The sequence below is a fragment of the Streptomyces sp. TRD_SC_5 genome, from assembly GCF_056836825.1.
The window spans coordinates 3,348,947-3,574,237 of record NZ_JBWZZS010000001.1; the positions used below are offsets into that span (position 1 = coordinate 3,348,947).

A 225,291-nucleotide genomic window follows, 5' to 3' on the forward strand; every position below is an offset into this window, starting at 1 on the left:
ACGGTCCGCTGGACGGTGACCTCCTCCTTCGCCTCCCTGCGGATGTGCAGCACGGTGACGACGAGCAGCGCGAAGAGGGAGACCATGGCCATCGCGCCGGTGTTGTCCGTCTCCCTGTAGCCGTTGGCGGACATCATGAGCCCGAAGAGCAGCGTCAGGATCCACATCCAGCCCGCCGTGCGCGGCCGGGTCCTGGCCGCCACCACGACCAGCACCACGAGGTGACCGACGAAGGCGCTCTCGATCCACGGGAACGTGGCGCCGTATCCGCCGCCCGCCAGGCCGGCCGTCACCAGCGTGGCCGCGATCGACAGCCACCACGCCAGTACCGGCCGGAACAGGGTCATCGCCACCGGCACGGCGGATATGGCACCTACCAGCAGCATCGTGGCCCCGGAGAACCAGCCGCTCGCCCCCACCGTGGTCGCCGCCAGCACAGTCAGCAGGGCGAAGCCGAGCACCGCCGCATGGGGCGCCCATCCCCCGTACTCCCTCACCCGGGCCGGAAGCTTCCGGAGGAAGGGGCCGTCCGTTCGCATCCGCGGCAGCGGGCGGTAGGTCAGCATTCCCTCGATCAGGTCCTTGCGGAGGCCGCTGAGGGCCCCCATGGCCAGGCGTAGCTCAGGGCTGCGGTTCTCGGTTTCGGTCACGTACCAAACGGTAGGCGCAGGGACGGCCGCGGTCGTCAGCCACGTTGGGGATCCTCCCGCCTCCGTCCCAGGTACTACGTACGCCCCAGGTCAGCCCAGCGTCCGGAACATGTCCGCGTGCTCCGCCGCCCACTCGGCGAAGGTGCGCGCCGGGCGCCCGGTGACCCGCTGCACCGTGTCCACCACGGTGCGGCCCTCCGGCGGAGTGTTCCCGTACACATCCAGCAGGAAGTCGATGGTCTCCCGGTCCATCCCCGACCGCTGCCACCGCTCGGTCGCCTGCGCCCCGCTCAGCTCGGTCAGGGCGATCTCACGGCCGCGCGCCGCCCCCAGTATCCGGACCTTGTCGCGGACGGTCAGCGCCTCGGGACCGGTGAGCAGGTACGTACGCCCCGCATGCCCGTCCTCCGTCAGCGCCACCGCCGCGACCGCGCCGATGTCCGCCTCGTGGACCATCGCGCTCAGCCGGTCCACGAAGGGCTCCGCCACCTCGTCCCCGGTACGGATCCCCTCCGCCCACTCCAGCGCGTTCGCCATGAACTCGACCGGCATCACCAGCGTCCAGTCCATGTCCCCGGCCTCGACCGCGTCCTGGAGCAGGCTCGGTCCGCCCCCGTTGAGGACCGTGATGCGCTGTACGCCCGCCTTCGCCGCCAGCGCGACGATCTCGGGGCCCGTGGTCAGCGGCGCGAAGTACTCTCCGTCGAAGGTGATCAGGTGCAGGCCCGTGACGCCTTCGAGCGCGGGAATCAGCGTCGTCGGGTCGGTCAGGTCTCCGCGTACGGTCTCGACGCCGGCCGGGAGGTCCGCCTTCGCCGGGTCCCGGGTCAGCGCCCGCACCCGCTCGCCCCTGCGGACCAGCTCGGCCACCACTTGGCGGCCCACGGTCCCTGTCGCTCCGGTCACGAGAATCGTCATTACGGGCTCCTTCGCTTCGGCTTGTTCCACCACCGTAGGAGCCCTTGCGGACAGCTTCTGTCCGCAACGATCGGCTTGCCTGCTCAGTACGCGAGCTGCTCGATCTCCTCCGCGACCACCGCGCACGCGTCCGCCGCCGGGTCGATCAGCGGGAAGTGCCCGACGTCCTCCAGCAGGGTCAGCCAGGCCGGCTCGCCCGCCTTCGCCGCCGCTTCGGTGTAGGCCTCGGCGACCGCCTGCGGTACGACGATGTCGGTGCGGCCCTGCACGACGACGGTGGCGATACCGGTCGGCAGCAGCGCGGCCGGATCGGCGTACGGCCGGCGTTCGTCGAAGTGCTCCTTGCCGCCGAGCAGCTGGGCGGTCGCGCCCCCGCACACCCCCAGCTCGTCCGCGACCGCGAAGTCCGCGATCGGCGCGAGCGCGACGACGCCGCGCAGCGCGGGCGCCGCCGGCAGGTGCCACGGCGAATCGGGGGTCAGTACGTGCCGGGCGGCCGCCCACAGCGCGAGGTGGCCGCCGGCCGAGTGGCCCGTGAGGACGATGCGCCGCGTGTCGGCGCCGGGCAGCGCCTCCCGTACGAGACCGGGGAGCAGGTCCATCGCCGCGGCCACGTCGTCGAACGTCTCCGGCCAGCGTCCGGCTACCGGCTCCGGGCCGCGCTGCTGCGGGAGTTCGCCGCCGCCCGGTCCGCCGCCCCGCCGGTACTCGACGCTCGCGACGGCGAAGCCCCGGCGGGCCAGGAAGTCCGCGAACGGCGAGATGTGCTGCCGGTCGTACTGGGCCCGCCAGGCGCCGCCGTGCAGCACCACGACCAGCGGGGCCCGGTCCCGGCCGTCGCGCGGCGCGTAGAAGTCGATCACCTGGTCGGGGTGTTCGCCGTACACGGCAGTGGCGTCGGGCGCGACGGCCGGATGGGAGAAGGCCGACTCCGCCTCGACAGCGTCCCGTTCGGCTGAGGAGTCCGGCATGCGGGGACCAACCCTTCGGTACGTACCGCCAATTGATCTAGCTGTCGGGACGCTACCAGCCCCCGGGCCTGCGGTTCCGCCAGGTCCTGCCCGGCGCCTCGGCGCAGGACCCGGCGGCTCGCTCAGGACTTGAGCAGGACTTCACCCAGCACGCGCGCCGCCCGCTCCGCGTCCGCGAAGCCGACGTACAGCGGGGTGAAGCCGAAACGCAGCACATCGGGGCGGCGGAAGTCGCCCACCACACCCCGTGCGATCAGCTCCCGCATGACCTCACCCGCGTCGGCGCCGTCCTCGCACCGCAGCGAGACCTGACTGCCGCGCTCCTCATGTGCGGCCGGAGTCACCGACGTGACCCGCCCCCGGGGGACGTACGCGTCCACACATTCCAGGAAGAAGTCCGTCAGAGCGAGTGACTTCTCGCGTACGTCCTCGACCTCCACGCCCTCCCACACATCGAGCGCGGCCTCCAGCGCCAGCATCGACAGGATGTCGGGGGTGCCGACCCGGCCCCGTGCCGCGCCGTCCGCCGGGGCGTAGCCGGGCGTCATGCCGAAGGGGTCGGTGTGCGAGTTCCAGCCCGGCAGTGGGGAGTCGAACGCGGCCTGGTGGCGCTCGGCGACGTACAGATAGGCGGGCGAGCCGGGCCCGCCGTTCAGGTACTTGTACGTACAGCCGACGGCGAAGTCGACGCCGTGCGTGTCGAGCCCGACCGGCAGCGCGCCCGCGCTGTGGCACAGGTCCCAGACGGCCAGGGCCCCCGCCTCGTGGGCGGCGGCGGTGAGTCCGGGCAGGTCGTGGCGGCGGCCGGTGCGGTAGTCGACGTGGTTGACGAGGACGGCGGCGGTACGCGCACCGAGGGCGGCCGGCAGGTCGGCCGGCGCGACGGGAACGAGCCGCCGGCCAGTCATCCGCGCCGCCGACTCGGCGATGTAACCGTCCGTGGGGAACGTCGAGGCATCGACGAGGATCTCGTCCCTGGACTCCGGCGCCAGCCGGGCCGCGCCCACAACCGCCTTGAAGACGTTGACGCTGGTCGAGTCGCCGACGACGACCTGACCGGCGGCCGCGCCGACGAGCGGCGCGATCCGGTCACCGATCCGCTCGGGCGCGGTCCACCATCCGCTCTCGTCCCAGGAGCGGATGCGCAGCTCGCCCCACTGGCGGGTGATGACGTCGGCTATCCGCTCGGGGACGTGGCGGGGCAGGGCGCCGAGCGAGTTCCCGTCCAGATACACCGTCTCGGCGTCGTCGAGCGCGAACAGCTCGCGGTGCTTCGCGAGCGGGTCGGCGGAGTCGAGCGCGGCGGCCCGCCGCTGAAGGTCGTTCGCGGCATCAGACATGGCTGCGCGCCGTCCACAGCTCGGGGAACACGTTCTTGGTGGCCCGCTTCTCCAGCCAGGCGACTCCGGCGGAGCCGCCGGTGCCGACCTTGGAGCCCATGGCGCGGCGGGTCGCGACGAGGTGGTCGTTGCGCCAGCGCCACACCAGCTCGCCGACGTCGGTCAGCAGCTCACCGAGGCGGACGAGTTCGGAGTTCTGGTCGCCCTGGTAGAGCTCGGTCCAGACCGCCTCGACCTCGGCGGAGGGCTCGTACTTCTGCGACAGGTCGCGGTCCAGTACGGCGGCGGGCACGGGCAGGCCGCGCCGGGCGAGCAGCCGCAGCGTCTCGTCGTACAGGCTCGGCTCGTGCAGCGCCTTCTCCAGCTCGGCGTGCACGCGCGGGGCTCCGCGGTGCGGGACGAGCATCGAGGCTGACTTGTCGCCGAGCAGGAACTCCATCCGCCGGTACATCGCGGACTGGAACCCGGAGCCCTCGCCGAGCGCGCTGCGGTACGAGTTGAACTGGGCGGGGGTGAGGTGGGCGAGCGGCCGCCAGGAGGCGTTGAGGGCCTCCAGCTGGCGCAGGGAGCGCTTGAGCGCGTCCGTCGCGACCCGCAGGTCGTCCTCGCCGAGCGCCTTCGCGGCGGTCTCCCACTCGTGGACGATGACGGTGAACCACAGCTCCATGACCTGGGTCGTCACCAGGAAGACCATCTCGCCGGGATCGTCGGAGAGGGGGTGCTGGAGGTGGGTGAGGACATCCGCCTGGACGTAGTCCTCGTAGGGGGTGGTGCCCGCGAAGTCGAGGTTCGGGGTGTCCGAACCTGCCGCCTGGGCATCGGGGTGCTGCGACATCGCTGTCTCCTCGATACGAACTTCCAGGTAGCGGTCCGCCCCTTCCTTGTGGCCATGGAGCCCCGGTCCCTTCCCGGCATCATAAGACGTAGCCGGAAAACGCGGGAGACCCGCGCCACCGGGCACGGGCCTCCGCTGCTGTTGTCCCTGTTCAGCCGAGGGTGTCGGCCGCCGCCGGGGACGAGTCCCGCAGGAAGGCCGAGCAGCGCTCGTACTCCTCCTGCTCACCGATCGACTGCGCGGCACGGGCGAGCGCGTGCAGCGCGCGCAGGAAGCCGCGGTTCGGCTCGTGGTCCCACGGCACGGGACCGTGGCCCTTCCAGCCGGCGCGGCGCAGCGCGTCGAGGCCGCGGTGGTAGCCGGTGCGGGCGTAGGCGTACGACTCGATCACCCGGCCGTTCTCGAACGCCTCGTCGGCGAGCTGGGCCCAGGCGAGCGAGGACACGGGGTACTTCGCGGCGACGTCGGTCGGCGCGGAACCGTTCGCGAGCAGCTCGCGCGGCTCCGGGTCGTCGGGCAGGTGGGTCGGGGGCGGTCCCCCGAGCAGATCTTTGTGGATGGCCATGGGCCCAGTCTGCCTGCCCTGCGGGGCGGGCGGGTACGTAGGGCGCGGCGCGGAGGGCGCGGGGTGCGGAGCCTTTCCGCTACCCGCCCCTTCCCGAGCTGGGGCTTGCCCCCCACGCGGCGGAGCCGCAAAGCGCCCCCTAACCGCCCGGCTCCTCCAGCGGCGGCGCGCTCAGCGGGCAGTTGACGCGGGACTCCGGTACGCAGGCCCCGGCCCCGGGGTTGCGCACCGTCACCCAGGCGATCACCGCCCCCAGCGCCAGCACCCCCGCACACATCGGCATCGCCCGCCGGAACGTCTCCCCGAACTCCGCCGCCGACCGGTACGCCTCGGGACCCATCCCCGCCAGCAGCGGCAGCCCCGCCACCGCGATCAGGCCCGCCGCCCGCGCGGCCGCGTTGTTGATGCCACTGGCCAGCCCGGCCCGCTCCGTTGCCACGGAGGCGAGCACCGTCGCGGTGAGGGGCGCGACCAGGGTCACCATGCCCGAGCCCATCACCAGCATCGCGGGCAGCACATCGGCGACGTACGACGATCCCTCCCCCACGCGCAGCATCAGCAGCATCCCGGCGGCGCACAGCAGCGGTCCCACGGTCAGCGGAATGCGCGGTCCGACGACCTGCGCCACTTCCCCGGACTTCGCGGACAGGAAAAGCATCAGCACGGTCGTGGGCAGCAGCGCCGTGCCGGCCTGGAGCGCGGAGTAACCCACCACCACCTGGAGCTGAAGCGCGGTGAGGAAGAAGAAGCCGCTGAACGCCGCGTACACGCACAGCGTCACGACATTGATCGCGGTGAACTGCCGGGACGCGAAGAGCGTGAGCGGCATCATCGGATCGGGCCGCCGCTTCTCGACGTACAGGAAGAGCGTCCCGAGCACGGCTCCGGCGGCCCCGGCGCCGACCACCACCGCCGAAGGACCCTCGTCCGGCGCCGCGATCAGGGCGTACGTGACGAGCCCCAGGGACAGCGCGGCGAGCCCCGCGCCGAGCACGTCGAAGCGGCCGTGCGCCTGCGGATCACTCGACTCCGGTACGTGCTTGAGCGCGACCGGGACGCAGAGCGCGGCCAGCGGCACATTCAGCAGGAACACCCAGCGCCAGCCCGGCCCGTCCACCAGCCACCCGCCCAGGAAGGGCCCGACGGCCGCCCCCACCCCGCCCAGCCCGGACCACACGCCCACGGCGCGGGCGCGGTCGTCGGGGTGGAAAGAGGCCTGGATGAGCGCGAGGGAGCCGGGCGTGAGGAGGGCTCCGCCGACGCCCTGGAGGGCGCGTGCGGCGATCAGGGTTCCGGCGTTCGGCGCCAGCCCGCACAGCAGCGAGGCCACCGCGAACCACACGACCCCGACCACGAAGACCTTCCGCCGCCCGAACCGGTCCCCGAGCGCGCCGCCGAGCAGGATCAGCCCGGCCAGGGCCAGCATGTAGGCGTTCACGGTCCACTGGAGGGCCGCCAGATCGGCGTCCAGGTCCCTGCCGATGCGGGGCAGGGCGACGTTGACGACGGTGGAGTCCAGCATCGCCATGCCGGACCCGAGCACGGTGGTGAGCACCACCCACCGGCCCTGGGCCGAGGACAGCCGGATGTCCGGCGGCCGCATGTCCATGCGGGCATCCTCCCGGCTCCCGCCCCGGCGGGCTACTCGACACACACAGCGCCAGTTCGCCCGCGTGGCGACAGGAGTTCGGCACGCGAACGGGGCCCGGTACCGCTTCCGGTACCGGGCCCCGCTCCACCACTCGTGCCTACTTGAGCTTGGTGCCCGTCGAGCGCAGGTTCGCGCACGCCTCGGTGACGCGCTTGGCCATCGACGCCTCGGCCAGCTTGCCCCAGGTGCGCGGGTCGTACGTCTTCTTCGAGCCGACCTCGCCGTCGACCTTCAGAACGCCGTCGTAGTTGCGGAACATGTGGTCCGCGACCGGGCGGGTGAAGGCGTACTGGGTATCGGTGTCGAGGTTCATCTTCACGACACCGTTCTCCAGCGCGGTGGCAATCTCCTCGGCCGTGGAGCCCGAGCCACCGTGGAAGACGAAGTCGAACGGCGACGCCTTCCCGTACTTCTCGGCGACGCCCGCCTGCAGGTCCTTGAGCAGCTCGGGACGGAGCACGACGTTGCCCGGCTTGTAGACGCCGTGCACGTTGCCGAACGAGGCGGCCAGCAGGTAGCGGCCCTTCTCGCCCAGGCCGAGCGCCTCGGCGGTGCGCAGCGCGTCGTCGACGGTCGTGTAGAGCTCGTCGTTGATCTCGTGCGAGACGCCGTCCTCCTCGCCACCGGTCGGGGTGATCTCGACCTCGAGGATGATCTTCGCGGCGGCGGCCTTCGCGAGCAGCTCCTGACCGATGGCCAGGTTGTCGGCGAGGGTCTCGGCGGAGCCGTCCCACATGTGCGACTGGAAGAGCGGGTTCAGACCCTTGGCGACGCGCTCGGCGGACACGTCGATCAGCGGACGTACGTACGTGTCCAGCTTGTCCTTGGGGCAGTGGTCCGTGTGCAGCGCGATCGTCACCGGGTACTTCGCGGCGACGATGTGCGCGAACTCGGCCAGCGCGACGGCGCCGGTCACCATGTCCTTGGAGTACTGGCCGCCCAGGAACTCGGCTCCGCCGGTGGAGATCTGGATGATGCCGTCGCTCTCGGCGTCCGCGAATCCGCGCAGCGCCGCGTGCAAGGTCTGGGTCGAGGTCACGTTGATGGCCGGGTAGGCGAACTTGCCTGCCTTCGCCCGGTCGAGCATCTCGTTGTAGACCTCGGGGGTTGCGATGGGCATCTGTCCGCTCCTTATGACGTGCGGGTGTGTGGTGCTGGGCCCTGACCTGGGGGCGACGTCATCGTCGCCCCCATCTTTCCAGACTCTCGCCGCGGCTCCACCCTGCGCACGGCCCCGGGATGCGTCAAGGGCGGACTGTTTCACGTGAAACAGCCCGCCCTTGACGAAAAGTGCAGGTCAAGCGGGTTTCGCGGCCCGGCTACGCGAGCCCGAGCTCGTCCAGCGAGTAGGCGTTGATGTACGTAAGGCCGGCCTCCGCGATCTTCGGGGCCGCGCCCCGCTCCACGATCACCGCGACACCGACGACCTCGCCGCCCGCCTCACGGACCGCCTCGACGGCGGTCAGCGGCGAACCGCCGGTGGTCGAGACGTCCTCGACGACCAGGCAGCGCCGGCCCTTGACGTCCGTGCCCTCGATGCGGCGCTGCATGCCGTGCGCCTTGCCCGCCTTGCGTACGACGAACGCGTCGAGCCGCTGCCCGCGCGCGGCGGAGGCGTGCAGCATCGAGGTGGCCACCGGGTCCGCGCCCAGGGTGAGGCCGCCCACGCAGTCGTAGTCCAGCTCGGTGGTGGCGTCGAGCATCACCTGGCCGACCATCGGCGCGGCCTCGCCGTCCAGCGTGATCCGGCGCAGGTCGATGTACCAGTCGGCCTCGATCCCCGAAGACAGGGTCACCTTGCCGTGCACCACGGCCTTGTCCTTGATCTGCTGGAGCAGCTCACCACGTACGTCAGTCATGCCATGAGCTTAAAGCCGCCGTCGCGTCACAGCCGCCGCCAGGTCCAGATGGTCTCGATCTCCAGCGGCTCGATGGGCGTCACGAACCGGGGCATCGCGTTGAGCCCGTTCGGCGGCCCCGACTGCGGCTCGACGCACACCGCCTCGGCCTGCTCGTCGTACACGACGACCCACTCGGCGCGGCTCGTCACCTTCAGCTCCAGCTGCCCCGGCCAGGTGAGGGTGACGTCCACGCCGTCCGGCATGCCGAAGCAGTCGTCCCAGGGGCCGGGGCGGGGAGTGATCCGCTGACCGGTGGGGAGGTGGTCGTCCCCGCGCTCCTCCTGCCACGCGGGAGCGAAGTCGATCTCCACATCCGCCCCGCCGCCGCCGAGGTTGCGGAGGAACCACGGGTGCCAGCCGGCCTGCGCCGGGAAGGAGTCGCCGTACGTCTCGATCCCCATCGTCAGGGTGAGGGAGTCCTCGGCCAGCCCGAACGCCTGGGTGACCCTGCCCTGGTACGGCCACGGGTCGGCCAGGTCGTACGTGAACGCGGCCTCGCTCTTCTCGGCCCGCGCGGTGTGCCAGGCGGCGTCGCGGGCGGTGCCGTGGATGGCGTGGGGCGGGGAGTTGAGCGGCAACTGGTGCATGGTCGCACCGTTGAGGAACCTGCCGTGGTTCAGGCGCCCGCACCACGGCACCATCGGGAAGCAGCCGTATCGCTCCCCCTGACGCAGCAGTTCGGTGCCGCCGATGCGGAGGCCGGCGATGCGGCAGCCGTTGTCCTGGTGGATGGTCAGCTCGGCGTCGCCCGCCGCCAGACGCGTCTCTTGGATGCTCACCCTCCGAGCCTATGGGCTGCGGCCGCGTGTCGCGTGCGTGGCGGCTTGTTCCCCCACCCGGGGGGCGGTTGGGGAACGGCTCAGCGCCTGCGTCGCAGCACGCGGCCCACCACCACCGCCGATGCCAGTGCGAGTGCGGCCGCCGGGGCGATCCAGCGCAGGGTGTCGGTCGTCGACGTCGACTGCGGGGCGGGGACCGGTGCGTAACGCCCGCGCGGCGGCGCGTGGTCGACCTCCTCCGCGCTGCGGCCGATCATCGTGCGCCGCGCATGAGCCGCCTCGGCCGGCGGCTCCGCCGGCGAGGGCACCCCGGGTACGTCCGCAAGACCGGACGCGTCCGGCACAGCGGGCACGTCCGGTACGTCGGGCACGTCCGGCACCTCCGGTACGTCGGCCATCGGGTCCAGCGACGGCGGAGGCACCTCCGTCTCGAAGACCGACGGGCCCGATTCACCGGCCCCACCGGCCCCCTTGCCCGCGTCGGCCCCGGACCCCTCGGCCGCCCCGCCCCCGTCACCGGCCGGCGCGTCCGCCAACCGGGCGGTGAAGCGGTCAAGCAGCCGGTGGGACGCGGACAGCGTCGCCTGCGCGTCGAGTTCCGTGATGCGGCCCTCGCCGCTCGCCGTCCCCGCGTACGTCACCGTCGTACCGCCTTCGGCCTCCGTCAGCCGTGCCGTCAGCGCCAGCTTGACCGAGCCCGTGCCGCGCGCCTCCGTGCCCTCGCCCTCTACGGCGAAGGTTCCGTCCGGCCCTCCGGTGACACGCAGGGTTCCCCGGTACGTGATCGTGTGGCCGTCGATGCGGACCTTCAGCCGCCCCGCGAGCGGGCCGGACGCCTCGTCGGCGTCCTGCTGGAGCCCGGGGACGCAGCGCGCCACCCGGGCGGGGTCCCCCAGCGCCTGTCGGAGGGACTCTGCCGGAACCGGAACGAACACCTCATGCTCCATGGGAACCGAGCCTACTCACGCACACCCGCGATGTACCCGGCTCTGCGAGGAATCCCCACACGCGATCCGCGGCGCAATCACCGCGTGTAGCGCGGATGGACCAGCGTCGAAGGCTCCACCCCCCGCACCCGCGCCCCCGCCGCCGACCGCTCCCCCGTCCGCAGCACCGCCGGCGAGAGCGACCGCAGCCGCGGGGCGTCGGCGTCCAGGCCGAGGCCCGGTCGCGTGCCCCGCGCGGCGAGTACGAAGCCCCAGTCGTGCGGGGCCGGCGCCGCGCCCGACGCCCGGTCCGGCCCCCCGGTGAACCCGGAGAGGCGGCCGGGCACCCGGTACGGGCGGGTCCGCAGGCCCGCCGCCCGCAGCGTCGCGTCGACCGTCCAGTAGGCCCGCGGCCGGGTGGCCAGCGGCCCCGCGTGGACCGCCAGGCGCCCGCGGTGCGCGAGGACGCGCAATGCCAGCCCGTAGAACTCCTGGGAGTACAGCTTCGTGCTCGGGGTGATGCCGGGGTCGGGCAGATCCGAGATCACCACGTCGTACGGCCGCTGCTCCCGCCCCGCCTCCCGCAGCCAGGTGAACGCGTCGGCCGTGTCGACCCGCAGCCGGGGGTCCCGGTGGGCGCCGCCGTTCAGCGCCGAGAGGGCGGGGTCCGTACGGGCCAGCTCGACGACGGCCGGGTCCAGCTCGACCACCGTGACCGACTCCACGCCCGGGTAGCGCAGCACCTCCCGCGCCGCGAGCCCGTCGCCGCCTCCCAGGATCGCCACGCGCGCGTGGCGCCCGCGCATCGCGGGGTGCACGAGCGCCTCGTGGTACCGGTGCTCGTCGCGGCCACTGACCCGCAGCCGCCCGTCGAGGAAGAGGTCGAGGTCGAGCGGTCCGCCCGGACCGCCGGTGACGACGATCTCCTGTACGTCGGTCTGTACGGCGATCCGCACCCCGTCCCCGTACACCGCCCGCCGCGCCGCCCGCTCGAAGTCGTCGACGAGGGCGGTCGCGGTCGCGAGCAGCGCCAGCACCACCGCGTTCGCCACGACCAGCAGCCAGCGCTCACGCCGCGTCAGCTCGTGCCGGAACAGCCACAGCACCAGCGCCCCGCCCGCCACCGCGTTGACGGCGCCCGTGAGCAGCGCACTCGTCAACTGCCCCAGTAGCGGCAGCAGAAGAAAGGGAAAGGCGAGGCCGCCGACCAGCGCCCCGACGTAGTCAGAGGCGAAGAGGTCCGCCACGTCGCCGCTCGTGTCCCGGCGCTCCCCGCGCCGCGCCAGGCGCTGGATCAGCGTCATCAGCAGCGGAATCTCGGCGCCGATGAGCACGCCGATCGCCAGCGAGAAGCCGACCAGGGCGTACCGCGCCCCGCCGAGCCAGGCGAACGTCGCGTACAGCACCAGCGCCGAGCTGCCGCCGCACAGCGCCAGCGCGGCCTCCAGCAGCCCGAAGCCCACGGCGGCGCGGCACCGCAGCCGCTTGGCGAGCAGCGATCCGATGCCCATGGCGAAGACCATCACCGAGAGCACGACGGACGCCTGGGTGACCGAGTCGCCGATCAAGTACGAAGCGAGGGCGACCAGTTCCAGCTCGTACACGAGTCCGCACGCGGCGCAGACGAACACCACACCGAGCACCAGGAACCGGCCGGTCCGCGGCCGCACAGGCAGGGCGGCCGGAGCTTCCGGCCCCGACAGCGACACAGGCGAATCGATCACCAAGCGAACGCTACGTCACAAAGGACTAACCACCCGTCACCCACACGGGTGCAACTAGAGGGCAACAGGCATACGTGCGCCCACACGTGACCGCGTGACGACCAGCTGCCCCTCCTGGGGGTACGCGTGCCAGGTACGCCACCGCACCTGCCCTTCGTACCGCTGCGCCAGCATGGCCGTGAACGCGTGCGGGCTGCCGGGAAACGTTCCCGCGAGGCCGTTGGGGTGGTCGGCGACCAGTGCGAGGAGCTCCTGCGCGCGCCCCGCGAACTGGCCCTGGGTGAGGGTCTCGACGCGCGCGGCGAACTCGTACTCCCATTCCCCGAGCCGCTTGGCCACGCCCAGCGGAAGCGGCGTACTGCTGCCCGGCATACAGGCGACCGTCTCGGAGCAGGATTCTTCGTCCTCCTGCAGAAGCACTTGATGGGAGGCGCCGAGGAGCCTCAACTGGAGTAGGGCGCCGTCGAGGTGGAGATCGAGTACGGCCAGGGCGGGCAGCGGCTCGCGCCCCAGCGCCCAGGCGAGATCGGCGGCGCGCGTGTCGGTGTAGGCAGTCTTGAGAGTCGTGAGCATGAGTGGGCTCCGCAGACAGGCGTTTGGAATGGCGGACCGGGGTCACCCGGGGGGATGAGGCACGAGGAGGTTCGGGGACCGCCTGCTCGGGTCCACATGAGGTCCGAGGGCTGAGGTTCTCGACTGCGAGGGAATCATGAAGTGCGCTGCGCTCACAGCGTTTTTACCCAACTTGCAGTGGTTTCCATCCCCTGGGGGGCTGCCCGGTTCAACTGTTCAACGACAAAGCGCCCGACGGGAGTTAACCCACCGGGCGCACGAGCTTGACGCTCGCAGCGGTGCTGGTGTGGTACGCGGACGCGGACCACGGCGGCGGCACGCCGTCGGACCGACTGCCCCGTGTCAGTCGGTCCGACGGAGCGACCGTCGGTGTCAGTTGCCTCCGCCACCGCCGCAGCCGCCGCCCCCGCCACCGCCACCGCCACCGCAGGAGGAACCGCCACCCCCGGAATCCCCGCTGTGACCGCCGTCCCACCAGCTGGTGCTCCTGCTGCTGCCGCTGTGCGACCGTCCGCTTCCCTTCCCCCGTGACACCGTCAGCCCCACCAACACCAGCGCCACGATCACCAGCAGGCCGAATCCCATGATTCCCACGGCCCTCACCGTCCTTCCGGTCCCCCGAAGCGAGGTGCTCGCTTCTTATGTGACTGGGGGATGCCCGTCGTCCCCGGAAGCCAAAGCAGACTTGAGCAACTCCAGAGGTTCGGCCCAGGATGGCCGCCATGACGACGCCGACAGACCACGACGCACCCGGCCAGGACGCACCCGGCGAGGACGACGGCCCGCGCCCCCACTCCACCCCCCGCCCCCTCCTCAACCGCAGGCTGGCGGAGTTCGGGACGACGATCTTCGCGGAGATGTCGGCGCTGGCCCTGAGGACCGGCGCGATCAACCTCGGCCAGGGCTTCCCCGACACCGACGGCCCCGAGGAGGTCAGGGAGGCGGCGGTCCGCGCCCTGCGGGACGGCCGCGGCAACCAGTACCCGCCCGGCCCCGGCGTCCCCGAACTGCGCATCGCAGTCGCCGGCCACCAGCAGGACCGCTACTCCCTGACCTACGACCCCGAAACCGAGGTCCTCGTCACCGCCGGCGCCACCGAGGCGATCGCGGCGTCCCTCCTGGCCCTGCTGGAGCCGGGTGACGAGGTCATCGCGCTGGAGCCGTACTACGACTCGTACGCCGCGTGCATCGCGCTGGCGGGTGCCGCGCGGGTTCCGGTGACCCTGCGCCCGCACGAGGGCCGGTACGTACTGGACCTCGACGAACTCCGCGCCGCCGTCACCCCGCGCACCCGCCTCATCCTCCTCAACACCCCGCACAACCCCACGGGCACCGTCCTGACCCGCGAGGAGCTGACGGCGATCGCGGCGCTGGCGGTCGAGCGCGACCTGCTCGTCGTCACCGACGAGGTGTACGAGCACCTGGTCTTCGACGGCGAGCACATCCCGCTCGCGGCCTTCCCCGGGATGCGGGAGCGCACGGTCACGATCTCCTCGGCGGGCAAGACGTTCTCGTTCACCGGCTGGAAGGTCGGCTGGATCACGGCGTCCCCCGCCCTGGTGACGGCCGTGCGCAGTGCGAAGCAGTTCCTGACGTACGTGTCGGCCGGGCCCTTCCAGTACGCCGTCGCCGAGGCGCTGCGCCTGCCGGACGCGTACTTCACCGACCTGCGCGACGATCTGCGTACCAAGCGCGACCTGCTGTCGGCGGGGCTCGCCGACGCTGGCTTCGAGGTCTACCGGCCGGCCGGCACGTACTTCGTCACCACCGACATCCGTCCCCTCGGCGAGACCGACGGCTTCGCCTTCTGCCGCGCGCTGCCGGAACGGTGCGGGGTGGTCGCCGTCCCGAACGCGGTCTTCTACGACCACCGGGAAGAAGGCGCCCCCTTCGTCCGCTTCGCCTTCTGCAAGCGGACGAGCGTTCTGGAAGAGGCGGTGGCCCGCCTCAAGCAGCTCGCGTCCTGACGGACGGACCGCGGCAGGGACTTACGTCCCGCGCGGGGGGGCCGGAAGTCCCCTCTTTCGCACATCGGGTTTTTCATCCCATTGACGGGAAAGCACACCGATTGTCCCTGTCGCCAGGCCGCCGACGGTCTGGCGCTCCGACAGCGGAGAAAGCGAGGTACCGGACGCGAACATGACCTTGACCAAGCGTCATACGGCGAACCTGCGCCGGCCGACGCGCGTACTCCCGCTCGCCCGGCTCGACGCGCCGACGGCCGGACGGGCGGTTCGTGCCACCGGGGCCGCCGGGCTGGCCTGGGGCGTGTGCGGCGGGGTGCTGGGCGAGCAGCGCCCCTACCCGGCCGCCCTGGCCGCGGTGCTGATCGCCGAGACCACGGTGTTCCGCTCCTTCCTGGCGGGCGCCCAGTACACGGCCGGCTGCGTGGTGGGTGTGCTGATCGGACTGCCCGCCACCGTCCTCCCCGGCCCCGCGTGGCTGGGCCTGTGCGTGGTGGTGTTCCTGTCCGTGGTGGCAGCGGGCGACGACCGGCTCGGCCACCACGGCGTCCACGTCCCGATCACCGCCCTCTTCACCTACGTGCTCGGGCGCGACCACCTGGGCGACGAGGTCGTACCCCATGTCCTCGACATGGGCGTCGGTGTCGCCGTCGCCGTCGCCTTCAACGCGCTGCTCCTGCCGCCGCTTCGGCTGCGCCCCGCCGAACGGGCACTGGACGCCCTGCGCACGCGGCTGGCAGGCACGCTGGAAGGTCTGGCGACCGCCGTACAGGAAGGGCGGCGCCCCGCAGCCGTGCTCGGGCCGGACTGGGGCACCGCGCTGGACGACGCTGTCGCTCGGGCGTACGCCGCCCTCGCGGCAGCACACGAGAGCAAGCGGTGGAACGTGCGCCCGGCCGCCCGCCGGACGCTGTGGCACCTGGACCACACGGTCCTCGCCGTCCTCGACCGCGTGGCGCGGCGGACCCGGGCCGTCGGGCGGCTGCTGGACGAAGCGGCCGCCCCGCCGACGGACGGCAGCGGCGAGCCGGGCGGCGTGACGTCGGCCCCGGCCGGCGTCCACTGTGCGCGGCTGCTGCGGAGCACGGCGCTCGGCGTGTACGGCTGCCGCGGCGGACGCCCGCATCCAGTCCTGCCGGCGGCGCGGCGGGACTGCCTGCGCCTGGAGGAGCTCGTCACCGCCGGAACGAGCGGACTGGGCGGAACGGGTGGACCGGACGGACAGGCCGGTCTCGACCGCCGTGTCGTGGAGTCCCTGAAGGAGGCACTGGCCTGCCTGAGCGGCGTACCGGACAGCGGGGGCGACCCCCTCGCGAACCCATGGGAGAACGATCATGCACGAACCGGCACGCACCGGCGCCCCTAGCGCTCCCTCCGACCGGGCGCGGGCGGCGCCGCCGCTGGTCCTGCTCGTCGCCGTCGCGGTGGCCGACGTGGTCACGCCGGACTGGCTGCACGTACTGCCGGTGATGGCGGCCGTGCCCGTCCTGGCCGCCGCCACCAACGGGGTGTGGGTCACCGCGGCCCTCGCCGGCGCGGCCCTCGGCACCACCGTGCTCCTGGAGATCCAGCAGGATCTGTGGGAGCGGCCCGACTCCGACGTGAGCATCCTGACGCTGGTCGTCGTCTCGCTGGCGAGCCTCCTGGCCTGCTCCGTACGCCGACGACGCGAGCGTGAGCTGAGGCAGGTGCGCTCGGTGGCGGAGGCCGCGCAGCGCGCCCTGCTGCGGCCCCTGCCCCACCGGATCCACCCCCTGAGGCTCAGCGGCACCTACCTGGCGGCCGAGTCGGAGGCCAGGATCGGCGGCGACTTCTACGAGGCGCTGCACACCCCGTGGGGGACGCGGCTGCTCATCGGGGACGTACGGGGCAAAGGGCTGCCCGCCGTGGGGGCGACCGCCGCCCTGCTCGGTACCTTCCGTGAGGCCGCCTACCAGGAGGACTCGCTGGCCGGCGTCGCCCGAAGGCTGGAGGAGAGCGCGGGCCGGCAGATCGAAGCGGTGGACGGGGAGCTGTTCACCGAGCGGTTCGCCACTGCCCTGCTCGTGGAGGTCCCGGCGGCCGAGCCCGTGGCGCGTCTGGTCCACTGCGGCCACCCCGAGCCACTGATGATCCGCGCCGGCCGGGTCGAGCCCCACGTCCCCGAGCCCCCGGGAGCGCCCATCGGACTGGCCGACCTGGTGGGCGCCGACTTCGTCACCCAGTGCGTCCCCTTCGCCCAGGGCGACCGGATGCTGCTCTGCACGGACGGGTTCATCGAGACCCGCGACCGGGCCGGGCGCTTCTACGACCTGGCCGACCGGGCCCGCGCCCGCGGCGCGCAACCCCTCGACGACCTGGTGGCCGGGCTGAGGACCGATCTGCTGCGCCATGCCTCGGGGGACCTGGAAGACGATGCGGCGCTGCTCGCGATCGAACGGACCGCACCGTGCCCGGCGCCCGCCGGGCGGCACCCGGCTCCCCGGTGAACGGCGTCGGTGGTCCCGGCCGCGTAGCCCGCTCGGCCGACCTGCGGTAGCGAGGGCACGCCGCGCCGCCCATGGTCGGGGTGACCGACTCGCGCCCGGAGGTGCTCCCCCGTGTCCGTCGACGCCGCAGAACGGGCAGCCGCCCGGCCCGCCCGCGCGCCCGTACCCGCAGCGGTGCGCGCACTGCGCCGGGCGGCGCCCGCACTCGGGCTGTTCGCCGCCGCCCGCCTGACCTGCGTACTCGCGGTCGCCCTCTGCTCCTGGTACGTCGGCAAGAACCCGCTCGCCCGCCTGGGCGACACCTGGGACTCCCGGTGGTACACGTCCATAGCCGCCCACGGCTACGGACACCGCACCCTCGCCTTCCCCGACGGCACCGTCCAGAGCGACCTGGCGTTCTTCCCGCTCTACCCGGCCCTCATCAAGGCGGTCACCACCGTCGTCCCCCTCTCCGGCGGAGCAGCCGGCCTCCTCGTGTCCTGGACCGCCGCCGCGGCCGCCGCCTGTGGCATCCACCAGATCGCCGACCGGCTGTACGGCCGCCGCACCGCCACCGCCCTCGTCGTGCTGTGGGGCCTGCTGCCGCACTCCGTGGTCCTGACGATGGCGTACACCGAGCCGGTGCTCACCGCCTTCGCCGCCTGGTCGCTGTACGCCGTCCTCAGCGGCCGGTGGCTCTGGGCCGGCGCCCTGGCCGCCCTCGCCGGACTGGCCAGGCCCAACGGGATCGCGGTCGCCGCAGCCGTGGGCGCGGCAGCGGCGTACGAGCTGTGGAAGCACCGCGGCCGCGTGCCCTGGCGGATCTGGGCGGGGGCGGCCCTCGCCCCGCTCGGCTGGGCCGGCTTCGTGCTGTGGGTGGGGGCCGGGAAGGGCGATCCGCTGGGCGGATACTTCGCCGTACAGGACGGCTGGGGCTCGCGCTTCGACTTCGGCGCCGGGGCCCTGCGCTTCACGCAGCACCTGCTCCTCGAAGCCGAGGCCCTGCCGTTCTCGACGGTGCTGGTGATCGTCACAGCCGCGCTGGTGCTCTTCGCCCTGCTGCTCCTGGACCCGGACCGCCCGCCGCTGCCCCTGCTCGTCTACACGGGCGTACTCCTGCTCATAACGGTCGGCGGCTCCGGCTTCTTCGCGTCCAAGGCCCGTTTCCTCCTGCCCGCCTTCCCCCTCCTCCTCCCCCTCGCGCACGCCATGACGAAAGCCCGGCCCAGGGCCGCGATCGTGGTGACCGCCGCCCTGGCCGGGCTCTCGCTGAGCTACGGGACGTATCTGGTGACGCTCGCCCCGGTGCCGCTGTGAAGCGCGGGGCTCAGGCCTTGTCGTCGCCGTCGCTGTCGCCCTCGGCGGAGTCGATGTCCTTCTCCAGGCCGAGCTGCTCGACGAGCCACTTGTCGAACTCGATCGAGGCGCGCACCCAGCCGACCGTCGACGACACGAAGTGCTCGAGGCTGACGCCGGTGCCGATCAGCATCTGCGCCTCACCGATGAGGCGGACGGTGCCGTCGTCGTGGGTGTGGCTGTAGACCTTGGGCCACAGCGTGCGGCGGTTCCAGTCGTCGATCAGCTCGAGGAGCTGGACCTTCTCCTCGATCTGGTGCGGCCGGTCGTAGAAGGTCCGTACCGAGAAGACCTGCTGGTCGTCCTCGCCACGGAACATGAAGTACGTGCGGAATTCCTCCCACGGCGCGGCGAGGTCGCCCTCGTCGTCGACGACGTACTTCAGCTCCATCTGCTCCAGCAGCTGCTTGACGAGGTCCTGGTCCGGAACGACGGGGCCGGCGGGGCCTTCGGGCTGCGGTTCGGGCTGGCCCCCGAAGTTCGGGATCGAGGACGGGTCGATAGACATTTTCAATACTCCTGGGGTCTCGCGTGTGCGGTCTTCGCGTGGCTGCCTGACATCGACCCTAGTCGCGAAAGGGGGCGGCGGTCCTTCGCCCTGCGCTGAAACCGCCGCCGCGCCTACTGCCGGCTCGTGCCCTGCGCCGCGCCCACGATCAGCCCGTCCTCGAACCGGTCCACCCGTACCGTGTCGCCGTCGGTGATCTCGCCCGCGAGGATCTCCTTCGCCAGCCGGTCGCCGATCGCGGTCTGGATGAGGCGGCGCAGCGGCCGGGCCCCGTAGGCCGGGTCGTTGCCCTCGTCCGCCAGCCAGGCCAGGGCTGCCGGGGTGACTTCGAGGGTGAGGCGGCGGTCGGCGAGGCGCTTGGCGAGGCGGCCGACCTGGAGCTCGGCGATGTGCGCCAGCTCGTCCCTGGACAGGGCGGAGAAGACCACCAGGTCGTCGAGCCGGTTGAGGAACTCCGGCTTGAAGGTGGCCCGTACGACCTCCAGGACCTGCTGCTTCTTCTCTTCGTCGCTGGTCAGCGGCTCGACGAGGTACTGGCTTCCGAGGTTCGACGTCAGCACGAGGATGGTGTTGCGGAAGTCGACCGTCCGCCCCTGCCCGTCCGTCAGCCGCCCGTCGTCGAGGACCTGCAACAGGATGTCGAAGACCTCGGGGTGCGCCTTCTCGACCTCGTCGAGGAGTACGACGCTGTACGGCCGGCGGCGCACCGCCTCCGTCAGCTGGCCGCCCTCCTCGTAGCCGACGTAACCGGGAGGCGCGCCGACCAGCCGCGCGACGCTGTGCTTCTCGCCGTACTCGCTCATGTCGATGCGGACCATGGCCCGTTCGTCGTCGAAGAGGAAGTCCGCGAGCGCCTTGGCCAGCTCGGTCTTGCCGACACCGGTCGGGCCGAGGAAGAGGAAGGAGCCGGTCGGGCGGTCGGGGTCGGCGATGCCCGCACGGGTGCGGCGTACCGCGTCCGAGACCGCCCGCACCGCCTCGTGCTGCCCGATCAGCCGCTTGCCGAGCTCGTCCTCCATGCGCAGCAGCTTCTGCGTCTCGCCTTCGAGCAGGCGCCCGGCGGGGATGCCGGTCCAGGAACCCACCACATCGGCGATGTCGTCGGGCCCGACCTCTTCCTTGACCATGGTGTCGGTACGGACCTCCGCCTCGGCCTCGGCGGCCTCCTCCAGCTCGCGCTCCAGGCCGGGGATCTCGCCGTACAGCAGCTTGGAGGCGGTGTCGAAATCGCCGTCGCGCTGGGCGCGTTCGGCCTGGCCGCGCAGGTCGTCGAGCTTCTCCTTCAGCTCACCGACGCGGTTGAGGCCCTGCTTCTCCTTCTCCCAGCGGGCGTTGAGGCCGCGCAGCTCCTCCTCCTTGTCGGCGAGGTCGCGGCGGAGCTTCTCCAGCCGCTGCTTGCTGGCCGGGTCGGTCTCGTTCTTGAGCGCGAGCTCCTCCATCTTCAGCCGGTCGACGGAGCGCTGGAGCTCGTCGATCTCGACGGGCGAGGAGTCGATCTCCATACGCAGGCGCGAGGCGGCCTCGTCGACGAGGTCGATGGCCTTGTCGGGGAGGAACCGGGAGGTGATGTAGCGGTCGGACAGGGCCGCGGCCGCCACCAGCGCGGAGTCCGCGATCTGCACCTTGTGGTGGGCCTCGTACCGGCCCTTGAGCCCACGCAGAATGGCGATCGTGTCCTCGACGCTCGGCTCGGCGACCAGCACCTGCTGGAACCGGCGCTCCAGCGCCGGGTCCTTCTCGATCCGCTCGCGGTACTCGTCGAGGGTCGTCGCGCCGACCATGCGCAGCTCGCCGCGGGCCAGCATCGGCTTGAGCATGTTGCCGGCGTCCATGGCGGAGTCGCCGCCGGCGCCGGCCCCCACGACGGTGTGCAGCTCGTCGATGAAGGTGATGATCTGCCCGCCGCTCTCCTTGATCTCGGAGAGGACGGTCTTCAGCCGCTCCTCGAACTCGCCGCGGTACTTGGCCCCGGCGACCATCGCCCCCAGGTCCAGTGCGACCAGCTTCTTGTTCTTGAGCGACTCGGGTACGTCGCCCTTGACGATGCGCTGGGCCAGCCCCTCCACCACAGCGGTCTTTCCGACGCCCGGCTCACCGATCAGCACCGGGTTGTTCTTGGTACGGCGCGACAGCACCTGCACGACGCGCCGGATCTCCTGGTCCCGGCCGATGACCGGGTCGAGCTTGCCTTCGCGCGCGGCTGCCGTGAAGTCGGTGCCGAACTTCTCCAGGGCCTTGTACTGGCCCTCCGGGTCGGCGGTGGTCACCCGGCGCCCTCCCCTGATCTTCTCGAACGTGTCCAGCAGTTTCTTGGCGCTCGCGCCCTCCTGGGACAGTACGTCCCCCGCCTTGCCGCCCTTCGCCGCGATGCCGATGAGCAGGTGCTCGGTGGAGAGGTAATCGTCCCCCAGCTCCTTCGCCCGCTGCGAGGCGTCGGCGATGACGGCGAGCAGCTCGCGGTTGGGCTGGGGCGGGGCGACGGTGGCCCCGGTCACGCTGGGCAGCGTGGCGAGCACGCGCTCGGTTCCGGCGCGTACGGCCGCCTGGTCCGCCTCGACGGCGGCGAGCAGGTCGGTGATGTTGGCGTTGTCCTCGCCCGCGAGCAGGGCCAGCAGCAGGTGCGCGGGTGTGAGGTCCGCGTGTCCGTCCTGTACGGCGCGATTGCTCGCCGCCTGGATCGCGTCCCGGCTCTTGTTGGTCAGCTCTGCGTCCACTGCGCTCTCTCTCCTCCTCGGCGGGCGGGCACTTCCGTCTTCCTCAGCTTTGACTTGTCCAGCATGCGCAAAGTTGAGTCTATTCCACTCAAGGCAAGGAAAGGTAGCCGACTACTCTGGTGACATGCCGAATGAGCTCGACGTACGGAATCCCAGCACGGACTACCTCGCCTTCTGGCGCGAGTACCACCTGTGCACCCTGACAACCCTGCGCCCGAACGGCTCGCCGCACGTCGTGCCCGTGGGCGTGACGTACGACCCGGAGGCGGGGCTCGCCCGGGTCATCACCAACAAGAGCAGCACGAAGGTGGCGAACGTGCTGGCCGCGGGGCCGGCGGGCGCGCGGGTCGCCGTCTGCCAGGTGAAGGGCGGCCACTGGGCGACGCTCGAGGGGCGCGCGGTCGTCCGTACGGAACCGGAGCTGATCGCGGAGGCGGTACGCCGCTACGCCGAGCGGTACGAGCGCACGCCGGCGCCGAACCCGGACCGCGTCCTGATCGAGATCACGCTGGACCGCGCGATGGGGCGCGCCCCGGCGGCCTGATCCGGAAGCGTTTCTGGTTCCGGATCCGGTTCCGGGCAGCACAACGGCGCCATCGCGTTCAGGTCCACGATGGCGCCGCTGTGTGGGGGAGCGCCTGGGCGATTGGAACGACGGGGGAATCGCGTCAGGCGCTGCGGGGGGTGGCGGTGCTGGTTTCTGGTTCGATCAGCTGGTGGTCACGCTGGTCGAGATTGACGAAGACCATGCCGTAACGCACGGCACAGCGAACGGGTTGTGGGGCGCCCCGGGGCTTGCGAAGGCACCGGTAGGCACGGACGTCCTCATCCTCTTCACGCGCGACCAGGATCGGCTCGCCGAACAGGGTGACCATCAGCGAGTCGCCACGGTGGGGAATGGCCGTGACCAGATCGATGAAGTGCCAGCCCGAGCGGTAGGCGGTGGCCATTTCGCGTCTGAAGGTGCGGTCGTCCGGTGGGACAGTCATGTCATACGCCCGCTGCGGTCGGCGCGGTCCCCCAGCTGATCTCGCCGGGTCCCGCGCCGGCCTCGATGTTCCAGCTGATCTCACCGGGCGCGGTCGCCGCCTGGGAACCCCAGCTGATTTCATCACTGCTCAGTACGCCGTAGCTCAAGACCGCGACGAAAGCGGTGGCAAGCACCGAGCGAAGCATTCGCTTATACATAGTCGGCTTCGTCCTCACTTGTGGATTCATCTCCCCCGGCCTTAAGACGATGTCTCACCTGGGCACGCGAACACCACCGGGTCGATGCATCATGTTCCTGCACGTTCAGGAACCTGGGGGGTGGAGATATGACCACAAGCAACACAAAACAGGCACATCCTCATGGGATCACCGAACTATGCGACGCGGGAAGACGCCTTTACGCCAGCGCACTTCGCTCCGGCCGCATAGCGCGGAGCGAAGTAGAGCCGGCTCCCTGCCTTATGGACTTCGCGCTTCTGCACCCCGACCCGGATGACGCCGACTGGCTACGCCCAGTTCCACCGTCCGCCGCACTCGCGCAGCGGCTCCATCCCATAGAGCGCGAGATACAGGAACGCAGGCGGCACTCCGTCGAACTGGCCGACTCTTTCGAGCCGTTCATGGACATCAGCGCCCAGGACCCCCCGACCACACACGCCATCACGGTGTTGGAGGGGATCAACCGGATCAACGCCGCACTCGACCTCGCCACCGCCGAGTGCCGCACCGAAGTCCTCACCGTCCAGCCCGGGGGCGACCGGGGCGAGGACCGTCTGAGCGAAGGCCTGGAACGCGCCCTGTCGGTGGTCGACCGAGGCGTCAGCATGCGCACCCTCTACCAGCACACCGTCAGGCACAGCCAGGGCACGCTCGCCTACGCGGAACGTTTGGCCGCCGACAAGGTGGAGATCCGTACGCTCGAAGAACTCATCGAGCGCCTGATCGTCTTCGATCGGACGGTCGCGTTCATCCCGGCTCGCAACGACAACCAAGTCGCCCTGGAACTCCGCCACCCCGCGCTGATCGACTACCTGGTCAAAGTCTTCGAGCAGCTCTGGAACCGCGCGGCCCCGCTTCTCGAGGAGCTCCACTACGACCCGCCCCCCAAAGGCATCAGCGGCGTTCAGCGCTCCATCGCTCAACTCCTGGTCGAAGGCCATGTCGACGACTCCATCGCCCGCCGCCTCGGCATGAACGTGCGAACCTGCCGCGCGCACATCGCCAAACTGAACGCCACCCTCGGCAGCGGCAGCCGCGCCCAACTCGGCTACCTCATAGCCCAGTCCGGCATTCTGGATCAGGATCGCTGACCACGGTCGGCCTCGGCTACGCAACGGGGGGGAAGCGCGGCCACGACCGGGGCTGCGCCCGGAGAGTTCGTCCGCCCCAGGCCACGACCAACACTCCCTCCCTCACTACGATTTCACCACCGTCATCTTGTTGCACTGCAAAAAAGGGGGGGTCCCAGATGAGCAGAGATGCGGAAAAACCGGCACACCCGCACGGCGACCGGGAACTGTGCGAACCCGCGGTCCGGCTCTACACCGAGGCACTCCGCAAGGGCCGGATCGCACGCGCCGATCTCACACCCGCCCCGTGCCTGATCGACATGGCACTGCTGCGCCCCGATCCCCGAGACGCCGCATGGCTGCACCCGGCGCCGCCGTCAGCCGCGCTGGCGCACCTGCTGCAGCCCATCACGCGGGAAATCCACGAGCGCGTACAGCTCACGACTGCGCTGGCCAACTCCTTGGCACCCCTGACGGCCGTCGCCAGTGAGGACCCCAACCTCGCCATCACCGTGCTCGAAGGAATGCCACTGATCAACTCCGCGCTGGACAACGCCATGAGCGTCGCCGCGGAGGAGATCCTGACGGCACAGCCGGGCAGCACCCGCCCGCCCAAAGCCCTGAAGCAGGGACTGAGGCATGCTCTGCCCGCCATTGAGCGAGGCGCCCGCGTCCGACACATCTACCAGCATTCGGCGCGGTACGGTGCGCACCTCAAGAGCTACCTGAAGCAGATACCTCCCACCCATTTGCAAGTACGCACCCTTGAACAAACGATCGAACGGCTGATCATCATTGATCACGCGGTGGCGTTCCTCCCCGCCACCGCCCAGCGCGACGTAGCCCTCGAGATCCGGCACCCGGCCCTAGTCACCTATCTCGTCCAGGTCTACGAAGTGCTGTGGTCCCAGGCCACGCCCATCGCCGAGCACCTGCCACTCGTATCCCCCGACGCCCCCGTCACCGCCGTACAGCGCAGCATCGCCCGCCTTCTCGTCGAGGGAAACACCGATGAGATGGTGGCCCGCAAGATGGGCATCAGCGTACGAACCTGCCGCGCCCACATCGCCAAGCTCATGCAGGCCCTCAACGCCTCGAGCCGAACCCACCTGGGCGCTCTCCTCGTCCAGTCCGACATCGTCGGAACGACCCACCCCGCACCACCTCAACTCGACTCGCACAACCGGTAGTTCCACACCGTTGCCACCTGTACAGTCACCCTTCCCCCCACGTCTGTGACTCCTCTTCTTCAACAGAAAGAGCTGCCCAGCCGTGCACGTGGACTCCAGAGCCGCCCTCCGCGCCGCCGCCGCGGCCACCGCCCTAGTCATGGCCACCGGGACGGTGTACGCACTCGCCGCCACCCCGGCGTCCGCCGCAGCCGCCGCCTGCGCCTCGCCGCAATGGCAGGCGCAGCTCTTCGCGAACACCACCTTCAGCGGCACACCAGCCGCCACCGCCTGCGACGCCGCCATCGCCGAGAACTACGGCACCGGCGACCCGCCCGGCGCCACCCTCCCCAACGACAACTTCGGCGTCCGCTGGTCCGTGACCCGGGACTTCGGCTCCGGCGGACCCTTCTCGCTCACCGCCGAGGCGCTCGACGGCATCAGGGTGTACGTCGACGGGGTGCGCCAGATCGACCTGTGGCAGGACGTCACCACCCTCCAGAAGAAGACGGTCAACGTCACGATCCCCAAGGGCACCCACACCCTGCGCGTCGACTACGCCGCCTTCACCGGCTCCGCGAGCGTCAACTTCACCTACACACCCCGCACTTCCCCCGACGTGGACACAACCCCTCCCCTCGCCCCCACGGGCGCGAAGACGACGTACGACACGGCCACCCGCAGGGCGACCGTCACGTGGTCCCGGAACGCCGAGATGGACCTGGCCGGATACCGCGTCTTCCGCCGCCTCAAGGGCACCAGTACGTACATCAACGTCACAGGGGCCACCCACCTCACCGGCACCACATACACCGGCGTCCCGCCCGCGACCGGCGAGGTCTGGTACTACGAGGTCCGCGCGGTCGACAAGGCCGGGCGCGAGGGCCCCGGCAGCATCGACATGCCCGTCACCACCGTGGACGCGACACCGCCCGCCGCCCCCACCGGCCTGGCCGGCAAGTCCGAGGGAGCCGACACCAACTCCCTGACCTGGCAGGCGGTCCCGGACGCGGCGAAGTACGAGGTGTACCGCGCGGCCGGGGACTCCCGCGACTACGCGAAGATCGCCACGCTGGAGGCGATGGCGAGCCCGGCGTACGCGGACACAGCCCTCGACCCGGCGGTGACGTCGTACAAGTACACGGTCAAGGCGGTGGACGCGGCCGGGAACGCGTCGCCGTACGCCACCCACGTCGCCGTCGCCGGCCCGGACACCACCCCGCCCCTGCCGCCCACCGCGCCCACCGTCACCGCGGAGGACGACAAAGGCGTCACGCTGGCGTGGCAGAGCGGGGCCGCCGCCGACACCAAGGCGTACAACGTCTACCGCGCGCCGGAGGACCTGGACGTAGAGACAAAGGTCGGCACTACGGCGGAACTCACGCTCCAGGACACCACCGGCCAGGCGGGCCAGCGGTTCCGCTACCGCGTCACGGCCGTCGACGCGGCGGGCAACGAGTCGGCGAAGACGCAGTGGGTGGTCGGCGAGCGGGCGGTCGGCCCGGAGTCCGTACCGACCGCGCCGCAGGAACTGACCGGGACCCTCACCGGTGGCCGGCTGGAGCTGAAGTGGACGGCGGGCCCGTACGTCCCGGTCACCGAATACCGGATCTACAAGAGCGCGACGAGCCCTGTCCCCACCGGCCCCGACGCGGGGCCGTACCGCGTCACGCAGAACCCGGGCCTCGCCGTCGACAACATCCCGGCGGGCGAACGCGACGACTTCTACGCGGTAGTCGCGGTAACCCAGTACGGCGTGGCCTCCCCCGCCTCCGGCTCCTTCAAGCCCGTGTACCAGGCGCATCAGCCGCCCGCCGCGACTCGGATCTACGACATGTCCGGCCACGACGGGATGGTGTGGTTCGTCTGGGACCACGTGGAGGCGGACGAGGGGGCGCCCGCGATCACCGGCTACCGCGTGTACCGCGCGACGGAGCCCGGCGTCACGAAGGAGAACGCGACCGCGCTGCCGGTGACCACGGACAACGAGTTCAGGGATACGGAAGTGACCAACGGGACGACGTACTACTACGCCGTCGCAGCCGTCGACGCAGCGGGCGGCGAGGCACCACTGTCGGCAGAGGCCTCCGCCACCCCGAAGGCCGACACAACGCGGTGACGCGGCGCGGGGGGTGCGGGGTGATGCCGTTACGCGGTGCGGCGCGCGGTGATGCCGCGCGGCGGGTACGCGGTGATGCCGCGCGGCCGTGACTCCGCGAAGCGGGGGTGGGGAGCGGGGGCTTCGGTGGGCCCGTGGCGTTGGTTGCGTCTGGTGTGGGGGCCGCCTTTGGTGAGGGTGGCGTCGGAGGCCCGGCGGTAAAGGGCGCTCCTGCGTCGCGTCGCCTGCGGCGATTGCGCTGCGCTTCACCCTTGACCGCCGAACCTCCGCCGCAATGCTTAAGGGGGGCGGCCCCCGGGGGGAGCCCACGGGGAAACTCCGGCAAGTGGTCACTCACCGCTGCCGGGCGACGGGTGTGTGGGTGGGGCGCACGAGCTCTAGGGGGCGGCTCGGCCCCAGGCTAAGCGGGTGCGGGAACGGCCGCTGGTGCACCGCCCCCAAACTCGACGCACACGCGCACCCACGCCGGTAGGCGGCCGCCCAACCGGATCGACCTGCGGACCGTCCCGTCTGCGGGTGGGGCGCGACAGTTGAATGGGGCGACTCGGGCCGGTCTGGCGTCCACCCCCACCGGTGGTCGGCAGGACTGCAAGCAGGTTGCCGGGCTTGGTGGGTGGAAGGGCACCCAACGGTGTGGTTCTGCCGATGGCTGCGGCGCGTCTGCGACCAGCAGGCCACGCCGTGGCCGGGAACAAAACCCGGCGCGCCTGGGGGCCTTCCGGCCCGCCATCCCACCCACGCCAGCCGCACCATCCGATCGGTTCGCGCGGTTCGTGGGGCCGTTGTGGGTCGAAACGCTCCCATGACAACCGGAAGCGATACGGGTGGGACCGGTGTGATTCGTGAGGCGTCAGGACTCGTCAAGTGTCGAGTTCGTTGCACCCGACTCCCCCAAGGGGGCGGGTGAGGCGACCGGCTCGTGCAGAAAGCGACAGCCGGACCGCTGCCTCGGCCGTGACGGGGGCGGAAAAGCGCCCCGGCCGCACCCAAGCCCGCCAAGCGTCCCCCTGCAAGTCACCGACGGCCGACAAGTCACCACACCAAGCTCACCAGTCACATCCGCCGAGTCGCCCCCCGCAACGGCATCCCTTTTTCGATCCCACCGCGCCTGCGCGTGGGTCGAAACGCTCCCGCGATGACCGAAAGCCCAACGGCTGTGACGAGTGAGGCGCGAGGGGCGCCGAGATTCACCAATTGTCGAGTTCATCGCATCGGGCGACCCATCACAGCGACAACGGACTTCTGTACGTGGCTTGAGTCGACGTTTCCCGGGCGGAGCAAGAACTGGACGACACCATGCCCGACGGTCTCACCGGATGTCGGCTCGGACATACGAACACCCGAGGCACATGCCACGCCGGTGGTGTGGCATCCGGCCCGGGAAGGGCGAGGGTCTCGACCGTCGGCCCTACCGGCCGGGACGTCCGCCCCGGCCTTGATCGTCGACAGGACAACTCGCCCCTGGGTGCCCTTCCACCCACAAAGCCCAGCCCCGTGCTTGTAGCTCGACCGACCACCGGACGGGGTGGACGCCGAACCCGCCCGAGTCACCCCATTCAACTGTCGCGCCCCACCCGAGCAGACATCAGTCCGCAGGTCGACCCGGACGGCCGACCGCCCACCCAACCTGGGTGCGCGTGTGCGTCGGAATGGGGATGGTGAACCAACGACCGTTCCCGCACCCGCTGAGACTGGGGCCGAGCCGCCCCTAGACCGACCGCGCCCCACCCACCAACCCGACAGCCACCAAACCCACCCGCGCCCCTCCCCGGAGCCCCCGTGCAGGGCGTTTTTTCTTGGGCCGTCCCCTATTGAGCGTTAGCGGTGGGACGGGGCGGCGGGTCAAGGGTGGGCCGCAGGCCCATCGCGCAGCGACGCGACCGCAGGGAGCGCCCTTGACGCGCCGCCCCGGCCCACCGACACTCGAGCGCTCAGGACGGCCCGAAACCCCCAGACGCAACCAGTGGTTGTCTTTACCCCCGACCCCCAAACCCCCCAAACCCCCCACCCCCCCCAAGCCCCTCCACCCCGCACAGCGAAAGGCCCGGCACCCCATGACGTGGGGTCCCGGGCCTTCTCATGGCTCGCTCGGCCGGCCTACTCCGGCGTCCTCTTCGGGCGCCAGACCACCAGCGCGCTCGCCTGTTGCACGTCCTCGTACCGGACCAGGTCGCGCCGGTACGACGCGTGCACCTGCGCCTCGCGCTGCTGGAGCGCGGCCGCCGCGCCCTCCACCGCCGCCGAGAGTTCGGCGACGCGCTGCTGGAGCGCGGTCACCTGGTTCTCCAGCTCGATGATGCGCTTGATGCCGGCCAGGTTGATGCCCTCGTCCTGCGACAACTGCTGGACGGTGCGCAGCAGTTCGATGTCGCGGGCCGAATAGCGCCGGCCGCGCCCGGCCGTGCGGTCCGGGGAGACCAGGCCGAGGCGGTCGTACTGCCTCAGGGTCTGCGGGTGCAGACCGGAGAGCTGGGCCGCGACGGAGATGACGTACACCGGTGACTCGTCGGTGAGCTGGTACGGGTTACGACGCATGCGCGGGTCCATCTCATGCTCCCTTCGCGGCCTGGAACAGCTCCGCCCGCGGGTCCTCCCCGGCGGTCGCCTCACGGTAGGACTCCAGCGCCTCGCGGGCCTTGTCGTCAAGGTCCTTGGGCACCTCGACCTCCACGGTGACCAGCAGGTCGCCTCGGGTGCCGTCCTTGCGGACCGCGCCCTTGCCCCGCGCTCGCATCGTGCGGCCGCCCGGCGTGCCGGCCGGCAGCTTGAGGGTGACCGGCGGGCCGCCCAGCGTCGGGACCTTCACCTCGCCGCCGAGCGCCGCCTCCACGAAGGTGACGGGCACGGTGACGGTGAGGTTGTCGCCCTTGCGGCCGAAGACCGGGTGGGCGTCCACGTGGACCACGACGTACAAGTCGCCCGCCGGGCCGCCCCGTTCGCCCGGGCTGCCCTTGCCGCGCAGCCGGATCCGCTGGCCGTCGGAAACGCCCGCCGGGATCCGGACCTGCATGGTGCGCGACGACTTGGCGCGGCCGCTGCCCTTGCAGACCTCGCAGGGGTCCTGGGCGATGAGCCCACGGCCCCGGCAGTCGACGCACGGGTCGGTGAGCGAGAAGCCGCCACCGCCGCCGCGCGAGATCTGTCCCGTACCGACGCAGGTCGGGCACACACGCGGCGTGCCGTTCTTGTCGCCGGTGCCGGAGCATGCCTTGCACGGGGCCTGGCTGGACATCCGCAGCGGGACCGTGGCCCCGTCGACCGCCTCGGTGAAGCTGAGCGTCACCTCGGACTCGATGTCATGGCCGCGCCTCGGCTGCGTACCGGTACGGGCACCCGGGCCGGCGCCCCGGTTGAACAGGCCCCCGAACACGTCCCCGAGGCCGCCGCCGAACCCGCCGGCACCGCCGGTCTGGGCCCCGCCCTGGGCGCCTCCGAAGAGGTCGCCCAGGTCGAAGTTGAAGGAGCCGCCGCCGGCGCCCGGGCCCGGGCGGAAGCCGCCGTTCCCGAACAGAGCACGAGCTTCGTCGTACTCCTTGCGCCGCTTCGGGTCACCGAGGACATCGTTCGCCTCGGAGACCTCCTTGAAGCGGTCCTCCGCCTTGGCGTCGCCCTTGTTGGCGTCCGGGTGGAACTCGCGGGCGAGCTTCCGGTACGCCTTCTTGATCTCGGCCTCGGTGGCGTCCTTCGGGACGCCGAGAACCTTGTAGTAGTCCTTCTCGACGAAGTCCTTCGTGCTCATCCCCGACGTCCCTCCTTCCTGCTGCCGCTACAACACCTGTTACTGCTATGAGTACCGCTACTAGTACGGGTACTAGTACGGCTACTCGTATCCGTACCGCTACTCGTACCGCTACCGGTCACGTCAGCCCTCGTCCGGGCCACCGCTCTCCTCGTCCGGAGCCTTGGCTTCGGGCTCGTCCGCCTTGGCGGGCGTGGCCCCCGGCTGCGGCTCGGCCACCGCGACCCGCGCGGGACGGATGGTCCGCTCGCCGATCCGGTAACCAGGCTGCAGGATCGCGACGCACGTCGTCTCCTCGACATCCGGTGCGTACGAGTGCATCAGCGCCTCGTGGATCGTCGGGTCGAAGGGCTCGCCCTCCTTGCCGAACTGCTGCAGGCCCATCTTGGCGGCGACCGTCTCCAGCGATTCGGCGACCGACTTGAACCCGCCCACCAGCTCGCCGTGTTCACGCGCGCGGCCGATGTCGTCGAGGGTCGGGAGGAGCTCGCTCAGGAGGTTCGCGACAGCGATCTCCTTGACCGTGACCCGGTCCCGCTCCACGCGGCGACGGTAGTTCTGGTACTCCGCCTGCAGCCGCTGGAGGTCCGCGGTGCGCTCACTGAGCGCCATACGTACCTGGTCCAGCTGTGCGGTCAGAGCTACGTCCTGCTGTACATCCTGTACGTCCCCGGCCGGGGCCGCCGGGCCCGACTCCTCGACGGAGTCGGTCCCTGCCTTTTCGGGCGCGGCAGCCTGCGGTTCGGCGTCTTCGGGAGTGGCGCCGGAAGGGACGTCGGGCTTCTCCTCGAAGCCCGGAGTCTCCTCCGTCATGCGGCGCCTCCCTGACGACCGGCGCCGGCGTCCTTCTCGTCGTCGACGATCTCGGCGTCCACGACGTCGTCGTCCGCCTTGGCCTGACCGTCCGCACCGGGAGCGTCGCCGCCCGCGGCCTGAGCGCCCTCGGCGTTGGCGTACATGGCCTGGCCCAGCTTCTGAGAGACGGCCGCGACCTTCTCCGTCGCCGTGCGGATCTCGGCCGTGTCCTCACCCTTGAGCTTTTCCTTCAGCTCGGTGATGGACGTCTCGACCTCGGTCTTCACGTCACCCGGGACCTTGTCCTCGTTGTCCTTGAGGAACTTCTCCGTCTGGTAGACGAGCTGCTCGGCCTGGTTGCGGGTCTCGGCGGCCTCGCGGCGCTTGTGGTCCTCGTCCGCGTACTTCTCGGCCTCTTCGCGCATCCGGTTGACCTCGTCCTTCGGCAGCGAGGAGCCACCGGTGACGGTCATCTTCTGCTCCTTGCCGGTGCCGAGGTCCTTGGCACCGACGTGCATGATGCCGTTGGCGTCGATGTCGAACGCGACCTCGATCTGCGGGACACCACGCGGGGCCGGCGGCAGGCCGGTCAGCTCGAACATGCCGAGCTTCTTGTTGTACGCCGCGATCTCGCGCTCGCCCTGGTAGACCTGGATCTGGACGGACGGCTGGTTGTCCTCGGCCGTCGTGAAGATCTCGGAGCGCTTGGTCGGGATCGTCGTGTTGCGCTCGATGAGCTTCGTCATGATGCCGCCCTTGGTCTCAATACCAAGCGACAGCGGCGTGACGTCGAGGAGCAGAACGTCCTTGACCTCGCCCTTGAGGACACCGGCCTGGAGCGAGGCGCCGATGGCGACGACCTCGTCCGGGTTCACACCCTTGTTGGCGTCCTGACCGCCCGTGAGCTCCTTGACGAGCTCGGCGACGGCCGGCATACGGGTCGAGCCACCGACGAGAACGACGTGGTCGATCTCGGAGAGCTGGATGCCCGCGTCCTTGATGACGTTGTGGAACGGCGTCTTGCAGCGGTCCAGCAGGTCGGCGGTGAGCTGCTGGAACTGCGAGCGCGTGAGCTTCTCGTCCAGGTGCAGCGGGCCCTCGGCCGACGCCGTGATGTACGGCAGGTTGATCGAGGTCTCGGTGGAGGAGGACAGCTCGATCTTGGCCTTCTCGGCCGCCTCGCGCAGGCGCTGGAGCGCCATCTTGTCCTTGGAGAGGTCCACGCCGTGGCCGGAGTGGAACTGCTTGACCAGGTAGTCCATGACCCGCTGGTCCCAGTCGTCACCACCGAGGTGGTTGTCACCGTTGGTGGCCTTGACCTCGACGACGCCGTCGCCGATCTCGAGGAGCGATACGTCGAAGGTGCCGCCACCGAGGTCGAAGACGAGGATCGTCTGGTCGTCCTTGTCGAGGCCGTACGCCAGGGCGGCGGCCGTCGGCTCGTTGACGATGCGCAGGACGTTCAGGCCCGCGATCTCGCCGGCCTCCTTCGTCGCCTGACGCTCGGAGTCGTTGAAGTACGCCGGGACGGTGATGACCGCGTCGGCCACCTTCTCGCCCAGGTAGGCCTCGGCGTCGCGCTTCAGCTTCTGCAGGATGAAGGCGCTCATCTGCTGCGGGTTGAACTTCTTGCCGTCGAGCTCGATGTTCCAGTCGGTGCCCATGTGGCGCTTGACCGACCGGATCGTCCTGTCGACGTTGGTGACCGCCTGGCGCTTGGCAACCTCGCCTACCAGCACTTCACCGTTCTTCGCGAAAGCGACGACGGACGGCGTGGTCCTGGCGCCTTCGGCGTTGGTGATGACGGTGGGCTCGCCGCCCTCCAGAACGCTGACGACGGAGTTAGTGGTGCCCAGGTCGATGCCGACCGCACGTGCCATTTCGATTCCTCCAGCTGACTTGAGTGGAACAGACTCAAGGATGCACGACGGATCCCAACCCGTCAACAGAGCTGAGTCGAGGAGGCTCAACTCTTATGCGGCCCTTATGGGCATGAGCACGGCACGAGTACGGCACGCCCATGTCCGCCGATGCGCCATCTCGGGACGAAAGGCGTGAAAAGGTACGCCACATGCCCGCGAAGCGCATCTTCGACCTGGCGGTCACCTTCGCCCTGTTGCCGATCGCCGCCCCTCTCCTGCTCCTCACCGCGACGGCCGCAGCCGTAACGTCGCCGGGTCCGGTTCTCGTACGGGAAATCCGCGCGGGCCTGGCCGGCCGCCCCTTCGAGATGCTGACGCTCCGCGCCGATCCGCGCACCCCGGCCGGCCGGCTGCTGCGCCGGACGCGTCTGGACCTACTGCCGCGGCTGATCCACGTACTGGGCGGCGAGATGTCCCTGGTCGGCCCGTGCGCCCTGCCGCCCGGCCACCCGTCGGCCACATGGGCGAGACTGTTGGTGCGGCCGGGTCTCACCGGGCTGTGGCAGGTCGGCGGGCGCTCCGAGCTGCCGTGGGAGGAGATGGACGTACTGGATCTGCACTACATCGAGCAGCACTGGCTCGGCCTCGATCTGGCCATCCTGGCTCGCACGATCCCGGCGGTCCTCGCCGCCAAATGCTGAGGGAACCCTTACGCGACACAGATCACCGCATGCGCGGCTACAGTGCGGCGGCATAAGTGGGTACGCTCAGCACGGACTGGATAAGTTACCGCTTAGTAATCCCCACTGAGCTCTCACCCTCGCAGGCCCGAGGAGCCCCTCATGCAACTCGCCGCGATCATCGTGTCGCTGGTCATCACGGTGGTAGCCGTCGCGCTGTTCGGCCGAGCCGTCGCGCAGATCTACCGCTTCGTGCGGCTGGGCCAGCCTGTGCCCGCGGGCTCCCGCACCGGTGACCCCACACAGCGCACCATCACCCTGGCCAAGGAGTTCCTGGGCCACACCCGGATGAACCGCTGGGGCATCGTCGGCGTGGCGCACTGGTTCGTGGCGGTGGGCTTCTTCGCGCTGCTGCTCACGATCGTCAACGCCTTCGGCCAGCTCTTCCAGGCCGACTGGCTGATCCCGGTCATCGGCGACTGGCTGCCGTACGAACTCTTCACCGAGTTCCTCGGCCTGATGACGGTGCTCGGCATCGTCACCCTGATCGTCATCCGGCAGCTGAACAGGCCGAGCGGGGCGGGGCGCAAGTCACGCTTCACGGGCTCCAAGACGGGCCAGGCGTACTTCGTCGAGGCCGTCATCCTCATCGTCGGCGTCTGCATCATGACGCTGCGCGCCCTGGAAGGCGCGCTGCACCACGTCGACAGCTGGGAGCCCGGGTTCTTCGCCTCGTACCCGCTGATCGCGGCCCTCGACGGCCTGAGCGTGGGCACGCTCCAGTACCTCACCTACTTCTTCGCGGCGCTGAAGATCGTCACGTCCTTCACCTGGATGATCACGGTCTCGCTCAACACCAACATGGGTGTGGCCTGGCACCGCTTCCTCGGCTTCCCGAACATCTGGTTCAAGCGCGAGTCCGACGGCGGCACCGCGCTGGGCGCGCTTCTGCCGATGACCAGCGGCGGCAAGGAAATCAACTTCGAGGACCCGGGCGAGGACGACACCTTCGGCGTCAGCCAGGTCGAGCAGTTCAGCTGGAAGGGCATCCTCGACTTCTCCACGTGCACCGAGTGCGGCCGCTGCCAGTCGCAGTGCCCCGCCTGGAACACGGGCAAGCCGCTCTCCCCGAAGCTCCTGATCATGTCGCTGCGCGACCACGCGCACGCCAAGGCGCCGTACCTGCTCGCGGGCGGCGGCAAGGACATGGAGGGCAACGAGAAGGCGACGCCCGAGCAGCTCAAGGACGTCCCGGCGTCCGCCCTCGCCGAGGCCGAGCGCCCACTGATCGGCACGCTCGAAGAGAACGGCGTCATCGACCCGGACGTGCTGTGGTCCTGCACCAGCTGCGGCGCGTGCGTCGAGCAGTGCCCGGTCGACATCGAGCACATCGACCACATCGTCGACATGCGCCGCTACCAGGTGATGATCGAGAGCGCGTTCCCGTCCGAGGCGGGAACCATGCTCAAGAACCTGGAGAAGAAGGGCAACCCCTGGGGTCTCGCCAAGAAGCAGCGCGTCGAGTGGACGAAGGAAGTCGACTTCGAGGTGCCGATCGTCGGCAAGACGATCGAGGACCTGTCCGAGGTCGAGTACCTCTACTGGGTCGGCTGCGCGGGCGCGCTGGAAGACCGCGCCAAGAAGACGACGAAGGCCTTCGCGGAACTCCTCCACATCGCGGGCGTCAAGTTCGCGATCATGGGAGGCGACGAGAAGTGCACGGGTGACTCGGCCCGCCGCCTCGGCAACGAGCCGCTGTTCCAGCAGCTCGGCCAGGAGAACGTCGCGATGCTGAACATGGCGTACGGCGAAGACGACGAAGACCCGTCGACACGCAAGCCCAAGTCGTCGAAGAAGATCGTCGCCACCTGCCCGCACTGCTTCAACACGATCGCGAACGAGTACCCGCAGCTGGGCGGCGAGTTCGAGGTCATCCACCACACGCAGCTGCTCCAGCACCTCATCGACGAGGGCAAGCTCATCCCCGTCACCCCGGTCGAGGGCCTCATCACGTACCACGACCCCTGCTACCTGGGCCGCCACAACAAGGTCTACACGCCTCCGCGCGAGATCATGTCCGCCGTCCCCGGCCTGCGTCAGCAGGAAATGCACCGCCACAAGGAACGCGGCTTCTGCTGCGGCGCCGGCGGCGCGCGCATGTGGATGGAGGAGCGGATCGGCAAGCGCATCAACACCGAGCGCGTCGACGAGGCCCTGTCCCTCAACCCGGACATCGTCTCCACCGCCTGCCCCTTCTGCCTCGTCATGCTCACCGACTCCATGAACGGCAAGAAGAACGACGGCAAGGCGAAGGAATCCCTCCAGGTCGTGGACGTGGCGCAGTTGCTCCTCGACTCGGTGAAGACGCCGGCCGAGCCCGCGGGCGAGGCGGAGTCCGAGGACGCGCCGGAGCCGGAACCGGTGAAGTAGCACGTAGCACGCACACAGCCGAAGAAGCGGCCGGATCTGTCTCGGGGGCAGGTCCGGCCGCTTTCGTGCACTCCACTTACCGCCGCGGTCAAAAAAGAGCATCATGTGGCAACTGATACTTGCTGCTACTGGCTGCTACTGGCGATACGGACGAGGTGGATCGTGCGAAGAGGGATCGCAGCGGCGGCAGTGAGCTGCGCGGTACTGCTGACAGGTTGCGGCGCCTCCGCCGACAGCGACTCCCCGGCGGCCACCGGCGCCAAGGCCGACTCCACACCCGCCGCGATGGCGAACAAGGCCGCCGCTCCCCTGCGCCCCGTACCGAACGGCAAGGGCAGCCGCGCAGCCGAGGACTTCAACGGTGACGGCCACCGCGACCTCGTCCTCAACGACCTGGTCAAGGGCCCCGAGGACCGTCTGGGCGACGACGCGGGCATCGGCATCGTGTACGGCTCCGGGGCCCCGCGGGCGCTCGATCCCGCCGTACGCCAGCTCCTCACGCCCGCCCGCAACGCGGCCCGCACCGAGGGCGTGCTCCCCGCCGCCTTCGACGCCGAGGCGGCCTGCGACCTCGACAAGGACGGTTACGCCGACCTGGTGGTCACCACGGACCCGCCGTTCAACGGCACGGGCATGCCGCCCGTACCGCTCCAGATCCTCTTCGGCTCTGCGAACGGTCTCACCGGCAAGGCGGTCAAGCTCCGCATCCCCGACCGCGCCCGGTTCGGCAACGAGTGGCCCGACCACCCCGTGTGCGGCGACTTCGACGGCGACGGCAGCAAGGACCTGGCGGTGACCGCGAGCGGCGGCCGCCTCAGCTACCTGCGCGGCCCGTTCACGCGCGCCGGCGCCCCGCGCGCGGCCGCGGGCGCGATCCCGGGCGTCGGCCCCGTCCTCGTCTCCCCCGACCTCGCGCCCGACGTCAACGAGGACGGTTACGACGACCTGGTCTCCGCCACCCGCGCGCACGAGCCCGGAACCGCCGCCCGCGCACAGCTGGTGCTCGGCGGCCCTACGGGCCCCGGGCGCCCGGGCGGTACGTACACCTTCAAGGCGGTGAAGCCGGCGCCGGGCAAGCTCCCGGCCGGCGAGGAGACGCTCACCACGAGCGTCCTGCGCCGGGCGGACTACGACGGTGACAAGAAGCCGGACACGGTCGTACGTACGCACCGGGGCGAGACGACGGACGTCGTCACGCTCCATTCCTCGGCCGCGAAGAGGACCATCACCTTCTCCACGGCGGTCTTCTCCACGCCCCACTGACTCGGACGCACGCGCACCATGCGTCCCGCCATGCCGCAAGGGAGCCCCCTAGGGGATGTCACAGCTCGGCCGCAAAGCCGGGCCTGTAGCGGCAGGCCCGGCATACGGCGCATCCGGACCAGGTACGTTCGATTATGTGGCTGGATTCAGGATCGGACGCGGCCGGGACAACCGCACCCCGCAACAACAACCGCAGCGGCAACAGCAGCAACGGCAGCAACAGCCGTACGGGCAGCAGGCGTCATCGCCTCAGCCCCCGTACGGCCAGCAGCAGTGGCCGCAGGCACCGCAGTACGGCGGACAGCACGGCGAGCCCGAATACTTCGGCGAACCGGACCCGCACCCGCACCCGGGCCACGCCCAGGGCGGCTACGGAGGACACGGCGCTCCCGGGGGAGGTGGCCAGTACGCCAACAGCAACAACTCCAACATCAACCCCAACAACAACCCGGGCCACACGCAGGCCTTCAGCATCGGCGAGGACCCGTACGGCGACGGCAGCACCTACCACGCCGGCAACACTCCCGCCCCGCCCACAGGCCCGCGCCTGCACTGGAAGCAGCTGCTGAGCGGCATCGTGCTGCGCCCGGGACCGACGTTCTGGCAGATGCGCGACTACGCGGTGTGGGGCCCGGCGCTGGTCGTCACGTTCCTCTACGGCCTGCTCGCGATCTTCGGCTTCGACAAGGCCCGCGAAGAGGCCATCAACGCGACCCTGACGAATGCCATCCCGTACGTCCTGACGACCGGCATCGCGGTGATCATCTGCGGCCTGATCCTCGGCGCGGTGACGCACACCCTGGCCCGCCAGCTCGGCGGCGACGGCTCCTGGCAGCCGACCGTCGGCCTCTCGATGCTGATCATGTCGATGACGGACGCCCCGCGCCTGGTCTTCGCGATCTTCCTCGGCGGCGAGAACAGCCTGGTCCAGGTGCTCGGCTGGGTGACCTGGCTGGGAGCGGCGGCCCTGTTCACCTCGATGGTGAGCAAGTCGCACGACCTGCCGTGGCAGAAGGCCCTGGGCGCGTCCGCGATCCAGCTGGTGGCCCTGCTGTCCCTGATCAAACTGGGCACGATCTGACGCAGGCACCACCCACCCGCCCACCCACCATGCCTCAGGACGAAGAGGGCCCCGGCGCGAAATCCGCACCGGGGCCCTTCCCACTGCGCGCTACGCGCTACGCGTCCAGAACCTGCCCGGTGCGCCGCACGACGGGCTTCTGCACACTCCAGGGGAAGTTGATCCACTCGTCGGTGCGCTTCCACACGTACTCGCACTTCACGAGCGAGTGGGACTTCTCGTAGACGACCGCGCTGCGGACCTCCGCCACGTGATCGAGGCAGAAGTCGTGCACGAGCTTGAGGGTCTTGCCGGTATCAGCCACATCATCAGTAATAAGCACCTTCTTATTACTGAAGTCGATCACGTCCGGCACCGGCGACAGCATGACCGGCATCTCGAGAGTGGTCCCGACCCCCGTATAGAACTCCACATTCACCAGGTGAATGTTCTTGACGTCGAGCGCGTAGGCCAGCCCGCCGGCGACGAAGACCCCGCCACGGGCGATGCTCAGTACGATGTCGGGCTCGTACCCGTCGTCGGCGATGGTCTGCGCGAGCTCGCGCACCGCGTTGCCGAACCCCTCGTAGGTCAGGTTCTCCCGTACGTCACTCATATCCATGCACCCGTATCCATGCACCCATGCCCGGCATCACACCTGCGTCCGATGAAAATTGAGGAAGGACCGCGAGGCCGTCGGCCCGCGCTGCCCCTGATAACGCGACCCGTACCGCTCGGAGCCGTACGGGAATTCCGTGGGCGAGCTCAGCTGGAACATGCACAGCTGGCCGATCTTCATGCCGGGCCAGAGCTTGATCGGCAGGGTGGCCAGATTCGAGAGCTCGAGGGTGACATGCCCGGAGAATCCGGGATCGATGAACCCGGCAGTCGAATGAGTAACAAGCCCGAGCCGCCCGAGCGAGCTCTTCCCCTCCAGCCGCGAGGCGAGGTTGTCCGGCAGCGTGATCGTCTCGTACGTCGACGCCAGCACGAACTCACCGGGGTGGAGGATGAACGCCTCGTCCGCCTCCGGCTCCACCAGCCGCGTCAGATCGGCCTGCTCGACAGCCGGATCGATGTGTGGGTAGCGGTGGTTCTCGAACACCCGGAAGTAGCGGTCGAGCCGCACGTCGATGCTCGAGGGCTGCACCATGGATTCGTCGTACGGATCAATACGCACGCGTCCGGCATCGATCTCGGCCCGGATGTCCTTGTCTGAGAGAAGCACGCCCCGAGGATACGCAGAGCGCGCGGGCCCGCCCCAATCGGACGACCCCGCGCGCCTCTCTCTCCGACCTCCGGCCGACCTCTAGCGCTGCTCCAGCACAACCGGCACAGCATTCCGAAGCCGCGCACAGCGCGGACAGCGGATGAGCCTCCCCGGACCGATCCGGCCGGCTCCGAGCTGCTGCAGCGGGAACGATGTGGTGCTGAACACGTGCCCTTCGGCACAACGGACGACGGTGGGCTCCATCAAGTCCATCAAGTCCCTTCCCCAACAAAGCGTGGACGAGAAAGCCACATTAGGGGATGAACAGGACGCCACTCCAGGCGGCACTCCGCCCACCAAGCTACGCCCCCACGCCGACACGAAATCCCCGCCACACACACCGGGGCGGCGACTGGGGTACACTGTCGGACGAACGCGGCGCCGCTCAACGGCCCGTCGCGCGGGTGTAGTTTAATGGTAGAACATGAGCTTCCCAAGCTCAGAGCGCGAGTTCGATTCTCGTCACCCGCTCCACGCAAAAGCCCCAGGCCAGCGGCCCGGGGCTTCTTTGTTGTCTGGACCAGTTCAAGCGTCGCGCACCAGATCCGCACCAGAAGGCCCCCGATCAGCCTTCTTACGGGCGGCCCTCACGAGATCATCCAGCCCGCTCGCCACTTCCTGCTGTCGCTCAAGATCAGAGTGCTGATAGATCAGCGCGGCCTTCTCCGACGACTGCCCGGCTCGGACCATCGTGTCCTTGAGCGTCGCACCGGAGCGGGTCGCGAGGGTGTGCCCGGTGTGACGAAGATCGTAGAACCGGAAGTCTTCCGGCATGCCGACGAGCGCGCGGGCCCGGCGCCATTTCCGCCCGAAGGTGGAACGCCGGAACGGCTTGCCCTTCTCCCCCACGAACAGGAGTCCGTCCGGTCCCTTCTCGGCGTACCAGTCGAGATGCCGCCGAAGGTCGGTCCGCAGAAAGGCCGGCAGAACCACGACGCGCTTTCCTGCTTCGGACTTCGTCGGCCCCTCGGCCCGCTTGCCGGTGGTCAGCTCGGGGGCTGCCTGGCGGATGCGGACGGTCATGGCGTCCAGGTCGACATCCTTGCGGCGGAGCTCCGCCTGTTCCTCCGGTCGCATCGGTCCATACGCGCCGAGGTAGACCATCAGCCGCCAGCGGGGCCCGACCGCGTTGGCGAGCTCGTCGACCTGGTCGACGGTGGCGATCTGTCGTTCGGCGGACGACTCCTTGCCCGCGCCCTTGATGCGGCACGGATTGCGGCGGATCAGCTCGTCATCGACGGCTGTCTCCATGACGGCCTTGAGCAGTCGGTACGCCTTGGCGACGGTCGTCGCGGCCCCGGTGGCGGCCAGTCGTTCGGCCCGCCAGGTGCGGACGCGGGGTGCGGTGATCTGGTCGAGGTCCAGGCCCTCGAAGGTGGGCAGGAGGTGCAGCCGCGCCAGTCGGCGGTACAGCTCGTCCGTGGTGGGAGCGAGCCCGCGCTCGTCGACCCATTGGAGGGCGTATTCCCTGAAGTTCACGGCGCCCGCGTCCGGGTCCTGCCAGTTGCCGCGCGAGAGGTCGGCCTCGATCTGTGAGAGCCACACCTCAGCGTCGCGCTTGGTCTCGAACGTCTCGGGTGCGCGGAACTCCTGTCCATCCGGGCCCAGGTAGCTGGCGGTCCAACGGCCGGACCGATATTGCCGCACGGCGCCGAAGCGGCGACGACTTCCCTTCTTGTTGCCCATCAGGCGGCCTTCCCGTAGCGGGACCGACGGCGGCGGATGGGCTGCACTGTGTTGCCGTCGATGTAGGCGTCCAGGACGCTTTCCGCGATCCGCACCTGGCGGCCGACCTTGACGAAGGCGATGCGCCGTTCGGCGATGAGCCGCCGGGGGAAACGGACGGTGGTGCCGAGGCGTTCGGCGGCTTGCTCGACGGTCAGCAGGTGGTCACTCACGACCGGTCTCCTTCCAAAGCGAGGGCTTCACGTGCGGTTTCGCGGTTGAGCTGGAGATCTCTTGCGATGGATGCGGCGAGGACGGACTCGCCGGGTGTGTGGCCTTGCCCCGCGTACTGCCAGTCGGTGAGCACGAGGACAGTCGGGTCCTGGTCGGGGTCGGACACGCCCAGCTCTTCGCGCTGTTGGGCGGCGCGGTAGTCGGCGCGGACCTGGCGGAGGGCTCCGAGGGTGGTCGAGTAGCGGCGTGACTTGCTGGAGAAGTGACCGCGGAAGCCGAGCATGTGAGCCCAGGCCCGCAGCCTTCGATCGGGATACAGGCCGTCGAGGTCGAAGCACGCTTCGATGAGGCGGCGCGGGTGTTCCGGTACGTCGAGGAGCACCAGGACCTCACGGTTGCCGACGCGGCGGTCGATGGTGCCGGTTGTCTCGGCTGCCTTGGTCGCGTACTTGGCCACGTAGGAGGCGACGGCCTGTTCGGTGATGTCGGTGCCGGCCTTGAAAGCTCGGATGGGCTGGATGTCGAGCCGCGAGCCCCAGCGAAGCTCACGGGTGGGCTGGTCGGCGGCGGCCGGGACGGTGATGGACGTGTACGAGTGGGTGACGGCCGCGCGGATGGAGTCGGTCAGCAGCTGCACCGAGGCCCAAGAGGGCGGCGGGTCCTCGGGACCATCAGGCCCGTCGAGACGTACGACAGCATGGAAATGGACGGCCCCGCGCTTCTGGAACTCGGCAACCTTGCCGTACGAGACGCGTACGACCCCCTTGAGTTCGCGTTGGGTGAGCCCCGCGCGGGCGGCGATCTCACGGCGCAGCCGGTTGGTGAAGCGCTGCCACAGGTTCCCGGCGTGGTTGTTGAAGAGCACGGCGGCGGCGTAGTCGTAGGTGTCCGGGTCGAGCGGCGTGCCGAGTGCGTCGTCGTCGGGAGCGTGCCCGGTGCCGCAGCGGCAGCGGCCGGAGTCCGGGCGGTTGTGGACCGGACCGAAGCTCGGCGCGGTGAGCGTGGCGAAGACGCGCGGGTGATCCCGGACGGTGGCCGGTACATCCTTGTCCTGGTCGCCCGCGAGTCCGGCCCGGATCAGGTGGTAGGTGTCGGCGGCGTACATCCAGGCGCAGGCCGGGCAGCGCGAGGCGCGTCGGTTGCCGCAGGCGACGCGGAGTCGTCCGCCTGGCTCGTCATCGGTGGAGTAGCGGTGCAGAGCCGCGCCAGTGGCTTTGTCTTTGGTGAGGGTCCAGCCGGTGAGGTGGATTGGGTTCGCACAGCCGCCGGTTCGTCGCACCTGGTCGCGCCAGCGGTCGAAGCCCGGAGACCCGGCCACCCGCAGCAGATCGCCGAAGGTGTCCGGGTCCAGGCCCGCGAGAGTCGCGGTGTCGGTCACACGCGCTCCTGGTAGCCGAGGGCGAGCGGGGCCGGGGAGACCGTGGTGCCCGTGCCCTTGCAGCGGCGGCAGGTCACTCGGAGGGTGGCGCGGGTGCCGTCAGGGAGGCGGGTGCCGGCGTCGATGGCGACGAGGGGGAAGCCGTCGCAGTCGGGGCAAACACGCGTCCGGGCATGGGTGTGCTGGGCCATGATGGTGGTCCTTTCGATTGCGGTTGGAAGGGGCCGGACCGTCCGGGCGGCGGCGATGCTTGGCGGCTTGTGCGCCGCCCGGAGGCCGGTCAGCGAGAGGTAGGGCGAGGGCCGCGACGGCCGGGGGTGCCCTTGGCGGCGTACATCGCGGCATCGGCGGCGGTGAGCGCGTCGCTGAGCGTGCGAGTGGTCAGTTCCGCGAGGCGGCAGCAGCCGACCGAGACGGAGACGGGAAGCGACTGGTCGCCGTACGGGAACGGCTCGTTGAGCGTGCGGGCGAGCGTCTCGAGCTCCGCAGTGCGGTCAGCGTTGCGGATCGCAGCGACGAACTCGTCTCCACCGAGACGGCCTGCGATGCCGTGTCGACCGCACCAGGCAGTGAGGCGGGTGGCGGTGGCGGTCAGCGCGGCGTCCCCGGCGGCATGGCCGTACGAGTCATTGAGGTTCTTGAAGTCGTCCAGGTCGAGCAGCAGGACGACCGCGTCCCGGTGACGGCGGACGATGCGCTCGGCGGCAGTGGTCCACCCGGCTCGGGTGCGAAGCCTGGTCAGAGGGTCGCGGCGGGCGGCGGCCAGGCCACGGGCGAGCAGGCCCGAGTGAGCGGCCCAGCCGATGAGCGGCAGGGATAACGCGAGTGCTTGCGTGTCCACGGTTCTCCTTCGTTGCGGTTGGAAGGGATTGCGTGGGCCGTCCGGGCAGTGGCGATGCTTGGCGGCTTGTGGCACCGCCCGGAGGCCGGTCAGCGGCGGAATTCCTGGCGGAGCATGCGAATGAGCACCAGGAGCACGACGCCGCTGATGGACAGCGCGAGCCCTGTGATGGCGACGGCGAGGAGTGAGGAGGTGAGCACCACGCCGACCACGACGACACCGGTCACGGCGGCAGCGGGATTGCTGCGGGCAACGTCGACGAGACCTGACCGGGCGGGTGCGGGTGCCGACGGGGCGGACTTCTCGACCGGGACCGGGACCGGGGCGTGGGTGTGAGCGTTTGGGGTGTACGTGTCGGGCGCCGGGTACTTGGGCTTGAACACGGTGGTTCTCCTTCCAGGCGGGTTACTTGGCGATCGGGTCGATGACCGGGGTGAGGAAGCTGTCGGCGAGGAGGTAGCCGCCCAGCAGCAGGACGGCGACCAACCACAGCGGCGGGCGGACGAGCTTGATGCCGAGGGCGCCGACGACGATCAGGGCGAGCCAGAGCGGTACGTCCATGGCAGTGATCTCCTTGGCTCTCAGCGGGGGTTGCAGCGGTGCGTACGGGCGGCCAGCTCGGCGGCGGCGCGGTTGAGGTAGTCGGCCGACCAGTCGCAGCCGGGAGCGGTGCAGGCAGCGGCGTGCGCCTCCCGGCCATGACGGTCGCGGTGGGTGCCGATCTGAACGGGACCGATGCGGTCGACGTCCCAGAAGCGATTGCGAGCCATGGTCGGCTCACTTCCTTTCAGGTGAGTTGGGCGGCGATGGCATCGGCCATCGGAGCCGGGACACCGAGGCGGGCGCGCAGGGTGTCGGTGTCGATGGCTTGGCCCGTAGCCGATCGGTGGTCGTCGGCGAGCTTCCGCGCATGGGTGATCAGTGCAGGCGGTACGGCAGGTGCCGCAGCGGGCAGTTCCGGGGCTGGAACGGGCTCAGGCTCGGCGGTCTCTTCGCGCACCAGCTCGGGTTGAGCCTCGACTGATTCGAGCGGCGTGGGCTCCGCACGCTCGGAGTCCGGGGTGTGCACCAGGAGCGTTCCGCCGAGGAAGGCGAGTGCCGGCCACCCGGCGACGAGGATGCGGAGCCAGTCCGGCACGTCGTTGAGGTCGAGCAATCCGGCGGTGGCGATGTTCGCCCCGAGGGAGGCGGCAAGGGCGACAACGAACCAGGACCAGGCGGCCCGCCTCGGAGCGTCGGAGTCCCGGAGGGTGCGAAGCCGACGCCAGGCGGCGACGAGCAGCAGATCCACAGAGACCGGGTAGGCCCATGCCTTCCAACCGTCCTGCCCGGCCGCCTGAGCAAGGTCGTGCAGGTGTGAGAAGGACAGAGCACCGGCGATCACGGCTTGCACGAGTACGGCATCCAGCCGGAACGATGACCGCATGGCCTCAGTCCTCGTCCGGGACCAGGGCGAACGCCTTGGCTGGTGCCACCGGGCGGAACGCTTCCAAGCCAGGGATGCCGGGCGTCAGGTGCGCGTACTCATTGCAGGCCGCGACCGCCTCGGCGAGGCCGGTGAACGGGCTGCGGACGAGGGACCAACCACCGGAGGAGTCACCAGCCACCGCCATGCCGCGCTGATCGGGCCCTATGTTGGTCGCAGCGAGAACGGCCACGGGGCTGATGTCTCCCAGCGCCATCTTGGCGGTGGTCTCATCATTGACCCGGTGGGAGATTCGCCCAGTGAGCTGGGCCCGCAACGCGGTTGCACCCTTGCCGAGTTCGGCACCGAAGCGCTGTCCGCACACCTCGAGGTAGATGCCCGCAGCTCGGCCGAGCTGGGCGAGCCGGACGAGTTGCGTGACCATCTGGTCCCGGCGCTTCTCGTCGGCGGCGGACGCCGTGAGGAAGAGCTCTGCCACCTCGTCGATGAAGACGACGACCGGCACCGGCCTCATGTCGTCGGGCAGCCCCCAGATGTCCGAGGTAATCGACTCCGGAGAAGAGCCGGGCGCGAGACGCTGGACGGTCCTGATCAGTTCGTAGCGCTCGGTCATCTCCACGACGAGGGCGTCAAGCAGGTCCGCGGCTTCTTCCGGGGTGCAGGCCAGAGCCGACAGCCGGGAGGCGAAGGGGGCGAGTTCCACGCCCCACTTGCAATCGATGCCGACCAGAGCGACCGGCTGCGCAGCGAGCCCCGCCACCAGGCCGCGCAGGTATACCGACTTCCCCGACTCCGTCGCGCCCATCACCAACTCATGGGCAACGGTCCGGAAGTCCCTTGTATGCACAGACCCGTCGGAGCGCAGGGCCACCGGGACACTCAGCAGCTTGGGATCTGCGGCGCGAGGCATCACGACCCTTCGCAGCACGTCGTACCCGACGACCTTGACCTGGAGCCAGCCCGGAGAGAGCGCGGAGACGTGTACTGCGTAGGCGTGCCAAGAGTGCCGCAGGCGCTCGGTCGCCGTTTCGAAGTCGTGGACCTCCTGCCCCGGCTGCATCTTGATCCGTAACACCAGGCCACTGGCAGTGATACGCACCCGAGTCAGGCGCGGCACCATCCGGGAAGGCGTTCGCCTTGTAGCGGCGGCGATGGTGAGCCGAAGGCGAGACGGCGGCTCGGTAAGGCCACACGCCTCCATGACAGAGCGGTACGTGATCGAAATCCGGGCCAGCTTTGCCAGGGCTCCGAAGGCGAACCAGTACCAGACGGGACGCTGGTGGCGAAGAACCAGCAGTCCCGCGACGCTTAGCCCGAGGCCGATGAGCGCGAAGTCCTGTCCGGCGGTCATCGGTCAGGCCGCCAGCGAGGTAACGGCAGCGGCGCGGAACGAAATCCCGTGACGCTTCTGCCCGTTGAACTCGTTTTCCCACGGCCGGGCCACCAGGCCGGTGAGCGCCACCGGGGTGCCCATGGTCAGCTCACCAGAGATGTCGTCCTCGGTCACGGTCACCGTGATGACTTCGGCATTGCCATTGGCGACGAACAGCACGTCAACGGTCATGAGAGAACCGCCGGTCTCGATGTCGACGGCCACAACGCCGTTCTTCTTGTCGCGCATCTTCGTCTGGGGCGGCTGGGCAACCATCACGGTCACACCGGTCATGTCGACGGGGATCACACGCACAGAGATCACTCCTCTAGAAGTGCTGGACTCCGCCACTCATGTACATGAGTGACATAAAGAAGAGTGCACGACTCCTATACATGAGTCAACCCGCCGAGACGAAGAAGTCACGGCGGGCTGTGGGGAGTTGAGCGGGCGTCAGTCGGTCGCCGGGATCCGGTAGGTGAAAACGAACTGGTCAGCGGCCATGAGCGTGTCGCAGACCTCCACCACGCGGCCCTCTTCGGTTACTGCGTTCCGGATGAGGTGCACGACCGGGGCGCCAGGGTTCAGAGCCAGCTCCGAAGCCTCCGCCTTGGTGGCAAGACGCGCTTCCAAGGTCTCGACGAACTCAGAGAACTCATGCCCGTGATCCTCCAAGCGGGCGTAGATGCCACCGGGGCCAGGGTTCTCGGCGAACAGCTCGGGGATGTCCTTCGCCACGTCCCACGGCACGTAAGAGGTAGCCGTCTCGACGGGAGTCCCGTTGCGGAAGTAGAGGCGCCGACGCGCGAGCACCTGAGTGCCGGCCTCGATGCCAAGCCGGTCAGCGATCTCGGCAGGCGCATCCAGAGCGCCGCTGTACAAGAGATTCACCTTGGCCGTAGCGCCTGACTGCTCCGACTCCGCCAGGTACGCGGCCTTGCCGCCTCGCCTGAGTGACCTGCGGAACCGGTCTGACGACCGCTGCCGTACGGGCGGCCGGTCCTTCACCATCGAGCCCTTGCCGTGGCGGGTATCGACGAGCCCACTGGCCCGGACTTCCACCATGGCCTTGCGGATCGTTCCGCCTGAGACGCCGTAGCGCTCAACCAGCTCGGACTCACTCGGCACCATCTCCCCAGGCTTGAGGAGACCCGCCCTGATCTGCTGCACAATCTCGTCGGCGATCTGCACGTACCGAGGTACGGCCCTGCCACCTCCCACCGCAGTTCCCATAGTCCTTCTCTTCCTCCTATGCTCCTGTACATGAGTAACGGGTCCCAGCAAAGCACGTCAACGCCGATGCACTCCGTGTCTGTCGCCGGAGCAGTGCTGCGCGAGGACGGCCGGCTACTGGCGATCCGCCGCGCGGACAACGGGACATGGGAACTGCCGGGCGGAGTCCTGGAGCTCACCGAGGCCCCCGAAGAGGGCGTCAAGCGCGAGGTCTTGGAGGAGACGGGCATCCACGTCGAGGTGGACGAACTGTCCGGCGTCTACAAGAACACGACGCGCGGCATCGTCGCCTTGGTCTTCCGGTGCAAGCCTTCGGGTGGCATCGAGCGCACCTCGGACGAGTCGACCGCGGTTGCCTGGCTCACGCCGGAAGAAGTGACCGAGCGGATGTCCGAGGTCTACGCGGTCCGGCTACTGGACGCCCTGGACGAGGAAGGCCCGCACGTCCGAAGCCATGACGGCAAGCGCCTGAGCCCAGCGCGGTAGAACTTTCCCTACTTAATCAAGACCCGCGCACGGCGCGGGCGCGCGCCGCCTCTGCGGCGCGGCCTGCCTCCTGTCTCCGCCCCGGCTGGCCGCGCCCGGCGGCGCGCTACGTGCAGCGGGCAGAAGGCGGGAAACCCCTCTGTGGCTGGGGCGGTCGGCTCCACGGCTTTAGCCACCTCCCCGGTTCGGGTCCCGCGTCGAGCAAGACCAGGGGGCCACTCGTTCAAATTCCGGGCAGGTGCAAAGCCTGCCCGAGTTGCCGGCCAGCGTACGGCCCCCTGATCATGCTCGACCCCAAACCGGGCAGGCCACCGGCCAAACCCGCTCCGCCGACCTGAGATTCCGCCAATCGAGCCCCGTGGAGCCAAGTCCTCAGATATAAGTGACTCATCGTGCCCACAAGCCACACACGGAGCAACGGAGCGCCCATGACTGATGTCACTCAAGAGGAGGCCATTAACGCCCTCAGGAAAGTCGTCGCCATTGACGCATGGACGGAAAACCACCTAATTTTGGAAACTCCGATCCAAGTCGATTCACAAAACCAGGTAACGCGATTTGACATCGCAGATCTAAAGGCAGCAGTTGGGAACCTCAACCAGGCATCGAGGGACAATTGCGCCCAGATCAAATGGCCTAACCGTTGCGAACTCTTGATTGTGCGGAATAGCTCAATTGGACCCGCAGGGATTCTCCCCCGCGACCTGGAAGAGATTACCTCTTCCGAAGATACCGGCCTAAAGTATTCTATCGGCAATCCTTCTCTTGAGTTCTCTCTGAATCTCCTCCTAAGCGATAGCGACGCATCACCACGGAGGGGCGCCTATTACATCCAGTCGGTTCGCCGAAGGCTGCGCAACAGAGCAAACTACGGATACTACGACCCCAGTCCATCCGCTGAGGCACTCTCGCTTTCTCGTGCAGTAACCGAGGCGATGCCCTTTATGACTCTGCGGATTGAGTCAACGCAAAAACGACCAGATTTCAAGGACGTCGCTGAGGCGTTCCTCTTTCAGCTTGCCTTCAACTACGACCTCTCGTTCCGCGTTGCACCGAACGCAGATCATCTGACCGGGGCAGGTCGGGTGCGTAGGCGCGGACGAGCCCTAGACGCCGCAATGGACGCACCGAGAATGACTTACAACTCAGACTTGGTGCATCATTACCAGCTGGCAGTTTCCGCCGAAAGTCCCATGCTTCAGTATCTTTCCTACTATCACATTGCCGAGCATTTTTTCGAGAAAGTTTTCAACGACGAATTCGTTGAGCAAGTGCGAAGGAAGATCGCAGACCCAGCCTTTTCGCTGAAGCGATCAAAGGACATTCAGGGTGTAATTAAACTAGTTACCTCCACTCAGCGGAAAGTCCGCGATGAAGGCGGCGTCGACGAGCAACGCGCACTCGGGCTAGTATTGGAAAAATTGGTCGAGACTGATCGGCTACTCGATGATATGAGGGCGCACGATTCGAGCTTGATCGACTACTACAAGGAGAACTCGCCCTCATTCTCCGAAAATGCCCCCGTGGACCTCGAAGCGAGCCGAGAAACGGAGATGAAGGCCACGCTAGCGAAGCGCATTTACCAGACACGAAATTCTCTAGTCCACGCCAAGGATGGCGCCCGCCCGAAATACTTCCCTTTCGTCGATGATGACGAACTCTCCAAAGAGATTCCCCTTCTACGCTTCTGCGCCGAACAAATAATTATTGCTCACGGAAAAGTAATGTGAGACATCAGTCGTGACGAGCCGGTCCTGGATCAGGGAGCGCAACACGACCTACGACGCAACGGCCTGCCCCGAGGCAGCCACCGGATGAAGTCCGGCTGCTTCGTGGTCTCCAGGCGTGAAGACGCCGGGCAGCGAACCTGCGGGTCGATGTGTGTGTGGCGATCGGCATGTCTGGTTGAGCTGGGCAGACGGCCCGAGGCACTACTGGATACCTGCTGAAGCCGCAGCTGTTCCGCTGACATCCAACACTGACATCAACGACTACGAACGGCGGCAACAGTCAGCAACCACATATGACACCGGTGCGCGAGCCGGATCCCGACCAGGTGAAGCGGAGATCGAACTCCTAAAGCGGGTGTCGCATCCGAGCAGGAGCCCAGGGGCACGCTGCTGCCAGTCTCCCAACAGCTACCGTGGCCGCGTGGATGAAGAACCGGTGGTCATCAAGCTCACGCGCGATCAAGCGCTCGTCCTGTCTGACTGGCTCTACGAGGCCATGTTCAAGTCCGACGACCTGAGCGCCATCGTGAAGGACCGCTCGGTCTGGTCCGCGATCTACGCCGTCTCCGGAACGCTCGACAAGACGCTTAACGAGATTTTCATGCCCGACTACAGCGAACGCCTAGCCGCGGCGAAGCAGCGCCTTCGCGAGGCCGTGGGCGGCGAGGAAGAGGAAGCGCCGGCCCAGGCCGTGGCGGAGGACTAAACACGGTCCACGAGGTCGCACGACAGCGCACCAGATTGGCACCAGAACAGCCGGTCAACAGCGGTCACTACGAGCTAGACCGGTTCTGTTCAGTGGGCGCCCGTGGGCACGGTTGCCGCAGGTCAGCGCCTCGGTTAGCCCCGAGCGGTCAGTGATTCCCAAGCTCAGAGCGCGAGTTCGATTCTCGTCACCCGCTCCAAAGAGAAGCCCCAGGCCATTGGCCCGGGGCTTTGTTGTTGTCTAGACCATTTTCAAAGGCGCGTGCCATTCGCGTGCCATAAGTGGCGCACTAACGGCCCGAATTGAGGCTTGGGGCGCCACCTGAAGCCCGCCACCCTCCCTTCATCTCGTATCGCGAGACGCATTTGATGTGGCCTGCGCCACAGCGGGGCTGAGTGGCCGCTGTATGCCGACGCAAACAGCGGCAGGGGAAGGCCCCCATTAGGATGCGGATATGAGTCAGCAGGCGTGGCGTGCGACCCGGCCCTGTGGGGTGCGGGCGTACGTGCTGCTTGTCCTGGCTGTGCTGGCGGGTGTGGTGGCCATGCACGGTCTGGGGCCTGCTGTTCCTCCGGCGCTGAACCACGCCGCGCCGGATTCCCGCCATGCGGTTACGGCTGCAGCCCCGTCTCACGCCTGTGACTGCGTACACGTCGACCATGAGGGCAACGACGATGCGGGCGGACACGTCGAGCATGCCGACGCCACCTGCGCGGCCGGCGGCACGAGCGGAGCGCCCGCACTGCCCGCGCTCTCTCCGGACAAGGTGGTCACCAGCCCGACAGCGGACGTGCTCGCAACTGCTCCTGCGGCGACGCTTGGTGAACGCGCCCCGCCCTCGCTGAGCGAGCTGCAACTCCTGCGCATATAGGCGGCCTCGGCATGCCCGGCACCTTCGAGCCGGTGACGCCTTCGAGAGCCATGCCCGATTAAGCGCACACACAGGAGTTGCACCACCATGACCGCACACCGTTCCCTGATCCGCCGTGCCGCCGCTGTTGCGGCTGCGGCCACCGCCGCCGTCGTACTCGCCGCCTGTGGCGGGGGAGATGACAGTCCGGCCGGCCACGACGGCCACGACAAGACCTCCTCGCCGAGCACGTCTGCCCCCGCCGAGCAGGGCAAGCAGAACGCCGCCGATGTCACCTTCGCGAAGGGGATGATCCCGCACCACCGTCAGGCGGTCGAGATGGCCGACCTGGCGGAGACCCGGGCCCAGTCCGCCGAGGTCAAGAAGCTGGCCGCGGAGATCAAGAAGGCGCAGGACCCGGAGATCAAGACTCTGTCCGGTTGGCTCACCGCCTGGGGCGAGGACGTGCCCAAGGAGGACGAGAGCGCGGAGCACGGCGGGCACTCCATGACCGGGATGATGACGCCCGAGGAGATGGACAAGCTGGAGAAGTCCTCCGGCGCGGCGTTCGACACCGCCTTCATGGAGATGATGATCAAGCACCACGAAGGCGCGATCGAGATGGCCAAGACCGAGCAGTCCGACGGCGCCCACCAGCCCGCCAAGGACATGGCCGGCGACATCATCGCCTCGCAGAGCGCCGAGATCGAGCGCATGAACAAGCTGCTCGGCAAGAGCTGACCGTACGAGCGACAACCCGGGGGCGGCTACCAGCCGCCCCCGCATCCCCCTCGGCGGCGTGGTGCTGCCGTCCATGATCCGTTCGTTCGACGACCAGCTTGGACTTCTGCCGTGACCACACGTTCCTTTGTGCTGCCTGCACGCCGCCCCCGGCGAGCAGCAGCTGCCCTCCTGACCTGCGGCGCGCTCCTGCTTGCGGCGGCGTGCAGCTCCACCGGCGACGACTCCACCGGTGAGGCTTCCGCGGTGCCTGACCCAGGGACCGGACACCTGCACGGGCTGGGCGTCGACCCGGCCGACGGCGCCGTCTACGCCGCCGGTCACCTGGGCGTCTTCCGCCTGACCGGGACCAAGGCGATACGGGTCGCCGACCGCTACCAGGACACCATGGGCTTCACCGTCACCGGCCCTGGCACGTTCCTGGCCAGCGGCCACCCCTCACCCACCGACCGCACAGCCACCTCCCCGCACCTGGGCCTGATCCGCAGCACCGACGCCGCCAAAACCTGGACGACCGTGTCGGCAGAAGGCGAGGCCGACTTCCACTCCCTCCAGCAAGCAGGCCATGTGCTGTACGGCTTCGACAGCCAGACCTCGCAGATCTGGGCCAGCAACGACCAAGGCCGCACCTGGGACTGCCGAGCGCAACTGCCCATCGGCGATCTCGCCGCCCACGCGAAAAAGCCCAAAGAGGTGTGGGCCACCACGACGGACGGTTTGGTGACCAGCGGCGACAGCGGCCGCACCTTCCGACCCGTGCCGGGAGCACCTGACCTGGCCGCGATTGAACGCCCGGCTCCCGACGCGCTGGTCGCGCTTGGAGCGGACGGGAAGGTGTTGAGCAGCCGTGACGGCCGCACCTGGGCGGCCAGCGGCGCGCTTCCGCGAGGAACGAAGCCCACCGTGCTGACCGCCGTGAGCCCCATGCATCTGCTGGCCGCCGACGTCGACGACCGGGTCTACGAGTCCAAAGACGGGGGCCGCAACTGGAAGGTGCTGCAACGCCCCAATCACGAGTCCGGTGATAACCACTAGCGGCGGCACCACCAGCCGTGATCATCTCCTGGGCTGTGCCGGGCGGTCGCGTCGGGCTCAGACTGGAAAAGGCGGGAGGGAGAACGTCATGGATCACATGGACCACACCGCTCATAACGCCAGCACATCAGACTCGCAGCATGCGGAACACGATCACGCCGACCCTGGTCACGGCCGCACATGGGGTCTGGTGGCGCTTCCTGGGGTACCGCGGCGAAGGCGACGGCTCACTGCCTGACCGGTTGCGCGATCGGCGAGATCCTGGGCATGGCCATCGGCACCGCCCTGCTCTGGGGCAACGTCCCCACCATGGCGCTGGCGATCGCTCTGGCCTTCCTGTTCGGCTACTCCTTCACCATGTACGCGGTACGCAGGGTGGGCCTACGGCTCAGGGCCGCCATCCGCGTCGCGCTGGCGGCCGACACCGTGTCCATCGCCGTGATGGAATTCGTGGACAACCTGATCATCGCCCTCACTCCCGGCGCCCTGGACGCCCACCTGTCCGACGGGCTGTTCTGGGGCGCGCTCCTGGGCGGCTTCGCCGTCGCCTTCGTCATCACCACGCCGCTGAACAAGTGGATGATCGGCCGCGGCAAGGGCCACGCCGTCGTCCACGCCTATCACTGACCAGTACGACTGCGCCGACGGAGCCTGGCCGCATCCGGGCCGTTCCCCCGGATGCGGGCCCTTGGTGTTTGCGCCAATCACCGGCGTGTTACCCGTCTCAACGACGCCGAGGCCCGGTGGCGGGCCGCCCGGACCCGCAGGCTCTGGCGACGTGGAGGCGACGACGATGACCACGATGGTCAAAGACATGCTGGACACCTACCCGGCGGACCTCGGCGGCGTGGACCGCGACGCCCTGGCGCGCTGTATCGAGGCATGCATCGCCTGCGCACAGGCGTGTACCGCTTGCTCGGACGCCTGCCTGTCCGAGGAGATGATCGCCGACCTGGCCAAGTGCATCCGTACTGACGCAGACTGCGCCGACATCTGCAACGCCACCGCCTCGGTTCTGTCCCGCCACACTGGCTATGACGCCAACATCACCCGCGCGATGCTCACCGCGTGCGCAACCGTCTGCAAGGCGTGCGCCGAGGAATGCGAACGCCACGCTGATATGCACGACCACTGCCGCGTCTGCGCCGAAGCCTGCCGCCGCTGCGAGGCAGCCTGCAACGACCTCCTTGCCTCCCTGGGCTGACAAGCCCAGTTCCGCAGCTACCAGTGCGCACACCGCTTGCTGCGCCCAAGTGAAGGCCCTTTCCAATGTGCCGCATGTCGCTCGGGAAGGGCCTTCGCTGTTGCGCTCCATTCCGATCACAGCACGGCATCGTGAGCGAGTAGCCCCCTCTTTGTGTACAGGACCGCCTTTGTGTACAGGGCTGCCCTGATCGTCGACTGCCTGCATGGCCTGGGCAGGACCCCCAGCGTTCGGCGGACGGTGGGGGCGCCTCGGGAAACGCGGGGTCGGTGGTCCGATGAGTACAGCGGTGGCCACGCCGGTACGGCTGAGTGTCCGGCGTGGTGACGACGCCGTGCTGGAGGACTTGGAGTGGCCATCGGTGCCGCTCGGGCTGCTGCGGCAGGCCCGGCCGTGGAGGACGTTCAGCTGGCACAAGAGGCAGCACTACTCGCGCACCTACTCACGGGGTCCTGGCCTGGCGGGCCGTCACCACCGGTACGGCGTCACGAGCGCACGAAGCAGGCCCCCTCGCGAGATTTCCATCATTAAGGCGGAATACCCCAGGGGGGTATACGGTTGTGATCAACGTCCTGAACGGACAACGCCAGAAGGCGCATCACACCATTGGAGATGTCATGAAGAACCACTCCGGCCACGACCAGACCAACCACGGCGGCCACGGCGCAGCCCAGCCCGGTGGGCTGTCGGTCTCCGAGAACGGGTACACCTTCGAGCTCGACTCGACGATCCTCACCGTCGGCGTGCAGCCGGTCAGCTTCCGGGTGATCGGCCCCGACGGACAGGCAGTGACCGAGTTCGTGACCGAGCACGACAAAGAACTGCACTTCATCGCCGTCCGGCGCGACACGGCCGGGTTCCAGCACGTGCACCCGGTGATGAACGAGAAGGGCACCTGGAGCGTCGAACTGGCCCTGGAACCGGGGGACTGGAGGTTCTTCGCCGACGTCCACCCGGCCGGCCACAGCGGGACCATGACGCTGGGGATCGACGTCGCGGTCGCCGGGCCGTACGACCCGCAGCCGCTCCCCGAGGCCACCGGGATCGCACAGATCGGCGAGTACACCGTCGCGCTCGACGGCGAACTCCTGCCCGGCGAGACGAGCGAACTGACCCTCACCGTCAGCCGGAACGACCGCCCCGTCACCGACCTGCAGCCCTACCTGGCCGCGTACGGGCACCTGGTGGCACTGCGGGTGGGCGACCTGGGCTACCTCCACGTCCACCCGGAGGGCGAACCCGGCGACGGCACCACCGCACCGGGACCCAGGATCGCGTTCATGGCGGCCGCGCCTTCGGCCGGCACCTACCGCCTGTACCTGGACTTCCAGCACAACGACGTCGTCCGGACGGCCGAGTTCACGGTGCGGACCACCGCGACCACCCCCCGCTCGGACGCGGCATCCCAGGCCGCACCCGAGCACAGCAACCACCACCACGGCCACCACGCACACCACTGACCGCATGAACACCACTGATCACCTGCCGCGGCACACGGCGCGGCCCAGGGGCGCTCGACTCGTCGAGCCTCACCGTCCCCAGCACGTCGCCCCATCGGAAGGAGCGTCATGCCCCGCCTGACCCGACTCACACCCGACACGGCGGTCGGCGCCTCGCGCGACCTCCTCGCCGACCTGGTCTCCCGCCATGGCCAGATCGGTGACATGGTCTCCACGATGGCGCACTCACCGGCTGTACTGGTCGGCTACCTTCAGCTCAGCCGGGCCATGGGACGAGCCAAACTCGACCGCAGGACCAGCGAACGGATCTCGATCGCCATCCAGGCCCTGCAGGGATGCAGGCTGTGCCTCGACGCGCATGTCAGTGCCGCCCGCGCCATGGGAGTGGACGAGGAAGAGATCGAGCGAGCCCACGCGGGAACCTCGGCCGATCCCGCGATCGCGGCGATCATCACCCTCGCCCTCCAGGTCTATCGCGAGCCGACGTCGATCACCGACGAACAGGTCAGCGCGCTGCGTGAGCACGGCTACAGCGACCGCGTGATAGCCGATGTCGTCGGCGTCGTCGCACTCAACATCCTCACCGGCGCCTTCAACCTGCTCGCCGGCCTCACACCGGGGAGCGACACCGGTGCGTAGAGACACCCCCGCCTGTACTCGCGGGACACGGCCTCCACCCCGGGGCCGTGCCCCGCCGCATGGACACGGAAGGAACCCGCCATGCGTCTGTTCGCCATCCGCGACTACCGCCACCTGTTCAGCGCCCAGGTCATCGCCCTGTTCGGTACCGGGCTGACCACAGTGGCCCTCGGGCTGCTCGCCTACGACCTCGCAGGACCGCGCGCCGGCATGGTCCTCGGCACCGCCCTGACCATCAAGATGGTCATGTACGTGCTCATAGCCCCTCTGGCTGCCGCGTACGTCGACCGGCTCCCCAGGAGAACTCTCCTGGTCCTCCTCGACGTGGTCCGCGGTGCGGTGGTCCTGGCACTGCCGCTGGTCACCGAGGTCTGGCACATCTACGTCCTGATCGGCCTGCTCCAGGCCGGCTCCGCGGCGTTCACCCCGACGTTCCAGGCCGTCATCCCCGACATCGTCACCGACGAGTCCGACTACACGCGTGCCCTGTCCGCCTCCCAGGTCGCCTCCACGATGGAGAGTCTGCTCAGCCCCGTGCTGGCAGCCGTCGCCCTGACGTTCATGAGCTTCAACTGGCTGTTCCTGGGCACCTCCGCCGGATTCCTCATCTCCGCCCTGCTCGTCTTGTCGACGCGCATCCCCGAGGCCCGCCCCAGTACCCACGCCAAGGCATGGGACAAGGCCGCAGCGGGGATCAGGACCTTCCTCAGGACGCCGCGGCTGCGCGGCATAATGGCGCTCAACCTCGTGGTTGCGGCGGCAGGGTCGATCGTCGTCGTCAACACCGTCAACTACGTCCGTGACGAGCTCGGCGGCTCGCAGTCGGACGTCGCCTGGATGCTCGCCGCCTCCGGCACCGGAACCCTCCTGGCCGCCCTCGTGCTGCCCCGCGTTCTCGACCGGATCGCCGCCCGCACCGTCATGATGACCGGCGCCGGAGTCCTCGTCGGCGGCACGACCGCCGCGGTGACGCTCATCGCGGCCGGCCTGACCACATGGACCGGTACGGCGATCATCTGGACCGTGATCGGCATCGGCATGGCACTGATCATCACGCCGACCGGCAAGGTCCTGCGCGCCTCCGTCGGACGGAACGCGATCCCCGAGGCATTCGCGGCCCAGTTCTCTCTGTCGCACCTGGCCTGGCTGATCACCTATCCCGTCGCGGGATGGCTCGGCACGAACGTCGGCTTCACCCTTGCCTGGTCCGTCCTCGTGGTCCTTGCCGGAGTAGGAGCGATCGGTGCGCTCCTCCTGTGGCCGCGCCACGACGGACGAGGAGCCATGACCAGCCCCGTGACACCCGCCCGGCACGCGCCCCTCACGGACCGGTCCACCCTTTCCAAGGCCGCGTGATGCGCCGCGTACAGCGCTCTGACTGTCTGCGTCGTGCACAGCACGCACTGTTGGCGAGACACACCGCAATACTCAGTGCGGCGGGCGCAGTCCGGCCAGGGTGACGGCGACAAGTCTGCGGACTGCGGCTTCGGATGGCAGGTTGCCGGCTGCGCTCAGGGCGTGGAGGCAGTAGCTCGCGAGCTCGTCGGGCGCGACATCGTCTCGGAGGTAGCCGCTGTTCGCCGCCTCGGCCAGCAGGTCCCGGAACAGGTCGATGAGCTGCTGCTGCGCGTGGGCGACATGCTCGCCTCGGTGCAGGAGCGCCCCGAGTTCCTCGGTGCCGTGCCGCTTGCGGTGGTAGCAGATGAGGGCGTAGTGCTCGAGTACCGCTTCGAGCCGCTCGCCGGCGTCGCCGGGTTGGTCCCGAAGTCCAGCGAGTTGTTCAAGGTGGCCGGCGACGTGACGTTCGTGGTGGGCGGCCAGGATCGCTTCGACGTCCGGAAAGTACTTGTACAGCGTCGCGCGACCGATGCCGGCCTTCTCGGCGATCTGGGTCATCGTCACCGACATCAGCCCGTGCTCGCTCACCAGCGCCCAGGTGGCTTCCAGGATCGCCTCGCGCACCGCGTGGCGGTGCGCCTCGATCGTCTCATTCCACAGCTTCGGCACCAGAGCAGTATACGTGGCGATGCTGCCGTGACACCACGATTTCAAATAGACACAGTGTCTCGTAAACTGGCCGTCGGAGACCCGCCGACCGTGCGCACTGGAGGAACCCCATGGCTGACTCACCCCACACCACCGACGACGGCACCGGCGTGGGACGTGGATCGCCTCCCAGTACGCCACGTTGGGTGAAGGTGTCGGCCATCATCGTCGGCGTACTGATCCTGCTGGTCGTGATCGCGAAGCTCACCGGCCTCGGCGGCGATCACGGCCCTGGCCGGCACATGGGCGCCGGCGTCACACCGCAGACCGGCATTACAGAAATCCAGGCAGTGTCCGGCGGCAACCCGGGCGCGTACGCACTGGAGGGCGGCAACCGATGATCATGCCCCCGCGCCTCCGCAAGGTCGTGCTGACCGCTCACGTCGCCACCTCGGTGGGTTGGCTCGGCGCGGTCTTCGCCTACCTCGCCCTCGATGTCACCGCTGTGACCAGCCAGGACGTGTCGACGGTGCGTGGCGCGTACGCCGCGATGGAGGTGACGGTGCTGTACGCCATCGTCCCGCTGGCCGTCGCATCAGTGCTCATCGGGATCATCAACGCCTTGGGCACCCCATGGGGCTTGGTTCGGCACTACTGGGTCCTGGTAAAGCTCCTGCTCACGGTCTTCGCCGCCACGGTCCTGCTGATTCAGGCGCAGACCGTGAGCCACCTGGCAGAGACAGCGGCGTCCAGTGCCGATCCCCGCGTGCTGCCCGGCACGCTGCTCCACTCCGTCGGCGGTCTGGTGATCCTGCTCCTCATCCTGATCCTCTCCGTGTTCAAGCCGCGAGGCGTAACCCGGTACGGGTGGCGCAAGCAGGACGAGCAACGGCGCAACGACCGCGCCCGGCGTACGGCGCCCGTGGGCTGAATGCGGCGGCTGTTGTCGACGAAGGTCCACACACGGGTCGCCGCTCACGCAGCGGCCTACTATGGCCTGCGTACTCTGCGGCGGAAGAAAGAGGGGCCATGCGTCGGCTCGGCCATCTCGAAGCGGAGATCATGGACCGTCTCTGGACCTGGAACCGTCCCGCGACAGTGCGCGAGGTCGTGGACGACATCAACAAGGACCGGCCCGTCGCGTACAGCACGGTGATGACCGTCACCAACATCCTCCACGGCAAGGGCTGGCTGCTTCGCGACAAGCAGGGTCGCGCCTGGCACTACACCCCGGTTCGCAGCCGTGAGGAGTACTCGGCCGCCCTCATGGAAGACGGCCTGGGAACCAGCAAGGACCGCCCCGCCGCCCTGATCCACTTCGTCGAGAACATGTCCGAGGACGAGGTAGCCGCATTGCGCAAAGCCCTGGAGACCACGGGACAGCAGGCCAAGCAGTGAACGCGGCCCCCGCCTTGATCGGATACATGACCGCCGTGGGGGTTGTCGCCCCACGGCTGATGCTGCGAAGCAGCTGGCCGCACCGGGCACCCGCGCTGGCGGCGGTCGTATGGCAGGCGCTGGCTCTCTCGTTCGCCATCTCGGCGGCACTCACCGCGTACCACCTCGCCGCCCCGACCGAGCACCTTCACAGCGGTTTCGTCGGTCTGCTGCACGCGTGCGGACTGCACGCGGACGTCGGAAGGCCCGATCCTGGTACGGCTCAGCAGCTGGCAGTTGCCCTGCCAGGGGCTGTCATGCTTGCCCTGATCGGCAGCTTCGCCCTGCATGTACTGCGAGCACGCAACGCACGCGCCCGGCATCGTCACGCCTTGGACCTGGTGGGCCGGCACTCGGACCACCTGCACGCCACGGTTCTGGCGTACGACGCTCCCGCCGCGTACTGCCTCCCTGGGCGGCGATCGAGGATCGTCGTCAGTGACGCTGCGGTGGAACTGCTGTCACCCGAGCAACTCGACGCCGTACTGGAACATGAGCGCGCCCATGTCGCCGGCCGCCACCACCTGGTGCTGGCGGCGGCGGAGGCGTTCGCGTCGGTGTTCCGGTGGGTGCCGCTGGCACGTCACGTCAAGGAGCAGACAGCACTGCTGCTGGAGATGATCGCGGACGACCGCGCCCTGCGCACGCACTCGCATGCTGTCTTCGCCACGGCGATGTACGAGATGGCAGCGGCCACCGCTCCACGGGGCGCGTTCGCGGTCGGCGGCCACACCGCGCTCGTTCGCATGCGGCGCGTTCTCGGACCGCGCCGCGCACCCCACCCCGCCCTGCGGGGATCGGCTGCGGCTGCGGCCGTCATCGCACCGATGCTTCCCCTGCTCCTCGCCTGTCCGCCAACCCTGGGGTGACGGCTCGCATGAGGCGGAATGCGGCGCGTTGCCCCAGCTTCGTCAGCTGATGCGTACGCCCCACATGAACGGCATTCCGCTGCGCGCGATGGACTCGTAGCGGACCTGGGCACCGGGCTTGGGGGCATGGAGGATCTGGCCGTTGCCGGCGTAGAAGCCGACGTGGCTCAGGTCGCTGCGCATGATGATGAGGTCGCCGGGCTTGAGAGCGCTCATGGAGCTGATCCGGGTGCCGGCGTTGGCCTGCGCCTGGGAGGTGCGAGGTATGGAGACGCCGGCTTGCTGGAAGGCCCAGGAGGTCAAGCCGGAGCAGTCGAAGGAGTTCGGCCCGGTTGCTCCCCATACATAGGGCATGCCGACCTTGCCCTTGGCCGCGCTGAAGGCGGAAGCAGCACGCTGGGAAGCACTGCCTTCGTTTCCGAGCTCGACCCGCTCACTGGCGCGGTTGGCTCGCTCTTCCTCGGCGGCGATCTTCGCCCGCTCCTCGGCCGTCAGCGTGTTCAGCAGCTTTTGCGCCTCCGCCAGCTTGCCGTTGATCTGCTTCTTCCTGCTCCCCAGTTCCTTGCGCGTGTCCTCAAGGTCCCTGAGTTTTTCCGTAGCCTGACTGCGCTTCTGCTGCAGGGCACGCTGCTGCGACAGGAAGAGTTGGAGCGCGTCGGCCTGCCGCGCGCTCAACCGGTCGATGTCCGATGCCTTCTGCAGGTAGGCGTCCGGGTCTGACGAGAGGAACAACTGCACCGACGGATCGAGGCCGCCCGTACGATATTGCCCAGCAGCTATCGAGCCCAGGCGGCCACGCAGTTCGTTGAGCTCGCCCTGCTTGCGAGCAGCCGTCTCCTGCAGATCGGCCACCTGCTTCTGCAGACCGTCGGCCTTCTCCTTCGCCCCGTTGTACTTCTCCGTGGCCTGCGTCGCCTCTTCGTACAGACGGTCGACCTGCGCTTTGACGCCCTTTTTGTTGGGGTCGGGCAAGGGGTCGGCCGAAGCCGACTGCGTCGACATGGCGACGGCGGCCGCCGCTGTCACCGTGAGGACGGTCGCATAGCTCTGATTCGGCTGCTTAGGACGGCGGTGGGACGCCACTGAGGCGAGCTCCTTCTTCCTTGACCCGCCTGTCGAGAGAGCGATGCTGCCCCTCCCCGGACCCGCTCAGGCACAGCGGGTGTGGCGGCACCCTCGCCGCCGCCCCGGGCAGGCGACCGTTCATGCGAAGACTCGCGCATACTAATCTGTTAAGCAGATTAGTTCCAGTGAGGTGTTTGGCAGCGCCGGATCCATGAATGCCGGTCCAACACTGCCAAGCCGGGGCACGGTTACCGCACGGCCAATTCGTCGGCGTCGCGTGGTGGTGGGACGAGGCGGACGGTTGCCCTTTCGCCGGTGTTCTCCGACGTCTCCGCCTGCTGGCGGCGTACGTCGGTGTCGATGTCGGCGGCGAGTTTGCGCTGGTGCTCCTTGGTGGAGTGCTGGTAGATCGGCGCCTTCGCGGCTACCGTGGTTCGAGGAGGTGCTACATAGTGAAGTCACTTCGCGATATGGCGGAGGGGGGCTCCTCCGTCAGCACATCGCTGGATCGGCTCTTCGAGCTTGCCGAGGTTCTCGGCGCGATGATGGAGCGCGGTGTCACCGAGCGCGGCCTGACGACGGCACGCGCCGGCCTGCTCTGGGCATTGCTGCACGGTGGGCCGATGACGCAGCGGGCACTGGCCGAGCGCCTGGGCGTCACGCCGCGCAATGTCACCGGCCTGCTGGATGCGCTCCAGTCCGACGGCCTGGTCGCTCGCCACGCTCACCCCACGGACCGGCGCGCAATCCTGGTTTCCCTCACGGACAAGGGCCGTTCGCTGACGACGGCGCTGCGCGGCGGGCACGACGAACTGGCCGCCGAACTGTTCGGAGACATGCCACCGGCTCAGCTCGACGTCTTCAGGACGGGGCTGGAGCGAGTGACCGAACGGCTTCGGGCCATCAATGCGGCCGGACGGGAACCGCGAGCGGGCGCCTGACCCTAGTGGCCACGCGGGGCGTACATGATCACGGCCATGCCGGCGAGGGAGATCAAAGCACCGATGACGTCGAAGCGGTCGGGACGGTAGCCGTCAGCGACCATGCCCCACGCGATCGACCCGGCCACGAAAATCCCGCCATACGCGGCAAGGATGCGGCCGAAGTGAGCGTCCGGCTGGAGCGTGGCGAAGAAGCCGTACAGGCCGAGCGCGATCACCCCCGCTCCGATCCAGACCCAGCCTCGGTGCTCTCGCACCCCTTGCCACACCAGCCAGGCACCGCCGATCTCGAAGAAGGCCGCGACGGCGAACAAGGCGATGGAGCGGGCAACGAGCATGGACAGCGGGGCTTTCTGCCTCGAGGGGTCGGAGGGCGGCGGTAAGGACGATCAGTGGGCTCAGTCAGCGTGCCAGGGCGCGCCGGAGCGAGTACGGACCGGGGTGGCGGTGAGCTGCAGGGCGTAGACCAAGCGGTCGGGGTCGGGCACGGGACCGAGGTAGGTGTGTCCGGTCATGTGACACCAGGCCGACAGGTCCAGCGGGGCGGCAGGATCACGTGCGATCACGTGGACCAGCGTCCCCTCGGGCGCCTCGGCGATCTCCCGCCGGAGGAGCAGGAGAAGCTGTACGCACAGCAGATCGCCGCCGTCGACCACCAAATCAGGCGTCACTCGGCGCCGTCTGCGTGGAGAGCAGGGATCACGCGGCGGCCCCGCTGTCCACGGGCAGCTCGGCCAGCCGCCACTCCAGCATCCCGTCGGTCAGCCGAACCGCCTTGCGGCCGCGAGCGTTCAGTAGGCGTACGGCGTCGTAGGCGAGGACGCAGTAGGCGCCGCGACAGTACGCGACCACTTCCGCGTTGTCCGGCAACTCCGAGACTCGGTCAGCGAGTTCGTCGACCGGGATGGAGATCGCGCCGGGGATGTGTCCGGCGGCGTACTCCTCGGCCGGGCGGACGTCGAGGACGACGACCTCGCCCGCCTGGGCGCGGGCCAGCAGATCCTCGCGGTCGACCTCCTCGGCGTCGTCCGTGCCGAGGTAGGCGGTGCGGGCCGGTTCGACGTCGGCCTGGTGCGTTTGAGCGACCTGGCGCAGTAGGGCATACAGGGCTGCAACATCGTCGCCGGCCAGCCGGTAGTGGATGCGTACGCCGTCGCGGCGAGTGGCCACGAGCCCGGCCTGCTTGAGGGTCTGCAGATGAGCGGAGGCGGTGGTCATGTTCAGCCCGGCCGCCTTGGCGAGCGCGTCGACGGGGCGCTCGCCCTGCGCCAGGAGATCGAGCAGTTCCAGGCGCTTTCCGCTGCTCAGTGCTTTCCCGGTGCGTGCGAAGGCGTCGTACAGCGCGGCTTTGCGCGCGGGGTCTCCCATGACATCCTCCATTATTCCATGGAATAGTGTAGCTAAGGCTGGGTGCTAAAGCGACCCGCACCTTCCGTGACACCTGGAGGACCTGATGGGCTTCGCCGACGATCACTTGACACCGCTGGTCGATGAGGGTCTGGGCAACAGCGCCTACCTCGTCGACCTCGGCGACGGGCGGGCCCTGGCCGTGGACGCCAGCCGCGATCTCCGCGCCCTGCGCCAGGCAGCCGATCGGCGCGGTCTGACGGTGGCCTTCGCCGCCGACACCCACCTGCACGCCGACTTCCTCTCCGGTGCGGTGCAGTTGGCCGCCGACGACGGCGCGGCCGTACTCGCCTCCGCCGCCGGAAACCGCGCCTTCCCTCACACCTCACTCGACGACGGCGACGAGACCGACCTCGGCGGGCTGACCCTGCGGGCAGTGGCCACCCCCGGCCACACCGACGAGCACCTGTCCTTCCTGCTCCTGGACGGCACCCGCGAACTGGGTGTGTTCACCGGCGGATCCCTGATCGTCGGCTCGGCGGCCCGTACGGACCTGCTCGGGGCCGATCGTACGGAGAAGCTGGCCCGCGCCCAGTACCGCTCACTGCGGCGCCTGACCCAGCTGCCGGACGCGACGGCTGTATGGCCGACGCACGGCGCCGGGTCCTTCTGCTCCGCCCCGCCAGGGGCCGAGCGCACCACCACCATCGCCGCGCAGAAGCGGGCCAACCCGCTGCTCGCGGCGCCGGACGAGGACACCTTCGTACGGGAGTTGCTCGGCAGCCTCGGCTCCTACCCCGCGTACTTCGACCGGCTGAGCGAGGTCAACCGGCGCGGTCCCGCCATCCTCGGCTCCGACCCCAGGCTCCCCGCACTCTCCGTGGACCAGGTGCGCAACCTGCTCGGCGAGGGCGCTCAACTCGTCGACGTACGGCCCATCGCGGAGTTCGCCGCCGGTCACATCCCGGACGCCGTGTCCATCCCGCTGCGCCACCAGTTCGCCACCTGGCTGGGCTGGCTGCTGCCCGACGACACCCCACTCGTCTTCGTCACCAACCCCGGCCAGGACCTCGCCGAACTCACGTGGCAGGCGCTGAAGATCGGATACGAGCGACTGGCCGGACACCTCGACGGCGGCATGGCCGCCTGGACCGCAGGCGGCGGAGAACCAGAGCGCATCGAACTGCTCACCGCCGACCGGATCGCCGAACGCCCGGTCCTCGACATCCGCCAGCGGGCTGAGCACATCGCCGGACACATCCCCGGAGCGGTCCACATCGAACTCGGCAACCTCGCCGGCCAAGCCGGCGAACCACCGGAGCATGCCGTCGTCGCCTGCGGCCACGGTGAGCGCGCCATGACCGCCGCCAGCCTGCTGCAACGCGCCGGCCACAAGGATCTCGCCGTCCTCGACGGCGGACCCGGCGACTGGTCCAAGGCCACCGGCCGCCCCCTGGAGGAGACCGCGTGACCACCCACGCCACCTCCGAGACCAGCTCCGGCATACGTCTCGGACTAAGAGCGAACCTGGCCCAATTCAGCCTGCTGGTCGTGGTCAACGCCCTGGTCGGCGGCATGCTCGGCCAGGAACGCACCGTACTGCCGCTGCTGGCCGAGGACGTCTTCCACCTGTCCACCGCAACGCTGGGACTGACGTACATCCTGGCCTTTGGCGCGACGAAGGCTGTCACCAACTTCTTCGCCGGCACCTGGTCCGACCGCTACGGCCGCAAGCCCGTCCTCATCGCGGGCTGGCTGATCGCCCTGCCCGTACCCGCCATGCTCGCCTGGGGCCCCTCCTGGGGCTGGATCATCGCCGCCAACATCCTGCTCGGCATCAACCAGGGCCTTACCTGGTCCACCACCGTCATAATGAAGATCGACCTGGTCGGCCCCGAACGCCGCGGCCTGGCCATGGGCTTCAACGAGGCGGCCGGGTATGTCGCTGTCGCCGCGACGGCGATGGCCACCGGTGCGATAGCCGAGCACGCAGGACTGCGCCCCGCGCCGTTCCTGCTGGGTGCCGCCTACGTCGTCCTGGCCCTGGGCCTGACGACATTCGCCGTACGCGAGACCCGCGACCACGCCCGCTTCGAAGCCGCCCGCCACGTCGCCCCGGCAGGCAACGAGCACAACGGAGAACTGACCACCGGCCAGATCGCCCGCCTCACCAGCCTCCGCGACAAAGCCCTGTCCGCCGCCAGCCAGGCAGGCCTGGTCAACAACCTCAACGACGCCCTGGCCTGGGGCATTTTCCCGCTTCTCTTCGCCGCCCACAGCCTGTCCATCGCCCAGATTGGTATCCTCGCCGCCCTCTATCCCGCAGTCTGGGGCGCGGGGCAGATGCTCACCGGCTGGTGGTCCGACCGCATCGGACGCAAGCATCTGATCACTGCCGGAATGCTGCTGCAGGCCGCCGCCATCGCGCTCGTCGCCGCCGGCACCACCTTCGGCGTCTGGGCCACCGCCCAAGTGCTCCTTGGCATCGGCACTGCCCTCGTCTACCCGACCCTGCTCGCCGTCATCGGCGACGTCGCCCACCCAGCCTGGCGCGCCCGCGCCGTCGGCGTCTACCGCCTGTGGCGCGACGGCGGCTTCGCCGTCGGCGCCCTCCTCGCCGGAGTACTCGCCGACGCCTACGGCCTCACCACCGCCATCTGGGCCATCGCCGCACTCACCGCCGCCTCCGGACTGGTAGTGGCGGTGAGGATGTACGAGACCCACCCCCGCACCTGATCACGAGCAACGGGCCCGGGTCAGCTACCAAGATCATCGACGTCACGGATCATCGACGCCTCAGCCATTGCGATACGGCCACGGCGTGAACTTGTTTGCCCTAGCGTGGACAGCCGCGTCGCAGTTCCAGAAGCTTGGGGGATCGATGGAGCCGAGAAGCGCTGCCGCAGCCGGGAAGGACTTCCCGTACACGCTGCGAACCACGTGCTACGTCGAGGTCCACACGGATGGCTCTGTCACGCAGGGGGCAGGGCCTGACACCTACCAGCGCGCTAAGACAGGCGTATCCAGGCTGTACGCGGTCTGGCCGGGCGAATGGTCAAGCGATCTCTTCGCCATCGACGACCTCGACGAGTACGCACGTGCTCTGGGGATCCTTCACGACGAGGAGCGCACGGGGCTCGCCGAACACGTCCACGATGTCCGCTGGGAGACAACGGACCGTGGTGAGAACCCCCGAAGCCAATACGTCAGTATCGACGTACGCCTGGACTGTGGATGCTCCATCCGCGAACGGCGTACCTTCGCCGCCCAGATACGGGAACAGCGCGGCTGGATCATCGCGACGACTGGCGGCTGGGGCAGCCACAGCGGCCCGGATGGGACAACCTACTCGCTTCGCGCCAGACGCGCGAGCCTCAAGAACTGACCGCGATCATTCTCCGACAACGCCAAAGCGAATATCAGCGACCCGGCCCCACGGGCGCAGGCATCACTCGCATTCGTGCTGCCTTTCATAGGTCAGCGACGAGGTGATCCCTACGGCGGCCCTCAGATCGCCGGAGCCTTGCACCGGCTTGACCGCCCGCCACGCACACATGGGGTAAAGGCCGTGCCAACAGGCCCATGGCCAGGCAGACTCAGTGCCCGCGGCAGGAAGTGGGTTGGGCATGGATGAGGCATCAACGGCGGTCCGACTGGGGCTGCGCTATCGCCGCACAAGCTTGACGGACAAGACCAAACTCAAGGACTCAACGTCACGCAGGAAGACGTTCTCCGCCGCCTTGCAGCAGTTCGAGGAACAGATGGACGCGGCGAAGGCCGTCTCCCCGGCCACTCGTCCCATCAACCTCTATTACGGCCTGGCCCAGGCCGGACTCGCTATGACTGCGGCCCACACACCAGGTACCTGGACCTTCAACAAGCATGGCCTGAAGATCCTCGACATGGAGGCACCCTTGCCGGACATCACCGTCCGGCCTGAGGGGAGGGGCGCCTTTCAGGCTGTGGCCGACGCCACCGGCTCCGCAGGGACCACTGGGGCGGTCAGCTTGGGAGCCTTGTGGACGTCGATACCGGACCTCATGGAGGTGGCCCTCGACGGAACGGCGTGCGCGCCGACCCTCGACTTCATCCCTGACAGTTACCCCTCCACCGGCGGCCCGAACGGAGAGGCGGCAACCTCTGCACCGCCCTTCGAGTACCTGCATGCCTCGGTATGCGTGAACGAGGAGCTGCCCGCAACGCCGAGCCGGCAGGAGTGGTCAGCGAGGTTCTTGTCGCGCTACCCCGGCCTGCAAGGTGCCCAGTGCTGGGCTGACGCAGAAGAGTCATTCCGGGAGATCCGCCCCGGACGCTTCGTGGTCGAACTCTGGTGGTCATGTCCAAAGGACAACATGAGCGCAACAGAGATCGACGACTTCTTCGACGCCCTCGCGCCTGAGCACCGTTACCTCGGCCATCGCTTTCTGCGTCCGGCACTCGAGCCACACGCTGCCCCTCCCACCCCTCTGATGTCGTGGTGGCTGCTGCTCTACAGTTTCTCGATGCTGGCCCGGTACCAGCCGCGGAAATGGACCGAAGCACTGGACATCGACAAGTCCTGCAACGCGGCAGCACTGGAGTACGCACTGGGCACCGCCCTCACGGCCATCCCTCACCTGGTACTCGAGGGCCTGGACCGAAAACCCATGCTGCTACGCAAGCCAGTCGCGCTGTAGCGCGATCTTTTTGGCGATCAAGGGCTGGTTGATTCCCAAGCGCAGAGCGCGAGTTCGATTCTCGTCACCCGCTCCACTAGAAAGCCCCAGGCCGTCGGCCTGGGGCTTCTTTGTTCATTCTCCGGCCGTGCCATTCGCGGGCCACGGGGCGGCGGATCGCGAATGTTGCGCAGCGCCTCATATGCAGGGGGCCTCGAAGGGCAGGCAGTTGGTCAGCTCGCCGCGAGCAGTCGGGCAACGTCAATCGTGCGGTGCGCGAAGCCGTACTCGTTGTCGTACCAGCCGACGACCTTGACCAGGGAGCCCCCCCGGCCGTCGTCGCTGACCATGGTCAGGGATGCGTCGAAGGTGCACGAAGCGGGTGTGCTCACGATGTCGGAGGAGACCAGTGGCTCCTCGCTGTAGACGAGGACGCCTTGCAGGGTGCTCCGGGCGGCGCGGGCGAATGCGGTGTTGACCTCCTCCACAGTCACCGAACGGTCCAGTTCGACGGTCAGGTCGACGATCGAGCCGTCAATGACGGGTACGCGCATGGCGAGGCCGTCGATCCGGTCGGCCAGCTCCGGCAGCACCACGCCGATGGCGCGGGCAGCGCCAGTGGTCGTGGGGATGATGTTGCTCGCTGCGGCACGGGCACGGCGGAAGTCGTTGTGGGGGGCATCATGCAGGCGCTGGTCACTGGTGTAGGCGTGCGCAGTGTTCATCATGCCGCGGCGGACGCCGAACGCCTCGTGAAGCACCTTGGCCATAGGGGCGGCGCAGTTCGTCGTGCACGAGGCGTTCGACACAATCCTCTGCGAGCCGTCGTACGCACCTTCGTTGACCCCGAAGACCACAGTGAGGTCCTCGTTCCTGGCCGGTGCCGAGATCAGGACGCGTTCGGCGCCGGCCTCCAGATGCGCCGCAGCGGCCTTTCCGTCCGTGAAGACGCCGGTGGACTCAACGACGACGTCGACGCCGATGCGCGCCCACGGGAGGTCGGCGGGGTCCTTCTCCCGCAGCACCGGAATGGTGCGCTCCCCCACCGTGATGGTGTCTCCGTCCACCGCGACGTGCTGGTCGAGACGACCGTGTACGGAGTCGTACCGCAGGAGGTGGGCCAGAAGAGCCGGGTCGGTGAGGTCGTTTACGGCGACGAGTTCGATGTCGTGGTGCGGGAGGGCAGCGCGCGTGACGGCGCGGCCGATCCGGCCGAACCCGTTGATGGCGATACGCAGGGACATGGGTGCAATTCTCCTTGTGAATGGGGTCAAGACGGGTCAGGACTGGGTGTTGTGCGCCTTCGCGGTCCGACCGGAGTTCAGGGCCAGCAGCGCGCCGGCGAAGAAGGCCACAGATGCGATGACGGCCGCTGCGTGCAGTCCCGTGACGAGGTTCGTGGACGTCACGATGAGCGTGCTGAACAGCGCCACACCGACGGAGTTGCCGACCTGCCGGGCCACGTTGAAGACGGCCGACGCCACACCTGACCTGTTGTCCGGGGCGGCCTGCACGATGGCCGCGGTGGCGGCCGGAACCGTGGTGGGAGTGGCCAGGCCGGTGGCGATCAGGGCGAACAGCAGCATCCAGTACGGGGTGTCCGGGCCGGCGAACAGCCAGCCGAGGAAGCCGACAGCGCCCAGCAGCAGCGCACAGGTCATCGGCAGCCGGGGGCCGTAGCGGGCCGTGAGACGGCCGGACAGCGGGGCGGCAACGACCGCCATGCAGACGGTGGGCAGTAGCGCGATACCCGTGCCGAGCGCGTCGTAGCCGCGTTCGTTCTGGAAGTACAGCGTCGACAGGTAGAGCATCCCGTAATAACCGAGGTTGAGCAGCACGCCGATGGCGGCGGCCGAGGAGAAGGCGGGCGAGCGGAAAAGCGAGGGCGGCAGCAGCGGAGCGGTTCCCTGGCCGTCGCGGGCCTCGAGGCGCCGCTCGTGCAGGACGAACAGGACGAGGGCTACGACACCCGCGCCGAGCGCACCGAGTACGAGCGGGGATGTCCAGCCCTGGGTGCCGGCCTCGTTGAGCGTGCCCGCCAGCGCGGTCAGGCCGACGATGCCCAGGACCTGTCCGGTAAGGTCGAGTCCGCCCCCGCCGGTCCGGGCCACCGGCGCCGGCACGTGCTTCCTTGTCAGCCACACGGCAAGAAGCGCGACAGGTACATTCAGCCAGAACGCGGCCCGCCAGTCCAGGCCGGCCACCAGCAGCCCGCCGACCAGCGGGCCGGCGGCGAAGGCGACACCCGCGACACCGCCCCAGATGCCCAGGGCCTTGGCCCGGGCTGCCCTGGACGGGTACGCGGCAGCGAGCAGCGCCAGCGAAGTCGGCACCATCAGCGCCCCGCCGGCCCCCTGCAGCAGCCGGGCCACGATCAGGAGCATGGGGGTCGTGGCGGCTCCACAGCCGATGGAGGCCACCGTGAACACGCCGAGACCGGTCAGGAACACCTTGCGGTGCCCGAGCCGGTCGCCCAGGCTGCCGCCGAGCAGCAGCAGACCGGCGAAGGCCGTGCTGTAGCCGTCGACGACCCAGGCCATGGCGGACGCGCCGGCCGAGATGGAGTCCCTGATCGTGGGGACGGCGACGGTGACGACGGTGATGTCGAGCATCACCAGGAAATAGCCCAGGCTCAGCGCGATGAGAGGAGGCCAGGACAGCCGCCCCCCGTCGGTGGCGGGGGCTCTTTGAGCGAAGGTCGGTCCGGTCGTAGTGCTCATGATGGCGATTCTCCGACCGGAACACTTAGCCATCCGACTAAGTGTTGATGTAGGTTCGGTCCTGTGGAACAGTCGAACCGAGAGCCCGATATCGCCCGTGCCGCGCGGCTGCTCGCCAGCGCCTCCCGAGCCCGTATGCTCAAGGCGCTTTCGGACGGGCGGCCGCTGTCCGCGAGTGTTCTCGCCACCGAGGCTGAGGTCAGCCTGGCAACCGCGAGCGTCCACCTCGGTCAGCTGGCCGAGGCCGGAATGGTCACCGTCGAACACACCGGACGGCACCGCTACTACCGCCTCACCGGCCCTGAGATCGCCACCGCCCTGGAGGCGCTGGCCGTCATCGCGCCGGCCGTGGCCACACCCGTCACGTCGTTGCGGGCGAGCAGCCGGGAGAACGCCCTGCGCCGTTCTCGTACGTGCTACGACCACGTCGCCGGCTCCCTCGGCGTGAGCCTCATGGACGCCCTCGTCAGCCATGAACTGCTCACCCGGCACGACAGGGCGGAGGCGGCCCGGCAGGAATCCACGGACCGGCCGGCCTCGTACGGCAAGGACCTGAAATACCGTCTGACGGCCGCGGGCGAGCAGCGATTCGGCGCATTCGGCATCGACGTCGACCGGCTCCCGACCACGCGCCGCCCGGCCGTCCGCTACTGCGTCGACTGGAGCGAGCAGCGACACCATCTCGCGGGAGCTCTGGGCGCCGCGCTGACCGAACGCTTCTTCAAGCTGCGTTGGCTGCGCTATGGCGTGGCACCGCGTGTCGTCCATCTCACGGACGCGGGACGGCAGGGGATGTCCGAGACGTTCGGCGTCGACATCGCCGAATGAACGTCAAGGGACCACTGCCTGAAGGCAGCGGTCCCTTGACGTTCCGTACGGGTACGGTCAGTTCTCGGCGAGGGGTGCTGTGGGCGCCTCCCGTACGCCGAGCGCGGTGAAGCCCGTCTCAGTCGTGATGCGGTGGATGCTTCCAGGGGCCTCGATGATCAGATCGCCCGGCGCGTAACGGTCCCCGTTGTCGTTGACCATCTCGCCATCGAGTACGAACATCAGCTCGTAACCGAGGTGTTCGTGGAGATCGCCGTGGGCACCCGGGGCGAAACGGACGAGGAACGCCGCGGCGGGCTGTGGGGAATCGGTGGCGTAAAGGGGGGCGATGTCCACGCCGGCCCGGCCGGGCTGGGTCCAGGTATTCCACTGCACCGCCTCGCGGCCCGCCGCCGAGTGCAGGTTCCTCAGCACCGTGACGGTTCGCTCCTGATGTCCACCGGCACGTGGTGCGGCGTCGGTCATGACTCTTCTCCTTCTGGGTACGGCGCCAGGCAGTGGGCCGCGATGGCGTCGGCGTCACGGATGAACTCGTTCCAGGGGCCCGGCCGTCCACTGCCCACGAGGGTGAACCAGCGGGTGTGCTCGGTAGGGACACCCAGGACGCAGAGCCCGGTGTCCGGCTGCCCGTCGGCCGCCACCGGGTGGAAGGGGCTGGTGGTCACCGCCACTCCGCCGGTGGGGAAGGCGCCGTCGCCCTCGCCGTTCACGAACTCCGTCCAGATGCCGTGCCGCAGCAGGTTCCGGCTCAAGGACGCGGGATCCCGCAGTACGTCAGGATTCGGGATACGGGCGTCGATGACGATGTCGGCCGGCACCGCGGATCCGGCCACCGCGGGTGAGGAGATCACGTACGAGTCCCGCGCGGTGTCGCCGGTGAACCGGCTGTCCGGGCCGACGACATGAAGCAGACCGCATTCGATGAGGGCGAGGGCGTAGCGCACCCGTAGCCTCGGCGGACCGGCGGCCAGGAACGAACTGCGCGGGGCGAATTCGGCGAGGAAATCCGTACGGTGCGAATCGGGGTTCAGGCCCCCGAAGTCCACCAGTTCGCGGATGACCCAACGGGTGTCGCGGAGCACGTCGAGGGAGGTCTTGAGGGGGTCGTCGACGTTGCCGCGTTCGGCGTGCGCCAGATCCCGCCGCAGCGCCTGGGTCAGGGACTGCCGGAATGCCTCCGGGCCGGGGAAGTCCTGTCCACCGAAGGGGCGGCTGAGTTGCCATAGATCTGGGGCGGCGGACGGGTCCTGCACGCCGTGCCGTGCGGCGATGTCCGCGATGTCGGGAGGGCCGTCGACGGCGGAAGCGACGACGTCAGCGGTGAAGGCGTCCGCACGGTCGGCACCGGAGGAGCGCAGAACCGCCGCGAAGTAGGTCAGGTGCACCTCCGCGACCAGCCAGGGGAGGATGTCGCGGTCGAAGTCGAGGGGACCGCACGGTGCGTGGCCCCTGATCCGCTGCGGGGTGAAAAGGGCGGGCCGGAAGGAAAAGGCAGACGATTTCTGGTTACGTCCACGGGCAGGCAGGGGTATGCCGCTGCGTGAGCCCGCGACCAGGCGCGGCTCCTCCCCGCTCGGCTCGTACGTGACGTCTCCGTCGATGCCCTCAATAAATTTTCCACCGCGGCCGACTGTGAGCGCGAACATGATGTCGTAGAAAGAAAGGCCCAGCCCTAGAATTCCTACGGTCGCGTCCGCCGATATGTCGTGCAGTGGCATATCGGCGGCCGAGTCGCCGCGTATATAACGCAGTCCGGGACGGGCGGCGGCGAATTCGGCGAGCTCCTTCTGGTGCCCGGTCAAGGCCGGTGCCGGATGGCCCGTGGCGAGCACGACCCGATCGGTGTGCAGTGAGCTGCCGTCCGACAGGAGCATCCGGTAACCACCGCCTTCCGGCTCGATGTCATCGACGGTGGCCTTGACGCGGTGCAGCGTGGTCCCGGAGGGCAGGCCGGCCTCGACGACGTCGAGCACGTGGGACATGTACCGGCCGTGCAGCGCCCGCGGCGCATAGCCGTCGGGACCTGGGCAGGACAGGTCCGTCTCGGCCCACCACTGCGCCAGGGACGGCCCCGCACCGGGCCTGGCCGGACCGCCGTCCGGCGGGCCCGAGAACATGGTGACCTCACCACATACCGTGTTCATCAGAAACCAGTCGGGCTGATCGGTGCGCCAGATCCGGCCACAGCCGACCTGCACCGCGTCGATCAGGAAGATCTCCGCCGCGCCGGGCGGGGCCTCGGCCAGCCGGGTGGCGATACGTTCCAGCACGCCAAGGCCCCGGGGGCCGCTGCCGACAATCGCGATTCGGCGTGAATGTGCCACCACACTCGACCTCTCTTGCAGCATGCTTACGGAGCCTGCGCGCCCAAGGAATTCTCATGAAATTCAGGACACGCAGGGACGGCGGGAAGACAGGATGGGCTTCTCCGCATTCAGCGGGCTGGTCGCCCCACGGCCCGGGACATTACCCGCGACGCCGCGGGCAAATCAATTGCAATGTACTCATACACAATATGAGCGGCGCTCATGAAAAATGGCACCGAATGATTCCGGCGGCTATGATCACCGAACTCTGCCAGACCGAATACCCGGAAAGCCGGAAAGGGAGACAGCATCGTGGGACGCCCGGCACTACTGCTCATGGACCTCATCAACGACGTGGTCCATCCCGAAGGGAAGTACGCGCACGACGGCTATGCCGAGCAGGTGTCCCGCCGGGGTGTCCTGTCCCGGGCGGCGGTGGCTGCCGACCGGGCCCGTGCCGCCGGCATCCCTGTCGTCCACGTGACGGTGGGCTTCTCCCCTGGCTATCCCGAATGGCCCGCCCGGTCCAAGGTGTTCGCCCCGTGCCGGGACGAGGAGCGCCTGCTACTGGGCGGCTGGGGCACGCAGGTGCACGACGCCGTCCGCCCCCGCGAGGGGGAGGTGACGGTGACCAAGCACCGGCTCAGCCCCTTCCACGGCACCGGCCTGGACGTACTGCTACGCGCACAGGGAATCGACCGGCTGCTGCTGGCAGGCGTGTCCACGGACCTCGTGGTGATGTCCACTGCCCGTGACGGACACGACCGCGACTACGGCGTGGAGGTCCTGGAGGACGCCACCGCCACCGCCAGTGAGGAACTGCACCGGGCGGCCGTCACCCTGCTCGCCCGCACCGCCACGGTCACCACCGTGGACGAGGCCCTGCCCCGCTGACCCACATGAGGAACGAAGGAGCGCCCATGGGCTCGACGCTGGCCGAGAAGGTCTGGAACGCACACGTCGTCCGCCGTGGCAGCAACGGCGAGGACCTGCTCTACATCGACCTGCACCTCCTGCACGAGGTCAACACGCCTCAGGCGTTCGACGGGCTACGGGCATCCGGCCGTACCGTACGCCGCCCCGACCTGACGGTCGGCACCGAGGACCACAACGTTCCGACCGTCGCTGTCGACAAGGTCATCCAGGACCCGCTCGCGCGTCAGCAGTCCCGGCTCATGCGGACCAACTGCGCCGAGTTCGGCATCCCGCTGTACAAGGTCGGCGACCCCGAACAGGGCATCGTGCACGTGATCGGTCCGGAGCTCGGCCTGACCCGGCCCGGCATGACGATCGTGTGCTGTGACTCCCACACCACCACCCAAGGTGCTTTCGGGGCGCTGGCGTTCGGCATCGGCACCAGCCAGGTGGAACACGTACTGGCCACCCAGACCCTGCCGATGCGACGGCCCAAGGACATGGCCGTGACCGTGAACGGCACCCTGCCCCCGGGCGTGAGCGCAAAGGACCTGGTACTCGCCCTCATCGCCCGGATCGGAACCGCAGGCGGCCAGGGGCACATCATCGAGTATCGAGGTGAGGCGATCTCCGCGCTGTCGATGGAGGGCCGGATGACCCTGTGCAACATGACCGTGGAGGCGGGCTCACGCGCCGGGATGGTCGCTCCCGACGACACCACACTCGCGTATCTCCGGCAACGGCCCGGGATGCCTGCCGGCGCCGCCTGGGACGCGGAGGCGGCCCACTGGATGAATCTGCGCACCGACGCCGGTGCCGTCTTCGCCAAGGAAGTCGTACTCGACGGAGGCTCGTTGGCGCCCTACGTGTCCTGGGGCACCAATCCGGGCCAGAGCATTCCCCTGGACGGCCGGGTCCCCTCCCCGGGCGACTTCGGCAATGCGGAGGAGCATGCGGCAGCCACGCAGGCGCTGGCGTACATGGGTCTTACGCCGGGCACCGCGATGCGGGACGTGGCGGTCGACACCGTCTTCATCGGATCGTGCACCAACGGACGCATCGAGGACCTGCGGGCAGCCGCCGAAGTGCTGGAGGGGCGCGCGGTCGCCGACGGTGTCGAGATGGTGATCGTCCCCGGCTCCGCGAGCGTGCACCGGCAGGCCGTGGCGGAGGGGCTGGCTGACGTCTTCGCGCGTGCGGGCGCCGACTTCCGGCCGGTCGCCGGATGTTCCATGTGCGCGGCACTCAACGAGGACCGGCTGAGGCCCGGCCAGCGGGCGGCCTCCACCAACAACCGCAACTTCGAGGGACGCCAGGGACGAGGGTCCCGCACCCACATCGTCTCCCCGGCCGTAGCCGCCGCCACGGCCGTCGCGGGCCGGCTGGCCGGGCCCGCCGACCTGTAAAGGAGATCACCGATGGTGAAATTCACCGTCCACCGCGGCACAGCCGCCCCGCTGCGGCGCAGCAACGTCGACACCGACCAGATCATCCCCGTACGGTTCCTCAACCACTCCCACCGCACGGGTCATGCCGACGCTCTCTTCGCCGACTGGCGCCAGGACCCGGAGTTCGTCCTCAACCAGCCGGCCCACCAGGGCGCGAGCGTGCTCGTCGCCGGGAGCGACTTCGGCACCGGGTCCTCACGCGAGTACGCGGTGTGGGCGCTGCAGAACTACGGCTTCCGTGTGGTGATCGCCCCACGCTTCGGCGACATTTTCCACGGCAACGCGCTGGTGAACGGCCTGTTGCCGGTCACCGCACCGGAGAAAGCGGTCGAAGAACTGTGGGAGCTGATCACCGATGATCCCTCCCGTGAGGTGACCGTCGACCTCCAGGAGTCGTACGTGCGATGCGCGGGGCTCACCCTGCCGTTCACCGTCGATGAGGACGCCCGCCGGCGTCTCCTGCTGGGCCTCGACCTCATCGACGACACCCTGCGGCACGAGGACACCATCGCCGCCTACGAACGCACCCGGAGGCCGGCGCTGCCGCTGACGGCCGCGCTCTGACGGCGGGCAACCTCCTGAGCGGCAGAGACGAACGCCGCCACCCTGTCGTCGGCCTGCGTACCCGGGCGCAGGCCGACCGCCAGATGACGGGTCAGTGGCGTCGAGAACGGCAGCCTCCGCACGCGCGGCAGCGCGTCGGGCAGCACCAGTTCCGGGAGAACGGCCGCTCCCAGCCCTTCCCCGACCATGGCGAGAACGGTGCCGAGATCATTGATCCGGTGCGAAACGCTGATTTCCGTGCCGGCCTCCTGGAATGCGGCACGGGCTATTGTCTCGGCGTCGCCAGCCAGCATGAGAAGGGGAACTCGCCCCAGTTGTGCACAGGTGACGGCCGGGCCGGCCGTCAGCGCATGCCCTTCCCCCAGCAGCACGGAAATCTTTTCCTGAATCAGTGGCACGGTGGCCAGTTCAGGCGTGGAGAAATCCACGATGCCGACATCCACCGCATCCTGCCGCAGCCATCGCGCGATCCGACTTTCTGTGCCCTCCTTTATCTCGATCTCCAAACGTGGAAAGCGCGTTTTCAGCACCGTCATCGCCCGCGGCAGCAGCCGGGCGGCAAAGCTCGGACCCGTCCCCACGCGGAGGGTGCCCGCGTCGGCGACGCCGGTACTCCGCGCCTCCTTGACGATCAGTTCTGCGTGGCGCACCACTACCTGAGCATGGCGGATGACACGGCTTCCCTCCGGCGTCAGGTCCGCACCGCCACGGCCACGCCGCATGAGCGTGACCCCCAGTTCCCGCTCCAAGGCCGCAACAGCATGGCTCACGGCCGACTGGCTCACGCCCAGTTCCAGCGCTGCCTGGCTGAAACTCCCCGTCTCGGAGATGGCGACGAACGCCGCGCACTGAGTCAGTTTCATGAAGCCCCCCGTGAATGAATTCGCATCTACGTCGTTCATGTATCTGGCGGCGACAGTAACGGACAGCCGGTTCCGGAAGGAGAGGTCATCATCCCAAGGTGGAAGAAAGAGGTCGCTCCTCCACTTTTGTATGACCCGATTCCACCTCCGAATGAGGCTTATTGACGGAGCAACGCCGGCGCTCGGACAATCCAGTTGCAATTTTTCCTGCACTTTCACGCCATCTCGTGAGTGCCCAGTCAGATGGATCAGGAAAGTGAGCAATGCAACCCATTTACTCTCTGACCGACACCGAACACGACGAGCTGTACGACCTGCTCTCCGCCGTTGGCAAGCACGCCTATGAGGACTACCCGGCCTTTTCCCGGGCCGTCACTGACCTGATCGACCAGGGCCGGATCCCCGACTTCTTCACCGAGGCATGCAGGCGCATCAAGACCGACCGTGAGAGCGGCGCCTCACAGGCGCACGTCCTGCGAAACGTGCCGATCGACGCCGACGTACCGGTCCTGGACCACGACGACCCGGTCAGCGACAAGCACGCCAAGAAGAAGACCTTCATCGGCGAGGCCCTCCTCGAGCTTTTCAACCAGCTGATGGGCACGCCGCTGTTGGCCTACGCCCGCAACCGGGGCGACTTCTTCACCGACGTCGTCGCGTACAACCGCTTCAGCGGACTGTTCACCGGCTACAGCGACAGCGAGCTGTACTTCCACAACGACCGCACCGCCCACCCGGTCCGCGCGGACTACATCTCCCTGCTGGGCCTGCGGTGCCCCGACGATGTGATCTACACCGGCTACGTCGACGGCACCGCCCTGCTGAAGCAGCTCACCGACCAGGAACAGGCTGTCCTGCGGCAGCCGCACTTCATCACCCCGTTCGACGTGTTCTCCCGTGAACACAACACCGAACTGACGGAGTCCGAGCGGCACTCGATCGTCTACGGCGACCACAGCTTCCGCTACATGGACACGACCACCACCACTGCCCCCGGTGCCCCGGTAGAGGCCAAGGACGCCCTCATCGCCGTAAAGGACGCGCTGGCCAAGGCCGACAAGCAGCGCCACCGCATCCTCACCAAGGACCTGTTCGTCCTGGCGAACCAGGACGGCATGCACAGCCGGGAGAAGATCGAGATCAATGATCCGGTGCGTGCGAAGTCCCGCTGGCTGCTCAAGACGTACGCCTTCCGCGACGACGCGGCCGCCGACGTCCACGCCGACGCCTGGCTGAACGGCGTACGCGGTCTCGTCGGGGACTGACCGGCCCGTCCCTCCCCTACGAGCCAGAGTGAGCCAGGGGTGTCACCGGGCGCCGCAGACGCTCCGGCCCGGTGACACCCCTGGCGCCGCCCGTACTCCCGTCAGGAAGTAGTCACTGTGCCTTCCCGTGCCGCCTCCCGCTTCTCCAGGATCGAGAAATCTCCCACGTACGCGATCCTCGACCTGGCGGCGTCCCTGCGCGCCCGAGGCGAGTCGATCCTCGATCTCGGCGGCGGAGAACCCGACTTCGCCACACCCGGTCACGTCACCGCCGAGGGCATCGACGCCCTCGGCCAGGGCTTCACCCACTACACCCCCAGCCGCGGGCTGCCCATGCTGCTGGAAGCCATCGCGAACAAGCTGCACAAGGACAACGGGCTGGAGGTGGACGCCGCCCGCCAGTTGATCGTCACCCCGTCGGCCAAGCACGCCCTGTTCATCTCCGTCATGACCCTGCTGGGTCCCGGCGACGAACTCCTCGTCCCGACGCCCAGCTGGGTCAGTTACCCCGCCATGGCCCATCTGGCCGGCGCCCGGCCGGTCCTGGCACCGCTCAGCGCCGACAACGGGTTCCGCATCACCCGTGAGGCTCTCCAGGCGCACGTCGGCCCCAACACCAAGGCACTGCTGGTCAATACGCCCAACAACCCCACGGGCAACGTCCTCACCCGCGCCGAGGCCGACGCCATCGCGGCCTGCGCGATCGAACACGACCTGTTCGTCATCGCGGACGAAATCTACGAGAAGGTGCTCTTCTCCGGGGAGCACATCAGCCTCGCGTCCCTGCCGGGAATGGCCGACCGGACGGTGACCGTCAACGGCTTCTCCAAGGGCTACGCCATGACGGGCTGGCGGCTCGGCTACGTGGCCGCCCCTGCGGATCTGTCGTCCGAGATGCTCAAGGTCCAGCAGCACACCGTCGGCTGCGCGGCATCCTTCGCCCAGCGGGGTGGCCACAGCGCCCTGACCGGTCCGCAGGAACCCATCGCCCGTATGACCGCGGCCTACGCCGCGCGCCGCGATCTGCTCGTCGACGGTCTCGGGCGGATCCCTGGCCTGCGCTGCGGGCGGCCCGACGGCGCGCTCTATGTCTTCTGCGACATCAGCGGAACCGGCTTCCCGAGTTCTGCCGAGTTCACCAGTTGGTTGCTGCGGGAGGCCGGAGTGGCGGTCACACCGGGATCCGCGTTCGGTCCCGGTGGTGAGGGACATGTCCGACTCGCCTTCGCCACGTCCGAGGATGTCCTTGAGGAAGCCGTTACGCGCATCGAAGCCGCCATGGCCGAGCGGAGCCGTCGGTGACTGACATGCAGAAGCCCTCAGGGATGCCGTTCCACAAGTACCGCCCATACGACCAGGTCCACCTGCCCAACCGGACGTGGCCGGACCGCCGCATCACCAAGGCGCCCCGCTGGCTGTCCACCGACCTGCGCGACGGCAACCAGGCCCTGATCGACCCCATGAGCCCCGCGCGAAAGCGTGAGATGTTCGACCTGCTCGTACGCATGGGCTACAAGGAGATCGAGGTCGGCTTCCCGTCGTCCGGCGAGACCGACTTCAACTTCGTACGCTCCATCATCGAAGAGGGCGCGATCCCCGAGGACGTGACGATCTCCGTCCTGACCCAGGCGCGCGAAGAGCTGATCGAGCGGACCGTCGAGTCGCTGGTCGGCGCCCGGCGCGCCACCGTGCACCTGTACAACGCCACCGCGCCGACCTTCCGCCGTGTGGTCTTCCGGGGCTCCAAGGAGCAGGTCAAGCAGATCGCCGTGGACGGCACGCGGCTGGTCATGGAGTACGCCGACAAGCTGCTGGGCCCGGAGACGATCTTCGGCTACCAGTACAGCCCGGAGATCTTCACCGACACCGAGCTGGACTTCGCCCTGGAGGTCTGCGAGGCCGTCTGCGACGTGTGGCAGCCGGAGGAGGGCCGGGAGATCATCCTGAACCTGCCCGCCACCGTCGAGCGCTCCACGCCGTCCACGCACGCGGACCGCTTCGAGTGGATGTCGCGGAACCTGTCCCGGCGTGAGTACGTCTGCCTGTCCGTGCACCCGCACAACGACCGGGGCACCGCCGTCGCCGCCGCCGAGCTGGCGATCATGGCGGGCGCCGACCGCATCGAGGGCTGCCTGTTCGGGCAGGGCGAGCGCACCGGCAACGTCGACCTGGTCACCCTGGGCATGAACCTGTTCTCCCAGGGCGTCGACCCGCAGATCGACTTCTCGCAGATCGACGACATCCGCCGCACCAGCGAGTACTGCAACCAGATGGAGGTCCACCCGCGCCACCCCTACGCGGGCGACCTGGTCTACACCGCCTTCTCCGGCTCCCACCAGGACGCCATCAAGAAGGGCTTCGACGCGATGGAGGCCGAGGCGGCCGCCGCCGGCAAGACGGTCGACGACATCGAGTGGGCCGTGCCGTACCTGCCGATCGACCCGAAGGACGTCGGCCGTTCGTACGAGGCCGTCATCCGGGTCAACTCGCAGTCCGGCAAGGGCGGTATCGCGTACGTCCTGAAGAACGACCACAAGCTGGACCTGCCGCGCCGCATGCAGATCGAGTTCTCGCGGATCATCCAGGCCAAGACCGACGCCGAGGGCGGCGAAGTCACGCCGAAAGACATCTGGGCCGTGTTCTCGGATGAGTACCTGCCCAGGTATGACAGCCCCTGGGGCTGCGTCGGGGTCCGGCACCACAAGCTAGCCGTAAACGCCGACGGCACCTGCGAACTCCTCGTCGAGGCATCCGTCGGCGGTGAGCCGGCGCTGCTCACGGGGAGCGGCGCCGACATTGGGGAAGCGGTCAGCGAGGCGATGTCGCAGCTCGGCTTCGCGGTACAGGTACTGGAGCGGGCGAGCCATCCCCTCAGTGACGGTGTCCGGCCGCAAGCGGCCGTCTATGCGGAGTGTTCCGTCAACGACCGGGTGCTGTGGGGAATGGGCATCGATTCGAGCACTTCCGGGGCCACTGTCACGGCCGTAGCCTCCGCTGTGAACCGCTACCTGGGACGTGAGCCAGCGTCCGTTCCCGTCGGCGGCCGCGGGGTCGGACAGAGAAGTTGAGGGGGGAGGCCGTCTGCCGAAAAAGGAGGACGGCCTCCACCCGATTTCTGACATCCAGCTTTGCGAGAATATGAGACACGTGGCTCTTCACAGTGGCTTGCGTGATACTCAACCGACCCGCCACCTCAGCCGTAGAATTACCCAAAGCAAGCAGGGAAAGTATGTCGAACTCACGACTGGAGAGGGTCCCCATTTTCTTCTGCATATCACCACCGGATTGTCCACGCAAAAGCAGTTCTGACGTGAAGACGGTATAGCCGGACACTGCGGCATTCGCCGCCGAGACGAGTCGATCGAGCCTCGAGTCCTTCGTCAGGAGTCCGCTGGCGCCGGCTGCGAGCGCGGTCTCGACTTCTTCACTGGACCAACTGACGCCCAACAGCAGTACGGATACCCCGGATGAGACCAACTCTCGTACACCGTCGGATATGTCGTCGCAGGGGCCCGGGGACCACAGCACCAGGTCGACTCTCCCCACCGGCCATTCCCGCATCGGCCTCCGGGCATCCACTCCAGTAACGAAGCCCACGTCCCCGGCTTCGCGCAATACGGCAGCGACGACGTGACGAGAAATAGGATCCTGGTCAGCCAGGAGTATAGACGTACTCAAGAACTTTCCCCCGTTGGATTGTGCGCTGCCCAGCAGCCCGCAGTCACCCTATCTAGTTTCACAGGCCACACAGGACGCACAGGGCGGCTCTTGGGTATCTGTTTACAGTTTTTGGTGTCCTCTTGGGCTGCACCAGCATTCCTGCCATAAGGGGCAAGGCAGCCTCAAGGAACACATGTAAGACGCATTTGACCTGACTGCTGAATGCTGATTTGTGACCGGCTGTCCCGCCGGTGATGCGTCGCCCGGGCATCGATCCTTGATCGGCACGGGAGGGAGGGGCGTGGAGTGCGACATGCGCGGTCAGGCGTACCGGACTCGTCGGCGGCATACCGTTGGCACTCTGGCAGCCACATCAGTCGAGTCGGACTGCAGCATCAACAACCGCCGGGAGACGACCCCCGAGCGCGATGTGCTTGCGCATGCAACCTCGGTCGCCGACCATGCGATGGACGTACGGACAACAGCGGCAACTGCCAGCCAAAGGCATCGACGAACCGCCTACTCCGTCGCCGAGGCCGGCCTCGGCCTGGCCCGCGGCCGCATCGGCGCAGGGGAGTTCGCCTCACGAAGCTGCACGGCCACCCTGGCCACCGCACTGTCCTGGGCTTGTGGAGCCGTCGGGCAGACGGCATTGCCCATCCCGGTGATCGGCGCGCTGGCGGGCGGACTCGCCGGCCAGGTTGCGGCTTCGCTGATCACTCAAGGGCTCCAAGCAGCCCTTGTCGCCGCCCGCAGCGACGACGCCGAAGCGAACGGACTGGGCCTCCTCGAACGCGAACTCCTCACCTCCGCCGTGACCGCCGGGCTGCTCGCCGACGCGGTGGAGCAGCTCGACACCGACCGCGCCCCCCATGCTGCGGCTTCCCTCAAGCCCCGGCTGGCCAACATCCAGAAACAGATGACGGCCCGCCGACCCCACCAACGCCCTGGACGCACTGGCCGCACTCACACGAGACGTAGCAGGCTGCCCGGTCTTCGGCACCCAGGACGAATTCAACCGGTGGATGGCCCGGGAAGGTGCCGTGCTGGTCCTGGCCCCCAACTGGTGAACCGGCCGACACTCAACGCCGTCGAGCACGCGGGCGGCACCACGTCGGCTGACTGCGGGGCGCCCTGATTGCGGACCTGGCCGCGTGGAAAACTCGCCCCGTCGGCGCGCAGCTCTGCGAGGGTGCGAGTAGGTAGGCAAGTGCGGCCAGGAACGCGCCGACGGGGCATATCAGTCCCATGGGCAGCACGGAGGGTACCGAGAACAGCCCGACCAGCGGGGCCGCAAGGCCACCGAGGGCGTACTGGCACAGGCCAAGCAGTGCGGAGGACGTACCAGCCGTGCGCGGGCGGCCGTCGAGGGCCAGCGCTGAGGTGTTAGGCAGCAGAAGGCCCATGCTGGAGACGACGAGCAGCACAGCGGGGCCACTTCTCAGTCGGCATCGCCCGCATGCCCGGACCATTGCCACAGTGAATGGCCGTCACGCACTGGGCTCCCTCGGCATGTCCTCGCGACAGACAGCCAGCGCGCGGCGCCCTCGCCAGCGCTCCGTGCCATTCGCAGGGGTAAACAGCGGTCACTACGGGTGCCGCGCGGCCGCTGGCCAGGAGCACACCAGCACAGGGTTTTCGCTGGTCAGGGGCGTATCCGGCGATCAAGTGCTGGTTGATTCCCAAGCTCAGAGCGCGAGTTCGATTCTCGTCACCCGCTCCACCAGAAAGCCCCAGGCCATCGGCCGGGGGCTTCTTTGCTGTCTGAACCAGTTCAAGCGTCCCGCACCAGATCCGCACCAGAAGGCCCCTGGGCAGCCTTCTTACGGGCGGCCCGCAGGACGTCGTCCAGCCCCCTCGCGAATCCCTGTTGCCGCTCAAACTCCGAGTGCTGGTAGATCAGCGCGGCCTTCCGACGGCTGCCCGGGCCCAGACCGTCTTGTCGTTGACCGTGGTCAAGGAACGGGTCACCAAGGCGTGCCCCGTGTGACGGGGATCGTAGGAGCGGAAGCGGTTCGGAATGCCGACGAGGGCACGAGCCTTCTGTCTTTAACTGCCTGAACGGCTTGCCTTCTCCCCATGAACAGAAGTCCGTCCGGCCTCTCGCGGACCAGTCGAGTCGAGATGGCGCCGGAGGTCGGTCCGCAGAAAAACCGGCAGGCCTACAAGTCGCCTGCCTGCCTGCCTCCGACTCGGTGTCGCCGAGCACTCGGCGACCGGTCGGTAGGACTTGGCCACGGTCGTCGCGGCTCCGGTGGACGACAGCCGGTCGGTCGGTCAGGAGCGACCGCGCTCACCCACCCACTGGAGGTGCTCCTGAAAGCCGACGGCTCCGGCTTCCGAGTCCTGCCAGTCACAACGCCTGCGGTCGGCGGGGGAGTCGCCATGAGCATGCTGTTAACCTCCCTCACACACGCGTGGGGGGAGCGGTCGGGGGGCCGAGCGAGAAGTCAGGGCGCTGCCGTACGTCCCGCCATGCCCTCTTCACGCCTTCCAGGAGGAATGGTGGCCCGACTCGGCCGACGCCGGTACAGACCGGCCCTTGGTTCACTCTCATCACGGCTCAGACCGGCGGCGGCCCGTAACAGGGCCGTCGTGACGGCGGCGCTGAGCATCAGCCTCGCGCTTGGTGTCACGCCGGCCCTGGCGGCCCCGGCGCCGTTCTCAGGCGCCGCGGCCGAAGAGCTGGTGTTGCCCGCCGCCCCACGTGCCGTCCCCCGGGCAACACAGATCCTCAACGCGGGTACCAGTGGCTTCCTTTGGGCCCAGGAGGGCGACGACCGGCTGCTGTGGACGGACTACGCCACCGGCGCCACCACCGCGCTGGAGCAGCAACTACCGGCGCCGGTCGAGTACGACATCGACAGCGGCTATTTCCACGAGGCCGCCTCGTTCCATCCCGGCTGGTACGGGGATGGTTCCGACACAGTCGCCCTCTACAACGACGAGAACTCCGACAAGCCGTCGCCGCACGTCACCCTCCTGCGGGGCGCGGGCACCTCGGGCGGCACCACCGAGGTGCCGCTGCCCGACGGCCACTCGTACCGGGGCACCTTCGGCAACACTGTCCTCACCCGCACCGGCGACGACGGCAGCCCTGCGGCCTACCACCTGTGGCGGCCGCAGGGCGGGGGCGGGGTCACGGAGGCGCCCGTGACCGGGCTCCCGGCCGACGCGTACGACGTCGTGGTCCAGGACGGCGACGCGCGGTCCGTCATCCTCCGCTACCAGGCCGGCGACGGATCGGAGGGCTGGGGTCACTGGGGCATCGTCGACCTCGCCACCGGGGAGTTCAGCGCGCTGCCCGACCGGGTCAGACCCGAAGACGGCTGGGAGGTGACCGGCTTCCAGCTGGGCACCGACTCGGTGTTGCGGCTGCGTGCCGGACGGAGCAAGGCGGACGTGTTCGACCGGAGCGACCTGGCCGCGCAGCCCCGAACCGTCGACACGGGCGCCTTCACCCACGACGCTTCGTACGGGATCGTCGGCGCCACGCCGCTGGCCGTCGAGCCGGTGGCACCGGGCGACAACCAGTACCGGGGCCAGCCCCTCTGGTCCCTCGCGTCCGACGACACGGCCCCGTCCATGTCCAAGGTCATGGACCCGGCCGCCCGCCAGATCGTCCAGGCTCCGGACGGCTCCGTCCTCGTGGCGGGCGCCGAGCGATACGTCGAGCGGGGGGACCTCGACTGGGGTGTGTACCGGATCGCCCCGGCCGCTGACGGCTCGGTCACCCGCAGCCGTCTGACCGCCGTCCAGCCGATGCCCGCGCAGATCCACGGCCTCTCCCTCGGCAGCGGCATCCTCACCACGGCCGACAACAGCACGCTGTACGAACCGGCCACGATCCTCGGCGCGTACCGCAGCACCTGGCTCACCACGCCCAACGCGGGCGGCACTCCGAGCGTCGCGAAGACCACCGTGGACGGGCTGGTCAGCGGCAGGGACGGCACCTGCGACAGCACCACGCCCCGCTGCATCCGGATGTTCGCCGACGGCACCGGCCTGCACGGCCGCCGCGACGCCACCGAGTCAGGTCTGACCATGCTGCGGGCCAACGGCGCCACCACCTGGGGCCCGACCCTCGACACGGGCGACTCGACCCCGCAGCTCGCGGACCTCTCCGGGCGGTACGCCGTCGTCGACGGTGCCTCCTCCGGCAAGCAGTACGTCGGCGAGTTCCCCGCCGGCGCGGCGGGCGTGGTTCTTCAGAACCGCGACCGGGTCGCGGCGGCCGTATGGGGCTCCACCCTGTGGAGCGGCGCGGCCACCGGAGGCAAGGTCACGGCCACCCGGCTCCCCTCCGGGACCGCCGTGGAGTCCTTCACCACCAGCAACGGCTGCACCCCGTCCAGTCTCCAGGCCGTTGGCCGCTGGGTGTACTGGACCTGCGTGGATTACTGGGGAGATGTGCGGGGTTCGGGCATCTACGACCGTACGGCCAAGCGCGCCGCCACCGCCCCGGCGGGCAATGTCCTCCTCGGAGACGGCTATCTCGTCCAGCATGTCTCCGGCATCACGTCGGACAGCGGACTGAAGCTCATCGACCTGCACGACGGACTGCCGTCCAGCGGGTCCCACACCGACCTGCCGAGCCGTAAGCTCGCCGACTGGACTGAACTCGGCCGCGAGAACAGCGGGGTGGGCACGACCTGGACCGTGGACCGCTTCGGCGGCGGCGTCGCCTATGCCGACGACGAGCAGCGTGTGCACCTCGTGCCGACCGGCGTTCCGGCCTCCGCGCTGACTGCCATCGACTCCACGGTCAAGACCGGGGCCGCGAGCTGGTCAGGAAACTGGTGGCTGTCGAAGCCCGCCGCCGCCTGGAAGGTCACAGTCCGCGACAAGGCGTCCGGCACCACCGTCCGTACCCTGTCCGGCTCCGCCGCCCGCGGTCTGCTGACGGCCGCCTGGGACGGCAAGGACTCCACGGGCCGCCTCGTCACCAACGGCACCTACACCTGGACGCTCACCGCCCAGCCCGCCGACGGCCAGGGCGCTGCCCTTGCTCTCTCCAGCACCGTGAAAGTGACGGCCGGAGCGGCAGCCCCGCGCGACTACGCGGGCAGCGACGGCGTCGGCGACGTCCTCACCCTCAACTCATCCGGCACGCTCACCGTCCACCGCGGCACCGGCACGGGCGCGCTGGGCAGCAAGGTCTCCGGCTCCGGCTGGCCGACCACCGCGAAGTTCGTGCCATACGGCGATCTCAGTGGCGACCGCTGCAACGATGTCCTGGTCCGGCTGAGCAGCGGTGCCCTACGCGCCTATCGACCGGCCTGCGGCAAGGCGGCGACGCCCTCGACGCCGTACACCTCGCTGGGAACCACTGGCTGGAACCAGTACGACGTCCTGACCTCCCCCGGCGACATCAACGGCGATCGTCACCCCGACCTGATCGCCCGCCAGTCCTCCACCGGGGACGTCTACCTCTACAAGGGCACCAGCACCGGCAAGCTCTCGGCACGCACCAGGATCGCCTCTCGCTGGACCGGCTACAAGAAGATCGTCGGCGCCGGGGACCTGAACGGCGACGGCCGCGGCGACCTCATCGCCCAGGACCAGTCCAACGAGCTCTGGCGCTACGACGCCAACGCCACCAGCACAGGCGGCTTCAAGGCGCGGGCCAAGGTCTTCAGCGATTGGGGCGCCTCGTACAACGCGACGGTCGGCGTCGGCGACGTCACAGGCGACGGCCGCCCGGACCTCGTGTCGCGGGACACCACCGGGAATGTCTGGCGCAACAACGGCAATGGGAAGGGCTCGTTCGGCGGCCGCACGAAGATCGCGACGAACTGGCAGGGCTACAAGAGCGTCGTGTAGGGAGTCGGCTCTGCGGCACCCGATACGGGGGTGCTCGGCCTGGCCCGGCAGCCGCTCATGGCGGACTGCCGGGTCTCCGCGCTTTGGACGGGCGTCGCGGGGACTGCCAAGGGGGCGCCCTGCAGCGTTGCGCCATCTGTGCCCCTCAGTGCGGCAACAGCGGCCAAGGAGGGTACTCAGGCGCCTCGACCGCGATGCGTCATGCACTGGATATCGGCAGGTCAAGAAATGCATGGGCGAATGCGTCCAGGAGACCCGAGGCGAGGAGGCGGCCAAGGTCCGAGACGCCCCCGTCCGGGGTGCTGGGCTGACCTGGCCCACGTCGATCCGCACCCCGCCGGGGTGTGTCGCTCGCTGCGGGTTCGGTCCCGGGACCCGGGCCCTTGTCTGCGGCTGCTTCGCTGGACTGCACCTCAGGCCCCGCCGCCGTCGCCGTCCAGGCCGCGCAGTACAGCAGCAGCCTGGCCATAAGGTTGATCCACAGAACGACGGCGACCGGCACAGCGAAGGCGCCGTACATGCTCTTCCCCGCGACGCCCTGCAGATAGCCGGTCAGCAACAGCTTGAGCAGCTCGAAGCCCACCGCTCCGATCAGACCGGCCACCACGACCGCGCGCCGACCGGGATGCACGCGCACCAGCCGGGTGAGCACGTAGACCAGCAGCAGGAAATCGACGAGCAGGGCGATGGCCAGACCCGCGAAGAACAGCAGCGCCCGTCCCGCCCCGCCCTCGATCCCGACCCTGTCGGCGGCCCAGCCAACCGCGCTGTTCGCGAACACCGAACTGCCGAGCGCGACCAGCCCGACCACGCCAAGACCGACCGGCACCCCGGTGTCCTTGATCCTGAGCAGGATCGGATTTCCAGGGTCCTGCTCTTCTCCCACACCGCACGCAGGCACCCGCGCAGGGCGCTGACCCAGTTGATGCCGATCACGAGCAGCAGCGCGCCGGCGATGAGCCCGACGGCCCCGGCGTGCGCGACGAGACGGTCCAGGTCCAGCAGGTCGGAAAGCCCCGGCGCCTGGTCGGCGATCTTGTCCTGGAGTTTCCCGAGCTGCTCCTCGCTCAGCAGCTTGGCGCTGATCGCCGCACCCACGGTGATCAGCGGAAAGAGTGCGACGAAACTGGTGAAGGTGACGGCGGCGGCGAGCCGGGCCCAGTGGACCGTGGCCAGCCGCTCGTACGCGCGCCATGCGTGTGCACGCATCAGCCGCGCAATCATGGGCCCAATCCCGGGCAACCTGGTCAGCCATTCCGCCGTGTCGCCCCCGCCCGCGGTGGTCAGGCCGCCCGCGCGAGCCGTTGCTCGGTGGCCTTCTGGCGGGCGGCCCGTACCCTCGTGTCGATGCCCTCGGCGACCTCCTGCTGCCACTCGTCGTCGGAATTCAGCAGGCCGTTCCGCGGATGGTTAACCACAAGCTCGTCGTACGAGTGCTCGCATCCGTCATGCCGTTGCAACGAAGCGCGCACATGACGCGCCGCTCAGCGCCGCGGGGATGCGGTGGCCGGGTGGGGGATCAGGGTGGTGTCGAAGTCGCCGTCGGCAATCTCGCGAGCGAGCTGTGCGAGCTGACGTTGGTGGGCGCGGGCGTACGAACGGAAGGCGGTGAACGCATCGTCCAGCGAGATCTGCCAGCGTTCCGCGAGGATGCCCTTGACCTGTTCCAGGACGATGCGGCTGGTGAGGGCGTACTGGAGTTGGGCACGCTCGATGTGGCTGTGGTCCAGGGTGCGCTGCTGCAGGATGGCGATGGTCGCGATGTCTGCCAGGGCCTGGGCGAGGGTGATGTCCTGATCACCGAGGGGGTCGGGGTCGGTCTGGAACAGGGAGAGCGCGCCGATCACACGGCCGCGTAGCCGCAGCGGAAGGGCGTTGGTGGCCACGAACCCGGTCTCGTGGGCGCGGGTGGCGAACTGCGGCCAGCTCTCCGTGGCTTTCGGATCGGTGAGGTTGATGTTGGTGCGGGCCTGGCCGCTCTTGTAGCACTCCACGCAGGGGCCTTGGTCGTGCTGCAGGGCGAAGAGCTCCAGCAGCCGGGTGTGTTCGTCGGAGGCGGCGATGGTCTGCAGGGTGTCGTGCTGGTCGGCCAGCAGGATGCCGACCGCCGCCACGTCCAGCAGTTCCATGCAGCGCACCGAGAGCTGCTGGAGAAAGTCGATGAGGTCGAAGTCGTCGGTCAGGGAGTCGGCGACTTCCACGAAGACCTCGGTGAGCCGTTGTTCGCGGGGCATGTCGATCAGTCCTTGTCTACGACGGTCGGGGGCGTGCCGTTGCCGTTGTGGTCCAGGCGGAGCCGCCGGTCCACCACGTCCTGGGAGATGTCGGTGATGGAACGCCCACTGCTGTAGGCATGCGCGCGCAGCCGGAGCAGGGCTTGGGGCAGGGGCAGGGAGAGTTGGACGCTGACCATGCCCGTCGCCTGGTGGATCACGGCGTGCTGCAGGGTGCGCGGGGGGCCGGCGGGGGACGGCCCGTCCACGCGAGGCTCGCCACTGCCCAGGCACCGGGCGGTAAGCGCGTCGGCCAGGATCAACGCGTCGTCGGCCTGCTCTGCGGTCAGCGGGCCCGGGGTGCGGCGTACGGCGGTCAGGACACCTGTGCGGATCGCGCCGATCCCCATCGGGAAGCAGAAGACCGCCCGGGCCGGCAGGCCGGGGGCCTCCATGGCCAGCGCGGGCCAGCGCGCAAAGCGAACGCCGGCCAGGTCGGGCACCCACACCATCGCGCCGGTACGGGCCGCGTCAGGCCCGGGGCCCTCTCCGAGGGTGAGCTGAAGGTCCTCGAAGCGGCGCGTCGCGGCGTCCGAGCACCACAGGAGCTCGGTGAGGTCGCCCTCGGTGACCAGGGAGACCGCGAGGCCGTCCACGCCCAGCGCGGCGGCGCCGGCCGCGGTGACATCGGCGACCTGGCCGGAGCCGTCGTCGGACTGCAGCAGACGCAGAACCCCGACCATGCGGTCACTGATCACCCACCACCACCTCGCCCCGTGCCGCCGGGCGGGCCATGGCCATGCTCTCGGGCCCGGTCACGAGGCCAACAACGTGGGACACGCGCCCGCCACGTCGTCCGTGACAGCGACGCGCGGCGCGGGGACCTGGGGCCGGTCGTAAAGAAGGAAACCGGTGGCGGTCAGATCCAGGAGGCGGGTCAGCAGCGGACTCGGGTGGCGCAGACACAGCGACCCCCCGGCCGTGGTGGTGAGCCGAGATGCGACCAGGAAGGCATTGAGGCCGCTGACATCGCAGAAGGTGAGGAGCGTCAGATCGATGTCGACCGTACGGATTCCGTCCCCCAGGCAGTCTTCGATCACCACGCGCACGGACTGTGCTGTCTCCAGGTCGAGTTCACCCGCCAGGGTGATGGTCGCGTGGCTTCCCCGGTCGCGCCGGTGGATGTTCAAGCTTGAGAGAACAGGCATAGTGCCTCAGTTCTTATGACCACCTGGTGCAGCGCTGGGCGGGCCTGGAATTTCGGCCACACCTGGCACGTATTCCGCGTGGTCGGACGCCTTTACAGGTCAGGCAAGAGCGACGGATGGCAACCCTGTTGCAGGGCCGTGAACCCGACCGGCTTCGCCTCGAAGGTGGGCCTGTGGTGATCCAGACGTCCTGTCCACTCCCCACAGGCACCAGCACGACAACAGCATTGGGCCACGCCGGGGTCTGGGACGTCCATCGCAGCATAGCCCTCGCGCCCACCCCCCGGCAGCCGTTCCTCGGTCACCGCCTTCCAGCGACCTTGCGGCCCCTCTCCGGCGTACGGCCCTACCGGCTCACACGCCGACCGGTGCCACCCGTGGACGCGCGAGCAGTCACCGCCACTACGCCGCACGAAGGCGTCGCAACGCACGACGCCACTCGTGTTGCATCTCCTGCGGGAGCTTCTTGCCCTCCGTGGTGGCGACCAGGGCCGCAGCTACGTCCCTGAGTTTGACGTTGCAGTGCTGCGATACGTCCACCAGGAGATTCCAGGCCCCCTCACTGGAACAGGACACCAGGGCCATCACCATCCCGCGCGCCTGGTCGATCACCGCGTGGCTGACCAGCGCCTGCCCCAACTGCTTGTTCTCGGCACGCAGTGCAAGAATTTCCGCGACCAGAGCGGCGTCTGCCACCACGCCCACAGTCGTCACAGCCCGCTGTGCTTCATGAATCGTGATCGTCTGACGCATGGTGTGTACCTCGCAGCGCAGTCAGCGCGTCCGGCCTGGGCGAAGGCCGTTGGCACGCCTGGATGCCAGTCCGCCCCATCGGTCACCTGTGATATTCGCTGTCCCGGCGATTCCGGCCGCCCCGGCGCTGCCGCCTGTACCGGCGGTCCCAGCGGTCCTGACGGTCCCTGTAATCCCGATAATCCCGGTAATCGGAATCGCCGCCACGGGCCCCGCTCCTGGCGCCACCGCGGCCGTAGTGCACGAGACCGAAGATGAGAACGGCTGCGGCCACCCACCAGACGGGGCTGAGGAATCCGAGTCCGAGCAGGACCACGATGAGGATGAGAAGCAAGACGAACACGGCGACCCTTCCCGGAGCGCAACAAGACATCGCTGCCGGGGACCGGGGCCTCACTCAACAGCATAGTCCTGACCAAGGGTTGCGGATAGCGCCCCAAGCCGGCCCGAACCACCTTGCCTGGATGACGACTTGACGTCTCATCAGGAAATGCGGCGACGACTGCCGTGCGCGGCACAGCCCCCGGGCGTCGCCCCCCGGTAGCATCGAAAAGCCACGGCGCTCCATCGGGAGCACACCTTGCGCCGGTGCCGGACCTGCCTCGTCACCAATCGAGTCGCCGATTTCGCCCTCGATGCCATCAGGCCCGTCGATCGCTGCGGCCGAATCGAGCCAGTGCCGCAAGAGCGCGTTGCGTCGGCCCAGTGCAGTTCACCCATGCCAGCTGCTCTACGTACTCCCCGTACTCGCCTGCCCCGTCGGCATGGGACTGATGATCTGGTTCATGATGCGCTCCAACCGCCCCTCGTCCACCGCCCAGCCGCCGCACACGGCCCCCACTGCCGAGCAGGAGCAGGAGCAGGAACTCCGCCGCCTTCGCAAGGAAGTCGACGCCCTGCGCGGTGAGCTCGACGCGCAGCCCAGCCTCCACAAGGACTCACCGGCGTGACCAGTCTCTGGCTCCCCCTGGCCGCCACCGTTCTCGCCGCGGCCCACGACACCAAGCCTCGCTCCGCGGCCGTCCCGAAGCACTGCGTGGTGCCAGGATCCGACCGCAGCCTGCCCCTCGCCTTGGCTGGCCCAACCTCCGCAAAGTGCTCCCGCAAACCATGATCGGCCCCCACCCTCGCGAGCGAGCCTGCACCGCTGCAACTACTCGCCGAGCTGGTCCGACCGAGCGGAAGCCGTCGCCGTGCCACTACGTGCCATTCGAAGCGGTAAACCACGGGCATCTGCGCACCGCCCCGAGACGATGCCATCTCGGGCGTTTCACCTGGTCAGCGCTGCGGCAGCAACTCAAAGGCTGGTTGATTCCCAAGCTCAGAGCGCGAGTTCGATTCTCGTCACCCGCTCTTGCAATAAGGCCCAGGTCATCGACCCGGGCCTTGTTCGTTGCGCGAACCTCTCCAGGCGCCTTCGTCGCGTAGTCCTCGCTGCTCACCGGAGAGCGCTGTCTCCGTGCCGCTCCACCCGGGGGCGCTTAGGATCGCGAGCATGGCCCTGATCATGAGTGACGTGGACCGGTTCGAGACTGCCAGGCCCCGGCTGGAGGCCATTGCCTACCGGCTGCTCGGCTCGGCGAGTGAGGCGGAGGATGCCGTGCAGGAGACGTTCCTGCGCTGGCAGGCAGCCGACGTCGAGCGGATCGCGGTGCCTGAGGCCTGGCTGACGAAGGTCCTCACCAACTGGTGCCTGAATATGCTCACTTCGGCACGTGCCCGGCGCGAGACGTACGTGGGGAGGTGGCTACCCGAGCCGCTGCTCGCCGGGGACCCGATGCTCGGTCCGGCCGACACCGCCGAGCAGCGCGAGTCGGTGTCGTACGCCGTCCTCGCCCTGCTGGAGCGGTTGTCGCCCAACGAGCGGGCGGTGTACGTGCTGCGCGAGGCCTTCGCCTACCCGCACCGGGAGATCGCCGAGATCCTGGAGATCACCGAGGCCGCCGGCCAGCAGATCTACCACCGGGCCAAGAAGCACATCGCGGACGGCAAGGCACGCACCGAGATCGACGAGGTCGCCGCCCGGAGAATCGTCGAGGAGTTCCTGGCCGCGGCGACCAGTGGCCGTACCGAACCCCTCGTACGCCTGCTCACCCAGGACGCCGTCTCGGTGGGCGACGGCGGCGGGAAGGTCCCGGCCCGCGCGAAGGCGTTCGAGGGCGCGCTCGCGGTCGCCACGTTCCTGCGCGGCCTGTTCAAGCCCAGCGCGGCCAAGCGGGCCCATGTCGGCGGCGCGCCCGAGATCTACGCCACCACCGCAAACGGCGGGCCCGCCATCGTGGCGGTCGTGGACGGCCGGGTCGTCGGCATCACCTGCCTGGACGTAACCGCGGAGGGCATCGCCGCCGTCCGCAGCCAGGTCAACCCCGACAAGCTCGTCCGCGCGACCGAGCAGTGGGCCGCTGCGGACCACGGGGAGGCCCCGCTCCACACCCTCTGAAGGGATATGACGCAGGTCACACTCCGATCCTGTCAGGGAACGGGGGGCTGTCCGGTTCAAGGGGCGAAACCACGCCGGACAACGGCAGCCCCCGCCCAGACAGGAGCACGGACATGCAGCACCGCATCGTCGTCCTCGGAGCCGGCTACACCGGAGCCGTCGCCGCCGGCCGCCTCGCCAAGCGGCTGCACCGCGAGGACGCCACCATCACCCTCGTCAACCCCGAGCCCGACTTCGTCGAGCGCGTCCGGCTGCACCAGCTCGCGGCCGGCCAGGACCTCAGGCCCCGCCCGTTCGGCGAGATGTTCGCGGGCACGGGCGTGGAGCTGAAGCTCGCGAAGGTCACCGCCGTGGACGTCGACCGCAAGACGGTGACGGTCGCCACCGTGAACACCCCCGAGCGGGAGGAACTGGAGTACGACACTCTGGTCTACGCCCTCGGCAGCGGCTGGAACGACGGGGGCGTCCCCGGCACCGCCGTACACGCCCACGAGATCTCCAGCCGTCCCGGCGCCCTCCGCCTCCGCGATCGCCTGGCCACCCTGGACGCCGGCCGGCCCGTGGTCGTGGTCGGCGGCGGCCTGACCGGCCTGGAGGCCGCGACCGAGATCGCCGAGGCCCGCCCGGACCTCGACGTCGCCCTGGCCGCCCACGGCGCCCTCGGCGACTGGCTCTCGGAGAAGGGCCGCTCCCACCTGCGGAAGGTGGTGAACAAACTCGGCATCACAGTCCACGAACACACTGCGGTCAACGCCGTGGAGGCGGACGGCGTGACGACCGCCGGCGGCCGGACCATCCCCGCCGAGGCCACAATCTGGACCACCGGCTTCGCCGTCCACCCGATCGCCCGGGCCACCGCCCTGGAGCTCACCGACCGGGGCCAGATCGTGGTCGACACCACGATGCGCTCGGTCTCCCACCCGGACGTGTACGCCGTGGGCGACGCGGCGATGGCGACCGGCCCGGGCGACAAGCCCCTGCGCATGTCCTGCGCCTCGGGTGTCCCCATGGCCTGGCAGGCCGCCGACGCCATCGCCGCCCGTCTCGCCGGCACCAAGGTCCCCCGCGTCTCCATCCGTTACTTCCAGCAGTGCATCTCCCTCGGCCGCAAGGAGGGGCTGATCCAGTTCGTCACCGCCGACGACCGAGCAGTCGACAGCGCCCTGACGGGCCGCGTGGCCGCCCTCTACAAGGAACTGATCTGCAAGAGCGCGGTGTGGGGCGTCGCCAACCCGACAGCCGGCATGCCGTCCCGGCACCGGCGTGTCGTACGGCAGGAGACTCGGAGCCGCGCACGGGCGGAGGCCGCAGCCTGACCCCGCCACGGTCGAACTGCGGCTATCGGCAGACGTGGTGCGCTGCATCGCAGGTGATCTGGTCCCGTTTCCCTATGGTCCCTCCGCCGAGAAGGGCGTGCCACAGCATGCCAGCAGAGGCGGTGAACAGCGGACAACAAGGGAGCCGACGAGGCGGCGAGAAAGCGCGAGCCTTCCGCCGCTTCCGCCCGAAGGAAGTCCGCCGGAAGGACGCGCCTTTCTCTCCCACGAAGAGGAGACCGTTCGGGCCCTTCTCCGCGAACCAGTCGAGATGCCGACGTAGGCCCCCGTGAAGGAAATCCGGTAGGACCATGTACCGCTTGCCCGCTTCCGACTTCGTGTTGTACTCGGCACGCTTCCGGTGTTCAGCTCCGGTGCGGCCTTCCTGACCCGAATCGTCATGGCGTCCAAGTCCACGTCCTTGCGCCTCAACTCGGCCTGCTCCTCCAGGCGCATCGGGCCGTACGCCCGAGGTAGACCATCAGCCGCCAACGGACACCGACGGCTCACTCGCCCCCCCAATCCAAACAGGACACCGGCCAAAGTCACTCCCGTCCGCCACCCCCGAAACACGCCCCCAAATTGGGCGCACAAAAGGCACTCGATGCGCACACGGAGCCGCTTGACGATCACTCAAGAGCATTACAACGATGGGGTTAAGTGCCCATCGACCACAGACCAACCGGGCAGCGTCATCAATGAATCTCGGGGAACTCATGCGTACTCTCTTGCGGCGTCGCACCACCACGGCAGCTACCGTGGCCGCCTTGTGCCTCTTCGGAGCGGCTGCCGTGCCGGCCCAGGCGGCGGCGAACCCGAACCCGATCGACTGGAAGGTGTACTCCACTCACTTCGGTCCGGATGGCGAAGATCTCCCGCTCCGCGTGGGGCAGAAGGACGCCGGAAGCATCGACGGCTTCGGCAAGCGGCACATCGAGTCCGGGCACGGGGATGAGATTTCGAGCTGGACCAACATGAAGAAGGACATCGACAAGACGCTGGATCGCGGCAAGTGCGTACCCAACGGCAGCAAAACGAACTGCACGTTGAAGAGCAACACCTTCTCCAACACCCGAGCCGGCGCGATGAAGGTTGTGTTCACCGAGCGCGTGGACTCCAAGTCCAAAGACCACCGGCCCGTAGGCATCATCACGGCCTACTATTACGACTGTGGATGCTAAGGACAACGTGCCAACGGTCGCCATGTACCAGCAGTACATCGAAGAGTTCCGCTCCGAGGTAGCCGGCAGCTTGCCCTCCGAACTCGCCGAGCACGGCGCGACGCTCACTGCACTCTCATTCTTCGACAATGAGGACGGCGTCTGGGCCGCAGCCGAAGTCCAGCTACCGGACCAGCAAGAGCCATGCGTCCGAAGGCGTCTGATCATCCCGGAACAGGGACCGGACAAGGACGCCTGGCTAGCCGGAACCATCTTCTCCTCAGCACTGATCAAGGAACTGGACACACGGTAGAACCGCGGTTGAGCAAGAAGCCCCGGCTATCCGCGCAGGCGGATAACCGGGGCTTTCCTCATGACCAGGGCGACTCCGGCTGTCAGCCCGACGCTCCGCGCGAGTCAGTCGGCAGTGTGGACGCTGTTGTGATCGGCCGGGACAGACGTGTCGCCTCTCGCGCAGCGAGTCTCCCGGCTGCGCGCCGAGCAGCGAGCCGACCACCGTGAGGAGATATCCGCCGCCACGCGGTTGGCGTACGTGATCCGCTCGAGAACCCCTTCGACGACCGCCGGTACGAACGCTGCTGGACTGGACAGATCCGACGCAACCGGTCCGCACTGACAGTCCTTCGACATCCTCGGCCCGTAACGAGGCAGGCTCGGTGGTTGTCGCCTCTGTGTCAGGGGGCGCCGCCCGTTACGGACTTCAGGATGTGGGCCAGACCTGGATCAGGTAGTACTCGGCGATGGGCTCGTCGTTTTCCTGGACGCCGTCGGGGTCGACGTGCCGGCCGCGGGCATGGAGGCGCACTCGGTAGGTGCCGAGGCCGTTGAAGGCAAGGGTTACCTCGTAGGCGTCCATGTCGTCGCTGTCCTCGTCGGGGCCCATGCAGGCGGGCGGGTGGGCGATGCGAAGGGTGGAGGTGTAGTCCAGCTCGATGGCGTCTTCCCACTGCTGGGACTGGTCCCGGTCAAGGGGCGTGGGTGGGAGGTCGAAGGAGACCATCGCGGTTCCGGCGCTGATCCCCGCGCAGACGAACAGGTGGTTCTTTCCCCCGGCGGGCAGGCCATTGTTGAGGGCCGCTTCGACGGTTCGGTTCTTCAAGTAGTAGAGGCCGTCGTCTTCGAGGACGTAGAACTGGTTCTCTGCCACGGAGCATCGGCCTCCCCACGCGGCGCCCCTCCGAGCACTGCGTGCCACTACGTGCCATTCGGAGCGGGCCGGGTGATTCCCGAGCTCAGAGGGCGAGTTTGGTTCTCGTCACCCGCTCCAAACAGAAGCCCCAGGCCATCGAGGTCCACGCGCGGTGGCTACGGCCGGGTGTCTGAGCGCTTCGACAAGCGGGTAAACAGCATCTGGCCCAGCGCCAGCACGCTCAGGCCGAACATCACGTTGCCCAGGGGGACATGCAGCGACGGCATGTGTGCGATGCCGAGCACCACCTGCATCGAAGCGAGTACGAGGAAGCCGGACGCGTACAGGACGGGGCGGGGCGACCCGCCGCCCGGCCGCCACGCCAGGATCGCGGCGAGCACGTACAACATCGACGCGCCGTACATCACGCGCGATCCGGCGTCGTGCAGCACTGCGCCGTGGGACGAGGACAACAGCATCCCGGCGGTGACCGCCTGGAAGAAAAGGCACAAGGTCTGCAGGGCGATCGCGACCTGCAGGAACGTGACGCTGCGGTGTTCTACCGTCGTCTGTGTGACCATGGCGCGGTCCCCTCTTCTGTTTCGCGGCGGTGGATCGGTAGTGTCTCGGTGGTCCGACGACGTGGGCCCGCGAAATGTGAGGCGAAGCACGGACGTCACAGTCCGGGGCGGTGTTACGTCGAAGTGCCGAGAGCAGCAGCGGACGAGAAGGACCAGGGAGCGGTCACGACCGTGGGCACACCGTCCGAACCAGGGCACGACCGGTCCGAGCGGGGCCTGAGCGCGATCGTCGGTGAGCGACGCCGGCTGATCAATGTCGCCTACCGGCTGCTCGGTTCGCTGTCCGAGGCCGAGGACGCCGTCCAGGAGACCTACGCCCGCTGGTACGCGCTGTCGCGGCAACAGCAGGAGGCCATCGAGTCGCCCGGCGCCTGGCTGACGACGGTGGCCGGCCGCATCTGCCTGGACGTGCTCGGCTCGGCGCGGGTCCGGCGCGAGCGATACGTCGGCGAATGGATACCCGAGCCGCTGCCCGACCGTACGGAGTGGCTCGGCGGACGGGCGGGCGGCGGCAGGGGCGAGCCGGCCGACCCCGCCGACCAGGTCACCCTGGACGAGTCGGTGCACATGGCCTTCCTCGTCGTACTGGAGTCGATGACGCCGGCCGAACGCGTGGCGTTCATCCTGCACGACGTCTTCCGGTACCCCTTCGCCGAGATCGCCGAGATCGTCGGCCGGACGCCCGCGGCCTGTCGGCAGCTGGCGTCCTCGGCCCGTCGACGTATTGGCGCCGCGCAGGTTCCGGCGGTTCCGACGGCCGGGCAGGCCGGTCTGGTGCGGCGATTCAAAGAGGCGTGGGAGGCCAAAGACATCGAGGCCCTCGTCGGACTACTCGGCCCCGACGCCACGATGATCGCTGACGGCGGCGGCCTGGTGGGCACCGTCCTCCGCCCGGTCGAGGGCAGCGAGCGCATCGCCCAGTACCTGATCCACATCGCCGGCAAAGCCCCTGGGCTGACGCTCCTGGAGCGGACGGTCAACGGCCGGCCCGGTCTGGTCGCCCAGCACGCCGGCGTCACCGTGACCGTGGCGGCGTTCGGCCTCGCCGACGGCCGCGTCAGTCGCATCTGGGCGGTCCGCAACCCGGAGAAACTCCGTCCGTGGACGGAGGCCCTCCGCGTTCCCCAAGTGGCGCATGCGCGCCGTTCGCGGGCCCTTGGAGAGGAGGGTCACGCCACCGGACCCGGGTCCGCACCCGATACAGAATCCCGTTGAGGTCCCGCGGGAGCGCTACGGGCAGTTCTCCTCGAACTTCACCGCGGTGATCTCGACCGGCTGCCCCTTCAACTCTGCTTCTGGGCTGGGCGTCTGGGCGCACACCTTCCAGTTGCTCTCCACCAGCACCATGCGGCCCTCGGCAGCGTCCGTCACAGTGATCGACGTACCCGAGTCGAGGGCTCCGCGAGCGGCCTTCACCGACTTGCCGACGAGGTTCGGCATCTTGCCGCCTGCCGCTTCCAGCGGCTCCTCGTCCTTGGCGGGGCAGTCCTCTTCGATCTTCACCGCACCGAAGTCCAGCTTGGTTTCCGTGGGCACGGTCTTGCCTGCCTTGATGTTCTGCGAGCAGACTTTCCAGTTCCGATCGAGGGCTTGCATCCGGCCTCGGCCCAAGCTGTCGTGCGACGACAGGCCGTAGAAGCCCTTGGTCTGAGCGGTGTCCTGCGCAGACTGAAGCCCCATGCCGACGAAGTTCGGTACGGGCACCTCCTTGCCAGTGTCCTCGGCGGTGGGCTTCGCCTTCGCCTTCGGCTCAGCCGGCTTGTCGTCGGATGTACCGGCCTGCTTGGGCTCAGCCGTGACGGTGACCGTCACTTCGGGTGCAGGTGCCGTGCTTCTGGTGGCTTCCGCGCCGCCGCCGCTTCCGGCGCTACCGATGATGACGCCGATGAAGAACAGGCCGACCGCAGACGGAATGACGACTCGCTTCCGCGCCCATCCGGGCTGTGCTCCTGGCGGTTTCGGTGGCTGTACTGGAGGCTGGCCCCACTGCGGCTGGGTCTGGTTGTTCCAACTCATTTGTCCCCCGAGGGTGGTTCATGGAGACATGACCGTAACGGCCCGGTCGGGAACCAGAGGAGGCAGATCCTCCGGAAGTGATGAACCTGTGACGTAAGTGTGGGGAAAGGTCGCTGGTCCACAAGTCACGAGGGAGCAAGGCTCCACAAGCCGAACCTCATCCGGTCGCCCTCCTTCGCGGTGGTTTCGGCGAAGCTGACCGTGCGCTCCGCATCCCGGCGTGTGGCGCCCCACTCCAGCTCGAAGCGACGGGTGCCGGTGCGTTGTCCGGGCAGGGTCGGCGTGGGCGGCAGAATCTCGTCGAGGGCCCAGTGACATCCCCTCTGCCGGTGTCGGGGCATGGTGACCGTCCAGAGCCATCGACGCCCTGCCCCTGCGCGCCGCCCGACCGATCGGCGCCGCGGGTGTTGCAGTCCTTGTCTCGGCCGCACTCGGCGTCATCCTTACGCAGGTTGTGGCTGCCGCCCGCCCACTACTCGGAGCACGCGTTCGCGCGTCAGCCCCAGTCGCAGCCCGTGCCGTCGTTGTCGCGGTCCAAGTGGCTGCCATAGCCAGGCTCGCCCCGGTGGACGGGCGCGGCACCGGCGGCGCGGGCGGCGGCGCAGTTCTCGTAGTAGACATCCGAGCTGCTGTCGTCGCTCTCTTCGCTGCCATAGTCGTTGGCGTCGGCGGTCTCCGTCTCGGTGACGGTCACAGTCGGGCCCGGCTTGGTGACCGCCGCCTTGGGCGCGGGCGTCGCGGTGACGGTGGCTGTGGCCGTGGCGGTTGGCACAGCGGTGACCGTCTCGGTGACGGCCGGGGCCGGGCTCGACTCCGCGGCCGCTGCCGCCGATTGGGCGCCCTCCGACCCGCCGGCAGCAGTGCCACACCCGAAGCCGACCAGCATGATCAGCACTCCGCCGACGTAGGTGCGTTTCATCTTCGACAGCGGCCGGTGTCTCCCAGCGGCGGGCTGCTGAGGAGCGGGCGGCGGGCTGCTCGTGTACGGGTTGCTCAAGGTCCCCCCTGTGCAGATTCTGTGAAGGGACACCGTAGCGCCGAATGGGGCAGCGGGCGCCTGCTTGGGGGATGGGGATTTTGTTCCTATGCCGACGCGTGGAGCGGCTTCGTCTCGCGCGTTCCCGGGTAGGGCCAGTCCGTGCTTTCCCTACCCCCGTTCACCAGCGACCTGCACGACCGTTTCGCGGCCGACGGTTACCTCCCCTTGCCCGGGCTGGTCTCCTCTCAAGCGCTGCCGGTCCTCGACGGCGAGGTTCGGCGGCTGGAAAAACTCGCTGTGCGGCGGGACTTCACCATGGAGTGCATGGACCACTCGCCCCGCCACATGACCACCCTCGGCGGCCACATCATCGCCAGGGAGTCCGAGGTGATCACGCAGCTGTACCGCGACGAGACCCTGTTGGTCCTGCTCGGGCGGATCGCGGCCGTCCACGCCGCCCCGGTGCGCGACCCGCTCGAACGACACGTGATCAACGTCCTTCACCAGCGAGGGGACACCCACGGCGCGCACACCGACGACTACCCGCTGGCCCTGGTGCTGTTCACCGAAGCGCCGGACGACCCCGGCGACGGCGGGCTGCTGGAGTACGCCCCTCGCGCCGGCGGCCTGCGCGACCTGGACACCGGCGCCCGCCGGGCACACCACCGCTCCGGTGACGGCTATCTGCTGCGCAGCGACACCACCGCCCACCGCGTCACCCCGCTGAAGCGCTCCGGTCTGCGCCGCACGGTCCTCAATCTCGCCTACACCACGCCCGACCGGCAACAGCCCACCACGCCCTCGGCGTCACAGCTGTACTGACTCCCCGGCCAAGGCGCCGTCATGATCCGGCCCCTCTCGAGCCGCCCCGTCGTCCGGCTCGGGTCACAGAGGCGATCACGGCGGAAACGGCGGCGGTCATGAGGAGGCTTCCCACCATGACCGTCCCCACGCCGACCATGAAGAGGCCGCTCGCGTCGTCCGACCAGTCGTAATAGGCGGCAACGGTCAAGCCGGCCGTGATGCCGAGCACAGCGCCTGCGATGTAGCGCCGGGATGCCGCCCAGTACACCGGCGCCAGGAGAGTCAGCACCAGCCCGATCACCTGCCACGCCTCGTACGGACCGGTCGTCGTGCCGTCAGGTTGTACGTCACGGTGCTGATCCCAGCCCAGCCAGGCAGCCCACGCCGCCGACGTCACCACAGCCAGCACGAGGATCAGCAACAGCTGGAGAGCGGGTTTCAGTAGTCGTTGTCGCATGGACCGAGCGTTCCGGCTCGCCCCATGAACGGCCAGAGCGCAAGTACCTACCTTTACCCGAGTACTTCAACCGGAGGGCAGTCGCCGGAGAGCGGCGGAAGGTGCTCCTTGATGTTGACTTCGGTGGTGCTTCATCTCGCATGACGAGATGTCTTCTGTGGCCCGCGTCACGGCAGGCCGAGGGGCCGAAGGCTGCTTGTGCCAAAGGTCCGGTTGCCTGGTGTTCTGCGCCCGATGGGGCGGTACGCAGGGCAATTGGTGGTCGCACCGGTCAGCACCAGCGGGCTGACCAGCGGCTGCCTCGCCCCCGAGCCCCGGCCGGCCCGGGCGGCCGTACGCGCGAGGCCGGGCTCCGGGCCGGCCGGCCCTTCTGCTGCGGGAACGCGTGAGCAGCCTTCCCTTTCCCGGCCCCGCCGCGGGCGTTTACGCTTCGTCACTGCGTGCCGACTGTCCGAAGTTCGATTCTGTTAGATTCATCAGTCTTGATCGACAAGCTGGAGCTCGGAGCGAAGATGGAAGCCGGAGTGCTGGGTCCGCTGCTCGTGGGTGATGGGGGGAATCCGGTAGCGATCTCGTCCGGACAGCAAAGGTCGTTGCTCGCATCGCTGTTACTTCGCGCCAACCAAGTCGTCTCCCAGGACCAGCTGGTGGACGACCTGTGGGACGAGGAACCGCCGAAGAACGCGCACACCGCCGTGCGTACGTATGTCATGCGTCTGCGCAAGATTCTCGGTCCGAAGCTGGGGACGCGAGTGCTGACCAGCCCTGGCGGATATCTGTTCCAGACAGAACCTGACGAAATCGATCTGTCGCGCTGCGCTCGGCTGCACCGGGCAGGGCAGGCAGCCGCCCGTGTGGCCGACTGGTCGAGCGCCGCGCGTGACATGGAGCGAGCGCTCGCCCTGTGGCGGGGGGAGCCGCTCGTGGACATTCCGTCGCTCCGGCTGCGCGACCGGGAGTTTCCCGCGATCGAACAGTTGCGGGTCGATGTGCTCAAGCTGCACTACGACGCGCAGCTGGAACTCGGCGCCCACCAGGAGATATTGCGGGACCTTCAGGTCACGTGCGACCGATACCCCTTGCGGGAGCACTTCGCCGTGCAGTTGATGACGGCACTGCACCACGGGGGAAGACGCGGCGAGGCCCTGACCGTCTACCAGACCGTTCGCCGACGGCTGGCCGACGAGCTCGGTATTGACCCCGGCGAGGAGATGCGGGAGTGCCAGCAGCGAATACTCGCCGGCACCGTCCCCTCCGCAGGCCGCGGCGGTACGACGACGCTCCGCCCTCCGGCAGGTGCCCGCAGGCCGGTCGTGCCGCGCCAACTCCCCGTGGCCGCCTCCCACTTCACCGGGCGTACCGCTGAACTCCGTCTGATCGACGAGGCGCTCGCGAAGGCCTGGGATACACGGCAGGGGGCCGCGGTGGTGGCACTCGTCGGTATCGGAGGCATCGGGAAGACCGCTCTCGCCGTGCACTGGGCCCATCGGATGGCCGCGCAGTTCTCCGGAGGCCAGCTCTACATCGATCTGCGCGGGTTCGCCGCCTCCGGAGATCCCCTCGCTCCGTCCCTGGCGCTGCGCCGGATCCTGGACGCCTTCGAAGTCCCCGAGGAGCGGATCCCGGCCGAGTTCGAGGCGCAGTGCGCCCTGTACCGCAGCGTGCTGGCCGACCGCCGTGTACTGCTCGTGCTGGACAACGCACGGGACGAGGAGCATGTACGCCCCCTGCTGCCGGCCGGAGACGGTTCGATGGCGTTGATCACCAGCCGTCAGCAGCTGCCCGGACTGCTGGTCGGCGATGCCGGGCAGAGCATCCGGCTCGATCTGCTGTCGGCGGACGAGACCCGTCTGCTGTGCGAGCGCGTGCTGGGGCAGGAACGGTTCACCGCCGCCGGTGAGGCCGCCGCAACCATGATCGAGATGTCCGGTCGTATCCCGCTGACCACACGCATCCTCCTGGCCAGCGCCGCCGCCCAGCCCCGGCTCAGCGTGCGCGAGGTGATCGGTCACTTCATGGCCGTACCGGACCGGCTCGACCGTTTCGAGACCGGTGATGCCGTGACCAGCATGCGGACCGCCCTGGCCGGCTCGTACCGGAATCTGAGCGAGAACGGCGCACGGCTGTTCCGTACGCTCGGGCTCTACCGCGGGGACCGGATCACCTTGCGGGCCGCAGCGGCCCTGCTCGGTCTCGGGCAGGTGCCCACCCATCGGGCCCTGGCCGAACTCTGCCGGCACCACCTGGTGACGCAGGACGGACCCGGGCGCTACGCCATGCACGACATCATCAGGGACTTCGCCCTGGAACGGGCCCATGAGGAGACGGCGTCAGGCACGTGCGGACAGCAGGAGCGGGCAGCGGCGCAGGAACGGATCCTCGCGTACTTCCTCCGCTCACTGCACTGCGCCGCGTCGCTCGCGGACCCCGCGGAGGTGGGCCGGTGCGCCCCCCTGCCGTCGGAGGAACCGCCGGGTGTTCCCGAGGAGAATTTCACCGACGCCTCCGAGGCACGGGACTGGTTCGTGGCCGAGCACCATGCCGTACTGGCGCACCTCGCGCACGCCGGGGAGGACGGTTTCCCGCAGTACAGCTGGTTGTTGGCCGAGCGAGCAGCGGTCTTCCTGCGCCGTTCGGGCCACTGGCAGGAGTGGGCGTACGCCGCACGATGCGCGGTAGCCGCCGCTGTGACCAGGGCTGACATCCCCGGTGAGGCACTGGCCCAGCTTCAGCTCGGCTGGGCCGGCGACCTGATCGAACCGGGCCGCACCACGCCCCCCCAGCTGGCTCGCGCGCTCGAACTGTACGAGCGGCTGGGGGACACGGTCGGTCAGGCGCGGGTCCAGCTCCGGCTGGCACGCTCCTGCGGACGCCGGAAGCAGGAGGCGCAGTGCCGGGAACACGCGGCGCGGGCTCTGGAGCTGTTCCGCGCGCTCGGGGACCGGGACGGCGAGGCGAGCACACTCAACGCCCTGGGGTGGTACTGCACCCAGTTCGGCGACCACTCCACCGCCACTACCGTCCTGCAACGGGCCCTGGAGTTGTACCGGGAGCTGGGCGATCGCCATGGTGAAGCGGATGCGTGGGACAGCCTGGCCTGGGCGTACCACTGCTCCGGGGACCTCGACGAAGCACGCCGCTGCTACCTGCGGGCCATCGGACTGGACGCCTTGCTCGACCGGCTCGGCAGCCGCCACAACCAGGCGCAGACCCTGATCCGGTGCGGTGAGCTGCACCAGAGTCTCAGCGACACCGCCTCGGCGGTGAAGTACTGGGAGCGGGCCCGGGGCATTCTCGACGAACTCGGCCTCCCGCAGGCCGCCGGTCTGCAGGACCGCATCCGCAGCCTGGAGAGCCTGGGGAGGCTGGAGGACACACTCGTCACCGATGGGTGAACACCGCAAGCACGCCAGGGGCCGGGCTCAGTGGATCGGTGCCGTCGCCGACGAGTCGCCGGGTCGCAGCGGGAGCGGCACGACCTCGACGCGTATCCGGGCGAGAAGCGAATCCGCCCACCGCCGCGCCTCGGCGGGGTCGGTCGCGCCGACGACCACCGAGCCGCGGCGGTCCCCGTTGCTCCGCACCGGTTCCACCCGGTCCCCCGGCGCCAGTGCGCACTCGACGGCCAGCACCCCCGGCAGGTCGGCCAGCCCTTCCCAGCCCCGGACCTGGCGCACCGTCCCGGGTTCCGGCAGCAGGAACCGCACAGCGGCGGCGCGGGTGGCGGGCGGCAGTGCCACGGTCTTGCCCAGCAGATCGTCCAGCCAGCTGCCGTACACCTCCAAGCCCGGGTGGCACCATTCGAGCATCGCGTGGATCCAGTCCCCGCCCTGCCGTACGTGAACCGCGCCGAGCACCACACCGCGCGGCCCTGTCCAGCACTCCACGTGGAAGGGACCGGCGCGCAGATCGAGTACCTGCAATGCGGCACTCACCTCGGCCCGTACCGCGGTCTCCGCTTCCGGGGGCAGGCCGGACGGCATCGTGTGACCGGTCTCCACGAAACCGGCGGGCGCCAGGTGCTTGCGCGCCACCGCCAGAATCCGTGGCCGGCCGGCCACGAACATCCCCACCACGCTGTACTCCGCGCCCTCCACCCACGTCTCCACCAGGACGGGACGGTCCGCGCCGGCGCCGGCGGTCCGGAAGGCGTCCGGCAGCCGGGCCGGATCCGTAACCAGGCTCGCGGCCTTGCCGTTGGCACTGTCGCGTGGCTTAACCACCACGCGTCCCTCGCCGCGCAGCAGCTCCACGGCCTGCTCCGGGACGGTGCACAGCCGCAGAGTCGGCTGGCGGAAGCCGTGCTGCCGCAGGTAGTCGCGGCACCGGTCCTTCAGCCGGACACGTTGTACGGAGGCGAGCGGGTTCCCGGGCAGGCCGAGCGCCTCGGCCACCGCCGCGACGGACTCCATCGCGTACTCGTGGAAGCCGACCACGGCGTCGAATCGTCGCCCCCGGGACCAGGCCCAGGACCAGGCGACGCAGTCCGCCGGATCGGCGTAGTCCAGAACATGCACCTCGTCGGCGAGGGCGACCGCCTCCGGGGCGGCAGCCAGGTTCTCGGCACGGTCGGTCAGCACGAGCCGCGAGGACCGGGCGCGCAGCTGACGCAGGGCACGCAGCGAGAGGTCATAGCCGTATCCGGCGGTGGACGGCGCGGCCCCACCGATAACCAGGGTGGTGCTCGTGGGCGAAGGCTGTGGCATGCGCTTCTTCTTCGCTGGGTGAGTGGGTGAGTGGGTCAGGTGCGTCAGGTGGGTCAGGGCTTCTCGCCACAGTCAGGTCGTTGCGATCTCGCTCCACAGCAGCACCGCGAAGACCACCATCACGGCCGAAGAGACGCGGGCGATCCACTTCCGCCCCCGCGCGTTCAGCCGGTGCCTGATGGCGAGCGCGGCAGTGCCGAGCACCGTGAACCACACCAGGGACGCCAGGACCGAACCGCCCGCGAACCACACCCGGTCCGCGCCCTCACGGGCCGCACTGACGGCGCCGAGCACACCGACCGTGTCGAGAATGGCGTGCGGGTTCAGGAGTGAGACGCCCATCGCCCCCAGTACCGTCCGGCGCATCGTGGAAGGCGTCGCTCCCGTGCTGGTCACGACGTCCCCGGCGTCCGGCTGCCGCAGGTTCTGCCACGCGAGCCAGAGCAGGTAACCGCCGCCTGCGGCCAACAGGACCGTACGGATCCCGTCATGACTCGCGAAGAGGGCGCCGACCCCCAGAGCGCCCGCCGCGATCAGCAAGGTGTCGCAGGCGGTGGTGGCCAAGGTCGCGTAATAGACCCGGGGATGACCCAGGGAGATTCCCTGCTGGAGGATGAAGAGGTTCTGCGCGCCGATCGGCATGATCAGCCCGAGGCCGAGCAGCAGACCGGCCAGCAGCTCCGCCGACGCCGTCCCGGCAATCACAGGATCACCCGCGAGGCGACATGTGCCCGCTGGTCGCGCGAGCGGCGCAGGTCACGGGTGGTGACCAGCTTCTTCAGCCACCGGTCTGTGCCGTCATGGCGCGCCTTGAAGCCCTGACGCCCGTGCACCGCACGGTAGTTGTCGATCACGAGCAGCTCACCGGGATTGAGCACCACCTGCTGCTGCGCCCGCTCCAGCTCGACCACCAGGTGCTTGAGGGCCAGTTCGGCATCGGAGTCGCCGGGCAGACAGCGCATGTAGAAGGGATCGATCCGCAGGTACGGGGACTCCTCGGCTCCGAAGAGCACGGCCACCGCCTGGGGTTCGTCCCGCATCCGGCGCATGCGGGCCTGCCCCGGGTGTTCCGGGTCCAGGTCCGCCATCTGCCGCAGGTGTTCGTCGTCGGGGAGGATGTGGAACCGTTCCTCCGCGAGGATCGCCCGGTGCTCCGCGCTGAGCCGTATGTCGCGGACCGAGGCCAGCGTGGTGCCGACCGCGTCAGGGTTGCGCAGCCCGAGCAGAAGCAGGTGATCGCAGCGGTACGGGTGGAAGCCGTCCTCGGTGTGCCACTCCAGCAGCACCTGGCCGTGCCCGCTCTGCTCGGCTTCCTCGCCGGCTATCGGCAGCACGTTCTGGATCATCCGGCCCTGCTGAAGAGTGGACCAGGTGAAGGGGTCCCCCATCGCGAGCCCCGTCAGAGCAAGGAACCACTCCTCGCGACGCCCGGCCGAGGACGCGGCGCTCTGCCGCCAGTGAGCCGGCGTCGGGCCGAGGGCCGCGTCGTCCACCGGAAGCCCGCGGACCAGCGCGGCTGCCGCCGGCTCCGCGGTGCGGAACTCGTACAGGAAGCGGCGCAGCCCGGCCGGCAGACGGGGCAGCAGCTCCACGGCCGCGTTGTAGAAGGCCTCACTGCCGGGGTCCGACACGCTCGGCGCCGGCAGCCCGCCTTCGAGGTCCGAGAGGAGTACGTCGATCTCCTCCAGATCCGCGGAGGTCAGGTCGTACACGGCTGGCGTATCGAAGTTCTCCACAGCAAGTCCCCCTCGTGTGTCCCGGAGTTGACGCTGCCGCGTCACTCCGAAGTGGTCGAGAAGAGCTTTCAGCGAGGCCGTATCAGCGCTGTATCACCGTGGTAGCGCGCTGTCACACGAGGTGTCGCACGGCGGTCGCCGGGGCAAGGGAGTTGACGAAGCAGTCGGCTTGGTGTCACGCTTCTGCCGCGGCACAGCTGTGCCCACATTCGCCCAAGCCGGTGTGACCACTCCCCGGCGGGCTCAACCTCCCGGCTCACGCCGCCACATCGCACTCATCGCGTCGACCCGCGCATCCGCGGCGTCGGCGCGATGTTTTTCGTTCCTCCTGCCTGGCGGGCGCTGACCGGCAAACCCATCCTGAAATGGAGTTCACGTGTCCCATCGCGCTGCCCTGACGCCGCAGATGCTCCAGTACGCCGAGAAGTTCGACGACCGCGGTGACATCCGCTGGCTGCCTTACCTCATGTACTTCCACGCGGCCGGCCACAGCTCCGACGTGGTCAACACCGACCGCCTGGGCTTCCGTCTCTCACACGGTCCGGACGGGCGCCGGGCATCGGTCGCCGACCGCCTGCCCGACGGCGGCCCTGTCCGGCTGCTCGCCGGAAGTTCCACCGCGTTCGGCATCGGCGCCAGCGGTGACCAGCACACCTTGCCGTCGTATCTGTGGAGCAAGCACGCCCCGGAACTTCCCTGGCTCAACTTCGCCGGCCGAAGCCACAACTCCACCCAGGAGCTGCTGCTCTTCCTGCTTCACCGTCACCTGCTGCCGCCGGTCGAAGAGATCGTCCTGTTCTCCGGATTCAACAACCTCGGCCTGAGCCGGCTTCCCGCCTCGGTGCGCGGCGATCACGGCGCCTTCTTCAACTGCAATGACTTCTCCACGCAGATGGAGGAGCTGCGCGCCAAGAACCGCAAGGCCGCAGGCGGCTTCGGACGGTTCGGCGGGCGTCGCGCCGGCGCCTCGGCCGCCCCCGCCGCCGTGGACGAGCAGGTGCCGGAGCTGGCGGAGCAGATCGATCTCGCCAGCGAGCTCACCCTGCGCCATCTGGACAGCTGGCGGATCCTCGCCGAGGGCATGGGGGCCAAACTCACCTTCGTCCTCCAGCCGCTGGCCACCTGGGTCCGCGACGTACCAGCCCCTCAGGAGCGACTGATCTTCGAGGAGCTCGACGCCATCTCCAACTTCTCGGCCGCCTACGGAGACATCTCCTCGACGAGCGCCCGCGAGACGTACTCCAAGGCGCTCCAGGCCGGCTGTGAGCAGAGCGGTGTCCGCTACTTCGACCTCAACCCGGTACTCGCGGACGCCATCAGCCCCGAGGACTGGATCTTCGTCGACCGGATCCACTTCACCGACGAGGGACACGACCTCGTCGCCGGCCTGCTTGCCCAGCACCTCGGCCTGTCCTGAACCCGGCCCGGCCCGCTCGGCCCGGCCTCCACATCCGTCCGTTCGTTCATTTCACCGCCCGAAAGGCACACCTTCCATGGCATTCCTGAAGAAGCTCGTCAACAAGCTGCTCGGCCGCAAGACCAAGCCGAAGAACGACGCCTCCATCTACCCCATGTTCTGACCAGCACGTCCCGCGCAGAAAGGAGATCTCACGTGTCCGCCCCCACCGTGGTGAAACCGGCCGAACCCACGAGCAGCACCACCACCACATCCCCCGTCCGGACCGCCTACCAGCGAGCAACCGACCCGGAAGCCTGCCTTCCCGGCGGCCAGTTCCTGAAGCGGATACACGCGGAACTGAACCGCGCTCCGGTCCCGGACGACACCCTCGACGCACTCGTCGACCGGGCCACGCAGTGGTCGGCCGACGAGACGCAGCGCTTCGGGGAGCTGATCGCTGCCCTCGTCCGCCCCGAGGACCGTGCCGTCCTGGTCCGCCGCACCGTACTGGGTTGCGCCCCGCTGGCAATGCAGTCCGGAGCGTGGCTGCAGTGGCTGAGCAGTCCCGGAAACGGTGACGACCCCGTCGTCCTGCGCATACTCGCGCTGTACGCGTCGGATGTCGGCGTCGGCGACCCGGGCGCCTCACGTGGCGATGCCTACCTCGGGCTCCTGCGCCACCTGAGGCTCTCGGAGAACGCCGTGCCCGCCGCGCGGCTCGTCAGCGACCAGCGCGTGGACGACGGGCACTTCGCCCTGCCGGCACTGCTGCTGACCATGAGCCGCCGGCCGGACGACTTCGCTCCCGAGATCCTGGGAGCCGATCTGTGCCTGCGTTCCGTGGGACTGCTGCCGGCGCTGAGTGTCGTACGTACCGAACTGCCGACCGCCACCGACTGGAACGCGCTCGATCCGGCCGCCGCCCGCGGCGACGCACCCGAGAGTGACAGTGGCCGCAGCGTCTGTCGTGAAGCTGTGGACGCCCTGGTGTCCAGGGACGGGGCTCCCGCAGCGGAACGGGTCCGCCTTGGATTCCGCTGGGCGCTCGCCTGCCTCGGCCAGTGGAGCGAGCGGCTGCACGCAGAGCTGTTCGCCGCATGCGACGCCAGGTTCGAGATGGCCGAACTGATGCGGCTCCGGGCCCGCGAAGGCGCTGTCTATCACCACCACTTCAAGCTGGAGGACAAGCCCCTTTCGGACTGGCTGCGGGAGAGCCAGACCGATCCGTACCCCATGCTCGACGCCCTGTCCCGCAGCCGCCTCGTCAAGCCGGGCAGGCCCGAGGCCAGTTCTCTGGTCAATGGTCTCGTCAGCGAACGCGGCCGGATGTTCCGGGTGTTCTCCGAAGAGGACCTGACCGTCGTACGTCGATGGATCTCCGCCCTGCCGCCGGCCGCCGAAGCCGGCGCGGCTGTGGGATCGGCGATCAGCCGGCCGGCGGTCGCGGCTCCTGTGGCGGATTTCCCCGTCTGGGAAGACACCGGACCGGTCGCGGGCCGGGCGCCGACGGACCCGCGAGACGCCTATCACCAGCTCCTGCAGCGAACGGGCACTCCGGAACTGAACCGCTGGGCAACCGAATACGTCCACCGCTGGCTCGGACGCTCACGGCACGGCATCAACAGCAGCCACATGCCGCTGCCCGAGCAGTGGACGCCACGAGGGCTGCGCGGCTGGCTGGTGGAGATGCACGACCAGCACAGCCAGGAGTTCGAGCGGGGCGGCGATCAGGACCTGCCCGAGCGGGAGGACCTGGTCAACGCCACCGTGCAGCAGGCGCCCCTCACTCTGATCGACGGTGCGTGGATCCAGGGCTTCACCGACTACGCCCACGCCTCCTCCCAGATCGGGCACTCCCTGTTCGACACCTACTGGGACGAGCTCGGAAACGGGCTTGCCCATCTGAACCATCCCCTGATCTACCGCGAAGTCCTCGCCGAGATGGACGTCGATGTGCCGCCCACGGCCAGCCGGGAGTTCGCGCAGTGGGAGGGCTTCGAGGACGCCGCCTTCGAGCTGCCCGTGTACTGGCTGAGCATCGGGAGGTTCCCGCAGACGTTCCTGCCGGAGATCCTCGGCCTGAACCTGGCCATGGAGCTGTCCGGGGTAGGCGGCAGCTACCGGCGGGCCCGGCTCGCACTCAAGCAGTACGGCTTCAGCACGCGATTCGTCGACATCCACAACACGGTCGACAACGTGGCGACCGGCCACTCCGCGTGGGCCGCCGACGCCATTGACACCTATCTGTCGTCGATCACCGCCTCTCAGGGCGCCGGCGCCCTGGACGCGACGTGGGACCGGATCCGTACGGGATACCGGTCCCTGAATCCGCCGTCGGGCTTCCGCGCCCGGCAGGCGGGCCGCAAGGCCGCACAGCTCGCGGCCCGCTCGCAAGCCGGCCGCTGACCGGCTTCACACGTCGTACTCCGTACCTCGCACCACTCGCACCCCGTACCTCGTGCCTCGTACGTCCGTCTCGTCCCACATCCGGACTTCATCTTCAGGAGAATTCCCATGTCTGATCTGGTGCTGGGCCTCTCGGCCTACTACCACGACAGCGCCGCCGCGCTTGTCGCCGACGGCGTCCCCGTGGCTGCCGCCCAGGAGGAGCGGTTCACTCGCGTCCGGCACGACTCCGCCTTCCCTGCGAAGGCAGTGGAGTACTGCCTTCGTGAGGCCGGCGTCACCCTCGACGACATCTCCGCGGTGGCGTACTACGAGGATCCGGCGCTGAAGTTCCGCCGCGTCCTGACCACCTTCGCCGGCGCCGCGCCGGCCGGGTTCGCCTCTTTCCGCGACACCCTGCCGAGCTGGCTGTCGTGGAAGCGGCGTACGGCCGACGTGGTCCACCGGCAACTGGCGGAACTGGGGCAGGGAGCCGTCCCGCCGCTGCACATCCGGCGCCACCACGAGTCGCACGCCGCCTCCGCCTTCTACCCGAGCCCGTACGAATCCGCCGCCGTGCTCTGCATCGACGGCGTGGGCGAATGGGCGACCACCACCCTGTGGCACGGCAAGGGAACCCAGCTCACCCCGGTCTCCGAGATCCGCTTCCCCCACTCGCTCGGGTTGCTGTACTCCGCCTTCACCTACTTCTGCGGCTTCAAGGTCGACTCCGGTGAGTACAAGCTCATGGGCCTCGCCCCCTACGGCAAGCCCCGTTACGCGCAGCTCATCAAGGACAAGCTGATCGACATCAAACGCGACGGCTCCTTCCGTCTCGACATGAGGTACTTCGAGTACCTGCGTGGCCAGGTGATGACCGGACGCGGTTTCGAGCAGCTGTTCGGCGGCCCCCGTCGCTCCCCCGAAAGCGACCTGACGGAGCGGGAGTTCGACCTCGCGGCATCGGTGCAGCAGGTCACCGAGGAAGTCGCCGTCCTGCTCGCCCACCACGCACGGAAGGTCACCGGGGAGCGCCACCTGGTCCTCGCCGGCGGCGTCGCACTCAACTGCGTGGCCAACGGCCGGATCATCAACGAGCAGATCTTCGACGAGGTGTGGATCCAGCCCGCGGCCGGAGACGCCGGCGGCGCGCTCGGCGCCGCCCTGGCGGTCGCCTCGGACCGCGGGGCCGTCCGGTCCCACCTGGGCAGCGGGCAGGACGGCATGGCCGGCTCACTGCTCGGCCCCGGGTTCAGCGACGACGAGATCGCCTCGTACCTCGACAGCCAGAGCGTTCCCTACACCCGGCTCCCAGCGGGCGAGTTGTACGACCAGGTCGCCTCGGAACTCGCGAAGGGGCAGATCGTCGGCTGGTTCCAGGGCCGCATGGAATTCGGCCCGCGTGCGCTCGGCGCACGGTCCATCATCGGGGACCCGCGAGACCCGGCCATGCAGTCCGCGATGAACCTCAAGATCAAGTTCCGGGAGTCCTTCCGGCCGTTCGCGCCGTCGGTGCTGGCCGAGGAGGCCAAGGACTACTTCGAGCTCCACCAGGAGAGCCCCTACATGCTGGTCGTCACGGGGATATCCCCGTCGCAGCGGCTGGAGACGGCGCAGGGGGACGAAGCCTCGGCGACGGGCCTGGACAAGCTCAAGGTTCAGCGGTCCACCCTCCCGGCCGTCACACACGTCGACCACTCCGCGCGCGTCCAGACCGTCACGGAGGCGAACAACGCCCCGTACTACCGGCTGTTGTCGGCGTTCAAGGAGCGAACCGGTTGTCCCGTCCTGGTCAACACCTCGTTCAATGTGCGAGGTGAACCCATCGTCGCGTCACCGGCCGAGGCGTACGCCTGCTTCATGCGCACCAACATCGACCTGCTCGCCGTCGGCAACTTCCTGCTGCGCAAGGACGAGCAGCCCGAGTGGCACGAGGAGACCGACTGGCGCGACGCCATCCCGCTCGACTGAGCGCGAAGCCGGGCCCTTCCCGCCTTCTCCCCTTCCCGCCTTCCCTCACCCAGAAGAGAAAGAGAGAGCCACAACGTGCGCACCGCACTCCTTGCCATCGCCTACTACCTGGTGGTCACCCCCATCGGCCTGCTGAGCCGAGTCGGGCGCGATCCGCTTGCCCGCCGGATCGACCGTCAGGCTCAGAGTTACTGGACGCGAAGCCGTCCGGCTTCCGCCGCCTGACCGCTCCCCGTCGTACCGGATCACCGAGGGCGGCCGCTCTGAGCCGCCCTCCCGGCCCTCCCCCTGGAGCCACCATGCAAATATCCGAAAACCCTGAGAAACAGCGACCGCCGTCCGGCCGGCCAACCGGAGAGGAAGCACGGGAAGCGGTGCGGCTCACCATTCCCGTTGCCATGGCTTACATCCCGCTCGGGATAGCCTTCGGCGTTCTCCTCACGGCGAGCGGAATCAACTGGTACTGGGCACCGCTGTCCACCCTGCTCATCTATGCAGGGTCCATTGAGTTCCTCGCAGTCGGATTCATGGTCGCCGGCCTGCCCATCTACCAGGTGGCCTTCACTTCCTTCATCGTCAATTTCCGGCACATCTTCTACGGCCTTTCCTTTCCGGTGGGCAGGCTCCGCACCAAGAGCCAGAAGATCTACGGTGTCTTCGCGCTGACGGATGAGACGTACGGCATCACCACAGCCGGCCCGGGCATGGACCTGACCGGTAGGCAGATCACGATTCTGCAGGTAGTGAGCCACGTCTGGTGGTTCCTCGGGGCGCTGCTCGGCTCGCTGATCGGCCAGGTGATTCCGGACAGCATCGAGGGCTTCGAGTTCGCACTCACCGCGATGTTCTTGACCTTGGCCGTCAACGCGGTGCGCGCCAGCAAGAACCTCAGCCTGGTTGTGCTGGCGCTCGGGACGGGCCTGGTGGCTTTCTTCGTGGACAAGTACCTGGTGCCCGATTCCTTCCTCATCGTCAGTCTGCTGCTGTACGTCGGTGCGGTCAGCATCCAGTACCAGAAGAAGAAGGGAGAGCAGTCGTGATCACAGACGTTTACGCATTCAGTGTCGTCATCGCGATTTCCGTCGTCACCGTGGTGCTTCGGGTGATTCCCTTCCTCGCCATCGGCAAGCTCTCGTCGAGTGGATACCTGAAATACCTGGGCGAAAAGATGCCCACCGGAGTCATGATCCTTCTGGTCGCCTACACGATCAAGGACCAGGATCTGACGGTCTATCCCTATGGCCTTCCGATGCTCGGGGCACTGTGTCTCGCGGGCGGTATGTACTGGAAGACAGACAACTCCCTTCTGTCCATCGGGGGCGGCCTGGCCCTCTACATGACCCTGGTGAATGTGGTGATCTGATGGATACCCACATAGGACCTCGCGCCGCCGTTCTTGTCCTGGAGGACGGTCGCAGTTTCCGCGGCCGTGCCTACGGGGCCGTGGGGGAGACCTTCGGCGAGGCGGTGTTCAACACCGGCATGACCGGTTATCAGGAGACCCTCACCGATCCGTCGTACCACCGTCAGGTCGTCGTCATGACGGCGCCGCACATCGGTAATACCGGCGTGAACGACGAGGACGACGAGTCGAAGAAGATCTGGGTCGCGGGCTATGTCGTACGCGACCCTGCCCGCATCCCGTCGAACTGGCGCTCCCGCCGGCCGCTCGACGCGGAGCTGACCGCCCAGGGCGTTGTGGGCATCAGCGGTATCGACACGCGTGCGCTGACCCGCCACCTGCGTGAGCGAGGCGCGATGCGCGTCGGCATCTTCTCCGGCGAGGCGCTGGCCGACGAGGCGGCGCTACTGGCGAAGGTCCAGGCATCACCGCAGATGAAGGGCGCGAACCTGGCCGCCGAGGTCGCTACGAAGGAGCCGTACGTCGTTCCCGCGATCGGTGAGAAGAAGTTCACCGTTGCGGCGATCGACCTCGGTATCAAGGGCATGACGCCGCACCGGATGGCCGAGCGCGGCATAGAGGTGCACGTCCTTCCCGCGACCGCCACAGCCGAGGACGTGTACGCCGTCAACCCGGACGGCGTGTTCTTCTCCAACGGTCCCGGCGACCCCGCAACCGCCGACGGCCCCGTCTCCGTCATGCGGGCCGTGCTGGAGCGTAGGACGCCGTTGTTCGGTATTTGTTTCGGCAATCAGATTCTGGGCCGTGCGCTCGGGTTCGGTACGTACAAGTTGAAGTACGGGCATCGTGGGATCAATCAGCCCGTGCAGGACCGTACGACCGGCAAGGTCGAGGTCACTGCGCACAATCACGGTTTTGCCGTCGACGCGCCGCTGGACCAGGTTTCCGACACGCCCTTCGGGCGGGCCGAGGTGTCCCATGTGTGCTTGAACGATGACGTGGTGGAGGGTCTTCGGCTGCTCGATCAGCCGGCGTTCAGTGTCCAGTACCACCCCGAGGCGGCGGCGGGCCCGCACGATGCCGCGTATCTCTTCGACCGCTTTGTATCGCTGATGGAGGCCGAGCGTGCCTAAGCGCACCGATATCCAGTCCGTTCTGGTGATCGGCTCCGGTCCGATCGTCATCGGCCAGGCCGCGGAGTTCGATTACTCCGGTACGCAGGCCTGCCGGGTGCTGAAGGCCGAGGGCCTGCGGGTCATTCTGGTCAATTCCAACCCGGCGACGATCATGACTGATCCGGAGATCGCCGATGCCACGTATGTGGAGCCGATCACTCCTGAGTTTGTCGAGAAGATCATCGCCAAGGAGCGTCCCGACGCGCTGCTGCCGACCCTCGGCGGCCAGACCGCGCTCAACACGGCGATCTCCATGCACGAGCAGGGTGTGCTGGAGAAGTACGGCGTGGAGCTGATCGGCGCGAATGTCGAGGCGATCAACAAGGGTGAGGACCGCGAGCTGTTCAAGGGTGTCGTCGAGGCCGTCAAGGCCAAGATCGGTTACGGCGAGTCCGCCCGGTCGGTGATCTGTCACTCGATGGACGACGTCATAGAAGGCGTCGAGACGCTCGGCGGCTACCCGGTGGTCGTGCGCCCCTCGTTCACGATGGGTGGCGCGGGTTCGGGTTTCGCGCACAACGAGGACGAGCTGCGCCGCATTGCCGGGCAGGGTCTGACGCTGTCGCCGACCACCGAGGTGCTTCTGGAGGAGTCGATCCTGGGGTGGAAGGAGTACGAGCTGGAGCTGATGCGCGACAGGAACGACAATGTCGTGGTGGTCTGCTCGATCGAGAACTTCGACCCGATGGGTGTGCACACCGGCGACTCGATCACCGTGGCGCCGGCGATGACGCTGACCGACCGCGAGTACCAGCGGCTGCGCGATGTGGGTATCGCGATCATCCGCGAGGTGGGTGTGGACACCGGCGGCTGCAACATCCAGTTCGCGATCAACCCCGACGACGGGCGGATCATCGTCATCGAGATGAACCCGCGCGTCTCACGTTCGTCGGCGCTGGCGTCGAAGGCGACGGGTTTCCCGATCGCCAAGATCGCCGCCCGTCTGGCTGTGGGCTACACGCTGGATGAGATTCCGAACGACATCACGGAGAAGACTCCGGCGTCGTTCGAGCCCACGCTCGACTACGTCGTCGTGAAGGTGCCGCGTTTCGCGTTCGAGAAGTTCCCGCTCGCCGACGCCACCTTGACGACCACCATGAAGTCGGTCGGTGAGGCGATGGCGATCGGCCGCAACTTCACCGAAGCCCTCCAAAAGGCCCTGCGCTCGCTGGAGAAGACCGGCAGCCAGTTCACGTTCGTGGGCGTGCCCGGCGACAAGGACGAGCTGCTGCGCGAGGCGGTGCGTCCTACCGACGGCCGTATCAACACCGTCATGCAGGCCATCCGGGCCGGCGCGACCCCCGAGGAGGTCTTCGACGCGACGAAGATCGACCCGTGGTTCGTCGACCAGATGTTCCTGATCAAGGAGATTGCCGACGCCTTGGCCGCCGCCGAGCGTCTGGACGTCGACCTGCTCGCGGAGGCGAAGCGGCACGGTTTCTCCGACGCCCAGATCGGCGAGATCCGCGGTCTGCGTGAGGACGTCGTGCGCGAGGTGAGGCATGCGCTGGGGGTGCGTCCGGTCTACAAGACGGTCGACACCTGCGCCGCCGAGTTCGCGGCGAAGACGCCGTACTTCTACTCCTCCTACGACGAGGAGTCCGAGGTCGCGCCGCGCACCAAGCCCGCGGTGATCATTTTGGGTTCGGGTCCCAACCGTATCGGCCAGGGCATCGAGTTCGACTACTCCTGCGTCCACGCCTCCTTCGCGCTCAGCGACGCGGGCTACGAGACCGTGATGGTCAACTGCAACCCGGAGACCGTTTCCACCGACTACGACACCTCCGACCGCCTGTACTTCGAGCCGCTGACCCTCGAGGACGTGCTGGAGATCGTCCACGCCGAGACCCTGGCCGGCCCGGTCGCCGGTGTCATCGTGCAGCTCGGCGGGCAGACACCGCTGGGTCTGGCCCAGGCGCTCAAGGACAACGGGGTCCCGATTGTCGGCACCCCGCCGGAGGCCATCCACGCCGCCGAGGACCGCGGCGCGTTCGGCCGGGTCCTGGCCGAGGCCGGTCTGCCGGCCCCCAAGCACGGCACCGCGACGACGTTCGACGAGGCCAAGGCCATCGCCGACGAGATCGGCTACCCCGTCCTGGTCCGCCCCTCCTACGTGCTCGGCGGACGCGGCATGGAGATCGTCTACGACGAGACCCGCCTGTCCTCCTACATCGCCGAATCCACCGAGATCAGCCCCACCCGCCCGGTCCTGGTCGACCGTTTCCTCGACGACGCGATCGAGATCGACGTCGACGCCCTCTACGACGGCACCGAGCTCTACCTCGGCGGCGTCATGGAACACATCGAGGAAGCCGGCATCCACTCCGGCGACTCCGCCTGCGCCCTGCCCCCGATCACCCTCGGCGGCTTCGACATCAAACGGCTGCGGATCTCCACCGAGGCCATCGCCAAGGGCGTCGGCGTACGCGGACTGATCAACATCCAGTTCGCCATGGCCGGCGACATCCTCTACGTCCTGGAAGCAAACCCCCGCGCCTCCCGCACCGTCCCCTTCACCTCCAAAGCCACCGCCGTCCCGCTCGCCAAGGCCGCCGCCCGCATCTCGCTGGGCGCCACCGTCGCCCAGCTGCGCGCGGAGGGCATGCTCCCGAAGACGGGCGACGGCGGCACGCTGCCGCTGGACGCGCCGATCTCCGTCAAGGAGGCCGTGATGCCGTGGAGCCGCTTCCGCGACATCCACGGGCGCGGTGTGGACACCGTCCTGGGCCCGGAGATGCGCTCCACCGGTGAGGTCATGGGCATCGACTCGGTCTTCGGCACCGCCTACGCCAAGTCACAGGCCGGCGCGTACGGGCCGCTGCCGACCAAGGGCCGGGCGTTCATCTCGGTCGCCAACCGCGACAAACGCTCGATGATCTTCCCGGCCCGGGAACTGGTCGCCCACGGCTTCGAGCTGCTCGCCACCTCCGGCACCGCCGAGGTCCTGCGGCGCAACGGCATCAACGCCACCGTCGTACGCAAGCAGTCCGAGGGCGAAGGCCCGCACGGCGAGAAGACGATCGTGCAGCTCATCCACGACGGTCAGGTCGACCTCATCGTCAACACCCCCTACGGCACCGGCGGCCGCCTCGACGGCTACGAAATCCGCACCGCCGCCGTCGCCCGCAGCGTCCCCTGCCTCACCACGGTCCAGGCCCTCGCCGCCGCCGTCCAAGGCATCGACGCACTGCGCAATCACCGCGGCGGCACGGGATGCGAAGTCCGGTCCCTCCAGGAACACAGTCGGTCCATACGCACGAAAAGCCAGGCCCCCGTACAGGACGAGGACCTGGCCGACACGGACAGTTGGTCAGCTGAGCGCCTGCGCGAAATCGGCGCACAGGTCGTCGATGTGCTCCAGACCGACGGCGACGCGAACCGTGCCCTCGGTGATGCCGATGGCGCGCAGGCCCTCGGCGTCCATGGAGCGGTGCGAGGTCGCGGACGGCTGCTGGACGAGGGTCTTGTAGCCGCCCAGTGACACGGCCCGGTCGACGATCCGCAGCCGCCGGGTGAACTCGATGGTTTCCTTGCGGCCGCCGGCCACGTCTATGGCGAAGACTCCGCCGTAGCCGTTCGGCAGAAGTCGCTGGGCGACATCGTGGCCCGGGTGATCCGTCAGCCCAGGCCAGTGCACCTTGTTCACTCCGGGGTGCTCGGCCAGGAAGCGGGCCAGGGCGTCGGCGTTCTCGTGATGGCGCCGCATCCTCAGACCAAGGGTGCCCAGGCCGCGGAGCGTGAGCCACGCGGCGAACGGGTCGGCGATCGGGCCGGTTTCCAGCGATCGCGACCACACTTGACGGTGAAGCCCGGAGTCGGCGAACACCGCGATCCCGCCGAGTACGTCGCAGTGCCCGGACAGGAACTTGGTCGAGGAGTGCACGACAACGTCGGCCCCCATCGCGATGGGTTGGCAACCGATCGGGGAAGCGAAGGTGTTGTCCACGACGGACACCAGCCCGGCCGCCTTGCCCGCCGCGAAGAAGACCGGCAAGTCGGTGACCTGGGCAGTGGGGTTGGAGAGGGTCTCCAGATACAGCACCTTGGTCGTCGGCCGCACGGCTGCGGCGACTTCCGCCGGGTCCTTGGCGTCGATGTAGGTGGTTTCTATACCGAAGCGCGCGGCGAGGTCCTTGAGCAGGGCGAACGTCCCGCCGTACAGGTGCTTCTGGGCGATGACATGGTCTCCGCCACTGAGCAGGGTGTGCAGCACGGTGTGAATGGCCCCCATGCCGCTCGCTGTCGCCAGCGACGCGGCGCCGCCCTCCAGCGAGGTGACGGCGTTCTCCAGGGCGCGCACGGTGGGGTTGGAGTTGCGCAGATAGGCGAAAGATTCAGGGCTGTTGATGGCCTCGGCCAGCTCCGCCGGGTCGTCGTAGCCGAAGTTCGCGGTCTGATAGAGCGGGACGTTGAGCGGACGCGCTCCGCCGAGATCGGGGATCTCGACATGGATGGCCCTGGTGTCGGGATGAAGTGCGCTGGACATAAGGAATATGCCTTCTCGGTCGGTGATCGGGTTTCTCAGGACGCGGGTCAGCGGGCGGCGCTGAGGGAGAGGAGCTCGTCGATGTCGTATTCGGCGCGGCCCCGGGTGCCGTACCGGGTAAGCCGTCCGCGACTGGCCCATTTGCGGATAGTGGCCTCGGGTACGTCGAGGGCCAGGGCCGCGAGCTGGGTCGGTACGGTACGCCGGGGGCAATGTGCTGACCGTGTCGCCATGTCACGCCACCGCCTTCGCGGCCGGGAGCCATGCGCCGGCAGCAGCACCAGCGGCAGCACGACCTGCTCCGACCAGCCGCAGCCACTGATGCGGCGGCACGTCATGGCCCGACTCACATCTGACCCGGTGCCGTCCGGTGTCCTGCGGACCGGCCGGCTCGGAGTGGACAGTGCTCTCACAGCTGGGTCGCAGACAGCGTCCCAGCGCGGTACGCAGAACCGGCTCCGGGTGGGCGGCTCGGCGCGCGGCGACCGCGACCTCGGTGATCTCGGCCGCGAAGTCGTGGGCGACCGGCCGGCTCAGCAACCAGTCCAGGTTGCCGGCATCGGCGAGGAAGCCGACGAGAGCACGGACGTCACGCTGACGTGGGGACGGGATACGCCGTTCCTGAGCCACCGTGCCTGCCCATGAAGCGAGCACCCGCAGCAGATCGGCACGCGCGGTGACCGCCTCTTCCCGAAGGATGATCCCCACCGCCCGGGACCCGCTGACTCTCTCCCGTAGGCCGCTCCGAGCAGAGGTCAGTGCGTACTCACACTCCTCGTACAGCTCGACAAGGTCGACCAGCTCGTCAGCTGTGATCAGTTGCTGCCGCTCGCTCGAGGCGGCGGAACGCCCGGTCATCCCACTTCTCATGCCGCTCCTCCTCCGGTCGGCCGCACACCGACGGCCCGATGGTGTTCATCGCCCCGGACAACCCCCCAGGACCACAAACACAGCCTCCGGCACGGCCGTAACACCTCCGTATCACCGGCGTATCGGCCCCCAGGCCGCGTGGGGTGAAGCCCCGTGGGCGGGCACCCGCGCCTGGTCGAGGACTTGCGCTCATGCAGCTTCTACAGTGCGTCCACCGCTCTGACCTTCCAGCCTTGCGGAGTACGCACGAGGGTCATCCGGACGCGGTTGAGGTCGAGGCGCGGGCCCGAGACCTGAGTGCTGGTGGTGGCCTGGTTCATGAAGATCAGGACTACGGCCTTGTCCGGGGTGGCCGACACCACCGAGGCCGCCGGGGCGTCGCCGCCCGGTGGCCTGGCGACCGTGGCCTTGACCACTCCGCGGTACTTCTCGGCGGTCGGCGCGACCACGGACTTGGTGGTCTTGCTGTACTGGTCGAGAAAGGGGGCGGTGAGGTGGGCGCGGGCTGCGCGGAAGTCGCGGTCCAGGTGGCGGTAGTCGTACGACAGGATGACCGGGGCCGCCTTGCGGGCCGCTGCGAGCGCGGCCGTGCGTGCCTCGGCCGTGCGCTCGGCCTCTCGGTGCTGCCAACCGAGGGTGGCGGTGGCGGCCGAGCCCAGGAGGGCGAGGACGACGAGTGCCGGAGTCAGCAGGCCGGGGCGGCGGCGGGCCGGCTTGGCGGGTGGCTGGGGGGACGGCTCCTCGGCGGACTCAGCGGATTCAGCAGGCTCAGCAAGCTCAGAAGGCTCGACGGGCTCAGCGGTCTCGCCGGGGCGTCGCGTCCTCTCGGCTCGTTTGGCCGCGGCGCGGGCGGCCGCCGCCACGGAGCGCTGCCGGGGGGCGCCGGTGCCGCCGCGGCCTCGGAGGGTCTGGTTCGCCACGGTGTCTCTCCTCATGGGGGGTGCGGAGTGAAGTTCTACGGAGTGCGTCAGCCGACGAATTCGACGTTCGACGTCAGCCACCGTCCGTCCTCGTGGACCAGGTCCAGCTGAAGGCGGTAGTTGCGGGACGTGCCCTGCGGAGCCGCGACGTTGGTGACCTTGCTGTCGGCCACCACCAGGACACGGGCGGTGCGTTCGTCCGCGCTCGCGATGCCCGCCTCGAGGATCTGGCCTTCGGACACCGACTTGTTGTCGGCGACGATCTTCGTCAGCTTCTCGGTCTGGGCCGAGAACTGCTTCTCGAAGTCGCCGGTCGCGCCCTTCAGTACGTTCGCGCTGTCCCGGTCGTAGCGCCGGTAGTCGAGCGAGGTGAAGTTGAGCGCCGACTGGCGGGCGGCGACCAGGATGTCCTGGTGCCGCCGCTCCGTCGTGTGCCGTTCGTACACCTGGACGCCCAGCCAGCCGGACGAGGCCGTCAGTACGGCGGCCACGGCAGCCAGTACCGCCACGGCGCGCGGGTGGCGCAGGGGCCGTACCGCGCGGATCAGGAGTACGCGGGTCAGGAGTACGCGGGTCATGCCATGGGTCCCACCAGCAGCCATTGCCAGGAGTCCTTTCCGAAGAGGCTCTGTGCTCCGCCCGTGGAGCCGATCTGTACGGGCCTTCCGTCCGGGCCGCTCGCGGCGCCCGTCCCGGGGTCGTAAGCGGTTACGTGCGACGCCCGGCCGGAAGTCCCGCCCGCGCCCGGGGCGTTCTGGGCTCCCCGGACCGAGGTGTCGCCGCCGCGCGGGGCCGTGCACCTGGCGCCGGTGTTGGCCGGGCGGTCCGTGGTGTCGGCGGGGTCGCGGCGCTGGGTGTCGTAGCCCTGGCGGCACGGCGGGGGATCGTCGGCGTTGGTGACCATGCCGAAGTGGGTGGTGCCGTCGCCGGGGAGGACCGTGTAGCTGCCCGAGACCACCACGGGGAACGTGACCAGCATCTGCTCGACGCCCGGCAGGCGGGCCAGGGTGACCTGGCCGCCGCTGATCAGGTTGCCCAGCAGGACCGGGAGGTGGTTCCGGTTGTCCTTCAGGAGCGCGTCCACTTGGCGCGAAGCCGTGGTGCCGCTGTCCATCAGGGCCCGGATGTCCCCGTCGCTGGTCTTCAACTGGGCGGTGAGCGACGCCAGATCGCGGGAGAAGGACTTGATCGCCGAGCCCTGGTCGGCCTGCGTCTTCAGGACCTTCCGGGAGTCCTCGATCAGCGCGATCGTCTGGGGGAGGGAATCGGAGGCCGACTCGATCAGGGCGTTGCCCGAGTCCACCAGCCGGCTCAGATGCGGGCCGGTGCCGGCGAACGCCTTGCCCAGTTCGTCGACCGTAATCCGCAGGTCCTGCTTGTCCACCGAGGTGACCAGCCGGTCCAGGCTGAGGATCAGCTCGGTGGTGGGTACGGGTACCCGGGTGTTCCGGCGCGGGATGGTGCTGCCGTCCCGTAGGCCGGGCCCGTCACCGGAGCGCGGCTGGAGGTCGACGTACTGTTCGCCGACGGCCGAGCGGTTCGCCACCACGGCCAGGCTGTCCGCCGGGATGGCCGGGGCGTCCTCCAGGTCCAGCGCCACCGACACGCCGCCGGCCCCGGTCAGCCGCAGCTCGCCGACGCGGCCCACGGGCACCCCCCGGTAGGTGACCTCGGCGCCGGAATAAATACCCCCGGAATCGGCGAACTCGGCCCGTACGGTGTAGCCGCGGTCCAGGACGCGGTCGACCAGGCCGGTGTACTGGACGCCGACGTACGACACCCCGAGCGCGGTGACGATCGCGAAGGCGAGCAGCTGGAGCCTGACCATGCGGGTGATCACGGCATCATCCCCTTCATCAGCAGTTCCGCGAGGGCCACGTCGACACCGCGCGGAAAGCCGCTCCCGGAACCGAAAGAATTTCCGCTGTACGAAACGTGGGTGCCGGTGCACAGCGGCAGGCAGCCCAGGTCACCGTCGCCGGCCCCCGGTGGGTCCGCAGGGTCGGAAGGGGCCGGAGGTACCGGCGGGGCCGAAGGCGAGTCCGGGAGGCCCGGTGTGTCCGGCAGCCGGGGTGTTTCGGGGAGTCCGGGAACCTCGGGGAGGTCGGGGCTGGGCACCCCGGGAAGTTCGGGCTTCCCCGGCTTCGCCTGATCGCCCGGCTTCTTCGGGTCGTCGGCGAGGTTCCCGTAGATGCTCTCCAGGTCGAGATCGGCGGTGACCTTGAGATTGACGTAGTCACCCTTGATCGCGTCCACCACGTTGCGCGGGAACGGGTACGTCGTCAGCAGTTCCAGGGAGTTCGGGAGGTCGGCGCCCGCCTTGTTCAGCTGCTGGAGGATCGGCTGGAGCCGGCGGAGGTTGGCGACCATGTCGTCCCGTGACGCATTGATCACCTGGGTGCCTGTCTTGCCCAGCTTCGACAGCGAAGTGAGCATCTTGGTCAGCTTGGTCCGCTGGTCGGCCAGCACCTTCAGCGCGGGCGGCATGGTGGTGATGGCCCGGCCGATCGTCTTCTTCTCCTCGGCGAGGGTCTTGGAGAGCTTGTCGATGCCCTCCAGCGCGCGGACGATCTCCTTCTTCTGCTGGTCGAGCCCGCCGACAAAGGTGTCCAGCTCCGTGAGCAGCGACTTGACCCGGTCCTCGCGGCCGTCCAGGGCCTTGTTCAGCTCCACCGTGATGGTCTTGAGCTGAGCGACCCCGCCGCCGTTGAGCAGAGCGGACAGGGCCGCCAGCACCTCCTCGATCTCCGGGTTGCGTCCACTGCGGGACAGCGGGATCTTCGCGCCGTCGGCGAGCCTGCCGACCGGCTCGGTGTCCGTCGGTGCCGACAGCGCGACGTACTTCTCACCGAGCATGCTGGTCTGCCGCAGCCCGGCGATCGCGTTGCCGGGGAGCTTGACCGAGTCGTCGACGCGCAGCCGCACCCGGGCGTGCCAGCCGTCCAGTTCGACCTTCTCGACGGCGCCGACGGTGACGTTGTTGACCTTCACCGTGGACTGCGGGACAAGGTCGAGGACGTCCTGGAACTCGACCGTGACCCGGTAGCTGTTGCCGTCCGCGGCGGCCCCGCCCGGCAGGGGTACGTCGTACAGCCCGTTGAATTCGCAGCCGGTGAGGAGCAATGAACCGGCGGCCGCCCACAGGGCCGCTTTCCGTGGAGCTCTCATGTACGGGCCTCCAGGATTCCGCCGAGTGTCTTGTCGGTCGAGCCCGTGGAGCCCGTCGGCACCGCTCCGGTGACCGCGTCGGCCTCGGGCAGCTCGGGCAGGGAGTCGAACAGTTTCTTCAGGTCCCGGCAGTCGGCCGTCTTCCCGGCCGTCTCCCCGGTCGTCTTCAGCAGGGAGCAGAGCAGGGAGGCCGGGTCCTGGTGGAGCTGTTCGGCGTTGTTACGGGTGTCGAGCGTGCCGGATTCGGGGTTGTAGGCGTTCTGGAGGTTGGACAGACCGGCCGGCGCCACTTCGAGCAGCTCCTCCAGAGCGGCGCGCTGGGTGACCAGCACGCTGGTCACCTTGCTGAGACCCTTCACATTTGCGGTCAGTGCCTTCTTGTTGTTCTTCACGAAGTCCGTCACATCGGCGAGCGCCGCCGCCAGGTGCTTGATCGCCGCGGCGAGGTCCTTGCGCTCCCCCGCCAGCTGATCGGCCACCTTGGCCAGGCTGTTGTTGAACGCCCGGACGCTCGAATCGTCGGCCGCCAGCACAGCCGTGAACTCCTGAAGGTTCTCCACCGTCCCGAAGAGATCCTGCCGGCCGTCCGACAGAGTGGTTACGGCCTGCGAGAGGTCCTCGACCGTCCGGTGCAGCTTCCCGCCCTGCCCCTGGAGGTTGTCCGCGCTGACCGCCAGGAGCCGGGACAGCGAACCGTCCTTGTTGGCGCCCCTGGGACCGAGCGCCTCCCCCGTCGTACGCAGGCTGTCGAAGACGCGGTCGAGCTCCACCGGCACGGCTGTCCGCTGCTCGGGGATCACGTCGTCGGTCTCCATCGCCGGGCCGGAACGGTAGACGGGGAGCAGCTGGAGGTAACGGTCACTGACCACCGAGGAGTTGATGATCGCCGCCTTGGCGTCCGCCGGCACCTTGTACTCATCGGCGTACTCCAGCTCGACACGCACCCGGCCGCCCTGCGGCGTGATCTTCTTGACCTCGCCGATCCGGACGCCGAGCACGCGTACGTCGGACCCCGGATAGATGCCGACCGTACGCGGGAAGTACGCCGTCACCCGGACCGACGGTGACTTGGACAGGTGGACGAAGGCCAGGACGGCGGTGACCACGAGCACGGTGGCGAGCGCGATGCGGCGTACGGCTTTGATGCGGTCGGTCGTCATCGTGACCCTCCCGTCCGTGGTTCCACCGGTGTCGGGGCGACCAGGTTCTGGATGTAGCTGTCGAACCAGCGCCCGTTTCCAAGGGTGTTGGTGAAGACCCGGGTATAGGGCGCCAGCAGCTTGACGCTGCGGTCGAGGCTGGCCTGGTTGCGTTCCAGCATCCTCACCACGGTGTTCAGGCGGGTGAGCGCGGGCCCGATCGCCTCCCGGTTGTCCTCGACCAGGCCGGACAGCTGAATGCCGAGGGCGACGGAGCTCTTGAGCAGCGCGTGGATGACCTGGCGCCGGGCGTGGATCTCCTCGAACAGCTTGTCGCCGTCCTTGACCAGCTTGCTGAACTCGCCCTTCCTCTTGGCGAGCACACCGGTGACGCCGTTGGCATGGTCGAGGAGTTCGCGCAGCGCCTGGTCGCGGGAGGACACGGTCCGGGAGATCTTCGACAGTCCCGCGATGGACGCCTTCACCTCGTCGGGGGCGTCCTCGAAGGTGGCGGAGAGGGTGTCCAGGGCTGTGGCCAGCTGCTTCTTGTCGACCTTCTCGGTGGTGGTGGTGAGGTCGCTGAAGGCCTCCACCACGTCGTACGCCGGGACCGTGCGGCTCAGCGGGATCTCGCTGCCCGGCTCGAGCAGCCCGGAGCCCTTCGGCTCCAGCGCGAGGTACTTCGCGCCCAGGATCGTCTTGACGCGGATGGACGCACCGGTCCGCGTCCCGAACTCCGGGTCCCCCTTCACCCGGAAGGTGACCTTGACGTGGCCGCCGTCCAGACCGACGTCGTCGACCTTGCCGACCTTGACGCCGGCGATCCGTACCTCGTCGCCCGGCTTGAGCCCGCCGGCCTCGGAGAATGCCGCGCTGTACTTCTCGCCACTGCCGACCAGCGGCAGGTCCTGGACGTTGAACGCGGCGGCGATCAAGAGCCCGATCGTGGTGAGGCCGACGGCGCCGATCACCACGGGATTGCGTTCACGGAAGGGAATCAACGGCCGCACCTCGCTCGCGCCACATGGAGCTCCGGCGTAATGACCTCGGAGGACTTCGGCAGCACGATCCGGCCGTCGAAGTCGCACAGATAGAAGTTGAACCAGGAGCCGTAGGAGGCGGTGCCGGTCAGCTTGTTGAGTTTCTTCGGCAGCCTCTTCAAGACGCCCTCCACGGTCTTCTCGTGGTCGTTCAGCGTTCCGGTCAGCTCACCGAGCTCAGCGATGTCGGTCTTCAGCGGCGGGCGGGAGTCCTTGAGAAGGCCCGAGGTGGCTTCCGCGAGGCCGTTGATGCCCGCCAGCGATTCCCCGATGGGCTTACGGTCGGCCGACAGCCCCGAGATCAGCCGTTGCAGTTGCGAGATCAGGTCGGAGAAACGCGTGCTGCGCTTGTCCACCGTCTTGAGAACGGTGTTGAGGTTGTCGATCACCGAACCGATCAGCTTGTCGCGTTCGGCCAGCGTCGTGGTGAGCGATGCGGTGTGCGCGAGCAGGCTGCGGACCGTACCGCCTTCGCCCTGGAGGGTCTTGACGATCTCGGTCGCGAGCTGGTTCACGTCCTTGGGGCTCAGCGCGGCGAACAGCGGCTTGAAGCCGTTCAGCAGCGCGTTGAGATCGAGCGCGGGCTCGGTACGGGAGAGTGGGATGCGCCCACCGGGCCGCAGGCGCGTCGCGTCCCCCGTGCCCTCCATCAGCGCGATGTACCGCTGCCCGATCAGGCTCCGGTAGCGGATGGCGGCACGGGTACTGGTGAGCAGCGGCCGGTCGCGGGAGACGGTGAAGGTGACCTCGGCCAGCGTCCGGTCCTTGATCTCGATGCTGTCGACCTCACCGACGCGCACCCCCGCGACCCGGATGTCGTCGCCCTCCTCCAGGCTCGTGACATCGCTGAATACGGCGGCGTACGTCTCCTTGGGGGTGAAGGAGAGGTTGACGATGGTCGCCGCGAGCACGGCGGTCGCGACCACGGTCACCACCGCGAAGATGCCGAGCTTGATCAGCTGGGGAGCTGTCGTTCTGGCGTTCGTACGGCTCATACGACGCTCACCGCCGTTCCCCGTGCCAGCGGACCGAAGAGCAGCGTCGTGACCGCCGGGACCTCGTCGGCGGGCACACCCATGGCCGGGGCCACGAGCGAGGCGACGGCGTTCTGTTCGGCCGGCGTTCCGGACACGGCGTCGCGTGGCGGGTGTGACGCCGACGTGCCGTCGTTGAGTTTGGTCGGTGGTGCGGGAACGTGGGGGTGGGGCAGACCTCTGCAGTTGGGGCCGGAGCGGTCGGCATAGCGCGGTTCCTCGCCGGGTCGGTAGGAGGGACGTTGGGGGACGAATTCGAGGGTGATGCGCATCTTTCCGCCGCTGAACGCCCGTTCGGACTCCTCTTCCTGCCGCACCAGCCCGGCCAGCAGGCACGGGTACTCCGGTGAGTAGCGGGCGAAGAGGGCCAGCGTGGGACGGGAGACGCGGCCCAGGGTGATGAGCCGGGCGGAGTTCTCGTCGAGTACGCCCTCGGTGGTGTCCGCGGCGGTGGCGGTCCAGGTGAGGACCGACGCGAGCTGGTCCTCCTGCTCGACAAGGGTCCGGCTGGTGGTGAGGGTGTTGCGCAGCACCCGCAGCAGGTCGGGGGCGGCCTCGCCGTACACCTCGGCCACATCGGCGAACCGGGAGATGTCCTTCTGGAGGGACGGCATGTGCGGGTTGAGCCGGCGCAGGTACTTCTCGAGGCGGACGAGGTTGTCGCCGATCTTGTCGCCGCGCCCTTCGAGCGCGGTCGAGAAGGCGGACAGGGTGGCGTTCAGCTTCGCGGGCTGGACGGTGCGCAGCAGCGGCAGCAGGTCGTTCATCAGCTGCTGGAGTTCGATGCCGACCGTGGTGCGGTCCTGGGTGATGACGTCACCGGCGCGGATGTGCCGCGCCGAAGACTTCCCGGGCTCCACCAGGTCGACGTACTTCTCGCCGAACAACGTCTTGGGCAGCAGCCGCGCGTGGACGTCGGCCGGGATGAGCCGGACGTGCTCCGGCTTCAGCGCGATGCCGAGGGTCGCCTTCTCGCCGTCGGCCCGCACCTCGCGGACCTCGCCGACCAGCAGGCCGCGCAGCTTGACGTCGGCGCGCGGCTCCAGCTGGTTGCCGAGGGTGTCAGCCTCCAGGGTGATGCGTACGACGGAGGTGAAGACCTGCTGGTAGACGGCGACTGTCAGGGACAGCAGCAGGGCGATCACCGCTATGAAGACAATTCCGTACAGGCGGAGTTGGGTGCTTTTGCGCATCGGCCGCTCTACCCCGCTATCCGTACGGTCGTGTTGGCGCCCCAGATGGCCAGGCTGAGGAAGAAGTCGAGGATGTTGATGGCGACGATGGAGGTACGTACGCCCCGGCCGACCGCGACACCGACACCGGCCGGGCCGCCGCTCGCGTAATAGCCGTAGTAGCAGTGCACCAGGATGATCACGACGGCGAAGACGATCACCTTGCCGAAGGACCACAGCACGTCGACCGGTGGCAGGTACTGCTGGAAGTAGTGGTCGTACGTTCCGGTGGACTGCCCGTAGTAGCCGGTGGTGATGGTGCGGGCGGCGTAATAGGAGGACAGCAGCCCGACGACGTACAGCGGGATCACGGCGACGAAGCCGGCGATCATGCGGGTGGTGACCAGGAACGGCAGCGACGGTACGCCCATCACCTCCAGCGCGTCGGTCTCCTCGCTGATGCGCATCGCGCCGAGCTGGGCGGTGAAGCCGGCGCCGACTGTCGCGGACAGCGCGAGGCCCGCTACGAGGGGGGCGATCTCGCGGGTGTTGAAGTACGCGGAGAGGAACGCCACGAAGTTGGACGTGCCGAGCTGGTTGAGGGCGGCGTAACCCTGGAGTCCGACCTCGGTGCCGGTGAAGAAGGAGAGGAAGGCGATGACGCCGACCGTGCCGCCGACGACCGCCAGCGCGCCGCGGCCGAAGCTCACCTCGGCCAGCAGGCGCAGCACTTCCTTCTTGTAGCGGCGGAGCGTTCGGCCCGTCCAGGCGATTGAACGGCCGTAGAAGACCATCTGGGTGCCCAGCTCCTCCAGGGAGCGCAGTGGGCGGTCGAGAAGTCGTGGCACAACTAACCTCTCTGCGGGACGAGTTGGAAGTACACAGCGGTCATCACGAAGTTCGTCACGAACAGCAACATGAAGGTGATGACCACGGACTGGTTCACGGCGTCACCGACACCCTTGGGTCCGCCCTTGGCGTTGAGGCCCTTGTACGAGGCGACGATCGCGGCGATGGCGCCGAAGACCAGCGCCTTCAGCTCGGCCGCCCACAGGTCGGACAGCTGGGCGAGGGTGGTGAAGGAGGCCAGGTAGGCGCCGGGGGTGCCGTTCTGCATGACGACGTTGAAGAAGTAGCCGCCGGCCACTCCGACGACGGACACCAGGCCGTTGAGCAGGACCGCCACGAGCATCGTGGCCAGTACGCGGGGGACGACGAGGCGGTGGATCGGGTCGATGCCGAGTACCTGCATCGCGTCGATCTCCTCGCGGATCTTGCGCGCCCCGAGGTCCGCGCAGATCGCGGTGCCGCCCGCCCCGGCGATGAGCAGCGCCGTGACGATGGGGGACGCCTCACGCAGTACGGCGAGCACGGAGGCGGCGCCGGAGAACGACTGGGCGCCGAGCTGCCGGGTCAGGCTGCCGATCTGGAGCGCGATGACGGCACCGAAGGGGATGGAGACGAGGGCGGTGGGGAGGATGGTGACGCTGGCGATGAACCAGGCCTGCTGGATGAACTCCCTGAGCTGGAAGGGGCGTCGGGGGAGGGTTCTGAGGACGTCCAGGGCCATGGCGAAGAGGCTGCCGGAGTGTTTCAGCGCTCCTGTGGGGGAGAAGCTCATGCGTCCGTGGCCTCCTTCGGGTCCGGCTTCGGGTCCGGCTTCGGGTCCGGGTCCGGCTTCGGGTCCGGCTTCGGCTTGTGGTGTTTCGCCTCGCGCTCGGCGATCGCCTGCCAGCGGGGCGGGCGGGTGACTCCGGGGCTGGGGAGCAGGCGGGGGGTCATGGGCGCTGCGGACGCTTCCCCGTCACCTGCGCTCCCGTCGGTGCCCAGCTCGGCGAGCTCCTGCTCGACCTGGGCGGCGTCCTTCTCCTCCGCCATGCCGATCGGGCCCTGCATGCGACCGTTGAGGAACTGCCGTACCACCGGCTCGTCGCTGGTGAGCAGCTCATGGCGAGGGCCGAACATCACCAGCTCGCGCCGGAAGAGCAGCCCTATGTTGTCGGGGACCAGTCGGGCCGAGGCGATGTCGTGGGTGACGATCAGGAAGGTCGCGTCGATCTGCGCGTTCAGGTCGACGATCAGCTGGTTGAGATAGGCGACCCGCACCGGGTCGAGCCCCGAGTCCGGCTCGTCGAACAGGATGATCTCCGGGTCGAGCACCAGCGCCCGCGCCAGTCCTGCCCGCTTTCGCATACCGCCGGATATCTCGCCGGGCAGCTTGTCCTCGGCGCCGATCAGACCGACCATGTCCATCTTTTCGAGGACGATCCGTCTGACTTCGCTCTCCGGTTTGCGGGTGTGCTCGCGCAGAGGGAAGGCGATGTTGTCGTACAGGCTCATCGACCCGAAAAGCGCGCCGTCCTGAAACAGCACACCGAAGAGCTTGCGCACGTCGTAGAGATCGCGCTCGCGGAGCTTGGTGATGTCCTGCCCGGCGATCGTGATCGATCCCCGCTCCGGTTTGAGCAGTCCCACGAGGGTCTTGAGGAACACCGACTTTCCCGTACCCGAGGGGCCGAGCATGACGGATACCTCCCCGGCGGGCAGCGTCAGCGACACGTCCTGCCAGATGACCTGGTGGCCGAAGGATTTCGTCAACCCTTCCACACAGATCTCGACACCCATCCGGTTCACCCTTCAGCGGGGAGCAGCTCTGACATCTGCTCTACGGAGAAGGGCGGCGGGTCCGTCGCGGAGAAGGCGAAGATTTTTTACGAGGCGGAAATCAGGGGCGTACGTCGGTGTGCGGGGCGCCGGTGTACGGCGGATCGCGGGGGCTTCGGGGTCGGTGCCGCGCCGGGGCGTCTCCTCGGGCGTCGAACCTTTCCGGTACTGCGTTGGTTCATTCGCGGTGGTTGCGTTCAACGCCCTGCGGGGAGCGCCCCGGCACGTCCCCTCCTGGCACCGTCGACTGCTGGGCGGACACGGCGGACGGGAGCGGGAGCGGGAGCGCGGGCACGGTGGGAGCGGGTGCGGACGGGAGCGTCGGCGTCGGCACGGTGGGAGCGGGCACGGCCGGGAGCGTCGGCACGGTGGGAGCGGGCACGGCCGGCAGCGTTGGTGAGACCTTCGGCAGCTCGACCTCCGGCGTCGGAACCTCCGGCAACACCGTCGGGAGCGGGAGGGTGGTGGGTGACGTCTTCTCGCTGTTCCGGGGGCGGAGTCCTGAGCCGGGCGAGGGCGGGGCGGTCGAGGCGGCCGTCGGCAGCTCGTGGGCGGACACGTCCACCGCCTCCTCCGCCGGCTCCGACGTGGCGGGCCGCGTGGGGCGCGGCGTACCCGGCTCGTACGAGTAGGGGATCGCCAGGCACACCACGGCCAGCGTCGCTGCTGCGGAGGCCGCGGCCAGGGCGGGAGCGTGTCCGCCGTCGCGGCCGCGCCCGATCAGCCACAGGCCGAGCGCCAGCGTGCCGGCCAGCGAGTTGCGGAGCGTACGCCGGGCCCTGGCCAGCAGTGACTCGACCGCCTCGTAACTGAGATCCATCTCGCGGGCGATCTGCCCGATGTCCCGGTCCTCCGACTTCAGTCGGAGTGCCTCCGCCTGGCGGGCGGGCAGTTCCTTGCTCTGGTACGCCACCCACCTGGCCTCCGCCCGGTCGCACACCGCCTCCTCGACCGGGACAGGGCCGGGGGCGGTGAGCGTCCGGGTGCCGGACACCTGTGCCTCCCGGTGGACCTGCCGGTACCGGTCGACGCACAGGCGCATGGTCACCGTCGTCAGCCAGGCCCCCATCCGCGCTTCGTCGAGGTGCGCGTTCTGCGCGCCGCGCAGCATCGCCTCCTGTACGGCGTCCTCGGCGTCCTCGGCGCTCATGGACCTGCGGCGGGCCACCTTGAGCAGTTGCTCGCGGTGGCCCCACATCCGCTGCCACCGCAGATGGGCCGCTTCGTCACCCGGTCGCGCCAGGTGAGCAGGGTGCCTGTCCGTCGCCATGAAGCCCCTCCTCGCGCTCACGTGTGATGGCCGGGAGGTTACCGCCCGGTATCCGGAGTTGTGGAGGGGTGACGCGGGAGCGAGTCCTAACCGTTGCCGGTCAGCGTCCCGCCGTCCGGAAGGACTCCGTCAGTCGGCAGCCCTGTGCCGGGGGCGGTGGCCAGAGGCGGCGCGGGCCTCATCCCGCCGACCGGGCGGTCCGACGGCGCGGGTTTCGGCGTGGGTTTCGGCGTGGGTTTCTGGGTGGGTTTCGGCGTGGGTGTCGGGGACGGCGGCGGAGACGCCGGCCGGGCGGGCGCCGCGCCGGTACGCGGGCGCGGGGCGTCCGGCTCGGGCTGCGCAGTGCCGGACGAGTTCGGCTTCGTACCGGAACCCTTGGCGCTCAGGCCCGGCACCACCCGGTGGCCGTCCCTGAAGTAGCCGTACCAGGACAGAACGACACGAACGTACTCCCGGGAATGGTTGTAGGAGAGGATCGCGCGGTCGAGGTCCTGTGGCCGCGAGAGATCACGCCCGCCCGCGCACAGGTAACGGCCCGCCGAGAGCGCCGCGTCGTAGACGTTGTGGGGGTCCGCGCCGCCGTCGCCGTTGCCGTCGGCGCCCCACCTGGCCCAGGTCGACGGGATGAACTGCATCGGGCCGACGGCGTGGTCGTACGAGCTGTCGCCGTCGTACGCGCCGCCGTCGGTGTCCCGGATCCGGGCGAAACCGCGGCCGTTCAGCTGCGGTCCGACGATGGGGGTGTACGTCGTACCGGCCGCGTCCACCCGTCCGCCCCGCGCCTGACCGGACTCCACCTGGCCGATCGCGGCAAGCAACTCCCAGCGCAGTTCGCATCCCGGGGCACTCCGCGCGAGCGCGGCCTCCGCCTTCCGGTACGCGCCGAGGACCGCGCCGGGTACCGCCGCACGGTCGACCGCCACCACGGGACCGGCGCCCGAGGACGACTGTGCGGGCGAACCGGACAAGTAGCGCACCACGAGCGGGGGCAGTTCGCGATAATAGTGCCTATCGCCTGAAATGCCCTGCGCCGGCGATGCGTTGTCGCTCTCGGGGGCGGCAACCCGTGCCGCCGTGCCCGCCGCCTGCGAACCGGTCAGCGCCACCATGGCCGCCGCCGCGACCGCCGTCCCCGTAACACCTCTGCGCATCCGTCCAGCCATACGTCAGAACCCTCCCCATCCCGCTGCCGCCCCGAAGGGCGCGGACACTGTCACCTGTCTCTACGGGGAGGGGTGGCCGGTCCGTCGCGGAAGTCCGGCCGTTACCGGGACATTCGGCCGCGTGGCCGAAAACCGATACCGAATCGCAGGTTTGGGAAGCGTTTCGCGTACTCGCGTGAGGCAAGCAGGGAGGGCATGAACCGTCCCCATGAGCCCCTGCCCGTAAACGACGCCTACACCCCCTATCCCCCCAACCCGGACGCCCACAGGCGCAATCCGGACGGCACCGGAGCGAACCGGGCAGCCGTGGTCATCCACACGATCGCGGACATCGCCGCAGGCTTTCTGGCCCTCTGGGTCCTGCTGTACCTGCTCGACGCAAATCAGGGCAATGTCTTCGTCGGCTTTGTGCACGGCGTGGCGGACTGGCTCGCCGGCTGGTCCCAGGACATCTTCACCATGGAGACCGAAAGCCTGCGGGTTTTCCTGAATTACGGCCTTCCCGCAGTGATTTACCTTCTGCTCGGTCACGGAATCGCCGCCCGGATACGCCGCCTCTGACCGAATTCAGGCGCGCCCGGGTGCCAGTGACAGGCACCCGGGCGCCGCGTCGTACCGCCGTCGGCAAATCTTCGCAGCAGCATCACAAGGGGTGCGCACCACCTTCGGGGTGTGCCGTTAGCGTTACGGCCGCTCGATCCCGCGTGCGAACTTGAACAGGTCGCCGGCGTCCCTGGCAGCGCAGTCAGCACAGAAAGATCGCAGATGGACTACTGCTCCTCTTGCCGTCGGCATCTCAATGGAGCACTCGTGTGCCCAGGATGCGGTGCGTACGCTCCGGACATCGCTCCGCCCGCCCATCGGCCCGCGGCCCGGACAGCGGCGGAGATACCCGCCGCTGCGGAGGCCGGCAATCCTCACCCCGAAGTCGCGACGGCGGACGCCTCGGGGACGCAGGGCGAGGGTTCGTCCGGCGGTCCGGACGGCCCCGCCGCCACCGGGCAGGGCCGGGCGGCTCGGCGTCGGCAGCTTTCCCGTTGGAAGAAGCACCGGCGTCGGGCCGTGGCCGCGACAGCCGTTGCTCTTGTCGGTGGCGGCCTGACCCTTGCCGCGCTTCCGGCCACCAGGCCGTCCGCCAGCCACACACACGCCGCCCCGCCTCCGGAGCCGGTGACCGAGCAGGCCACGCCCGGGGCAGCGGCCGCCGGCTCGTCGTCGGAGCAGCCCGAGACCCGGGGTCCGCGGGACACCGGCACCCGCCCGCCCGCGACGACCGGTCGGCAGCACGACACCGCCGCCGCCACGCCTTCCGCCGCTACGACGGACCGGCAGCCGGAAGCGCCCTCCAAGGGCCGGCACGCCGCGCCCCGGAGCGCGGCGACGCCGTACGCCGCACCCGCGTCGGCGCAGCAGCCGGTGCAGCAGCCGGTACAAGAGTCGGTGCCCGAGCCCGCCCAGGGGCCGGGTGCCGGCCCCGTCGACGCCCCTGCCCCGGCCCCCGGGACGACCGCGCCCGCTTCCGACGAGCGGCCCGGCGTCGTGGGCACGGTGGTGGGCCTCTTGCCGACCACGCCGGCGGCCGAGCCGGCATCGCCGACGCAGGTGTGCCTGATCGGTTTGTGCCTCTGAACCGTTTTGCGCCTCCGAACCGTAGTGAGACAGCCGGATTTTCACCGCCACGGCAGGAAGGAGGCCGAGTCCCCGTGACCACTGGCTACGAAGCCCGGCTGCACCGAATCGGCCGGTGGTGGGCCGTCGACATCCCGCGAGTCGCCGTCCACACCCAGTGCCGCACCCTCGACGAGGCCGAGGACATGGCGCGCGACGCCATCGCCGAAGCACTCGGCGTCCGGTCCGAAACGATCACCGTGCAGTTGGTGGTCCCGGAATTCGCCTCACTGCTGCGGCGCGTCCTGGAGGCAAGAACCCACCGTGCCGCGGCCGGTGCCTCCGAAGCGCAGACAGTCGCCGATGCCGCCCGCACACTGGTCGAGGACCTGGGTGTGAGCGAGCGGGACGCCGGCCGCCTTCTCGGCCTGTCTCACCAGCAGATGTCCCGGCTCTCCCTGACCCGCCGGACCCTCCCCGGCTCCCGCCCATGGGATCGTGTCCCGCTGTCCGCTCCCGGCCCACCGAGCCCGGACGTACGGGACCTCGGCGATACGGCGGCGACGCCGCACCCGGAGCGCCCCGAACGGCACCCACAGACGTCACCCAGCCGCCCGGCCTGGGCAATCGCGGAAGACGACGACTGACGGCCCGCCTCCCCCTCGCGGCACCGGCCCGCGCAGGCGGCGACCGCTCCACGCGCCTACCGTGGTCCGGGAGAGCGCCATCGACCCGAACCACCCGACCCCCGGCGCTCCGGAGGAGGCCACGATGGACGAGCACTTCGTCTGGGTGACGACGCGTCGCGTCAAGCCGGGCACCCTGGAGGAGTTCGAGCGGGCATGGCGCCCGAGCGCGCACCCTGACGGCATGCGCCAGGCTTTCGCGTACTGGTCGGAGGACGGGCAGGAGGTCACCGGGGTTTCCTTCTGGGACTCCAGGGACGCGTGCGACTCCTGGCGGGGCTCCGGCGAGGAGCAGCGACGGCGTGAGGCCATGGCTCCGTACGTCGTCGAGGAGCGGGAGGGCTACTACCGAGGCGGCGAGCTCACGATCCCGGGCGACTCCTCCTGACCCCGGGCCCACCCGTCCGGTACGAATACGCGGCTGAAGCCGGTCACCGTCACCGGTGGCGCCTCGCTGCTCACCCCGCTGACCGGGAATACGGTGCCGAACGTGGGCGCACGCCTTGTCACGAATCTGAACCCGAACACAAACCCGAATCCGGTTGGTGGCCCGACACTCTCCGTCGTACCCGTATCCCTCACGCCCCGCAGCCCGTCGGCACACTCGCGAGCCCGATCCGCCGCGCCTCATGCGTGCAGTCGCAGACGCTGGCCGGGGTAAATGCGGTCGGGACCCTCGTCGAGCTTGTGCTTGTTCAGTTCGTACAGCGCGTGCGTGCCGCCTCGGACATCGGCGCGGTCCGCGATGACGGAGAGACAGTCACCCGGTTGTACGACATAGGTCTGCGAACCGATGGCTTCCTGGGAGCCGCGGACGGGCGTGGGAACAGCCGCCGGGGGCTGGGCCTTGTACTGGCGCTGGGCCTGCGGCTGACGCTGGGGCTGAGTGGTGGTCGCGCCGGACCCGCTGCTTTCCGCGCTGGAGCCGGTCCAGGTGTTGCTCGATCCCGCTCCGGTATCACTGCTCGTACTATGGTGACGCCCGCAGTGCGGCCAGGCTGACAGGCCGCGGTCCTGAGCGACCCGCGAGGCGACGGCGATCTGTTCGGACCGTGTCGCGAGGTCCGCACGCGGGGCGTAGCGGTGGCCGCCGTAGGCGCGCCAGGTGGTGGGGGCGAACTGCAGCCCGCCGTAGTAGCCGTTGCCCGTGTTGATGTGCCAGCGGCCGTTGCTTTCGCAAGCGGCGATGCTCTCCCAGTCGGTCTGCGCCTGCACCGAGTGCTGCACGCCCGACCACGGGGCTGCTGCCGGCTGCGGGGCGCCCGTCTTCGTCGCGGCGCTCGCCGTGCTCTGTCCCGCGAGGCCCAGGGCGCTCAGGAGGACCAGCAGCAGAGACAGGATCGTTTGGACGGACCGCTTGGCAAAGGGTGAAGGCGACATCCGGGTTCTCCTCCGCTGACTGACTCGGCAGCGCCGTGACGCGGTGTCGCCACGGCCGGTAAGTGAGCAACAGATAACCCGCCAGTACGCTTTTCGACGCGTACGACGACCGCGACGTGCCGCGCTTTCACCCGCTTGGAGGCCGGTCCCGAGGCCGCACCGTGGCGGGCCGGAGGATTCCGGGCAGGGATCGGACCATGCCCATGCTCGTCGGAACCTCGGGATGGCAGTACAAGGACTGGCGCGGCGGTCTCTATCCGTCCACACAGCCGCAGCGGCTCTGGCTGGAGGAGTACGTCCGGCACTTCGCCACGGTCGAGAACAACAATGCCTTCTACCGGCTCCCCACCACGGAGATCTTCGCCTCCTGGCGGGAGCGGACGCCGGAGGGGTTCGTCATGGCGGTCAAAGCCAGCCGCTACCTGACCCATCTGAAGCGGCTGCGGGACCCCGAGGAGCCGGTGGCCCGGCTGCTGGACCGTACCGGCGGCCTCGGTGACCGGATGGGGCCCGTCCTGCTGCAACTTCCGCCCAACTTCCGTGTGGACACAGGGGCGTTGGACACCTGCCTCAGTTGCTTCCCCGACACGGTCCGGGTGGCCGTCGAGCTGCGGCACACCTCGTGGTGGGAGGCCGAGCGGGAGCTCCGGGCGGTGCTGGAGCGGCACGGCAGCGCCCTGTGCTGGGCGGACCGGGGCTCCCGTCCGGTGACGCCGCTCTGGCGCACCGCGTCGTGGGGGTACGTACGGTTCCACGCCGGCAGCGCGGAGCCGCCGCCGCGTTACGGCCACCAGGCGCTGAAGTCCTGGGCCCGGCGCATCGCCGGTGCCTGGCCCGACGAGGACGACGTCTACGTGTACTTCAACAACGACGCGGGCGGGGCGGCCGTCGTGGACGCCGCGCGGTTCGCGCGGGAAGCGGTCGCACTGGGCCGGACGGTGAGCCGTACACCCGCGCCCTGAGCGCAGCGCTGTTTCCCCGAACGCGAAAGCCCCGGGCCGACGGCCCGGGGCTTGGGTGCTGTCGCTGCGGGGCTCAGACCCGGTCTGCGGCGATCAGCAGGTAGTGGAAGCTGCCTTCCTTGTACGCCGTCAGGAACGGGTCCTCGATGCCCGTGGCCACCGAGCACTTCTCGCGCAGCTCCCAGTACGGGATGGTCTGGGCGGTGAGGTCGACGACGTTGATCGGGACCAGGCTGTTGGCCGCCATCGCCTTGAAGTACGCGCTGCGGGGGTGGATGTTGCAGGTGTAGTGCTCGTCGATACGGCTGACAGCCTTGGACCTGCCGCCGGTGACGTCGTTGTAGCACCCGGTGATGCAGACGTACCGGCCTCCGTACTCCAGGAGGCGCGAGAACTCGCCGAAGAGCTCCGACAGGTCCACGTACATGGTCGTCTCGTTGGTCCAGATGCCCCGGCGCGAGCCCGATTCGAGGCCGGTGTCGAGCATGTTCCGGAAGTGGAACTTCACCCGCTCGGCCACGCCCCGCTCCTCGGCCTGCGAATTGGCGAAGCCGACCTGCTGCTCGGAGATGCTCACGCCGTCGACCTGACAGCCGAATCGCTGGTTGGCCATGAAGCTGGTGCCGCCCCGGCCGGAACCGGCGTCCAGCAGGCGGTCGCCGGGGCCGATGTCGCCCAGGTGGTCGAGGAGGACCTCCGCCTGCGCGGTCTCCAGGCGGTGCAGCTCCTCGATGATGCGCTGGTCCCGCGTGGCATCGGGGCCTTCCAGGACGGAGGGGTCGTAGTCGCCGAGGCCGTAGTGGTGGTGGTAGAGGCCGTCAACCTCGCCGAGGCGGATGTTTACGGGGTCCTTCTCGGCGTTCCAGTACTGCGCGACGGACTTCTGGTACTCGGTGCGCAGCACGCGGTCAGCGGCTGCCATTTCCGTCTGGGTGGTGGGCATGTGGGGGTCTCCTTGCGTACTGAGAAGGGGAAGAGTTGCAGTGGGGGGTGGGAAACGAGGTCAGGCGGCTGACGCGTAGCGGGCGCTGCCTGCGTGCCATTCACGGTTGCCGCCGACCCACGCCCACGTTCCGGCGAGGAAGCGGCGCAGCTCCGGGGAGCCGACGAGTGAAAGGGCGGCGGCCTCTGCCTCGAATGTGTGCATCAGTTCGTCGTGGATCTCGACGCTCAGATCGACCGCTTCCTGCAGCGAGCACTGCTCCTCGGCCGCGATCAGCATGGGCAGGCTGAAGTCCGTGGGGTCTTCCTTGCCCATCGAGTACAGGTCGTTCATGAGTACGGTCGCGTTCCCGGCCAGATTGAACACGCGGCGCACCCGGGGGTCGGAGAACTCGGCCATCGGAACCTCATAGCCCGCGATGGCGTCGACCAGCACCATGCACGGGACGAAGCTGTTCTCGTGCCGGTGCATCAGGTACTCCCAGACCTGGGGCCTCTGGCCGGTCGTGTGCCAGTTCGCCTCCTGGTTGTACGCGACGAACATGATGGCCAGCTCGTGGCGGAGCCGGCGCACCTGGGTCGTCGTCGCGTAGTTGGCGAGGTTGCCCAGGGCGGAGCGGAGGGCGACCATCACGGGGTCCTTCCGCACGACCTGCTCCAGCTGCGGCGCGTAGCGCAGCGGGAGCTGGGCCTGGTCGATCACCGAATGGGCGATCGCCAGCCGCTGGCCGAGCAGTTCGTGGTGGGCTTCCTCCGCTTCGCCGTCGACGTAGTGGTCGTCGACGGCCCACTCGGACAGCCCGCACTTGGCCGCCGCCAGCAGCCGGTCGGGGTCGTCCGTCTCGGGGTGCCCGAGCATCATGAGCCGGCCGAAGTTGGCCGAGCGGACCTTGTCGAGCTGGCCGGGGTAGATCCCGACCTCCTCGGCCCACGCCACCAGCCGCTCGTTGACCACGTCGCCGAGGGCGGGATCGTCACGGAAGGCGGGCGGGCAGTAGAGCGCGGGCCGCGCGGGAGCCGCCGTACGCCCTGGACCTGGCTCCGGTGGCTCCGGTGGCTCCGCCGCGTGCGGCGAGGGGGCGGGGGCGGCGGGCGTGGGGAAGCGCACCGCCGACGTGCCCAGGCCCGTGGGACCGGCGAGCAGACGCCGTACAGCCGATGCCGATGCCGCCGACACGGACGCCGACGCGGACGCCGATCCCGGCCCCGACGCCGGAGCGGGGCCGCGTGACGGACTCAGCCCCATCGGGCTGAGCATGGGAGTGGTGGAAAGCTTCGGCGGCGCGAGGGCGTCCCTCCTCCCGGGGCGTCTCGGATCCGACAACAGGGACGCCACCAGCCCTGCCAGTTCGTGGCCGGCCGAGGGTGCGGCGGTCCGGGAGATCAACGACACCGCCGTCAGCCCCCGTTCGTACGGGAGACCTCGACGTTTTCGAGGATGCCCAGCGCGTCCGGTACGAGCACCGCGGCGGAGTAGTAGGTGCTGACCAGGTACGAGATGATCGCCTTGTCGTCGATGCCCATGAACCGCACGTTCAGCCCCGGCTCGTACTCGTCCGGGATCCCGGTCTGGGTCAGGCCGATCACACCCTGGTCGCTCTCCCCCGTACGCATGGCGATGATCGAGGAGCAGTTCGAGCTGGTGACCGGGATCTTGCCGCACGGCAGCAGCGGCACACCCCGCCAGGCGGGCAGGTGGTGGCCGTTCACCTCCACCGGGGTGAAGTAGATGCCGCGCTTGTTGCACTCCCGGCCGAAGGCGGCGATCGCGCGCGGGTGGGCGAACATGTACTTGGTGCCGCGCCGCATGCTCAGCAGCTCGTCCAGGTCGTCGGGGGTGGGCGGGCCCGAGTGGGTCGAGATCCGCTGGTCGTAGTCTGCGTTGTTCAGCAGCCCGAACTCCTTGTTGTTGACGAGTTCGTACTCCTGGCGCTCGCGCAGCGCCTCGATGGTCAGCCGCAGCTGCTGCTCGGTCTGGTTCATCGGCTCGTTGTAGAGGTCGGCGACCCGGCTGTGGACGCGCAGCACGGTCTGCGCCACGCTCAGCTCGTACTCGCGCGGCTTCAGTTCGTAGTCCGCGAAGGCGCCCGGCAGCAGCGCCTCGCCGATGTGCCCGGACCCCATCGCGATGTCGGCCTCACCGTGCCGGTTCATCGGCTGGTGCCCGTTGGAGCTGACCTCCTGCACGTGCATCTTCAGCTTCTCGTACCGGTCGGCCACCCCCTTGTACGCCGTGAGCGGCAGCGCCAGCACCGTGGTGGTGGTCGTCGCGCGGACCGTGAACTCCCACTTGAGGGCCTTCCCGGACAGCACCTTGCCGCCGAAGGTGTCCCCGTCGGCCAGCCGGCCCAGAACCGACTCGTTGCCGTACGGCCCCTCACCGATCTTCTCCACCTTGCCGTGCGCGATCAGGTAGACGTGATCAGCCTTGCGGCCCTCCTGCACGATGACCTGGCCGGGCTCGTACTCCTTCTGTACGAACTTCTCCGCCAGCGCTCCCAGGGCGTCACCGTCCCTGAAGCCCTGAAGCAGCGGCAGCTCGCCCAGTTCGGCCGGGATCACCTGGACCTTCGAACCGGTCTTGATGAAGGTGACCCGCCCGTCACCGACCGAGTACGAGAGCCGGCGGTTGACCCGGTAGGTGGCGCCCGCGACATTCACCCATGGCAGCATCCGGGACAGCCAGCGCGAGCTGATCCCCTGCATCTGGGGCTCGGACTTGGTCGTCGTCGCGAGATTCCTCGCGGCCGCCGTACTCAGGCTCTGCTGCTTCTGCTCCTCTTCCACCGTGTTCGCCACCATGGGCGCGCTCGTCTCGACCGACATCGACTGCCTCTCCTCCTGGGCTCCGCCCGGCAGAACAGCCAGGCGTGATTACTCTCGGTAGGAGAATGGCGGAGTAACGTTACTTTCCGTGACAGACGCGCGGGTGATCAGAAGCTCGTCGTCAGCGCCGCGCGCCCCCTTTCACGCCCCGCGCGCCCCCTCCGATCCGCACCGGCCCACTCCCGCCCGGTCGCGGCGTGACAATGGAAGTGAGGACATGCCTTCCATTCCGGAGAGGCGGGACATTCCGGTGCCGTACATAACCGTGACTGCCTTGAGCCATACCGGGCTGATTCGCGATCACAACGAGGACAGCCTCGTCGTCGGGCCGTGGACCCTGTGCGACACGGTGACCGAGAATCCCCAGACGCTGGTGTTTCCCCTCGGCACACCGCTTGTCGTCGCCGTCGCCGACGGGCTGGGCGGGCAGCCGGCCGGGGAGGTGGCCAGTTCACTGGTCGTCCGCCAACTTGCCTCGCTCGGACCTTCATTGGACGGCGAAGAGCCTGTACGTGATGCTCTGAGCATCTGCAACCAAGCGGTCTACTCAGCCGCTGACGGCGACCCGGAACTGGTCACCATGGGGACCACGGTCGCGGGCGCCGTTGTCCTGGCGGACTCACTGCTGTCGTTCAACGTCGGCGACAGCAAGGTGTTCGCCGCGGGCCGTGACGGGCTCCGGCAGGTGAGCGTGGACGACAGCCCGCTGCCGGCGCCGGGACGTCGAACCACGTCAGCCGTCACACAGACGCTCGGCGGCAGCCCCGTGTTCAGCGCCGTCACGCCCCATGTGACGGCCCACGCGCTCTCCACCGGAGATCGCTACCTGGTGTGTACCGACGGGCTGACCGACCCGTGCCCGGACGAAGCGATCGACAGCGTGCTGCGCGAGCACGACGGCGGAAGGGCCGCCTTCGAGTTGTGGAAGGCGGCCATCGAGGCCGGCGGCCCCGACAACATCACGCTCGCGATGGTCCGCATCGGCGAATAGCGGCTCCGGGCCGTCAGGCACGTCAGGCCGTCACGACGTCAGCCCCTTCGCCTCCACCACGGCGGCCTTCGTCCGGGCGACGCTGTAGAGGACGTCCCCCGCCTTGTGCTCCTGCTTCGGGCCCTTCTTCCCGTCGGGCATTTTCAGGGTGTACGCGTAGTCCTCGGTGACCACGTCGCGCTTGCCCAGGTAGCCGTACTCGCGCGGGTCGATCAGGATCTCGCGGCGCCAGTGCAGCCCCTCGTCCTCCTGCCTGGTGATCGCGACGGCCTCGCGGCCCGCCGCGTCCCGCACCAGATGGTCCGTCACCTCCACGCCGGGCACCGTGGCCAGCGCGCGGTAGAGCCGGGCGAGGGACTCGGGCGTCAGCGGGTACGACTCGATCAGCAGACCCACCGCACGGAAACTGTGCCGGGCCTCGTCCTCGGGCGGCCCGTTCTTTCCGTTGCCCGTCGGGTAGAACTCACGCACCTTCTCCAGCAGGCGCTCAGGGTCGTCGGGCAGGGCGGCGGCGGCCCGGTAGATCTGACGGGCCGAGTACTCGTCGTCCTCCTTCCCGTTCTCGGCCGCCGGATTGTTGTACGGCAGCCAGGTGTCGGGGTCGTACGAGACGTCGAACCCGACGGAGCCGCCGCCCCCCACCGGGTCGGCCTGTTTGCCGTACACCGTCCTCGTGTAGATCCACTGGTCGGCGCGGGGCTCAGGGCCGGCCTGCTGCCGCTCCACGGCGTCGGCGGCCCGGTTCAGCACCTCGGCCGGGCTGCCGAGGTTCAGTACGTCCGACGCCGCCGGCCCGCTGGGGGCGGGAGCCGACGCGCCGCCGAGCTGGGTGCCCAGCAGAGCCGCCGCGGTGATCGCCGCGGCGGCGCCGACGGAGGCGATGCGCCAGTCGGCGCGCAGGCGGCGCAGGCGGCGGCCCCGCCGTCCCCCCGCGCACACTTCGGTGAGCCGCTGCCTGCCGGGAGCGAGCGCGGCGCGGTCGGGAAGGGGGGCGTCGGCGCGCATGGCGCGCAGCTCGGTCATTTCGTCCATGACGGGTTCAGCTCCATGACGTCGGGGGCGAACGCGGGGTCGGCACTGAGCGCCTCACGCACCTTGCGGCGGGCACGGTTGAGCCGGGAACGCACCGTGCCCAGCGGTATGTGGAGGGCTTCGGCGACCTCCTGGTAGCCGAGATCGGCCCAGGCGACGAGCAGCAGGACGTGCCGGTCGCCGGAGGAGAGCCCGGCGAGCGCACCGGCCAGCGGCGCCTGGGCCGCGACCCGTTCGTCGGAGCGCTCGCTCCAGGACGCGGCGACCGGGTCCACGCCGGTACGGGCCAGGGCACGCAGCGCCCGTTCCTCGCCGCGCCGCTGCTTGCCGATGAGGTTGGCGGCGATGCCGTAGAGCCAGGGCCGGGCGTTGGCGCGGGCCGTGTCGTACCGGCGGCGGCTGCGGAACGCGATGAGGAACGTCTCCGCCGTGATGTCGTCCGCCGCGCCCTCCCCGAGGCGGCGGGCGGCGTAACGACGGATGTCGGGCGCGTAGCGGTCGTACAGGCCGGCGAAGATCTCCGGCTGCTCCAGCGACTGGGCGACGACTTCGGCGTCGTCGGGGGTGGCCGGGGGTCCGGTCACTTCGGCTCCTAGGGGGACGGCGGTGAGCGTGTCACCCCTTGTTCCCCGGTGGGCCCGCGAAGGTTCACGGCAGTACGGAGACGGTCCAGGAGGACGGCCTACGACGAGGCCGAGCCCTCCCGCGCGCTGCGGCGACGCCGGCGATGGCGGAGCGCGAGAGTGGCGGTCAGCAGTACGGCGAACACGGCGGCGACCACCAGTGTCCCGGCCGCGTCAAGGCCCTCGGCGATGTTCCGCTGTACGGCGCCGGCCCCGTCCACCACCGGATCGGTGACCTGGTCGCCGCGCAGCACCCGGATCTCGTACCAGCCGTAGTACGCGACGTACGCCCCGGCGAGCAGCAGCAGCCCGCCCCCGATCCGGGGCGCGACCGCCCCGAAGCGGCGCAGGCGCGAGACGGCGGTGGAGCGGGTGAGCGCGATGGTCAGGGAGGCCGCGCCGACGATCAGCCCCATGCCCGCGGTGTACGCCGCGAACAACGCGACGCCGTTCACCGTCGAGCCGCTGCGGAACGCGGACACGACGATGGCGAGGAACGGGGCGATGGTGCAGCCGAGGGAGGCGGTCGCGTACGCCATGCCGAACAGCGCCATGGACGGTACGGCCCGGGTCACCTTCGGGGCGCGCCGCACCTTCGGTGCGAGCGCCGGCAGTTGACGCCCCGCCAGCAGCCACGCGCCGGCCCCGGCGAGGACCACCCCGAAGACGACGGTGAACCAGGGCAGATGCTGCTGCACCTGCCCCGCGACGGGCAGTACGGCCAGTCCGAAGACGCCGAAGAGCGCGCCGAAGCCGGCCGTGACGGCGGCGGTGGCGGTCAGGGCGCGGCCGACCGCGACGGCCCGGGTGGGCGAGTCGCCGCCGAGGACCAGGATCGAGAGGTAGGCGGGGAGGAGCGCGAACCCGCACGGGTTGACGGCGGCGAGCATCCCTGCGGTCAGGGCGAGGGCGAGAGGCAGATCGGTGGGCATCGCGGGTCAGCCGGTGAGCTTCGCGACCTTGTCGGCGAGCCCCTTGCCGCCGGGGAGCACGCCGCTGAAGGCGGTCTTGCCGTCCTTGTCGAGGACGACGTACACGCTCTGCTCGGTGATCTCGAACCGCTTCCAGATGTCGCCGTTCTCGTCCGAGAGGTGCGGGAAGGACCCGGTGTCCGTGGACGACACGAAATCACGCATGGCGGGGTTCTTGTCGAGCCCGGCCACGCCGACCACGTTGGCCTTGCCGGCGTAGTCGGCGGCGACCTTCGCGGTCTCGCCCGCCTGGGCACGGCACTTGGGGCACCAGGGCGCCCAGAACCACAGCACGGCGGGCTTTCCGGCGAGGGTGGCGGCGTCGAAGGACTTGCCGTCGACGGTGGTGCCGGTGAAGCGCAGTGCTTCGGGCACGTCCGCGGAGCCGGTGGAATCCGCGTCGCCAGATCCCGTCGTCGAACCGGCCGCGGGCGCGGTGGTCCCGGCCGTGCCCGTGGCGGAGCTTTCGGCGGCGTCACCGGGGGACGGGGAACCGCCGTCGGAAGCGCAGCCGGTCACGGTGAGAAGAGCGGCGGCCACGAGGGCCGGAAGGAACGAGCGGGCACGCATGTCTGCTCCAGGTGTTCGGGATTCGAATCCGAATGTAGATCCACCGGACCGGCAGAACGGCGGGCCAGGTGCTTACGGTTCGATGACGGCACCGGACGACGGCCCGACCCGAGCCCTACGTAACTTCCGCCCTCACCGGAAGGGGCGACAACAGGGTGAAGTAGGTTCAGCAGCCTTGAGATTGTCAGAGTGAATCGGGGTTGGTGCGCAAGTGCTGGTGGCGGACAGATACCGGCTGGACACACCCATCGGGCGGGGCGGGATGGGCGAGGTCTGGCGGGCCACGGACGAGGTGCTGGGCCGGCCAGTCGCCGTCAAGCTGCTGCTCGGCAACGGGGCCGACGCGTCGGCCGCGGCCCGGTTCCGCCTGGAGGCCCAGACCGCCGCCCGGCTGAGTCACCCTCACCTGGTGGCGGTGTTCGACTTCGGGGCGTGGGAGGACCGCTTCTACCTCGTCATGGAACTCGTCGAGGGAACGAGCCTGGCTCAGACCCTGGTCTCCGAGGGCGCGTTGCGGGCCGAGCGGGTCGCCGGCATCGCCGCCCAGGCAGCGGCGGGACTGGCCGCCGCCCACCGGCAGGGAGTCGTGCACCGGGACATCAAACCCGGCAACCTGATGACGAGTCACGACGGTACGGTCAAGATCGCGGACTTCGGCATAGCCCAGTTCGTCGACGACCCCGCCACGGCGCTCACCACCGCCGGCCAGATCGTGGGCACCAGCCTCTACCTGGCTCCGGAGCGCGCACTGGGCAGACCCGCCGGCCCGGCCTCCGACATGTACTCCCTGGGCTGCGTCCTCTACCAGCTCCTCGCGGGCCGCCCGCCGTTCCAGGCCGACACCGCGACCGGCACGCTGTACCAGCACGTCGACGCCGCGCCCGTACCGCCGCGGAACCTCGGCGTCGACGTGCCCGGCCCCTTCGAGGCGTACCTGCTGGGGCTGCTCGCCAAGCAGCCCGAGGACCGGCCGACCGCCCAGCAGGCCGCCGACTGGTTCCGCCAGGACTCCTGGCGCGGCCACCCCGAGCCCCTCCCCCCGCCGCTCCCGGGGAACAATCCCGCGCCGTTGTCCACGACGACGTACTCGCTGCCGCCCACAGGCACCGCGCGCCCGGCGTCCCGGCGCCGCGCGGCGCCGCCCATGCAGCGGCCGAGCACCCGGAAGTTCGTACGCCGCCGCCCCCGCGTCGCGAGCGCGATCGCCGGTGCCATCGCCTTCCTGGCGGCGGTACTCATCGGTATGGCATGGCTGTCCCCGGAGCCCAGCTCCGCCGACACCCCGGAGCCCGGCCCCACGGCCACCACCGGGTCACCCTAGCGCTTTCACTACGGACTGTTACCCGAAACCCCTTCCCAAAATACGGAGAGTGACTTTCGCATGAGACCGCGAGTTCGGGGCAGGAGCGGTTCTTGACGGTCCGAATACTGGGAGGGCTAGGGCTATGACGAGCACGACGACGACGGTTTCCGAGCAGGCTGTGGCCACCGATGCGGAGTCGATCGGGGGGCTGCCCTGGATCGAGGACGCCGGCAAGGTCGCGCCCAAGGATGCCCGCGCGTTGTCGCAGCTTTTCTTCGACCAGCTCCAGGTGCTCGAAGAGGGCACGCACGAGTACCAGTACGCGCGCAACACCCTCATCGAGATGAACCTGTCCCTCGTACGGTTCGCCGCCGGCCGCTTCCGCAACCGCGGTGGCGGCGACATGGAGGACATCGTCCAGGTCGGCACCATCGGCCTGATCAAGGCCATCGACCGGTTCGACCTGAGCCGCGAGGTCGGTTTCGCCACCTTCGCCGTGCCGTACATCGTCGGCGAGATCAAGCGGTTCTTCCGGGACACCAGCTGGGCCGTCCACGTCCCGCGACGGCTCCAGGAGCTGCGCGTCGACCTCGCGAAGGCCAAGGAGGAGCTCTCCCTGCGCCTGGACCGCGAGCCGACCGTCAAGGAGCTCGCCGAGCACCTGGACCTCTCCGACGAAGAGATCATCGAGGGCCTCGTCGCCGCCAACGGCTACACCGCGGGCTCCCTCGACGCACCCAGCGACAGCGGTGACGGCGCGGACGCGAAGGGCCGGACGTTCGCCGACCGGCTGGGCGAGCCGGACCCGGCCATGGAGAGCGTGGAGAACCTGCACACCCTGGCGCCGCTCCTGGAGCGGCTCGACGCGCGCGAACGCAGCATCGTCGAGATGCGCTTCGGCCAGGAGTTGACCCAGGCGCAGATCGGCGCGGAGCTCGGCGTCTCCCAGATGCAGGTGTCCCGGCTCCTGTCGCGCGTACTGAAGCGGCTGCGCAGCGGGATGCTGGTTGACGAGCACTGACGGCGGCCCGGGCCCGCCGGGGCCCGTACCGACATCTCCGCGCCCGAGGTGGCACAGTGGAACGATGCCCCCCGGACTTCCGTCGACCCCGTCAGACCCGGCGCACATCGCGTCCGAGGTGACGGATCTGCTCGCGGTCCTGTGGGGAAGGGTGCAGCTGAAAGCCCCGGCCGGGCCCATCTCGCCGTCGCAGCTTCGCGCGCTGCTGGCGATCGAGCGCCTTGAGGGCGGCAACCTGCGGGCCCTCGGCGCGACGCTCGGATCCAGCCCTCCCGCCACGAGCCGGCTGTGCGACCGCCTGGAGGCGGCCGGCCTGGTGGAACGCCGCCTCAGCCCGTCCAGCCGCCGCGAAGTGCAGCTCTACCTCAGCAGGCCGGGACGCGCCCTGCTCGACGAGGTACGCGAGTTCCAGGTGCGGGAGCTCGCCCCCGTACTCGAGACGATGACCCCCGAAACGCTCGCACAGCTGGCCAAGGGCCTCAGCGCGTTCCGTGACGCCGCCGCGGCCGTGGTCGACGGCAGCGACACGGCGGACGGCTCCCGCATACGCGTAGTACGCCCCGCCTAGCCCGGGACCGGCAGTCGCTGCTCAACGGCCGTGCCGTTACGCTGCACCGTCCCGAAAATCTCGCCCCCACTCAGCTCCCGACAAAGAGGACCGCCGACCGTGACGCGTTTCCTGGCCGTGGAGCGCGCCGTGCGCACCGCCGCACCGCACGCCCTCCTCGATACGGCACGTGCCGCACTGGTCGAGCACTACGAGGCCACCGACGTCGACCTCCTGATGGCCGACTACAGCCTCACGGTCCTCCAGCCCGTCACGGCCCTGCCCCACACCGCACAGGCCCTGCGGCTCCATTCCAGCCCCGAAGGCCGCGCCTTCGGCAGCCAGGAGCCGTACGGGCAGTACGTGGCCCAGGACGGCGCCGTCGACCTGCACCTGCCGGTGACCGTCCGCGGAGACAGACTCGGCATCCTCACCGTGCGCCTGACCAAACACAGATGCACGCCCGAGGTCATCGACGAGCTCACCCAACTCGCCGAGGTCCTCGGGCACGAAATCGTCGTCGCCGAGCGCGACACCGACCTGTACCTCCGGGCCCGCCGTTCCAGCCGCCTCACCCTCGCCGCCGAAATGCAGTGGCAGCTGCTCCCCGGCCGCGCGTGCTCCCGCCCGGAGTACGCCATCGGAGCCCAGCTGGAGCCCGCGTACGCCATCCACGGCGACAACTTCGACTGGGCCACCACCGCCGAGACCCTCACCCTCACCGTCACGAACGGAATGGGCGAGGGAATCCAGGCCTCCCTCCTCACCAACCTCGCCGTCAACGCCCTGCGCAATGCCCGCCGGGCCGGCATCGGCATCGCCGACCAGGCCGCCCTCGCCGACCAGGCCATTTACGGCCAGCACCGCGGCGAGGCGTACGTCTCGACCCTCCTGCTCTCCTTCGAGCTCGCCACCGGACACGTCCAGGTCGTGGACGCCGGGTCCCCCCGGTTGTGGCGGCAGCGCGACAAGAGCGTCGAGCGCGTGCCCTTCGAGGCGCAGCTGCCGCTCGGCATGTTCGACGAGACGGCGTACGCCGCCCAGGAGTTCCGCGCACTCCCCGGCGACCGGCTGATCTTCGTCAGCGACGGCGTGTACGACGCCGCCACCCAGACGGGCGAGACATACGGCGAACGCGCACTGACCCGCGCCATCCAGGCCGCGAGCCTGCTGCCCGCCGCCGCGGTACCCCGTGCGGTCCTCCAGGAGCTGGCGTCGTACCGTGGCACCGACGTGGACCCCTCCGACGATGCCCTCGTCGTCTGTCTCGATTGGTTCGGCCGGGCGACGCGCGAAGTTAGCGCGCAGTGAAGCGGGGCAGAAGCCCCAGGGTCACCAGAGCGGGGCTTTCCATCAAACGGGGGTGAATGACATGAACCGCACGCAGGCAACCTGCGACCGAAGGCCGGGCGTCGCCGAGAGGACCACCCGTCCGGACACGGCCGCCGAGGCGCGCGACACCGCGCGCGAGTTCCTGTCCGATCTGGCCCCGGCGCCCACCCCGGAGACCACCGACAACGTGGTGCTGGTGGTGTCCGAGCTGGTCACCAACGCGCTGCGACACGCAGGTGGCATCACGAAGCTGCGGCTGACCGCGGCCCGGAACACGGTGGAGATCACCGTGCAGGACCCGAGCCCCGCCCGCCCGCGCCCTCGCCACCCGGACATCACCGGTTACGAGGGCGGCTACGGCCTCACCCTGGTCAACTTCCTGGCCCGCTTCGTCACGGTCACCCCCTCCCCCGATGGCGGCAAGAAGATCTGCGCGGCCGTCAGCCTCTGACACGATTGTCCCCACAGTCGCCGAAGAGACAGGGGCATCCGTGCGCAGACCGAACGGACGAAGCGTCAGACGCCGTACCGCGCCCGCGACCGCACTGTGGATCCTGACCCTTTCGATGGCCGGCCTCGCGGCCCACTCCCCGCCCGCGAGCACCCGTCCGGCCGAGCCGCCCCCTCCCCACACGAGCTACCCGCTGCCGGACCCCTGGCAGGACACCTGGCGGCCCCCCGTCGCCGCGCAGCAGTACCGGCCCCAGACCCAGGCAGCCGTGATCCGCCTCCTGAACCGCGAGCGGGCCCGCAAGGGCTGCCGCCCGGTACGAATCCACCGCACGGTCACCAGAACCGCCCAACGCCACAGCGACTACATGGCCCGCGTAGGCGTGCTCTCCCACACCGGCCCCCACACGTCCGGCCCGGGCGACCGGCTCACGGACGAGGGGTACCGCTGGCGCCGGGCAGCCGAGAACCTCGCCCGCTCCAAGCCGAACGCGGCCACGGCCTTCCGCCTGTGGAAGAACAGCCCGAACCACCGCGCCGCGATGCTCACCTGCGCGTACCGCCACGCGGGGGTCGGCTTCAGCGCCCGCCGGGGCCAGGGCTGGTGGACGCTCCTCCTGGCCACCCCGCGCTAGCTCCCACCCCTGCCCACCGGCCACGGCGGCGAAGGTAACGGTGACCCGTCACAGCCTGATGCCCGCGGCGACCGGCAGATGGTCGCTCCCCGTCGCGGGCAGCGACCACACCCGGGTGACGGTTGCCTTGCGGGTCATGACCTGGTCGATCCGCGCCACGGGGAAGGACGCGGGCCAGCTGAAGGCGAAACCCGCCCCGGCCGACGTCAGCTGCTCGCCGACCGGGTCCAGCCCACGGTCGTCCACCGTGCTGTTGAGGTCGCCGAGCAGGATCACGCGCTCCCGCGGCTCTTCAGCCAGAGCCGCACCCAGCAGCACGGCGCTCTCGTCGCGCCACCCCGAGCTGAAACCGGTGGCAGGCCCCATCCGTACGGACGGCAGGTGCGCGACGTACACCGCGACCACCTCCCCTCCCGGCATCCGTGCATCGGCCCGCAGGCCACGGTTCCAGCCGGCCCCGATACCGTCCGGCTTGATGTCCACCGGCCGCACGCCCGTCAGCGGATACTTCGACCAGAGCCCGACGGTCCCCACCACCCCGTGGTGCGGATACTCCTCCCCGAGCGTCGATGCGTACACATCAACACCATCCGCAGTCAGCTCCTCAAGAGCGACAAGCCCGGCACCCGCCTTCATCAGGGCCCGGGCCGTACCCACCGGGTCGGCGTTCTCGTCACTCACATTGTGCTGAACCGCGACGAGGTCGTACGCCGAGTCGTCCGCCGGCAGCAGCATCGGGCCGAAGCCACCGAGCCAGGCGGCGACGGGCAGCAGCAGGGCCGCCAGTCCGACGAGCGAGCGGCGCAGCAGCGACAGCGCCAGCAGTACGGGAACGGCCAGCCCGAGCCAGGGCAGGAACGTCTCCAGGAGGCTGCCGGGGCGCCCTGCCATGTCGGGCACGGCCGAATGGAAGACCAGCAGACCGGCAACCACCACGGCGAGCACGCCAAGGACGACCCCCCGCCCCCACTCCCACCGCAGCCGACTCATCGCACGACCGTAACGGTCGGCACCCCCCACCTGCTTCGATATGTGTCAACATAGATGCATGTCGAATGTGAAGGCGTTGCCGCTACTGGAACAGACCGCCGTCGAGCCGTGCTGCCCGCCGCTGAACGAGCGCCCGCTCTCGGCCGAGGAAGCAGTCCGCACGGCCGCCATGTTCAAGGCGCTGGGCGACCCGGTCCGGCTGCGCCTCTTCTCCGCCGTCGCGTCGCACGAGGGCGGCGAGGCGTGCGTCTGCGACATCTCCGACGTGGGCGTCTCACAGCCCACGGTGAGCCATCACCTGAAGAAGCTGAAAGAAGCCGGCCTGCTGACCTCCGAGCGGCGCGGCACCTGGGTCTACTACCGGGTGGCGCCGTCAGTACTGGCCGCGATGAGCAAGATGCTGGGCCAGTACACCACCTGACCCGAACAACCGCTCCCGATCCGCAGGGACGAGCACGCCCCCACCGAGCACCCCGCGGCGTGACGGAAGGACCGCCCTCGTAAGAGGTATTGAGGAAATCCGGTTAGCCCGACCGGGTGACTTATGGACGGGCGTACCCGCTCCGGGCAATTAGGGTCCCGCTGTATGACCTCACAGACCGCTCAAACCGCTGTCGAACAAAGCCACTTGGGAACTATCTCGGTAATCGCATGGTCGGGCGAGAATATTGACGACGGCCGCGACATGGCATTCCTGCTCGCGTATTCGCTCGGCGACGGAACGGCTGGGCCAGAGGCCGGCGAGCAGGCCGTCCGGCTGCTCCTCGAGCAGACCGGCCTCCCGGTGGGCGAGGGAATCTTCGACGCCTCCAAGTCCAAGGAGCCGGTCAACCTTCTTCTCGAGAGTGGCAGCGCGTCACTGACGATGCCGAGCCTGCGGGTGCAGTGCCTCGTCCCCGAGGAGTGGACCGCCGCGGCCCTCAAGCGCAAGCACGTGCACTTCATCTTCACGACCCGCCCGTGGCCGGAGGGCACCCCCGGCGTCCCCGTCGAGGCCGAGGACCTGAAGGCCTTCATCGCCAACGAGGAGGTACTCGCGGCCTCCGCGCACTGCGTGATTCCGGTGACCACTCTGCGCAAGTAATCCCGGACCATCGACAGCCTTCAGGCCCTGCAGATGAATTGCGTCTGCAGGGCCTGAAGGCTGTGACCAGGGGCGGAAGGAGTGGCTGAGGTCTCCACCGCGTCCCGGCCGGACGCCGGCTCGGGGCCACCACCCAGGAGGGGGAGCGGTGACCGGACCGCCGCCGAGCGATATCAGCTGTTGTCGGCGCCGTTGCCCGCGAGGAGGTTGTCCAGGATGTGCGAGAGCGCCTCGTCACCCTTGTTCTGGGTGGAGTTCTCGACGCACTGCTGCTTCTGGTCGCCGGACAGGATGTCCTGAACACCGATGTTCACGAGACCCACGACGTTCTGGACCTCCTGGAGCGGGACAGCGATGCACGGCTTGTTGAACGACCCCTGGATGAGGCCGATCTGCGGGCTCATGTCGCCGTACGTGGAGGAGTTGCCGTAGATCTGCTTCGACCCGTTGCCGCTCGCGGAGCGGTAGTCGTGGTCGTCAGCAGCCGCCATTGCCTGCGGGGCGGCCGCGGCACCGAGGCCCATGACGGAGACGGCGACGGCAGCGGTAGCCATGACCTTCTTGATCACTTTTTTCCTCTTTCCATGTCGTACCCCGGGGTGAGGCTCACTGACCAACTCCCCAACAGTCGGTTAGTTCTCCCGCGTCACCCATTTGGCGGCACAGGATTGCCACAGAAAGGCCGCGAATACCATTCGGGTGAATACGCGCAACCAATCCACGCCAACGGAGTTGAGCCTGACGCAGATCCCTGCGTACCGGACTGACAAGGAAATCAAATGCTCAAGAAGATGATGACCACGGCGGCAATTGCTGTCTCTGTAGTCGGGCTCGGCGCCGCCGGAGCCGGGCAGGCGATCGCGGCAGCTGACGACCACACAGCCGCGAACGCAAGTGGCAACGGATCCGTGCAGAAGTACGGCAACTCCGTCACGAAGGGCGACCAGAGCCCGCAGCTGAGCCTGGTTCAGGGCACGCTCAACAAGCCGTGCATCGCTGTCCCGATCCAGGAAGTCCAGAACATCGTCGCCCTGATCAACGTCGGCGTTCAGGACATCCTGTCCGCCGATCAGAAGCAGCAGTGCGTCGAGAACTCCACCCAGAACAAGGGTGACGAGGCGCTCTCGCACATCCTGGACAACCTCCTCGCGGGCAACGGCGCGTCGAACGACTGACGCTGATCGCAGTCGCGGTCTGAATCCCAGTGCGCCCCTGACCCCGTCAGGGGCGCACTGCTGCGCACAGACGGGGCGGTGACACAGGACCCGGCCATCCAGGACCGGGCGTCCAGGACCGGGCGTCCAGGACCGGCGTACATGCCGGAAGGCCGGTGCGTACACCACTCGGTGTGCGCGCCGGCCTTCCGGCACCGCAGGTGAAGCAGAAGCGCAGCCGCCCCTCAGCCCCCGAGCGGCACGCCGCCGAGCATCGGAGTCGCCATCTTGGCGGTTTGCCCGGCGTTGCCCAGCAGCTTCGACGGGTCACCGTTCCTGGCCTCGTTGACGGCCAGCGCCGTCTCGGTCGCCGTTTGCAGGAGAGGCTGGACAGTGGAGTCCACCGGCTGGTGGGTGTTCAGAGCGTCAGTCAGCTGCTGCACGCCGCCGTTCAGGCTCATCGACTGGTAGTCGGCAGCGACGGCCGGAGACGCCGCCCCCGCGGCCGCTCCCGCCGCCATCATCGAAACGGCAATGGCCGAGGCGGACTTCATGTACTTCATTCCAGTAATCCCTCTTCGTGCTGGCGTAATCCGCGAACTACGAATCCCGTGACATTCCGACGCTGCTGTTCCATGTCACTTACACCAGGACTAACGAAGGCCTGGACGGTGAGAAACTGAAACCGTGGGCCTTCTTGCCGATTCACTCGGATGCGGGGACTGGAAAGTATCCGGACATGAAGACGGAGCGGGTCCCGGAGAACCCGCTCCATCACGTATCAGCGTCCTGCGATTCGTTCGATTCAGACCTGCGAGGCCTTGTTGCGACGGAACATCAGCACACCGCCACCGAGCAGCGCGGCACTCATCGCGGCAGCGGCTCCGATCTCGCCGGCGCCCGTTTCGGCAAGGCTCGGGGCCTCGTCCGCAGCCGGCAGCACCTGCGTGGGCAGCTGGGCCTTCGGCTCGGCCATGGGCGGCTTGTTGACGGACGGCTCCTCGGCCGGCACCTCGTCGGCCGGCGGCTGGTGGACCGGGGGCTTCTCGGCGGGCGGCGTGGCGCGAGGGGGCTGCTCAACCGGGGGCTTGTCGCCGGGCGGCTCGTCGCACGGCTCGTCGCCGGGACCCTCGTCGCCGGGCCCCTCGTGGCGCGGCGGCTCATGGCGCGGCGGCTCGTCACCAGGGTGACCGTCACCAGGGCGGTCGCCACCGGGACGCTCGTCTCCAGGGTGGTCGCCATCAGGGCGCTCATCATCGGGGTGACCACCAACAGGCGGCTTGCCGTGCGGGTTTCCACCCGCGTCTCCGTCCGGCTTGTCACCCGGGTGTCCGTCCGGGTTGTCACCCGGGTTGCCGCCACCAGGGTGCTCATTGCCGGGGGACCCGCCATCGGGCCCCTCATCGCCCGTGTGGTCACCACCGGGGCGCTCGTCACCCGGGTGGCCACCGTCAGAGGGGTTCCCGTGGCCGGGGCCACCATGGCCGGGCTCGTCATGGCCGGGCTTCGGCGGCTTGTGCGGCTTGGACGACTCGCCGTTGACGCACTCGTTGCCGAAGGCCGGGTTCAGGAACGCGATGATGTTCACGGTGTTGCCGCACGCGTTCACCGGAACGTGTACAGGCGCCTGAACGTTGTTGCCGGACACCGCGCCCGGCGAGTTGGAGACATCCCCATCGGCACCGGAGTCCGCCATAGCGGTACCGCCGGTCACGGCGAGGAGCCCGGAGGCCGCCGCCGCGGCGAACACACCTCTGCTCAAAACCTGTCGCACTTTGCCGTTCCCTGTCTTTCATGCCTGCGGGTGAGCCGATTGCCCACACGCGATGGGGGAGGGTCAGTTGGCCCCCGAGCGCATGGCGTGCACTGGGGGGCCAACCGGGACCGAACATCTAGCGGTTCGGACGGGGGACTACTTGTTGATGCACTCGTTGCCGAAGGCCGGGTTCAGGAGCGCGATGATGTTCACGGTGTTGCCACAGACATTCACCGGGATGTGAATCGGGACCTGCACGTTGTTGCCGGAAATGACGCCCGGGTTGCCCTTGACGTCACCGTTCGCACCGGAGTCGGCGATGGCCGGGGAGGCGACACCGACGGCCAGGAGCGAGCCGGCGATGAATGCGGCGCTCTTCATGTACTTCACTTTAAGAACCTTTCCGGCGGCGACACCCTACACAGCCACGTCCTTCGCGCTGCACGAGTCTGTCTTCTTCACGCCCGTAGCGTCGCCGTCGTCATCGGTAACGATCCGGTTCCACCGAGGAAACTCCATAAAAGAAGCTATCTGCCCGCCGTCACCCGAACGCCCTAACTTTTCATTTCGCGCGTGCGGGTGAAAGTCCCTTCCCTCGCACGCCAATGCCCCGGCCTCCCCGAAGGGAGAACCGGGTATTGGGGAAAGCGTCGCCGCCCGTCAGACGGGAGAGCCGGGGACCTTCGGCACTTCCGCCGTACCGGGGGTCTTCGGCACTTCCGCGGCGCCCGGGGTCTTCGGGACCTCCGCGGCGCCGGGGACCTTCGGCAGTGGCGGCAGGCCCGCGAGGTTCGGAGCCGGGAGGCCGCCGCCCAGGACGATGCTGACGACCACGTTGAGCGTGGCGGTGATCGTGGCCGTGGCAGCCTCGCTCACCTTCGCCGCGTCGCCCTTCTCCGCGGCCTTGAGCAGTACGTCGACCTTGGCACGCAGGTCGGCGACCGCCTTCACCTTGAGGTCCAGGCCCGCGTCGGCCGCCCGGGGGGCCGCCACGGTGGGCAGCTCGGGCGGGGACGCCGGGACTTCGATGGCCGTACCGGGGGCGGGGGCCTTCGGCAGGTCCTTCAGGGACTCCTCGATCGCCTTCGTGTGCTTGGCGATCTCCGCGGGCGGCAGCTTCCCGCCACCGGCGATAACGGCGTCGAGGAAGGCGGTGACGGGGTTCAGCACTCCGGCGATCTCGCCGAGCAGCTTCACCTGGGGGGCGAGCTTGTCGGCACCGGGCAGCGAGTCTTCGGCGGCCGGAGCCTCCGCGACGGGCGAAGGCTGCGCCGGGGCAGCTATCGCGCCCCCGGCCGAGCCGAACGCCAGTGCCCCGCACGCCACGGAGGAGACGACGAGTCCGGCGGTTCGGGAAATGCGCATGCGAGTGTCCTTACGTGAGGGGTTGAAGAGTGGGGACAACGCCACCGTGCAACCGGTGAGCACGCTCCGCAACTTTTCCGCCACGTTGTGTCAGTTACTGAAAAGTCTTGTCGAGGCCTTGGAAACTCTCTTCGCTGACGTCCGGAAGGTCGATGGGGAGCAGTGTCGGCCGGTCGGGCCGGTCGGCCAGAGCCGACGAGGCCGGCCCTGCGAGGACCGCCGCCAGACCGGCGACCAGTGCGGCGGCAGCGGCGGACGTGCTTCGTGTCTTCATGTTCTGCCAACGGCCACTGTCGCCACAGGTCACGGGCTCGGCCTGACACCCTGGCGCCCCAGGCGGCCCTGGTGCGGCACCGAGCTCAGGTACCCGGCCGGCTCCAGCGGGCGGTCGGTGAAGAAACGCAGCGTCAACTCCGCCACCTCGTCCGCCTTTTCGAGTACGACCCAGTGATCGGCGTCCCGGATCGTGGTGAAGCGGCTCCCCCGGATGGTCGCGGCGAAGGCCCGCTGCCGCTCCGCCGACGTCACCGTGTCGTGCTCCCCGGTGAAGACCAGCGCGGGTACTCCCGACAGGCCCCCCGAGAAGTCCGGCCGGTCACCGAGTGAGCGGTGCACGGAGTCCGCGGCGTGCGGGGAGTTCGCGACCGCGTGGAGCATCGACCGCTTCACGTACCGGAAGGCGAGGTCTCTGCGTGCGACGTACCGGTCCGGGTCCATACACACCAGCGCTTGCGTCGCCAGAGTGGCGAAGCCGTCCTTGTCCCCGGCGGCGAGCCGCTCCGTGGCGCGCTGCCAGTGGGCCCGCTGGGCTTCCGAGATGTGCGTGGGCACCCCGCCGAGGATCAGCCTGGCGATGCGGCCCGGGTTGTGCTGGGCGCAGCGGAAGGCGAGTGCGGCGCCGTACGAGAAGCCGAAGAGGTTGACGCGCGGTACGTCGAGATCGTCGATGATCCGGGTCACGGCCGCGCACAGGAGGTCCGCGCTCGGGCCCGGCGGCAGCGGCGCCGCGCTGCCCATGCCCGGCAGGTCCGCGGTCACCACGCTCGCGACCGGGCCGAGGCGCCCGTCCATCTGCGGCCAGCCGAGCATCCCCTGCAGCGCGCCGCCGAGTACGACGACCGGTTCGGTGAGTGGTGCGGCGGCCGGTTCGGTGGCCGAACCGGTCTGCTTCAGCAGACGGTAGGAGTAGCGCAGCCCGTCCACCGACAGCGAGCGAACGGTTTCCTCGGGCAATGCTCCTTCTCCTTCTCGAAAGTGGGGATCGTGGCCGCGTCCCGGCCGGGCGGCCGGCTGACCGGCCGCCGGCCGCGGGTCCGGCTAGCCGCGGGTGAGGACGAGCGCGGCATTGTGGCCGCCGAAGCCGAGCGAAGTCTTGACCGCGCAGTCGAACGCGGCAGGGCGGGCGCCCTTGGCGACCACCTCGACCGGGATGCGCGGGTCGAGCGACTCCAGGTTCGCTGTCGGGGGGACGAGTTGGTGCTCCAGGGTGAGCACGGTCAGTGCCGTCTCGATGCCGCCGGCCGCGCCCAGGGTGTGGCCCGTCATCGCCTTGGTCGACGTGACCAGCGGGTCCGCGCCCAGCAGCCGGTGCAGCATGGTCGCCTCGATGAGGTCGTTGAACACGGTGGAGGTGCCGTGCGCGTTGACGTGGCCGATGTCGGACGGCGTTACGCCCGCGTCCGTCAGCGCGGTGCGCAGCGCGCTCTCGATTCCCTTGCCCTCCGGGTCGGGAGCGACGGCCGAGTACGAATCACTGGACGCGCCGTAACCGGCGATGCCCGCCCGGATCCGGGCTCCGCGCGCCCTGGCGTGCTCGGGGCGCTCCATGACGAGCAGGCCGGAGCCCTCGCCGACGACGAAGCCGTCGCGGTCCGCGTCGAACGGGCGGCAGGCCGCGGCGGGGTCGTCGCGGCGAGTGGACACCGCCCTCATCTGGCACGCGCTGGCGATCAGCAGCCGCGAGCAGACCGACTCGGCGCCGCCTGCGACGGCGATGTCGCAGGCACCCGTACGCAGCATCTGGTGCGCGGTGCCGATCGCCACGGTGCCCGACGAGCAGGCGGTGGAGACCGCCATGCTGGGCCCCCGGACACCGAGGTCCATGCAGACGCTGCTGGCTGCGCTGTTGACGACGGTCAGCGGGGCGAGCTTGGGGGAGACCCGGCGCGGGCCCTTGGTGGTGAGTGCGGCGTGCTGCTCGTCGTAGAAGGGGAGTCCTCCGTGGGCGGATCCGATGACGACCGCGACCCTCCCGCTGTCCCAGACGGAGGGGTCCAGGCCGGCGTCCGCCACGGCTTCCCGCGCCGCCAGTACGGCGAGTTGGGAGAATCGGTCCATCAGGCGCTGGGTCGCCACGCCGAGGAGCTGCGCGGTGTCGAGGTCTTCGGCCGGGATGGCGTACATGAAGTCGCAGGGCAGGTCACGGAGTTCCTCGCGCGGGCCCACGGATGCCGGGCGGACCTCGCCGTGCGTGACGTTTCGCCACGTCTCGTCAGTACCGAACCCTGCCGCTGTGACCAGGCCGAGTCCTGTCACCGCCGCCGTGAAGGGCGGGCTCGCCGGGCTGGTCATCCGAGGGTCCTGGTGTGTCCGAGAGTCCTGGAGTGTACGAGTTCGACCAGCTCGCCCACGGTGTTCCGCGAGGTCAGCGTGGCGTCCTCCAGGTCGATTTCCAGCTGTTCCTCGATGAGGATGCGGAATTCTTCCAGCGCCAGTGAATCCATGCGCAGTTCGTAGAGCGGAATCTCGGGACGGACGGCCGCTGGGTCTACTCCGAATTTCTGCACCATCAGCGTACTGACGGCATCTGTCGCACTGGCCACTCGTCGCTCCTCCGAGTTCGTCCGGCAACCTTTATACGCGCCCACCCGGACGGGCCCTTACAACGTTCGCCCGTTGTAATGATGGCTCGTTCGTGCGTACGGATTCCGCGGTAACTTTGGGGAGCTCGGGAGCTCGGAGCTCGGAGCTCGGAGTTCGGGAGTCTTGGAGTTCGGGAGTCTTGGAGTTTCTCAGTGCGCGTGTGGGCCTCCGGTCATCTGGGGCTTGCCTCTCGGGACCAGGGCCAGGGCCACGGCTGTGCTCACCGCGGCGGCGACCGCGCAGACGGTGAACGCGTCCGTGAAAGCGGTGGTGATCTCGATGCCTCCCGCCAGGCCGGCCTCGGTGCCGGCCTCCGCGCCGCCCTCCATGCCGCCGATGCCGGTCGCGGCGACGGTGGAGACGATCGCCACGCCGATCGAACCGCCCACCTCGTGGAACGTGTTGACGACTCCGGAGGCGAGGCCCGCCTCGTGGTGCTCCACCATGGCCAGCGCGGTCGCGGTGGCGGTGACGAAGACCACGCCGATGCCCAGGGAGGCGACGACCAGCCCGGGGAGGAGCGTGGCGTACACGCTGCCGGTGGTGGTGAGCTGCGTGAGGGGGACGGTTCCTGCCGCCGCTGTCGCCATGCCGGCCACCGCTGTCGTACGGCTTCCGATCCTGCCGACCAGGCGGGACCCCAGGTGCGCGCCGATTCCGATTGCCACGGCCACGGGGAGGAACACCAGGCCGGTGCGCAGGGGGCCGAGGCCTCGGGCGTGCTGGAGGTACAGGGAGCCGAGGAAGAAGTACGCGATCAGCAGCGCGGTGGCGGTCAGCATCAGGAACGCGCCTGCGAGGACCGGTCGCCGGGTGAACATCCTGAGGTCCATGAGGGGCGCGAGGGTGGCGCGTTCCACGGCGGCGAAGAGGGCGTAGAGGGCGACCGCTGCGGCCAGCGGGACGAGGGTGGCCGGGGCGGCCCACCCTGCGTCGCCCGCCTTGACCAGGCCGTAGATGAGGGAACCGGTGCCCGCGGTGACCAGGAGTGCGCCGGGCACGTCGAGCCGGGCGGGCTGCGGGGCGCGGGCCGGGATCAGCGCGGGTACGGCGGCGAGGAGGGCCAGGCCGACGGGCACGTTGACGTAGAAGACCCACTGCCAGCCGGGGCCGGCGGTCAGGGCGCCGCCGATGAGGACGCCGGCTGCGGAGCCGGTGCCGCCGATGGCTGCCCATACGCCCAGGGCCTTGTTGCGCTCGCTGCCGTGGAAGGTCGTCGTGACCAGTGCGAGTGCAGCCGGGGACAGCAGGGCCGCGCCGACTCCCTGGGCGATGCGGCCGCCCAGCAGGGTCGGCGCGGATTCGGCCAGGCCGGTGACCAGGGAGGCGGCGGTGAAGAGCGCCAGGCCTGCGGCGAGCGTGCGGCGGGCGCCGAGTGCGTCTCCCAGGCGGCCGCCGAGGAGCATGAGGCCGCCGAAGCACAAGGTGTACGCGGTGACCACCCAGGTCAGCGTCGCCCGGTCCAGGCGGAGGTCGGCCGCCATGTCCGGGAGGGCCAGGTTCACCACGGTGACGTCGAGGATCAGCATGAACTGCGCCACGCACACTACGGCGAGCATCAGCCAGCGGCGGGGGGCGGCGGGTGAGTGGGGGGCGGCGGGTGAGTAGGGGGCTTGTGGAAGCGCGGGCTTCGGGGTCGGTGCCGCGCCGGGGCGTCTCCTCGGGCGCCGAACGTTCGGGGAGGCGCCGCCTCGTTCGGGCTCGTTGCGTTCGACGCCCTGCGGGGAGCGCCCCGGCACGTCCCCTCCTGGCACCGTGGATCGCGGGGCGGGGTCGCGCTTGGGGTCGCGCATGGGGTCTTGTCCAGTCGTGGGCATCGTCAGTCCTTCGGGAGCTGCTGTCGTGGCTTAAGTGAACTGTACTGTTCAGATCAGATGAACTCAACTGTTCAGTTCGGGGGTAGGGTGCGGGCATGAGCTTGGACAAACAGGTCCCCAGCGGGCCCCGCGCCGCCCTCAAGCGGCAGGCGATCGTCCGGGCCGCCCGTGAGGCGTTCCTGCGCGAGGGATTCGGCGTCGGCATGGACGCCATCGCAGCCGGGGCGGGCGTGTCCAAGGTGACCGTCTACAACCACTTCGGCAGCAAGGAAGCGCTCTTCGCCTCGGTCATCACCGCGGCGCTGGACGAGCCGCTCGGCAGCGCGTCCGCCGCCGCTCTCGAAGGCCTCGCCGACGCCGAGGACCTCCGTGGTGCGCTCATCGACGCCGCCAGGACCTGGGTGGACGCCGTCAGGACCAACCAGGACGTTGTCGCGCTGCGCAACCTCGTCGCGGCCGAGCTGCACCGCTTCCCCGAGCTCGGCAAGGCGTGGAAGGGCCACGGACCGGAGGGGCACCACCCCGCGGTCGCGGGGGCGCTGCGCGGCCTGGCCGACCGGGGGCGGCTCGTGATTCCTGACCTCGAGGCCGCGATCATTCAGCTGTACGCGCTACTGGTCTTCCCGCACATGGTCTTCAGCTCGTACGGCACGGCCATCGACGACGGGCTCACCGAGCGGCTGATCACGGGCGGCGTGGACATGTTCCTCGGCCACTACGGTCCGCGGGGAGCGTGAGGGACGGCGGCAGGGCAGGAAGCGTGTGCTTCCTGCCCTGCTGTTGGGCCTTTGATGCCCCTGTCCGTGTTACTGCTCTTCGGCGCCGCTGCCGTACGGGCGGGTGATCGCTTCCAGGCCGTGGCCGGCCGGATCCATGAAGTACACGCCGCGACCGCCGTCATCGCGGTTGATCTCGCCCGGCTGCTTGCCGTGCGGATCGGCGTAGTACGTGATTCCGGCGTCCTTGATGCGCTGGAAGATGCCGTCGAACTCTTCCTCTGTGACGAGGAAGGCGTAGTGCTGGACGGTGATCGACTCCGCGGGGATGGTCGCGAAGTCCAGGGTGACGCCGTTGCTCAGCTCGATGGCGATGAACGGGCCCCACTCGGCCGAGATCTCCAGACCCATGACGTGGGCCAGGAACTCGGCGGATTCCCGGTTGTTCCGGGAGTGAACGATGGTGTGATTCAGCTGTACTGGCACTGTGGAATGCCTCCGTCGGGCAAACTCACGGGCTACCTCCATGCCTCACCCAGTCGGTGACCGACACGCGATGCCGTTCGGTGATTTTACGTAGAACTTCTGTTCCTGTCGCGTGTTTTTGAAGTGGCTTGGACGTGGGTGGCGGGGGCTGGGGCTCTGAGGCGCTTCGTTCGGGTGCCGTCGCACGACTTCGGGTACGGCTACTCAACTCCTTGCGCTATCCATAGGGTTGGGCGGAGAGTGAGAAGGGACCCTCAGAAGCGATGCATGAACGGGCAGACGCGCATCCGGGCCTCATGCCCGTACAGGGCATGCGAGCGGGTGACCATGCGTTTCTCAGCTATGAGGACGACGAAGCCAACTGGGAAGCGCTCGTCACGTACACCCGCACCGGACTGGCGCGCGGTGAGAAAGTGATCGTCTTCGCGGCGCCGCAGCTCGATCCCGATGTCGTACGTACGCGTTTGGACGCGACCAGTCGGCTGCTCGCGGAGGCGCGCGGACGGGGGCAGCTGACGCACAGCAGCATGCGGGCACTGATCCGGCCCGACCACGGCTTCTCCCCCGAGCGGCAGTGGGAGCGCCTGCGCGAGGAGACCGCGCTCGCCGTCGCGCAGGGATACCAGGGGCTGCGGGCGTTCATCGACATGCACTGGGTGGCGGACCTGGACGCCGATGTCGAAACGATGATGTACCGCGAGTCGCATGCTGAGCATCTGTTCGAGGGGCGACCGTACAACGAGATCTGCTCCTACGACCGGCGCGCGTTCGACGACGACGTACTCGACGCCATGTCGGACGCGCATCCTCGGTCGCTTCTCGGCGCCCTCGGTGAGTTGCGGATTGTGCACTCGGACGAGTCGGTCAGGCTCGCGGGCGAGGCCGACCATGCGACACGTGAGCCCTTTCTGACAGCTTTGCAGGACGGACTGGAGCGAACCGCCGGGTCCCGGCGGCTGCTGGTGGATCTGATGCCTCTGCACTTTCTCGGCGTACGGTGCGCCCTCGACCTCATCGACCACGTCGCCGGGGCCACCGGACACGACGGGGTCGAAGTGCGCTGCGGGACGGCGCAGGCGATGTTGTTGCGCAGACTCGGCTCGGAGCGGGTTCGGCGCCTCACGCTCACGGAGGCGGTCCGGGCATGGTGACCGAAGGGGTGCACCTCAACAACGGCGGGCCGCGGGAGCGGCTGCTGGAGCTCGACTTCAGCCGGGAGGACATGCCCCGGCTGCGCGTGCTGGTCGACCAGTACGCCGCCTGGGCGGGACTGGCGGAGCCCCGGCGGGGCGACTTCGTCCTCGCGGCGGACGCGGTGGCGACGAACGCCGTGGAGCACGGCGGCGGGGGCGGCAGGCTGCTGCTGCACCGTTCCGCCGGCTCCCCGCCCGGCTCCCCTTACGCACTCGAATGCACGATCAGCGACTCCGGGCCCGGCTTCGCGTCCTCGGTCATTCCGGAGCTGGCGCCGGGGCTTGCCGGGAGCCACTGCGGGCGGGGGTTGTGGCTCACTCGGCTCATCACTGATCGGCTGGTCATTACGGGTGGGGCGGACGGTGCGCGGGGAGCGGGAAGAGTGCGCGGGGAGGGAAGTGGTTGCGGCAGCGTTGTGGCGTTCGCGATGTGGCTGCCGGGGTGAGACGGGCGGCTACGCGGGGGCGGTGAGTTTCGCGGCGCCGAACGAGACGTCGAAGCGGTCGCACCAGATGCTGACGCTCGTCAGACCCTTCAGGTCGAGGTCGGCGGGCAGCGCGTAGTTCTGGTTGCCCTTGTTCCCCTTGAGCTTGCCCAGACTGACGTACTTGCCGTCGTCGAAGACGTTCCAGCCGTCCTTGCCATCCTTCACCGGGGCGTCGGTGAGCCAGACGCGCAGGTCGGGGCCGTTGCTGGTGTCGAGGTTCTCCAGGCGGAGGGTGCGGGAGCCGTCGGGGAGGCGGATGATCTTCACCGTGCCTGTGGTGCTGTGCTCGTGGCTGATCAAGGTGCCGGAGGCGAGGGTGCGTGGGGCGGGCGGGGTGCGTGGGGTGGGTTGGGCGGAAGGGGAGTCGGGGTTGGCGTCCGGGTTGGCGTCCGGGTTGGCGTCCGGGTTCGTTTCCGGCTGGGTGATGGCGGGGGCCGCTGCGGGGAGTTCGTCCTGCACCGTGTCGTCCACCCACAGCTTCCACGGCTGGAACCAGTACAGGCCCACCCCGGCCACAAGCATTCCGACGAGCAGTACTCCGATGATCACGGGCTTGCCGAGTATGCGCCTCATGCCTCCATTCAACGCCCGGCAGACGGCTCCGACCTCGGTATTTCCGTGACGAAAGTCTTACGGCACTAGCCCGGTGGAGCGGACTTGGGCGTCGTACGGCTAGGAACCGGTCCGGCCGTGGGACCAGAGGCACATGCCTGCCATGTGCCACGTCCCGCGCGCGGTGCGCTGCGGCGCGATGACGGTGCTGCTGGTGCTCACCGCGGTTTTCGCTGTGGTGCTGGGGGTGGTCGGGCCGTCGGGGGAGGCGCGGCCGCCGGTGGTGGTGGCGGGCGAAGCGGCCCTTTCCGGTTCTGGGGCTTGGTCCGGGGCCGGGGCTGGGGCCGGTTCTGTGCCTGGGTCCGGGTCCGGGTCCGGGTCCGGGTCCGGGTCCGGTTCTGGGTCCGGTTCGGGCTCCGGGGCCGAGGGGCAGCCGTCGGACGCCGCCGACAGTGAGGTGCGCGGGGCCGGTGAGAGCGCACGGGCCGCCCGGCGGGGGCGCGTGCGCAGTGGGAGCAGGGGGCGGGCGGCGGGGGCTGTGGCGTCGTACCGGCGGACACGGACACGGACACGTACGCGGACAGGGCAGCGGCAGCTGTGCCGCAGTCGGCCGCCGGGGGATGTGCTGACGGCGGGCGGGGGGCGTCGGTGGGTGGTTCTGCGCTGCTGAGGGGGCCGGCCCGGCCCGGCGCCCGACAGCGCCGTCGCCGCCGTCGCTCCGGCGCTGAAGCGCTGAATCACCCTCGACCGAAGGACGTTCATCATGCCCATCGACCCGTACGCCGCCCTGAACGCCATGGTGCGCGCCGAAGTCGCCCGCTCGTCCGAACCGCACGTCGCCGCCGCGTCCCCCGGGCGGCACGAACCGCAACAGTCCGACGCGGGCGGTGACGTCGGCGACGGGAACCACGCCGGCGACACCGATCGTGTCGGCGGGGAGGACGACCCGGCGGCCGCTCACCGCCCCTGACAGCTTCGACGAGACCGAGCGGGCCGTCGGCCGTCGGCCGTCGTACGGGAGGCGTGCTTCCGCCGGCCTTTTGCCGCACGAGTTCGACCTGTAGCGCACAGCGGGCGGCGGCGCTTCCGGGTACGGGACGCCGCCGCCTTCGCCATGTGTCCGAGCAGGTGCGCGTACGCCCAACAGGAGCCGGGCGCAGGCGTGGAGCAAGGTAATGGCAAGGCAAAGTTGCCGGTCGTGCTGTTGTGCACCGGGAGGCAGCCATGGGCACGCGCCGGACCACGTTGCCGGGAGGTGGCTGCATCACGGGGGTGCGGGTTACGGCGAGTGGTGAGTTGGACCCATATCAATGGCCCGACGTGGGCCTCGAGCCGTGCCGTTCGAGCGGCAGCTCGCGGATTTGCGGCTCGACTGAGACGCTGCTGCGGTGACTACTGGTGAGGCGTACGTACGGTTCCAAGGCACCGTGCCAAGGCCCCGGGGGAACTTCCCCGGGGTCTTCGGGCTCGTCAACAGCCTTGCGCGGGACGGGAAGCTGACCCCCGACCAGGAGCGGTTCCGGCGTACGAACAACGACTGGTACGACGCGGCGTACACCGATCCGAGCACCGTCGACCCGGCCGTCTACGACGAGCGCGTCAATCCGGGGGCGGTGGCCTGGTTCAAGCCCACCGCCGTGGAGTTGATCGCGCGCGTGGGCGGCTATCTGGCGATCCTGGCCGCCCACGGCGTCGACTGCCGGCTTGTACGGTCCACCGATCCGGGGCGCGTCGTCTACGAGGACGAGCACCAGATCGTCGTGGTCCCGTACACGGATCACTTGCGGTTGTAGAGCCGCATCGTCACCGTGCCGAACACCACCAGCAGCACCACCGACCAGCCCAGCGCCCAGCCGATGTCGGCGGCCGGCCAGTTGCCCGCCATCAGTTCCCTCACCGCCGTCGCCACATGGGTCACCGGGCTGTTGTTCACGAACGCCTGGAGCCAGCCCGGCATCGTCTTCGGGTCGACGAAGACATTGCTCAGGAACGTCAGCGGGAAGATCACCATCATGCTGACGCCCATCACCGACTTCTCGGTGCGCAGGAGCAGTCCGAACATCGTCCAGATCCACGAGAACGCGAACGAGAAGACCATCAACAGGGCGACGCCGGCCACGACGCCGAGCACGCCGCCGTGCGGGCGGTAGCCGATGATCATGCCGACCGCCAGCATCACGACGGACGCGATCAGATAGCGGATCACGTCGCCGAGCAGGTAGCCGACCATCGGCGCCGGTCGCCATATCGGGAGCGTACGGAAGCGGTCGAAGACGCCCTTGGTGATGTCGGTATTGACGGCGACGCCCGTGTACATGGTGATCATCACGATGCTCATGGTGAGGATGCCGGGCAGCAGGAACTGGATGTACTCCCCGACCGATCCGGCCAGCGCCCCTCCGAAGAGGTACGTGTACATCAGCACCATCATGATCGGGAATGCCGTCACGTCGAAGAGCTGCTCCGGCACATGCTTGATCTTGAGCATGGCGCGCCAGCCGAACGTCAGGGACGCGGAGAGCGCGCTGGGGCGCGGCGGCCGGTCCCTGCTCACGAGAAGCGCGGCGAGTTCCTCGGCCTTCGGAGCTTCGAGGGCGAGTTCGTCGAGGCCTTGGCCCTTGTCCTTGGTCGCGACGGTACTCATGCCGTCACTCCTGTCGTCGAGTCGTTCGTGGCGGTGTCCGTCGTGCCGGGCTTCCTGTCGGTCAGCGCGAGGAAGACCTCGTCCAGACTCGGCTGCCCCAGTGAGAAGTTGTCCACGGTGATGCCCGCCGAAGCGAGCTCCGACAGCGCCCGCGCCGCCTGCTCCGCCGCGCCCAGGTCACTCGCCCGGCCGTTGACCGTCGCCGTCAGGGCGACGGGGTCCGCGTCCAGCTGTACGGCGGCGTTCAGGGCCCGCGTCAGTACCCGCTCGGCCTCCGGGCGCTGCGCCGGATCGCGCAGCCGCAGATGTACGGAGCCGGAGCCGACCGACGCCTTGAGCTCGCCCTTCGTGCCCTCGGCGATGACCTTGCCGTGGTCGATCACGGCGATACGGGACGCCAGGTGGTCGGCCTCGTCCAGGTACTGCGTAGTCAGCAGCACCGTCGTCCCCTGCGCCACCACCGCACGCACGATGTCCCACACCTGGTTGCGGCTGCGCGGGTCGAGGCCGGTCGTCGGCTCGTCGAGGAAGAGGAGGTCGGGCGTGTTGAGGATGCTCGCGGCGATGTCGATACGGCGCCGCATGCCGCCCGAGTAGTTCTTGACCTGCCGGTCGGCCGCCTCCGCGAGCCCGAAGGCCTCCAGAAGCTGGGCCGTCCTGTCGCGCGCGGCGGCCTTGGAATGGCCGAGGAGGCGGCCGAGGAGCACGAGGTTCTCCGTACCGGTCAGGTCCTCGTCGACCGACGCGTACTGGCCGGTGAGGCTGACCCTTCCGCGGACCGCGTCGGCGTCCCGCACCACGTCCTTGCCGAAGACGTGCGCCTCCCCGCCGTCGGGGCGCAGCAGGGTCGCGAGCATTTTCACGGCGGTGGTCTTGCCCGCTCCGTTGGGGCCCAGTACGCCGTACACGGTGCCGGCGGGTACGGCCAGGTCTATGCCGTCGACGGCCCGGTTCTCACCGAACACTTTGACCAGGCCCGCCGTCTCGATGGCGAGTTCCGGGCCGGGGTGTCCACCACTCATGTCTTCCGCCCCTCCGAGGGGTCGTCGGATCGTCTTACCCAGTGTTGACCGCCCCGGCGCCGGAAAGTAATCGTTCTTTGGAACTACGACTTGCTCCCGGGGTCACTCCCGCGTGTAGAAGACGTAGAACGTGGCGGCTGTCATCGCGGCGGCGAGCACCGCGCCGACGGTGACGGAGGTGAGGATGCTGTTGCCGGCCAGGCTGTGCAGGAAGCCGAGCGCGACGCCGAAGAGTGCTCCGTAGGCGGCGGCGCGGAACAGCGGGATCAGCGCGCTCCGGGTGCGTCCCAGGAGGAAGCACAGTCCCGCCACGATCACGGCGCACAGCACGCCGAAACCGACGTTCCAGCCGGTCAGGGGGCCGGCGTCGCGGGCGAGGAAGGACGCGTAGATTCCGTACACCACGCCCAGTACCGCCGGCACGATGCCGTGGTGGCGTCGTGCGGATCCGGTGGGTTCCGTCGGTGCTGACAGTCTGGCCGGCCTGCGTGACCGGCCCGGGATCGCCGCATGTCCAGCCATCGCAGAGCTCCTTCCGCAGCGCACACACGCATACGCGCGTCCACGCATCTCGCGCACCCCGCCCTCGCTACCAGGTCACACCCGTGGGCGAGGACCGGCAAGTGGATCTACGACGCCCCCATGGCTCCGCCCCGGCGCGGGGGCTCGCCCGCCAGCTCCGCGAGCGTGCGCAGCGCGTACGACAGGACCTCTCGCGACGGCGACGCCAAGCCGACCCTGACCGCGTCCGGTGCGGTGTGCGGCGGTACGGCGAAGGCCTGCCCCGGGGTGATCGCGATGCCGCGCGCCGCGGCGGCCGCGACGAAGGTGTCCGTACGCCAGGGCCGGGGCAGCTCCCACCAGCAGTAGTACGCACGCGGGTCCGTGCGGATGCGGAAACCGCCGAGATGGCGCTGTACGAGACGGTGGCGCGCCGCGGTGTCCGCGCGCTTGGCGGCGGTGACGGTGGCCACCGTGCCGTCGGTGATCCAGCGGGTGGCGGCCTCCAGGTTGAAGCGGGCGGCGGCCCAGGCACCGGAGCGCAGGGCGCCGGCCAGCAGATCGGTGTGGGCGGCGGGGGCGACCAGAAAGCCGGTGGTCAGACCGGGGGCGAGACGCTTGGAGAGACTGTCGACGAGAACGGTACGCGCGGGCGCGTGAGCGGCGAGGGGGGCGGGGGCGGCCGGGGACGCGGGGGATGCCGGGGACGCGGGCCCGGCTGGGAACGCGGGGGCTGCCGGGGACGCGGGGGCTCCCAGGGCTTCGGGCGCTGTGGGGGCGTCGTCGGTTTCGGGGACTTCCCGGGCTTCGGGAGTCCGCGCTTCCCCGGGCTCGTGGGCTCGTGCTTCCCCGGGCTCGGTAGCCAGAAAGGCCCACGTCGTGTCCTCGACCACGCCGATGCCCAACTCCCCGCACACCGCCGCCAGCCGAGCCCTCCGACCCTCGCTCATCGTCACCGACGTCGGGTTGTGCAGGGTCGGCTGTACGTACACCGCGCTCAGTGGCGCGCTCCGGTGCGCGGCGTACAGCGCGTCCGGGCACAGGCCGTCACCGTCCGCCGCGATCGCCACCAGGCTCACCCCTAGCCGTTCCCCGATCCCCTTGACCAGCGGATACGTGAGCGGCTCAACGCCGAGCCGGCCCCCTGGGCGTACGAACGAGGCGATGGCAGCGGCGATGGCCTGGCGGCCGTTGCCCGCGAAGAGCAACTGCCCGGCGTCCGGCCGCCAGCCGCCCCTGGCCAGCAGCGACGCCGCCGCCTCGCGCGCCGCCGGAGTGCCGTCGGCCGCTGCCGGGCGGGTCGCCGCTTCGAGTACGTCGGGGCGCAGGAGGCCGGCGAGTGACTGCGCCATGAGCTGCGCCTGGCCCTCCGCCACGGGGTAGTTGAGCTCCAGGTTGACGAAGCCGACCGCCGCGGCCGCCTCCTCCGCGAGCGCGTGTCCGGGTGAGGGCGGCGCGGCCCGTACGAACGTGCCGCGCCCCACCTCGCCGACCGCGAGGCCCCGCCGCACCAGTTCGCCGTACACCCGGATCGCGGTGGAGTTCGCGATCCGGCGGCTGCGGGCGAAGGCGCGCTGCGTGGGCAGCCGGTCGCCGGGCCGCAGCCGGCCCGCGGCGATTTCGGCGGCCACCTGATCGGCCACCCGCCGGAAGTCCTCCGCCACGTAACACCCACCCCACCTGAGACATTGCACCGAGAGCAAAGACCTTATTGCACCGAGCAGTTGACCGCGCATAGCCTCCTGAACATGGCAACCGCGCAGCTCGCAGTAGACGGCAACACGGGCATCAGCTTCGGCTACACCGACGAAGGCAGCGGCTCGCCTCTCGTCCTCGTCCACGGCCACCCCTTCAACCGCACCATGTGGGCGCCACAGGTCGACGCCTTCGCCCCCACCCACCGCGTGATCGCCCCCGACCTGCGCGGATTCGGCGAGAGCCAGGTCGTCCCGGGCATCACCCCGCTCGCTGCCTACGCCTCGGACATCGCGGCCCTCCTCGACCACCTCGGCATCGAGCGGGCCGTGTTCGGCGGGCTCTCCATGGGCGGTCAGGTCGTGATGGAGTGCTACCGCCTCTTCCCCGAGCGCATCACCGGCCTGATCCTCGCCGACACCTTCCCCGCCGCCGAGACCGAGGACGGAAAGCGGGGGCGCAACGCCCTAGCCGACCGCCTCCTCGACGAGGGCATGAAGGGGTACGCCGACGAGGTACTGGACAAGATGGTCGCCCCGTACAACACCGAGGCAGCGGCCCATGTCCACCGCATGATGACCGCCGCCTCCCCCGAGGGCGCGGCAGCCGCCCTGCGCGGGCGGGCGCAGCGGCCCGACTACCGCGAGCTGTTGACCCGCGTGGCCGTTCCCACTCTCGTCGTCGTGGGGCGCGACGACACGTACACACCCGTCGCTGACGCGGAAGCGATGCACGCCGCGATCCCCGACTCGGCTCTCGCGGTCATCGAGTCGTCGGCCCACCTCCCCAACCTGGAACGCCCCGACGCCTTCAACGCCGCGCTCCGCACCCACCTCGCGCGCTAGCGCGCCGGCCGCCGCCGACACCCCGGCAACCAGCCGCCGCCCGGTCCCGTCTCTGCGGGAAGATGCAGGGCACGCAGACCGAGCGAGAGGCTGGTTGGTCCCTTGGGGAGTCCCCGAGACACGCTCGCGGGAGCACAGCACGCTTGCCATGCCGGGCGCCGAGGCGCTGGTGCAGGACCATGCCTCCTTCCGGCGCGTGCTCGACGCGGGCGGGCTGCGGGACAGTGCGGCGCCGGGCGGGGCGTTCCGTACACCGTCGTGGCCGGCGGGCGGGCCGGAGAATCGAGCTGGAGCTGCACAGCGGCTAGAGGTGTGCTGGGGTGGGTGGTGGGTGGTCCGACCGACCGACCGACCGGTCCGACGGAGGCGAGCGCCGTGGAGAACGTGGAGAACAGGGAAGACAGAGACGACAGGGACGGCAGGGACGACGCCGATCAGAAGATTCTCGACAACATCAACAGTCTCGTCGGCGAGGAGCGCGAACTGCGCGAGCGCTCCACCCGGCAGCTGGGCCTCGACGACGCCGAGCGCACCCGGCTGAAGGCCGTGGAGGTTCAGCTGGACCAGTGCTGGGACCTGCTGCGGCAGCGGCGCGCGAAGTCGGAGTTCGGGGAGGATCCGGGCGAGGCGCGGGTGCGGCCGGCGGCCGAGGTGGAGAACTACAAGAGCTGAGGCGGTCGCCTCGTCGGAAATCCGCCTCGCGGAAACTTGTCCACAGGCTGTGGATAAGTTTCTGTTCAGGCAGAGACTTGCATCAGGAGATCGTTTTCGGTCTGTTTAGGGCATGGCTGAGCAGAGAGCAGGGGGTCGGCTGACGCCGCCCGAGTGGCTGACGCAGGGGCTGCGACCGCAGTCGGCGCCCGTGCCGTGGGCCGCCGTCGTACGGGCCGGCATCGCGATGTCCGCCCCGCTCGCCGTCGGATTCGCCGTCGACGAGCCGACGTACGGGGCGCTCGTGTCGATGGGCGCGCTCGCCGGTGTCATCGGCGACACCGCCGACGCGTACCGGATGCGCCTGATCAACATCGCCGTACCGCAGCTCTTCGGCGCGATCGGCGTCACCCTCGGCTCGCTCGTGTACGGGCAGGGATGGTTCGCCGTAGGAGTCCTGACCTTCGTCGCGCTCGTGTCGGGGATGATCTCTACGATCGGCGCGGTCGCCTCCGTGTCCGGGCTGCTGCTCCTGCTCCAGGCGGTCGTCGGAGCCGGGCTGCCGATGCCCGACCCCTGGTGGGCACCGCCCCTGCTGCTCGCCCTGGGCGGCCTCTTCGTCCTCGTACTGACGCTGATCGCGTGGCCGCTGCGGGGCGGGGTGCCGGAGCGGGACGCGGTCGCGGACACCTACCGGGCGGCGGCCGGTCTGCTGGAGGCGGCGGGCCGGGACTCGGAGACGTACGACGCCAGGCGTCAGGCCGTCACCCAGTCCCTGAACGCGGCGTACGACCTGGTCCTGGCGCGGCGGGCCCGCGACCACGGCCGCAGGAGTCCGCTCGTACGGCTGCTCGCGCAGCTCAACGTCGTCGTACCGCTCGTCGAGTCGGCGCCCGCCGCGCATCTGCGGCGACGGCCGCTGCCGCCCGAGATCCCGGCCGCCGTGCGCGAGCTGGCCGACGCGGTCGGGCAGAGCCGCGCGGGCGGGGCTTCCGAGTTCGAACTCACCCTGCCCGAGCCGACGTCGCAGTCCGGACGCGCCGTCGACCACGCACTGCGGCACGCGGCGGCCGTCGTCCTCAGCGCGGACTCCGAAGCCGCCCCCGTCGACGACCGGCTCGGCCGGCCGGCGGCGCTCGGCGTACGGGCCCGGCGCGCCACCCGGAACGTCCTGATGTCCCCGGCGTCCTGGCGCTACGGTCTGCGGCTGGCCCTGTGCATCGGGCTGGCGCAGGCGCTCGTGTCGCTGATCGACGTGCCGCGCTCGTACTGGGTGGCGCTGACCGTGGTGTTCGTGATGAAGCCGGACTTCGGGTCGGTGTTCTCGCGGGCCGTGCAGCGGGCGTTCGGCACGGCGCTGGGGCTGGTGGTTGCCGCGGCGATCCTGGCGGAGCTGGAGCGGGGGTGGTGGGACGTACCGCTGCTGCTGGTACTCGCGGCGCTCATCCCGGCCTTCACGGCCAAGGGGTACGCGTTTCAGACGGCGGCCATCACGCCGGTCATCCTGCTGCTGTCGGATGTTCTGAACCACCAGGGGTTCGGGCTGGTCCTGCCCCGTCTGTACGACAGCCTCATCGGGTGCGCGATCGCGCTGCTGGCCGGGTATCTGCTGTGGCCGGAGAGCTGGAGCACCCGGGTGGGGGCGCGGCTCGCGGACACGGTGGCGGATGCGGCGGGCTATGTGGAGTGCGCGTTCGGTCCGCCGGACCCGCTGGGGGAACGGCTGCGGCAGCGGTCGCGGCGGCGGCTCTACCGGGATCTGTCGGTCGTACGCTCCGAATTCCAGCGGGCGCTGACCGAGCCGCCGCCGACGGGGGCGCGGGCGGCGGCGTGGTGGCCGCTGGTGGTCGCGACCGAGCGGATCGTGGACGCCACGACGGCGGCGCGGGTCCGGATCAACCACGGGGCGCAGCCGCCGGCCGAGGCGGAAGTGGCGGAGGTGGCGCGGGAGCTGCGCGAGCTGGCGGAGGGGCTGCGGGCCAGCGACACGCTGGTGGAGGTACGCACGGACCTCCCCCGCGACGACGAAACGGTCCTGGCCCCCCTCCGCCAGGAGGTGGCGGCGGCCCGAGCGGTGGCTTCACCGGTGCGGCCGCGGGGGTGACGCGGCGGGGGTGCGGGGGCTTTGGGCGGGCATCGCGGGCTTCGTGCGGCTGCGCCGGACTCCGTCCGCCGGGGGGCGGGGGCTTTGGGGTCGGTGCCGCGCCGGGGCGTCTCCTCGGGCGTCGAACGTTCGGGTACGTCGGGTTTCGTTGGGGTGGTTGCGTTCAACGCCCTGCGGGGAGCGCCCCGGCACGTCCCCTCCTGCCACCGTGGCTTGGTGGGCGGGGCCTTTGAGGCGCATCTGCTGCGCGCGGCACCCTCCACCGTGTGCGGCAACTCCAGCCTTCACGCCCGGCCCCGGCCTAGAACAGCGGCAGCTGCCCGGGGAACGGGGGCAGTTCGTAACCGTCCAGCGTCCGCTGCGACACCGCCGGCGGCGCCCCGCGCTTCGAACCGGGACACAGTGTCAGTTCGGCGGCGGCAGCCCTGGTGCGCGGGTCGTGGCGTACGAACCTGCCCGCGACAACGGCGACCTCACGGCCACAGAACGGGCACGGACGGCGGGGAGAGGTCGACGACATGGGCCCACTCTGCCAGCAGTCAGCCGGTCGGCGGCTTCGGCCCCTGGAGGCGTTCCATCTCGCGCCGGTCGCGCTTCGTCGGGCGCCCCGCGCCGCGCTCCCGCACCGCGACCGGTGCGACGAACTCCCGGGGCGGAGGCGGCGGGCTGTTGTCGACGTAACACTCGGCCGCCACCGGCGGCCCCACCCGCTTGCGGATGATCCGTGAGACGACCACGATCCGCTCCCGCCCCGCGTGGAACAGCCGCACCTCGTCGCCCGCCTTCAGCGCATGCGCCGGCTTGACCCGCTCGCCGCCGACGCGGACATGGCCCGCCTTGCAGGCGGCTGCCGCCTGGGCGCGGGTCTTGGTGAGCCGTACCGACCAGATCCATACGTCGATCCGTACGCTCCCGCTCCCGCCGGTCTCCTCGTCCGAAGCCATGCCCCCGAGGGTACGGCCGCCGACAGCTCCGTGCCGCCTTACCCCGCCGACCGCACTACTATGCGCACGATCTCCCGTCCGGAAGGGGCACCTCCGGACCGGGCCCACATCTCTGACTTGTCGCCAAATGTCGTGCCACACAAGGGGAACAGGGGGTTCCACTTGTGCCCGGCACACCTCCGGAAGCAGTTGAGAACGGTTGAGTACCGCATGAGCCACAACCCCGGCAGAGGACTCCAGCCCAACGCCCTCGGCACCTTCGAAACGACCGTGATGGCCGTCGCGGGCAGTGCCCCCGCCTACTCCCTCGCCGCCACCACCGCCGTGCTCGTCGGCGCCGTCGGCCTCGCCAGCCCGGCCGCGCTGCTCTACTGCGCGATACCCATGCTCGGCATCGTCCTGGCCTTCGGCCGCCTCGGCCGCATCGACGTGAACGCCGGCGCCGCCTACTCGTGGGTGGGCCGCACCCTGCACCCGTTCCTCGGGTTCATCAGTGGCTGGGCGCTCGTCGTCGCCGCCACGATCTTCATGGTCGCCGGGTCGCTTCCCGCAGGTCAGATGACCCTTGCCCTCTTCGACCCGGACCTGGCGTCCAACACCGCACTCGCCACCGCCGCCGGCGCCGGCTGGTTCCTGCTGATGCTCGCCGTCGTGCTCGGCGGCGCCCGCCTCTCCGCCCGCGCCCAGCTGCTCGTTTCGGGCGTCGAGCTCGTGATCCTCGTCGTGTTCGCCGTCGCCGCCCTCTTCCACCGGGGTTCGGCTGCCGCCTTCGACTGGTCCTGGCTCGGTTTCAGCCACTTCGACGGCTTCACCGGCTTCGCCGCCGGAACCCTGATCGCCGCCTTCTACTACTGGGGCTGGGACGTCACCAGCAACCTCAGCGAGGAGACCCGCAACAGCCGCCGCACCGCGGGCCTCGCCTCGCTGATCGGCGTGGGTGTCGTCTTTCTTCTTTTCGTCGTCTTCACGATCGCCGTCAACATCATTCTCACGACGGAGCAGATCTCGGCCCATGACACCAACGTGCTCGCCGTCCTCGGCGACGCGATCTGGCCGGGCGTCGGCGGCAAGCTGATGGTCCTGGCCGTGGTGCTCTCCACCATCGCCACCCTCGAAACCACCCTGATCCAGGTCACGCGCTCGCTCTTCGCGATGGGCCGCGACCGTACGATGCCGGCCGCGCTCGGCCTCGTACACCGCCGCTGGAACACCCCGTGGGTCGCGGTCGCCGTCGTCGGTACGGTCGCGCTCGTCCTCTTCGTCGCCTCGAACGCCCTCGGCTCGACCGAGGAGATCATGTCCGACGCGCTCGCCGCGATCGGCCTCCAGACCACGCTGTATTACGGGCTCGCGGGCCTCGCCGCCGTCGTCGCCTACCGCAAGACGCTGCTCGCCTCACCGAAGGACTTCCTCCTCGGCGGGGCCTGGCCGCTGGTCGGCTCGCTGTTCATGTTCTGCGTCTTCGCGGCCTCGCTCACCGAGCTGAGCGCGGCGGCCATCGCGATCGGTCTCGGCGGCCTGGCCGTCGGCGTGGTCCCGATGCTCTGGTACTGGCGGCAGGGCAGCGCGTACTACAGCCCCTCGCAGCTCGACGCCACCCACGCCATCGAGATCGAGGCAGCGCACGTCAACTCCGGTTCGGAGCGCAGAGATTATGCCGAAGCGGGTCTGCCCACCGACTTCTGACCCGTCTCGTCTTCCGACCGTCTCGTCTTCCGACCACCGCTAGCGACTTCTGAGCAGGAGGTGTCCCGATGGCAGGACTCCGCCGCCGCTTCTCTTCCGAATCCGGATCCGGGTCGGGTGCCGGTCCCGGTTCGGGTTCTGGTTCTCGTTCTGGTTCCGCACCCGACTTCGACCCGGACTTCGGCGACCGGCCGCTGACCGCCGCCCGGCAGGACATCGTCATCGGCCGTTGGCAGGGCGTACGCGATCTGCTGCGCGCGACCGGCGACAACTGGCCCCTGCGCACCCACCGGCTGCGCCTGCTCTCGCACGCGGCCGCGGCCAGCTCGGTGGTGGAGGCGTGGCGGGCGGCCGAACCGCACAGCGCGGACGCAGCGGTGCTGCGGGCCGCGACCGAGGTGGTACGAGTCTTCAACCAGGCCATCGAGGCGGGACGCGGCACCGAGGTCGACCGCACCCGCATCGACATAGCCGTCATGACCTGCCTGAGCGCCGCCGACGCGCGGCCCGCCGACCCGATGCCGTGGGTGTCGCTGCTGACCGTGGCGCGGCTGTACGACGACGGGGTCGGCCGGGCGGAGCTGCGCGAATGGTGGGAGGAGCTGCGGCGCCGCGACCCGTACAACATCGAGGGCCATGTGCAGCTGCTGCGCTACCACTCGGCGCGCTGGCACGGCACGCACGGCCGGATGTACGACTTCGCCCGCGACGCGGCGGGCGCGGCGCCCGAGGGGTCGCCGCTGCCGGTGCTGGTGCAGATCGCGCGGGTGGAGGAGTACCGGTACGTCGCGGCGGCCGCGCAGGGCCGGCCGGTGCGCGGCTTCGACCAGCACTGGCACCACGAACTGGCGGTGACGGAGGTACGCCGGACGAGGGAGCGGTGGCTGGGCGGGCGGGCGGCGGGTCCGGTGGCGCCGGAGGAGGTCGGCGAGCTGAACTATTTGGCCCATGCGGCCTGTTACGCCGGTCTGCCGGAAGTAGCGCGAGAGGCTTTCGCCCTGCTGGGCGGGCGGGCGGCGCTGGTGCCGTGGTCGTACACGGGGGATGCGCGGGAGCAGTACGTGAGGTGGCGGGGGCAGGGCTGAGGCAGGGCGCGGGCGTGCGGGCGTGCGGGCGTGCCGCTGGCTGCGCGGGGCTCGTTCCCCCTGCCCGCCCCTTTCCGAACCGGGCCATGCCCCAGAAGCCCACCCCGGCCGCTTCAGCCCCTCCGGCGTTTGACGGGCGGGAAGGGGAACAGGCCCGGCGCAGCGGCACCCGCCCCTGCCCCCGCCCCCTCCGGACTACACGCCGATGGCGCGCCCGTCCTTGCGGTAGACCGCAACCACCGACGGCCGGACAAGCTTGCCGGGGCCGTCCGGCCACACCGACGCCGGCTTCTCGACGCTCGCGCCGTCGATCTCACCCGGGTGCTGCACCGCGACGAGCACGCGGCGGTCCTGAATGATCGGGCCGCACGTCTCCGCGCCCTTCGGGACGGTGAGGAACTGCTTCAGCTCCCCGCGCCGCTCCCCCCGCGTCGCCACGCCGAACAGGCCGTCGTGGGAGCCGAGCTGGTTGCCGTCCGTGGAGAGCCACAGGTTGCCGTGCGGGTCGAAGGCCACGTTGTCCGGGCACGAGATGGGGCTGACCTTGTCCTTCGGGAAGCCCGCGAAGTACGTCGCCGGGTCGTCCGGGTCGCCGGCGACCAGGAAGAGCCGCCAGGCGAAGCCGTCCGACGCCGGGTCGTCCCAGTGCTCGGCCAGCTCCAGCACCTGGCCGTGCTTGTTGAGGTTGCGCGGGTTCGCCTCGTCGGCGCCCGCCTTGCCGGTCTTGCCGCGGTCGGTGTTGTTCGTGAGCGCGACGTACACGCGCCCGGTGCGCGGGCTCGGCTCGACGTCCTCGGGCCGGTCCATCTTCGTGGCCCCCACCTTGTCACCGGCGAGGCGCGTGAAGACGTACACCTCCTCGGCGGTCATGCCGGGTACGTGCGAAGTGGTGCCGGTGGCGAGCGGGATCCAGACGCCGCTGCCGTCGAACTCGCCGTCGTTGGGCAGCTTGCCCGAGCCGTCGATCTCGGCGGCGGGGCTGTCACCGGTCAGCTTGGCGACGTACAGCGTGCCCTCGTCGAGGAGGGTGAGGTTGTGCTCGCGGGCGGCCCGCGAGGTGCCCTTCTTCATCCGCTTCGACGAGACGAACTTGTAGAAGTAGTCGAAACGCTCGTCGTCGCCCATGTAGACGACCGGCCGGCCGTCGCGGGTCAGGCGGGGCTGCGCGGCCTCGTGCTTGAAGCGGCCGAGCGCGGTGTGCTTGCGGGGCGTCGAGTCGGGGTCGTACGGGTCGAGCTCGACGACCCAGCCCTGGCGGTGGGACTCGTTCGGCTCCTGCTTCGCGTCGAAGCGCTTGTCGAAGAGCTCCCACTTGCGCTCGGTGGCGCCGGTGGTGATGCCGTACCGCTTGTCGGTGGCGCTGGAGCCGTTGGCGAAGTACTGGTTGAAGTTCTCCTCGCCGTGGAGCGTCGTGCCCCAGGGGGTGGTGCCGCCGGCGCAGTTGTTGAGCGTACCGAGGACCTTCGTGCCGGTCGGGTCGGCGGACGTCTTCAGGAGGTCGCTGCCGGCGGCGGGGCCGGTGAGCTTGAAGACGGAGGTCGTGTGGAGGCGGCGGTTCAGGTGGTGGCGGGTGACCGGCGTGAGCTTGCCGGACTTGCGCTCCTCCTGGACGACGACGACGGACAGGCCGTGCGCGGCCCAGGCGGTCTCGACCTGCTCGCGGGTGGGCTTGGCCGGGTCGTACCCCTTGAACATCAGGATCTCGTCCGTGTACTCGTGGTTGGCCACGAGCACCTGGCGGCCGTGCTCGCCGGGCAGCGGGAGCAGGGAGAGGAAGTCGTTGTTGTAGCCGAACTGGCCGGCCTGCGCCTTGGCGGACTGCTCGTCCGGGTCGAAGGCGGGAGCGCCGCGGAGGATGGGCTCGCCCCAGCGGATGACGACATTCTGGGCGTAGCCGTCGGGGACGGTGACGGCGTCGGTGGTGTTGGGCGCGACGGCCGCGAAGCGGAGTCCGCGGGCGCCGTCCGTCGCCTTGCCGCCCTGGGGCTTACGCGTGCTGTCGGCGGCGACGGCCTGCGGGGCGCCGGAGCCGGCGAGGACCGAGGTCCCGGCGGCGGTGGCTACGGTCACCACGGCGGCGGCGCGCATCATCGATCGTCTCGACAGAGCGCCGGCTATGACGTCACCGGCGTACTCGTTGTCGCTGGTGTTCGGGACGTCCTGGAAGCAGGCGTCTCCGCAGCGGTAGCGACAGGTCAGCGCAGAGCGCCCACCCGAGTGCGGCGAGTTGAGCAGCGGCAGCAGATTGCGCACGGACCCCTCCAAATGGGCTGTACGGGCTGTACGGGCTGTGGTTCGGCGCGCCCTGCGCCGACATGGTGTCGGAATGTCTTCGGCCGTGACGTTAGGGGCGTACGTGCGCGTTCCGGCGGCCGTCGGGTGAACGCGAGGTGAATGCGTGACGGCCGGGCGGAAGTTGACTTGACGGGTGGGCTCGGCCTCGCCCACGCCCCGTCGCGGACGGACCGAGCGCAGGTCAGCGCCGATGGCTCCACGGACGGCTCCACGGACGGCTCCACGGACGACCTCGCCGCGGACGTGCGGGGGGGCGGGCGGGGAGCGGCGTGCGGCTCGACTCACTCCACACCTTCTTTCTGGCACGCGGCGGCGGGGTGGTGCGGGCTGTCGGTGCGGGCTGTCGGTGCGGTGCGGAAGGGATCCCGCCACGTGGTGGGACTCGACCGAGGCGCGTGGCGTCTGGGAAGTGAGCGCGGCGCATGGGAGGTTGGGGGAGGTTGGTGGTACGGGCCGACGGGGCCGGATCTCTTCGCGCCGGGGCGCCCGGAGGGGGCGCGTTCGGCATCGGCGTTCGCCGGCGCGAGCCGCGCGCGCCTGGAAGTGGAACGGCACGGCTGACCCTCCCGAAGATCGGCTGGAAGGGCCGCTAACCTTACGTGTCCGCCCTGGCCAGGGATCATCCGCCGGGTGCGGGCGTGCATCGCACCCAACTCATGCGAAAGGCCTCGCCCATGGGCATTCGGAGCTTGCTGCACAAGGTGTTCGGACGCGATCGAGCGGAGAGCAACGAGCAGCCGCCGGCACGGGAGACCTCGGCGGCAGCTTCTGTTCCGTCCCAGGCCGAACGTAAGCCGGAGCCGGCCACCGCGCCGGAACCGGAATCCGCGTCCTCGCCCTCGTCCGCGTCCGCGTCCGCCGAGACCAGGGAGTCGGTGGCGTCTGTACCGGCCCCGGCCCAGGCCCCGGCCAACGAGGACGACACGGCGGCGACGGAGAAGCCGGCCAGGAAGTCGACGCCGGGTATCGCATCGGACCTGGTGGCGGCGGCGTTCGACAAGCCGTCCTCGTCCTCGTCCCCGTCCGCTTCCTCGTCGCGTACGAAGACCCCCCCGCCGGGAGCGAACGTTCCGGCCCAGTCCACCCCGGCCACCCCGAAGCCCTCGGCCCCGGTCCCGTCCCAGCCCACGGCGGAATCCGCCACGAAGGCGGCACCGAGCGAAGAGACAACCCCCGAGCCGGCCGCTGCGGAACCCACCGCCACTGTCGAACCGGCCGCTGCGGAACCCACCACCGACGCCACTCCGGCCGCTGAGACCGAGCCCGTCGCCGAAGCCACCCCGATCACTCCGGACACTCCGGACACTCCGGCCACCCTGGCCACCGACCCGGAGCCGACAGCCGCCGAGACCACCCCGGCCGCCGGCGCCGAACCGTCGGCGGAGGCTGCCCCGGTCACTGGGCCGGAGCCCGAACTCACTCCTGCGGCCGTCGCCGCACCGGAGCCGGTCACCGAGCCGGTCACCGAGCCGACCACCGAGGTCGCTGCCGAGGCCACCCCGGCCGCCGAGGCCGCCCCGTCGGCCAAGGCTGAACCGGCCGCAAAGCCGAAGGCCAAGCCCACCACCAAGGTCGCCGCCGAAGCCGAGGCGAACGCACAGCCCGAACCGGCAGCGGCAGACGCCCAGCGCCAGTCGCGCCCCGAGCCGGTAGCCGCAGGTGGTGCCGCCGGGGCCGCGCTCCCCCTCTCGCACATCGAGACGCACGCGCCCGCGCTCGTAGCGCACTACGAGGCCGCCGGCCTCGCACTCGGCGCCAAGCAGCTGGACGGGGCGCGGGCGGACGTCTACCTGGTCCTCGACCGGTCGGGATCCATGCGGTCCTTCTACAAGGACGGCAGCGCCCAGCACCTCGCCGACCAGACGCTCGCCCTCGCCGCTCACCTCGACGAGAAGGCCGCCGTACACGTCGTCTTCTTCTCGACCGACATCGACGGCACCCTCGACGTCGGCCTCGACGCCTACGACGGGCTCGTGGACAAGGCGCACGCCGCCATCGGGCACATGGGGCGTACGAGCTACCACCGCGCCGTCGAAGAGGTCGTCGCGCATCACGAGAAGTCCGGCAGCGACCGCCCCGCCCTGGTCGTCTTCCAGACGGACGGTCCCCCCGACGCCAAGGGACCGGCCAAGCAGGCCCTGGTCGACGCCGCCGACAAGCCGCTGTTCTGGCAGTTCGTCGCGTTCGGCGAGCACGACGCCAAGGGCTTCGACTTCCTCCGGAAGCTCGACGTCCCGAACGCCGCGTTCTTCCACGCCGGCCCCGCCCCGCGCGAGGTCGCGGACTCCGAGCTGTACGCACAGCTCGTAGTCGGCATCAAGGGCTCGAAGAGCTAGGCAACCGGCAGCGAAACGGTGACGGCGAGGCCCCCGCAGGGCGGGGCACCGCCGTCACCGTCGCGTTGCGGGGGCCTCTGCATGCGCATTTGCTGCGGAATCACGCGCTTGCGACGAAAGCGCCTGCTTCGCAAAGCTCTCCGCCGGTCCGGCCCGCCTTTGTGCATGTGAGTGGATCACCTGAGGGCCGTTAGGATTTCGCCCATGGCGGCCACTGGATCCGAGAAGCAGGGGACGAGCGAAGGCGTAAAGGCCTTCTACGTATCGACCCCCATTTACTACGTCAACGACGCTCCTCACCTGGGCCACGCCTACACGACCGTTGCAGGGGACGTGCTCACGCGCTGGCACCGTCAGCGCGGCGAGAAGGTGTGGTACCTCACCGGCACGGACGAGCACGGTCAGAAGATCATGCGCACTGCCGAGGCGAACGGGGTCTCGCCCCAGGAGTGGTGCGACAAGCTCGTCGAGGAGGCATGGAAGCCCCTCTGGGAGCACCTGAACATCGCGAACGACGACTTCATCCGTACGACGGAGAAGCGGCACACGGACCGTGTGCAGGAGTTCGTGCAGGACCTGTACGACAAGGGCGAGATCTACAAGGGCGGGTACGAAGGCCCGTACTGCGTGGGCTGCGAGGAGTACAAGCTTCCCGGTGATCTCATCGAGGCGGAGGACGGCACGAAGCTGTGTCCGGTCCACAAGAAGCCGGTGGAGATCCTGAAGGAGGAGAACTACTTCTTCAAGCTGAGCGAGTACGGACCGAAGCTGCTGGAGTTCTACGAGGCGAACCCCGGCTTCATCCAGCCGGAGTCGGCCCGTAACGAGGTCCTGAACTTCGTGAGGCAGGGCCTCCAGGACCTCTCGATCTCGCGCTCGACGTTCGACTGGGGCATCCCGGTCCCGTGGGACGAGAAGCACGTCATCTATGTGTGGGTCGACGCGCTCCTCAACTACGCCACCGCGGTCGGCTACGGCGCGGACCAGGCGAAGTTCGACATGACGTTCCCGGCCAACGTCCACCTGGTCGGCAAGGACATCCTGCGCTTCCACGCGATCATCTGGCCCGCGATGCTGATGGCGCAGGGCCTTCCGGTCCCGGGCCGGGTGGCGGCGAACGGCTGGCTGATGGTCGGCGGCGAGAAGATGTCGAAGTCGAACCTGACCGGCATCAAGCCGCAGGACCTGACCTCCCACTTCGGCGTGGACGCCTACCGCTGGTACTTCCTGCGGGCGATCGCCTTCGGGCAGGACGGGTCGTTCTCGTGGGAGGACTTCAGCGCCCGCTACACGAGCGAGCTCGCGAACGACTTCGGCAACCTCGCGTCGAGGGTGGCCGCGATGGTCGGCAAGTACTTCGGCGGCACGCTGCCGGAGGCGACGGCGGCCGGTGACGCGGAGACGGCGGTGCACGACGGCCTGGCGAAGGCGGTCGCGGAGGCCGACCGGAAGATCGGCGAGGAGGTCGACTTCCAGGGCGGCATCCTGGCGATCTTCGACTTCGTGAAGCAGGTCAACGGCTACATCACGGAGCAGGAGCCGTGGAAGGTCGCGAAGGACGAGTCGCCGGAAGGCCAGGCACGCCTCGCAACGATCCTCTATACGGCGGCGGAGTCACTGCGCGCGATGGCCGTACTGCTGAACCCGGTCATGCCGGAGACCTCGCAGAAGCTGTGGGATTCCCTGGGCGCGGAGGCGCCCTTGGGCGCCCTGGCCGACCAGCCGCTCCAGGATGCGGCCAGGTGGGGCCGGCTCCCGGCGGGCGCGACGGTGACGAAGGGCGCGGTGCTGTTCCCCCGCCTGGAGGACCCGAAGAAGGCGTAGGCGCAGGACGTCGACGCGGGCGTAGCCGCAAAGCGTCGGCGCAGGACGTCGACGCAAGACGTCGGCACGGGCGCAAGGCGTAGGCACTAGGGGCCGGGACTGGACAACAGCCCCGGCCCTGGTTGCGTCTGGGGGTTTCGGGCCGTCCCGAGCGCTCGAGTGTCGGTGGGCCGGGGCGCCGCGTCAAGGGCGCTCCCTACGGTCGCGTCGCCTGCGGCGATTTCGCTTCGCTCCACCCTTGACCCGCCACCCCGTCCCACCGCTAACGCTCAACAGGGGACGGCCCAAGAAAAAACGCCCTGCACGGGGACTTCGGGAAGGGGCTGGGGTGGGTTCGGTGGCTTGCGGGTCGGTGGGTGGGGCGCAGACGGTCTTGGGGGCGGCTCGGCCCCAGTCTCAGCGTGTGCGGCGACGGCCGTTGGTGCACCATCCCCAAACCAGACGCACACGAACACCCACGCCGGTGGACGGCCGACCGCCCGGGCCGACCTGCGGACTGATGTCTGCGCGGGCGGGGCGCGACAGTTGAATGGGGCGACTCGGGCGGGTTCGGCGTCCACCCCGGCTGGTGGTCGGCTGAGGTGCAAGCACGTGGCTGGGCTTGGTGGGTGGAAGGGCACCCATGAGCGAGTAGTCCTGTCGACGGTCGAGGCCGGGGCGGATGTCCCGGCCGGTGGGGCCGTTGTCGGCTGGAAGTTCCGCTCGGCCCGGACAACGGCTCAGGTCGCTTACGGGATCGTGTACGGACGTTCGTTGTTGGTGAGCTGCGGTCTCCGATTGCGACGAACTCGACACGTGGGGAATCTCAACGCCCCTCACGCCTCACTCGTCACAGCCGTTGCGCTTCCGGCCATCGCGGGAGCGTTTCGACCCACGGCGGCAGGGACGTCGGTCAGGCCGAGCGCGGCGGCTGTACCCAGTCGTGCCGCTCGGGTCGCCTCACCTCCGCAGCGACGACGCGTCGCCCATCACCACCACCGGCTTCTTCGCCGGGTCGATCGTCCGAAGCAAGTGCTTCATCACGTTCTTGTCGAAGGAGACGCAGCCCTGCGTCGGCCCCTCGTGGTCCACGTGCAGCCAGATCCCGCCTCCTCTGCCCGCGCCCAGCGGGCGCGTCCAGTCCAAGGGTGTGGTGCCGGGCTTGCGGTTGTAGTTGATGGCGATGACATAGTCGAAGGAGCCCTCCAGGGGCTCCCCCTCCGAGCCCGTTCCGCGGGCGGTGAAGGCGGAGCCCGTGTCGTACGTCAGCTTCGTACCGGGGTCGGGGAGCAGGCCGCCCGCGTCGGTGAGGGTGAAGACGCCGATCGGGGAGCGCAGGTCCCCCTGGACGTGCTTGTCCGTCCAGCCGCGCACCGCGTTGTGGGTGGGCCAGGAAGTGCCCGCCCGCCAGGCGGAGCCGGGGTGTTCGCGCTCGTAGAGGACCGCCGTACCGCGGTTCTTGTCACGTCCCTCGCCGGTGACGACCAGCGCCTGACGGGTGTCCTCAGGGACCATGCCGCGGGTCTTGGGGCCCAGGCCCGGCAGGTCGACGTGGAGCGGGCGGGGCAGCCTTCCGGGTTCCGGTGCCGCCTTGCCGGCCTTGCCGCCGGATGCCTCGTGCGCGGGGGCGCCGGGCTCGGCAACGCGCGAGGCGTGGTGGGTGGTGGTGCCGCAGCCCGTCGCCAGCAGTGCGGCGGCCGTCAGCAGCGCGGTCAGCGGAGCCATCGTTCGGTTCCGGCACTTCATTTTGTCCCCTTCGTCTTCTTACTGCCGAACGTAAGGGAGCCCAGTACCGTTCCTAAGTTAATTGGCCGTGGTTGGCGGCACGAGAGAAGCATCGAAGAAGGGGCCCGGAACCGATCTGCCGATCGGTTCCGGGCCCCTTCTCCCACCGCATTACTTCTCGGCAGCCGGCTTCCGCAGCTGGATGTTGAGCTCCCGCAGCCGCGCCTCTTCCAGCGTCGTCGGCGCGCCCATCATCAGGTCCTGCGCGTTGCCGTTGAGCGGGAAGGCGATCGTCTCGCGGATGTTCGGCTCGTCGGCCAGCAGCATCACGATGCGGTCGATGCCCGGGGCGATGCCACCGTGCGGCGGGGCGCCGAACTCGAAGGCGCGCAGCATGCCCGCGAACTCGCGCTCCACGGTCTCCTTGGAGTAGCCCGCGATCTCGAACGCCTTGAACATCAGCTCCGGCTCATGGTTCCGGATCGCGCCCGAGGACAGCTCGACGCCGTTGCAGACGATGTCGTACTGCCAGCCCAGGACGTCCAGCGGGTCCTGCGTCTCCAGGGCCTCCAGGCCGCCCTGCGGCATCGAGAAGGGGTTGTGCGAGAAGTCGATCTTGCCGGTCTCCTCGTCCTTCTCGTACATCGGGAAGTCGACGATCCAGCAGAAGCGGAACACGCCCTCCTCGAAGTGACCCGCCCTGCGAGCCGCCTCGACCCGGACCGCCGACATGATCTTGGAGACCTCGTCGAACTCGCCCGCGCCGAAGAAGATCGCGTGGCCGGGGGCCAGCGACAGGCGCTCCGTGAGGACCTTGACGTTCTCCTCGGTGAGGAACTTGGCGATCGGGCCGGTGAGTGAACCGTCCTCGGCTACGCGCACCCAGGCCAGGCCCTTCGCGCCGTGCTCGACCGCGTAGTCGCCGAGGCCGTCGAAGAACTTGCGGGACTGGCCCGCCGTGTCCGGCACCGGCAGCGCGCGCACGTGCTTGCCGGCGAAGGCCTTGAACTCCGAGCCGGCGAAGACGTCGGAGATGTCGACGAGCTCAAGCTTGGCGCGCAGGTCGGGCTTGTCGTTGCCGTACTTCAGCATCGCCTCGCGGAAGGGGATGCGGGGGAAGGGTGACGTGACGTGGCGGCCGTTGCCGAACTCCTCGAAGAGCTCGGTCATCAGCTTCTCGATCGGCTGGAAGACGTCCTCCTGCTCGACGAAGGACATCTCCACGTCGAGCTGGTAGAACTCGCCCGGCGAGCGGTCCGCGCGGGCGTCCTCGTCGCGGAAGCACGGCGCGATCTGGAAGTAGCGGTCGAAGCCCGAGATCATCAGCAGCTGCTTGAACTGCTGCGGGGCCTGGGGGAGCGCGTAGAACTTGCCGGGGTTGAGGCGGGACGGGACTACGAAGTCGCGGGCGCCCTCGGGGGACGTCGCCGTCAGGATCGGCGTCGCCATCTCGTTGAAGCCGAGCGCCGTCATCTTGTGACGGATGGCCGAGATGACGGCCGTACGCAGCATGATGTTGCGGTGCATGCGCTCGCGGCGCAGGTCCAGGAAGCGGTACTCCAGGCGGCGCTCCTCGCCGACCCCGTCGTCCGTGTTGATCTGGAACGGCAGCTGCTGCGACGCCCCCAGCAGCTCCACCTCCCCGACCTCGACCTCGATCTCGCCGGACGGCAGCTCCGGGTTGATGTTGTCGGCGCCGCGCGAGACGACCTTGCCGTCGACGCGGACGACGGACTCCTTGCCGACCTTGTCGAGGGCCTCGTACGCGGGGGTGCCGGGGCGGGCGACGAGCTGCGTGATGCCGTAGTGATCGCGCAGATCGATGAAGAGGATGCCGCCCAGGTCTCGACGATTGTGCAGCCAGCCGCTCAGCCGGACGTCGGTGTCGACGTCAGAGGCGCGGAGCTCGCCGCAGGTGTGGGACCTGTACCGATGCATCGTCGTTCATCCAGCCTTCGGGATTCGGGGTGTGTCGGAGCACCCAAGGTTACCGCCCGGCGCATCCCCTTTTATTTGCCGTACGGGACTCGCTCCGCCGGGCTCGGACGGCCGCCGCTGCCGCGACCTGTAAAGATGAACGAATGCGTACCGAGGACATCCTGGCCGCCATCGCGACCGGCCTGTGGCGCTGGGACAACGCATCCGGGGTCGTCACCCTTGACGCGGAGGCCGCCCGGCTGCTCGGGCTGCCCGCCGAGCCCGTGGTACTTCCGGAGGCCGCCGTACGCTCCCGTTTCCACCCCGTCGACTGGAACGAGATCAGCGGGGTCGTGAACCTCGCGGTCGCCGAGGGCACTCTGGCCGAGGCCCGGCTCCGGATCATGGATACGGAAGGACGGCTGCTCAGGACCGTACGCAGCCGCTCCAAGCCGTTCGTCGACGGCAACGACTACCAGCTCGTCGGCACCCTCCAGGAAGTCGCCGAGCCGCAGCCCGGCGACGCCGCCCACACCCCCGTCACCGGCGACTGGCGCCGCTCCCGCGAGGCGTTCCTGCTGGACGCGGGGCGCGCGCTCGCGGAAGCCCGGTCCACCACCGAGGTGCTGCGGGTCGCCGCCTCCCTGTCCATGCCGGGGTTCTCGCCGGACAGCCTCGCCGTCTTCGGCTCCTCGGGCGGCCGGATCACGGTCATGGGACACCACGGGTACGGACCGGAAGACGGCCTGCCGTTCGCCGACATGCTGCTGGCCACGGACCATCCGGCCTCCGAGGTCGTACGTACAGGGCGGGCCATCTATCTGCCGTCCCCCGAGGAGTACAGCCGCCGCTACCCGGCCGGCCGCCCCCTCGCCCACAACCCCGAGCGCCGCTCCTGGGCCTTCGTCCCGCTGACGGTGGCCGGGCGCACCATGGGGGCCTGGATGGCGGGCTTCGCGCATCCCGTGGCGTTCACCCCCGACGAGCGGTCCGTACTGACCACGGTCGCCAGGATGCTCGCCCAGGCCCTGGAGCGGGCCTCGGTCGCCGAGAACGAACGCGAGCTGTCGCTCGGCCTCCAGCGGTCGATGATGCCGACGCTGGGGCCGGAGATCCCCGGCATGACGGTGGCCGCGCGGTACGTGCCGACCGGCGGCGGGCTCCAGGTCGGTGGCGACTGGTACGACATGATTCCGCTGCCCAGCGGACGAATAGCCCTGGTCATCGGCGACGTACAAGGGCACGACGTACGGGCCGCCGGGCTCATGGGCCAGCTCCGCATCGCCCTGCGCGCGTACGCCTCCGAGGGCCACCGCCCGGACGCGGTCCTCTCCCGCGCGTCCCGCTTCCTGCACGGCATCACCGACACCTACGCCCCCGAGGACCACTCCAGCCCCCGCTTCGCGACCTGCCTCTACATCGAGGCCGACCCGGCCACCGGCCTGCTCGACATCGCCCGCGCGGGCCACCCGGAACCGGCCGTGCGCCTCAGCGACGGGACGGTACTGGTCAGGCCCACAGCCGGCGGGCTGCCGCTGGGCATCGTCCCGGACACGGACTATCCGACGACTCGGCTCGTCCTCGAACCGGGCGAGACGATCATGATCTGTACGGACGGTCTCATCGAGACCGGCGGCCACGACCTGGACACCGGCTGGGCCAGGCTCCGCCAGATCATGGAGGAGCACACCGGCGACAGCCTGGAAAAGCTCGCCGACGCCCTCGTATCGGGCGTGCACGGCCCCTCCTCGCACCACACCACGGGCCCGCTCGTGGACCGCCGCGAGGACGACATAGCGGTACTCCTCCTGTGCCGCGAGGGCGTCGGCTGCGGCTGCGGCCCCGGCTCCACGGTGACGACGGCCCCGGTGCGGCGTACGGCGCTGACCGTGGCCCAGGCCGAGCCGGAACGTATCTCCACCGCCCGGCAGCAGCTACGGGACCTGCTGCACGACTGGACGGACGAGGAGCAGCTCGACGCGGCCGTGCTGATGGTCTCCGAGATGGTCACCAACGTCCTGGTGCACACGGACGGCGACGCGCTGCTGATCGCCGAGGCGACGGGCGAGCCGGGTGTACGGCGGCTGAGGGTCGAGGTCACGGACTCCAGCGACGAGCTGCCGCACAAGCGGCGCCCGGGCGAGATGGCGTCCAGCGGGCGCGGCCTGATCCTGATGGAGATGCTCGCGCACACGTGGGGCGTGGACCCGAGGGGCGAGGGCAAGTCGATCTGGTTCGAGCTCTACGAGGACGGCGAGTCCCGAAGCCTTTAGCCCGGCGGGGTTGCGGGCCCGCTGCGCGGCATCGCCCGCAGGGCGCTGGGTACCCCCGGTCCTCAAACGCCGGAGGGGCTGAGAGCTGTCGCGGTGCCAGGAGGGGACGTGCCGGGGCGCGCCCGCAGGGCCACGGTCTCGCATGCACAGTGGCAGGAGGGGACGTGCAGGGGCGCTCCCCGCAGGGCGTTGAACGCAACCACCCCAACGAAAACCGACGTACCCGAACGTTCGACGCCCGAGGAGACGCCCCGGCGCGGCACCGACCCCAACGCCACTGCCCCCCGGCGGACGGAGTCCGGCGCAGCCGCACGAAGCCCGGGAGGCCCCCACGGGCCGACCGGCGCGAGAGCGGCGTCCAGAAACCGCCGCCCCGGCGCGGCACCGACCCCGAACCCCGAAGCCCCCGCAACCCACGCGGCCCCGGCCCCCAGGCGCGCCGTACCGCCGCCGCAGGGGCAAAATGGTCAAAGAGGCGGACGGTCGCGACGCGGTCCCGCCGCCCGTCTCCGCCCGGCTCCGTTCCGCCCCGGGGGGACCACGGAGATCCGCCATGAGCATTCAGAAGTCCGGAACCGACACAGCCGTACTGGCGGACTGCCTGGAGGTGCCGGGCATCGGCTTCCTCCCGGTCAACGCCTTCGTCCTGCTCGCCGACGAACCGGTCGTCGTCGACACGGGCCTCAGCCTCCCCGACCGCAACTTCCTCAACCAGCTCGGCTCGGTCATGGACCCCGCCGACGTCCGCTGGATCTGGCTCACCCACCCCGACCGCGACCACACGGGCGGCCTGTTCGACCTGCTCGTCGCCGCGCCGAAGGCACGCGTCGTGACGACGTTCATCGGCGCCGGAATCATGTCGACCGAGCGGCCCCTGCCGCTGGACCGCGTGTGCCTGGTCAACCCGGGGCAGTCGCTGGACGTGGGCGGCGGCCGTACGCTCCACGCGTTCCGGCCACCGCTGTTCGACAACCCCGCCACCGTCGGCTTCTACGACGACCGGACGCGGACCTGCTTCAGCTCCGACTGCTTCGGCGGGGCCATGCCCAGCGCGGACGCCGCCGTCGGCGGTACGGCCGCCGACCTCGCGCCGGACGACCTGCGCGCCGCCCAACTCCTCTGGGCCACCGTGGACAGTCCGTGGGTCCACACCGTGGACACGGACAAGTACCTCGCCACCGTCCAGCCACTGCGCGCCATGGACGCCGAGACGGTGCTGTGCACCCACCTGCCACCGGCCGCCGGTCTCACCCCGCGGATGCTGGACACGCTCGCCGAGGCCCCCGGCTCCGACCCCTTCGTCGGCCCCGACCAGCAGGCGCTCGAACAGATGCTCGCAAGCTTCGAGCCGTCGCCCGACGGCGCGGTTCCGCCACAGGCCATGTGAGACGGCCCGCTAGGGCCGCGGACCGCCACCACCGGGCGCGCCGCCACCACCGGGCGCGGTTCGCTCGTACTCCCCGCGACGCATTTCCCCGATCACCCCGAAGACGGCCGCCGTCAACGGCACGGCGAGCAGCATCCCGAGGATGCCGGCGACGGACGCCCCGGCGGTGATCGCGAGCATCACCACGGCCGGGTGCATCTGGACGGTCCGGCTCTGGATCACGGGCTGCAGGATGTGCCCCTCCAGCACCTGTACGGCCAGTACGACCCCGAACGCCCACAGCGCGATCACGAATCCCCGGTCGGCGAGCGCGACGAGCACCGCGACCGCGCCGGAGATGAACGCGCCCAGGTAGGGGATGTACGCGCCGACGAAGACCAGCGCCCCGAGGCCGACCGCGCCCGGCACCCGCAGGACCAGCAGTCCGATGGTGATGAGGATGGCGTCGATCAGCGCGATGAACGTCGTACCGCGCATGAAGCCCTCGACGGCCTCGAACGCGCGGCGGCCCATCGCTTCGACGGTCTCGCCCGTCGAGCCGGGCGCGAGCGACCGGAGGGTGTCGGCGGCCTTGTCCGAGTCCCGGAGGAAGAAGAAGATCAGCAGCAGCGCCAGGACGGCGACCGCGAGCATCTCCCCGACGACGCTCAGCCCGGTGATCACCCCGGACGCCGCGGTCCCGCCGAACTTCCCGAGCAGCTCCTTGGCGTTCTTGGCCACGTCGTCCAGGGATGTGCCGGCCGCCCCGAGGTGCCGGGTCAGATCCTCGGCGGCCCGCCGGAGCGAGTCGAGGATCTGGTCGCCGTTCTCGACGAGCGCGCTGACGACGATGTACGAGGCGCCGCCCACGACGGCGACCACCGCGACGCAGGTGAGCAGGGCGGCGAGCGACCGGTTCAGCCCCGTCTTGACGAGCTGCCGGTGCAGGGGCCCGAGCAGCGCGGTCCCCAGGATGGCGAGCAGGACGGGCGTGACGGCGGTCTGGAAGGTGACGCACAGCCAGACCCCGACCGCGGCGACCCCGGTGACGAGCAGGGCGACGACACACCAGGCGGCTACCCGGCGCGCGAACTCGGGGAGGAGCGGCTGAGTCGTCTGCACCGCCCCAGCCGATCACGGACTTCGCGGGCCGGCCCGCCGGAGGGGCCCGCCCGGGTGACTGACCGTCAACCGGGCGGTTGGGACGGTTGTTTCACTCGCCCATGCCGTGCACGGCCGGGATGGTGCCGAGACGGCCCCGCTGGAAGTCGTCGAAGGCACGCTTCAGCTCTTCCTGCGTGTTCATCACGAACGGCCCGTAGTGCGCCATCGGCTCGCGGATCGGCTGCCCGCCGAGGAGGACGACCTCCAGGTCCGGGGTGTTGGAGTCCTGGTGCTCGTCCGCGCGTACGGTCAGCGAGCCGCCGTCGCCGAAGACCGCGGTCTGGCCCTTGTGGACGGGACGGCGGTCCGTACCGACGGCGCCGCGCCCGGCCAGGACGTACGCCAGGCCGTTGAAGTCCGCACGCCAGGGCAGCGTGATCTCCGCACCCGGGCGCAGGGTCGCGTGGATCATCGTGATCGGGGTGTGGGTGATGCCGGGGCCGTCGTGGCCGTCCAGCTCACCCGCGATGACGCGGAGCAGCGCGCCGCCGTCGGCCGACGTCAGCAGCTGCACCTGACCGCCGCGGATGTCCTGGTAGCGGGGCGCCATCATCTTGTCGGAGGCCGGCAGGTTGACCCACAGCTGAAGGCCGTGGAACAGGCCGCCCGACATGACCAGCGACTCCGGCGGCGCCTCGATGTGGAGCAGCCCCGAGCCGGCGGTCATCCACTGGGTGTCGCCGTTGCGGATGGTCCCGCCACCGCCGTTGCTGTCCTGATGAACAAACGTTCCGTCAATCAGGTACGTGACCGTCTCGAAGCCGCGGTGGGGGTGCCAGGGGGTGCCTTTCGGCTCCCCGGGCTGATACTCCACCTCGCCCATCTGATCCATCATGATGAACGGGTCGAGGTACTTGTAGTTGATGCCGGCGAAGGCACGGCGTACCGGGAAGCCCTCACCTTCGAAACCGCTCGGAGCGGTCGTGACAGCCAGCACGGGACGCGCTACGGCGTCGCTCGGGGCGGCAACCTTCGGCAGGGTCAGCGGGTTCTCAATGGTTACTGCGGGCATGGCGGGCCTCCTTGTACGTCTACTTTAGTTGAACGTAGAACTTCCTGCCACAGGCAACGACAAACGCCCGGGAGGAATTCCCCCGGGCGTCTCCTTTACGAGCACCGCTTCTCGCGTGCCGCAGGTCCCTACTTGTTGATCTCGTCGATGCAGAGCACGAACTGCTTGCCCGAGCTGCGCCGGCCGGTCTGCTGCTCCTCGTAGCCGATGTCCGACTTGCCCTCGCACTTCGAGGTCTCCAGCGTGTCGGGTATCACCTCGACGACCTTGTACTTGGCGTCGGCGCCCCCGCACTCCACCACCTGGAGGTCGGGGCTCAGCTGGGTGCCGTTGTTCTTGAGGCAGTCGCCGGCCTCTGCGTGGTCGGCGTCGTTCTGGCTCGCGAAGTAGCCGACCACGCACATGATCGCGACGATCACACCGGCCACGATCTGGAAGATCTTCTTGAAGCCCAGGCCGCCGCCCCGGGACGGCGGAGCCGGCGCGGGCGGCGCGTTCCACTGCTGCTGGGGCGGGTACGGCTGCTGCTGCGGGTACGGCTGCTGCTGCTGCTGCTGCTGCTGCGGGTAGCCGTAGCCCGGCTGGGGCGGATAGCCCTGCTGCGGGGGCTGCTGCCCCTGCGGGTAGGGCTGACCGTACGGGCCGGGGCCCTGCTGCGGCGGATAGGTCATGCGGAATTTCCCCCGTGACGTCGCGAGTGCTTGGCGTGAGCACGCTATGACATCACACCGGCACTCCCCCATCGGGGTGGCCCCGAACGCCGACCGCAGGAGCGGCGAACGCCCGCTCAGCCGTCTGCGCGGCAATGGCGTCTAGCCGTACATCCGCCGCATCGCGAAGTCGACCATCTGCTCCACCGCCTTCGCGTCGAAGACCATCCGGTGCTCGCCCTCCATGTCGAGGACGAAGCCGTACCCGGTCGGCAGCAGGTCGATCACCTCCGCTCCGGTGATCACGAAGTACTTGGACTCCTTGCCCGCGTACTTACGCAGCTCCTTGAGCGAGGTGAACATCGGGATCACCGGCTGCTGGGTGTTGTGCAGCGCGAGGAATCCCGGGTTGTCGCCGCGCGGGCAGTAGACCTTCGACGTGGCGAAGATCTGCTGGAAGTCCTCGACGGACAGCGTTCCGGTGGTGAAGGCGCGCACCCCGTCGGCGAGCGAAGGCGGCGACGGCTCCGGGTAGAGCGGCTGCTCCCCGTAGCCGCCCTGGGGCGGAGGCTGCGGCGGCGCGTACTGCTGCTGCTGTCCACCCTGGTTCTGGTCGTAGCCGTACATGCGCGCAAGCCTACTGAGTCACAAACCTCCGGAAGGGGTTGCACCTTATTACCGACGGGTAGCATCATCGTAGCTACTGAGTAGTAGTAGATGTACGAGGAACCTGCCTCCCGATCCTTAACGGAGCCGTTGCCATGGGTCACTACAAGTCGAACCTCCGCGACATCGAGTTCAACCTCTTCGAGGTACTCGGCCGCGACAAGCTGTACGGCACCGGCCCGTTCGCGGAGATGGACGTCGAGACCGCCAAGAGCATCCTCGACGAGATCGCCCGCCTCGCGGAGAACGACCTCGCCGCATCCTTCGAGGACGCCGACCGCAACCCGCCGGTCTTCGACCCGGCCACCAACACCGCGCCCGTACCGGCGTCCTTCAAGAAGAGCTACCAGGCCTTCATGGACAGCGAGTACTGGCGCCTCGGCCTCCCCGAGGAGATCGGCGGCACCACTTCCCCCCGCTCGCTGATCTGGGCGTACGCGGAGCTGCTGCTCGGCGCCAACCCCGCCGTCTGGATGTACTCCTCGGGCCCGGCCTTCGCCGGTGTGCTCTTCGAGGAGGGCAACGACGCGCAGAAGAAGATCGCGAAGATCGCCGTCGACAAGCAGTGGGGCTCGACGATGGTCCTGACCGAGCCGGACGCCGGTTCGGACGTCGGCGCCGGCCGCACGAAGGCGATCAAGCAGGAGGACGGCTCCTGGCACATCGAGGGCGTGAAGCGCTTCATCACGTCCGGCGAGCACGACATGTCGGAGAACATCCTTCACTACGTGCTGGCGCGCCCCGAGGGCGCCGGACCGGGCACCAAGGGCCTGTCCCTCTTCCTCGTCCCGAAGTACGAGTTCGACTGGGAGACCGGCGAGCTGAGCGCCCGCAACGGCGCGTACGCCACGAACGTCGAGCACAAGATGGGCCTCAAGGCGTCCAACACGTGCGAGATGACCTTCGGCGACCAGCACCCCGCCAAGGGCTGGCTGATCGGTGACAAGCACGACGGCATCCGCCAGATGTTCATGATCATCGAGTTCGCCCGGATGATGGTCGGCACGAAGGCGATCGCGACGCTCTCGACGGGCTACCTCAACGCCCTCGAGTACGCCAAGGAGCGCGTCCAGGGCCCGGACCTCGCCAACTTCATGGACAAGACCGCGCCCAAGGTCACCATCACGCACCACCCCGACGTACGTCGCTCGCTCATGACGCAGAAGGCGTACGCCGAGGGCATGCGCGCCCTGGTCCTGCACACCGCGTCCGTCCAGGACGAGATCGCGGCGAAGGAGGCCGCGGGTGAGGACACCAAGGCGCTCGTCGCCATGAACGACCTCCTCCTGCCGATCGTCAAGGGCTACGGCTCCGAGAAGTCGTACGAGCAGCTGGCGCAGTCGCTCCAGACGTTCGGCGGCTCCGGGTACCTCCAGGAGTACCCGATCGAGCAGTACATCCGCGACGCGAAGATCGACACCCTCTACGAGGGCACGACCGCGATCCAGGGCCAGGACTTCTTCTTCCGGAAGATCGTCCGCAACCAGGGCGCCGCACTGAACTCGCTGGCCGAGGACATCAAGAAGTTCCTCGCGGTCGGCACCGGCGGCGAGGAGCTGGCCGGGGCCCGCGACACGCTCGCCAAGGCGGCCGTGGATCTGGAGGCGATCGTCGGCGCGATGCTGACCGACCTCGCGGCCACCGAGCAGGACGTCAAGTCCATCTACAAGGTCGGCCTCAACACCACCCGCCTGCTGATGGCCTCCGGTGACGTCGTCGTCGGCTACCTGCTGCTCAAGGGCGCGGCCGTGGCGGCCGAGAAGCTGCCTACCGCGTCCCCGAAGGACGTGCCCTTCTACACGGGCAAGATCGCGGCGGCGAAGTTCTTCGCCGCGAACGTCCTGCCGGGCGTCGGTGTCGAGCGCGCCCTGGCCGAGTCCGTGGACCAGTCCCTGATGGAGCTGGACGAAGCGGCCTTCTAGTCCACTGCGAAACCCTCTGGTGACGGGCCGGGCACTTTGTGCCCGGCCCGTTGTCAGTGCCCGCTGTCAGTGGCCCGTGCGACTCTTGACGGCATGAGTTCCATGGAACCCCGCAGGGGTGGCTATTCCGTCCCGGCCGGCCGACCGTACGCGCTCAGTGAGCTGCGCGGAAAGCTCGGCTCTGTGGGTGACCAGATCGGCGACCTGTACGACGGCTCACACCCGCTGGAGTACGAACCGATCGCCGACACCCTGTACGTGGCCTTCAAGACGGCCGCCGACCTCGCCCCCGTCAAGAGCTACACCGGCTGCCACCTGCACCCCAACGGCGCGATCGACCCCGAGGCGCCCACCGGCTGGGGCCGCTGTCTGCTCTGCAACGACCGCCGCCGCCGCGGCGAGCGCAGCGTCCCCGCCCCGGCCGAGCAGCGCCGCCTCGGCTACCCCGTGCCGGACCCGCCGTACACCCTGGACGTACTCAAGGGGTACGTCCAGCGGGTCAACGACCGCGCGTTCGCGGTCACGGTCTCCTCCCCCGGCGAGGAGTTCGTGGAGCTCGCGGACACCCTGCACCGCGCCTTCATCGTGGCCCGCGAGCTCTCCCGGCCGCGCAACGCGTCGGGCTGCGCGGAGCATCCCGGCTCCCCCATCGACCCGACCGCGCCGCCCGGCGAGGGCTGCCTGTTCTGCGTGGGCCGCCGCCGGCAGCAGCAGCGGCCGCCCGGCGCCCCGCAGATGCTGCCGCAGGTGCGCCGCGGTGAACGCCGGACGATACAGCGCCGTTTCGAGCGCCCTCCGGGGCTCTGAACCGACCGGCGCGACCCGTAGTTGACCCTCGTTATGGTGAACCCCATGAGCGCACCCCTCCGCTTCGATCGCGGCCACACCGACGACCTGATGACCTTCCTCGCGGCCAGTCCGACGCCGTACCACGCGGTGGCCAACGCCGCCGAGCGACTGGACAAGGCCGGGTTCCGGCAGGTCGCGGAGACCGATGCCTGGGATGCGACGAGCGGCGGCAAGTACGTGCTGCGCGGTGGGGCGATCATCGCCTGGTACGTCCCGGAGGGCGCGGAGGCGAGCACTCCGTTCCGGATCGTCGGCGGGCACACCGACTCCCCGCACCTGCATGTGAAGCCGCTGCCCGACATGGGCGCCGAAGGCTGGCGCCAGATCGCCGTCGAGATCTACGGCGGGACGCTCCTCAACACCTGGCTCGACCGCGACCTGGGCATCGCGGGCCGGCTGACGCTGCGCGACGGCTCGTACCGCCTGGTCAACATCGACCGGGCGCTGCTGCGCGTACCGCAGCTGGCCGTGCACCTGGACCGGTCGGTGAACACCGAGGGCCTCAAGCTCGACAAGCAGCGCCACATGCAGCCCATCTGGGGCCTGGGCGATGTCCACGAAGGTGACCTGATCCGCTTCCTGGAGGAGGAAGAGGGCCTCGCCGAGGGCGACGTCGCCGGCTGGGACCTGATGGCCCACAGCATCGAGCGGCCCTCCTACCTCGGCCGCGACCGCGAGCTGGTGGCAGGCCCGCGCATGGACAACCTGATCTCCGTGCACGCGGGAGTCGCGGCCCTGTCAGCAGCAGCCACCGCGAACGGACCGATCCCGTACATTCCGGTGCTCGCCGCCTTCGACCACGAAGAGAACGGTTCGCAGTCGGACACGGGCGCCGACGGCCCCCTCCTCGGCAACGTCCTGGAACGTTCGGTCTTCGCACGCGGCGGAAGTTACGACGACAAGGCGCGCGCCTTCGCCGGCACGATCTGCCTGTCGTCCGACACCGGCCACGCCGTGCACCCCAATTACTCCGAACGCCACGACCCGACGCACCACCCGCGCGCCAACGGCGGACCGATCCTGAAGGTCAACGTCAACATGCGGTACGCGACGGACGGCAGCGGCCAGGCGGTGTTCGCGGCGGCCTGCGAGAGGGCGGGTGTGCCGTGGCAGGTCTTCGTGTCGAACAACTCGATGCCGTGCGGCACGACGATCGGCCCGATCACCTCGGCCCGGCACGGCATCCAGACCGTCGACATCGGCGTAGCGATCCTGTCCATGCACAGTGCGCGTGAGCTGTGCGGAGCGGACGACCCGTACCTGCTGGCGAACGCGATGACGGCGTTCCTGCAAGGCTGAACTCCACCTTCACGCATGGCGGTTGAAGGGCCGGGTACGCGAAGGACGTACACCGGTCCGGAACAGCCGGGCCAACAGGGAGGCGGAACTCATGGGACTGGGAGGATTCATACTCCTCATCGCGGGCGGAGCGATACTCGCCTTCGCCACGGACTGGGAGATGGAGAGCGTCAACCTCGACCTGGTCGGTGTGATCATGATGCTCGTCGGGATCATCGGGGTAGCGGTCTACGCCAGCGTCGCCAGGCGCCGTCGCATGGTGGTGCCACCCACCACAGTCGTCTCCGACGACCAGCACCACCACCACAACCCCTGACCGGCCCACGGGCCGCCCCTCACACGACGGTGGCGGGGCGCTCCCCGCGGGGCCCCGCCTCACACCGGTCTCGCATGCACGGTGCCAGGAGGGGACGTGCCGGGGCGCTCCCCGCAGGGCGTTGAACGCAACCACCCCAACGAAAACCGACGTACCCGAACGTTCGACGCCCGAGGAGACGCCCCGGCGCGGCACCGACCCCAACGCCCCCGTGCGGGACCGACCCCGAAACGCCCGCGCCGAGCAGTGGCGCGACGCCCTCAGCCGTCCATGCCCGCCAGCACGAGCGGCAGCCGCCGCACCCCCTCCCCGCTCACCCGCACGGGCACGCCCCAGTCCTGCTGATGCACATGGCACGCCGGGTACTCATTGGCCGGATCGTCGTCGCAAGACGCGGCCATCGCCGAAACATGCAGCACCCCCTCGCCGACCTCCCCGTTCAGCACCAGCTCCCGGCTCAGATCCGTCCCCGCCCCCTCCCCACCGCTCAGCAGCTCCGGCGGCGTCGAGGACACGAGCAGCCGAGTCGAAGGCCCGTACCGCGTGTCCAGCTTCTGCCCGCCCGGCGCCTGAAACACGACATCCAACTGGAGTCTGCCCGGTGCCACTTCGGTCGCCGCACGCTGCGTCCGGTGCGCGACGGCGTCCACCCGTACCGCCTCGTCCGGCAGCCGCAGCCGGGTCAGCCGGTGCCGGGCGGACTCGACGACGACGATGTCGTCACCCACGAGCACGGCGTCGCTCGGCTCCCTCAGATCCGTCGCCAGAGTGGTCACTTCACCGCTCACCGGGTCGTAACGCCGCAGCGCGTGGTTGTACGTGTCGCTGACCGCGACCGACCCGTCGGGCAGCGCCGTCACCCCGAGCGGATGCTGGAGCAGCGCCTGCCCGGCGGCGCCGTCCCGGTGCCCGAAGTCGAAGAGCCCGGTCCCGACGGCGGTGTGCACCACCAGCTCACGGTCGACGTACCGCAGCGCGCTCGTCTCGGAGTCTGCGACCCACAGCCGCTCGCCGTCCGCCGAGACCGCGAGCCCCGAAGGCTGCGCGAACCACGCCTCGGCGGCGGGCCCGTCCACCAGCCCCTCATTGGTCGTCCCGGCCGCCATCTGCACGGTCCCCGCCTCGGGGTCGTACGTCCACAGCTGATGTACGCCGGCCATGGCAACCCAAACCTTGCCCTGCCACCACGCCACGTCCCACGGCGAGGACAGATCGACCTCACGGGCGGGCCCGAAGGCCGGGGACCCCTGCCACCACTGCTTCCCGGTCCCGGCGACGGTCTCGATCGCGCCGCTGGCCGGGTCGTACGTACGCAACTGATGATTGACGGTGTCGGCCACGACAACCCGCCCGTCCGGCAGCAGCGCGAGCCCCTGCGGCTCCTTGAACACGCCGTCCCCGCCGACGCGCCGTACGACGGTCTCCCCATCGGCCTCCAGCTCGACGAGCTGATGCCGAGTGGTGTCGGAAACCAGGAAATTCCCCGTGCCGGGCAGCAGCAGCGCCTTGCCCGGGAAACGCAGGTCGGTCGCGACCGGCTCGGGAGCGACGTACGGCCCGTCCCCGCGCCGCAGCGTCCCGCGCGCCCCGTGGGTCGCTTCCAGCTCCTCGACGAGCGTCTCGATGGCGTGCGCGTGCCCCTCGCCGGCGTGCTGAGCGACGACGTACCCCTCCGGGTCGATGACGACGAGCGTCGGCCAGGCCCGCACGGCGTACTGCTTCCACGTCGCGAGCTCGGGGTCGTCGAGAACCGGGTGACGCACGCCGTACCGCTCGACGGCGTCGACGACGGCCTGATGCTCGGCCTCGTGCACGAACTTCGGCGAGTGAACCCCGATGATCACCACCGTGTCCCGGTGCTTCTCCTCCAGCTCCCGCAGCTCATCCAGGACATGCAGGCAGTTGACGCAACAAAATGTCCAAAAATCGAGAATTACGACGCGCCCTCGAAGGTCCGCAAGGCTCAGTTCCTCGCCGCCCGTATTGATCCATCCACCCTTCCCCACAAGCTCGGGGGCACGGACACGGGCACGGCGCGGTGCGGGGGAAGCGGCATTCATGGAACCAAGGGTGCCATCCCCTGAAACCCCAGCCCTGACCGAGCCGACCACCGGCCCGCAGGCCACGCGCGAGGGCGGCGAGCGCGGTGGGCGTCGGCCAGTACGTCTGGTGCGAGGTCGCCGCCGCGGGGTAGGCCTCACCGCATGAAATACCTCGTACGCGACAAAATCTTCGCCATCGGCGACGACTACTGGATCGAAGACGAGAGCGGACGCCACGCCTTCCTCGTCGACGGCAAGGCGCTGCGGCTTCGCGACACACTGGAGATCAAAGACCCGGCCGGCCGGGTCCTGATCACGCTGCGCGCGAAGATGTTCAGCATCCGGGACGCGATGACCATCGAGCGGGACGAGCAGACGCTCGCGACCGTACGCAAGAAACGCCTGTCGCTGCTGCGCAACCACTACCGGGTCGCTCTCCACGAAGGGACCGAGCTGGATGTCACCGGCCGCGTGCTCGACCGGGAGTTCTCGGTCGAGCACGACGGTGAGCTGCTGGCCCACATCTCGCGGAAGTGGTTCCGGATGCGGGACACGTACGCGGTCGATGTCGTACGGGACGACGCCGACGCGGCGCTGCTGATCGCGGTCGCGGTGTGCGTGATCCGGATGGCGGAGAAGGAGCGCGGGGACGGGTGAGTCACGACGCCGACCACCGCTAGCGCAGCCGGCGGTCCTTCAGGGCGGGGAACTGCTCCCTCGTCGACGCCACCTTCGACGGGTCCAGGTCCACCACCAGGACCTCCTCCGCCGTGCCCGCCTCGGCCAGCACCTCGCCCCACGGGTCCACGACAAGGCTGTGCCCGGCCTGCTCCACCCCCGCGTGTGTACCCGCCGTGCCGCAGGCCAGGACGTACGCCTGGTTCTCGACCGCGCGGGCGCGGGCCAGCAGCGTCCAGTGTTCGCGGCGCCTGGCGGGCCAGCCGGCCGGGACGACGAAGGCCTGCGCACCCGCATCGACCAGGCCGCGGAAGAGCTCGGGGAAGCGCAGGTCGTAACAGGTGCCGAGGCCGAAGGTCAGACCCGCGGCCGACACCGTCACGAGCTCCTCGCCCGCGCCCATCATCACGGCCTCGCCCTTGTCGAAGCCGAAGCGGTGGATCTTCCGGTACGTACGGACGAGCTCGCCGTCGGGGGCGAAGACGAGGGAGGTGTTGTAGAGCGGGCCCTCCGGGTCTCGCTCGACGATCGAGCCGGCGTGCAGCCAGACGCCCGCGTCGCTCGCCGCCTTCGACATCGCCTCGTACGTCGGACCCTCGAGCGGCTCCGCCTCCTCGACGAAGGACTCGTACGCGAAGGCCCCGGTCGGCCACAGTTCGGGAAGGACCACGAGATCGGCGCCGTGCCGTCCGCGCTGCTCGCGCACAAGAGAAGCGACGCGCTGCCTACGGGAATTGACTGATTCGTCCGGGTCTACTGCGATCTGGATGAGGGAGGCGCGCACACTACCACCGTCCTGGCATTCGAGCCGTCAACACGGGCCTACGATCGTCACACCAAAGCACTGCCAGGGTGCCACGGGGCAGCGTAACTTAGCGTGCGAGCCAGCCAAGCCCGTCGCCCAGCCCGCGCCCGCGCCACCGCCACTGAACCGCACGAGGGGTCCCGTGACCGTCCATCCCAGCCTCCAGACATACGCCGAAGCCTGGACCCACTCCATCGAAGCGATATCCGAGCTGGTGACACCGCTCGTCGAAGGGGAGTGGAACCGTCGTACGCCGTGCCCAGGCTGGTCGGTTCGCGACATCGTCTCGCACCTCATCGGCATGGAGTGCGAGATGCTCGGCGACCCGCGCCCCATCCACTCGCTGCCACGCGATCTGTACCACGTGACCTCCGAGTTCGCCCGGTACATGGAGATGCAGGTCGACGTACGACGCCACCACACCGCGCCGGAGATGACCTCGGAGCTCGAGTACACGATCATCCGCCGCTCCCGCCAGCTGCGCAACGAGACCCGCTCCCCCGACACCATGGTCCGCGCCCCGCTCGGCGCCGAGCAGACCCTGGAACTGGCGCTGCGGACGCGGGCGTTCGACACCTGGGTGCACGAGCAGGACCTGCGTACGACGTTCGGCCGGCCCGGCAACCTCGACTCGCCCGGCGCGATCGTCGCCCGCGACATGCTGGTCCAAGGCCTGCCGAAGGTCGTCGCCAAGCACGCGGGCGCGCCCGCCAACTCCGCCGTCGTCTTCGACGTACACGGCCCGGTCGAGTTCATGCGCACGGTGCGCGTGGACGCGGACGGCCGCGGCACGGTCGACGGCACGCCGTCGCTCGGCCCGCTCGCGACGATCACCCTGGACTGGGAGACGTACGTACGCCTGGCCTGCGGCCGGGTCCGCTACGAGGCGGTCGCCGACCATGTGAAGGCCGAGGGCGACCAGGCGCTGGCGGACGCGATCCTGCGCAACTTCGCGGTCACGCCGTAGCCGGCCCCGGCCGGCCGTCTCAGACCGGGACGTGCACCGCCTCCACCCGGCTGGCGACCAGGCGGTCCCGCTCCCGGCGGGCGGTCCGCTTGCGCAGGCGCAGGATCTGCACGACCCCCAGCGCCTCCAGCACGAAGACCGAGGCGAACGCGATCCGGTAGTTGTCGCCGGTCGCGTCGAGCAGCACGCCCACGGCGAGCAGCGTCGTCATCGAGGCGACGAAGCCGCCCATGTTGACGATGCCGGACGCCGTTCCCTGGCGCTCCGGCGGGTTGGCGGGCCTGGCGAAGTCGAAGCCGATCATCGAGGCCGGCCCGCAGCCGCCGAGCACCGCGCACAGCACCACCAGCAGCCACATGGGGGCGTGATCGCCCGGGTACGCGATGGTCGCCGCCCACAGCAGGGCGGTGGCCCCGACGGTGCCCAGGGCGAGCGGCGCGCGGGCGGCGCCGTGGCGTGCGACGACCTGCCCGTACACGAGCCCCAGAGCCATGTTGGACAGCACGACGAGCGTCAGCAGCTCGCCGGCCGTCCCCCGTGAGAGCCCCTGCGCCTCGACCAGGAACGGCATCCCCCACAGCAGCAGGAACACCATCGCCGGGAACTGCGTCGTGAAGTGCACCCACATCCCGAGCCGCGTGCCGGGCTCGCGCCACGCGGCGGCGATCTGCTTGCGGACGTACGCCGCACCCGCGTGTTCGGCGGGCGCGGGCTCGTGCCCCTCCGGATGGTCCTTCAGGAACAGCAGCAGCAGTACGAGCACGATCACCCCGGCGAGCGAGCTGCCCGCGAAGGTGGCGGTCCAGCCGAGGCCGCTCAGCATGCGCGCGATGACGAGCGTGGAGACGAGGTTGCCCGCCATCCCGCACAGCCCCGCGAGCTGCGCGATGAGCGGTCCTCGGCGGGCCGGGAACCAGCGCGCACCCAGCCGCAGTACTGCGATGAACGTCATCGCGTCGCCGCAGCCGAGGAGGGCGCGGGCGGCGAGGGCCATGCCGTACGAGGGGGAGAAGGCGAAGGCGGTCTGCCCGAGGGTGAAGAGCACGACGCCCAGGGTCAGGACTTTCTTCGTCCCGAGCCGGTCGACCAGCAGGCCGACGGGTATCTGCATGCCGGCGTACACGAGCAGCTGGAGTATCGAGAACGTCGAAAGCGCGGAGGCGTTGACGTCGAACCGGTCGGCGGCGTCGAGCCCCGCCACGCCCAGGCTCGTACGGAAGATGACGGCGACGAAGTAGACGGCGACGCCGATGCCCCAGACGGCGACGGCGCGCCGGCCGCCGGGCGGGTCACCGGGCAGGGTGGCGACGGGACCGGCGGACCGCCTCACCGGTCCTCACCCCGGACCAGCACCTTGACCCGGCTGACGTGGCGGCGTACGCACTGGGCGGCGCCTTCGGCGTCGCCCGCCCTGATGGCTTCGAGCATCTCGGCGTGCTCCGTGATGTTCTTGGCGATGCGGTCGGGGTGCGCCTCCATGATGGTGACGCCCATGCGCAGCTGGCGGTCGCGGAGCTGGTCGTACAGCCGGGAGAGGATCTGGTTCCCGGCGTTACGGACGATCTCGGCGTGGAAGCACCGGTCGGTGGCGGCCACCTCGGCGAGGTCGCCTTCGAGGGCGCGCTGCTTCTGCTCCTCCAGCAGCTCTTCGAGCCGGGCGATGAGGGCCGGGGACGCGGGTACGGCGCGGCGTACGGCGAACTCCTCGACGAGCAGCCGGGTTTCGACGACATCGGCGATCTCCTGGGCGGAGACGGCCAGGACGAGGGCGCCCTTCTTCGGATACAGCTTGATGAGCCCCTCGACCTCGAGCCGCAGCAGCGCTTCCCGCACGGGCGTCCTGGACACGCCGACGGCGTCGGCGAGGTCGCCCTCGGTGAGGAGGGTGCCGCCTTCGTAGTGGCGGTCGAGTACGCCCTTCTTGATGTGGGCGTAGACGCGCTCGGCGGCGGGGGGCTGCTTGACGGGGGCGGAGGTGGGGAGCGGGGGCGCGGCGGACATGCGCACAGCATAGATACAACAGGGGTGCAACAGAAACCCGCGTCCGCGTCCCGGAACGGGCGGCCGACGCGGCGCTCAGGGAGCGGCCGGCCTGCCGCAACCCGCCAACGGCTCGGGACGGTGGCGTCGCACACGGGACGAAAATCGCACCCAGACGCGTACATCCATGCGGGGCGATCGTGAGTCTCTTATCGGGGCCCTCGATCCGGCGTGGTCCGCTTTCAACGCATTCGCGAACTTCGGAGCGTTCTTTGATAACCACCCTCCCGGCCGTCCGCAGAGCCGCCGCGGTACTCGTCACCACGGGCGCACTGCTGACCGTCTCGCCCCTGGCCGCGCCCGCGCAGGCGGCCACCGCGCCCTCCGTCACCGCCAAGGGCGCGTTCATGCTGAACAACGCGACCGGTGCCACGGTCTACAGCAAGGGCGCGGACACCAAGCGCCAGATGGCCAGCACGACGAAGATCATGACGGCTGCCGTGGTGCTCAGTACGACCAACCTCGACCTCAACCGCAAGGTGACCGTCAAGCAGGTCTACCGCGACTACGTCACCGCGCAGGGCGCGAGCACCGCCGATCTGAAGACCGGCGACAAGGTGACTGTCCGTCAGCTGCTGTACGGGACGATGCTGCCCTCCGGCTGCGACGCGGCGTACGCCCTGGCCGACGCCTTCGGCACCGGCACCACCGTCGCGGCACGCAAGTCGAACTTCATCTCGAAGATGAACGCGAAGGCGAGCTCGCTCGGCCTGACGAACACCAAGTTCGACTCCTTCGACGGCATCACAACGACCGGCAGCAACTACACGACCCCGCGCGACCTGGCGAAGCTCGCCCGCTACGCCATGAACAACACGAACTTCCGCGCCGTCGTCAAGGCACCGTCGTACAAGAGCACCGCGACGACGAGCACCGGCGGCACCCGCACGTACACCTGGTACAACACCAACAAGCTGCTGGGCTCCTACAGCGGCGCCATCGGCGTCAAGACCGGCACCGGCTCGACGGCCGGCCCCTGCCTGGTCTTCGCCGCCACCCGCGGTACGAAGACCCTCATCGGCGTCGCCCTGAACAGCAGCACCGTCACGGAGCGCTACAACGACGCCGGCAAGATGTTGAACTACGGCTTCGGCACCAGCACCACGTCGTCGCCCATGAAGCTGCGCACGCTGCCCGCGGGCGCACAGCAGGACTAATCACACACGTCACGCACGAGTGCCCCGCCGGGATTCCCGACGGGGCACTCGTGTGGCGAGCACTCGTGTGGCGAGGCCCGGTTCTGCCTAAGCCCACGTAATCAGACGCTTCGGCTGTTCCAGTATCGCCGCCACGTCCGCCAGGACCCTGGACCCCAGCTCTCCGTCGACCAGGCGGTGGTCGAACGACAGGGCCAGGGTGGTCACCTGGCGGGGCTTCACCTTGCCCTTGTGCACCCATGGCTGGAGCTTGATCGCGCCGACCGCGAGGATCGCGGACTCGCCCGGGTTGAGGATCGGCGTACCGGTGTCGACTCCGAAGACGCCGACGTTGGTGATGGTCACCGTGCCGCCCTGCATCGCCGCCGGCGACGTCTTGCCCTCACGGGCCGTCGCCACCAACTCGCCCAGCGCCGCCGCCAGTTCCGGCAGGGTCTTGGCCTGGGCGTCCTTGATGTTCGGGACGATCAGGCCACGCGGCGTGGCCGCCGCGATGCCCAGGTTCACGTACTCCTTCTGCACGATCTCCTGGTTCGCTTCGTCCCAGGCCGCGTTGACACCCGGGTTGCGCTTGATCGCGACCAGGAGCGCCTTGGCGATCAGGAGGAGCGGGTTGACGCGCAGGCCCGCCATGTCCTTGTCGGACTTCAGCTCTTCGACGAGCTTCATCGTGCGCGTGATGTCGAAGGTGATGAATTCCGTGACGTGCGGCGCGGTGAACGCGCTGTTCACCATGGCCGACGCGATCGCCTTCCGTACGCCCTTGATGGGGGTACGGATCTCCCGGGGCGCTTCGGCGGTGGCGCCGGGCGCCGGGATCGCGGCCGCCGGCTCCGGCTCGGGCCCGGCCTCCACCGCGACCGGCTCCGGGGCCGCCGAAGTGGCGGCCGCCGCGTGGACGTCCTCGCGGGTGATGATCCCGTCGGGGCCGGTCGGCATGATCGTCGCCAGGTCGATGCCCAGGTCCTTGGCGAGCTTGCGCACCGGAGGCTTGGCCAGCGGGCGGGATCCGGGCACCGCCGTGGCGGCGGCAGCGCCGGGCCCGTGGCCGTTGAGCTCGGTCTGGACCGCCGCCAGCGCGGCCGCCGGAGCCGCCGTCCCCTTGCGGGCACGGCGCTTGGTCGAGGCTTCGGACACGCCGTAGCCGACGAGCACCGGCTGGCGGGCCGCGGGCTTGGCCTCCTCCGGAGCGGGCGTGGGCTCGGACACGGGCTCGGCCGCGAGTTCCGGCTCCGGCTCCGCGACCGGAGCCTGAGCGGGAGCCGCCTCGGCCGTCCCCGGCGCCACATCCACCGTAATGATCACCTGGCCGACATCGACCGTCACGCCCTCGCCGAAGCGAAGCTCGTGCACCACACCGTCGTACGGGATGGGCAGCTCGACGGCGGCCTTCGCCGTCTCGACCTCGCACACCACCTGGCCGTCGGTGACCGTGTCGCCCGGCTGGACGTACCACTTGAGGATTTCGGCCTCCGTGAGCCCCTCGCCCACATCGGGCATCTTGAACTCACGGAAACGCTGGGCAGTCGCAATATCAGTCATCGTCACGGCTCTCCTCAGTACCCAAGCGAGCGGTCGACAGCGTCGAGTACCCGGTCAAGCCCCGGCAAGTACTCCTCCTCCAGGCGCGCCGGCGGGTACGGCGCATGGAAGCCGCCCACCCTCAGCACCGGCGCCTCCAGGTGGTAGAAGCACCGCTCCGTAAGGCGAGCAGCGATCTCCGCGCCCGAGCCGTAGAAGACCGGGGCCTCGTGGACCACGACCAGGCGGCGGGTCTTCTCGACCGACGTCTGGATGGTGTCGAAGTCGATCGGGGACATCGACCGCAGGTCGACGACCTCCAGGGACTTGCCCTCCTCGGCCGCCGCCGCTGCCGCCTCGACGCAGACCTTCACCATCGGGCCGTACGCCGCGAGCGTCAGGTCGGAGCCCTCACGCACGACGCGCGCCTTGTGGAGCGGGCCCGGGATGGCCTCGACATCGACCTCGCTCTTGTCCCAGTAGCGCCGCTTCGGCTCGAAGAAGATCACCGGGTCGTCGCTCTGGATGGCCTGCTGCATCATCCAGTACGCGTCCGACGAGTTCGACGGCGAAACCACCTTCAGGCCCGCGACGTGGGCGAACAGGGCCTCCGGCGACTCGCTGTGGTGCTCGACCGCGCCGATGCCGCCGCCGTACGGGATGCGGATGACGACCGGCATCTTGATCTTGCCGAGCGAGCGCGCGTGCATCTTCGCGAGCTGCGTGACGATCTGGTCGTACGCGGGGAAGACGAAGCCGTCGAACTGGATCTCGACGACCGGGCGGTAGCCGCGCAGGGCCAGGCCGATCGCCGTACCCACGATGCCGGACTCGGCGAGCGGGGTGTCGATGACCCGCTCCTCGCCGAAGTCCTTCTGGAGGCCGTCCGTGACGCGGAAGACGCCGCCGAGCTTGCCGACGTCCTCGCCCATGATCAGGACCTTGGGGTCGGTCTCCAGGGCCTTGCGCAGCGACTCGTTGATCGCCTTCGCGAGAGGGAGTTTCTGTACGGGCATTACTTTCCCTCCTCGGCGAAGGACGCCTGGTACGCCGCGAACTGCGCGCGCTCTTCGTCGACGAGGGCGTGTCCGTCCGCGTAGACGTTCTCGAAGATCGCCATCTGGTCGGGATCGGGCATCGCCCGCACCGCCTCACGGACCCGCTTGCCCAGCGACTCCGACTCCGTCTCCAGCTCCTGGAAGAAGGCCGCGTCGGCGAAGCCCTCCTTCTCCAGGTACGCACGCAAACGAAGGATCGGGTCCTTCGCCTCCCACGCCTCGCGCTCCTCGTCGGCCCGGTACTTCGTCGGGTCGTCGGAGGTGGTGTGCGCGCCCATCCGGTACGTGAAGGCCTCGACCAGTGTCGGGCCCTCACCCCGGCGCGCGCGCTCCAGCGCGTCGCGCGTCACGGCCAGGCAGGCCAGTACGTCGTTGCCGTCGACCCGGACGCCCGGGAAGCCGAAGCCCTGCGCGCGCTGGTAGAGCGGTACGCGTGTCTGCCGCTCGGTGGGCTCGGAGATCGCCCACTGGTTGTTCTGGCAGAAGAAGACGACAGGGGCGTTGTAGACCGCGGAGAAGGTGAACGATTCAGCTACATCGCCCTGGCTGGAGGCACCGTCACCGAAGTACGCGATGACGGCCGAATCCGCGCCGTCCTTGGCGACACCCATCGCGTAGCCGGTCGCGTGCAGCGTCTGCGAGCCGATCACGATCGTGTACAGATGGAAATTGTTGGTGGTCGGGTCCCAGCCACCGTGGTTCACGCCACGGAACATTCCCAGCAAATTGGTCGGGTCGACGCCACGGCACCAGGCGACACCGTGCTCGCGGTACGTCGGGAAGACGTAGTCGTCGTCACGCAGAGCGCGTGCGGAGCCGATCTGCGCCGCCTCCTGGCCGAGCAGCGAGGCCCACAGGCCCAGCTCGCCCTGACGCTGGAGCGAGGTGGCCTCGGCGTCGAATCGGCGGGTCAGAACCATGTCCCGGTACAGGCCGAGCAGTTCGTCCGGGGTGAGATCGATCGAGTAGTCCGGGTGCTCGACCCGCTCGCCCTCAGGGGTGAGCAGCTGTACGAGCTCCGGCTCGGCCGGGTCGGACTGCTGGGCTTTCTTGGCGCTGACGCGCTTGGTGCTGCTGCGTCGCGGCTTACGCGCGGCAGTGCTCTCCACGGTCACGTGCGTGCTCCTCCGTCTGTCCGGCCCCCGGGGTCTGCCGGTGACCAGTGCGGCTCACCTGCTTGCGTCCTCGTGCACGGGGTGGGTGCGACTCGGCCGGGAACAGGTGTGACAGGTGCCCCGGCGAAACGCCCTGCCAAAGGAACGTTACCCAGTGCTTCGCATAACTGCGAAACCCCATTTGACCTGCGATTTTGCTTGGAAATCCAAGTAAATCGAAGAATTCGGGAACAACCACTGGTCACAGCCTTGCGGGCCGCCGGAACAGGGGCACGTTATCCCGGCGACCCGGGGCACGGGAAGAGTTCGTATGTGAGGATGACGGCGTGCCCGAAGATGGAAAAATCACCGTATTCCTGGTCGACGACCACGAAGTGGTGCGTCGCGGCGTCCACGAACTGCTCTCGGTGGAGGACGACATCGAGGTGGTCGGCGAGGCCGGTACAGCCGCAGAAGCCCAGGTCAGGATCCTCGCGACCCGCCCCGACGTGGCCGTTCTCGACGTACGGCTGCCGGACGGAAGCGGTGTGGAGGTCTGCCGCGAAGTCCGTTCGCAGAATGAGGACATCAAATGCCTGATGCTGACCTCGTTCGCCGATGACGAGGCGCTTTTCGACGCCATCATGGCCGGTGCGTCCGGATACGTCCTCAAGGCGATCCGCGGCAATGAGCTGCTGACGGCCGTACGGGACGTGGCGGCGGGCAAGTCGCTGCTCGACCCGGTGGCGACCGCCCGCGTCCTGGAACGGCTGCGTTCGGGCAACGCCGGCACCGGCGGCAACGGCAGCGGCGCAGGCGCCCGGGGCGACAGCCGGCTCACGAACCTCACCGAGCAGGAACGCAAGATCCTCGACCTGATCGGCGAGGGCCTGACCAACCGGGTCATCGGCGAGCGGCTGCACCTCGCGGAGAAGACCATCAAGAACTACGTCTCCAGCCTGCTCTCCAAGCTGGGCATGGAGCGCCGCTCGCAGGCCGCCGCGTACGTGGCGCGCAAGCAGGCGGAGGAGAGACGCTAGCCACACGCACACCATTCGGGACTTCCGTCCCTTTTACGCCCCGCCTCGGGTGACTGACAGTAAGAGGCATGCCCACCGAGGACCAGGATCCGCACGCCATCGAACTCCTCCGCCGCGTCCCCTACGGCCGGGTCGCCACGAGCATGCGGGCCCTGCCCTTCCTTGCCGTCGCCCGCCACATCGTCGTACAGGGACGCGTACTGCTGCGCATGCACGCGGGCTTCAACCACCACCAGGCCTGCCACGGCAGCGTGGTCGCTTACGGCGCGGACAACTTCGGCGCAGACCCCTTCGGCGCGCAGGCGCCCGGCGACGGCACCATGTGGGCCGTGCAGTGCACCGGCACCGCCGAGATCTTCGAGCCGGCCACCGCCGAGCTGGAGCTCTTCGGCCGTGGCCCCCATTACGTCGACGGCGAGCCCTTCGACCCCGTCTACATGCGCATCGAGCCGCAGTTCGTCACCGCGCACACCCTGAACAGCGCCCCCGAGCGACGGTACGAGCACGCTCTGTGACTTGGTGATCTAACATCTGGCGGGTGCCACGCTCATCTGTACTCGCCCCTCCGCCGCCCGTCGGTGACCTGCTGCGCCGCTACCGCGCCCCGGGCGACCCGCTCTCCTGCGAACCCGTGGCCCAGGGCCTGCTCAACCACGGCTACCGCCTCGTCACCACCCGGGGCGACTACTTCCTCAAGCACCACCTCGACGGCGACCGCGACACGATCCGGCGCCAGCACCGCGCCACCCGCCACCTCCAGGCCTTCGGCGTCCCCGTCGCCCCGCCCCTCGAGGACACCCACGGCGGCACCGTCGCGGTGATCGGCGGCCGCTGCTACGCCCTGCACCCGTGGATCGAGGGCCGGCACCGGGACGGCGCCCAGCTCACCTCGGTGGAGTCGCGGCGGCTGGGCGCACTGCTGGGGCTCGTACACACCTGCCTCGACCGGGTGATGATCGACCGCGCGCCGGAGGAATCCTCCGGGCGTACGCACGACTGCGCCGACCCCGCCGCCACCTTCGCGCTGATCGACGAGCTGCTGACGCTGGCGCGCGGGCAGCGGCCCCGGGACAGTTTCGACGTACTGGCCGAGCACCGTCTTCTGGAGCGGCGGGCGCTCCTGGAGCGGCACGCCCACCGGCGGCCCCCGCCGGTCGCCGAGCCCGCCACCGGGTGGGTGCACGGCGACTTCCATCCGCTGAACCTGCTCTACCGGGGCGCCGAGCCCGCCGCGATCGTCGACTGGGACCGGCTCGCGGTGCAGCCGCGCGCGGAGGAGGCGGTCCGGGCGGCCGCGATCTTCTTCGTACGGCCGGACGGGGAGCTGGAGCTGGCGAAGGTACGGGCGTACGCGGCGGCGTACCGGCGGGCGGCCGGGGCGGGGGCGCAGGAGCTGGCGGCGGCCGCGCACCGGGTGTGGTGGGAGCGGCTCAACGACTTCTGGATACTGCGCTGGCGCTACCAGCGGCACGACCGAAGGGCCGACCCGCAGTTTCCTGCGGCGTCGGCCCTGGCGGTGTGGTGGACGAAGGAGTACGAGGCGGTGTGCGAGGCGTTCGCGGGGTGAGGACGCCTGCGGGGGTCAGGCCCCCGTGCCCCCGTCGAGCGTGCCGGCGCCACCGTCGGTAGTACCACCGGCGCCCGTGCCGCCGTCGGTCGTACCTGCGTCAGTCGTACCGCCGTCGGTCGTACCGCCTTCGGTGGTGCCACCGTCGTCCGTGCCGCCTTCGGTCGTGCCGCCGTCGTCCGTGCCGCCCTCCGTCGTGCCGCCGTCGTCCGTGCCGCCCTCCGTCGTCGTGCCCGGAGCGGTGTGCGTCGGGCTCGACGGCGTGATGCTGGGCGTGTTCGACGGGGTGTCGCTCGGGGGCGTCGACGGGACCGTGGGCGGAGTCCAGGAGGGCTGCTGACCACCGGTCGAGGACGTGCCCGGATCGGTGTCGGGCGAGGTCTTCTCGTCGTCCGACGGCTCCTTCGAAGGCTCCTTCTCCGACTTCGTCGGGCTGTCGGAGACCTTCGTCGGCTCCTTCTTCTCCTTGGTGCCGCTGCCCGCCCGGTCCACTGCGAAGGCCACGCCGGCGGCGATCGCGATGATCGCGAGCACCGCGAAGATCCACATCTTGCCGCGGCCGCTCCTGCCGCCGCGCCCGCCGTCGTACGCCCCGTCGTCCGGGTTCATCGGCGGCAGCATCGCGCCGCCGGCCCGCATCTGCGAGGTGTCGCCGTGGTGGGGGTGGCCCATCGCCGTCGTCGCGTAGGTGCCGCCGGCCGGGGTGTGGCCGCCCTCGTGCATCTCGACGGGGCCGGTGTTCCACACGCCGGTGTGGCTGCCCTGCTCCTGGAGCATCGACAGGCCGTACTGGACGAGTCCGCGCATCTCCTCGGCGCTCTGGAACCGGTCGTCCGGGTCCTTGGCGAGGGAGCGCATGACGAGCCCGTCCAGCTCGGGCGGCGCCACGTCCGACATCTCGGACGGCGGTACGGGGATGTCCTGCACGTGCTGGTAGACCACCGAGAGCGGCGTCTCGCCGGTGAAGGGCGGCCGCTGCGCGAGCAGTTCGTACAGCAGGCAGCCCGTCGCGTAGAGGTCACTGCGGTGGTCGACGGCCTTGCCCAGCGCCTGCTCGGGGGAGAGGTACTGGGGCGTACCCATGACCATGCCGGTCTGCGTCATGGTCGACTGGGCGCCGTGCAGGGCACGGGCGATGCCGAAGTCCATGACCTTGACCGCGCCGCTGTGCGTGATGATCACGTTCGCGGGCTTGATGTCGCGGTGCACGATGCCGTGCTGGTGGCTGTACGCGAGTGCTTCGAGTACGCCGGAGACGATGATCAGCGCCTGCTCGGGGCCTGGAGCCTCCGCGTTCTGCAGCAGCTCGCGGATCGTGCGGCCCTCGACGAGCTCCATCACGATGTAGGGGACGACGCTGCCGCCGACCTGGTCCTCGCCGGAGTCGTACACGGCGACCACCGCGTGGTGGTTCAGGCCGGCGACCGACTGTGCCTCACGTGTGAAACGGGCCTTGGATGTCGGATCTTCCGCAAGGTCGGAGCGCAGCAGCTTCACCGCGACGGTACGGCCGAGCCGTACGTCCTCGGCGGCGAACACTTCCGCCATGCCGCCACGGCCGAGGCGGTGCGTCAGCCGGTAGCGGCCATCGCCGACCAATCCGTCCTTACCCCATGCTTCCGGGGCATCCGACACTCCGCCGCCGCTTCCCTCGGGTTCGGGTGCCATCAGTCCTCGCCGTCGTTTCTGTCCGCGTCGCGTTCGCGGTCGTCCTCATGGGCCTCAAGGTATGGGCCTCAAGGTGCTCCGCCACGTCACGCTACAGCCTCCGCGCGACGCTCCGGTTCGAGATGGACCGGCCATCAAACCCGTTGCCGATGTACCCGTGCAAATTCCGAGGCCACGGCGGGCCGGCAGGGGACCCGTGCGACACCGGCGCTGTAACGCTTCCGCGACGCTTCTTGCCCGTACGGTCACGGAACGGGCATCGCGCTTGACGTGTCAGTGCCCTCGGGCAGACTTGGCCCGTAAATCTTGCGCTGAGGGGGAAGCACAGTCATGAGCCAGGACGGCGGACAGGGCCGCTACGCGGGCGGCTCGGTCGCGGGCGGGCGGTACCAGCTGCGTGACCTGCTCGGAGAAGGCGGCATGGCGTCGGTGTACCTCGCGTACGACTCCGCGCTCGACCGCCAGGTCGCCATCAAGACGCTGCATACGGAACTGGGGCGCGAGCAGTCGTTCCGTGAACGGTTCCGGCGCGAGGCGCAGGCGGTCGCCAAGCTTTCCCACACCAACATCGTGTCCGTCTTCGACACCGGCGAGGACGAGCTCGACGGCGCGCTGATGCCGTACATCGTCATGGAGTACGTCGAGGGCCAGCCGCTCGGCTCCGTACTCCAGGCGGACATCGCGCGGTACGGCGCCATGCCGGCCGACAAAGCGCTGAAGATCACATCGGATGTGCTGGCGGCGCTGGAGACAAGTCACGAAATGGGGCTGGTCCACCGCGACATCAAGCCCGGCAACGTGATGATGAACAAGCGCGATGTCGTCAAGGTCATGGACTTCGGTATCGCGCGTGCCATGCAGTCGGGTGTCACGTCGATGACGCAGACCGGCATGGTCGTCGGTACGCCGCAGTACCTGTCGCCCGAGCAGGCGCTGGGGCGCGGCGTCGACGCGCGCTCCGACCTGTACTCGGTCGGCATCATGCTGTTCCAGCTGGTCACGGGGCGGCTGCCGTTCGACGCGGACTCGCCGCTCGCCATCGCGTACGCGCACGTCCAGGAGGAGCCGGTCGCTCCTTCGTCGATCAACCGGTCGGTCCCGCCGGCGGTCGACGCCCTGGTCGCGCGGGCGCTGAAGAAGAACCCGAACGAGCGTTTCCCGAGCGCCGCCGCGATGCGCGACGAGTGCGCGCGGATTTCGGGGTCGGTCCAGGCGGGCGCGCAGCCGGTGATCGTCCCCGGCGGTCCCGCGCAGAGCGGGGCCGGAGTCGGGGCGGCGGTGTTCCCGCCGGTCGACCAGACCGGCTACCCGCAGAGCGGCAACGTCCAGACGCCGTACCAGCCGGCACCGGGGCCGTACGGGCCGCCCACGCCGCCCCCCGGCCCCGCGCAGTCCGCTTACGGCTACCCGACTCCGGCGCCGATGCAGGCTCCGTACGCGACGCACGGCATGCAGCAGGGCGGGCAGCACCCGGGCGGCCAGCACCAGGGTGGGCAGACCCCGCCGCCGTACACGATGTCGCCCGGTTCGGCGCCGAACTCGGGCGGTAGCGGTGGCGGCGGCGGCCGGAACATGCCGGTGATCGTGGGGGCGATCACGGTCGTACTGCTGGCGCTCGGGGGCGTGATCACCGCCATCTCGCTCAAGGACGATCCGCAGGGCGGTGACGATCCCACCGACGACCCCACGCAGAGCAGTGTGGCGGCGAAGCCCGGCTACAAGGGCCCGGACCGCACCAGGACCATGGAGACCACCGACTGCTCCCCGGGGAGGGAATCGGCGACGGACCCGGCCAAGGTCGAGGTGCCGAACTTCCTCTACAAGGACATCCGGTCGGTCAAGCTGTGCCTCCAGGCGGCAGGCTGGAAGATCGACGAGGACAGGGTCGACAACCCGACCTGGGGCGAGGACCTCGTGGTCAACCAGTACCCCAAGGCCAACTCCGACATCGACCCCGACGACGCCACGATCGAGCTCGAGATCTCCACCGGCAACCCGCCCTCGGACTAGGCCGAACAGGCGCGTTCCGATTCGGACGTGCGAAGGGGGCCCGGTGCGCGCAGCGCGCGCCGGGCCCCTTTCGTGTGACCTGGCGCGCCGGAAATGTTGCGGCATGTGACGCTGAGTCTGTTGTTCCAGTGGTCCGGATCACACCGTGGTCCGGCGCGTTCGGTTCAGGAGGCGGAGTCCCATGGCTGTCCGGTTCGCGGCGGTTGGGGTGGCCGCAGTGCTGGTGTTGCCGGTCTCGGGGGCGTACGCCGAGGAGCGCGCGCCGGGGCCGCCGACGCCCGCGTCCACGTCCAGGTCGACGGCTGCCCCGGACGACGGTTCGGAGCGCGAGCTGGTGCCGGGCGTAGAGGCTCCGGACCGGCCGGAATGGCCGCTCGCCTCCGCCGCCTCGCCGGCGAAGAGCCTGGCGGGCCGGCCTGCCGGGGAGGGGCGCAAGCGGCCGGGCAGGGAGCCGGGGAGGAGTGCCGCTGCGACGAGTGGGACCGAAGAGGCCGACGAGGCTGACGAGGCTGACGAGAAGGCGTCCCCCAGCGGCAGTACGAGTCCGTCGGGCAGCCCCGGGGTCACGTCCAGTGCCTCTGCGTCCGGTTCCGCTTCCGCGTCGGCGAGCGCCTCGGCGACCCCCCGCAAGTCGTACGCGCCCGAGCCGTGGGACGTACACGAAGAGGCGTTGGAGGAGCCCGCGCACGAGCCCACCGTCTCGCCGTCCGGGCCGCCGCCGGGCGCCGCGCACGAGGGCTCGGAGCAGGTCGTGGCGCAGTCCGACCCGCTGGGCGTCCATGTGCTGCCGCTGGGGGCCGGGCTCACTCTGGTCGGGCTGGGGCTGGGGTTCCTGGGGCTCCGGTTGCGGCGTAACTGACCCTTCGCCGGACAGCCGTCCCTCTCAGGGCCTAGTCCCGATGTCCTTCTCAAGACGGTTGGCCCACGGCGACATACTCGGTATACATACTCGGTATGTCGATCCGTCACGGGCTGCTTGCCCTCCTTGAGCACGGGCCCCGTTACGGCTCCCAGCTGCGCACCGAGTTCGAGTCGCGCACCGGTGCGACCTGGCCTCTCAACGTCGGCCAGGTCTATACGACCCTGGGCCGCCTCGAACGCGACGGCATGGTCACCCAGGACGGCGAGGACACGGCGGGCCACGCGCTCTACGCCATCACGGACGCGGGGCGGGGCGAGCTCAGGAGCTGGTTCGGGCGGCCTGTCGACCGGGCCAGCCCGCCCCGCGACGAGCTGGCCATCAAGCTCGCCATGGCCGTCGGCGCCCCCGGCGTCGACATTCGGGCCGTCATCCAGGCCCAGCGCCACGCCACCCTCAGGGCGATGCAGGACTACACGCGCCTCAAGGCCCAGGCACTCGTCGCCGTGGAGGGCTCGGACGCCGAGAGGGCGCGCGACGACGTCGCCTGGCTGCTCGTAGTGGAACAGCTGATCTTCCAGACCGAAGCCGAGGCGCGCTGGCTCGACCACTCCGAGTCCCGGCTCGCCCGGCTCTCCGCGACGGCCGCGCGCAGGGCCGAGACCACTCCCGCGCCCGCGTCACCCGATCCGTCGACCGACCCGTCGCCCCATCCGGCGGACAACACGGAGGACGGCACGGCGCACGACGCGGGA

Annotated in this window: 215 protein-coding genes, 1 tRNA gene and 4 pseudogenes (2 of these 220 only partly in view); 100 read left to right on the forward strand and 120 right to left on the reverse strand. The window is 69.4% G+C overall.

Annotated elements, in window-relative coordinates; genetic code table 11:
• The 14 genes from AC1P0E_RS15500 to AC1P0E_RS15565 form a co-directional block, all read right to left on the reverse strand.
• Window positions 1–608: the beginning of a sensor histidine kinase gene (locus tag AC1P0E_RS15500; protein WP_482745769.1), read on the reverse strand. 679 nt of this gene lie to the left of the window's left edge; the window shows 608 of its 1,287 coding nt (coding positions 1–608); the start codon lies at window positions 606–608; its stop codon lies beyond the left edge, outside the window.
• A gap of 132 nt (window positions 609–740) precedes the next feature.
• On the reverse strand, window positions 741–1,568 hold the full coding sequence (locus AC1P0E_RS15505) for an NmrA family NAD(P)-binding protein (RefSeq protein ID WP_482742744.1): 828 nt from the start codon (window positions 1,566–1,568) through the stop codon (window positions 741–743).
• Window positions 1,569–1,651: 83 nt separating this feature from the next.
• Window positions 1,652–2,539 carry an alpha/beta hydrolase gene (locus tag AC1P0E_RS15510; protein ID WP_482742745.1) on the reverse strand — a complete coding sequence of 296 codons (888 nt, stop codon included), beginning with the start codon at window positions 2,537–2,539 and terminating at the stop codon, window positions 1,652–1,654.
• A 122-nt stretch (window positions 2,540–2,661) separates the two neighbouring features.
• Complete coding sequence (gene kynU, locus AC1P0E_RS15515) at window positions 2,662–3,879, reverse strand: kynureninase (protein ID WP_482742746.1); 1,218 nt, start codon at window positions 3,877–3,879, stop codon at window positions 2,662–2,664.
• Complete coding sequence (locus tag AC1P0E_RS15520) at window positions 3,872–4,714, reverse strand: tryptophan 2,3-dioxygenase family protein (protein WP_482742747.1); 843 nt, start codon at window positions 4,712–4,714, stop codon at window positions 3,872–3,874. The genes kynU and AC1P0E_RS15520 overlap by 8 nt, the downstream gene beginning before the upstream one ends.
• A 151-nt stretch (window positions 4,715–4,865) precedes the next feature.
• Window positions 4,866–5,279 (reverse strand): DUF3151 domain-containing protein, encoded by a 414-nt coding sequence (locus AC1P0E_RS15525; protein WP_482742748.1) that lies wholly within the window; start codon window positions 5,277–5,279, stop codon window positions 4,866–4,868.
• Between the two features lie 139 nt (window positions 5,280–5,418).
• Window positions 5,419–6,888: an MFS transporter gene (locus tag AC1P0E_RS15530; protein ID WP_482742749.1), complete on the reverse strand. Its 1,470-nt coding sequence runs from the start codon at window positions 6,886–6,888 to the stop codon at window positions 5,419–5,421.
• Window positions 6,889–7,027: 139 nt separating this feature from the next.
• Window positions 7,028–8,050 (reverse strand): class II fructose-bisphosphate aldolase, encoded by a 1,023-nt coding sequence (gene fbaA, locus AC1P0E_RS15535; RefSeq protein WP_482742750.1) that lies wholly within the window; start codon window positions 8,048–8,050, stop codon window positions 7,028–7,030.
• 199 nt (window positions 8,051–8,249) lie between these two features.
• Complete coding sequence (gene pyrE, locus AC1P0E_RS15540) at window positions 8,250–8,789, reverse strand: orotate phosphoribosyltransferase (RefSeq protein ID WP_482742751.1); 540 nt, start codon at window positions 8,787–8,789, stop codon at window positions 8,250–8,252.
• Window positions 8,790–8,815: 26 nt separating this feature from the next.
• Window positions 8,816–9,610 (reverse strand): aldose epimerase family protein, encoded by a 795-nt coding sequence (locus AC1P0E_RS15545; protein WP_482742752.1) that lies wholly within the window; start codon window positions 9,608–9,610, stop codon window positions 8,816–8,818.
• Between the two features lie 80 nt (window positions 9,611–9,690).
• A complete protein-coding gene (locus tag AC1P0E_RS15550) occupies window positions 9,691–10,557 on the reverse strand; it encodes an SRPBCC domain-containing protein (protein WP_482742753.1) in 867 nt (288 codons plus the stop codon).
• A 77-nt stretch (window positions 10,558–10,634) separates the two neighbouring features.
• On the reverse strand, window positions 10,635–12,260 hold the full coding sequence (locus AC1P0E_RS15555) for a polyamine aminopropyltransferase (protein ID WP_482742754.1): 1,626 nt from the start codon (window positions 12,258–12,260) through the stop codon (window positions 10,635–10,637).
• Window positions 12,261–12,314: 54 nt separating this feature from the next.
• Entirely contained in the window at window positions 12,315–12,833 is a 519-nt protein-coding gene (locus AC1P0E_RS15560) for a DUF2617 family protein (protein WP_482742755.1), read from the reverse strand.
• 372 nt (window positions 12,834–13,205) lie between these two features.
• Window positions 13,206–13,427 carry a hypothetical protein gene (locus AC1P0E_RS15565; protein WP_482742756.1) on the reverse strand — a complete coding sequence of 74 codons (222 nt, stop codon included), beginning with the start codon at window positions 13,425–13,427 and terminating at the stop codon, window positions 13,206–13,208.
• Between the two features lie 128 nt (window positions 13,428–13,555).
• On the opposite strand from AC1P0E_RS15565, the gene AC1P0E_RS15570 reads away from it, so the two are divergent.
• From AC1P0E_RS15570 to AC1P0E_RS15585, 4 genes are all read left to right on the forward strand, one after another.
• Window positions 13,556–14,800 (forward strand): pyridoxal phosphate-dependent aminotransferase, encoded by a 1,245-nt coding sequence (locus AC1P0E_RS15570; RefSeq protein WP_482742757.1) that lies wholly within the window; start codon window positions 13,556–13,558, stop codon window positions 14,798–14,800.
• Between the two features lie 172 nt (window positions 14,801–14,972).
• Complete coding sequence (locus AC1P0E_RS15575; RefSeq protein WP_482742758.1) at window positions 14,973–16,163, forward strand: FUSC family protein; 1,191 nt, start codon at window positions 14,973–14,975, stop codon at window positions 16,161–16,163.
• Window positions 16,132–17,265, forward strand: a complete 1,134-nt coding sequence (locus AC1P0E_RS15580; RefSeq protein WP_482742759.1) for a PP2C family protein-serine/threonine phosphatase — start codon at window positions 16,132–16,134, stop codon at window positions 17,263–17,265. The genes AC1P0E_RS15575 and AC1P0E_RS15580 overlap by 32 nt, the downstream gene beginning before the upstream one ends.
• Before the next feature lie 111 nt (window positions 17,266–17,376).
• A complete protein-coding gene (locus tag AC1P0E_RS15585) occupies window positions 17,377–18,561 on the forward strand; it encodes a hypothetical protein (RefSeq protein WP_482742760.1) in 1,185 nt (394 codons plus the stop codon).
• A gap of 10 nt (window positions 18,562–18,571) precedes the next feature.
• On the opposite strand, the gene AC1P0E_RS15590 is transcribed toward AC1P0E_RS15585, so the two are convergent.
• Both AC1P0E_RS15590 and clpB read right to left on the reverse strand, forming a co-directional pair.
• Complete coding sequence (locus AC1P0E_RS15590) at window positions 18,572–19,108, reverse strand: type III secretion system chaperone family protein (protein ID WP_482742761.1); 537 nt, start codon at window positions 19,106–19,108, stop codon at window positions 18,572–18,574.
• 113 nt (window positions 19,109–19,221) lie between these two features.
• Window positions 19,222–21,822, reverse strand: a complete 2,601-nt coding sequence (gene clpB / locus AC1P0E_RS15595) for an ATP-dependent chaperone ClpB (protein WP_482742762.1) — start codon at window positions 21,820–21,822, stop codon at window positions 19,222–19,224.
• Between the two features lie 124 nt (window positions 21,823–21,946).
• On the opposite strand from clpB, the gene AC1P0E_RS15600 reads away from it, so the two are divergent.
• Window positions 21,947–22,366, forward strand: coding sequence for a pyridoxamine 5'-phosphate oxidase family protein (locus AC1P0E_RS15600; protein ID WP_482742763.1), 420 nt, complete (start codon window positions 21,947–21,949; stop codon window positions 22,364–22,366).
• Window positions 22,367–22,490: 124 nt separating this feature from the next.
• Here AC1P0E_RS15600 and AC1P0E_RS15605 read toward each other — a convergent pair whose 3' ends face one another.
• Window positions 22,491–22,811 carry a Rieske (2Fe-2S) protein gene (locus AC1P0E_RS15605; RefSeq protein ID WP_214909602.1) on the reverse strand — a complete coding sequence of 107 codons (321 nt, stop codon included), beginning with the start codon at window positions 22,809–22,811 and terminating at the stop codon, window positions 22,491–22,493.
• Between the two features lies 1 nt (window position 22,812).
• Window positions 22,813–22,986, reverse strand: coding sequence for a hypothetical protein (locus tag AC1P0E_RS15610; RefSeq protein ID WP_482742764.1), 174 nt, complete (start codon window positions 22,984–22,986; stop codon window positions 22,813–22,815).
• Window positions 22,987–23,138: 152 nt separating this feature from the next.
• Here AC1P0E_RS15610 and AC1P0E_RS15615 point away from each other — a divergent pair, with 152 nt between their 5' ends.
• From AC1P0E_RS15615 to AC1P0E_RS15625, 3 genes are all read left to right on the forward strand, one after another.
• Window positions 23,139–24,122, forward strand: a complete 984-nt coding sequence (locus tag AC1P0E_RS15615; RefSeq protein WP_482742765.1) for a helix-turn-helix transcriptional regulator — start codon at window positions 23,139–23,141, stop codon at window positions 24,120–24,122.
• Between the two features lie 158 nt (window positions 24,123–24,280).
• Complete coding sequence (locus AC1P0E_RS15620; protein WP_482742766.1) at window positions 24,281–25,291, forward strand: helix-turn-helix transcriptional regulator; 1,011 nt, start codon at window positions 24,281–24,283, stop codon at window positions 25,289–25,291.
• A gap of 82 nt (window positions 25,292–25,373) precedes the next feature.
• The gene (locus tag AC1P0E_RS15625) at window positions 25,374–27,389 is read left to right on the forward strand and encodes a fibronectin type III domain-containing protein (protein WP_482742767.1); all 2,016 of its coding nucleotides are present in this window, start codon (window positions 25,374–25,376) and stop codon (window positions 27,387–27,389) included.
• Between the two features lie 2,097 nt (window positions 27,390–29,486).
• On the opposite strand, the gene AC1P0E_RS15630 is transcribed toward AC1P0E_RS15625, so the two are convergent.
• From AC1P0E_RS15630 to dnaK, 4 genes are all read right to left on the reverse strand, one after another.
• Window positions 29,487–29,936, reverse strand: a complete 450-nt coding sequence (locus AC1P0E_RS15630; RefSeq protein WP_482742768.1) for a heat shock protein transcriptional repressor HspR — start codon at window positions 29,934–29,936, stop codon at window positions 29,487–29,489.
• A 1-nt stretch (window position 29,937) separates the two neighbouring features.
• Entirely contained in the window at window positions 29,938–31,128 is a 1,191-nt protein-coding gene (gene dnaJ, locus AC1P0E_RS15635) for a molecular chaperone DnaJ (protein WP_482742769.1), read from the reverse strand.
• Window positions 31,129–31,251: 123 nt separating this feature from the next.
• Window positions 31,252–31,941, reverse strand: a complete 690-nt coding sequence (grpE, locus tag AC1P0E_RS15640) for a nucleotide exchange factor GrpE (RefSeq protein ID WP_482742770.1) — start codon at window positions 31,939–31,941, stop codon at window positions 31,252–31,254.
• The gene (dnaK, locus tag AC1P0E_RS15645) at window positions 31,938–33,803 is read right to left on the reverse strand and encodes a molecular chaperone DnaK (RefSeq protein ID WP_482742771.1); all 1,866 of its coding nucleotides are present in this window, start codon (window positions 33,801–33,803) and stop codon (window positions 31,938–31,940) included. Before dnaK ends, grpE begins: the two co-directional genes overlap by 4 nt.
• A gap of 191 nt (window positions 33,804–33,994) precedes the next feature.
• Between dnaK and AC1P0E_RS15650 the strand changes: the two genes are divergently transcribed.
• The 4 genes from AC1P0E_RS15650 (at window position 33,995) to AC1P0E_RS15665 (ending at window position 39,239) form a co-directional block, all read left to right on the forward strand.
• Entirely contained in the window at window positions 33,995–34,486 is a 492-nt protein-coding gene (locus AC1P0E_RS15650) for a sugar transferase (RefSeq protein WP_482742772.1), read from the forward strand.
• Window positions 34,487–34,627: 141 nt separating this feature from the next.
• Entirely contained in the window at window positions 34,628–36,895 is a 2,268-nt protein-coding gene (locus AC1P0E_RS15655; protein ID WP_482742773.1) for a (Fe-S)-binding protein, read from the forward strand.
• A 132-nt stretch (window positions 36,896–37,027) separates the two neighbouring features.
• Complete coding sequence (locus AC1P0E_RS15660) at window positions 37,028–38,158, forward strand: FG-GAP repeat domain-containing protein (protein ID WP_482745770.1); 1,131 nt, start codon at window positions 37,028–37,030, stop codon at window positions 38,156–38,158.
• A 136-nt stretch (window positions 38,159–38,294) separates the two neighbouring features.
• The gene (locus AC1P0E_RS15665) at window positions 38,295–39,239 is read left to right on the forward strand and encodes a Yip1 family protein (protein ID WP_482742774.1); all 945 of its coding nucleotides are present in this window, start codon (window positions 38,295–38,297) and stop codon (window positions 39,237–39,239) included.
• A 97-nt stretch (window positions 39,240–39,336) separates the two neighbouring features.
• On the opposite strand, the gene AC1P0E_RS15670 is transcribed toward AC1P0E_RS15665, so the two are convergent.
• Together AC1P0E_RS15670 and dcd are read right to left on the reverse strand one after the other, a co-directional pair.
• Window positions 39,337–39,834, reverse strand: a complete 498-nt coding sequence (locus AC1P0E_RS15670) for a phosphoribosyltransferase (protein WP_482745771.1) — start codon at window positions 39,832–39,834, stop codon at window positions 39,337–39,339.
• Between the two features lie 36 nt (window positions 39,835–39,870).
• Entirely contained in the window at window positions 39,871–40,446 is a 576-nt protein-coding gene (gene dcd / locus AC1P0E_RS15675) for a dCTP deaminase (protein ID WP_482742775.1), read from the reverse strand.
• 442 nt (window positions 40,447–40,888) lie between these two features.
• On the opposite strand from dcd, the gene AC1P0E_RS15680 reads away from it, so the two are divergent.
• Window positions 40,889–40,962, forward strand: a tRNA-Gly gene (locus tag AC1P0E_RS15680).
• A gap of 51 nt (window positions 40,963–41,013) precedes the next feature.
• Here the strand turns inward: AC1P0E_RS15680 and AC1P0E_RS15685 are convergent.
• The 12 genes from AC1P0E_RS15685 to AC1P0E_RS15740 form a co-directional block, all read right to left on the reverse strand.
• Window positions 41,014–42,174 (reverse strand): tyrosine-type recombinase/integrase, encoded by a 1,161-nt coding sequence (locus tag AC1P0E_RS15685; RefSeq protein ID WP_482742776.1) that lies wholly within the window; start codon window positions 42,172–42,174, stop codon window positions 41,014–41,016.
• Window positions 42,174–42,386 (reverse strand): excisionase family DNA-binding protein, encoded by a 213-nt coding sequence (locus AC1P0E_RS15690; RefSeq protein ID WP_482742777.1) that lies wholly within the window; start codon window positions 42,384–42,386, stop codon window positions 42,174–42,176. Before AC1P0E_RS15690 ends, AC1P0E_RS15685 begins: the two co-directional genes overlap by 1 nt.
• Window positions 42,383–43,765: a replication initiator protein RepSA gene (repSA, locus tag AC1P0E_RS15695; protein WP_482742778.1), complete on the reverse strand. Its 1,383-nt coding sequence runs from the start codon at window positions 43,763–43,765 to the stop codon at window positions 42,383–42,385. The genes AC1P0E_RS15690 and repSA overlap by 4 nt, the downstream gene beginning before the upstream one ends.
• Window positions 43,762–43,956, reverse strand: coding sequence for a hypothetical protein (locus AC1P0E_RS15700; protein ID WP_482742779.1), 195 nt, complete (start codon window positions 43,954–43,956; stop codon window positions 43,762–43,764). The genes repSA and AC1P0E_RS15700 overlap by 4 nt, the downstream gene beginning before the upstream one ends.
• Before the next feature lie 89 nt (window positions 43,957–44,045).
• A complete protein-coding gene (locus AC1P0E_RS15705; protein WP_482742780.1) occupies window positions 44,046–44,606 on the reverse strand; it encodes a GGDEF domain-containing protein in 561 nt (186 codons plus the stop codon).
• An 89-nt stretch (window positions 44,607–44,695) separates the two neighbouring features.
• Window positions 44,696–44,989: a SpdD protein gene (locus tag AC1P0E_RS15710; RefSeq protein WP_482742781.1), complete on the reverse strand. Its 294-nt coding sequence runs from the start codon at window positions 44,987–44,989 to the stop codon at window positions 44,696–44,698.
• Between the two features lie 22 nt (window positions 44,990–45,011).
• Window positions 45,012–45,167, reverse strand: coding sequence for a hypothetical protein (locus AC1P0E_RS15715; RefSeq protein ID WP_482742782.1), 156 nt, complete (start codon window positions 45,165–45,167; stop codon window positions 45,012–45,014).
• A gap of 20 nt (window positions 45,168–45,187) precedes the next feature.
• Window positions 45,188–45,376, reverse strand: a complete 189-nt coding sequence (locus AC1P0E_RS15720; protein ID WP_482742783.1) for a mobile element transfer protein — start codon at window positions 45,374–45,376, stop codon at window positions 45,188–45,190.
• A 17-nt stretch (window positions 45,377–45,393) separates the two neighbouring features.
• Window positions 45,394–46,032, reverse strand: coding sequence for a DUF2637 domain-containing protein (locus tag AC1P0E_RS15725; RefSeq protein ID WP_482742784.1), 639 nt, complete (start codon window positions 46,030–46,032; stop codon window positions 45,394–45,396).
• A gap of 4 nt (window positions 46,033–46,036) precedes the next feature.
• Window positions 46,037–47,383 carry an FtsK/SpoIIIE domain-containing protein gene (locus AC1P0E_RS15730; protein WP_482742785.1) on the reverse strand — a complete coding sequence of 449 codons (1,347 nt, stop codon included), beginning with the start codon at window positions 47,381–47,383 and terminating at the stop codon, window positions 46,037–46,039.
• Window positions 47,384–47,386: 3 nt separating this feature from the next.
• Entirely contained in the window at window positions 47,387–47,719 is a 333-nt protein-coding gene (locus AC1P0E_RS15735) for an SCO3933 family regulatory protein (RefSeq protein WP_482742786.1), read from the reverse strand.
• A gap of 138 nt (window positions 47,720–47,857) precedes the next feature.
• A complete protein-coding gene (locus AC1P0E_RS15740; RefSeq protein ID WP_482742787.1) occupies window positions 47,858–48,637 on the reverse strand; it encodes a GntR family transcriptional regulator in 780 nt (259 codons plus the stop codon).
• 18 nt (window positions 48,638–48,655) lie between these two features.
• On the opposite strand from AC1P0E_RS15740, the gene AC1P0E_RS15745 reads away from it, so the two are divergent.
• The 11 genes and pseudogenes from AC1P0E_RS15745 (at window position 48,656) to AC1P0E_RS15795 (ending at window position 58,844) form a co-directional block, all read left to right on the forward strand.
• The gene (locus AC1P0E_RS15745) at window positions 48,656–49,123 is read left to right on the forward strand and encodes an NUDIX hydrolase (RefSeq protein ID WP_482742788.1); all 468 of its coding nucleotides are present in this window, start codon (window positions 48,656–48,658) and stop codon (window positions 49,121–49,123) included.
• Window positions 49,124–49,551: 428 nt separating this feature from the next.
• Window positions 49,552–50,853 (forward strand): hypothetical protein, encoded by a 1,302-nt coding sequence (locus tag AC1P0E_RS15750; protein ID WP_482742789.1) that lies wholly within the window; start codon window positions 49,552–49,554, stop codon window positions 50,851–50,853.
• Between the two features lie 421 nt (window positions 50,854–51,274).
• Window positions 51,275–51,559, forward strand: a complete 285-nt coding sequence (locus AC1P0E_RS15755; protein WP_482742790.1) for a hypothetical protein — start codon at window positions 51,275–51,277, stop codon at window positions 51,557–51,559.
• Between the two features lie 454 nt (window positions 51,560–52,013).
• On the forward strand, window positions 52,014–52,430 hold the full coding sequence (locus tag AC1P0E_RS15760; RefSeq protein ID WP_482742791.1) for a DUF6153 family protein: 417 nt from the start codon (window positions 52,014–52,016) through the stop codon (window positions 52,428–52,430).
• A gap of 87 nt (window positions 52,431–52,517) precedes the next feature.
• Complete coding sequence (locus AC1P0E_RS15765) at window positions 52,518–53,150, forward strand: DUF305 domain-containing protein (RefSeq protein WP_482742792.1); 633 nt, start codon at window positions 52,518–52,520, stop codon at window positions 53,148–53,150.
• A gap of 246 nt (window positions 53,151–53,396) precedes the next feature.
• Window positions 53,397–54,185, forward strand: a complete 789-nt coding sequence (locus AC1P0E_RS15770; protein WP_482742793.1) for a F510_1955 family glycosylhydrolase — start codon at window positions 53,397–53,399, stop codon at window positions 54,183–54,185.
• Between the two features lie 88 nt (window positions 54,186–54,273).
• A pseudogene (locus tag AC1P0E_RS15775) lies at window positions 54,274–54,812 on the forward strand (DUF4396 domain-containing protein).
• A gap of 166 nt (window positions 54,813–54,978) precedes the next feature.
• Window positions 54,979–55,389: a four-helix bundle copper-binding protein gene (locus tag AC1P0E_RS15780; protein WP_482742794.1), complete on the forward strand. Its 411-nt coding sequence runs from the start codon at window positions 54,979–54,981 to the stop codon at window positions 55,387–55,389.
• 617 nt (window positions 55,390–56,006) lie between these two features.
• A complete protein-coding gene (locus AC1P0E_RS15785) occupies window positions 56,007–56,849 on the forward strand; it encodes a hypothetical protein (RefSeq protein WP_482742795.1) in 843 nt (280 codons plus the stop codon).
• Between the two features lie 108 nt (window positions 56,850–56,957).
• Complete coding sequence (locus AC1P0E_RS15790; RefSeq protein ID WP_482742796.1) at window positions 56,958–57,488, forward strand: carboxymuconolactone decarboxylase family protein; 531 nt, start codon at window positions 56,958–56,960, stop codon at window positions 57,486–57,488.
• 81 nt (window positions 57,489–57,569) lie between these two features.
• Entirely contained in the window at window positions 57,570–58,844 is a 1,275-nt protein-coding gene (locus AC1P0E_RS15795) for an MFS transporter (RefSeq protein WP_482742797.1), read from the forward strand.
• Window positions 58,845–58,916: 72 nt separating this feature from the next.
• On the opposite strand, the gene AC1P0E_RS15800 is transcribed toward AC1P0E_RS15795, so the two are convergent.
• Window positions 58,917–59,495, reverse strand: coding sequence for a TetR/AcrR family transcriptional regulator (locus AC1P0E_RS15800; RefSeq protein ID WP_482742798.1), 579 nt, complete (start codon window positions 59,493–59,495; stop codon window positions 58,917–58,919).
• 110 nt (window positions 59,496–59,605) lie between these two features.
• Between AC1P0E_RS15800 and AC1P0E_RS15805 the strand changes: the two genes are divergently transcribed.
• From AC1P0E_RS15805 to AC1P0E_RS15820, 4 genes are all read left to right on the forward strand, one after another.
• Window positions 59,606–59,875: a hypothetical protein gene (locus AC1P0E_RS15805; RefSeq protein WP_482742799.1), complete on the forward strand. Its 270-nt coding sequence runs from the start codon at window positions 59,606–59,608 to the stop codon at window positions 59,873–59,875.
• The gene (locus tag AC1P0E_RS15810) at window positions 59,872–60,405 is read left to right on the forward strand and encodes a hypothetical protein (protein WP_482742800.1); all 534 of its coding nucleotides are present in this window, start codon (window positions 59,872–59,874) and stop codon (window positions 60,403–60,405) included. The genes AC1P0E_RS15805 and AC1P0E_RS15810 overlap by 4 nt, the downstream gene beginning before the upstream one ends.
• Before the next feature lie 98 nt (window positions 60,406–60,503).
• Complete coding sequence (locus tag AC1P0E_RS15815) at window positions 60,504–60,872, forward strand: BlaI/MecI/CopY family transcriptional regulator (RefSeq protein ID WP_482742801.1); 369 nt, start codon at window positions 60,504–60,506, stop codon at window positions 60,870–60,872.
• The gene (locus tag AC1P0E_RS15820; protein ID WP_482742802.1) at window positions 60,869–61,780 is read left to right on the forward strand and encodes a M56 family metallopeptidase; all 912 of its coding nucleotides are present in this window, start codon (window positions 60,869–60,871) and stop codon (window positions 61,778–61,780) included. Before AC1P0E_RS15815 ends, AC1P0E_RS15820 begins: the two co-directional genes overlap by 4 nt.
• Before the next feature lie 42 nt (window positions 61,781–61,822).
• On the opposite strand, the gene AC1P0E_RS15825 is transcribed toward AC1P0E_RS15820, so the two are convergent.
• On the reverse strand, window positions 61,823–62,863 hold the full coding sequence (locus AC1P0E_RS15825) for a C40 family peptidase (protein WP_482742803.1): 1,041 nt from the start codon (window positions 62,861–62,863) through the stop codon (window positions 61,823–61,825).
• Window positions 62,864–63,315: 452 nt separating this feature from the next.
• Between AC1P0E_RS15825 and AC1P0E_RS15830 the strand changes: the two genes are divergently transcribed.
• Window positions 63,316–63,786: a MarR family winged helix-turn-helix transcriptional regulator gene (locus tag AC1P0E_RS15830; RefSeq protein ID WP_482742804.1), complete on the forward strand. Its 471-nt coding sequence runs from the start codon at window positions 63,316–63,318 to the stop codon at window positions 63,784–63,786.
• Between the two features lie 2 nt (window positions 63,787–63,788).
• On the opposite strand, the gene AC1P0E_RS15835 is transcribed toward AC1P0E_RS15830, so the two are convergent.
• The 3 genes from AC1P0E_RS15835 to AC1P0E_RS15845 are packed head-to-tail and all read right to left on the reverse strand — an operon-like array spanning window position 63,789 to window position 65,154.
• Window positions 63,789–64,124: a YnfA family protein gene (locus AC1P0E_RS15835; protein WP_482742805.1), complete on the reverse strand. Its 336-nt coding sequence runs from the start codon at window positions 64,122–64,124 to the stop codon at window positions 63,789–63,791.
• A 60-nt stretch (window positions 64,125–64,184) separates the two neighbouring features.
• Window positions 64,185–64,457 (reverse strand): sulfurtransferase TusA family protein, encoded by a 273-nt coding sequence (locus AC1P0E_RS15840; RefSeq protein WP_482742806.1) that lies wholly within the window; start codon window positions 64,455–64,457, stop codon window positions 64,185–64,187.
• A 28-nt stretch (window positions 64,458–64,485) separates the two neighbouring features.
• Window positions 64,486–65,154: an ArsR/SmtB family transcription factor gene (locus AC1P0E_RS15845; RefSeq protein WP_482742807.1), complete on the reverse strand. Its 669-nt coding sequence runs from the start codon at window positions 65,152–65,154 to the stop codon at window positions 64,486–64,488.
• 85 nt (window positions 65,155–65,239) lie between these two features.
• On the opposite strand from AC1P0E_RS15845, the gene AC1P0E_RS15850 reads away from it, so the two are divergent.
• The 4 genes from AC1P0E_RS15850 (at window position 65,240) to AC1P0E_RS15865 (ending at window position 69,809) form a co-directional block, all read left to right on the forward strand.
• Window positions 65,240–66,604, forward strand: a complete 1,365-nt coding sequence (locus AC1P0E_RS15850) for an MBL fold metallo-hydrolase (RefSeq protein ID WP_482742808.1) — start codon at window positions 65,240–65,242, stop codon at window positions 66,602–66,604.
• Window positions 66,601–67,869: an MFS transporter gene (locus AC1P0E_RS15855; protein ID WP_482742809.1), complete on the forward strand. Its 1,269-nt coding sequence runs from the start codon at window positions 66,601–66,603 to the stop codon at window positions 67,867–67,869. The genes AC1P0E_RS15850 and AC1P0E_RS15855 overlap by 4 nt, the downstream gene beginning before the upstream one ends.
• A gap of 85 nt (window positions 67,870–67,954) precedes the next feature.
• Window positions 67,955–68,518 (forward strand): hypothetical protein, encoded by a 564-nt coding sequence (locus AC1P0E_RS15860; protein ID WP_482742810.1) that lies wholly within the window; start codon window positions 67,955–67,957, stop codon window positions 68,516–68,518.
• A gap of 241 nt (window positions 68,519–68,759) precedes the next feature.
• Window positions 68,760–69,809, forward strand: a complete 1,050-nt coding sequence (locus tag AC1P0E_RS15865; protein WP_482742811.1) for a YaaC family protein — start codon at window positions 68,760–68,762, stop codon at window positions 69,807–69,809.
• 212 nt (window positions 69,810–70,021) lie between these two features.
• Here AC1P0E_RS15865 and gap read toward each other — a convergent pair whose 3' ends face one another.
• Window positions 70,022–71,032, reverse strand: a complete 1,011-nt coding sequence (gene gap, locus AC1P0E_RS15870) for a type I glyceraldehyde-3-phosphate dehydrogenase (RefSeq protein ID WP_482742812.1) — start codon at window positions 71,030–71,032, stop codon at window positions 70,022–70,024.
• A gap of 36 nt (window positions 71,033–71,068) precedes the next feature.
• Window positions 71,069–72,508 (reverse strand): DHA2 family efflux MFS transporter permease subunit, encoded by a 1,440-nt coding sequence (locus AC1P0E_RS15875; protein WP_482742813.1) that lies wholly within the window; start codon window positions 72,506–72,508, stop codon window positions 71,069–71,071.
• Window positions 72,509–72,571: 63 nt separating this feature from the next.
• Between AC1P0E_RS15875 and AC1P0E_RS15880 the strand changes: the two genes are divergently transcribed.
• The gene (locus tag AC1P0E_RS15880) at window positions 72,572–73,336 is read left to right on the forward strand and encodes a helix-turn-helix domain-containing protein (protein ID WP_482742814.1); all 765 of its coding nucleotides are present in this window, start codon (window positions 72,572–72,574) and stop codon (window positions 73,334–73,336) included.
• A gap of 57 nt (window positions 73,337–73,393) precedes the next feature.
• On the opposite strand, the gene AC1P0E_RS15885 is transcribed toward AC1P0E_RS15880, so the two are convergent.
• Both AC1P0E_RS15885 and AC1P0E_RS15890 read right to left on the reverse strand, forming a co-directional pair.
• A complete protein-coding gene (locus AC1P0E_RS15885; RefSeq protein ID WP_482742815.1) occupies window positions 73,394–73,801 on the reverse strand; it encodes a cupin domain-containing protein in 408 nt (135 codons plus the stop codon).
• Entirely contained in the window at window positions 73,798–75,684 is a 1,887-nt protein-coding gene (locus AC1P0E_RS15890; protein ID WP_482742816.1) for an FAD/NAD(P)-binding protein, read from the reverse strand. The genes AC1P0E_RS15885 and AC1P0E_RS15890 overlap by 4 nt, the downstream gene beginning before the upstream one ends.
• 270 nt (window positions 75,685–75,954) lie before the next feature.
• Between AC1P0E_RS15890 and AC1P0E_RS15895 the strand changes: the two genes are divergently transcribed.
• From AC1P0E_RS15895 to leuD, 3 genes are read left to right on the forward strand one after another with little or no spacing between them, the layout of a single operon-like run.
• Window positions 75,955–76,536, forward strand: a complete 582-nt coding sequence (locus tag AC1P0E_RS15895) for a cysteine hydrolase family protein (RefSeq protein WP_482742817.1) — start codon at window positions 75,955–75,957, stop codon at window positions 76,534–76,536.
• 26 nt (window positions 76,537–76,562) lie between these two features.
• Window positions 76,563–77,963 (forward strand): 3-isopropylmalate dehydratase large subunit, encoded by a 1,401-nt coding sequence (gene leuC / locus AC1P0E_RS15900; protein ID WP_482742818.1) that lies wholly within the window; start codon window positions 76,563–76,565, stop codon window positions 77,961–77,963.
• A gap of 12 nt (window positions 77,964–77,975) precedes the next feature.
• Entirely contained in the window at window positions 77,976–78,569 is a 594-nt protein-coding gene (gene leuD, locus AC1P0E_RS15905) for a 3-isopropylmalate dehydratase small subunit (RefSeq protein ID WP_482742819.1), read from the forward strand.
• On the opposite strand, the gene AC1P0E_RS15910 is transcribed toward leuD, so the two are convergent.
• Complete coding sequence (locus AC1P0E_RS15910; protein ID WP_482742820.1) at window positions 78,521–79,471, reverse strand: LysR family transcriptional regulator; 951 nt, start codon at window positions 79,469–79,471, stop codon at window positions 78,521–78,523. The two genes, leuD and AC1P0E_RS15910, sit on opposite strands and share 49 nt — an antisense overlap.
• A gap of 224 nt (window positions 79,472–79,695) precedes the next feature.
• Here AC1P0E_RS15910 and AC1P0E_RS15915 point away from each other — a divergent pair, with 224 nt between their 5' ends.
• The 3 genes from AC1P0E_RS15915 to leuA all read left to right on the forward strand — a co-directional run bounded on the left by AC1P0E_RS15915 (window position 79,696) and on the right by leuA (window position 83,765).
• Complete coding sequence (locus AC1P0E_RS15915; protein WP_482742821.1) at window positions 79,696–80,697, forward strand: taurine catabolism dioxygenase TauD; 1,002 nt, start codon at window positions 79,696–79,698, stop codon at window positions 80,695–80,697.
• A gap of 117 nt (window positions 80,698–80,814) precedes the next feature.
• Window positions 80,815–81,999, forward strand: coding sequence for a pyridoxal phosphate-dependent aminotransferase (locus AC1P0E_RS15920; protein WP_482742822.1), 1,185 nt, complete (start codon window positions 80,815–80,817; stop codon window positions 81,997–81,999).
• 5 nt (window positions 82,000–82,004) lie between these two features.
• Window positions 82,005–83,765: a 2-isopropylmalate synthase gene (leuA, locus tag AC1P0E_RS15925; RefSeq protein WP_482745772.1), complete on the forward strand. Its 1,761-nt coding sequence runs from the start codon at window positions 82,005–82,007 to the stop codon at window positions 83,763–83,765.
• Here leuA and AC1P0E_RS15930 read toward each other — a convergent pair.
• Window positions 83,674–84,258 (reverse strand): LuxR C-terminal-related transcriptional regulator, encoded by a 585-nt coding sequence (locus AC1P0E_RS15930; protein ID WP_482745773.1) that lies wholly within the window; start codon window positions 84,256–84,258, stop codon window positions 83,674–83,676. The two genes, leuA and AC1P0E_RS15930, sit on opposite strands and share 92 nt — an antisense overlap.
• Window positions 84,259–84,670: 412 nt before the next feature.
• Between AC1P0E_RS15930 and AC1P0E_RS15935 the strand changes: the two genes are divergently transcribed.
• Complete coding sequence (locus AC1P0E_RS15935; RefSeq protein WP_482742823.1) at window positions 84,671–85,495, forward strand: hypothetical protein; 825 nt, start codon at window positions 84,671–84,673, stop codon at window positions 85,493–85,495.
• Between the two features lie 1,457 nt (window positions 85,496–86,952).
• Window positions 86,953–90,180: an FG-GAP-like repeat-containing protein gene (locus tag AC1P0E_RS15940; RefSeq protein ID WP_482742824.1), complete on the forward strand. Its 3,228-nt coding sequence runs from the start codon at window positions 86,953–86,955 to the stop codon at window positions 90,178–90,180.
• Between the two features lie 313 nt (window positions 90,181–90,493).
• On the opposite strand, the pseudogene AC1P0E_RS15945 reads toward AC1P0E_RS15940, so the two are convergent.
• The 6 genes and pseudogenes from AC1P0E_RS15945 to AC1P0E_RS15970 all read right to left on the reverse strand — a co-directional run.
• Window positions 90,494–91,404 (reverse strand): annotated as a pseudogene (locus AC1P0E_RS15945) (YihY/virulence factor BrkB family protein); the annotation flags it as partial.
• A gap of 59 nt (window positions 91,405–91,463) precedes the next feature.
• A complete protein-coding gene (locus tag AC1P0E_RS15950) occupies window positions 91,464–91,598 on the reverse strand; it encodes a hypothetical protein (protein WP_482742825.1) in 135 nt (44 codons plus the stop codon).
• Between the two features lie 66 nt (window positions 91,599–91,664).
• Window positions 91,665–92,414 carry a GAF domain-containing protein gene (locus tag AC1P0E_RS15955; protein ID WP_454375137.1) on the reverse strand — a complete coding sequence of 250 codons (750 nt, stop codon included), beginning with the start codon at window positions 92,412–92,414 and terminating at the stop codon, window positions 91,665–91,667.
• 5 nt (window positions 92,415–92,419) lie between these two features.
• Complete coding sequence (locus AC1P0E_RS15960; protein ID WP_482742826.1) at window positions 92,420–93,151, reverse strand: ANTAR domain-containing protein; 732 nt, start codon at window positions 93,149–93,151, stop codon at window positions 92,420–92,422.
• 57 nt (window positions 93,152–93,208) lie between these two features.
• On the reverse strand, window positions 93,209–93,601 hold the full coding sequence (locus AC1P0E_RS15965) for an STAS domain-containing protein (RefSeq protein ID WP_482742827.1): 393 nt from the start codon (window positions 93,599–93,601) through the stop codon (window positions 93,209–93,211).
• A 402-nt stretch (window positions 93,602–94,003) separates the two neighbouring features.
• Window positions 94,004–94,354 carry an ANTAR domain-containing protein gene (locus AC1P0E_RS15970; protein ID WP_482742828.1) on the reverse strand — a complete coding sequence of 117 codons (351 nt, stop codon included), beginning with the start codon at window positions 94,352–94,354 and terminating at the stop codon, window positions 94,004–94,006.
• A gap of 764 nt (window positions 94,355–95,118) precedes the next feature.
• On the opposite strand from AC1P0E_RS15970, the gene AC1P0E_RS15975 reads away from it, so the two are divergent.
• The 3 genes from AC1P0E_RS15975 (at window position 95,119) to AC1P0E_RS15985 (ending at window position 98,110) form a co-directional block, all read left to right on the forward strand.
• Complete coding sequence (locus AC1P0E_RS15975) at window positions 95,119–95,304, forward strand: hypothetical protein (RefSeq protein WP_482742829.1); 186 nt, start codon at window positions 95,119–95,121, stop codon at window positions 95,302–95,304.
• A 545-nt stretch (window positions 95,305–95,849) separates the two neighbouring features.
• Window positions 95,850–96,794, forward strand: coding sequence for an RNA polymerase sigma factor SigJ (gene sigJ, locus AC1P0E_RS15980; RefSeq protein ID WP_482742830.1), 945 nt, complete (start codon window positions 95,850–95,852; stop codon window positions 96,792–96,794).
• A 113-nt stretch (window positions 96,795–96,907) separates the two neighbouring features.
• Entirely contained in the window at window positions 96,908–98,110 is a 1,203-nt protein-coding gene (locus AC1P0E_RS15985) for an NAD(P)/FAD-dependent oxidoreductase (RefSeq protein WP_482742831.1), read from the forward strand.
• A gap of 166 nt (window positions 98,111–98,276) precedes the next feature.
• On the opposite strand, the pseudogene AC1P0E_RS15990 reads toward AC1P0E_RS15985, so the two are convergent.
• Window positions 98,277–98,616, reverse strand: a pseudogene (locus AC1P0E_RS15990) (site-specific integrase); the annotation flags it as partial.
• Window positions 98,617–98,901: 285 nt separating this feature from the next.
• Here AC1P0E_RS15990 and AC1P0E_RS15995 point away from each other — a divergent pair.
• Together AC1P0E_RS15995 and AC1P0E_RS16000 are read left to right on the forward strand one after the other, a co-directional pair.
• A complete protein-coding gene (locus AC1P0E_RS15995) occupies window positions 98,902–99,291 on the forward strand; it encodes a hypothetical protein (protein WP_482742832.1) in 390 nt (129 codons plus the stop codon).
• A complete protein-coding gene (locus AC1P0E_RS16000) occupies window positions 99,281–99,583 on the forward strand; it encodes a hypothetical protein (protein WP_482742833.1) in 303 nt (100 codons plus the stop codon). The genes AC1P0E_RS15995 and AC1P0E_RS16000 overlap by 11 nt, the downstream gene beginning before the upstream one ends.
• Window positions 99,584–99,991: 408 nt before the next feature.
• Here the strand turns inward: AC1P0E_RS16000 and AC1P0E_RS16005 are convergent, their stop codons facing one another.
• Together AC1P0E_RS16005 and AC1P0E_RS16010 are read right to left on the reverse strand one after the other, a co-directional pair.
• A complete protein-coding gene (locus AC1P0E_RS16005) occupies window positions 99,992–100,438 on the reverse strand; it encodes a hypothetical protein (protein ID WP_482742834.1) in 447 nt (148 codons plus the stop codon).
• A gap of 158 nt (window positions 100,439–100,596) precedes the next feature.
• Window positions 100,597–101,001: a hypothetical protein gene (locus AC1P0E_RS16010; RefSeq protein WP_482742835.1), complete on the reverse strand. Its 405-nt coding sequence runs from the start codon at window positions 100,999–101,001 to the stop codon at window positions 100,597–100,599.
• Window positions 101,002–101,172: 171 nt separating this feature from the next.
• Between AC1P0E_RS16010 and sigJ (AC1P0E_RS16015) the strand changes: the two genes are divergently transcribed.
• A complete protein-coding gene (gene sigJ, locus AC1P0E_RS16015; protein WP_482745774.1) occupies window positions 101,173–102,216 on the forward strand; it encodes an RNA polymerase sigma factor SigJ in 1,044 nt (347 codons plus the stop codon).
• Window positions 102,217–102,231: 15 nt separating this feature from the next.
• Here the strand turns inward: sigJ (AC1P0E_RS16015) and AC1P0E_RS16020 are convergent, their stop codons facing one another.
• Entirely contained in the window at window positions 102,232–103,017 is a 786-nt protein-coding gene (locus AC1P0E_RS16020; RefSeq protein WP_482742836.1) for a PASTA domain-containing protein, read from the reverse strand.
• A 496-nt stretch (window positions 103,018–103,513) separates the two neighbouring features.
• The gene (locus AC1P0E_RS16025) at window positions 103,514–103,936 is read right to left on the reverse strand and encodes an excalibur calcium-binding domain-containing protein (RefSeq protein WP_482742837.1); all 423 of its coding nucleotides are present in this window, start codon (window positions 103,934–103,936) and stop codon (window positions 103,514–103,516) included.
• Window positions 103,937–104,155: 219 nt separating this feature from the next.
• Between AC1P0E_RS16025 and AC1P0E_RS16030 the strand changes: the two genes are divergently transcribed.
• The gene (locus AC1P0E_RS16030) at window positions 104,156–104,818 is read left to right on the forward strand and encodes a HalD/BesD family halogenase (RefSeq protein WP_482742838.1); all 663 of its coding nucleotides are present in this window, start codon (window positions 104,156–104,158) and stop codon (window positions 104,816–104,818) included.
• 19 nt (window positions 104,819–104,837) lie between these two features.
• Here the strand turns inward: AC1P0E_RS16030 and AC1P0E_RS16035 are convergent, their stop codons facing one another.
• Complete coding sequence (locus AC1P0E_RS16035) at window positions 104,838–105,257, reverse strand: hypothetical protein (protein ID WP_482742839.1); 420 nt, start codon at window positions 105,255–105,257, stop codon at window positions 104,838–104,840.
• Between the two features lie 482 nt (window positions 105,258–105,739).
• Between AC1P0E_RS16035 and AC1P0E_RS16040 the strand changes: the two genes are divergently transcribed.
• Window positions 105,740–108,652: an AfsR/SARP family transcriptional regulator gene (locus AC1P0E_RS16040; RefSeq protein WP_482742840.1), complete on the forward strand. Its 2,913-nt coding sequence runs from the start codon at window positions 105,740–105,742 to the stop codon at window positions 108,650–108,652.
• A 27-nt stretch (window positions 108,653–108,679) separates the two neighbouring features.
• On the opposite strand, the gene AC1P0E_RS16045 is transcribed toward AC1P0E_RS16040, so the two are convergent.
• From AC1P0E_RS16045 to gntD, 3 genes are all read right to left on the reverse strand, one after another.
• Entirely contained in the window at window positions 108,680–109,963 is a 1,284-nt protein-coding gene (locus tag AC1P0E_RS16045; RefSeq protein WP_482742841.1) for an ATP-grasp domain-containing protein, read from the reverse strand.
• 72 nt (window positions 109,964–110,035) lie between these two features.
• A complete protein-coding gene (locus tag AC1P0E_RS16050) occupies window positions 110,036–110,668 on the reverse strand; it encodes a LysE/ArgO family amino acid transporter (RefSeq protein ID WP_482742842.1) in 633 nt (210 codons plus the stop codon).
• A complete protein-coding gene (gene gntD, locus AC1P0E_RS16055; RefSeq protein ID WP_482742843.1) occupies window positions 110,665–111,699 on the reverse strand; it encodes a guanitoxin biosynthesis L-enduracididine beta-hydroxylase GntD in 1,035 nt (344 codons plus the stop codon). The genes AC1P0E_RS16050 and gntD overlap by 4 nt, the downstream gene beginning before the upstream one ends.
• Window positions 111,700–112,075: 376 nt before the next feature.
• On the opposite strand from gntD, the gene AC1P0E_RS16060 reads away from it, so the two are divergent.
• The 8 genes and pseudogenes from AC1P0E_RS16060 to carB form a co-directional block, all read left to right on the forward strand.
• Window positions 112,076–113,116: an SGNH/GDSL hydrolase family protein gene (locus tag AC1P0E_RS16060; protein WP_482742844.1), complete on the forward strand. Its 1,041-nt coding sequence runs from the start codon at window positions 112,076–112,078 to the stop codon at window positions 113,114–113,116.
• Between the two features lie 195 nt (window positions 113,117–113,311).
• Window positions 113,312–115,504: an iron-containing redox enzyme family protein gene (locus tag AC1P0E_RS16065; RefSeq protein WP_482742845.1), complete on the forward strand. Its 2,193-nt coding sequence runs from the start codon at window positions 113,312–113,314 to the stop codon at window positions 115,502–115,504.
• Window positions 115,505–115,612: 108 nt separating this feature from the next.
• The gene (locus AC1P0E_RS16070; RefSeq protein ID WP_482742846.1) at window positions 115,613–117,454 is read left to right on the forward strand and encodes a carbamoyltransferase family protein; all 1,842 of its coding nucleotides are present in this window, start codon (window positions 115,613–115,615) and stop codon (window positions 117,452–117,454) included.
• A 75-nt stretch (window positions 117,455–117,529) separates the two neighbouring features.
• Window positions 117,530–117,679 carry a hypothetical protein gene (locus tag AC1P0E_RS16075; protein WP_482742847.1) on the forward strand — a complete coding sequence of 50 codons (150 nt, stop codon included), beginning with the start codon at window positions 117,530–117,532 and terminating at the stop codon, window positions 117,677–117,679.
• 173 nt (window positions 117,680–117,852) lie between these two features.
• Window positions 117,853–118,494 carry an AzlC family ABC transporter permease gene (locus AC1P0E_RS16080; protein WP_482742848.1) on the forward strand — a complete coding sequence of 214 codons (642 nt, stop codon included), beginning with the start codon at window positions 117,853–117,855 and terminating at the stop codon, window positions 118,492–118,494.
• The gene (locus tag AC1P0E_RS16085) at window positions 118,491–118,817 is read left to right on the forward strand and encodes a branched-chain amino acid transporter permease (RefSeq protein ID WP_482742849.1); all 327 of its coding nucleotides are present in this window, start codon (window positions 118,491–118,493) and stop codon (window positions 118,815–118,817) included. Before AC1P0E_RS16080 ends, AC1P0E_RS16085 begins: the two co-directional genes overlap by 4 nt.
• Window positions 118,817–119,950: a glutamine-hydrolyzing carbamoyl-phosphate synthase small subunit gene (carA, locus tag AC1P0E_RS16090; protein WP_482742850.1), complete on the forward strand. Its 1,134-nt coding sequence runs from the start codon at window positions 118,817–118,819 to the stop codon at window positions 119,948–119,950. The genes AC1P0E_RS16085 and carA overlap by 1 nt, the downstream gene beginning before the upstream one ends.
• Window positions 119,943–123,245 (forward strand): annotated as a pseudogene (carB, locus tag AC1P0E_RS16095) (carbamoyl-phosphate synthase large subunit); the annotation flags it as partial. The gene carA and the pseudogene carB, both read left to right, overlap by 8 nt.
• 57 nt (window positions 123,246–123,302) lie before the next feature.
• On the opposite strand, the gene AC1P0E_RS16100 reads toward carB, so the two are convergent.
• The 16 genes from AC1P0E_RS16100 to AC1P0E_RS16175 form a co-directional block, all read right to left on the reverse strand.
• Window positions 123,303–124,478, reverse strand: a complete 1,176-nt coding sequence (locus tag AC1P0E_RS16100) for a trans-sulfuration enzyme family protein (protein ID WP_482742851.1) — start codon at window positions 124,476–124,478, stop codon at window positions 123,303–123,305.
• Window positions 124,479–124,525: 47 nt separating this feature from the next.
• Window positions 124,526–124,711, reverse strand: coding sequence for a hypothetical protein (locus AC1P0E_RS16105; protein ID WP_482742852.1), 186 nt, complete (start codon window positions 124,709–124,711; stop codon window positions 124,526–124,528).
• Window position 124,712: 1 nt separating this feature from the next.
• A complete protein-coding gene (locus AC1P0E_RS16110; protein WP_482742853.1) occupies window positions 124,713–125,348 on the reverse strand; it encodes an OvmZ protein in 636 nt (211 codons plus the stop codon).
• A 200-nt stretch (window positions 125,349–125,548) separates the two neighbouring features.
• A complete protein-coding gene (locus AC1P0E_RS16115) occupies window positions 125,549–126,268 on the reverse strand; it encodes a hypothetical protein (protein ID WP_482742854.1) in 720 nt (239 codons plus the stop codon).
• 47 nt (window positions 126,269–126,315) lie between these two features.
• On the reverse strand, window positions 126,316–126,846 hold the full coding sequence (locus tag AC1P0E_RS16120) for a hypothetical protein (RefSeq protein ID WP_482742855.1): 531 nt from the start codon (window positions 126,844–126,846) through the stop codon (window positions 126,316–126,318).
• On the reverse strand, window positions 126,843–128,108 hold the full coding sequence (locus tag AC1P0E_RS16125; protein WP_482742856.1) for an MCE family protein: 1,266 nt from the start codon (window positions 128,106–128,108) through the stop codon (window positions 126,843–126,845). Before AC1P0E_RS16125 ends, AC1P0E_RS16120 begins: the two co-directional genes overlap by 4 nt.
• Window positions 128,105–129,436, reverse strand: a complete 1,332-nt coding sequence (locus AC1P0E_RS16130) for an MCE family protein (RefSeq protein WP_482742857.1) — start codon at window positions 129,434–129,436, stop codon at window positions 128,105–128,107. Before AC1P0E_RS16130 ends, AC1P0E_RS16125 begins: the two co-directional genes overlap by 4 nt.
• Window positions 129,433–130,596, reverse strand: coding sequence for an MCE family protein (locus AC1P0E_RS16135; protein ID WP_482742858.1), 1,164 nt, complete (start codon window positions 130,594–130,596; stop codon window positions 129,433–129,435). The genes AC1P0E_RS16130 and AC1P0E_RS16135 overlap by 4 nt, the downstream gene beginning before the upstream one ends.
• Window positions 130,593–131,576, reverse strand: a complete 984-nt coding sequence (locus AC1P0E_RS16140; protein ID WP_482742859.1) for an MCE family protein — start codon at window positions 131,574–131,576, stop codon at window positions 130,593–130,595. Before AC1P0E_RS16140 ends, AC1P0E_RS16135 begins: the two co-directional genes overlap by 4 nt.
• Entirely contained in the window at window positions 131,573–132,610 is a 1,038-nt protein-coding gene (locus tag AC1P0E_RS16145; protein ID WP_482742860.1) for an MCE family protein, read from the reverse strand. Before AC1P0E_RS16145 ends, AC1P0E_RS16140 begins: the two co-directional genes overlap by 4 nt.
• The gene (locus AC1P0E_RS16150; protein ID WP_482742861.1) at window positions 132,607–133,842 is read right to left on the reverse strand and encodes an MCE family protein; all 1,236 of its coding nucleotides are present in this window, start codon (window positions 133,840–133,842) and stop codon (window positions 132,607–132,609) included. The genes AC1P0E_RS16145 and AC1P0E_RS16150 overlap by 4 nt, the downstream gene beginning before the upstream one ends.
• 8 nt (window positions 133,843–133,850) lie before the next feature.
• Window positions 133,851–134,615: an ABC transporter permease gene (locus AC1P0E_RS16155; RefSeq protein WP_482745775.1), complete on the reverse strand. Its 765-nt coding sequence runs from the start codon at window positions 134,613–134,615 to the stop codon at window positions 133,851–133,853.
• A gap of 56 nt (window positions 134,616–134,671) precedes the next feature.
• The gene (locus AC1P0E_RS16160; protein ID WP_482742862.1) at window positions 134,672–135,442 is read right to left on the reverse strand and encodes an MlaE family ABC transporter permease; all 771 of its coding nucleotides are present in this window, start codon (window positions 135,440–135,442) and stop codon (window positions 134,672–134,674) included.
• Window positions 135,439–136,446, reverse strand: a complete 1,008-nt coding sequence (locus AC1P0E_RS16165; protein ID WP_482742863.1) for an ABC transporter ATP-binding protein — start codon at window positions 136,444–136,446, stop codon at window positions 135,439–135,441. Before AC1P0E_RS16165 ends, AC1P0E_RS16160 begins: the two co-directional genes overlap by 4 nt.
• Window positions 136,447–136,663: 217 nt before the next feature.
• Complete coding sequence (locus AC1P0E_RS16170) at window positions 136,664–137,755, reverse strand: RNA polymerase sigma factor (protein ID WP_482742864.1); 1,092 nt, start codon at window positions 137,753–137,755, stop codon at window positions 136,664–136,666.
• Between the two features lie 86 nt (window positions 137,756–137,841).
• Window positions 137,842–138,906 (reverse strand): lytic transglycosylase domain-containing protein, encoded by a 1,065-nt coding sequence (locus AC1P0E_RS16175; protein WP_482742865.1) that lies wholly within the window; start codon window positions 138,904–138,906, stop codon window positions 137,842–137,844.
• A 207-nt stretch (window positions 138,907–139,113) separates the two neighbouring features.
• On the opposite strand from AC1P0E_RS16175, the gene AC1P0E_RS16180 reads away from it, so the two are divergent.
• The 4 genes from AC1P0E_RS16180 to AC1P0E_RS16195 all read left to right on the forward strand — a co-directional run bounded on the left by AC1P0E_RS16180 (window position 139,114) and on the right by AC1P0E_RS16195 (window position 141,600).
• Entirely contained in the window at window positions 139,114–139,479 is a 366-nt protein-coding gene (locus tag AC1P0E_RS16180) for a hypothetical protein (protein ID WP_482742866.1), read from the forward strand.
• A 204-nt stretch (window positions 139,480–139,683) separates the two neighbouring features.
• The gene (locus tag AC1P0E_RS16185; RefSeq protein WP_482742867.1) at window positions 139,684–140,547 is read left to right on the forward strand and encodes an SCO2400 family protein; all 864 of its coding nucleotides are present in this window, start codon (window positions 139,684–139,686) and stop codon (window positions 140,545–140,547) included.
• 74 nt (window positions 140,548–140,621) lie between these two features.
• Entirely contained in the window at window positions 140,622–141,173 is a 552-nt protein-coding gene (locus AC1P0E_RS16190) for a type II toxin-antitoxin system HicB family antitoxin (protein ID WP_482742868.1), read from the forward strand.
• A gap of 124 nt (window positions 141,174–141,297) precedes the next feature.
• Window positions 141,298–141,600: an antibiotic biosynthesis monooxygenase gene (locus AC1P0E_RS16195; RefSeq protein ID WP_482742869.1), complete on the forward strand. Its 303-nt coding sequence runs from the start codon at window positions 141,298–141,300 to the stop codon at window positions 141,598–141,600.
• A gap of 239 nt (window positions 141,601–141,839) precedes the next feature.
• On the opposite strand, the gene AC1P0E_RS16200 is transcribed toward AC1P0E_RS16195, so the two are convergent.
• Entirely contained in the window at window positions 141,840–142,592 is a 753-nt protein-coding gene (locus AC1P0E_RS16200) for a transglycosylase family protein (protein ID WP_482742870.1), read from the reverse strand.
• A 197-nt stretch (window positions 142,593–142,789) separates the two neighbouring features.
• Between AC1P0E_RS16200 and AC1P0E_RS16205 the strand changes: the two genes are divergently transcribed.
• Window positions 142,790–143,554, forward strand: a complete 765-nt coding sequence (locus tag AC1P0E_RS16205; protein ID WP_482742871.1) for a DUF72 domain-containing protein — start codon at window positions 142,790–142,792, stop codon at window positions 143,552–143,554.
• A 73-nt stretch (window positions 143,555–143,627) separates the two neighbouring features.
• Here the strand turns inward: AC1P0E_RS16205 and AC1P0E_RS16210 are convergent, their stop codons facing one another.
• The 3 genes from AC1P0E_RS16210 to AC1P0E_RS16220 all read right to left on the reverse strand — a co-directional run bounded on the left by AC1P0E_RS16210 (window position 143,628) and on the right by AC1P0E_RS16220 (window position 147,322).
• The gene (locus tag AC1P0E_RS16210) at window positions 143,628–144,497 is read right to left on the reverse strand and encodes a geranyl diphosphate 2-C-methyltransferase (RefSeq protein WP_482742872.1); all 870 of its coding nucleotides are present in this window, start codon (window positions 144,495–144,497) and stop codon (window positions 143,628–143,630) included.
• Window positions 144,498–144,557: 60 nt separating this feature from the next.
• Window positions 144,558–145,742, reverse strand: a complete 1,185-nt coding sequence (locus AC1P0E_RS16215; RefSeq protein WP_482742873.1) for a family 2 encapsulin nanocompartment cargo protein terpene cyclase — start codon at window positions 145,740–145,742, stop codon at window positions 144,558–144,560.
• A 152-nt stretch (window positions 145,743–145,894) separates the two neighbouring features.
• The gene (locus tag AC1P0E_RS16220; protein ID WP_482742874.1) at window positions 145,895–147,322 is read right to left on the reverse strand and encodes a family 2B encapsulin nanocompartment shell protein; all 1,428 of its coding nucleotides are present in this window, start codon (window positions 147,320–147,322) and stop codon (window positions 145,895–145,897) included.
• A 250-nt stretch (window positions 147,323–147,572) separates the two neighbouring features.
• On the opposite strand from AC1P0E_RS16220, the gene AC1P0E_RS16225 reads away from it, so the two are divergent.
• Complete coding sequence (locus AC1P0E_RS16225; protein ID WP_482745776.1) at window positions 147,573–148,313, forward strand: PP2C family protein-serine/threonine phosphatase; 741 nt, start codon at window positions 147,573–147,575, stop codon at window positions 148,311–148,313.
• Window positions 148,314–148,343: 30 nt separating this feature from the next.
• On the opposite strand, the gene AC1P0E_RS16230 is transcribed toward AC1P0E_RS16225, so the two are convergent.
• From AC1P0E_RS16230 to AC1P0E_RS16245, 4 genes are all read right to left on the reverse strand, one after another.
• Window positions 148,344–149,345: a CU044_5270 family protein gene (locus AC1P0E_RS16230; protein ID WP_482742875.1), complete on the reverse strand. Its 1,002-nt coding sequence runs from the start codon at window positions 149,343–149,345 to the stop codon at window positions 148,344–148,346.
• Window positions 149,333–149,929: an RNA polymerase sigma factor gene (locus tag AC1P0E_RS16235; RefSeq protein ID WP_482742876.1), complete on the reverse strand. Its 597-nt coding sequence runs from the start codon at window positions 149,927–149,929 to the stop codon at window positions 149,333–149,335. Before AC1P0E_RS16235 ends, AC1P0E_RS16230 begins: the two co-directional genes overlap by 13 nt.
• Before the next feature lie 98 nt (window positions 149,930–150,027).
• Window positions 150,028–150,900 carry a cytochrome c biogenesis CcdA family protein gene (locus AC1P0E_RS16240; RefSeq protein WP_482742877.1) on the reverse strand — a complete coding sequence of 291 codons (873 nt, stop codon included), beginning with the start codon at window positions 150,898–150,900 and terminating at the stop codon, window positions 150,028–150,030.
• 6 nt (window positions 150,901–150,906) lie between these two features.
• Window positions 150,907–151,509: a redoxin family protein gene (locus AC1P0E_RS16245; RefSeq protein WP_482742878.1), complete on the reverse strand. Its 603-nt coding sequence runs from the start codon at window positions 151,507–151,509 to the stop codon at window positions 150,907–150,909.
• Window positions 151,510–151,720: 211 nt separating this feature from the next.
• On the opposite strand from AC1P0E_RS16245, the gene AC1P0E_RS16250 reads away from it, so the two are divergent.
• From AC1P0E_RS16250 to AC1P0E_RS16275, 6 genes are all read left to right on the forward strand, one after another.
• Entirely contained in the window at window positions 151,721–152,830 is a 1,110-nt protein-coding gene (locus AC1P0E_RS16250; RefSeq protein ID WP_482742879.1) for a serine/threonine-protein kinase, read from the forward strand.
• Between the two features lie 124 nt (window positions 152,831–152,954).
• Window positions 152,955–153,833 (forward strand): RNA polymerase sigma factor SigF, encoded by an 879-nt coding sequence (locus tag AC1P0E_RS16255; protein WP_482742880.1) that lies wholly within the window; start codon window positions 152,955–152,957, stop codon window positions 153,831–153,833.
• A gap of 64 nt (window positions 153,834–153,897) precedes the next feature.
• Window positions 153,898–154,401 (forward strand): MarR family winged helix-turn-helix transcriptional regulator, encoded by a 504-nt coding sequence (locus tag AC1P0E_RS16260; RefSeq protein ID WP_482742881.1) that lies wholly within the window; start codon window positions 153,898–153,900, stop codon window positions 154,399–154,401.
• Between the two features lie 99 nt (window positions 154,402–154,500).
• Complete coding sequence (locus AC1P0E_RS16265; RefSeq protein WP_482742882.1) at window positions 154,501–155,691, forward strand: PP2C family protein-serine/threonine phosphatase; 1,191 nt, start codon at window positions 154,501–154,503, stop codon at window positions 155,689–155,691.
• A gap of 61 nt (window positions 155,692–155,752) precedes the next feature.
• On the forward strand, window positions 155,753–156,163 hold the full coding sequence (locus AC1P0E_RS16270; protein ID WP_482742883.1) for an ATP-binding protein: 411 nt from the start codon (window positions 155,753–155,755) through the stop codon (window positions 156,161–156,163).
• Window positions 156,164–156,203: 40 nt separating this feature from the next.
• A complete protein-coding gene (locus tag AC1P0E_RS16275; RefSeq protein WP_482742884.1) occupies window positions 156,204–156,797 on the forward strand; it encodes a CAP domain-containing protein in 594 nt (197 codons plus the stop codon).
• Window positions 156,798–156,845: 48 nt separating this feature from the next.
• On the opposite strand, the gene AC1P0E_RS16280 is transcribed toward AC1P0E_RS16275, so the two are convergent.
• Complete coding sequence (locus tag AC1P0E_RS16280) at window positions 156,846–157,787, reverse strand: endonuclease/exonuclease/phosphatase family protein (protein ID WP_482742885.1); 942 nt, start codon at window positions 157,785–157,787, stop codon at window positions 156,846–156,848.
• A gap of 58 nt (window positions 157,788–157,845) precedes the next feature.
• Between AC1P0E_RS16280 and AC1P0E_RS16285 the strand changes: the two genes are divergently transcribed.
• Together AC1P0E_RS16285 and AC1P0E_RS16290 are read left to right on the forward strand one after the other, a co-directional pair.
• Window positions 157,846–158,208, forward strand: a complete 363-nt coding sequence (locus AC1P0E_RS16285; RefSeq protein WP_482742886.1) for an ArsR/SmtB family transcription factor — start codon at window positions 157,846–157,848, stop codon at window positions 158,206–158,208.
• 165 nt (window positions 158,209–158,373) lie between these two features.
• Window positions 158,374–158,871 (forward strand): DUF5949 family protein, encoded by a 498-nt coding sequence (locus tag AC1P0E_RS16290; protein ID WP_482742887.1) that lies wholly within the window; start codon window positions 158,374–158,376, stop codon window positions 158,869–158,871.
• Between the two features lie 173 nt (window positions 158,872–159,044).
• Here AC1P0E_RS16290 and AC1P0E_RS16295 read toward each other — a convergent pair whose 3' ends face one another.
• Complete coding sequence (locus tag AC1P0E_RS16295; protein WP_482742888.1) at window positions 159,045–159,440, reverse strand: rodlin; 396 nt, start codon at window positions 159,438–159,440, stop codon at window positions 159,045–159,047.
• Window positions 159,441–159,650: 210 nt separating this feature from the next.
• Here AC1P0E_RS16295 and AC1P0E_RS16300 point away from each other — a divergent pair, with 210 nt between their 5' ends.
• Complete coding sequence (locus AC1P0E_RS16300; RefSeq protein WP_482742889.1) at window positions 159,651–160,046, forward strand: rodlin; 396 nt, start codon at window positions 159,651–159,653, stop codon at window positions 160,044–160,046.
• A gap of 224 nt (window positions 160,047–160,270) precedes the next feature.
• On the opposite strand, the gene AC1P0E_RS16305 is transcribed toward AC1P0E_RS16300, so the two are convergent.
• The 9 genes from AC1P0E_RS16305 to AC1P0E_RS16345 all read right to left on the reverse strand — a co-directional run bounded on the left by AC1P0E_RS16305 (window position 160,271) and on the right by AC1P0E_RS16345 (window position 167,567).
• Window positions 160,271–160,588, reverse strand: a complete 318-nt coding sequence (locus tag AC1P0E_RS16305) for a hypothetical protein (RefSeq protein WP_482742890.1) — start codon at window positions 160,586–160,588, stop codon at window positions 160,271–160,273.
• A 242-nt stretch (window positions 160,589–160,830) separates the two neighbouring features.
• A complete protein-coding gene (locus AC1P0E_RS16310) occupies window positions 160,831–161,787 on the reverse strand; it encodes a chaplin (protein WP_482742891.1) in 957 nt (318 codons plus the stop codon).
• 150 nt (window positions 161,788–161,937) lie between these two features.
• Window positions 161,938–162,171 (reverse strand): chaplin, encoded by a 234-nt coding sequence (locus AC1P0E_RS16315; protein ID WP_069927830.1) that lies wholly within the window; start codon window positions 162,169–162,171, stop codon window positions 161,938–161,940.
• A 270-nt stretch (window positions 162,172–162,441) separates the two neighbouring features.
• Window positions 162,442–163,146: a hypothetical protein gene (locus tag AC1P0E_RS16320; RefSeq protein WP_482742892.1), complete on the reverse strand. Its 705-nt coding sequence runs from the start codon at window positions 163,144–163,146 to the stop codon at window positions 162,442–162,444.
• Window positions 163,147–163,240: 94 nt separating this feature from the next.
• A complete protein-coding gene (locus tag AC1P0E_RS16325; protein ID WP_482742893.1) occupies window positions 163,241–163,420 on the reverse strand; it encodes a hypothetical protein in 180 nt (59 codons plus the stop codon).
• 29 nt (window positions 163,421–163,449) lie between these two features.
• Complete coding sequence (locus tag AC1P0E_RS16330) at window positions 163,450–164,379, reverse strand: alpha/beta fold hydrolase (protein ID WP_482742894.1); 930 nt, start codon at window positions 164,377–164,379, stop codon at window positions 163,450–163,452.
• A gap of 84 nt (window positions 164,380–164,463) precedes the next feature.
• Window positions 164,464–165,717 carry a beta-ketoacyl-[acyl-carrier-protein] synthase family protein gene (locus AC1P0E_RS16335; RefSeq protein ID WP_482742895.1) on the reverse strand — a complete coding sequence of 418 codons (1,254 nt, stop codon included), beginning with the start codon at window positions 165,715–165,717 and terminating at the stop codon, window positions 164,464–164,466.
• Window positions 165,714–165,968: an acyl carrier protein gene (locus AC1P0E_RS16340; RefSeq protein ID WP_482742896.1), complete on the reverse strand. Its 255-nt coding sequence runs from the start codon at window positions 165,966–165,968 to the stop codon at window positions 165,714–165,716. The genes AC1P0E_RS16335 and AC1P0E_RS16340 overlap by 4 nt, the downstream gene beginning before the upstream one ends.
• Window positions 165,969–166,157: 189 nt before the next feature.
• Complete coding sequence (locus tag AC1P0E_RS16345; protein ID WP_482745777.1) at window positions 166,158–167,567, reverse strand: MFS transporter; 1,410 nt, start codon at window positions 167,565–167,567, stop codon at window positions 166,158–166,160.
• Window positions 167,568–167,920: 353 nt separating this feature from the next.
• Here AC1P0E_RS16345 and AC1P0E_RS16350 point away from each other — a divergent pair, with 353 nt between their 5' ends.
• Window positions 167,921–168,562 (forward strand): TetR/AcrR family transcriptional regulator, encoded by a 642-nt coding sequence (locus tag AC1P0E_RS16350; RefSeq protein ID WP_482742897.1) that lies wholly within the window; start codon window positions 167,921–167,923, stop codon window positions 168,560–168,562.
• A gap of 69 nt (window positions 168,563–168,631) precedes the next feature.
• Here AC1P0E_RS16350 and AC1P0E_RS16355 read toward each other — a convergent pair whose 3' ends face one another.
• On the reverse strand, window positions 168,632–169,027 hold the full coding sequence (locus AC1P0E_RS16355; RefSeq protein WP_482742898.1) for a VOC family protein: 396 nt from the start codon (window positions 169,025–169,027) through the stop codon (window positions 168,632–168,634).
• Between the two features lie 263 nt (window positions 169,028–169,290).
• On the opposite strand from AC1P0E_RS16355, the gene AC1P0E_RS16360 reads away from it, so the two are divergent.
• Both AC1P0E_RS16360 and AC1P0E_RS16365 read left to right on the forward strand, forming a co-directional pair.
• Window positions 169,291–170,178, forward strand: coding sequence for an MEDS domain-containing protein (locus AC1P0E_RS16360; RefSeq protein ID WP_482742899.1), 888 nt, complete (start codon window positions 169,291–169,293; stop codon window positions 170,176–170,178).
• Window positions 170,172–170,666 (forward strand): ATP-binding protein, encoded by a 495-nt coding sequence (locus AC1P0E_RS16365; protein WP_482742900.1) that lies wholly within the window; start codon window positions 170,172–170,174, stop codon window positions 170,664–170,666. The genes AC1P0E_RS16360 and AC1P0E_RS16365 overlap by 7 nt, the downstream gene beginning before the upstream one ends.
• 9 nt (window positions 170,667–170,675) lie before the next feature.
• Here AC1P0E_RS16365 and AC1P0E_RS16370 read toward each other — a convergent pair whose 3' ends face one another.
• The gene (locus tag AC1P0E_RS16370; RefSeq protein WP_482742901.1) at window positions 170,676–171,281 is read right to left on the reverse strand and encodes a DM13 domain-containing protein; all 606 of its coding nucleotides are present in this window, start codon (window positions 171,279–171,281) and stop codon (window positions 170,676–170,678) included.
• Window positions 171,282–172,023: 742 nt separating this feature from the next.
• Here AC1P0E_RS16370 and AC1P0E_RS16375 point away from each other — a divergent pair.
• Both AC1P0E_RS16375 and AC1P0E_RS16380 read left to right on the forward strand, forming a co-directional pair.
• Complete coding sequence (locus AC1P0E_RS16375; RefSeq protein ID WP_482742902.1) at window positions 172,024–172,230, forward strand: hypothetical protein; 207 nt, start codon at window positions 172,024–172,026, stop codon at window positions 172,228–172,230.
• A gap of 418 nt (window positions 172,231–172,648) precedes the next feature.
• Entirely contained in the window at window positions 172,649–173,053 is a 405-nt protein-coding gene (locus AC1P0E_RS16380) for a hypothetical protein (protein ID WP_482742903.1), read from the forward strand.
• Here AC1P0E_RS16380 and AC1P0E_RS16385 read toward each other — a convergent pair.
• The 4 genes from AC1P0E_RS16385 to AC1P0E_RS16400 form a co-directional block, all read right to left on the reverse strand.
• Window positions 173,038–173,904, reverse strand: coding sequence for an ABC transporter permease (locus AC1P0E_RS16385; RefSeq protein WP_482742904.1), 867 nt, complete (start codon window positions 173,902–173,904; stop codon window positions 173,038–173,040). The two genes, AC1P0E_RS16380 and AC1P0E_RS16385, sit on opposite strands and share 16 nt — an antisense overlap.
• A complete protein-coding gene (locus AC1P0E_RS16390; RefSeq protein ID WP_482742905.1) occupies window positions 173,901–174,926 on the reverse strand; it encodes an ATP-binding cassette domain-containing protein in 1,026 nt (341 codons plus the stop codon). Before AC1P0E_RS16390 ends, AC1P0E_RS16385 begins: the two co-directional genes overlap by 4 nt.
• A 102-nt stretch (window positions 174,927–175,028) precedes the next feature.
• Window positions 175,029–175,448: a hypothetical protein gene (locus AC1P0E_RS16395; protein ID WP_482742906.1), complete on the reverse strand. Its 420-nt coding sequence runs from the start codon at window positions 175,446–175,448 to the stop codon at window positions 175,029–175,031.
• A 107-nt stretch (window positions 175,449–175,555) separates the two neighbouring features.
• Window positions 175,556–177,091, reverse strand: a complete 1,536-nt coding sequence (locus tag AC1P0E_RS16400; RefSeq protein WP_482742907.1) for an aminotransferase-like domain-containing protein — start codon at window positions 177,089–177,091, stop codon at window positions 175,556–175,558.
• A gap of 84 nt (window positions 177,092–177,175) precedes the next feature.
• Between AC1P0E_RS16400 and AC1P0E_RS16405 the strand changes: the two genes are divergently transcribed.
• The 3 genes from AC1P0E_RS16405 to AC1P0E_RS16415 all read left to right on the forward strand — a co-directional run bounded on the left by AC1P0E_RS16405 (window position 177,176) and on the right by AC1P0E_RS16415 (window position 180,722).
• A complete protein-coding gene (locus AC1P0E_RS16405) occupies window positions 177,176–177,967 on the forward strand; it encodes an alpha/beta fold hydrolase (protein ID WP_482742908.1) in 792 nt (263 codons plus the stop codon).
• A 384-nt stretch (window positions 177,968–178,351) separates the two neighbouring features.
• The gene (locus AC1P0E_RS16410) at window positions 178,352–178,639 is read left to right on the forward strand and encodes a DUF2630 family protein (protein WP_482745778.1); all 288 of its coding nucleotides are present in this window, start codon (window positions 178,352–178,354) and stop codon (window positions 178,637–178,639) included.
• 112 nt (window positions 178,640–178,751) lie between these two features.
• On the forward strand, window positions 178,752–180,722 hold the full coding sequence (locus tag AC1P0E_RS16415; protein ID WP_482742909.1) for an FUSC family protein: 1,971 nt from the start codon (window positions 178,752–178,754) through the stop codon (window positions 180,720–180,722).
• Window positions 180,723–181,023: 301 nt separating this feature from the next.
• Here AC1P0E_RS16415 and AC1P0E_RS16420 read toward each other — a convergent pair whose 3' ends face one another.
• Both AC1P0E_RS16420 and AC1P0E_RS16425 read right to left on the reverse strand, forming a co-directional pair.
• On the reverse strand, window positions 181,024–181,242 hold the full coding sequence (locus AC1P0E_RS16420) for a hypothetical protein (RefSeq protein WP_482742910.1): 219 nt from the start codon (window positions 181,240–181,242) through the stop codon (window positions 181,024–181,026).
• Window positions 181,243–181,261: 19 nt separating this feature from the next.
• A complete protein-coding gene (locus tag AC1P0E_RS16425; RefSeq protein ID WP_482742911.1) occupies window positions 181,262–181,666 on the reverse strand; it encodes an RNA-binding S4 domain-containing protein in 405 nt (134 codons plus the stop codon).
• 210 nt (window positions 181,667–181,876) lie between these two features.
• Between AC1P0E_RS16425 and AC1P0E_RS16430 the strand changes: the two genes are divergently transcribed.
• Window positions 181,877–183,352: an APC family permease gene (locus tag AC1P0E_RS16430; RefSeq protein WP_482742912.1), complete on the forward strand. Its 1,476-nt coding sequence runs from the start codon at window positions 181,877–181,879 to the stop codon at window positions 183,350–183,352.
• A gap of 68 nt (window positions 183,353–183,420) precedes the next feature.
• A complete protein-coding gene (locus AC1P0E_RS16435; protein WP_482742913.1) occupies window positions 183,421–184,437 on the forward strand; it encodes a hypothetical protein in 1,017 nt (338 codons plus the stop codon).
• Window positions 184,438–184,632: 195 nt separating this feature from the next.
• Here AC1P0E_RS16435 and AC1P0E_RS16440 read toward each other — a convergent pair whose 3' ends face one another.
• Window positions 184,633–186,690 carry a PhoX family protein gene (locus AC1P0E_RS16440; protein ID WP_482742914.1) on the reverse strand — a complete coding sequence of 686 codons (2,058 nt, stop codon included), beginning with the start codon at window positions 186,688–186,690 and terminating at the stop codon, window positions 184,633–184,635.
• Window positions 186,691–187,406: 716 nt separating this feature from the next.
• Between AC1P0E_RS16440 and AC1P0E_RS16445 the strand changes: the two genes are divergently transcribed.
• Window positions 187,407–189,068 (forward strand): VWA domain-containing protein, encoded by a 1,662-nt coding sequence (locus AC1P0E_RS16445; protein WP_482742915.1) that lies wholly within the window; start codon window positions 187,407–187,409, stop codon window positions 189,066–189,068.
• A gap of 204 nt (window positions 189,069–189,272) precedes the next feature.
• The gene (gene metG / locus AC1P0E_RS16450) at window positions 189,273–190,892 is read left to right on the forward strand and encodes a methionine--tRNA ligase (protein ID WP_482742916.1); all 1,620 of its coding nucleotides are present in this window, start codon (window positions 189,273–189,275) and stop codon (window positions 190,890–190,892) included.
• A 939-nt stretch (window positions 190,893–191,831) separates the two neighbouring features.
• Here the strand turns inward: metG and AC1P0E_RS16455 are convergent.
• Both AC1P0E_RS16455 and aspS read right to left on the reverse strand, forming a co-directional pair.
• Window positions 191,832–192,596, reverse strand: coding sequence for a hypothetical protein (locus AC1P0E_RS16455; RefSeq protein WP_482742917.1), 765 nt, complete (start codon window positions 192,594–192,596; stop codon window positions 191,832–191,834).
• Window positions 192,597–192,767: 171 nt separating this feature from the next.
• Window positions 192,768–194,534, reverse strand: a complete 1,767-nt coding sequence (aspS, locus tag AC1P0E_RS16460; RefSeq protein WP_482742918.1) for an aspartate--tRNA ligase — start codon at window positions 194,532–194,534, stop codon at window positions 192,768–192,770.
• A 143-nt stretch (window positions 194,535–194,677) separates the two neighbouring features.
• Here aspS and AC1P0E_RS16465 point away from each other — a divergent pair, with 143 nt between their 5' ends.
• Window positions 194,678–196,786 carry a SpoIIE family protein phosphatase gene (locus AC1P0E_RS16465; RefSeq protein WP_482742919.1) on the forward strand — a complete coding sequence of 703 codons (2,109 nt, stop codon included), beginning with the start codon at window positions 194,678–194,680 and terminating at the stop codon, window positions 196,784–196,786.
• 553 nt (window positions 196,787–197,339) lie between these two features.
• Window positions 197,340–198,173 carry an MBL fold metallo-hydrolase gene (locus AC1P0E_RS16470; RefSeq protein WP_482742920.1) on the forward strand — a complete coding sequence of 278 codons (834 nt, stop codon included), beginning with the start codon at window positions 197,340–197,342 and terminating at the stop codon, window positions 198,171–198,173.
• Window positions 198,174–198,182: 9 nt separating this feature from the next.
• Here AC1P0E_RS16470 and AC1P0E_RS16475 read toward each other — a convergent pair whose 3' ends face one another.
• From AC1P0E_RS16475 to AC1P0E_RS16490, 4 genes are all read right to left on the reverse strand, one after another.
• Window positions 198,183–199,274, reverse strand: a complete 1,092-nt coding sequence (locus AC1P0E_RS16475) for an AI-2E family transporter (RefSeq protein WP_482742921.1) — start codon at window positions 199,272–199,274, stop codon at window positions 198,183–198,185.
• A gap of 91 nt (window positions 199,275–199,365) precedes the next feature.
• Window positions 199,366–200,328 carry a pirin family protein gene (locus AC1P0E_RS16480; protein ID WP_482742922.1) on the reverse strand — a complete coding sequence of 321 codons (963 nt, stop codon included), beginning with the start codon at window positions 200,326–200,328 and terminating at the stop codon, window positions 199,366–199,368.
• A 128-nt stretch (window positions 200,329–200,456) separates the two neighbouring features.
• Window positions 200,457–200,999 carry an LppU/SCO3897 family protein gene (locus tag AC1P0E_RS16485; protein WP_482742923.1) on the reverse strand — a complete coding sequence of 181 codons (543 nt, stop codon included), beginning with the start codon at window positions 200,997–200,999 and terminating at the stop codon, window positions 200,457–200,459.
• 141 nt (window positions 201,000–201,140) lie between these two features.
• A complete protein-coding gene (locus AC1P0E_RS16490) occupies window positions 201,141–201,605 on the reverse strand; it encodes an SseB family protein (protein WP_215136681.1) in 465 nt (154 codons plus the stop codon).
• 134 nt (window positions 201,606–201,739) lie between these two features.
• Here AC1P0E_RS16490 and AC1P0E_RS16495 point away from each other — a divergent pair, with 134 nt between their 5' ends.
• The 4 genes from AC1P0E_RS16495 (at window position 201,740) to AC1P0E_RS16510 (ending at window position 206,030) form a co-directional block, all read left to right on the forward strand.
• On the forward strand, window positions 201,740–203,566 hold the full coding sequence (locus AC1P0E_RS16495; RefSeq protein ID WP_482742924.1) for an acyl-CoA dehydrogenase: 1,827 nt from the start codon (window positions 201,740–201,742) through the stop codon (window positions 203,564–203,566).
• A gap of 93 nt (window positions 203,567–203,659) precedes the next feature.
• Window positions 203,660–204,373, forward strand: a complete 714-nt coding sequence (locus AC1P0E_RS16500; RefSeq protein WP_482742925.1) for a hypothetical protein — start codon at window positions 203,660–203,662, stop codon at window positions 204,371–204,373.
• 45 nt (window positions 204,374–204,418) lie between these two features.
• Window positions 204,419–205,714, forward strand: coding sequence for a M18 family aminopeptidase (locus AC1P0E_RS16505; protein WP_482742926.1), 1,296 nt, complete (start codon window positions 204,419–204,421; stop codon window positions 205,712–205,714).
• 91 nt (window positions 205,715–205,805) lie between these two features.
• Entirely contained in the window at window positions 205,806–206,030 is a 225-nt protein-coding gene (locus AC1P0E_RS16510; RefSeq protein WP_482742927.1) for a DUF6458 family protein, read from the forward strand.
• Window positions 206,031–206,290: 260 nt separating this feature from the next.
• Here AC1P0E_RS16510 and AC1P0E_RS16515 read toward each other — a convergent pair whose 3' ends face one another.
• On the reverse strand, window positions 206,291–208,090 hold the full coding sequence (locus AC1P0E_RS16515; RefSeq protein ID WP_482742928.1) for an NHL domain-containing thioredoxin family protein: 1,800 nt from the start codon (window positions 208,088–208,090) through the stop codon (window positions 206,291–206,293).
• Window positions 208,091–208,234: 144 nt separating this feature from the next.
• Here AC1P0E_RS16515 and AC1P0E_RS16520 point away from each other — a divergent pair, with 144 nt between their 5' ends.
• On the forward strand, window positions 208,235–208,729 hold the full coding sequence (locus AC1P0E_RS16520) for an LURP-one-related/scramblase family protein (RefSeq protein ID WP_482742929.1): 495 nt from the start codon (window positions 208,235–208,237) through the stop codon (window positions 208,727–208,729).
• Window positions 208,730–208,748: 19 nt separating this feature from the next.
• Here the strand turns inward: AC1P0E_RS16520 and AC1P0E_RS16525 are convergent, their stop codons facing one another.
• The gene (locus AC1P0E_RS16525) at window positions 208,749–209,534 is read right to left on the reverse strand and encodes a carbon-nitrogen family hydrolase (RefSeq protein WP_482742930.1); all 786 of its coding nucleotides are present in this window, start codon (window positions 209,532–209,534) and stop codon (window positions 208,749–208,751) included.
• 163 nt (window positions 209,535–209,697) lie between these two features.
• Here AC1P0E_RS16525 and AC1P0E_RS16530 point away from each other — a divergent pair, with 163 nt between their 5' ends.
• The gene (locus AC1P0E_RS16530) at window positions 209,698–210,522 is read left to right on the forward strand and encodes a maleylpyruvate isomerase family mycothiol-dependent enzyme (protein ID WP_482742931.1); all 825 of its coding nucleotides are present in this window, start codon (window positions 209,698–209,700) and stop codon (window positions 210,520–210,522) included.
• A 19-nt stretch (window positions 210,523–210,541) separates the two neighbouring features.
• On the opposite strand, the gene AC1P0E_RS16535 is transcribed toward AC1P0E_RS16530, so the two are convergent.
• Together AC1P0E_RS16535 and AC1P0E_RS16540 are read right to left on the reverse strand one after the other, a co-directional pair.
• Window positions 210,542–211,852: an MFS transporter gene (locus AC1P0E_RS16535; protein WP_482742932.1), complete on the reverse strand. Its 1,311-nt coding sequence runs from the start codon at window positions 211,850–211,852 to the stop codon at window positions 210,542–210,544.
• Window positions 211,849–212,523: a GntR family transcriptional regulator gene (locus AC1P0E_RS16540; RefSeq protein ID WP_482742933.1), complete on the reverse strand. Its 675-nt coding sequence runs from the start codon at window positions 212,521–212,523 to the stop codon at window positions 211,849–211,851. Before AC1P0E_RS16540 ends, AC1P0E_RS16535 begins: the two co-directional genes overlap by 4 nt.
• Window positions 212,524–212,774: 251 nt before the next feature.
• Here AC1P0E_RS16540 and AC1P0E_RS16545 point away from each other — a divergent pair, with 251 nt between their 5' ends.
• Window positions 212,775–213,719: a D-alanyl-D-alanine carboxypeptidase family protein gene (locus AC1P0E_RS16545; RefSeq protein WP_482742934.1), complete on the forward strand. Its 945-nt coding sequence runs from the start codon at window positions 212,775–212,777 to the stop codon at window positions 213,717–213,719.
• Between the two features lie 87 nt (window positions 213,720–213,806).
• Here AC1P0E_RS16545 and AC1P0E_RS16550 read toward each other — a convergent pair whose 3' ends face one another.
• From AC1P0E_RS16550 to pdhA, 3 genes are read right to left on the reverse strand one after another with little or no spacing between them, the layout of a single operon-like run.
• On the reverse strand, window positions 213,807–215,261 hold the full coding sequence (locus tag AC1P0E_RS16550; protein ID WP_482742935.1) for a dihydrolipoamide acetyltransferase family protein: 1,455 nt from the start codon (window positions 215,259–215,261) through the stop codon (window positions 213,807–213,809).
• A gap of 14 nt (window positions 215,262–215,275) precedes the next feature.
• Entirely contained in the window at window positions 215,276–216,256 is a 981-nt protein-coding gene (locus tag AC1P0E_RS16555; protein WP_482742936.1) for an alpha-ketoacid dehydrogenase subunit beta, read from the reverse strand.
• Complete coding sequence (gene pdhA / locus AC1P0E_RS16560) at window positions 216,256–217,413, reverse strand: pyruvate dehydrogenase (acetyl-transferring) E1 component subunit alpha (protein WP_482742937.1); 1,158 nt, start codon at window positions 217,411–217,413, stop codon at window positions 216,256–216,258. The genes AC1P0E_RS16555 and pdhA overlap by 1 nt, the downstream gene beginning before the upstream one ends.
• Window positions 217,414–217,739: 326 nt before the next feature.
• Between pdhA and AC1P0E_RS16565 the strand changes: the two genes are divergently transcribed.
• The 3 genes from AC1P0E_RS16565 to AC1P0E_RS16575 all read left to right on the forward strand — a co-directional run bounded on the left by AC1P0E_RS16565 (window position 217,740) and on the right by AC1P0E_RS16575 (window position 219,999).
• A complete protein-coding gene (locus AC1P0E_RS16565; RefSeq protein ID WP_482742938.1) occupies window positions 217,740–218,432 on the forward strand; it encodes a response regulator in 693 nt (230 codons plus the stop codon).
• 68 nt (window positions 218,433–218,500) lie between these two features.
• The gene (locus AC1P0E_RS16570; protein WP_482742939.1) at window positions 218,501–218,947 is read left to right on the forward strand and encodes a pyridoxamine 5'-phosphate oxidase family protein; all 447 of its coding nucleotides are present in this window, start codon (window positions 218,501–218,503) and stop codon (window positions 218,945–218,947) included.
• Between the two features lie 23 nt (window positions 218,948–218,970).
• A complete protein-coding gene (locus AC1P0E_RS16575) occupies window positions 218,971–219,999 on the forward strand; it encodes a phosphotransferase (protein WP_482742940.1) in 1,029 nt (342 codons plus the stop codon).
• Between the two features lie 15 nt (window positions 220,000–220,014).
• On the opposite strand, the gene AC1P0E_RS16580 is transcribed toward AC1P0E_RS16575, so the two are convergent.
• Window positions 220,015–221,667 (reverse strand): protein kinase domain-containing protein, encoded by a 1,653-nt coding sequence (locus AC1P0E_RS16580; RefSeq protein ID WP_482742941.1) that lies wholly within the window; start codon window positions 221,665–221,667, stop codon window positions 220,015–220,017.
• A gap of 330 nt (window positions 221,668–221,997) precedes the next feature.
• Between AC1P0E_RS16580 and AC1P0E_RS16585 the strand changes: the two genes are divergently transcribed.
• From AC1P0E_RS16585 to AC1P0E_RS16595, 3 genes are all read left to right on the forward strand, one after another.
• Complete coding sequence (locus AC1P0E_RS16585) at window positions 221,998–223,677, forward strand: protein kinase domain-containing protein (protein WP_482742942.1); 1,680 nt, start codon at window positions 221,998–222,000, stop codon at window positions 223,675–223,677.
• Between the two features lie 181 nt (window positions 223,678–223,858).
• Window positions 223,859–224,536 carry a hypothetical protein gene (locus AC1P0E_RS16590; protein WP_482742943.1) on the forward strand — a complete coding sequence of 226 codons (678 nt, stop codon included), beginning with the start codon at window positions 223,859–223,861 and terminating at the stop codon, window positions 224,534–224,536.
• Window positions 224,537–224,631: 95 nt separating this feature from the next.
• Window positions 224,632–225,291 carry the 5' portion of a PadR family transcriptional regulator gene (locus tag AC1P0E_RS16595; RefSeq protein WP_482742944.1) on the forward strand. Its footprint extends 81 nt past the window's final position, so only the first 660 of its 741 coding nucleotides appear in the window; it begins with the start codon at window positions 224,632–224,634; its stop codon lies off the right edge, out of view.

What these genes read in the sequence shown, in the direction of transcription:
- AC1P0E_RS15510 (WP_482742745.1), bottom strand. Translation starts at nt 2,539, where the DNA reads ATGCCGGACTCCTCAGCCGAACGGGACGCTGTCGAGGCGGAGTCGGCC.
- AC1P0E_RS15760 (WP_482742791.1), top strand. Translation starts at nt 52,014, where the DNA reads ATGAGTCAGCAGGCGTGGCGTGCGACCCGGCCCTGTGGGGTGCGGGCG.
- AC1P0E_RS16300 (WP_482742889.1), top strand. Translation starts at nt 159,651, where the DNA reads ATGCTCAAGAAGATGATGACCACGGCGGCAATTGCTGTCTCTGTAGTC.
- AC1P0E_RS16510 (WP_482742927.1), top strand. Translation starts at nt 205,806, where the DNA reads ATGGGACTGGGAGGATTCATACTCCTCATCGCGGGCGGAGCGATACTC.
- AC1P0E_RS16215 (WP_482742873.1), bottom strand. Translation starts at nt 145,742, where the DNA reads ATGGGGCTGAGTCCGTCACGCGGCCCCGCTCCGGCGTCGGGGCCGGGA.
- AC1P0E_RS15530 (WP_482742749.1), bottom strand. Translation starts at nt 6,888, where the DNA reads ATGGACATGCGGCCGCCGGACATCCGGCTGTCCTCGGCCCAGGGCCGG.
- AC1P0E_RS15630 (WP_482742768.1), bottom strand. Translation starts at nt 29,936, where the DNA reads ATGGACCCGCGCATGCGTCGTAACCCGTACCAGCTCACCGACGAGTCA.
- AC1P0E_RS16280 (WP_482742885.1), bottom strand. Translation starts at nt 157,787, where the DNA reads ATGAGTCGGCTGCGGTGGGAGTGGGGGCGGGGGGTCGTCCTTGGCGTG.
- metG (WP_482742916.1), top strand. Translation starts at nt 189,273, where the DNA reads ATGGCGGCCACTGGATCCGAGAAGCAGGGGACGAGCGAAGGCGTAAAG.
- AC1P0E_RS16425 (WP_482742911.1), bottom strand. Translation starts at nt 181,666, where the DNA reads ATGGCTTCGGACGAGGAGACCGGCGGGAGCGGGAGCGTACGGATCGAC.
- AC1P0E_RS15830 (WP_482742804.1), top strand. Translation starts at nt 63,316, where the DNA reads ATGGCGGAGGGGGGCTCCTCCGTCAGCACATCGCTGGATCGGCTCTTC.
- AC1P0E_RS15795 (WP_482742797.1), top strand. Translation starts at nt 57,570, where the DNA reads ATGCGTCTGTTCGCCATCCGCGACTACCGCCACCTGTTCAGCGCCCAG.
- leuD (WP_482742819.1), top strand. Translation starts at nt 77,976, where the DNA reads ATGGTGAAATTCACCGTCCACCGCGGCACAGCCGCCCCGCTGCGGCGC.
- AC1P0E_RS15570 (WP_482742757.1), top strand. Translation starts at nt 13,556, where the DNA reads ATGACGACGCCGACAGACCACGACGCACCCGGCCAGGACGCACCCGGC.
- AC1P0E_RS16245 (WP_482742878.1), bottom strand. Translation starts at nt 151,509, where the DNA reads ATGCGTGCCCGCTCGTTCCTTCCGGCCCTCGTGGCCGCCGCTCTTCTC.
- AC1P0E_RS16430 (WP_482742912.1), top strand. Translation starts at nt 181,877, where the DNA reads ATGAGCCACAACCCCGGCAGAGGACTCCAGCCCAACGCCCTCGGCACC.
- AC1P0E_RS15875 (WP_482742813.1), bottom strand. Translation starts at nt 72,508, where the DNA reads ATGAGCACTACGACCGGACCGACCTTCGCTCAAAGAGCCCCCGCCACC.
- AC1P0E_RS16270 (WP_482742883.1), top strand. Translation starts at nt 155,753, where the DNA reads ATGAACCGCACGCAGGCAACCTGCGACCGAAGGCCGGGCGTCGCCGAG.
- AC1P0E_RS16445 (WP_482742915.1), top strand. Translation starts at nt 187,407, where the DNA reads ATGGGCATTCGGAGCTTGCTGCACAAGGTGTTCGGACGCGATCGAGCG.
- AC1P0E_RS15620 (WP_482742766.1), top strand. Translation starts at nt 24,281, where the DNA reads ATGAGCAGAGATGCGGAAAAACCGGCACACCCGCACGGCGACCGGGAA.
- AC1P0E_RS16020 (WP_482742836.1), bottom strand. Translation starts at nt 103,017, where the DNA reads ATGAGTTGGAACAACCAGACCCAGCCGCAGTGGGGCCAGCCTCCAGTA.
- AC1P0E_RS15615 (WP_482742765.1), top strand. Translation starts at nt 23,139, where the DNA reads ATGACCACAAGCAACACAAAACAGGCACATCCTCATGGGATCACCGAA.
- AC1P0E_RS16035 (WP_482742839.1), bottom strand. Translation starts at nt 105,257, where the DNA reads ATGCGACAACGACTACTGAAACCCGCTCTCCAGCTGTTGCTGATCCTC.
- AC1P0E_RS15685 (WP_482742776.1), bottom strand. Translation starts at nt 42,174, where the DNA reads ATGGGCAACAAGAAGGGAAGTCGTCGCCGCTTCGGCGCCGTGCGGCAA.
- AC1P0E_RS16390 (WP_482742905.1), bottom strand. Translation starts at nt 174,926, where the DNA reads ATGAGTGGTGGACACCCCGGCCCGGAACTCGCCATCGAGACGGCGGGC.
- AC1P0E_RS16350 (WP_482742897.1), top strand. Translation starts at nt 167,921, where the DNA reads ATGAGCTTGGACAAACAGGTCCCCAGCGGGCCCCGCGCCGCCCTCAAG.
- AC1P0E_RS16570 (WP_482742939.1), top strand. Translation starts at nt 218,501, where the DNA reads ATGCCCACCGAGGACCAGGATCCGCACGCCATCGAACTCCTCCGCCGC.
- AC1P0E_RS16155 (WP_482745775.1), bottom strand. Translation starts at nt 134,615, where the DNA reads ATGGTCTTCTACGGCCGTTCAATCGCCTGGACGGGCCGAACGCTCCGC.
- AC1P0E_RS16175 (WP_482742865.1), bottom strand. Translation starts at nt 138,906, where the DNA reads ATGCGCAGAGGTGTTACGGGGACGGCGGTCGCGGCGGCGGCCATGGTG.
- AC1P0E_RS15575 (WP_482742758.1), top strand. Translation starts at nt 14,973, where the DNA reads ATGACCTTGACCAAGCGTCATACGGCGAACCTGCGCCGGCCGACGCGC.
- AC1P0E_RS16485 (WP_482742923.1), bottom strand. Translation starts at nt 200,999, where the DNA reads ATGACCTATCCGCCGCAGCAGGGCCCCGGCCCGTACGGTCAGCCCTAC.
- AC1P0E_RS16370 (WP_482742901.1), bottom strand. Translation starts at nt 171,281, where the DNA reads ATGAGGCGCATACTCGGCAAGCCCGTGATCATCGGAGTACTGCTCGTC.
- AC1P0E_RS15745 (WP_482742788.1), top strand. Translation starts at nt 48,656, where the DNA reads ATGCTCCTGTACATGAGTAACGGGTCCCAGCAAAGCACGTCAACGCCG.
- pyrE (WP_482742751.1), bottom strand. Translation starts at nt 8,789, where the DNA reads ATGACTGACGTACGTGGTGAGCTGCTCCAGCAGATCAAGGACAAGGCC.
- AC1P0E_RS16255 (WP_482742880.1), top strand. Translation starts at nt 152,955, where the DNA reads ATGACGAGCACGACGACGACGGTTTCCGAGCAGGCTGTGGCCACCGAT.
- AC1P0E_RS16325 (WP_482742893.1), bottom strand. Translation starts at nt 163,420, where the DNA reads ATGAAGACACGAAGCACGTCCGCCGCTGCCGCCGCACTGGTCGCCGGT.
- AC1P0E_RS15655 (WP_482742773.1), top strand. Translation starts at nt 34,628, where the DNA reads ATGCAACTCGCCGCGATCATCGTGTCGCTGGTCATCACGGTGGTAGCC.
- AC1P0E_RS16580 (WP_482742941.1), bottom strand. Translation starts at nt 221,667, where the DNA reads ATGGCACCCGAACCCGAGGGAAGCGGCGGCGGAGTGTCGGATGCCCCG.
- AC1P0E_RS15520 (WP_482742747.1), bottom strand. Translation starts at nt 4,714, where the DNA reads ATGTCGCAGCACCCCGATGCCCAGGCGGCAGGTTCGGACACCCCGAAC.
- AC1P0E_RS15700 (WP_482742779.1), bottom strand. Translation starts at nt 43,956, where the DNA reads ATGGCCCAGCACACCCATGCCCGGACGCGTGTTTGCCCCGACTGCGAC.
- AC1P0E_RS15810 (WP_482742800.1), top strand. Translation starts at nt 59,872, where the DNA reads ATGATCATGCCCCCGCGCCTCCGCAAGGTCGTGCTGACCGCTCACGTC.
- carA (WP_482742850.1), top strand. Translation starts at nt 118,817, where the DNA reads ATGGATACCCACATAGGACCTCGCGCCGCCGTTCTTGTCCTGGAGGAC.
- AC1P0E_RS15730 (WP_482742785.1), bottom strand. Translation starts at nt 47,383, where the DNA reads ATGACCGCCGGACAGGACTTCGCGCTCATCGGCCTCGGGCTAAGCGTC.
- AC1P0E_RS16145 (WP_482742860.1), bottom strand. Translation starts at nt 132,610, where the DNA reads ATGAGCCGTACGAACGCCAGAACGACAGCTCCCCAGCTGATCAAGCTC.
- AC1P0E_RS15915 (WP_482742821.1), top strand. Translation starts at nt 79,696, where the DNA reads ATGCAACCCATTTACTCTCTGACCGACACCGAACACGACGAGCTGTAC.
- AC1P0E_RS16585 (WP_482742942.1), top strand. Translation starts at nt 221,998, where the DNA reads ATGAGCCAGGACGGCGGACAGGGCCGCTACGCGGGCGGCTCGGTCGCG.
- AC1P0E_RS16420 (WP_482742910.1), bottom strand. Translation starts at nt 181,242, where the DNA reads ATGTCGTCGACCTCTCCCCGCCGTCCGTGCCCGTTCTGTGGCCGTGAG.
- AC1P0E_RS15720 (WP_482742783.1), bottom strand. Translation starts at nt 45,376, where the DNA reads ATGGCTCGCAATCGCTTCTGGGACGTCGACCGCATCGGTCCCGTTCAG.
- AC1P0E_RS16045 (WP_482742841.1), bottom strand. Translation starts at nt 109,963, where the DNA reads ATGCCACAGCCTTCGCCCACGAGCACCACCCTGGTTATCGGTGGGGCC.
- leuC (WP_482742818.1), top strand. Translation starts at nt 76,563, where the DNA reads ATGGGCTCGACGCTGGCCGAGAAGGTCTGGAACGCACACGTCGTCCGC.
- AC1P0E_RS16415 (WP_482742909.1), top strand. Translation starts at nt 178,752, where the DNA reads ATGGCTGAGCAGAGAGCAGGGGGTCGGCTGACGCCGCCCGAGTGGCTG.
- AC1P0E_RS16520 (WP_482742929.1), top strand. Translation starts at nt 208,235, where the DNA reads ATGAAATACCTCGTACGCGACAAAATCTTCGCCATCGGCGACGACTAC.
- AC1P0E_RS15785 (WP_482742795.1), top strand. Translation starts at nt 56,007, where the DNA reads ATGAAGAACCACTCCGGCCACGACCAGACCAACCACGGCGGCCACGGC.
- AC1P0E_RS16160 (WP_482742862.1), bottom strand. Translation starts at nt 135,442, where the DNA reads ATGAGCTTCTCCCCCACAGGAGCGCTGAAACACTCCGGCAGCCTCTTC.
- AC1P0E_RS15970 (WP_482742828.1), bottom strand. Translation starts at nt 94,354, where the DNA reads ATGCGTCAGACGATCACGATTCATGAAGCACAGCGGGCTGTGACGACT.
- kynU (WP_482742746.1), bottom strand. Translation starts at nt 3,879, where the DNA reads ATGTCTGATGCCGCGAACGACCTTCAGCGGCGGGCCGCCGCGCTCGAC.
- AC1P0E_RS15835 (WP_482742805.1), bottom strand. Translation starts at nt 64,124, where the DNA reads ATGCTCGTTGCCCGCTCCATCGCCTTGTTCGCCGTCGCGGCCTTCTTC.
- AC1P0E_RS15805 (WP_482742799.1), top strand. Translation starts at nt 59,606, where the DNA reads ATGGCTGACTCACCCCACACCACCGACGACGGCACCGGCGTGGGACGT.
- AC1P0E_RS15670 (WP_482745771.1), bottom strand. Translation starts at nt 39,834, where the DNA reads ATGAGTGACGTACGGGAGAACCTGACCTACGAGGGGTTCGGCAACGCG.
- AC1P0E_RS16465 (WP_482742919.1), top strand. Translation starts at nt 194,678, where the DNA reads ATGCGTACCGAGGACATCCTGGCCGCCATCGCGACCGGCCTGTGGCGC.
- AC1P0E_RS15725 (WP_482742784.1), bottom strand. Translation starts at nt 46,032, where the DNA reads ATGCGGTCATCGTTCCGGCTGGATGCCGTACTCGTGCAAGCCGTGATC.
- gap (WP_482742812.1), bottom strand. Translation starts at nt 71,032, where the DNA reads ATGTCCCTGCGTATCGCCATCAACGGGTTCGGCCGGATCGGCCGCGCC.
- AC1P0E_RS16365 (WP_482742900.1), top strand. Translation starts at nt 170,172, where the DNA reads ATGGTGACCGAAGGGGTGCACCTCAACAACGGCGGGCCGCGGGAGCGG.
- AC1P0E_RS16195 (WP_482742869.1), top strand. Translation starts at nt 141,298, where the DNA reads ATGGACGAGCACTTCGTCTGGGTGACGACGCGTCGCGTCAAGCCGGGC.
- AC1P0E_RS15600 (WP_482742763.1), top strand. Translation starts at nt 21,947, where the DNA reads ATGCCGAATGAGCTCGACGTACGGAATCCCAGCACGGACTACCTCGCC.
- fbaA (WP_482742750.1), bottom strand. Translation starts at nt 8,050, where the DNA reads ATGCCCATCGCAACCCCCGAGGTCTACAACGAGATGCTCGACCGGGCG.
- AC1P0E_RS15740 (WP_482742787.1), bottom strand. Translation starts at nt 48,637, where the DNA reads ATGGGAACTGCGGTGGGAGGTGGCAGGGCCGTACCTCGGTACGTGCAG.
- AC1P0E_RS16240 (WP_482742877.1), bottom strand. Translation starts at nt 150,900, where the DNA reads ATGCCCACCGATCTGCCTCTCGCCCTCGCCCTGACCGCAGGGATGCTC.
- AC1P0E_RS16210 (WP_482742872.1), bottom strand. Translation starts at nt 144,497, where the DNA reads ATGCCCACCACCCAGACGGAAATGGCAGCCGCTGACCGCGTGCTGCGC.
- AC1P0E_RS15885 (WP_482742815.1), bottom strand. Translation starts at nt 73,801, where the DNA reads ATGACCGACGCCGCACCACGTGCCGGTGGACATCAGGAGCGAACCGTC.
- AC1P0E_RS15580 (WP_482742759.1), top strand. Translation starts at nt 16,132, where the DNA reads ATGCACGAACCGGCACGCACCGGCGCCCCTAGCGCTCCCTCCGACCGG.
- AC1P0E_RS16165 (WP_482742863.1), bottom strand. Translation starts at nt 136,446, where the DNA reads ATGGGTGTCGAGATCTGTGTGGAAGGGTTGACGAAATCCTTCGGCCAC.
- AC1P0E_RS16405 (WP_482742908.1), top strand. Translation starts at nt 177,176, where the DNA reads ATGGCAACCGCGCAGCTCGCAGTAGACGGCAACACGGGCATCAGCTTC.
- AC1P0E_RS16230 (WP_482742875.1), bottom strand. Translation starts at nt 149,345, where the DNA reads ATGGACGAAATGACCGAGCTGCGCGCCATGCGCGCCGACGCCCCCCTT.
- AC1P0E_RS15525 (WP_482742748.1), bottom strand. Translation starts at nt 5,279, where the DNA reads ATGGCCATCCACAAAGATCTGCTCGGGGGACCGCCCCCGACCCACCTG.
- AC1P0E_RS16205 (WP_482742871.1), top strand. Translation starts at nt 142,790, where the DNA reads ATGCCCATGCTCGTCGGAACCTCGGGATGGCAGTACAAGGACTGGCGC.
- AC1P0E_RS15505 (WP_482742744.1), bottom strand. Translation starts at nt 1,568, where the DNA reads ATGACGATTCTCGTGACCGGAGCGACAGGGACCGTGGGCCGCCAAGTG.
- AC1P0E_RS15550 (WP_482742753.1), bottom strand. Translation starts at nt 10,557, where the DNA reads ATGGAGCATGAGGTGTTCGTTCCGGTTCCGGCAGAGTCCCTCCGACAG.
- AC1P0E_RS15975 (WP_482742829.1), top strand. Translation starts at nt 95,119, where the DNA reads ATGGGACTGATGATCTGGTTCATGATGCGCTCCAACCGCCCCTCGTCC.
- AC1P0E_RS15845 (WP_482742807.1), bottom strand. Translation starts at nt 65,154, where the DNA reads ATGGGAGACCCCGCGCGCAAAGCCGCGCTGTACGACGCCTTCGCACGC.
- dnaJ (WP_482742769.1), bottom strand. Translation starts at nt 31,128, where the DNA reads ATGAGCACGAAGGACTTCGTCGAGAAGGACTACTACAAGGTTCTCGGC.
- AC1P0E_RS16335 (WP_482742895.1), bottom strand. Translation starts at nt 165,717, where the DNA reads ATGACCAGCCCGGCGAGCCCGCCCTTCACGGCGGCGGTGACAGGACTC.
- AC1P0E_RS15935 (WP_482742823.1), top strand. Translation starts at nt 84,671, where the DNA reads ATGCGCGGTCAGGCGTACCGGACTCGTCGGCGGCATACCGTTGGCACT.
- AC1P0E_RS16375 (WP_482742902.1), top strand. Translation starts at nt 172,024, where the DNA reads ATGCCCATCGACCCGTACGCCGCCCTGAACGCCATGGTGCGCGCCGAA.
- AC1P0E_RS15605 (WP_214909602.1), bottom strand. Translation starts at nt 22,811, where the DNA reads ATGACTGTCCCACCGGACGACCGCACCTTCAGACGCGAAATGGCCACC.
- AC1P0E_RS16505 (WP_482742926.1), top strand. Translation starts at nt 204,419, where the DNA reads ATGAGCGCACCCCTCCGCTTCGATCGCGGCCACACCGACGACCTGATG.
- AC1P0E_RS16105 (WP_482742852.1), bottom strand. Translation starts at nt 124,711, where the DNA reads ATGGCGACACGGTCAGCACATTGCCCCCGGCGTACCGTACCGACCCAG.
- AC1P0E_RS16550 (WP_482742935.1), bottom strand. Translation starts at nt 215,261, where the DNA reads ATGACTGATATTGCGACTGCCCAGCGTTTCCGTGAGTTCAAGATGCCC.
- AC1P0E_RS16490 (WP_215136681.1), bottom strand. Translation starts at nt 201,605, where the DNA reads ATGTACGGCTACGACCAGAACCAGGGTGGACAGCAGCAGCAGTACGCG.
- AC1P0E_RS16480 (WP_482742922.1), bottom strand. Translation starts at nt 200,328, where the DNA reads ATGCCCGCAGTAACCATTGAGAACCCGCTGACCCTGCCGAAGGTTGCC.
- AC1P0E_RS16100 (WP_482742851.1), bottom strand. Translation starts at nt 124,478, where the DNA reads ATGTCCAGCGCACTTCATCCCGACACCAGGGCCATCCATGTCGAGATC.
- AC1P0E_RS16395 (WP_482742906.1), bottom strand. Translation starts at nt 175,448, where the DNA reads ATGGCTGGACATGCGGCGATCCCGGGCCGGTCACGCAGGCCGGCCAGA.
- AC1P0E_RS16260 (WP_482742881.1), top strand. Translation starts at nt 153,898, where the DNA reads ATGCCCCCCGGACTTCCGTCGACCCCGTCAGACCCGGCGCACATCGCG.
- AC1P0E_RS15765 (WP_482742792.1), top strand. Translation starts at nt 52,518, where the DNA reads ATGACCGCACACCGTTCCCTGATCCGCCGTGCCGCCGCTGTTGCGGCT.
- AC1P0E_RS16010 (WP_482742835.1), bottom strand. Translation starts at nt 101,001, where the DNA reads ATGGTCACACAGACGACGGTAGAACACCGCAGCGTCACGTTCCTGCAG.
- AC1P0E_RS16345 (WP_482745777.1), bottom strand. Translation starts at nt 167,567, where the DNA reads ATGCTCGCCGTAGTGTGCGTGGCGCAGTTCATGCTGATCCTCGACGTC.
- AC1P0E_RS16320 (WP_482742892.1), bottom strand. Translation starts at nt 163,146, where the DNA reads ATGCGCATTTCCCGAACCGCCGGACTCGTCGTCTCCTCCGTGGCGTGC.
- AC1P0E_RS16290 (WP_482742887.1), top strand. Translation starts at nt 158,374, where the DNA reads ATGACCTCACAGACCGCTCAAACCGCTGTCGAACAAAGCCACTTGGGA.
- grpE (WP_482742770.1), bottom strand. Translation starts at nt 31,941, where the DNA reads ATGACGGAGGAGACTCCGGGCTTCGAGGAGAAGCCCGACGTCCCTTCC.
- AC1P0E_RS16150 (WP_482742861.1), bottom strand. Translation starts at nt 133,842, where the DNA reads ATGCGCAAAAGCACCCAACTCCGCCTGTACGGAATTGTCTTCATAGCG.
- AC1P0E_RS15815 (WP_482742801.1), top strand. Translation starts at nt 60,504, where the DNA reads ATGCGTCGGCTCGGCCATCTCGAAGCGGAGATCATGGACCGTCTCTGG.
- AC1P0E_RS16385 (WP_482742904.1), bottom strand. Translation starts at nt 173,904, where the DNA reads ATGAGTACCGTCGCGACCAAGGACAAGGGCCAAGGCCTCGACGAACTC.
- AC1P0E_RS16495 (WP_482742924.1), top strand. Translation starts at nt 201,740, where the DNA reads ATGGGTCACTACAAGTCGAACCTCCGCGACATCGAGTTCAACCTCTTC.
- AC1P0E_RS16360 (WP_482742899.1), top strand. Translation starts at nt 169,291, where the DNA reads ATGCATGAACGGGCAGACGCGCATCCGGGCCTCATGCCCGTACAGGGC.
- AC1P0E_RS16515 (WP_482742928.1), bottom strand. Translation starts at nt 208,090, where the DNA reads ATGAATGCCGCTTCCCCCGCACCGCGCCGTGCCCGTGTCCGTGCCCCC.
- AC1P0E_RS16455 (WP_482742917.1), bottom strand. Translation starts at nt 192,596, where the DNA reads ATGGCTCCGCTGACCGCGCTGCTGACGGCCGCCGCACTGCTGGCGACG.
- AC1P0E_RS16540 (WP_482742933.1), bottom strand. Translation starts at nt 212,523, where the DNA reads ATGTCCGCCGCGCCCCCGCTCCCCACCTCCGCCCCCGTCAAGCAGCCC.
- AC1P0E_RS15650 (WP_482742772.1), top strand. Translation starts at nt 33,995, where the DNA reads ATGCCCGCGAAGCGCATCTTCGACCTGGCGGTCACCTTCGCCCTGTTG.
- AC1P0E_RS15790 (WP_482742796.1), top strand. Translation starts at nt 56,958, where the DNA reads ATGCCCCGCCTGACCCGACTCACACCCGACACGGCGGTCGGCGCCTCG.
- AC1P0E_RS15715 (WP_482742782.1), bottom strand. Translation starts at nt 45,167, where the DNA reads ATGGACGTACCGCTCTGGCTCGCCCTGATCGTCGTCGGCGCCCTCGGC.
- AC1P0E_RS16435 (WP_482742913.1), top strand. Translation starts at nt 183,421, where the DNA reads ATGGCAGGACTCCGCCGCCGCTTCTCTTCCGAATCCGGATCCGGGTCG.
- AC1P0E_RS15985 (WP_482742831.1), top strand. Translation starts at nt 96,908, where the DNA reads ATGCAGCACCGCATCGTCGTCCTCGGAGCCGGCTACACCGGAGCCGTC.
- AC1P0E_RS15955 (WP_454375137.1), bottom strand. Translation starts at nt 92,414, where the DNA reads ATGCCCCGCGAACAACGGCTCACCGAGGTCTTCGTGGAAGTCGCCGAC.
- AC1P0E_RS16070 (WP_482742846.1), top strand. Translation starts at nt 115,613, where the DNA reads ATGTCTGATCTGGTGCTGGGCCTCTCGGCCTACTACCACGACAGCGCC.
- dnaK (WP_482742771.1), bottom strand. Translation starts at nt 33,803, where the DNA reads ATGGCACGTGCGGTCGGCATCGACCTGGGCACCACTAACTCCGTCGTC.
- AC1P0E_RS15910 (WP_482742820.1), bottom strand. Translation starts at nt 79,471, where the DNA reads ATGAACGACGTAGATGCGAATTCATTCACGGGGGGCTTCATGAAACTG.
- AC1P0E_RS15965 (WP_482742827.1), bottom strand. Translation starts at nt 93,601, where the DNA reads ATGCCTGTTCTCTCAAGCTTGAACATCCACCGGCGCGACCGGGGAAGC.
- leuA (WP_482745772.1), top strand. Translation starts at nt 82,005, where the DNA reads ATGCAGAAGCCCTCAGGGATGCCGTTCCACAAGTACCGCCCATACGAC.
- AC1P0E_RS16080 (WP_482742848.1), top strand. Translation starts at nt 117,853, where the DNA reads ATGGCTTACATCCCGCTCGGGATAGCCTTCGGCGTTCTCCTCACGGCG.
- AC1P0E_RS16130 (WP_482742857.1), bottom strand. Translation starts at nt 129,436, where the DNA reads ATGAGAGCTCCACGGAAAGCGGCCCTGTGGGCGGCCGCCGGTTCATTG.
- sigJ (WP_482742830.1), top strand. Translation starts at nt 95,850, where the DNA reads ATGGCCCTGATCATGAGTGACGTGGACCGGTTCGAGACTGCCAGGCCC.
- AC1P0E_RS15850 (WP_482742808.1), top strand. Translation starts at nt 65,240, where the DNA reads ATGGGCTTCGCCGACGATCACTTGACACCGCTGGTCGATGAGGGTCTG.
- AC1P0E_RS16110 (WP_482742853.1), bottom strand. Translation starts at nt 125,348, where the DNA reads ATGAGAAGTGGGATGACCGGGCGTTCCGCCGCCTCGAGCGAGCGGCAG.
- aspS (WP_482742918.1), bottom strand. Translation starts at nt 194,534, where the DNA reads ATGCATCGGTACAGGTCCCACACCTGCGGCGAGCTCCGCGCCTCTGAC.
- AC1P0E_RS15560 (WP_482742755.1), bottom strand. Translation starts at nt 12,833, where the DNA reads ATGCTCACGACTCTCAAGACTGCCTACACCGACACGCGCGCCGCCGAT.
- AC1P0E_RS15780 (WP_482742794.1), top strand. Translation starts at nt 54,979, where the DNA reads ATGACCACGATGGTCAAAGACATGCTGGACACCTACCCGGCGGACCTC.
- AC1P0E_RS15590 (WP_482742761.1), bottom strand. Translation starts at nt 19,108, where the DNA reads ATGTCTATCGACCCGTCCTCGATCCCGAACTTCGGGGGCCAGCCCGAA.
- AC1P0E_RS16590 (WP_482742943.1), top strand. Translation starts at nt 223,859, where the DNA reads ATGGCTGTCCGGTTCGCGGCGGTTGGGGTGGCCGCAGTGCTGGTGTTG.
- AC1P0E_RS15865 (WP_482742811.1), top strand. Translation starts at nt 68,760, where the DNA reads ATGGATGAGGCATCAACGGCGGTCCGACTGGGGCTGCGCTATCGCCGC.
- AC1P0E_RS15930 (WP_482745773.1), bottom strand. Translation starts at nt 84,258, where the DNA reads ATGCGGGAATGGCCGGTGGGGAGAGTCGACCTGGTGCTGTGGTCCCCG.
- AC1P0E_RS16285 (WP_482742886.1), top strand. Translation starts at nt 157,846, where the DNA reads ATGTCGAATGTGAAGGCGTTGCCGCTACTGGAACAGACCGCCGTCGAG.
- AC1P0E_RS16025 (WP_482742837.1), bottom strand. Translation starts at nt 103,936, where the DNA reads ATGAAACGCACCTACGTCGGCGGAGTGCTGATCATGCTGGTCGGCTTC.
- AC1P0E_RS16180 (WP_482742866.1), top strand. Translation starts at nt 139,114, where the DNA reads ATGAACCGTCCCCATGAGCCCCTGCCCGTAAACGACGCCTACACCCCC.
- AC1P0E_RS16555 (WP_482742936.1), bottom strand. Translation starts at nt 216,256, where the DNA reads ATGCCCGTACAGAAACTCCCTCTCGCGAAGGCGATCAACGAGTCGCTG.
- AC1P0E_RS16220 (WP_482742874.1), bottom strand. Translation starts at nt 147,322, where the DNA reads ATGTCGGTCGAGACGAGCGCGCCCATGGTGGCGAACACGGTGGAAGAG.
- AC1P0E_RS16470 (WP_482742920.1), top strand. Translation starts at nt 197,340, where the DNA reads ATGAGCATTCAGAAGTCCGGAACCGACACAGCCGTACTGGCGGACTGC.
- AC1P0E_RS15890 (WP_482742816.1), bottom strand. Translation starts at nt 75,684, where the DNA reads ATGCTGCAAGAGAGGTCGAGTGTGGTGGCACATTCACGCCGAATCGCG.
- AC1P0E_RS15750 (WP_482742789.1), top strand. Translation starts at nt 49,552, where the DNA reads ATGACTGATGTCACTCAAGAGGAGGCCATTAACGCCCTCAGGAAAGTC.
- AC1P0E_RS16500 (WP_482742925.1), top strand. Translation starts at nt 203,660, where the DNA reads ATGAGTTCCATGGAACCCCGCAGGGGTGGCTATTCCGTCCCGGCCGGC.
- AC1P0E_RS16170 (WP_482742864.1), bottom strand. Translation starts at nt 137,755, where the DNA reads ATGGCGACGGACAGGCACCCTGCTCACCTGGCGCGACCGGGTGACGAA.
- AC1P0E_RS16200 (WP_482742870.1), bottom strand. Translation starts at nt 142,592, where the DNA reads ATGTCGCCTTCACCCTTTGCCAAGCGGTCCGTCCAAACGATCCTGTCT.
- AC1P0E_RS16185 (WP_482742867.1), top strand. Translation starts at nt 139,684, where the DNA reads ATGGACTACTGCTCCTCTTGCCGTCGGCATCTCAATGGAGCACTCGTG.
- AC1P0E_RS16120 (WP_482742855.1), bottom strand. Translation starts at nt 126,846, where the DNA reads ATGACCCGCGTACTCCTGACCCGCGTACTCCTGATCCGCGCGGTACGG.
- AC1P0E_RS16305 (WP_482742890.1), bottom strand. Translation starts at nt 160,588, where the DNA reads ATGAAGTACATGAAGTCCGCCTCGGCCATTGCCGTTTCGATGATGGCG.
- AC1P0E_RS16135 (WP_482742858.1), bottom strand. Translation starts at nt 130,596, where the DNA reads ATGACGACCGACCGCATCAAAGCCGTACGCCGCATCGCGCTCGCCACC.